Below are 226664 nucleotides of genomic sequence, written 5' to 3'. Positions count from 1 at the left end.
GGCGACAGCAAGAGGAGCACCAAGGCGTTCAAGCGTGGGTCGCCGGCGCTGTTTCGCGCTTCGCGGGAAGCATGACTTTCGTCTATCTGCACCTTGCAATTCTTGTCGTCTGGGTCCTGGCGAACCTTGGCGCGATACCAGCCGTCCCAGCCTGGGACCCGACTTTCGTGATCCTGGCCATGGTCGCCTCGGTTGAGGCAATCTTCCTGTCTACCTTTGTGCTGATCAATCAGAACAGAATGGCCGCACACAGCGAGCGGCGAGCCGAACTGGATTTGCAGATCAGCCTTCTGAACGAACATGAAACCACGCGGCTGATCGAGATGGTGGCTGCCTTGACGGCGCGTCTGAATATCTCGACCCCGGCCGACAAAGAGCTGCCGGAACTCGCCGAGAATGTCGATCCCCAAAAGGTGATGACGCAAATCCAGCAAGCTTCTGAAGATCAGGAGAACGCTTGATCAAAGCGACCTCGCCGGCAACGGTTCAGCGTCGGCTGCAGCCTGTAATCAGCCTCATTGTCCAGGGCTGTCCAAGCAGCTAAGCCGGCGTCGGCGTTCTCCAGGGTGGGTTCCCGACGTCACAAGTCCGCCGCGCAATCGAAGCAGCGTAGAACTTCGATAACCAACAGGCTGCTGCGCGTCAGATGGAACCAAGTTGACGCCGAAATCGTATTAGCGGTGGCGGCTTGGGAAGATTCCGGATGAGCGAAGGTGCTGTTCTGATCGTCGAAGATGAGACAATGATCCTGCTCGACCTCGAGTCAGCTTTGGAGGAGGCCGGCTTCCAGGTCGTCGGCACTCGGAGTGCCGCCGAGGCGCTGGCGGCTTTCGACCCCGATCCGACCAAGTTCAAGGCCGTGCTCACGGACATCCGTCTGGGAGCAGGACAGTCGGGGTGGGAGGTCGCTCGGCACTTGCGAAGGTCCAACTCGACCATCCCGGTTGTCTATATCAGTGGCGACAGCGCGGTACACTGGGGAGCGGAAGGTGTGCCCAACAGCATAATGATCACCAAGCCCTTTTTTCTGCCGCAGATCATAACTGCCGTTTCTCAACTTTTAAACGCGCAGCAAGGTGCAGAAACTCACCTCTAGAAATCGGACCGCGGCTCCACGAAACCACCGAACATTCTTTCTTCGGCCAATCGGCGCCGTCCGGCGTAAAGCGTTCGCGTCTGCTTGAGTCAAATGTCGGCGGTCTCAACCAGATGTCGACCTCAGCTCCTTTCCCTCGCCACCGGCTCGCATCCACTCGGAAGCCCTCCCGAAAGCAGGGGCGCTCATTGGTTGAGCTTTCGGTCGAGTTCGTCAAGCAATGACCGATGCTCGCTGGGCATGTCCGCATCTGTCGGCAAATCCAGCAACTGGCGAAGCTGGCGACGATTGGCGTCCGATGAAATCCACTCCCGTATGAGGCGGGCTATGACCTTTTGTTGTGCCTTGCCGATTTCTTCCATGTTAGATTCCGAGCTTGTCCGTTGGACGAACTCGGCGGCTCTTTGATGGTTCCCCGTCCTGTACACAAATCGAGGCACAATCTATGGGTTAATGCATGTCGCTCAAAAGTGGCCCTGGTTTTGAGACACGACATGCCAGTGGATGTTTGCAGTCCCAGTCCGCTCGCCTAACGCTGCGCGTAGAGTGCAAATTTATACGTTCGATTTTACCCGAAGCGAGAGGCTCAGCCGCAAAATCTTGGCGCCATTTTCATCGCGCACTTCGATAAACAATTGCTGCCCGTCGACGCTCTTCAGTGACTCTCTCGTGAGGTCGACAAGGCCCTCGAATCCCGCGCGGCGGACCTCTTCGAGGCCAGCGCATTCGACACCTATTTCGTCTTCGAAGATGAGATCGCCATCGCCGCTGTCGAAGAAAAATCGTGCCATCGGAGAGCTTCCGTCACTGCTAATCTGCGGGGTTCCTTTGGTGCAGGTAGGTCGTGTCGAAATCTCCTGCGTGAGTGAGGCCGGCCCAGTCCAGTGCGTGAACTTTTGATCCCGAGGTGGCAATGAGGCCTCTGCGTCGTAGTTCCTGGAGCATCCGGTTGACGTGGACCGTGGACAAACCCAGTGCATCGCCAAGGGCCGCCTGTGTAATGGGGATATCCGCCACGTGATCCTCAATGCGCCCCATGGAGCGCAAGCGAAAAATCAGTTCGCACAGGATGTGAGCCATGCGGGTGTATGCCTCGCGTCTTCCCACATTGATGACCCACTCCCTGTAAATCGCGGCATCTATCAACGTCGACCGCCAAAAAGCGGTGGCGATGCGAGGGTGCTGGTCGCAAACGGCACGCAGGGTGTCATGCCGCATGAAACCTATTCGCGCCGGCGTAAGGGTCGAGAAGTTACAATCCATGACCGACAGATGCAGCCCATGCAGATCAGGAATGTCGCCGGCGACGAAGAATGATGTGATTTGTCGCTTTCCTTCGCCCGTATGTTTGGTGGAACCGACCAAGCCATCAAGAACGACAAACGAGTAAACAGGACGGTCGCCCTCACGCACCAGATCGTGGTTGGCCGAATATTCCTTCTCCTGGATCGGAATGCCTTTCAGAACGCCGATGTCGGCCTCTCGAAGATCCGAGATGGTCTGAAGCTTGCGAATGAGTACATCCGAGGATGAGGTGGGGAACAAATTGACTACCTGGCTGATGTTGGTGATCGAACTATTATCCGCGCCAAAAGTTCCGATTGGCATGGGGACATATGCGCGGCGGCAGAAGGCGCCGCCGTGCGGCATGGTCCCGTGCCTGGGGCGTTTTGCCAGCGTCGAGGGTGGTTGAAGATCCCGGAATGATCCAAGCACCAGTTTTTTAGGACAGCCATAGGTGAGCCAGGCAGCAATGCATTAACCTATGACATAGGCTCGGTTAGAAATTGTCCCGCTGGGCAGCCAGCCCCAGGAGTTCGCCGATCACGGCGCAGCTTTGACCCTTCGCTCCGCCCTTTCGAGGGCTGCACCCGCAGCCCGTCCTGGAACTCTTTGATGCGCCACCAGGAACGGGGTGGCTCCGCTGACGTTGTCTCAGTGGCAAGGTGAGATTTCAGTGAACAGGCATATTTCGCGGACGGATGTCGAACAAATCGATCACACGGATGACAGCGGGTCTGCGATAGGGCACGGCGGACCGCCATCCTCAGCAATCGCGGTAGCGCTGGCCCGTGGCCTGGAGACCAGTCGGGACAAGCACATCATCCATATAGCTCCCTCGGAACGCAGTGCCGAGGAGATCGCCGGCGCCTTGCGTCAGTTCCTGCCTGACGCGGATATCATCTTGCTGCCGTCCTGGGATTGCCTGCCCTACGACAGGGTGTGGCCCACACGCGCCAATATGGGGCGAAGGCTTCGTGCGTTGCGTGAGATCGCAACGAAGCCGGATCGCCCGCGCATCGCTGTGATGTCGCTCGAAGCCATTCTGCAGCGGGTGCCGCCTGCTCCGGTCATCGCTGGCGGTTTCACAATTCTGGAGGTGGGACAAAAGCTCGACCGTGACGATTTCAGAACCAGGTCCGAAGCCATTGGCTATGTCGTCGACGAGAGGGTCGACGAACCGGGTGAGATAGCCTTTCGGGGCGATCTCATCGATATTTTCCCTGCTGGCGCGGATGGCCCCGTTCGCGTCATCGTTGGTCCCGATGCCTGCATCCGCCAGCTCAAGACCTACGACCCGCTCAGTCAGCTCAGCGATCAGGTTCGAGACTCGGTTACGGTCGGACCGGCATCCGAGCTGATCTTTAAAGCTGGTGAGCATCCTGAGCTGACAGCGATGCGCGCGACGTCGATGGAAGAGCGCCTGGCCGCATCGTATGGCGCTATGCCGTCCGTCTTCGATGCGGCTTCCAGCGCCTCGATCTCCTTCCTTGAAGGGACCGACGGGCAGCCGCTCGGCAGAGTTCTGGATCTGGTCGAGGATGCACGTCGTGCCAGGCAGGAGGCAGCCGGAACGAAAAAACCTTTGCCGGGACGATTTTACCTATCCCGTGAAGAGTGGGACGCTGCTCTGCTTAACCGCTGCTGCGTGAGACTTGCCGTTTCTGCCGTGGGAGTTCCCAAATTCTTCCGCCAGGCCCGACCCGGGCATGATTTCGCGGAATTCGTCACAAGGCAGACGAGCGCCGGAGTCAGAGTAGTGTTCACCGGCGATGCCTCTGAATTGCAGCGAGCAGATCGCCTGCTCGATAGGAGACTAGGCCGGCGGGCAGAGGAAGCGGCCGACTTGCCGCAAATCCTTTCGGCCGCAAGGGGCTCTCTTCTCAAGGCTGAATTCGTCCTCGACGAAGGGTTTGTCGACGCGCAATCCAATATCGCCGTGGTGGCCGCATCCGACCTGTTTGGTCCCGCGTTGAAGGCGAACGGGAGCGCGACCACGGGCATACTCGAACCCGAGTTGCGCATTGGCGATGTCGTCGTCCATGAAGACCATGGCCTGGGCGTGCTCGCCGCGGTCGAACAGGTCGAGTTGGCTGGCCAGCAACAGGATGTCGTCAGACTGGAATATCATGGCGGGGCTTCCTTGCTGGTTCCGGTCGACGACTTTGGACGAATATGGCGCTACGGCTCGGAACCGGAGGCAGTGTCGCTTGATCGCCTCAACGGCGAGGGCTGGCCGAAGCGACGCGAAGCTGCGTTGCGCGAGATCGACAGGCTGGCCAAGCGCCTCTTGAGTCTTGCCAAAATCAGGTCCAGCCAGCCTGCCGAGATCATGAAGCCCTCCCGCACGGACTTGGCTCGTTTTGCGGCGAAATTTCCCTATACGGAGACGCCCGACCAAGCGGCCGCCATCCGCGCTGTGCTCGATGACCTTTCGTCGGGAAGAACAATGAACCGGCTCGTCTGCGGCGATGTCGGCTTCGGCAAGACAGAGGTCGCCCTGCGTGCTTGCGCCGCCGCCGCTCTCTGCGGGAAACAGGTTGCTATCATAGCGCCGACAACGGTGTTGGCACGGCAGCACTATGAGACGTTCAGCCGCCGCTTCGCAGGAACTGGCCTGCAGGTCGCCCACCTTTCAAGGATGGTCGGGGCAGCGGACGCGAGAGCGGCAAAAGAGGGTCTGCGAAGCGGCCAGGTTACGGTCGTTGTGGGTACTCAGGCCCTGGCGTCCAAGAGCGTCACCTTCGCCAATCTTGGACTGCTGGTGATCGACGAGGAGCACCGGTTCGGGGTCAAGTTGAAGCGCGCGCTGCGGACCATGGCGCCTCGCCTCCATACGCTGAGCATGACCGCCACACCGATACCCCGGACGTTGCAATCGGCGTTGTCAGGCATCCAGGACGTCAGCGTTCTAAACTCTCCGCCCGCCAAAAGACGTCCCGTTCGCACGATCTTGGCAGCGTTCGATCCAGCATCGGTGCGCGCGGCCCTCCTGCGTGAATTTCACCGGGGTGGACAGAGCTTTTTCGTGGTCCCGCGGATCGAGGATATTGCCCAGGCCTGTGACCAACTGAACAGACTGGTGCCGGAACTCGGGGTCAAGACGGCGCATGGTGAAATGAAGGGGAGACAGCTGGACGAAGTCATGGTCGGATTCGCCGACGGTGATGGCGACATTTTGTTGAGCACCGATATCATCGAGAGCGGCCTCGATGTGCCGCGGGCCAACACCATCATCGTTTGGCGCCCCGACCGGTTCGGTCTGGCGCAGTTGCACCAGCTGCGGGGCCGGGTCGGAAGGGGGGCGGTGCAGGCCGTAGCGTTTCTTCTGACCCAACCTGGCGTTGAACTGGCCGAAGGCACCAAGGCCCGGCTTTCGACGATGCTTGCGCTCGATCGGCTCGGCTCCGGCCTGGCAATCAGTCAAAGAGACCTCGACCTGCGTGGCGCCGGAGATCTTTTCGGCGAAGACCAGGCCGGGCATATGAAGCTGATCGGAGTGGGCTTGTACGAGCACTTGCTGGAGCGGGCGGTCTCGGCGGCTGGCGGAGGGGCCGACTTCGGCAAGCAACTTGCCGAGATCAATGGCTCGGGAAAGGGGGCTTTTCCCGAGAGCTATGTCGACGAGCCTACGGTGCGCGTTGGCCTCTATGCGCGGCTCTCCCGCATCCGTTCGGAGCCGGACCTCGATACATTCAGCGAAGAGCTCGAGGACCGCTTTGGAGACATGCCTGGCGAAGTAGCCCTTTTGCTGGAATTTACCAGGTTGCGAATAGCAGCGTGGGAATTGGGCGTCGGCAAAGTCGATGTGGGTCCCGAGGCTATCGCGATCACCCCTCGGAACAAGCGGTCGGCGTCCCAACGGCGGAACAGCAAGGCGTTGGGCCTGGACTGCCGGAACGGCCGCCTGATTTTCAGGCCGATCCAGCCCAGCGTCTCAGGCATCGACGCCGTTCGCTTAGCGCTTGATGCCCTACGTGCAGCCCAGCCAAAGCACGAGATCTAACGACCCTTTTGTCTCCTGGGCCATCGGTGCGAATGGCGCTGCGGGCGGCCGTGCGTTCGCAGGGGAGCGTTCAAGGCATGGTTCCGGCTTGATGGGGTGTCATGGCAGCCATGTTTTCATTCAGATGGGCCATGATCCAGATAGAGCCCAGAACCACCAGCGCGACGATCAGCACGCCGAAGGCCAGCGCCAGGATGTTGTTGGTGTTGTCCGGCCCGGTGGTCAGGTGGAGAAAGAAGACAAGATGCACCCCCATCTGCGCAACGGCGAGCACCACCAGGGCCGAGATGACCGCGGGCTGGTAAATCAGATCGGTTCGCGCCGCCAGGAATGTCGCGATTGTGAGCAGGATGGCCAGGCCGAAGCCGAGCACATAGCCCGAGAGGCCCCCAGCCGTTTCGTGCTCGCTTATGTGTTCCTCGCCCGGCGCTGAATCGCGGCGGTCCTGCAACTCGCCGGTCTTGCTCTCGATCTCGGTCATGACGATGCTCCCAGCAGATAGACCAGGGTGAAGATGGCAACCCAGATGATGTCGAGGGCGTGCCAGAAGAGCCCGAAGCAGTGGAGCCGCCGCAAAATGTCGGGCCGAAAGCCCTTGACCCACAGCTGCGCCATCATCGTTCCCAGCCAGAGCAGGCCGAGACCGACGTGGGCACCGTGGCAGCCAACGAGCGCAAAGAAGGCAGAAAGAAATGCGCTGCGCGAGGGGCCTGCCTGCTCGCCGATCATTGCCGCGAACTCCTGTAGTTCCAGGAACAGGAACGCTGCCCCGAGCAACCCCGTGACGAGAAGCCAGAACTGCGTGGCAGCCATTGATCTGCGACGGGTGGCGAGTGTTGCCACGCCGCCGGTGAAGCTCGAAGTGAGCAGAAGGCCCGTCTGGACCGCAACCCGTGTCGGTTCGAACAGATCCTTGCCTGTCGGTCCGCCGGCGGTTGCCTTGGCGAGCACGGCGTAGGCGGCGAAAAATGCCGAGAACATGATGATGTCGGACAGGAGAAAGATCCAGAAGCCGTAGGTCACCGTGACGAACTTTGAGGCCGGGCCGCCTTCTCCGTGGCCCGTCGCAGAGCGCACCGCATGCCGACCGGTGTGATTAAGCCGATACGGGCCCCGTGCCTGGGTGCCGGCGCTGATGTCGCCGGAGAATGCGTGATCGCTCATGCCGGGCGCTCCCACCCGCGCAGCCAGGCAAACTGGGCTGCCTTGTGGTCATGATCGATGCGGGCGACCTCGTCGACAGGGATCTCGTAATCTCCATGATCGCGCCAGGCGAATACGACGAAGGTTGCGTAGGCGCCGATGAAGCCGACGATCGCCAGCCACCATATATGCCAGATCAGCGCGAAGCCGATCAGTGTGCTGAAGAAGGCGGTGACGAAGCCAGTCGGGCTGTTGCGAGGCATCTCGATCGGCTCATATGCCTTTTCCTCGTCCGCGCTCTGTTCGATCCCTCGTTGCTTGATGCTCCAGTAGGGCTCTTCGTCTTCCACGTGAGGCAGCCGTGCATAATTGAAGACAGGAGGAGGAGAAGATGTCGACCACTCCAGCGAACGCCCGTCCCACGGGTCGCCGGTTTCGTCGCGAAACTTGTCGCGATACCGGATCGAAACGAAAAGCTGTGTGATCTGCAGCGCCGCGCCGGCGATCATCACCACCACGCCGAAAGCGGCCACCACCAGCCACGGCGCCCAAAGGTCCATATCGATATGTTGCAGGCGCCGCGTCATGCCGAGCAGACCGACAATATAGAGCGGTACGAAGACCAGCATGTAGCCGGCCAAGGTGACCCAAAATGCCGCTTTTCCCCAGCCTTCGTGCAAACGGAAGCCGAACGCCTTGGGGAACCAGTAGGTGAAGCCGGCGAATGCTCCAAACAACACGCCCGAGATGATGACGTTATGGAAATGCGCGACGAGGAAAAGGGAATTGTGTAGCACGAAGTCGGCCGGCGGGACGGCAAGCAGGACGCCAGTCATGCCGCCGACGGTGAAGGTGGTCACGAAAGCCAGTGCCCAAAGCATCGGCGTGTCGAAACGAACGCGCCCGCCATACATGGTGAAGAGCCAGTTGTAGATTTTCACACCGGTTCCCACGGCAATGACCGACGTGGCGATGCCGAAGGCGGCATTAACGTCCGCTCCGGCACCCATAGTGAAGAAGTGATGCAGCCAGACCATGAACGAGACGATGCAGATGAACATCGTGGCCGCGACCATCGAACGGTATCCGAACAGCGGCTTCGATGAAAAAGTCGAGAAAATCTCGGAAAAGATTCCGAAGGCGGGAAGCACCAGGATGTATACTTCGGGATGGCCCCACGCCCAGATCAGGTTGACGAACATCATCTGATTTCCACCGGCTTCGTTGGTGAAGAAGTGGAAGCCGAGATACCGGTCCAGCGTCAGCATTGCGAGCGTGGCGGTAAGGATCGGGAAGGCTGCGACAATGAGCAGGTTGGACGCGAGCGAGGTCCAGCAGAACATCGGCATTCGCAGATAGCCCATTCCCGGCGCCCGCATCTTGAGGATAGTCGTCACCAGGTTGACACCGGTGAGCAGCGTGCCGACGCCGGAGATCTGGATCGCCCACAGATAATAATCGACACCGACGCCCGGCGAGTAGGTGGTTTCCGACAAAGGGGCATAGGGCAGCCAGCCGGTGCGCGCGAACTCGCCGATCACAAGCGAGATGTTGACCAGCAGGGCTCCGGAAGCCGTCAGCCAGAAGCTGACGGAATTGAGCGTCGGAAAAGCGACATCGCGTACGCCAAGCTGCAGCGGCACGACGAAATTCATCAGGCCGATCATGAACGGCATCGCGGCGAAGAAGATCATGATCGTGCCGTGCGCGGAAAAGATCTGGTCGTAATGCTCCGGCGGGAGGTAGCCCGGCCCGTGAATCGCCAGCACCTGTTGTGTGCGCATCATGATAGCATCGATAAAACCACGAAGAAGCATGAGCATCGCCAGCCCAATGTACATCACGCCGATGCGCTTGTGGTCGACCGAGCTTATCCACTCGCTCCACAGATATGGCCAGTACCCCTTCACCGTTATCCAGCCAAGCACGGCGGCTGCTGCCAGAAAGACGCCAAGGGCTGCGCCGAGGGGGATGGGTTGATCGAAAGGAACGGCCGACCAGTCGAGCTTGCCCAGCATCGTCATTCTGCGCCTTGTGGATGATGGGTCATCGTTGCCGCCGCCGCGGGTAATGCCCTTGGGCTCACCTGTGGCTCGCCGCTGGCTGCGCTCTCAGCAGGCCCCGGACCCGGTGGGAGCGTCTGCTGAACGACCGCTTCGAACAGCCCAGGCTGGACATGACCGAAGGAAGCCGGCGCCACATTTGTGCTTTGCCGGGCGAGTTCGCGATAGGCGTTGGCGTTGAGCACGCCGCCCCCGCCACGCAGCGATGACGCCCAGCGGGTGAAGGCATCGGCTGAAACCGCGCTCACACTGAAATTCATATCCGAGAAGCCGTCGCCGCTGAAGTGCGCCGACTGGCCGAAAAAGCTGCCCTCGCGGTCGGCCTGCAGATGCAATTCGGTCTGCATGCCGTTCATGACGTAGACCATGCTGCCAAGCTGGGGCACGAAGAACGTGTTCATCACGCTGGCCGAGGTCAATTTGAAACGCACTGGAACACCGGCGGGGATAACCAGTTGATTGACAGCACCCACGCCCTGCTCGGGATAGAGGAACAGCCATTTCCAGTCGAGCGCCACCACCTGAATGTCGAGCGGCGGCTGGCTAGAAGGGATCGGTTTGCGCGGATCGAGCTGATACGATCCGTAGTAGATCAGACCGCCAATGAACAGGATGGTGAGCGTCGGGATCGACCAGACGATCAACTCCACGCGTCCCGAATAGGTGAACTCCGGGTTATAGCGGGCGTTGCTGTTCGAGGCGCGGAACTTCCAGGCGAATGCCAGAAGTGCAACAAGCGTGGGAACAACGATCACCAGCATCACCGCCAGCGAGTTCAAAAGGATCGTGCGATTGCCGACGCCAATTGGTCCTTGGGGATCGAGCACTCCCCCCGCGCAACCGGGCAAGAATGCGCCTCCGAGGATCCAGAGCAGTTGGCGTGTCAACTTAGGGCTGGATGGCAACAACACCGGCTCTGCAATCTCTCTTTGCGGGAACGCGTGCTAGGGGCATGCGTTCATCGGGTTTCCATCTGAGCCTCCCCATGGCGCGGAACCTCGCGGCACTTCGCAGGGTGTCGCCCCCTGTGCGAGTGCCCCAACTGTCGCCGGCCGGGTTTGTTCCGCTGGACCGAGTTACTCTGTCCGATGGTCCCGCGTTGGCCAATCCGACCATAATTTCAGAACGATGGCGGCTCGATTGGCCTAGCTATCGGCGACGCTGGCTCGCGCACGAATTTCAATTTCGGCGGGACGGCGAATACCCTGAACCGCTCAGCCAGGTTGTCGAGAGCCTGACGCATGCCCACTCCCGCAGCAGCCGCGCCGTGCCCACTGATGACCATCTGGGGGCCCAAGGCAGCCAGATGCTTCACGGACCTTTCCGCTGCATCCCAGTCTGGCGTGAAATAGCGCGGCGGACCGTGCATCTCGAGATCCTGAATGGCGACTTCATAGACCGACTCCTGACCGGTGGTGATGAAAGCGTCTCCTACGATGAGCGAGCGGTCTTGCTCGCGCCAGAGCGAGATATGCCCAGGGGCATGTCCGGGTGTGTGCAGCCATTGCCATCCGGGCATTCCGGGGATCGATCCATCGGCGGGCAAGGGTTGCAAACGGCTGCCAAGATCGATTGGCCCGCGTGGAAAAAGCGGTGAAAGCAGCGCCATCAGTCCACCCCCAACCCAGGGATCCGGTGGCGGATAGGATGTGGTGCCGTCCAAATAGGGGTGCTCGAGTGGATGGGCGAAGACAGGCACGTCCCAGCCATTTGCGAGTTCTAGAACCGTTCCCACATGGTCGAAATGGCCATGGGTCAGGATGATTGCAGCCGGCCGTGCGTTAACGCCGAACCGCTTTTCCGCGACCGCTAGAATGCTGCTGCGAGACGTCGGCAACCCGGTATCGATCAGCACCCAGTTCCGATCTCCGCTGCCCGGTGCGCCGAAGAACACGACATTGACGATTGCTAGCCGCAAGTAACCCAGGTCCGGTGCGATGCTCCAAGCGCCGTCGCCACGATCCTCGCGCCTGGCGTGGTCGATCTCGGAAAGTCGAATCTGAACGGTCATGTGATCCCATGCCTCTGTTGTTGCCGAGCAGCCGCTCGAGTGGATGACGGCGGCTGTACATCGCCCCGAACTTGGGACGGGCCTCCTTGTTCCTCATTTGCACGCGGCGCCCGGACAGTTCACCACCGGAACAAAGGCTCTACCAATGGGTTCGGCACTACCCGGCCACGCAAGGACGAGCTGGACTGAGCAACGAACATGGGGCGCGCCCGACTGAATTCGGTATTTCGCCAACGCGGTTCCCGGTCCGGACAAGGCGGCCGAGTTCGAAGCCGATTGCCCAAAGGAGACTTCGAAAAATGAGCGAAGTGGGACGCCAGACGGAGGCCTCGGTTCCGGAAGCTTCGCGCTTCGCCAGTTTTTTCATGGCAGGCTTTGAATGCTCCTCGCACCGGCGCAAGGACGGCGTTCGCCTCGATCTTATTCGTGCGACCTCGCATAATTTGCATGCCCTGGGCGACTACCGCGGCTGCGCCGAACTCGGCCTTCGCACCATCCGCGACGGCCTGCGTTGGCATTTGATCGAAACCGCTCCCGGAACCTATGACTGGTCAAGTTGGGCGCCAATGGTGGAGGCAGCCCGATCGGCAGGTGTTCAGGTAATCTGGGACATCTTTCACTACGGATCTCCGGACCATGTCGATCAGGGCTCGCTGCATTTCATCGACGCCTATGCCTCGTTCGCGGCAGAAGCCGTCAAGGTACACCGTTCGATCACCGGAACATCGCCTCTGTTGTGTCCCATCAACGAAATCTCCTTTTTCGCATGGGCTGTTGAGGTCGGCTATTTCCCGCGCGTGGGGCCGAACAAACGTGGATGGTTCAAGCGGCACCTCGTGAAGGCCGCCATCGCGGGTGTTCGTGCAATGCGGGAGATCGACCCCGCCTGCAGATTTGTCTGGGCCGAGCCGCTTATCCATATCGCCCCTCGCGACCGAACCCGCAGCGAACGGCGCCGGGCCGAAAACGCCCGACAGGGGCAGTTCGAAGCTTACGACATGTTGCTGGGCCGCGTCGAACCTGAGTTGGGCGGGAGCGAAGATGTTGTCGATGTCGTGGGCTTGAATTTTTATCCGCACAATCAATGGTACGTAAACGGGCCGACGATTCCGATGGGACACCACGAGTACCGCGCCCTGTCGGAAATGTTGCTAGAAGTTGCTCATCGATACGGCAAGCCGATGTTCATTGCGGAGACCGGCTCCGAGGGATCCGGCGGGCCGGCTTGGCTCCATTATGTCTGCGACGAGGTGCGTTCCGCAATCAGTCTCGGAGCGCCGATCGAGGGTATTTGCCTGTACCCGATAACGGCCTACCCGGGCTGGGACAATTCGCGACATGCCGAGGTCGGTTTGTTTTCCGTCATCCAGGCTGACGGCAGGCGACACCTGCGCAAACCCACAGCAGATGAACTGGCCCGTCAGCAAGGTCTTCTCGTGGCGGACACGACACCTTGAAGAGGCCTAAAACGAGGGAGGGGCGGGCGAGCGTCTGTCTCGAAACGCCGCCCGCGCCGGTGCGGTGCATCAGCTTTTTGCAGTCGCCCCAGCCTCGCGCAGCCTGGCATATCGCATGGTAACGTCGCTCAGATTTTCCTTGAGCCAGTTGGCCATGGCTTCCTCTTCGTTCAGGTTCTGCTTGAGGGCCCTTTCAGCATCCTGGAAGCCCCCGGCGTCGGCCAGTACCAGCAGCGAATTGTAGGCAGCGATCTCGTAGTTCTCGAATGCGAAATTCGCCAGGCTGTTCTTGATGATCTCGTCGCCGGCCATCGAATGTCCAATGGCGGCCACGCTGCCAACCATCGACAAGGCAGTGTCCTTGAGGGTGGAGTGCTCCTCGCCAAGGCCCTCCAGGACGGACTCGAGTCTCGTGATCTGGCCTTCGGTTTCCTGAATGTGCCGGCGCAAGCGATCGGCCACCTCCGGATAGTTCTCTATACGCTCGACCTGAGGCTTCATGATCGACAGCGCTTGATTTTCCATGGCGTGCGCGTTGCGCAAGCCGACGATAAATATCTCACGGCTTTCCGAGTTGAAGTTTGTATCCATCGAGTTTCTCCTTCTGATACCCGCCCGATCTTCCGTCTTGAAAGAAACTATCTTCTCGGCTCGGCCAACAACGGCTCGTCCGTGCGCGCCCAGGCCGGGAGGCTTTTTTGGATGCGCGAGAAAGTGGCCAGAGCCTGTCCGACTACCTGGTCCATGTTGTAATAGCGGTAAGTTGCAAGCCGACCGACAAACCAGACGTCTGGGCAGCTTGCCGCGAGCGCTTCATAGCGCTTGTAGAGCACTTCGTTTTCGGGCCGGGGCACGGGATAGTACGGGTCCCCGATGTCCGTGGGGTATTCGTAGGTCAGGCTGGTCCGCGAACTCTGCTGGCCGGTCAGATGTTTGTACTCGGTAATGCGCGTGTAATCTTCCGTCTGGGGATAATTGACCACGGCAACCGGCTGAAATTGCTCGCAATCCAGTGTAACGTGCTCGAAACGAAGCGAACGGTACGGAAGGTGCCCGAGCTGCCAGCCGAAATATTCATCGATCGGGCCGGTATAAACCATGCGCCTGAACGGTATCTTCTCACGAATTTCACGGAAGTCGGTCTGCAGCATGATCTTGATGTTCGGATGATCGAGCATGCGTTCGAACATCCGCGTGTACCCGCCGGCCGGCATTTTCTGGAAGCTGTCGCTGAAATAGCGGTCGTCACGGTTGGTCCTGGTCGGCACTCGTGCCGTCACGGATTTGCTCAGCTGACTGGGATCGACGCCCCATTGCTTTCTTGTGTAGCCGCGGAAGAATTTTTCATAGAGCTCGCGCCCCACGGTGCTGACGACGACGTCCTCAGCCGTTCGGACATCCTCCACCGTTTCGCGTCGCGACGCGAAGAAATCCTCCAGCTGTGCCGAGGTCAGGTCTAGCCCGTAAAGCCGGTTGATGGTGTCGAGATTGATCGGGATGGGAACCAGTTGCCCGTCCACGGCCGCCAACACCCTGTGCTCGTACGGCCGCCATTGCGTGAACTGCGAAAGGTGGTCCACGATCGTTTGGCTGTTGGTGTGGAAGATGTGCGGGCCGTAGCGATGGATGAGGATGCCGGCTTCATTGTAGCAGTCGTAGGCGTTGCCTCCCACATGGCTGCGGCGATCGATCAGCAAAACGCTTTCCTGACGCTGCGACGCTATCCGTTCGGCAAGCACACTGCCGGCGAAACCCGCGCCGACGATCAGCCAATCGAACATGGCTATGCACTCCTGCGAAGGGGCACGACCTTCTTGCGTTGGTAGGCGCGCTCAATGTGAGCTGCCATGGCATTCCATGTCCGTTCCCAGGACATGTCCGCAAGATAGGCATCGACTTGCTGCAGGAGCATCTGACGCGGTCGCGAAAGGACGGAGCGCAGCTTGATTTCCAGATCGTCACAGTCGGCGATTTCCACCAGCCCGGCAGCACCGTAACTGCGCACCACGTCGACGATTGCCGTCGAGATCACCGGCAGACCCGCCGCGAGAAATTCCGGCGTCTTGGTCGGGCTGATGAAACGCGTCGCCTCGTTGAGGGCAAACGGCATCCATCCGGCGTCCCAATGGCGCAAATAGTCGGGCAGATCGCAGTAGGCTTTCGGGCCAAGCCAATGCAGGTTTTCGGCTTGCGGCAGGCTTGCAGGGTCGATCTTGACAACCGGACCGAGCATGACGAAATGCACGTCCGGCATTGTCTTTGCCGCTAGCGCCACGAGATCGACGTCCAGCCGCTCGTCGATGACGCCGAAATATCCAACCCTCGGGGAAGGAATGCCCGCCTGGTCGGCTGGGTCCCTTCCTGGCCGTCTTGCGGTGTGAAAGTGCCTCACATCGATGCTGCTCGGAAATGGAAAGATGGCGGGATGGAGGTGACGCTTGGTCTCGAACAAGCTTAGACCACCGGTGAAAACCAGATCCGCGCGGCGCAGAAGCGCCTTTTCCATCTGGCCCAGCTCGGGGGGCGCATTCCTGAACGCAGAGAGTTCGTCCATGCAGTCATAGACGCATATGTCTGGGTCGAGGAATTCCGTAAAGCGAAGAGCCATTGGGGTGTAGTACCAGGCGATCAGCCGGCTATGCGGCATAGAAGCGATGGTCTGCTGCACAAATCTCCGCTGGACGGCATCTGCTTTCGCGGCCGACGTGCCAAGCGGCAGCACTGGTGTGACAATCAGAATGTTTTCCGATGCCACGCTCGTCCGCATCAGCGGCTGCGGCAATTCTTCGAAAACGGGTTCTTCAAAGTAGACCACTCGCTGCTGAGCGGATGCGAGAGTGAGGAGATGCTGCGGACGCTGGTGAACAAAATTCCATCGTAAGTGGGAGAAGCAAACCAGTATATTTTCGCGACGAACATATTGACTGCCGGTTACCCCGCCAAAGGCCGCTTCCATTGACATACTCCCTCTGTGACACTATTTATGTTACGATTAACATTTGTTAATCGCGAATGGAGAGAACTACTTAGTTCCAGCTCCTAACTTTCGATCAGGTGAGTTGTTCCAACTGAAATGAAGAAGGCCCGGTCGCCCGCTTGGTCCACGCACGAAGCGGGATCTGGTTGCGTAGGCGAGGGCGGCTGTCGGGACCCGGCCGCCACTGAAAGCGTGGTTGAACGACGAATGCTGGTGGACAGCGGCATTGCCGTATTTGCGTTCAACTCGTTGGCTATAGAATGTGCCTAACATCAATGATTCGCCTGTATCTCTGCGCGTCTCCGACTGCCGAGGCGAATTCCGGGGCTGACATGAACATCAACTTTGAAACCAACGTTTTTCCACTGTTTCATCCGCAAAGCGTGGATGATCTCAAGGACCCGTGTCCTGTCTTCGATGGCCGTGTCTGGCACGTCTTCGGGTCAAGCGGCACGGTCACCACCGAGACGTGGAGAATCTTGCATGCCACGGCGCCCGATCTTTATGGGCCGTGGGCCGAGCATGATCCGATCGAACTTCCAATCAACGGCACTGGTGTTGCGGCTCCCGGTGTGACCCACGAGTGCGGCGTCTTCCACATGTTCATTCAGACGGAATTCATGAAGTCGGGTGGCCGTTGCGAGCATGCGGTTTCCAACGACGGGTTCCATTGGGTAGTCCTCAGTCCGGCCATTCTGGCCATCCCGGACACGGAAGAGGACGGCATTTACGATCCGCATCCAGCAGTCATTGGCGGTGGGCGCTACCTGGTTTATTCGGCGATGCCAAAATTCACCAGGGTGCCTCAGCCCGACATCTATCTGGCACGTAGCCAGTCCGACTCGTGGTTCGGTCCGTGGAAGCGGATCGGCAAAATCCTCGACCACAACGATGTTCCCCACCATAACACCAGAGATGATCCCGACTACGAATGGGGCATTGAGGGCGCGCAACTGATCGAGCTGCCGGACGGCCGGGTGCTTCTCAACGCCACTTGCTTTCTTCCGAATGGCCTTCGGGGAAACCGGCAACGGGTGTTTTTTGCCATCGCCGACGAGGTCAGCGGGCCTTACGTTTCGATCGGCCCGGTGCTGGAGCCAGGTCAACCGGGCGAGAACGGCCACTCGACAGTGATGATCGATGGCAGTCAGCTTTCACTGTTCTACCAGAGCCGGGTTGCCACAACCGATCACCGATGGCGCTATGGTTTAGCCAGATGCGACGTCGCTCTCTTTTCAAAGGTCGCGTGATTTCCAGGCTGCCATTAGCGCCTTCAGGCGGATGCGCGTCCAACTCCTGAGGGTTGAAGGTGATCCGCGTCGACGGTAGCAAAGTGTCATCGCGAAATGATTTCAGCCCGTTCGTCAATTGTCTCCGCGCATCGATGACACCGCCAGATGCCCGACTAATGGGCTCATAGCTATTTCTTCGGTCCCTTGACAGGGAATGTCGCGTCGCCGTCTTTTTTGCCGGAGATCACCCGCGGATCGGCGCTGGCGACGCCATCGCTTCCCCCGCCCTTGTGGTCCTTTTCCGACTGACCCTTTGCGTCCTGCTCGGGTGTCCGTTTTGATGTTCGAAGCGTCTTGTCCGCCATCATGGCCTCGCGTTTGCCATCCAAACTTCCGGCAATTTCGAAAGTTCCACCGCTTTAGCAAGCCGAAGGACCCAGTGAGTTGGAACGTCGTGGCGGGACGTGAGTTGTAAGCGAGGATATTCACCCGCAGGAGGACGCTTATGGCTAACCGCCGAGAGCAGCAGACGGACCTCACGCCAGCCGAGGCAACAGACCGCATCTGGGAACTCGCCGAGGACATCGACGTCTGCATGTTTGTGACCTGGGACGGCGAGTACAATCGAGCCCGTCCGCTATCTGCGCGTGTGGTCCGTGAAGAAAACGCCATATACTTCCTCGTCAATGACGACAGCGCCAAGAGCGAGCAACTGTCGACCTATCCAAAGGTCACATTGGCCTGGAGTGACAACAGCCACTACAAATACGTCACGATGTCAGGCCCGGCCACAGTGACAAATGACAGGGAAAAGATCGCCGAGCTCTGGGAGAAAACTGACTCAGCCTGGTGGGATAATGCCGATGATCCCGAGATTCGTCTGATAACGGTCAAACCCGACGAAGGCGAATTGTGGGACAGCCCGGGGCTAATCATGGCTACCGCAACGATGGTGTTTGCGGCCGTTACCGGCGCCAAGCCGAATGTGGGCGACAACGCAAAGGTCGAGCTCTGAGCGAGCGGCTAAACTAACCTCTGCTTTAGAGGCAGCGTCGATGAGCATTTTGGAAACCAGCAAGAAGGTGCTCGAGAACGTCACCGGTTTCGCAAGACCGCGCATGGAAATCGTCGCCGGATTGGTGAGGCAGAGAAAGTCGAATGAGTTCTGGTTCAAGGATGATGGACTTGTGCCCAATCATCCAGCATGGCCGCTCGTCGTTTATCGCGGCGCCGTCGAATTGCCCGAAGGACTTGATCCAGCAGCCGTCATGGAGGTGCTTTTCGATGCAAACGGACGGGGCGATAGCTGGCGAAACGGCATCTATGATTACGTTCACTATCATTCGCAAATACACGAGGTTCTGGGAATTGCGCGCGGAAATGCTGAAGTCCGGTTTGGCGGCAAGAAAGGACGAACGCTGTCGCTGAAGGCCGGTGACGTCGCGGTCCTCCCGGCAGGCACCGGGCACCAATGCCTCTTGGCATCCGATGATTTTTTGGTTGTCGGCGCGTATCCTCCGTTTGGGACTTATGACGAATGTAGGAGCAAGGATCAGCATAGCGGTGCGCTCGCAACGATCCCCAGGGTGGGGCGTCCGCGCAAGGATCCTGCATATGGGAGCCAAGGTCCGCTGCTGAAAAGTTGGAAGCGCTAATCTAGTCGTCGGGGTCGAAAGCCTTGGCAACTGCGTCTTTCTCAGCCTGCGGCAGGACTGTCATTGTGAGAATGAAGGCTGACAGCAGGAGACAGACGCCATTCGTGATTATGATCGGCCACTCTGCCTTCATGATGCCGAAGGCCAGCCACAAGGCGAACCCCAACACAGTGATGGCATACATCGGTGCGGAAATGCCGCTTGTCTCTCGTGTCCTGATGATTTTCCAGGCTTGCGGCGTGAAACTGCTCATTGAGCAGACGGTCGCGAGATAGCCGATGAGCGTGACTGTCTGCATGGAAGCGGCCTGCCCTACGTCGCAGATACGCGCTTGAGATCAGATACGCGGACCACGCCGTGCTGGCTGACAAAGGTCAGGGTGGAGTCCGTGCTCTGGCTCTGCGAAACACCGATATGCGATGGTCGCCTGTGTCATAAATCTCCATCTTTCCATGATCGTCGATGACCAGGCGGCTTCGCTCAGGAAACGCTGCGTAGCGCATATTGTTTTGAGAACCAGCGGCAGACGGGCTCCCAAACTCCTCAGGCCACCATGAGCCGGCGTGGGCCATGGCGGGATGATCGAGCAGGTAGGCCGAGAGCTCCGCCGCGATAGCGTTGAGCTTCGCCTTGAGGCTGTCATTGAACATGTCGCCGACCATCGTCATGCCGGAAGACCATTGTGACATTCCTCCGAAGTCGACGTGGCTGAACTGGGCCATGGTTCCACCACCACGCCGCAACGCCTCAAGGACAGCCATGACAGCGCCATCAGCGACGCCATGCTGGCGTGCAAGGCGCGCAATCAGTTCAGCTTCCTTTTGAGTGTTTGTCATCATTGCGTCCTTTGAATCGCTTGGCGCCGGCAGTCCTTATTGTTGACGATAGACATGCGCGGCCAAATGTAATCACGAAGGAGCGCCACTAGGTCTTCAGGCTCCTTGCCGAGGAAGCTCAATCAAGTTCTATCCAGGCTGGCGCATGATCGCTCGGCTTGTCCCATGCACGCGTTTCGGCATCTACTCCGGCATTCTTCAGGCGATCCAATAGGGATGAACTCAGCAAGAGATGGTCCATCCGGAGCCCGGAACTCCGATCGTACCCGCCGCGGTAGGAGAAGTTCCAATAGGTGTAAATTCCTTTTTCTGGATGAATGCGACGAACCGCATCGAACCAGCCCTGAGCAAGCATTTCGGCGTACGCGCTCCGGCTCTCGGGGAAGTAAACGGCATCGCCAACCCAGCGCCCCGGCACCGCCGCGTCGATCGGGCCTGGAACGACGTTATAGTCGCCGCACAGGATGGTCGGTGAGCTATCGCCGAGCAGCACCTGGCCATAGGTGATCAAACGTTGGAACCAGCGAAGTTTGTAGTCGAACTTCGGCCCCGGCGCTGGATTGCCATTGGGCAAATACAGGCAGCCGACAACAAGCCCATTCACATCTGCCTCGATGTAGCGGCTGTGCGAATCGTCGGGATCGCCCGGCAGACCTCGACGACGTTCCAGCGGCTCAATCCCGCGAGCGAGGATTGCCACGCCATTGTAGGACTTCTGTCCGTGCCAGATTGCGCCATAGCCGGCGTTTCTAATCGCATCGACGGGAAATTTTTCGTCAGAGGTCTTCAGTTCTTGAAGGCAGACGATGTCATAGCCGGTTTCGCCAAGCCACTTGAGAAGCACTGGCAGTCGGCCGTTGACGCCATTGACGTTGAAGGTTGCGATGCGGGTCATCTCGACGATTTAACGTCTTTGCGCCGCTTCGATGCGACATAGGGTCGGTAGCCAAATCTTGCCTTTTGTCATCGTCCATCTGCATTTTTGCTCGAAGCATTGGTGCTCTGACCGGAAGCAGCGGATGTCTTTGCATCTTTGGAATGCGCGGCAATCGCCGGACCCGCGCCGGTAGCTTTACGCATATCGCCGCTCCCCTTGCCGTCAGTCGATTTCTTGCTCAACAGTCCTGAGAAATATTTTCCAAAGAAGCCCATCCGACTCTCCATCTTGGCGCTCATTCGGCGACTTTGCGGGCCCTGAACTCATCTCTGCGCTGTTCTCGCAACTGCCGAGGATCGCTGCGCGAACCGCCAAGGGCGCGGCGCCTGACCAGCGCGGCCGAACACTCAAGCAGGAAACATTCCAGTCCTTTGTAAATATGCGTGATCATGTCCTTCATCTCCCGGGACCGCCTCGGCACATGGGTCGCCGAGGCGGTTGGGTAGGCGATCAATCAAGCCGCTTTCCGTTCTGCCGCTCGTTCGTTGACGCCGGCTTCACCGAGGGCAGTCAACGCCTCGTCGGTGGCCTTCTCCTCTTCAAGTGTCGCATTGAGGAGCGCAACCACGTCGTCCTTGCCGAGCGTCGTAGCCCAGGCGATCAGGGTTCCATACCTGGCGATCTCGTAGTGCTCCACTGCTTGCGCGGCACCGACGAGCCCTGCATCGAGCGAAGTCGAACCCTTGTACTCCTGAAGGATTTCAGATCCTTCCTCCAGGATGCCGTCGATCGCCGGGCAGGTTTTGCCGCGCGCGGCAGCGCCGAGAATCTCGAAGACCTCCTCCAGACGTTCGACCTGCCCCTCGGTTTCAGCGAGGTGCTTCTCGAATGCTGCCGAAACTTGCTCTTCGGATGCGCCTTTGGCCATCTTCGGCAAGGCTTTCAGAATTTTCTTCTCCGCATAGTAGATGTCTTTGAGGCCATCGAGGAAAAGGTCCTCCAAGTCCTTGTTGTTGCCATTGGCTTTCTTGGCAGTGGGCATTGTGCCGTCTCCTCTGTTGAAAATTGCCCGTCGCGAGCATTTTCTTAACTCGGAAACCCGAACCCGGTTCCGGCATAATGGAGATATCTAAATTTAAAGGGCCCTGCGCTTCAGTGAGAACAACGAACACGTCATTCTCGTCGAAGAGCCGCGGCGGGGCGCACGCCATCGGGCTCTCGCAAACAGTTCACGGTGTGAGGGGCTGGGACTACAGGAGAAGCAAGTTCCGCGGCGGCAGCAGAGCAGTCGGGGCAACGCCTCTCAAGCCTCCTTACCGCTCTGCAGCCGCTTGATTGCTGGGCCCCGCTTGCATCCAGGAATTGGGTGATTGGACGGCTGCGTATGCAACCAGAATACCTCAGAATGGTTCTAGCTATGATTTGAGCGGGATGGCGCGAGCGCCGTCCAAAGGTGGCAATTTTCATGGACGTATCGGTTTCGCGAACCGCAGACCACAACATCAAGGCCGGCAAGAGCGGCTTGCTGCTTGTCTCGGATAATTATGACGCTTTCGCCGTGCGCGTGCTGGCGGCAAGGAGCGCTGAGCGCAGTCTCGACCTGATGTATTACCTTTGGCATGATGACCACACCGGCCGCTTGCTGCTTCGCGAGGTTTTTCGAGCTGCTGAGCGCGGTGTTCGGGTGCGCATGCTCCTTGACGACGTCAATCCGCGCAAAAATGATGCGGCATATCTGGCGCTGAACCACCATCCAAACATCGAACTGAAGTTGTTCAATCCGAGCGGTATCAGGCGCGGCCGGATCATGCGTGGTGTGGAAGTGCTGTTGCGGCTCTTTGCATTGACGCGACGGATGCACAACAAGGCTTGGATCGTCGACGACAAAATTGCCATTGTCGGCGGTCGGAATGTTGGCGATGCCTATTTCGATGCGGCAGAAACCAATTTCCGGGACCTTGACCTGCTGCTCCTGGGGCCTGCGGTACGGCAAACCGCGGCGATATTCGATGCCTTCTGGGCTTGCAATGAAGCCAAGCCAATCAAAACCCTGGGATCAGTGGCTGAGCATGAGCATGCCAAATGGCTTGAAGGAAGCGATACCGGCCCCGATCCCAAATTCCTGAACGGCATCGGCAACCGGGGCTCGATCACAGAGTTTATTGCGGCCAGCAACGACGTTCATTGGGTGGATGGCGTGCGGGTCATTTCCGATCCGCCGGAGAAGGTTCGTGGTTGGAGACGTCGCAGCTGGCTTATGAAAGAGCTGCGTCCGATCATCCAATCCACGCGCGGGTGTCTGGAAATTGTGTCGCCCTATTTCATCCCCGGCAAAAGGGGCACAGCGATCTTGCTGGACCTTGTCGGCGCCGGTGTTGACGTTTCGGTTCTGACCAATTCCCTGGCCGCCACGGACGTCGCAGCAGTCCATGGCGCTTACGCAAACTATCGGAAGCGGCTGCTGAGGAATGGCGTCAATATTTTCGAGCTTCAGCCGTTCAACCGGCGCTCCGCAATCTCGGTGTTTGGCTCGAAGGGCGCCAGTCTGCATACGAAAGCTTTCACCGTCGACGACAATATCGGCTTTGTCGGTTCCTTCAATTTCGATCCACGGTCAGTGTCCTTGAACTCGGAAATGGGCGTGCTGTTTGAGGATCCGAAATTGGTCGCCGAGCTGCGGCATCGATTCCAATCGGAAATATCTCCGGAAACAAGCTATCGGCTCGAACTGAAGCACAATGTTCTGCATTGGCATGGATGCGGCGAAGGCAAGATTCAGGACTATACGCATGAACCAGAAGCCGGATTTTTTCGCCGTATCCTGGCGGTCTTCGTCCGTCACCTCCCGATCGAATCTCAGCTCTAGCATCCGACGATGGCCGAGGACCTCGCGATCTCAGCGAATTGCCCTGCCGGGATCGCGTGAGCGAAACGTGAAACCCTGATCTACCACGGGTCAGCCAGACCGCATCACACCCGGTTCTTCGACAACCGCGTCGCCAATCCCATGCTGTCCGGCGTCCGGATCACTCGGCAACACGTCGGAAAAATTGACTGTGGCGACCAGGTATCCGGCTTCATCGTAGACCTTGATAGTCGATCCCGATTGCTTGGTTCCTGACCCAGGATCCGCCGCCACCGCTACGCGCGCCATCTCTATTGCTCTCGGACTGGCCATCTCCGCACTCGCTAGCTCTTCCTCGAGAGCGGTAGTCTGGCCGGATACTGTCGTCTCAAAGCGGAATTTTGGCATGGGCAACCTCCTGTTCCTATGCAATTCCGGTGTCCGGGTTGCGTTCCAAAGAAACAGAATTGGTTGGAAGCAGCTAAGATCGCCGCGATGGCCAGACCCGTGTCGCCACGAAGGTCAGCAAACCCGTGATCACAATCCAGGCCTGCACCTCGCGTTGGATGGTTGGTCCAAGGTTCGATGTCTGTCGCGACGGGCTCTCCGCCTCCACTATCGGTTGAAGGTCGGACCGACTGCCGAGACGGACGGAATAGGCCCGCGTGAACTCGGCGCCGAGCAGGAATATCTCAGACGAATAGTAAACCCAAAGCAGCACGACCAGCAGTGCACCCGCCGCGCCATAGGAGGATGCAATCGCGCTGGTTCCGATATACCAGCCAATCAGCGACTTGCCGATGGTGAAGAGCAAAGCGGTCACTGCCGCGCCAATTGCGACATCGCGCCAAGCGAGCGACCGGTCCGGCAGGATCTTGAAGATCGCGGCAAACAGAGCGGAAATCAGCACGAACGATACAATGCCGTTTATCGACGCGAGAATGATCGTGCCGAACGGCAGATGGGCGTTGATGGCAGCGCCAAGTGCGGAAATGGCGGCGCTCGCCGCCAACGACACAAGCAGTAGAAATCCTAACGCTGCAACCAGACCCAGGCTGGCCGCCCGCGCCCGCACCAATCGCGACACAGACATGGGTGGTGGCTCAATCTTCCAGATTGTGTTGAGCGAAAGCTGCATTTCGCCAAACACCCCTGAGGCTGTCACGAAGAGGGTGACAATGCCCACCAAAGTGGCAACAGTGCCGGCGGTTCTGTGAGAAGCGCTTTCGATGGTGCTGCGCAGAAGGTCGCCGGTTTGCGATCCCATCACGCCGGCGATTTCGGACGACAGAGCGAGTTGAGCTGCTTCATGCCCAAAGACAAGTCCAGCAATCGCAACAACGATCAACAAGATCGGGGCCAGGGACGTAACGGCATAGAACGCCATCGCCGCACCGTGGCTGAGGGCATTGTCGTTGATGAATCCGAGGATGCTCTCCTTGCCAAGAACCCAGGCTTCGCGTGCCACCCGCATGGGGAATTCCTTTTGCCTCAACGAGGAACCTAGTGCTGTGGGCAACGAAAGCGAGACCTGCCGCCAGTGCGCGAGGCGCGATTGCCGAGACACGCCCGCTTGTCTCTGCACCACGCCCAGAAATGTTCCATGCGGCGCCGGAACTCGCCGGGCTCGTAATGGTTATCGGTCATCCGATTGGAGTGATCAAAAATGCCTGATAATGAAAACCGTCGCGAGACCGGCGCAACGAAGTACCCGGCTAGAACAGGTCCTGATCCTTCGGATGCGTTCTCTCAGGATGCGGCCGGCAACAAGAAACCCAAGAGTGGGGTCGGCCTGACGCGGCCAGTCAACGAAGTGGATGACAAGACGCACCAATCCGATGGCCAGAACGCCCCGGCGAGGCCGGGCGGCGGAAACACGGTTAAGCCATGAACGTTGCCAATCTTCAGCTTGAAGGGTTGATGATGGCCGTCGCGTCAATCAACAACCTGCTCGTTCACAAAGGTCTGCTGTCAATTGACGAGATCGATACCGCCCTGCGAAAGGCAGAGGCGTCCATGACAGGTGACGAGCGGACCTACGAAGACATGTCACCGGCCAACCGTGACGCGATCTGCTTCCCGATCCGGCTTCTGCAGATCGCAAACAACGCGCAAGGCGAACTGGACACCCCACCATTTTCAGAGCTTGCAAAAATGGTTGGGCAAACCAAGGAACCTTAACGTCAGCGGTGACGACATGACGTGTAATCTCCGTGAAGGCCTACATTTGACGCCGATGCCAATCTGAAGCGGAAAAGCAGCGTCGGCGCCGTCTCGGCCATGAACCGAACCAAATCTCACCCACTGCGTTGAGTCCGGCGTTGCGTCATTAGTCGGGGCACTTCCATGAAAACGGGCGAGCTTTCCACCTACCGGGCCAAAAGGGATTTCGCGAAGACGAAAGAGCCCAGCGGCGAAAGCTCGATTGCGGGTTCGAACCGACTCCGGTTCGTCATCCAAAAACACGCGGCCACGCGGCTGCACTATGATCTTCGCCTCGAGCTTGGCGGGGTCTTCAAATCATGGGCTGTGACCAAAGGTCCATCACTGGATCCTCACGACAAACGACTTGCCGTGGAGGTTGAGGATCACCCGCTGGAGTACGGCGACTTCGAAGGCACGATTCCCAAAGGACAATATGGTGGCGGCACGGTGCAGTTGTGGGATCGCGGATATTGGGAACCGGAAGGCGCCATGTCTCCCGAAAAGGCGTTGGAAAAAGGCGACCTGAAATTCACGCTGCAGGGCAAGCGCCTGCATGGAAGTTTCGTCCTAGTGCGCATGAAGCATGACCGCAATGGCGGGAAGCGGACCAACTGGCTGCTGATCAAACACCGCGACAAATACGCGACAGAGGGCAATGGCGATGCGGTGCTGGCTCAGGACCGATCCGTCGCCTCCGGTCGGAGCATGGAAAGGATTGCAGCGGGAAAGGGGGCAGGTCCGAAGCCGTTCATGATCAAAGGTTCATCGTCGGCCGATGCGGATGCCGTTTGGGACAGCAAGCGCGGCCATGCGGCCGACAAGCGCGCCGCTAGGTCGGCAAAGCCTGCTCCGCGGCCGAAGCGAGCCGGTCCTGCCTCAGCGGCGAAGATGCCCGACTTCATCCCACCACAGCTTTGTGCAACGCTTTCCCGGCCGCCGGCCGGGACGAACTGGGTTCACGAAATCAAGTTTGACGGTTATCGCGTCCAGTTGCGCGTGGAAGACAAGGACATCGCCCTTAAGACCCGCAAGGGTCTTGACTGGACGGAGAAATTTGGCGCCATCGCAAAGGAGGCCGCCAGCCTCCCCAACGTCATCATCGACGGCGAAATCGTAGCGCTTGACGAGAACGGCGCGCCCGATTTTGCCGCACTGCAGGCGGCGCTGTCGGAGCGCCGGACGAAAGACCTGATCTACTTTGCTTTTGACCTGCTCTTCGCAAATGGCGTCGATCTGCGAAAGATGCCTCTCTCACAACGGAAGGAACGTCTGAGCGAGATGCTCGGCGAAGTCGATCGCGGCGCGCAAAATCTCATCCGCTATGTCGAGCACTTCAGCAATGGCGGCGACGCGGTGCTGCGTTCTGCCTGTCGCCTTTCGCTTGAGGGGATTGTCTCCAAAAAGGCCGATGCAACCTATGTTTCGGGGAGGACGGACACCTGGGCAAAATCGAAATGCCGCGCCGGGCATGAGGTGGTCATCGGCGGCTGGTCGACGACCAACGGCAAATTCCGGTCATTGCTCGTCGGCGTCAATCGCGGTGAACATTTCGCCTATATCGGCCGTGTGGGGACCGGATTCAGCGAGGCAAAGGTCAAGCAGCTGATGCCGAGGCTGCAGGAGATGAAAGCCGCGACGTCGCCGTTTACCGGCGATGGCGCACCGAAAAGGAATTCAACCGTCTTCTGGACGAAGCCGGAATTGGTCGCGGAAATCGAGTTCGCCGGCTGGACCGGGGGTGGCAATATCAGGCAGGCCGCCTTCAAAGGCCTGCGTGAAGACAAGCCCGCAAAAGACGTCGAGGCCGAGCGTCCAGCCGATCCTCAAGAGACGCCGATTGCCGACCCTGCCAAGGTGACTGGCAAGACAGGAAAAAGCCCGGTTGTCATGGGCGTCATCATTTCCAAGCCGGACAAGCCGCTTTGGCCGAATGCCGGCGACGGTCAGCCCGTCGACAAGCTCGATCTTGCAGAATATTTCGAGACCGTTGGCCCCTGGATGATCAGACATATCAAAGGTCGTCCCTGTTCACTCGTGCGCGCGCCGGATGGCTACGCCGGCGAGCAGTTTTTCCAGCGCCACGCAATGCCAGGCACATCCAATCTGCTGGAACTGGTGAAAGTCTTCGGCGACCACAAACCGTATCTGCAAATCGACCGCGTCGAGGGTCTGGCCGCGATCGCCCAGATAGGCGGCCTTGAGCTTCACCCCTGGAACTGCCAGCCGGGTCATCCCGAAATACCTGGCCGACTTGTCTTCGACCTTGACCCCGGTCCGGAAGTCCCTTTTGCGAAGGTGGTCGCGGCAGCCAAGGAAATGCGCGATCGTCTCGAAGATCTGGGCTTGGTGAGCTTCTGCAAAACCACGGGCGGCAAAGGCTTGCATGTCGTGACGCCATTGGCGGCCCAACGCAGCAAGACGACATGGGCCGAGGCCAAGGCCTTCGCAAAGGCCGTCTGCATCCAGATGGCGGCAGACAGCCCGGATCTCTACCTCGTCAACATGGCCAAGAAGCTGCGGACATCCCGGATTTTTCTCGACTATCTCAGGAATGATCGCATGGCGACAGCCGTCGCCCCTCTCTCCCCTCGCGCCAGGGAAGGCGCGACTGTATCCATGCCGCTGACCTGGAGTCAGGTGAAGGCGGATCTCGATCCGAAAAAATACACCGTTCGCACGGTTCCGGGCCACCTGAAAAAGACCGTCGCCTGGGCCGACTACGACGATGGCGAACGGTCGATCAGCATCGCCATCAAACGGATCGGTTCAGCAAAGCTCGCCGCATGACGACGTCGGTTCGCGCAAGAACGCCATGACAGCTGCGGCTACCGCGTCGGCTGCTTCTTCGGCCATATGATGTCCGCTATCGATCCGTTGGCCCTTCAGTTCGGTGGTCCAGGGTCGCCAAACATCCAGCACGTTGCCGTAAAGTGCCTCAAGATCATCGCGGGCGGACCAGAGTGCCAAGGTCGGGCACGCGACCCGGCGACCAGCTTTCCTGTCATCGGTATCGTGCAATTGATCGATGGCCAGACCTGCCCGATAGTCTTCAAGCATGCCGTGAACAACATTCGGATCGTGGATTGCGTCCTTGTAGTCGACATAGGCCTCAGCCCCCATGGACTCGGCTGAGCCGCCATACCACGCGTCAGGATCGGCCATGATTGCGCGTTCGGGCTTGTCCGGCTGTGCAAAAAAGAACCAGTGCCACCAGAGCTTCGCAAAGCGGGCGTCGCAGCGTTCGAGGGCTTCCAGGATAGGGACGCTATCCATAACGATCAGATGGCTGATCGCTGACGGGTGATCCATCGCTGCTCGGAACGCTGTGTAGCTGCCGCGGTCATGGCCTGCGATCGCAAACCGGCCAAAGCCGAGATGTCGCATGAGAGCGATGCAGTCCCTGGCTTTGGCACGCTTGGAGGATCCAGCATGGTCCACGGCGTCCGCCGGTACCGAGGACCGGCCAAAGCCCCTCAGATCGGGGCAGACAACTGTGTGGTCGGCGGCGAGAAGTGGGGCTACCCGGTGCCAGGTAACGTGCGTCCGAGGATGGCCATGCAGCAAAAGAAGCGGCGGGCCTGAACCTCCATACCTGACTCTCAGTGAGGACTCGGGCAGATCCACGGTCTCTAGCTTGAATCCTTCAAACATCCGCTTCTTTGTCGTCAGACTGTGAAAACAAGTCCCGCATGTCCATCTTCAACCCACCCCGGTGAAATTGGTTTCGGGCATTTGTCCGTTTGGACATTTCTCTCATTCCAATGGTTCGGCCGCCGTTCAGGATCCGCCAGCCCTGGCGCTGACGCCCGGATCCAACCTCCTGCCTCACCGGTCTCTGGGATTGCCCAGGGTGGGGTCGCGCGCTCGGGTGTAGCCCTCGACGCGAGGCAAACCGTCATCCATCCTGATAAACGGCAGTCGCATTTCCCAATAGGCTTGAGCTTGGGGATGGAACTTCTCGGGCGCGTCCATGAATCCGATCGAGATGTAGAACTCATTTGGCAAGCCTTCATCGGTGTACCCAATCGAGGTGCCACATTCCGAACAGAAGGAGCGCACGACCCCCCTGGTTTTCGAAAATGTTTTTGGTTTGGAGCCGAGCCAATCGACCTGATCTGGACGATAGCCAATCCAGATCGTCAGTGGGCTGCCGATCGCTCGTCGGCAGTCATCGTCATGGTCGAAACAAATCCAAAAGGGATCGCCACTGAATTCAGCTGTGATGGCTCCGCAAAAGCAATGCCCTCGATCAATCCGGGCCGGTTTTCTGATCGTCGTTCGGGGTTTGTCGTCCATGGTAATCTTCCGGCCGGCGTGGTGGCGTAACGCCGCGGACGGCAAGCAGTTCCTTTGGACGTCACAGAGCCGCAGATGCGCGCAACCGGCGGGCTGCTGGTCAATATCATTTGAGGCAGATCAGGCCTTAATTTGTTGGGAACATTTTTTCAGGTCCGCACTTTGTTCGCCGTCTGACCAAAGGAGGCGACCTTGAAAACACGACGCGTCGACAGGGAAAAGATCGAGAGGGCGGATCGAGAAGCCAAGTTGCTGTTGGAAGCGGAGCGGCATGCCAGGGAAGCCAAGACGGCGCGGCTTAGAGAACAGCGACAGTTGTTGGAGGCATCGATAGCGCAGACCCCGCCCGCGCCCGTAGCCGCAAAGCAGCCGCCCCGCCAACGAAAGCCGACGCGCAAGGTAATCGAGGTGGACTGACGGTTTGGTCAGTTGGGGCTTTTGCCAAGGTGGGGAGTTGATATGACAGGGCAGGGGATCCGGCAGCATGAATACCAAAGCGGTAAGTCCGGCCGTCGCCAAAGCGGCTGCTCGGCGTGCTGGATCGGGGTCTCATCACCGGTGCGTCCGACGACGATCCTGCGAGAGCCGCTGAAAAAGGCGCCGAGCGGGCCGAGAATGTGATCCAGCGAGTCCGGCTGGACACTTACGTCGGGAACAATCGCACGCGCGGACCGTTCCCCAAGCGATCTTCACGCTCAGGATTTGCTCTTGTTGCAGCGACCGGATGAAATTTTCAACGAGGCCTCGCAAACGGTTGGTGATCCCCTTGAGCGCGACGCCTTAGGTGGGGAGGCTGAGCTAACTGGCGATCGCGCCATCCCGCGTCGTCTGGTTGTCGTCTCGAACAGGCTGGGGAACATTCGCGATCTGTTGCAAGCCGGCGGACTTGCTGTAGGCATCGGGGATGCGTTGGCCGAGCGTGGAGGCCTGTGGCTAGGAGCAAGCGCTGAGTATCAGGACTACGCCGCGAGCGACGAACCGCTGATCCGCTTGGAACGCGTGGGAAAGATCGAGACGGCTGCGCTTACCCTGCCCTATGAGGAGTATTCGCTCTATTACAATGGCTATGCCAACAGCACGCTGTGGCCGCTTTTTCATTACCGACTCGACCTGGTGAACCACCGGGCAGAGTTTCTACACGCCTACCGGCAGATCAATGCGCGGTTCGCGAAGGCGCTCGCAGGACTGCTGTCGGGCAACGACGACCTGGTGTGGGTTCACGACTACCACCTTATCCCCTTGGCCGCCCAGTTGCGGCGGCTGGGAGTCCGGAATCGGATCGGTTTCTTTCTTCACATACCGTTCCCGCCGCCTGACCTGTTTGTAGCCACGCCCGACCATGAAGAACTCATCGATGACCTGCTTCAATATGACGTCGTGGGGTTCCAGACCGAAACGGACGTGGGGAATTTCCGGCGCTCAGTGCAGGCGGCCAACTCCATTACTTTTGATATCAATGGTTCGGCTGAGATGAACGGCCGCACGGTGTTGTCGAGGTGTTTTCCGATCGGCATCGACGTCGATTCAATCGCACGCATGGCCAATGAGGCGGCGGAGGATGTGCAGATCGATTCCATGCGCCGCCAGATTCTGGGCCTCAAGCAAATCATCGGCGTCGATCGGCTGGACTACTCCAAGGGTCTCCCCGGCCGCATGCAGGCTTTCGCGCGTCTTTTGCAAAGGCATCCGGAGCAAGAGCGGGCGGCAACCTATTTGCAGATTGCGTCGCCGACGCGCGAGGAGGTCAGCGCCTATGCCGACATCCGGGCCCAGCTTGAGGCAACCGCCGGCGCGGTCAACGGAAGATACGCGGATTTGGCTTGGACCCCGATCCGCTACATCCACCGTGCCGTATCACGCTCTCGGCTTGCTGGCCTGTTGCGCGCTAGCCAGGTCGGATTGGTCACGCCCCTGCGTGACGGAATGAACCTCGTCGCCAAGGAATACATAGCCGCGCAGGACGAAGCCGATCCCGGAGTGCTGGTGTTGTCGCGTTTTGCAGGTGCGGCCGAAGAACTTGCCGAATCCTTGATCGTAAACCCGTATGCCGTCGACGAGGTTGCCGATGCGATCGCAAAAGCGCTCGCGATGCCGCTTGAGGAAAGAATTGCAAGGCATAGTGCACTGCTCAAGCGCATCACGCGCAATGACGCAGCAGAATGGCGGCGGTCATTTCTCGCCACGCTCGCGGGCGAGAACTAGCGCCTGGCATCGATGCCTGAACCCGTCCGTGTGTCACGCGTCCCACACGGTCACAGCCCGGCCATAACCCGGCTTGCCTAGCAGTTCGAAAGGCCTTGAAGCTGATCGTGTATCTTGTCAGCCCGCATCAGAAACTTTTCGCTCGTTGCCGGAAGCGCGATAGCCCGCCTCAATCGGTGGCCTATCGAAGGTTCCACGGAACACACCGCCGGTCCGGTCGTTTGGGCTCTGATAGGAGATCTGCGATGACAAGGAACCCCACGCGAAAGGACAGTGATCTCTCTGAAAAAGAGGCAATCAAGTTGGCCGAAGTCACCGACGTGTCACCCGGGCAGGCCAAAGAGCTTGCAGCCGAGCACGGCATAGACGGCGCCAAGAAGGAAGCAAGAAATTACAAGGCGGAGGGCTGACTATGGCGGCCAGTGGATCCGCAAACGACAGAGACGCACGAGCCACCCTCTACGCACAAGCAGTAATGGAAGCCGAGCGTAAAGCGCGGGAAGAGAAAACGGCGCGATTGCGCAAAGCCCGTTTGGCGCATGAGGCGGTCAATCCGCCTGCACCCGAGCAGAAACCGGCAGTGCCGGAAACGCCAAAGCGGGTCGCCAAACCAGGCAGCCGAAAAGCTGGAGAAGATTAGCTTCAGCTTTCTTCAGCTGTGCCGGTGGCCGGCGCCGGGGAAGAGCAGACCGTGCGGTCGATCTGCACGATAAATTTGTATCTCATCGAATGACACAAAGGAGTCCAGTGATGACGGAGCATGTGTCCCGGAAGGAAGAACAGCGTGGCACCCGAAATGTACTCGGGTGGGGCGTCGTCATTGCGGCTGTGATCTTCGTCGCACTGCTAGCCTTCTTTGTGTTCATACCCCTTTCAGGCGGATCGTGGCAGACATCGCCAGTAAAGCGCACCCCGGAACAGAACCAAGGCGGCAATGCCCCCGCCGAGACATCACCCGCGCCCGGCGTTAAAAAGAACCCGCAAGAAAATACCGAGATGCCAGGGCAGCAGTGATCGACCTTGGGCTGCGACCCAAGTTGGCCCTGATCTTCCTGGTCTCATCGGCGTCATGATGGGATCAGGGCCTTCTGGGCGCAGGAACCGCTGAGCTATTGAGACTGGGGTTTCGCCCACATCGAGCGCAGAAAGATTACCGCAGCAGCATCGGTCTGGCGAACGAGGCGATGACGCCATCGTGGAACTCGAGGCAAATCAAGATGCCTAGCTGCAGGCCGTTCAGTTGGGATTTTTCAGCTGCTTTGACAACAGCAGTTGCTGCTGCAGCTCAAGGGCGAGCTTCAACAGCCGTTCAGGTGTTTCCTCTTCCGCGATTTCGTCGAGCAGCGCTGCGAGTGCGTCGCCCTCAACAGGATCGCGGAATGAGTCAGGTTTGGTTTGCGGAGGTTTGGCCACGAGGATTTCTAGCAGGAATGCGGCCGTATTTGCAAGACGAAGCGAAACGCTCTTGGGGGAGGGTACCATAGCGGGGGCGGTCGACAGGGCGGCCTGCGGCAAACTATCGGACAATCTTAATTCATGATGCCAGACCTGTCGTTGCGGAGCACCTCCTCCATGAGTGTATTGAGCCATTCGCTCAAGGGAAGGTCATGCCGCGTCGACAACCGCTCCTCCAGCGCCGCCTTCAATGTCCGTTCGACGAGGCGATCGGCCGCCTGTGGGTCGCCCAGCAGCAGCCGCGCGGACAGCCTCAGTTTTGGAAGAGCGCGGAAAACATTGTCTTCACCAAGCGCCGTTGATTGCGCGGCGAGGATCCCGGCAACCGTCCTGAACCCGGCCGGCTTGGAGAGGTTTTGGGTGTACCGGAACCGCTCCGGTAGGGTGATCTGATCGTTTCCGGAGAAGAATACGAACGGGATGCCTCTGTCCGTCAGCTCATCGGCGAGGGGAAAAACAGTCTCACCGTTAAGATCGATGTCCAGCACCGCCCCATCCGCTGAATCGATATATCGTCGAGCCCGGCTGACTGACGACACCGGCCCTAAAACGGTCGCCCCACAATCGCTGAAATAAGAGGCAAGTTCGCTTGCCAGCAAGAATTCGTCCTCGACGAGCAGAATTCGCATGCCTAATAACATAGCAGCCCTCCGGGCTTTAAACGGCGGTCGCGTCCATCGGTTCCGTGGCGATCGGCGGTGCGGGATGGGAATTCGACCAGGAACGGTTTACACATTGGATCGAAATCAGCGCTGCCGCGTTGCATTTCACTGAAGCAGGACAATTGATGCAAAAGCTGCCGAGGTTCCCCATAGTCGGTATTGGCGCCTCTGCGGGCGGCATTGCCGCCATGGAGGGATTTTTTCGCGGGATGCCGTCTTCGAGCGGGATGGCGTTCGTGATCGTCACGCATCTCAGCCCGGAACGGGAAAGTCTGCTGCACGAAGTGATCGCGCTTTACACCGGAATTCCGGTTCGTGTCGCTGAAGATGGAATGGGTATTCATCCTGACACCGTCTACGTGATGCCGCACAACGCGATCCTCACCATCGAAAATTCCAGCCTAAAGCTGCGCCAACCGAATTCCGTGTCCAGGGAGCGCAAGCCCATCGATATCTTTTTCAGCGCGCTGGCCGAGGATCAGGGCGAATACGCCGTCGGCGTCGTCCTGTCGGGCGGCGATTCCGACGGTACGTTGGGCATCAAGGCAATCAAGGAGAATGGCGGCCTGACGCTGGCGCAACTCTCCGACGAGTCGGGTCCGAGCAATCCCGACATGCCGCGCAGCGCGATCAGTTCCGGTCTGATCGATATCGCCATCCCAGCCGATGAGATGGGTGCGAAACTCATGGAATTTGCCCACAGCTTTGAACTGCTCGACGAGCTTGAAGCTGACGATGGCAAGGCCAGTGCTTTGAAACTCCGCAAGGGCCAGGAGGAAATCTACGCGATCCTGCGCAGCCATTCGGGACATGATTTCTCGGGCTACAAGGCCAAGACGTTCTTGCGTCGCGTCAGGCGACGCATGCAAATAACACAGAACACCGCGATCGATGCCTATATAGAGTTGCTTCGTTCGAATGCGGAGGAAGTGCGCTCGCTGTTTCGCGACCTGCTGATCAACGTGACAAATTTCTTCCGCGACACGGACGCTTTCAAGACCCTGGAAGAAACCGTCATCCCCAAACTTTTCGAAGGCAAGGACGCCAACGATACGATCCGCGTCTGGGTGCCCGGCTGCGCAACCGGCGAGGAAGTCTTCTCGATCGGAATGCTGATGCGCGAGCATATGGATACACTTTCGGCTGTGCCGCGCATCCAGATTTTCGCCACGGACATCGATGACGCGGCGCTGGGCATCGCACGTTCGGCGCGCTATCCGGAGTCATTGCTTGCGGGCGTTTCGCCTGGACGTCGCGAACGCTTCTTCAGCAATGACGGCACAAGTTTCATCTTGAGCAAGAGCGTACGTGATCTCTGCATCTTCTCGGCGCACAGCGTCATCCGCGATCCACCCTTCTCGCGCATGGACATGGTGTCGTGCCGGAACCTCCTGATCTATTTCGGCCCCGATGTGCAAAAGCAGGTTATTCCGACCTTCCACTATTCGCTGAAGCCCGGTGGCTATCTGTTCCTTGGCACCTCCGAAAGCATAAGCCAGCATGCCGACCTGTTTGCACCGGTCGACAAGAAACAACGGATCTTCAAGGCACGAGAACATTCGGCGCCGCCGCGGCTGCCGATCTTGTTGAATGCTGCGCCTGCAACCAACTTTTCCAGCGCGAATGACACACATGCCCGCCGCGGCTTGTCTTATTCCCTAAGGCAAACCGTTGAAGCGCAGGTTCTCGAACGCTTCGCTCCGGCTCACGTCGTCGTCAATGGTGATGGAGATGTCGTCTATTACTCGGTCCGAACCGGCAAATATCTCGAGCCGCCGCAAGGGGTGCCGAGCAGACAATTGCTCACAATGGCACGCAGCGGCCTGCGTCTGGAATTGCGCGGCGCTTTGCGGGAAGCCGCCGAGGGCCGGCGCACGGTTGTGCGCGAAGCGATAGCCATTGAAGAAGATGAAGATCGTGTCCAATTCGTCACATTGACGATCGAGCCCTTGACTGATCGCGGCAGCGGCGAGCCGCTGTTTCTCGTCCTGTTCGAGCCGGTGGGCCAGCCGCAGCCGCGGCTGGAGGCTCTAAAGGTTCGACAGCCGGTGGCATCTGGGATTGCTGATTTCGAACGCGAGCTCCGCGATACGCGCGAGCGCCTGCAATCGACGATCGAAGAATATGAGACCGCGTTGGAGGAGTTGAAATCTTCCAATGAGGAACTCGTGTCGGTCAACGAAGAAGCCCAGTCCTCCAATGAGGAGCTCGAGGCCTCCAAGGAAGAAATGCAGTCCCTCAATGAGGAATTGAACACCATCAATGCCGAACTGGTTTCCAAGATCGAGGATCTCGATCGTGCCAACAGCGATCTGAAGAACCTGTTCGAGAGCACACAGATCGCGACTGTTTTTCTCGATACCAAGCTGGTTATCCGCAGCTTCACGCCGGCGGCGTCTTCGTTCTTCAACTTGCTGCCGACCGACATCGGAAGACCGCTGACCGATCTTGCCAGCCGGCTCGATTATCCGCACCTGCGCGACCATATTGCCCAGGTTTTCAGGGCCGGCGAGATGATCGAGCACCAGCTGCCGCGCGATAGCAACGGCATCCACTATCTCGTGCGGCTGATCCCCTACCGCGACAGCGCGCGGAAAATCCAGGGCGTGGTGGTGACCTTTGTCGATGTGACGACCATGGCTGAAGCCGAAGCCCACCAGCGGGTATTGATCTCGGAACTCAACCATCGGGTCAAGAACATGCTGGCTGTTACGGTCAGCATTGCCAGTCAGACCCTGAAAAATGCTCCCTCTTCGGAGGCTTTCGCCGAAGCGCTCATCGGTCGCCTGCGCGCCATGGCGCGGGCCTACGGAGTGCTCTCGCGCGAAAGCTGGAAAGAGGTCTCGGTCGAGGAAATCGTGCGGCAGGAAGTCGAGCCGTTCGGGCTGGAACGCATCAACACCACAGGCGAGGACATTCGGCTCAAGCCTCAGCAGGGCCTGTCGCTTGGCATGGTGATCCATGAACTTGCCACGAATGCTGGAAAATATGGCGCCTTGTCCGTGCCAAACGGCGTGGTGTCCGTGACTTGGTCGGCGTCGGATCACGGTTTTCAGCTTGAATGGTTAGAAAGCGGCGGTCCCGCTGTCAGTCCGCCTGAGAAGACGGGATTTGGTCTTTCGCTGGTGAAGGGCGAAATTGAGTATCGGCTTGGCGGAAATTTTGAAACATCTTTCGGTTCCGATGGTTTGAGCTTGCGGATTGAGTTTCCGTTTGATCATCGGGAGAGCGAAACGTGACTGCATCTCGTATCCTTATCGTCGAAGATGAATGGCTGGTCGCGGAGGAGCACCGCGCAATTCTGGAAGAGGCCGGCTTCGCCATCGCCGGGCCAGTGCCGTCCGTTGCTCGCGCGAAAAAGCTGATCGAGAGTGAAGTCATATCTGCCGCGGTCCTGGACATTGGTCTCGGCGGCGAGACCAGCGCTGCCCTTGTCCCTCTTCTAGCGCAACGCGGAATTCCGTTTGTTTTCGTCAGTGGGTACACGGCATCCGACATCCCGCAAGATTTGCGTCATCACAAGATGCTGTCAAAACCCGTGTGGGCTGCTGCGCTGGTCGAGGCCGTGCGAAATATGCTCGGTGTTCAACCGACGTCTTTGGCAAGACACCAGGACAGCGGAACGGTGCCAACCCAACGAGAAGCCCGGTAACGCACTTCTCGTGGGACAAAGACACTGGTTTTTCACCAGATATGCGACGACATTCGGGTCCAGGCCCGAGACGGCGTCGCCGGCAGGTGCCTGCGATCCGGCCGATTGACATGCTCCCGGTCTGGCGTATTCCAGCGCTGGGCGAAACTTGGCGACCGCGCGACGATTGGTCAGGCGATGAGCCTATCAAACAACGGGCAGTTCGCCCTCGGTTTGCCTCGCGTCGAATAGGACGCCAAGGCCGTAAGTGACGGCGCCAGCGGCAATCATCTCTGCCAACGCTGCGCTCGACACCGGGCAATGCGGCATGACTGCCTTGATCGCGAGTTCGGCATTCGCGATCGACACGAAATCGTGCCGTCGCTTACGGGTCTCCAGATATTGTTCGATCAACATCTGCAGTCGCCTTCTTTCTATTTCATCGCCAGCCATTGGTTCCTCCTGTAGACAGTCTGAAAGCCCACCACGCCTAAGGAGCGGTGGGCTTGGCGGCCCTTTTTGAGGACCGTGGACTCTAGTGAGGCGGGCAGCGTTGCTGACCAGGATGTCGAGACCGCCGAGGGGCGTTGCTGCTTCATCGGCCAGCTTTCTGCAAAAGGCCTCATTGCGGATATCGCCGGCAAGCCTTTTGACCTGCCGCTTTTATTAGGTCCACCAGTTCGTCGGCGTCTTCCTGTTCTTCGGGGAGGTAGCCGAAAGCAACGTCCGCACGCTCGCGCGCGAATGCAATCGCCGCCGCACGACCAATACCGGAATCGCCGCCGGTTATCAGCGCTTTGCGGCCGGCAAGCCTGCCTGATCCTTTGTAGGTCGTTTCGCCGTGGTCCGGGCGCGGCACCATCTTGCTGGCCAAACCCGGCCACTTCTGTTCCTGTGGCTTGAAAGACGGCTGGTGATATTGCGTCACCGGATTCTGTTTGAGCATCGGGCTCGCAGGGCCTGCTTTAGCAGGCACTGTTCCCGTATCGGCTGACGCCGTGGAAGCATAAGCGGCGAGAATTCCTCCCGCCATGCTTCCGACGACAAGTCTACGCGCTGCGTCTGGTACATTGTCATGCTGGTCATGGTTCATCATGGGCTCGCTTTGACGGCAGGTGACCATTACGGAAGTGGCACCTAACCGGCCGTCGACGCGAATGTTCCCTTGTGATTGCAGTGAGGTGTGGGTCGCCTTGCCCGTCTCGGCCGTGAGGCCGCATCACCACTTTGACACAACCTCCTGATTGTCGCGAAACGTCTTGTAGAGATCCGGCCCTGCTTTCAGATCGGTCCGGTGGGTAATCACAAGGAGCGGTCGATTGCGCCGTTCTGGACCATGGCCAATAAAGGTTCCAGGTAGCGTTGCGTATGCGTCTGGCCCATCCGGAAAGCCGGTCCCTTATTCATTGCCGCCAAACGGGATGTGATCGACCAGACCAACATAGACGCCGGGAACCGAGATGGTGCCGCCCCTGCGGCAGCGATAGATTGCCTCGCGCAGCACATGCGGCCTTGGGAATGCCAGTCCTTTTGATGACGCGAATATTGGCTCAGTCGCTGGACGCCGACCCCGGCTCGGCCATCCTACGGTGCTGTTCGGCCAAAGTGGCTGCCGGCGTGACATGCGCGGCGGCAACCTGCAGCTTGTTTTTCCAACCGCTGACGACCTGTTCATCACCGGCCATCATCGCCTCGTAACCCGTTTTGGCGACATCGGCCGGATTGTCCTTTTCATCGGTGCCGATCTTGGTATCCATCATTTCAGCGCGCTCGAAGAATCGCGTCTGCGTAGGGCCAGGCATCAGCACGGTGACCGTCACCCCGCTATCTTTCAGCTCATGGCGGAGCGCGATCGAGAAGGAATCGATGAACGCCTTCGTGCCGTTGTAGACGGCCTGGAATGTGCCGGGCATGAAGCCGGCGATCGATCCGGTGAACAGGATGCGCCCGCGACCTCGCCGGGCCATCTTGGCGCCGAGCTCATGCGCCAGATAGACCGTTCCAGTGACATTGGTGTCGATGATCCGGCGGACTTTTCGCCAGTCCTGGTCGACGAAGCCGTTGCCGAGCCCGCGTCCCGCATTGAGAAACAACAGGTCGATATCGCGATCGCCGATCTGGGAGATCAACCGATCGGCGCCCTCGACGGTCGCCAGATCGGCCTCAATGGCTTCGACCGTTACATTGTGGGTCTCAAGTGCCTCTGCCGCCTGCCGGATAGCCGGCTCGTCGGCGGCGATGATCAGGTCGTAACCGTCTTTAGCGCACAGCTTTGCGAGTTCCCTTCCGATGCCACTCGAGGCGCCGGTCACCACAGCGAGTTTGGCGTCCGTCATCATATCCTCCATCTTCGTGCCATCGGAACCACGAGTGGGCACAATTGTTCCGCGGCGTTTGGGCTGGATTGATCGTGCGCTGTCATGACGGTCAGGCGACGGTCGTCATCGCGGTCGTCGCGCGCATTCATGGATGGGCCGTTGCGACAAAAACCGTTCTACGCCATGAGAACTCGCCATGGCCTACCTTCAAAAAGGCCCCCCGAACGCATGGATTGAGTACTCAGAACGGATCAGTTGAAGTTGGAACAAGTGGCCCGGTTGGAAGTTCGAACCGTGCAGCGTTGTTGCCCTCCCATGTTGATGCTGCGCGATCGGGTCATCCCCTCAGCCCGATCTGCCCGCGCTTCTCCGCGCCAAAGAGAAGCGCGGGCCCCCCTCTTTTAACGGCTGTCCGGGATGGAGCGTTTTGTTACGTTGGACTAGCGGACCTCACAGGCTCGTCGTCGGTTTCGTTTGACGAGCTCTCCGAGCGCTCTAGATCATTGATGCCGGACGCAGTTGGTTCGGGCCGGGGAGGAAATCCGCGTGGCGCATCCAACGCGCGCTGTACCCCATAACGACCGTCATTTTCCGGTTGGCTGGCTGTGCTTGCTTCTGATGCTAGCCGGGTTGGCCGGATGCTCGTCTTCCAATCAGGTGGCGCAGCAATCACGAACAGCGGCCTCCGCGGCACAGACCGTATCGATGGTGCTGGATGCCTGGGTGGAGGGAGCGGCACCGTCCGCCTATGCCACGGCCGCACTGCACTCGGTCGGAAAAACGCTGGCCGAGGTCGAGGCGCAAATTCGATCGGCCGAGACCGCTGAACCAGCCGGGCGAGCAGGACTGACGGCAGCAGTCAACAGTTTGTCGGTGGCGGTGGCGCATGCCGAGGCGGGATTGCGGGTGAACAATCGCACTGAGGTGAAAAGCGCACAACAGGATCTTCGGGCGGCCATGCGCTCGCTCGCCGCCGCTTACACCAGCGCTTTCGGACCAAAACCGTGAAGAAGCTTCTGGAAATATCGCTTGGCGTCGTCACCAGTGTCGGAGGTTTCCTCGAAGTCGGGTCGATGGCTACGGCGGCGCAGGCGGGTGCCGCCTTCGGATTCCAGCTGATCTGGGCCATAGTTCTCGGCACCATATGCATCATCTTTTTGGTTGAAATGGCCGGTCGGTTCGCCGCGATGAGCCATCACACGATCTCAGAGGGCATTCGTGAAAGATTTGGGTTCAACGTCTTCCTATGGCCGTTGCTCGTCGTCCTTCTCGTCAATTTCATGGTGCTGTCCGCTGAGATCGGCGGTGTGGCCATCGCACTCGAACTTGCCACCGGCATAGGCTTCCAGTGGTGGGCACTGCCGGTGGCGTTGCTGGCATGGCTGCTGCTGTGGAAAGGCACGTTTGGCTTTATCGAGAAAGGCGTTTCGGTCCTCGGCCTCGTGACGCTGTGCTTCGTGGTTGGTGCGGTGATGTTAAAGCCCGACTGGACAGCGGTCGCTGGCAGCGCCGTGCCTTCGCTGCCGGCTCACGATGCCATCAATTACTGGTTCATGGCGGCCAGCATTCTCGGCGCGTCGATATCGCCTTATCTTTTCATGTTCTATTCCTCGGGAGCTATCGAGGACAAATGGGATGAAAGCCACCTTGGGGCCAATCGTGCCATCGCCGGGCTGGGCATGACCTTCGGTGGGACCATTTCGATCGGCGTGTTGATCGTCGCTGCTCTCGTTCTCGCGACGCGCGGCATCGACCAGGTGGACGACTATCACCAACTGCCGTTGATGCTGATCCCTATATTCGGCTTCTGGGGGTTCGTTCTATTCGTTGCCTCGCTCGCCATTGCCTGTTTCGGCGCCGCACTCGAAGTCGGGTTGCAACAGGCATATCTGGTGGCACAGGGCTTTGGCTGGACGTGGGGTGAGGATCGCAAGCCGCGCGATGATCCGGGCTTCAGTGCCGTCTATACGGCATCATTGTTTTTGGCCGCCATTCCGATCATGCTTGGCCTCGACCCACTGAGGCTGACCATCTTTTCCATGGCGGTAACGGCGGCGAGCCTTCCGCTGACGGTAGTTCCATTTCTCTTCCTGCTGAATGACGAACGCTATGTCGGCGAACATCGCAACGGCATCATTTCGAATGCCGCCGTTGTCTTCATTATCGCGCTTGCCTTCGTGCTCGCCGTGGTGACGATTCCGCTGCAGATATTCGGAGGCACATGATGGAATTGATGCGTGATCTCCTGGACAAGCAGGTGTTCGACCGCCGGCGGGTCAAGATCGGCAAGGTCGACGGAGTGGTGGCCGAGTTGCGGCGGGGCAAACCACCAAGGATTGTCGCGATAGAACTCGGCTCCATCACTTTGGCGCGCCGCCTTGGCGCGCGGCCCGGGGAATGGATGGCGCAACTGGCGACGAGGGTGGGTGGCAAACGCCACGCCGAGCCACACAGGATTGCGTGGAAAAAGGTGCAGGACAACGGGCTCGACATCGAATGTGACATCGAGGTGGGCGAGACGTCGATTTTCGCCTGGCAGGACTGGTTGCGCGATCATGTCATCGGGCGCATCCCAGGAGCGTGATGATGAGGACAGTCAACCTCGAACATCTTGCCGGGCGACGCGTGCTCTCGCAGCGTGGAAAGAGCATCGGTCACATCGAAGAGATTCTCGCCGAACAGCGTGGCGACGAGCTCGTCGTTACTGAATTCCACGTTGGCATCTACGCCGCGTTCGAGCGTCTGTCGGCTTCGACCATCGGCATCGCGATGCTCGACCTGTTTCGGCTGCGCCGTCGCGACGGCCTGTACCGCATTCCCTGGAATAAACTCGATATCTCCGATCCGGCGCGACCGCGGCTGCTATGCCCGATGACCGAGCTTCCCGGATGGAAAGGGCAAAAGGACCTTCGGGAGTAGATGGCTACGGCTGGGAGGGCTAAGGCGCCGGCGTTTTGCCGGCGAACAGCCGTTCGTGCAGATGGCGCCTCCGCAAAGATTACTGCAGGTTCTTGCGAAGGAAGATGCGGGCATGTCCTGGAATAACGAATTCGACTTTGCCGAATTCCTCAAACCCATGAAGCCGGTAAAATTGAGGCGCCTGGAAACTGCTCGTCTCGACGACGGCTCTCTTGCATCCGCGCCTAATGGCTTCCTCCTCAATCGCCATAAGAAGCTGTGATCCATAGGATCGGCCACGCAATTTTTCAGGCAAGAAGAACATGTCGAGAAACAGGAGCCCCAGTTCCGTTCTGCCCCAAATTCCACCCCAGATCTTTCCCGAGGGGTCGGTAAGCTCCGCGCCGATCACTGCCCGGTCATCGATTCCGGTTTGTTCGATGTTGTGTCGATAGAGCGCAGCGGCCGCCTGCGTTCGTGCATCCCCGTTGTGAGCCAGAGCGATTGTAAATCCTTCGGATCGAGCCGGCATGCGTTCTGCTCCTGCGTCGGAATGGTCTTGAGATTCAACCGTCAGACTAACATCAAGGCGGCCGGTTCGCTCGCAGCTCTGATCGCCGCTTCTGTTGTAACCCGTCTTGCCCACATTCCGCATCGCGATCCGCGTCGGATGCATGCAGCCGCGCCCAACATATCGCTTTGGTGTTGAACAAAGCCCATCCTGCCCTTGTCAGGTCTCATCACAATTCGTGCGCCGTCAAGAGTGTCCACCTCGACGAAGGCTGCTGCGGATCACAATCCATTACGCCGGGAACAATGAGAAAAACCTGTCGTTGGGAAAGCGATCGCAATTCGGCGATTCAAACACGGAGACTCCAATGTTGAAGAAAATTCTAGCCGCGTCGGTGCTAACTATTGCCTTGGCCGGTTCCGCCTTGGCGCAGACAAATGGAACGGGTGCTGGCGGAACGGCTGGCACGGGTAATGGAACTGGTACTGGAACTGTTGGCAGCGGCGGCGCCGCTGGCAATGGCACTGGCAGCGGGAATGCGGCCGTGCCAACCGATCCGAATTCCACAAACTCGACTACAAAATCGAACGGCATGACCGACCGTTGCAAGGACGCCGCAGGCAATGACATCGATAACAACACTGCAAGTGGCGCAACGACCTCGACCGTGCAAAATTGCAACAAGTAGCAGATGGACCTAGCGGCTTCGGCCGCCCGAAGGCCCGCCATCAAGACAATGGCGGGCCTCCGAATACGTGCCTCGCATGCTGCCTGGATACATAGGAGCACATGTGTCCAAAGAGACCCGGCGGGCCAAACTCGATCGCTTAGCAGCCTCGATTCCGAAGCACGAATTCGAATTCCTAATGAAGATTGCAAAGCTAAGCCGTCATGACCTACTTGGCCTGATCGCTAAACACGATGGCGGCAGGGACAAGGTCTATAGGGACCTTGCGGCCCACTTGGCAGCAACTCAGGCCGCCCCGGAGCCCGTACATGAGGCGGCAGCTGACGACGGCCAAACAGCTGGAGCATCTCCAGCCACGAACTCGCCCGCCGGCAAGTAGCGGCGAAGATCATTTCGGTGCCAGCCCTGACGCTCCACGGAAGCGACGACCGTGTCGTCCTTCTAAAGTCTTCGAATGGGTTGGACGAGCATTTCACCGCGCCTTACCAACGAGAACTGCTGGATACGGCAAGCTGGAGGCGCTTAAGTCAGGCCCGCCATTCAGGTTCATCGGACATGCCGGAACCTGAAGCGCCGCCGCGCATTTCGTCTCCAGGCATGACCGATCTTGCGGTAATCGCCAGGGAGAAATTCAGATGCAAACTTCAGGCGCAACTTCACAGCAAAACCTTGGCCGATTGGCCATAGAACCGTTTTCCGGCACGGTGACGGTGCGGTTTTCCGACGCCATCGTCGCAGCTACGGAGCGGGCGAAGGTCCTGCGTGAAGACGGGCACGAGCCCGTTTTCTATATCCCCTTCGAGGACATCTATTTCGATCTTTTCGAAAAGACCGACACCACCACCCGGTGCCCGCTTAAAGGCACCGCAACCTACTGGCGTGTCCACGCCGTCGGCAGTTCTTCCGACGATTTCATGTGGGCCTACGAAACGCCCGATGCGGCCGCTCTGGCTATCGCAGGTCACGCCGCTTTCGATCCGGAAAAGGCCCGTATCGATGTCGACCCTGCCGAGGACAAGCGACACACGCCACATATCGTCGAATAGGTTTCATCAGGCAGAGACAATCACGGTAACGACAGGCGCGATGAGCATTTTCTACCAGGCGGCAAAGATTGCGGAGGAGGTTCACGCGTCGCAGCGCGATAAGACCGGGCGGCCCTACATCGAGCATTGCCGCCGTGTCGTCGACGCCGTCGAGACAATCGATCAGAAGACTGTTGCCTACCTTCATGACGTTCTGGAGAAAGGCGAAGGCTGGTCCCGCGCCAAGCTCGAAGAAGCAGGCTTCGGACCTACAATTACGGCGGCGGTCGATGCCATGTCGCGCAGGCCCGATGAGGAGTATTTCGCCTTTGTCCGGCGGGCTGCGTCGAACCCAGTGGCGCTCCCCGTAAAACGCGCCGATCTGGAGGACAACATCTGGCAGTCGAGGCAGGTCGGAGCGTCGGCGGCCAAATATGAAGAGGGCCTTCGCATACTTGACCAAGAGTTCTCCCGACAATAGTGCGCGCCCGGCGCTGGCATTGCATCTGCCGAGGCAGCCATCGCCTGCGAGAGCTTGCGGCGCACAGCACGTTTCGGCTCTCCTGGCCGTCAGTTTTTCCGCGCCGGCGGGCGCCTGAGGGTCATCGTCTGGGCCATGGAACGTGTGATCGGGTCAAAGCTCCTCCGGAGATTGATCGCAGCGTTTCGAAAAGGAGTAACGGCCCGGCTCGGAATCAGGAACTCCTCCAGCACCGGTGCGTTGACCAGCAAGCCGGGACGAGTTCCCGGCCTCCGCGGGTGGCGGGCAAGCCGCCGCCGAACCCGAACTTCTGCACAATGAAAGGTAAGGCCATGGGCTTCTTTTCGAAGGACATCAAGACACTCGACGATCTCTTCGTGCACACGCTGCGCGACATCTATTACGCCGAAAAGCAGATCGAGAAAGCGCTGCCGAAGATGATCGGCAAGGCAACCGATCCGCAATTGAAGGCCGGATTCGAAAAACACCTCGAGCAGACCAAAGGCCATATCGAGCGCGTCGAACAGGTGTTCGAATTGCATGGCGTCAAGGCCAAGGAGGTCAACTGCCCGGCGATAGACGGCATTCTGGAGGAAGCCGACGATGTGAGCGGCGACGTCGACGACAAGGAGGTTCTAGACGCGGCGCTGATAGCGTCGGCGCAGGCGGTCGAACACTATGAGATGACCAGATATGGCACGCTCATCGCCTGGGCCAAGCAGCTTGGCCGCAGTGACTGCGCCAACGTATTGGCCAAGAACCTGAAGGAAGAGCAGGCGACCGATCGCAAGCTCACCGAAATGGCGGAAAGCAAGATCAACATGCAGGCTGCCGAGTAGACCGTCCCAGGTCATGATGAGATTGGTTGAAATCTCATCATGACCTAACCCTGTTGGAGCATGATTTTTCCAAAACCGGCACCAGTGCTGCGTTGAGTCGATCTCCATCGTTGTCCACGGAACTTTCATGACGGGCGAATCTGCCATCTCTCGCGATCTGCCGACGAGTGTAAAATCGTCTTTCGGCGTGGCGTTGAGCACGGCGCCGATGGAAGCAAAGGCTGCCGACACGTTGCCGGCCGATGCTGGCCGATGGCAATACGAACCCAAATGGGACGGGTTCCGCTGCCTGGCCTTTAAAGCCGGCGCGGCCGTGGAGTTGCGTGCAAAATCCGGCAAGCCGTTAGGGCGGTATTTCCCGGAAGTCGTCGCGATGTTGCATGAACTGAAAACGAAAGAGTTCGTGGCCGATGGTGAGATCGTCATCGAAATTGCAGGCGCTCTTTCTTTCGACGCCTTGCAGATGCGGCTGCATCCGGCGGAAAGCAGGATCCGGAAACTGTCGGTCGCGACGCCGGCAAAGCTGATCCTCTTTGACATGTTGGCGACCTCCGAGGGCGCCTTGATGCAGCAGCCGCTCTCGATTCGGCGCGCTGCACTCGAACTGTTCGTAAAGTCGGCCGGGCGAAAGGATCTCGAACTGTCTCGGGCAACGCGTGATTTGGCGGCGGCAGGCAGATGGCTTGGCCAATCCGGACAAGGTTCGACCGACGGGGTCGTTGCCAAGCTTTTCGATGACGAATATCGACCCGGCGAGCGCGCCATGGTCAAAGTCAAGCGCCTGCGCACGGCCGATTGTGTCGTCGGAGGGTTCCGCTACCTGGCGAATTCGCGTGAAGTCGGCTCCCTGTTGCTTGGCCTGTACAATGACCAGGGGCAACTCGACCATGTCGGGTTCACTTCGACGATCGCCCGGGAGGACAGGGCCAAGCTTACGCGACAACTTGAAGCTTTGCGATCGGCTCCTGGCTTCACGGGAAAAGCGCCGGGCGGTCCCAGTCGGTGGAGCACGGAAAGAAGCGGACAATGGGAGCCATTGCGGCCCGAACTGGTGGCGGAGGTGCGGTTCGATCATGTCACCGGGGATCGTTTCCGTCATGGCACCAAATTTCTGCGATGGCGTCCTGACAAAAGCCCGAAGCAATGCACGTTCGAACAGATACTTGGAAAATGAGGCTTGGCGAAGCGTCGGCAGGTCCACACTATGGAGACCAAATCCGTCAAGCATTCGGCGCAGCCAAATCCAGTCGCATTTCACTGGCGATCTTGAACCCGGCGGCGAGATAAACGCCTTTGCAGGAGGATGCCGGACCAAACCCGTTGTTCAGTCTGTCACCACGCCTCGCTTTGGCGGATCACGGTTCTCGTCCGGATTAGGAACTGGCACTTCGTCGGGAAGAAGATCCGGCTCAGGCTCGCGTATGTCCGGCGTCCACGTCGGCGCATCCACTGGCGGCTCTTCGGTTGGCTCTGGTTTGGGGGGCACATCTATTCTCCGGGTTTCGCTTGGGCGTGGGGTTCGGCCCGCCAGGTCGCGCGTCGCCGCGTCTGGAGGCGAAAGGGTCTTTTCACACCCCATGTATTTTACCGATGGCCAGCGGTCCTGGGGCTTGTCGGCGCTCGATCAGAGTCCTGCGTTCCGGCTCCTTTGAGCGCAATGTTGGCATCCGCTGCCTCTGGCTCTTTGAGGACTGCCCTGTCGACGTTCTTGATCTCGGCCATAAGGAATCGTCCTTGGTGGCCAACGGGCACCGCGAGAATTGTTCCGAGCGATTTAGGGCGGCTGGGGCTGCTGTGCGGACCTTCTGGCTGGGCAGTTATCAACTATGCTGTCTTGCGTTTCGGTGAGGCTCTCTTTGTGGATCTCGCCAGCCCTTCCTGTTTGAGGCTCTTCTTCAGCACCTCAGCGAGGTTGATGACATTCTCCTGTGGCCTTGGTGCGGGCTTCGGCAGCTTCTTGCCTTTGCGCTTTGCATCGATCATGGCGATCAGCGCGTCTTCATAGGTGTCTTCAAATTTCGAGGGATCGAAGGTCGTCACTTTTTTGTCAATAAGCATGCCGGCGATTTCGAGCAGATCGGGGTCGTATTTCTGCTTGGCCAATCCATCGAACACAGTGCTTTCCGAAACCATTTCGTTGTGGTTGCGAAGCTCGGTCATCACCATCCCCTTGCCATAGGGCTGAATCAGCACTTCGCGGCCGCGCTGGTAGAGCACCACGCAGGATCGAGCGGCCACGCCCTTGTTCTTCATGGCATCGCGGATCACTCCGTATGCTTCGATTGCGGCGCCGTCGGCCGGGATCAGATAGTAGGGCTTCTCGAGATAGCGCGTATCGATATCGTCAATCGATACGAATTCGCCGACTTCGAGCGTGTGCTTCGACGTCAGCTTCAACGCCTTTATGTCGTCAGGTTCGATCTGGAGAAATTCGTCCTTTTCGATCTCGAAACCCTTCACCTGATCCGCTGCATCCACCAGCTTTCCGGTCTCCTCGTCGGCGTAGACGCTCCTGACCGGCAGACCGTCCTTGCGGTTCAAAATCTTGAAATGGATCTTGGATGCTTCGCTGGTTGCGCCGACAATCTTCACGCCGCAAGTAACCGAACCAACCTTCAAGAAGCCCTTCCAGGCAGCACGTGGCGCGGCCATTTTGCGCTTATCCCGTTTCCAGCTAGGGCAACGCGTTTCCGTTCGAATTGTTCCTGCGGCGGGGGCTCGGTGCACCGTGAATGTCCGGTGGGGGAAATCCTGTCGGTCTCGACAGCGATTTTCATCGGCACGGTGCATCTTTTGGCAACCTGTCGGCGTTGGAAGTGAGCCCATTTGCCGAGGTGATTTCCATGAAAGTGTCCACGAGGGACGATTTGAAAACCGAGGCGCAGCTCTCGGAAGACGCTGACCTCATCGTAAATCGTACAGTCCATTTCGTCGGAGTATGGATTGAGGAGCATGTGATCGAAAAGCCTGCTCTCATGCGGAAGGGCGTCGATGCCGCAGAGGAACTCGCAAGCCAATGCATCGCGGATGCAGACGAGGAAGGCATCGCCCCCGAGGACATTCAGGACGAAGTCGGGGACCTCAAGGAGTACATTGCCGAGATGATCGTGGAGCAAGGCGGTCGCGGCTCTGCAGTTAATTCTGAACCAGACATGAGCTACTTCTGCGCAACGGCCTCGGCGCCGCAGCTTCGCGTTGACCGGCTATATCGCCGCTCCAAGTCCAACAAGAGCATCATTGTTGAGAGGAACAAGTCATCGATCCCGCCCATTGGATAGCATTCGTGGGAACGGTCGTCCTGCTGCAGATGCCGCCCGGGCCGGATAGCATGCTGGTGACGGCGCGCGGCATAGGGCAGGGACGCAGGGTTGCGCTGTTCACGGTATTGGGGATGACGGCCGGCGCCGGCATGGTTCAGCTTCCTCTCATAGCGTTCGGTGTTTCGTCTCTCGTGCGAACCTCCCCACTAGCTTTTGGAGCACTGCAATGGCTTGGGGCGGCGTATCTCGTATGGCTCGGGCTAGGGCTGGTCTTCACGAAGCCGGAAACACAGGCCCGGCCGGATACGACCCCGATCAAGGCCGTTGCCGCGGCACGGGAAGGCATGATTGCCAACCTGTTCAATCCGTGGCCCATCACGTTTATGGTAGCGTTCCTGCCTCAGTTCGTTGATCCGCATGGGAGTTCCGTGACGCTTCAACTGTTGCTGCTGGGAGCAACTCAGAAAATGACGGGCGTGTTGGTGTTGGGGACCTATGCCGTGGCCTCCGGCAGCATAGGCGCCTGGATCCTGAAGCGCCCTCGTGTGCGGCTTTGGCAGCAGCGGATCGCCGGCCTTCTCATTGTTGGCCTTGGGTTCCGAATGGCCTTTGGCGGCGGCGCAGGCCGTTAAGTTGCCGGGCCGGCGCCTGCATCCGCAGGAACCGAAAGCGCACCATGAACATTGTCAGACACAGGCAGGAGAGTGTCATGCAAGTCGTTCGGACCGAAGTGGTGAATGCCAGGGCGCCAGACGGGCAGTCGGTTCGCCGGGTGATATTTTGCGGCGAGGGCGGCGACTGCGTTACGGTGGACATGGCAAACGTTGGGATACAAGCTGAAGATGACGTGCTTGCCCGCGCAAAGGCAATCCTGGTCCAGACAGCGACCTTTGATCTCGCAGCCAATGAATATGACGCGAGCAGCAACGGCAATTTCGACCAGGTCGAGATAACCTCTGCAAGCGACGGCGCCGGCGACGTATATGTCTTTGAGTATCGCGATGGCGAAACCAGCCGACGCATACCGCCGTCGAGGATGGCGAGCCTTGAGGCGGCCCGGTCCGAAGCTATCCGCTGCGCAATCGATCTTCTCGCCGACCTGCAGCCTGGCACGGACGCTCTGTCCGGCTGGCTTGTGAGGGTATCCAACGAAAACGGTGAATTGCTTTACACTGTTGATGTGGCTGAGGCCGATGCAGCGCGGCAGGCAGGCCAGTAACCCAAACCCGACGGAATCCACCAGTGGCCGCCCAAGGATTGATTCACGGACCAATAGGCGACGATGGCCTGCATCTGTGCGTCGACATGCAGCGCCTGTTTGCGCCGGGTGGACCTTGGCCCGTGCCGTGGGCTGAAAAGGTGGTCCCGGCGATCGAAGAACTGGTCGCCAGACATGCCAGCCGTACCCTGTTCACGCGCTTCATTCCTGCCGCCCGCCCGGGCGAGGCGCCGGGAATGTGGGCAAACTACTATCGTCGGTGGGCGGAGGTAACCCTTTCCAACATCGATCCGCTCCTGATTGAGCTGATGCCTCAACTTGCACGATTTGTACCGCCGGCGACGGTGGTCGACAAACATGTCTATTCGCCCTGGACCGAGGGGCGGCTCGACGCGCTGCTGAGTGGCTCCGGCGTGCGTGCGCTCGTGATCACCGGTGGCGAAACCGACGTTTGCGTTCTCGCGACCGTGCTTGGCGCCATCGATCGTGGCTTCCGCGTCATTCTCGTCACCGATGCCATCTGCAGCTCTGCCGACCAGACCCATGACGCACTGATGGAAGTCTACCATTCCCGCTTCAGTGAGCAGATTGAGGCGGCCAGCATGGCGGAGGTGTTGGAGTGTTGGCCACAACTCACTCGCTGATCTGGGGGGCTTCAAGTGAAAGGGCCGACAATCGTCATTCTGGTCGGGTGGACTGTTTCAGTTGGCGGACGGCACTACAGTGAACCGGAAAACGTATATGAACGGCACGATTGCCTGATCTGGTCGCTCGCGTGAATCAGTGTCTGGAAGCGTACAAAGCCTTGCAGAGCTATCGACAGCGCGGCCAACCGTCATAGAATGAACAGGATACAGCGCCGAAGACTCGATGCCGGCATCTAGCAATCTTTGCGAGACATCCGGCGCCTCTGCCGTCGGCCTTCCGCAGGGAGGATGATGTGCTGAAAACCGAAGTCATTGACCTTGAAACCTATAGCGCAGTCTACGCGGTGATCTCTGGCTATCGCGCTGACGACATTATCTCGACGGCGTTTGCGGTCGATGAAATCCGCGCAAGGTTTCCTGAGTGTCGCTGCGACGACGAGGAATTGGTCGGGCTTATGGTCCATGCCATGTCCGGCAAGAAAATTGCCGTGAGCTTCGACCACCGGGTGGAACCGGTCAGGCGGCGTGCTGCGCTGCCGATCGCTTCGGAGAGCAAAGGCCTGCGATAATTGGACCACCATAGGTCCGTTGCGATTTTGGAAGACGAGGCGTTTATCGCGCTCGAACGAATAGCTACGTTGCTTGACGCCCGAAACATCCCCTTTGTCGTCCATTCGGCAAGCTACGCCAATTCGGGTTTTCACGATCCGATTTTCAAGGGACATGGGTCGCAAAGCCTGCCTCGCCTTCCGAGTTGCGCAACGCAATTCATGCCTTTCTGGCAATGGCAAACGGCGATGACGTGTCGTGGTCGGCTGAAGCCCGATAAATCGCAACCGCATCATGAAATCCGGCGTTCAAACCAAGGCGCAATCGTCGGCCTGGAATTTTCACGGCACGATGGAACAAAATGGAAAATGCCGCGTTTGGGGTCTCGCGGCGCGATCCACCATTGGCCGCGGGGGCAACTTTATCCGTATAAATCCATAGGGCTGGGAGTGGCGCTGTGACCGTGCAGGCATCCAAGAAGCAATTGGACCGTCGAAGCATTCTGAATTCTCTGAAAGCCTTCCGGCGCGGCGATTTCTCCGTCCGCATCGACAATGTTTATGAAGGCCTCGATTCCGAGATAGCTGAGACTTTCAATGAGATCGCTGACCTCAACGACCAAGTGACGCGCGAGTTCGAGCGCTTGAGCCGGGTCGTCGGCAAGGAAGGGCGGATAGGCGAGCGCGGCCGGGTTCGCAATGCCACCGGCAGTTGGGAATCCAGTGTCCGTTCAGTCAATGATCTCATCGAAGACATGGTTCAGCCAACGGCTGAGGTTGCGCGCGTTATCGGCGCCGTCGCCAAGGGCGACCTGTCGCAGACCATGATGGTCGAAATTGACGGCCGACCGCTGCGCGGCGAATTCCTGCGCATCGGCAAGATCGTCAACACCATGGTCGGCCAGTTGGCCTCCTTCGCCTCCGAGGTGACGCGCGTGGCGCGCGAGGTCGGTACGGAAGGCAAGCTCGGCGGCCAGGCCCGGGTCAAGGGCGTCGCCGGCACGTGGAAAGATCTGACCGACAACGTCAACGCGATGGCCACGAACCTGACCGGGCAAGTGCGCAACATCGCGGAGGTTACGACCGCAGTCGCGTCGGGCGACCTGTCGAAGAAGATCACAGTCGATGTCAAGGGCGAAATCCTAGAACTGAAGAACACCATCAACACGATGGTGGACCAGCTCAATTCCTTCGCTTCGGAAGTGACGCGCGTGGCGCGCGAGGTCGGCACTGAAGGCAAGCTTGGCGGCCAGGCGCGCGTTGAGGGTGTTGGCGGTACGTGGAAGGATCTGACCGACAATGTGAATTCCATGGCCGAGAACCTGACTGGGCAGGTGCGCAACATCGCCGAAGTGACGACTGCGGTGGCTTTGGGCGACCTGTCGAAGAAGATTACGGTCGACGTGAAGGGCGAGATTCTCGAGCTGAAATCCACGATAAACACAATGGTGGACCAGCTGAATTCATTCGCGGGCGAGGTCACGCGCGTGGCACGCGAGGTTGGCACCGAAGGCAAGCTTGGCGGCCAGGCGCAGGTGCGCGGCGTCGCCGGCACCTGGAAGGACCTCACCGACAACGTCAACTCGATGGCCGAGAACCTGACCGGTCAGGTGCGCAATATCGCCGAGGTGACGACGGCGGTCGCGTCGGGCGATCTGTCGAAGAAGATCACGGTCGCCGTGCAAGGCGAAATCCTGGAACTCAAGGACACCATCAACACGATGGTCGACCAACTGAACTCCTTTGCCTCGGAAGTGACGCGCGTGGCACGCGAGGTCGGCACCGAAGGCAAGCTGGGCGGCCAGGCAGAGGTGAGGGGCGTCGGCGGCACATGGAAGGATTTGACCGACAACGTTAATCTCATGGCCGCCAACCTGACTGGCCAGGTTCGAAACATCGCAGAAGTCACCACCGCCGTGGCGCGCGGCGACCTGTCGAAGAAGATCACCGTCGATGTCAAAGGCGAGATCCTGGAGCTCAAGGACACCGTCAACACGATGGTCGACCAACTGAACTCCTTCGCCTCTGAGGTCACGCGTGTGGCCCGCGAAGTGGGATCGGAAGGGAAGCTTGGTGGCCAGGCGCATGTCGAAGGCGTCGGTGGCACCTGGAAGGATCTGACCGACAACGTCAACGCCATGGCCGGCAATTTGACGGTGCAATTGCGCGACGTGTCCAAGGTGGCAACGGCCATTGCGACCGGCGACTTGACCCAGAAGATCACCGTCGACGCGCTGGGCGAGATCTTGCAGATCAAGGACGTCATCAACACGATGGTCGACCAGCTCAATTCCTTCGCTTCGGAAGTGACACGTGTGGCGCGCGAGGTCGGCTCCGATGGCAAGCTCGGCGGCCAGGCCCAGGTGCGCGGCATCGGCGGCACGTGGAAGGATCTGACCGAAAACGTCAACGCCATGGCGGCCAACCTGACCGGCCAGGTGCGCAACATCGCCGAGGTAACCACCGCCGTGGCGCTCGGGGACCTTTCGAAGAAGATCACCGTCGATGTCCGCGGCGAGATCCTGGAGCTGAAGGACACCATCAACACAATGGTGGACCAGCTTAATTCCTTCGCTTCGGAAGTCACGCGCGTGGCACGCGAGGTCGGCACGGAAGGCAAGTTGGGAGGCCAGGCGCAGGTGCGCGGCGTTGCCGGCACGTGGAAGGATCTCACAGACAATGTGAACTCGATGGCCGAGAATCTGACCGGCCAGGTGCGCAACATCGCCGAAGTCACGACCGCCGTGGCGCGCGGCGACCTGTCGAAGAAGATCACCGTCGATGTGAAGGGCGAAATCCTGGAGCTCAAGTCGACCATCAACACCATGGTGGACCAGTTGAACTCCTTCGCCGGCGAGGTCACCCGAGTCGCGCGTGAGGTTGGCACCGAGGGCAAGCTTGGTGGCCAGGCGCGCGTCGAAGGTGTTGCCGGTACCTGGAAGGACCTGACCGACAACGTCAACCTGATGGCGACAAACTTGACCAATCAGGTGCGCGGCATCGCCGATGTCGTGACGGCGGTCGCGCAAGGCAATCTCAGGCGCAAACTGACGGTCGACGCGAAGGGAGAGATCGCCCTGCTGGCCGACACCATCAACGGAATGATCGAGACGCTTGCCACCTTTGCCGACCAGGTGACCAACGTCGCCCGTGAGGTGGGCATCGAGGGCAAGCTCGGCGGTCAGGCGCGTGTGCCAGGTGCCGCCGGCCTCTGGCGCGACCTCACCGACAATGTCAATCAACTCGCTGCCAATCTGACCACCCAGGTGCGTGCCATCGCCGAGGTTTCGACGGCGGTGACCAAGGGCGATCTTACCCGTTCGATCAGCGTCGAAGCCTCCGGCGAGGTCGCCGCGCTGAAAGACAACATCAACGAGATGATCCGCAATCTGAAGGATCAGACGCTGAAGAATGCCGAGCAGGACTGGTTGAAGACCAATCTCGCCCGGTTTTCGCGCATGCTGCAAGGCGAGCGCGACCTTGCCACCGTCTCGCGGCTCATCATGTCCGAACTCGCTCCTCTGGTGAACGCCCAGTATGGGGTGTTCTACGTCACCAATCGCGACGAGGAGGAATCCTATCTTGAGCTGGCGGCTTCCTATGGCGCCGAGAGCAAGGCTGCCATCAAGCAGCGGCTTGATCTGCGAGAGGGCCTGGTTGGGCAAAGTGCCGCCGACAAGCGCGCCATCATGCTGGACAATGTGCCGCCAGAATTCCTTCGGGTCACATCTGGTCTTGGCAGCGCCTCGCCAGCCAATGTCATCATCCTGCCTGCTCTGTTCGAGGATGAAGTCAAAGCCGTCATCGAGCTCGCCTCGTTCGGCGAGTTTCGTGACACACACCAGTCGTTCCTCAACCAGCTCATGGAATCCGTCGGCATCGTTCTCAACACAATCGCTGCGACGATGCGCACGGAGGGCCTGCTCAAGCAGTCGCAACTGCTGACGTCGGAATTGCAAGCGCGTCAAACCGAGCTGACAAAAAAGCAGGAAGAGCTGCATGCGACGAACGAGGAGCTGCAGGAAAAGGCGCAGCTGCTCGAGAACGAAAAGAAGCAGGTCGAAAACAAGAATCTCGAAATCGAGATGGCGCGACGCGCGCTGGAGGAAAAAGCCGAGCAACTGGCGCTCACGTCGAAATACAAATCCGAATTCCTGGCCAATATGAGCCACGAACTGCGCACGCCGCTCAATTCGCTGCTCATTTTGTCAAACCTGCTGGCGACCAATCAGCACGGCAACCTCAACGAAAAACAGGTAGAGTTCGCCCGCACCATCAATTCGGCAGGAACCGATCTTCTCAGCCTCATCAACGATATCCTCGATCTGTCGAAGATCGAGTCGGGCACTGTTTCCATCGACATCAACGATATGCCGGTGACGCATCTTCGCCAGCATATGGAACGAACTTTTCGTCAGCTGGCAGCCGACAAGGGACTTGGCTTCACCATCAAGGTCGATCCGGCGCTTCCCGACACGGTCCGCACAGATGAGAAACGCTTGCAGCAGATTGTCCTCAACCTGCTTTCCAACGCATTCAAATTCACCTCGGAAGGCGAGGTCAGCCTGAACTTCCGGGTTGAAAAGGCCGGCCGCCGCAATGGCGCGACGCAGCCGGTGAAGGCTCTCGCGATCGCCGTCACCGACACCGGCATTGGCATTCCAGAAGACAAACAGAAGCTGATTTTCGAGGCCTTCCAGCAGGCCGACGGCACCACCAGCCGCAAGTATGGCGGCACCGGCCTTGGGCTCTCGATCAGCCGCGAGATCGCTCGCTTGCTTGGCGGCGAATTGCGGGTCGAAAGCACGCCGGGCAAGGGGTCGACATTTACCCTCATCATCCCGTTCGACGGCCCCCGCGTGACGACAGTACAGTCGACCTTGGCTCCGGCGGCGGAGGCGGTTGCTGCGACAGCTCTGCTCAGCAGTCCGCCCTCGGCAGAGCTGATCGACGACCGCGATTCAATCCTACCCACCGATCGGATCGTGTTGATCGTCGAAGACGATCCGACCTTTGGCGGGTTGCTGCTTGGCCTCGCCCGGTCGGCCGGGCTGAAAGGCGTTCTGTCGACTGCAGGTTCCGGCACGCTGGCATTGGCCCGCAAGCTCGTTCCCGACGCAATCACACTTGATCTCGGACTTTCGGATATCGATGGCTGGGTGCTTTTCGATCTGCTGCGGCATGACCAGAAGACGAGGGGAATTCCTATCCATGTCATCTCGGGTGCCGAAGACATCGACAGTCTCGCACGCAAGGGGGCGTCCAGCATTTCCACCAAGCCCGTTTCCTCGGACGAGCTGATGAAGGTGTTTCAGGATATCCACTCGAAGAAGCTCCGCGTTCAGCGCCGCGTTCTGGTCGTGGACCCTGACCCGGAGCGGCGTCTGGCTCTGGTCGAGGCAATCCGCGACGGCGTAACGTCGGTCACCGCGATCGGTCGTGTTGCGGCAAATGCAGAAGACGTTGGCCTCGCCTTCTATGATGCCGTCGTGCTCGGCTTTGGACGCTCCGCCAAGGACAACGCAAAGGCGCTGGACGAGATCACCGGCCAATTCGGCGAAGCCTTGCCGCAGCTGCTGTTCTTTACACCTCACCCGGACGCGCTTGAACAGGTACTGGCATTGAACCCGGCCTTGGCGGAAGCACCGCGGGCGGAGAACTTCGCTCAATTGGCGCTGCATATTTCGGCAACGCTGCCGGGAGAAGGTCGCCAAGAGGCCTGGGCAGGAACTGAACACAACGGCAAGTCCGATCTCGCCGGGGCGAAAGTTCTCATCGTCGACGACGACATTCGTAACATTTATTCGCTCACGAGTGTTCTGGAGACCTATGACATACAGGTTCTGCATGCCGAGCGGGGCCGTGATGGCATCGCGCTTCTTGAACAGGCGCCCGATGTCGACGTGGCATTGATCGATATCATGATGCCGGAGATGGACGGCTACGAGACGATGCGGCGGATTCGCGGCACACCGGCGATTGCTCATATCCCGCTGATTTCCGTCACCGCAAAGGCGATGAAGGGGGATCGGCAAAAATGTCTGGATGCCGGGGCTTCCGACTACATCGCCAAACCCGTCGATCTGGATCTCCTGCTGGCGCTGCTTCGTGTCTGGATCGGACGTGCCCGATCCCGTGTCGAGAGCCCGGAAAAAATTCTCCTGGCAGCGAACTGACGGCCGTTCGATGCAAAAGCTGGCAAGAAACAGGGTAAGGAAACTTGAGGTGGCAGCTCTTGCCGAAGGGCCGGCAAGAGCCCGTATCCTGGCGGTGGACGACGATGAGCGCAATCTGCTGGCGATCAGCGAAGTGCTCGCGACTATCGGAGAGGTCATCTGCGCCCAATCGGGCGAAGAGGCTCTGCGCTTTTTGCTGAAAGAGGAGTTCGCCGTCATTCTCCTGGATGTCCTCATGCCAGGGTTGGACGGGTATGAAACGGCCGCACTTATCCGCCAGCGCGAGCAATCCAAGCGCACCCCAATCATCTTCTTGACCGCCATCAACAAGGAGGATGCGCATATGCTGCGCGGCTATGATGCCGGCGCGGTCGACTATGTGTTCAAGCCATTCGATCCGATCATGCTGCGTTCGAAAGTCGCGGTTTTCGTCGAACTCCACGAGAAGACGCTCGAGATCCAGCGCAAGGCGGAGGTCGAGCAGGGACTATTGGCGCAGGCGTTGCAGGCGCACAAGGACAAGCTTCAGGCCGAACGCGCGCTGCGCAGCGCCGAGCAACGGCAGGATGCCATCCTGAATTCGTTGCCGGTCTGCTTTCATGCTCGGGCAGCCGAGCCACCCTTCGCGGCGCGCTTTGTTACGGAGGGCGTCGAGCGCTTGACCGGCTTTGCGCCTGAATACCTGACATCGGATCCGGAGTTCGGTCTCAACCGCGTTCATCCCGACGACCTGCCGCGATTGAAGCAAGCGCTGCTGGCGGCCAAAACCACCGGCTCCTATACGTGCGAGTTCCGCTGGCATTGCGCCAATGGCGAGTATCGCATTTTTCTCGACCAGGGCGTGATGTCGGACGGGTCAGATGGCCGTGAACCGGAAATTATCGGCACATTGCTTGACATCACGGAGCGGCGCGGTCTTGAGGATCAGCTGCTTCAATCCCAGCGCATCGACGCTATCGGCAAGCTAACCGGCGGCCTGGCGCATGATTTCAACAACCTGCTCGCCGCAATTCTCAGTGGGTTAGGGCTGCTTGAACGCCGGGCTACGTTGGATGATCAGGCGCAACAGGTACTCGACCTGACGCGGCGTTCTGCAAAACAAGGCGCTGACCTTGTCGCGCGAATGCTGGCATTCTCGCGGCGCCAGACCCTGAAGCCGGAAGCGGTGCGCCTTGCTGCGCTGGGCGACACGATGAACGGATTGGTGGCGCCCGTGCTGGGGGGGTTGATCCGTTTCGACTGGCAGATCGATGACACGATCTGGCCGGTGCATGTCGATGCAGGCCAACTTGAATTGGCCTTGATGAATCTGGTTTTCAACGCGCGTGACGCCATGCCCTCTGGCGGGACAATAACCGTGCATGCGCAGAATCGATCGATCGGGACGCCAACAGAGGATATTCCGCCGGGCGACTATGTCATGATCGCCGTCAAGGACACCGGATCCGGCATACCCCCCGATCTTGTCGCCAAGGTCGTCGAACCGTTCTTCACCACCAAGCCGGTCGGTAAGGGAACGGGCCTCGGCCTCAGCACGGTCTACGGCTTCATGAAGCAGTCAGGTGGGACACTTCGCATAGAAAGCGTCGTCAACCGCGGAACTACCATGCAACTCTGGCTGCCACGATCGACCGAACAGCCGGTCGATCCTGTGGTGGAACCCGACATTGAACGAGCGTTCGCCGATGCCGGGATGGAGCACCCATCAATCCTCCTGATCGACGACAGCCATGTTTTGCGGCAATTGACCGCCGAGTCCCTTCGCCAGCGTGGTTTCGAGGTGACCTGCGCGGGAGGAGGGGCGGAGGCGCTGGCCATGATGGAGCGCACTCCCGACGAGTTCGACGTCATTATCACCGATTTCGCCATGCCACTCGTATCCGGCGTCGACGTGATCCGCTTCGCGCGCAATTTGCGCTCGGACTGGCCAGCGGTCATGATCACGGGCTATGCCGATGCCCGGGAGATTGCCGATCGGCCGGCCGACGTGCCCTTGCTCGGCAAGCCCTTCCGCGACGAGGATCTGTTCGAAGCGATTTTCCTCGCGATAGAGAATGCGGCCCCCCAAAGGATCAAAACCGGCTAGCGCTTAGGGCTTGTCGACGGTCTGGCCACGTCGGCAGGCCGGGCAGATCGAGACCGCACTTTCGGGGCACGGCGACAAGGGCCGCATTCCTGATCGGCAATCTAGGTCATTCGCAACAGGCGGCGCTACCAGCGCTCCTCGGTGTCGCGGTCCGGTAGGTCTATTCCGCAGCACACCCAACCAAGGCGCTGCGCTGAACTGTAGTTGTACCGAGGCATCAGGTGAGCCGGATCATCGAAGGTACCGACGTGCAGCGCGATCTCGGTTGGCGACGCGTCGTAGCAAAGGCTGAGCGGCGATCCGCATTCTGGGCAGAAGCCTCTTTGCGCGATCGGCGAAGACCTTCGATATGTTGGCGTTCCGGAATTCCAGGTCAGGCTTTGGCAGGGCATCCAGGCAAGAACTGCAAACGCGCTGCCGGTCGCTCGTCTGCACATATCGCAGTGGCAGTAGTGAACCCTCGGTTCGATCCCGGCGCTGAATCGGATCCTGCCACAGAGACATCCGCCCTTGATGGCCAAGGAGCCGGGTAGGCGCTTGCCAACCTCACGCATTAAGATCGATCAAGGCGGCGCCGAACGCTCCGATCGCAGTCAAAGAGGCACTGCCGATGTTCTTGTCGGCGATGTTCTTGTCGGTTGCGAAGGCGGTCAGCGCGGCGAAGCCTTCGTCACCGAGGTCGAGCACCACGACGAAAATTCTTTGCCCGCTGACCTGATTGACGAGCTTGGGTTTCATGGCGTTCCGAACCTGTTGCGGGGCAGTTAATGGGCATGGTGCTCGGCATTCCGCTTGCGTGTTGCCGCTGCCTTCTTTGCCGATTCCGATCGGCTTGCGGCTGACCGTGAAGCCGATGCCTTGCCGCCGCTTTTCCCACCCTTGTGGGCCGCGGGGTGTCCGGTGTGTTTACCACGACCCGAGCCGCCTTCTTTCTTGCCGCCGCCATCGTCCTTGTTGACGGTCGCCCATGCCCGGCGCTCGGATTCCTTCTCGGAAACACCGCGCTTCTCATAGCCTGCGGCAATGTGGTCGGCTTTGCGTTCCTGTTTGTCGCTGTATTTCGATTTGTCGCCTCGTGGCATGGTCGTTCTCCTGGCTCAATGATGTTTGAACGGGATGCCGGCGGGAGAGTTCCAAGCGGAAATTCAGAAAACTGAAAACGCGGGCGAGGATTTCGACCAACGCGGAGCGCTATTGCTCCGGAGCAGTGGCGGGTGCCGTGTAGCGGCGGCGCACGGCACCGATCACGCGTTTCTTGAAGCGACCGAGCACGGCAAGCGTCTCCCTGGAGACGACGTCGTCGCGTGCCGTCTACTCGGTAGCCCAATGCAATGAAATACGTTCCGCGACCTCAGTAGCCACCGACCACCGGCAGGATCTCTCCCGTGATGTAACTCGAGCAATGCGACGAGGCGAGGAACACGTAAGCCGGGGCAAGTTCTTCCGGTTGCGCTGGCCGTTTCATCGGCGTATCCGCGCCGAATTTCGAGACGTCGTCGGCTTCCTTGTCCGAAGGGTTGAGCGGCGTCCACACCGGACCTGGCGCGACCGCGTTTACCCGGATGCCCTTGCCGATCAGATTGCCCGAAAGCGCTCGCGTGAAGGCATGAATGCCGCCCTTGGTCATCGAATAGTCAACCAGTTGTTTGGAACCGTCGATGCCGGTCACCGAACCGGTATTGATGATCGCGGAGCCCGGCTCCATGTGCGGCACGCTCTCCTGCGCCATATGAAAATAGCCGTAAAGATTGGTCTTCAGCGTCGTGTCGAAATGTTCCTCGGTCAGGTCGTTGAAGTCACTGGAATGGATTTGGAAAGCGGCGTTGTTGACCAGCACGTCGATCCTGCCGAATTTTTCGACCGTCAGCGCCACGGCGTTGCGGCAATGCTCGCGTTCACTGACATCGGCTTTTATCAGTATGCAACGCCGGCCTTCCTTTTCGACGGCGTTTTTGGTCGCTTCGGCGTCCCTGTCTTCACTCAAGTATACGATCGCAATGTCGGCGCCCTCGCGGGCGAACAAGACTGCCACCGAACGGCCGATGCCGGAATCACCACCCGTGATAAGCGCTACCTTGTCGTCGAGTTTTTTCGATCCGAGGTAGTAAGGCGCATCGTAGAGCGGAGCGGGCTCGATCGCCCATTCATGCCCCGGTTTGGGTTGATGCTGCTCGGGAAAAGGCGGCTCGGGATATTTGCGGGCGCCGGCTTGCATCGCTTGTTGCATTTTGCCATTGCTCTTCGTCTCGTCTTTGGCGTCGATATCACGCTGGATATGGCGTTGCTTGGCGGCTTCGGCTGAAGTCTGCGACTTAGTCTGCATGGCTTTCTCCTGTGCTCGGAGAACGAACAACGCATGCCGGGCGAAAAAGTTTGCGCAAATATCTCGATCCCGAAAGGGCTCGCCATTGCGAACAGCCTGCGAGGGGCGTGGAGCATTGGTCGTCAATAAGATCGGAATTGCCATGCCGGTGGCGTTCAGACAAACACCACATTCATTACCCGCTCAAAGCACGCTCTTTTCAGAACCATAGGGTTTGGCAATGCGGACCATGCCTTTCGTCCGAAGGCGCTGGTATAAATAGAAAATCGTCATTAAGCCGATTGCTGTTCCAGCACCAAGACACAGCGGGAGCAATAGTTCTGCACCGACACGAAACGCAAGCAGAGTAACGCCCGCCGCAGCGACGATGGCATTTATGAATGCGATCATTGTCGCTGCAGTGGTCAGGTACGCCAGGAGAGGCCCAGTACGAAGAGAAGGTTCGGCGTCATTTTCGGGCCAGCGACCGAATTCCTTGGAAAACTGGAAGGCAGCCTCGTCGCCCAAAGTTCGATAGTAGGCTCTGATCCGGGCAATGCCGATATGGGCCTGCATGTTCTCAGCGGCGATGTCGACCAACCTCAAGACGGTAAAGGCACCCAGTAAAAAGACCGATGGCAGCACAACCGCGACAAACGGCAGGAAGAACTCGGAGGACTGCGTAACAAAGCCCGTTGCCACCAGAGCGCTCGACAGAGCCATAATGTAGATGGTCGTCCGCGACGCCATTTCACTTATGGACGTGCTGATCGCTGTCTGCTGCACGAAATGCTCTGTCGTCAGGGCCGCGAGAAACGAAGCATCGGGTGTCGGCGTGTCAGCCATGGAGTATGCTCCTGTAGGGTCGACCTGAGTTTTTCTTCGATATAGCGCTTGCGAGGCTGGCCGCCACTGGATGCTCCCGACGTCTGACCCATGCCGGTTTTATTGTGCCATATCCAGCGAGCCCGCATCACCGATCAGAAAGGGCCGATCATGTGGTCAGCAGACGCTGGCCATATCGCAGGCGAAATGTCTGCCGCGGTCAATCTGTATGGCCTCCTGTTGGGGATCCGGGTCGAAGCGCATTCGCAGCGCGGTTGCAGTTGGGAGCGGTTCCGCGGCGGCGCTGATGCGAGTTCGCGCATTCGTGGCAGCGGCCTCGAAACGAATTCGGTCCCTAGGCCGGCAACGCGAATTCACCGGCAAGTTCAATGGTGCGGGCTGCGGGCCGACTTTTCGGTGGCGAAGCCCATGACCACGGTCCACCAGACTCATAAATCAGCAGCCCGGAGTCCTGCCTACTGCGGTATCTCCAGGCCCTGCCGCAATCCTGTCGCGACGACTGAGACCCTGAATTTTCCGGCGAGTGCCCGGTCGAATATGGCGCCGACGATGATGTCGGCGTCGGCGTCGACCTCCTCGCGGATGCGGGTGGCGGCCTCATCGACTTCGAACAGCGTCATGTCCATGCCGCCAGAGATCGAGACCAGGACGCCCTTGGCGCCGATCATCGAGGCTTCGTCGAGAAGCGGGTTTGCTATCGCCGCTTCGGCGGCCTTCCTGGCGCGGTCCTCGCCCGTGGCTTCCCCGGTACCCATCATTGCGCGGCCCATGTCGCGCATCACCGACTTCACGTCGGCGAAGTCGAGATTGATCAGCCCCTCCTTGACGATGAGATCGGTTATGCAGCCGACGCCGGAATAAAGGACGCGATCAGCCATGGCGAAGGCGTCCGCGAAAGTCGTCTTTGCGTCAGCGATCCTGAAGAGGTTCTGGTTCGGAATAACGATCACGGTATCGGCGCATTCGCGAAGCTGCTCGATGCCCTCTTCGGCGGCTTGCATACGGCGCTTCCCTTCGAAGGTGAACGGCTTGGTGACGACCGCCACCGTCAGGATGCCGGCTGCCCGTGCAGCGTTCGCTATGATGGGCGCGGCACCGGTTCCAGTTCCGCCTCCCATGCCGGCGGTCACGAAGCACATATGGGTTCCCGCTAGGTGGTCCCTGATCTCGTCGATCGATTCCTCGGCTGCCGCGCGGCCGATCGCTGGCAGGGACCCGGCGCCCAGGCCTTCCGTGACATGGGCACCCAACTGGATCAGCCGCGATGCTTTCGACATGGTCAGTGCCTGGGCATCGGTGTTGGCGACGATGAACTCCGCCCCCTGCAGATTTTCGGCAATCATGTTGTTGACCGCGTTGCCGCCGCCACCGCCGACACCAATAACGGTTATCTTCGGCCGCATTTCCGAGATGACGGGCCTTGCCGCGGTGCTCATCGTCTTGTCTCCTTGGAATTGATCGACAAAAAAAGTTCCCGGAACGCGCCGCTTGAACACGCCAGGTGCAAGAATCACGTTCTATCGCCTTGGCACAGGGAATCAGAGGGTGAACTTTGCGGCAAGACAAGATGTGGGACTTGTACCATATGCGCCTGAATGAGCCGACCTTTTGAACGGGTCTCCAGTTCAATCTTCCGGAATCGGCTCGGATTCTGGCCAGCGAAAATCCACAATCTCCGGGATCCAACCCCTCCAAGCTTCACGCGCCCGCCTCACGCGCGAGAACCTTGAGAATCTGGCGACCGAGCGACGCCTGACGCTTAGCGGATCGGCATCTTGCCGCGAAACAACGGCTGATGGGCCCGCATCAGAGCGGCAATCCGGTTGGCAATCTTTCGTACCGGCGGGGAGTGGCGTTCCTCATGATGGGTGACGATCCACTGGTCGGTTTCGAGTTCGGGGATAGGCTGAGCGACACGAACCAGCCGCGGATCGCTGTCGCCGACGAAGCACGGAAAGACGGAAAGGCCGGCGCCCGCGGCCACAAGTTCTCGCACCGAATGGGTGTTGTTGCCGCGCACGGCGATGCGGTCGCCGTGATGGGCTTGCAGCCAGCGCGCCGAGGCGACGTTTGCTCCTTCGCCGGTGACGCCGACGAACAAGCCGGCGGCGATGCCGTTGATCAGGTGGCGTCCGGAATAGATGGCATAGGCGACCTTGCCGCTCTGGCGGCCGGCCAGCCACTGTTCGGTCGGGCGCTCGCTGCGGATGCCGATATCGGCGGCGCGGCGACCTATGTCGACCCGGTCGGTGGTGGTGACGAGTTCGACCCTGATGCCGTCATCGACCGTCCAGATTTCGTCGATATGGGCCGAAACGAAGGCCGAGGTCCATGGCCCGGCCGAGACGCGGACAATGCGGTCGGGCAGGTTTCCCTCGCGCCAGCGGGTCAGCGACTGCATTGCTGCCTCGACGTCTTCGGCGCGCCGCAGCAGTTCTTCACCAATCGGGGTTAGCCCGTAGCCGGTCTGCTGCCGTACGAACAGCGCTTCACCGATCTGCTTTTCGAGCGCGGTGACGCGTCGTCCGAGTGTGGCTGCGCTGAGGCGCGTGGTTGCCGTAGCCGCGCTCAGGCCACCCAGCCGCGCAACGTCGAGAAACAACCTCAGATCGTCCCAGCCAATATCCATTTTGCAGAAATGAAAAACTCCTTGCGACCGTGGCTGTAGCGCGAAGCGGCCATCACGCGCAAGTATATAGGCATTGGAAGCGCTTGATAATTCTGCCCTGGCGGGAAAATGACAGGCACCTCGGTTGGCCAGGCAGTCAGCGCAATCCGTTCGATCGTGCATACGCTTTGCGCGATTGTTTTGCGTTTTCGACCAATCCAAGAGCGTGGGTATCCCGCTCGCCAAGGAGACGATCATGTTGCATGAACTTCGACACCGTTTCGCCTGCTGGCTTGCCTATCGCCAGACGATCGCGAGCTTGAGGCGGCTTCCAGACAGCATATTGGCGGATGCGGGCCTTTCTCGCGAAGAGATCCGCGAGCGTGCCCGCGACGCCAGCCTGCGTCGCTGAGATTGGAGCCGACCATGCAGAATGGAGCCGGCGGCGAGTAGCAATCAGGCGTCGTCTCCTCACTGCTGAGCTGCGGCTAAATCGTGCCAATGCAGTGGCCATGCTTGATGCGGCCGCAGTTTCGCTCCACATCGAAAGGGATGAAGACCGAGACATCCGAGCGGCGGCGGACTTTGCTGTGGGCCTTGCCCGCATCGCTGGTCCTGCACGCGCTTATCACTGCGTTCCTGGTCTACGGCCTGCCCATTCCTCCCGAGCAGCCGCAGGAGGAGCAACCGGTGAACGTCGCGCTCGTGCCGCCGCCCGAACAGCCAAAACCGAAACCCGCTCCCGCGCCGCCGCCACCGCAACCTGGAAAGCCGCCGGAGCAGAAGGTTGAAAAGCCGGCACCGGAAAAGCTGCCGCCGATCGAGGTCCTGAAGCCTGTTTTTCAGTTCGGCGACAAAGACACTGGCCCCAAAAAATCCTTGGATGGAGGCAGCGCTCAAGACAATGCGCCATCGCCGGCCAAGGATAACGAGCCACAGTCGGCTGTCGCGCCAAAGGATGCGGAGAGTAAACCCGCCCCAGCGCCAGACGCCGGAGAGCCGGCAGAGTCAGCCAAGATTAATGAGAAGCCGGAAGCGGACAAACGGGAGGCTGCGACCCCACCCGCTGACAAACAGGCATCCGCGGCCGCAATGCCTTTGGCTGCCCATGGGGACGACGGTGAGATCGAGCTTCCCGCGTCGGCTCAGGCGCCTCGGACCAGACCCGAAAACGTGCCGAAACGCCGCCCCGCAAAGGCTACGAAGTCAGGACGCGGAATCACCGAAGAGCCAAACTCCATCGACGTGGCCTCGGCTACACCGCGGCCATATTCGGGCCTTCCGGGCGTTCGCAAACTCTTTTCGCAAGGCGCTACCGGTGATGTGTTCGCAACGAACTCGATGGCCGACGTGCCTCGCGATCAACGGGCCGCCAGACTTTGCGCCAGCGTTCTTGAGCAAGAGTTGAACGACGCCTCTTATTCTCCCCAATTGATCCCAAGCATTCCGCTCAAGGCCGGCAATGTTCTTGACGCCCCAGACACCGCTTTCCGCACGGCAACGACATGGTACCATCTGAGCTTTCGGTGCGGTATCGACATCAATGCGACGCGGGTCACGTCGTTCGCCTTCCGCGTCGGAGCCGCCGCCTCGCCAGAGGAAAGCGCCTTTCTTGATCGGGACGTCCGTCGGCGGCGCGGTCCCGGCTGAGACGGCCCCCAGTAGTCTGCCGGGGGGCACATCGAATTTCACCGCACATATGGATCGTCTTGAATGCCTGCGTCAATCCGCCGGACGATTGGCTTTGCGCCACTCCTCATATTCGCCGCGGGCATCGTCATGCAGCGGATAGTAGCGCTGCAGCGGTGCGCCCTGCATCAGCTTCTCTCGCGAGAACTCTTCCCAATCGTGATGCTTCTGGGATTCCTCGATCACCTTTGCGGCCATTGCGACGGGAAGCACTACCACCCCGTCGTCGTCTGCGATGATAATGTCGCCCGGGATCACTGTGACACCACCACAGGCGATCGGAACGTTGACGGCGTTCGGATAGATGCTGGTTTGCACATGGTAGTTGGGCGTCCAGCCGCGCAGCCATAGCGGCAGATCGAGCTTTTCGACATTCGGCCGGTCGCGCATGCATCCGTCGATGACGATGCCCGCGCCGCCTCTGCCCTTGAAGTAGGTCGACATCATATCGCCGAAGACGCCCGAGCTCATGTCACCGCGCGCGTCGACGACGACCACATCGCCTTCCTGCGCGTGATAGAGCACGTGCCGGTGCAGTTGCGTTTCCGGGTCGGCGTATTCTCCCTCGCTGAAGAGGTCGGGCCGCTGCGGCAGGAACTGCAGCGTCAGCGCCGGCCCGACGATCGACTTCCCATGGTTCTGCGCCACCGGACCGACCATGTGCGGATTGCGGAAACCCATGTGGCCTAGCGTGCCGGCAACCGTCGCGGCGCCGATTTCCCTCAGGGCGTCAATGAGGTCTTTGGGCGGTCGCGTGATGTCAGGGATATGCGTCATTGTGGACTCCGGTTGAGATGGAACTACCAGTTCGTAACAGACCCGTCCCGGCGCCTGAGGTGAGGCGCTTCCCAGAAACGAAAAGCCTCCGCCCGGACCGCCGCTTCGTTGACCTCGACGCCGAGCCCCGGCAGGTCGCTGACCGGATAGTCGGGACCGTCGAGCCGTGGCTGCACGGGGAAGAAGTCGGAATTGTCGAAGCCCAGCTTCGTCTCGGGTTCTCTGGTCTCGAGCCACGCGAAGTTGGGTACCGCGGCGGCGAGATGCAGGGTCGCGGCCGTGCACACCGGACCAAGCGGATTGTGCGGCATCAGGTCGACATAGTGCGCCTCGCTCCAGCCAGCGACCTTCATCGCCTCGGTAAGCCCGCCGACATTGCAGACATCGAGCCGGTTGAACTGATGGATGCCGCGCTCGATGTAGGGCAGGAACTGCCACTTGCTGGCAAATTCCTCGCCGATGGCAAACGGGATGTCGGTCATCCTGCGCAGGGATTCGTAGGCTTCAGGTGTCTCGTCTCGTATCGGCTCCTCGAGGAAATCCAGCACGCCGCGGCCGAGCTTGTTGCAGAAGCTCGCCGCCTCTGCCACCGACAGCCGATGATGATAGTCGATGCCGAGAACGACGTCGTCGCCAAGCGCCTCGCGCGCCTTGTTCAGCATGCTCGCGGTAGCGCCGATCGACTCGCGGGGTTCGAAGATGTCCCTGCTGCTTTGCCCTGCGGGGAAGAAGCGGATCGCCTGCCACCCCCGTGCGCGCAGCTCCCGGGCTCGTTCGATGGCGACGTCGCCCTCGGCCTCGTCTCCGGTCGAGGCGAAGGTGGGGATGCGGTCGCGCTGCTTGCCGCCCAGCAGTTCGTAGACAGGCACCCCCAGCGCCTTGCCCTTGATGTCGTGCAGGGCAATGTCGATGGCGGAAATCGCCGCCTGCAGAACGCGCCCGCCCTCGAAGTACTGGCTGCGATATGCCTCCTGCCAGATCCGCCCGATCTGCATCGGGTCGCGGCCGATGAGAAACTCGCGATAATGCTCGACCGCGCCGGCAACGGCCTTTTCGCGCCCGCTCAAGCCGCTCTCGCCCCAGCCGAAGACGCCTTGGTCGGTCTCGATCTTGACGAGCATCTGATTACGCGTTCCAACCCATACAGGATAGGGTTTGATCGCGGTGATCTTAAGCTTTTCAGTCATCCCCAACGTTCCCAATGAACCCCGTCTTGTCTCAGCCGGCCTTGAGGGCCAGTTCAGTTTCGCCATCGAACAGATGCAGCCGCTCCTGGTCGAACTCGAGCCAGATCTGCTCGTCAGGTGCGACGACGATGTTGGGGGACACGCTGATGTTGACGATGGCGCCTGACAGCAACGCCTGCACGAAGGTGACGTCTCCGGTCGGCTCCACTGTATAGGCCTTGGCCGGGACGCTGCCTGGCACCGCGCTCTTGTGGAGCCTGATGGTCGAGTGACGTGCGCCGAGCACGACTTTCCTCGACGTTGCCCCCGCAACCTTCCGGGCGTTGAGCGGCGAGAGCTCAAGGCTCCAGCCATCCGCGCCGGTCAACGCAGTGTTGCCGTTTGCTGTCGATGCCTCCAGTGGAACAAGGCTCATCGCCGGGCTGCCGATGAAGCTGGCGACGAACATGTTCACCGGATGGGCAAAGACCTGCGCCGGAGAATCGTATTGCAACAGGTAGCCGCCGTTCATCACCGCCATCTTGTCGGCCATGGTCACGGCTTCGAGCTGGTCGTGCGTGACATAGATGATGGTCGCCTTGAGGTCCTGGTGGAAGCGCTTGATCTCCGAGCGCATCTGGACGCGCAGTTTGGCGTCGAGGTTGGAGAGCGGCTCGTCCATGAGGAAAACGGCAGGGTCGCGGACGAGGGCGCGCCCCAAGGCGACACGTTGCTGCTGCCCGCCTGAAAGTTCGCGCGGCTTGCGCTCGAGAAGGTGCGTCATGTCGAGCACGCGCGCCGCTTCCTTGACCTTCCTGTCGATCTCGTCCCTGGGCAGCTTGCGCATCTGCAGCGGGAACGCCAGGTTCTTGTAGACCGATTTCTGCGGGTAGAGCGCGTAGTTCTGGAACACCATCGCGATGTCCCGGTCCTTGGGGTCGAGGTCGTTGACCACGCGGTCGCCGATGACGATGTCGCCCGATGTGACCGGGATCAATCCCGCGACAAGATTGAGCGTGGTTGTCTTGCCGCAGCCCGAAGGGCCGACGAGCGCAACGAACTCGCCGTCATTGACCGTCAGCGAAACGTCGTTGACAGCTTTGAAGCCGCCATAGGTCTTGACGAGATCTCTCAGGACCACGTGGGCCATCGGCAACTCCCTACGGCATGATGCCGAAAAGTGTGAAGCGGTTTTCGGACGACATCATGCTCTATCTCTTTGATTTAGAGGCGGATTCAGATTTCAGGTCGAACAGACCTGAAATCATCCGGCTCTAGTGTTTGACCGCGCCTTCTGTAAGGGCGCGTACGAAGTATCGTTGCAGGAGGAGGAACAGCACCACGACGGGCACGCTCATCATGAAGCTGGCCGCCATCAGGCCCGGAAAGTCCGTCGTATTCTCCGAGAAGAAACGCTGTATGCCGACCGGCAGGGTCAACTGCTCGTTCTTGGAAAGGAAGGTGTAGGCATAGATGTACTCGTTCCAGGCGCCAATGAAGGAATAGATCGCGGTGGCGATGATTCCGGGCGTCGAGAGAGGCATCACGATCAGGATGAAGGCCTGGAACCGGGTCGCCCCATCGATCCGCGCCGCCTGCTCGAGCTGCACCGGAATGTTGTCGTAAAAGCCCTTGAGCAGCCAGATCGCCAGCGGCAGGCCGAAGGTGAGATAGGTGAGAATGAGCGAGCCATGCGTGTTCACCAAACCGATCGCGCGCATCAGGATGAAGAGGGGCACGAGAAAGATCACCGCCGGGAACATGTTGCGCAAAAGCACGGTGAAGAACAGGAAGTTTCGACCGGGGAAACGAAAGCGCGAAAACGCGTAGGCAGCAGGAACGGCCACGATCACCGAAAGGATTGTGGTGACCGTCGACACGTAGAGGCTATTCCAGAAAAAACGCAGGAAGTCCTGACCGACGCTGTTTTGCGGATCGAGCAGCTTCTGGTAGCTGGCCAGGGTAGGCTCTTCCGGCCACCATTGCGGCGGGAACTGCATCGCCGCGAACCCGGACTTGATCGATGTGATCAGCATCCAGATCATCGGCAACGCGGTGTAAAGCAGCATGAACACGAGGAAGATGCGCCCGGCCCACCGCCATCCGTCGATGCGCATGCGGCGCCGGGCCGGACCTCGAGGGGCTGTCTCGACGATCGTGCTCATGCGCTCCCCTCTTTGCGCTCGTTGCCGGCCAGCGCACGAACGTAGAAGTAGCCCAGCACCATCAGCATGAGGAACAGGAGTACCGAATAGGCCGATGCGACGCCCCATCGCTGCCGGCCGAAGGCGAGCTCATAAATGTGGGTGATCCAGATGTGCGAAGCGTTCGACGGCCCGCCACCGGTCATGATCCACGGGATGATGAAGGAATTGAAATTGGCCACTGCGAGCAGCAGGATCGTCACCGTCGAGACGTTGCGCAGATGCGGGAAGGTGACGTGCCAGAAACGCTGCCATGCATTGGCCCCGTCGACTTCCGCGGCGCGCAGCAACTGGTCGGGGACCGTCTGCAAACCGGCCATCATCATGATCATGGCAAACGGAAACTCGCGCCAGATGTTGACGACGATCAAGGAGGGCAGCACCGTGCTGACGTTGTCGATGAAGTTCGGCGGCCGGTCAGCCAATCCGAGGCCGACCAGCACCGCGCCGATGATGCCGAAGTCCGAATGGTAAATCCACTTCCAGATATAGGAGGCGGCAACCGCGCTGATGACCCAAGGAATGATCAGGATAGCGCGCAGGACACCCCGGCCGATAAACTCGCGGTGGAGGGCCAGCGCGGCGGCAAATCCCAAGGCAAAGGCAACGAAGGTAGATGCGATCGTCCAGATCAGGGTGTTCAAGGTGACTTTCCAGAACACCTGACTGGTGAGGATGGCCGTGTAGTTGTCCAATCCGATGAAGGTCTTGTCGCGGAGCTGCAGGCCAGGCGGTGTCTTAAAGAACGACAGCTCGACCGTGTAGTAGATCGGATAGGCGATGACGATGAGCATCACGGCGATCGCTGGAAGCACGTATGCGTAGTCGGCGCGGTGCTCCCAGATATTCCGCAGCACCCCGGAGCTACCGGGTTGCAATCTTTGGCGAGCCTCGGCCTTGCCGGTCACGATCGTCACGATGGCGTGCCCTTGTTCTTCGGACCAAACCGGCTGCACGCACTGTCGGCACAGCCGGTCGGATCGCAGGTCAGGCCCGGACTAGAGTCCGTCCATCAGGTTCTTCACCTTCTCGGCCGCGTCGTCCGCTGCCTGGTCGACGGTCATCGCTCCGGTCAGGGCGTTCTGCAGCATGTCCGGGACGATGATATTCATGATCTCGGGGGATTGCGGCAGCGCCGGGAACGGAATGCCGTATGGCAACATCGAGGTCGTGACATCGAGGAACTTGATGTTGTCCAGACGTTCCTTCATCCATTTGGTCTTGAAGCCGTTGAGGTTGCCCGGGTTCGAGCCGGCATACGCCATCTTCAGCGACCATTCAGGGCTCGTCCACATGCAGATGATGGCCTTTGCAGCCGGCTCGTCCACCTTGCCGCCCTCGACATATTCGGGCTTCAGGATGTGAATGTTCGAGCCGCCAAACACGACGGCGCGCTTGCCGTCGGGGCCGGTCGGAATCAGGCCATAGCGCATGTTGTCGATGACGGTCTGCGCCTTGTCCTTGTCGGCGCCCGTTGCCTTCTTCTGCAGGTCGAGCATGACGTTATAGTCGGACGGGTGCGAGACCATCATGCCGAGTTGGCCGGCGACGAACAGGGGCTGGTTATCGGCCTGCTGGTTGGTGAGGGCCGAGACCGGAACCGACTTGTCGCGAACATACATGTCGTAGGAGGCTTGCAACGCCGCCTTGCTCTGCGGGCTATTGAGCTCGACCTCCTTATAGGTCGGGTTCGCGGAGGCTTCGTCGAAGACACCGCCGCCATAGGCCCATAGTTGCGGCATGAAGCGGTACGGCGTGTTGCCGGCGTTCTTGCGCGCCACGAGGCCGTAGCCGGCTATGCCGAGCTTGTCATGGATCTGCTTGGAATATTTGACGACGTCGTCCCAGGTAGCCGGAGCCTTGTCCGGATCGAGGCCCGCGCGTTTGAAGATGTCGGCGTTCCAGATGAACGCCATCGTCTCATTGTTGGTGGGAATGCCGTAGGTCACGCCATCCCAGGTTACCGCCTTCATGGCGCCGGGCCAGAAATCCTCTGTGGGATAGCCCACATCTTCCGGCTTGAGCGGCTGCAGATAACCCTTCGAGGCGAACTCGGTTCCGCCCAGGATTTGCAGGCGGACCGCCATCGGCGCGGCATTGCCCAGCAGCGCCGTGCGGAACTTGTCGAGAAGGTCGTTGTAGGTGAGGGCCTGATCCTCGAGCTGGATGTTCGGATAGGTCTTGCGGAAGGTCTCGAAGAAATCCTTGTAGTACTGACGCAGCAGGTCGGGGTCGCCCTCGAACACGCCCTGATACCAGAACGTCAGTCGCCCCTTGTAGTCGAGCGGAGTGACCTTGCCGCAATCGGCGGCCGTGTCGAAATCCTGTGTGCCGGCGATGGAGCGCACATATTCCGGCGACCACTTGCTCAAATCGACCGGCGGCGAACCCAGCGCCGATCCCGACATGAGCGACGCCATCAAAGCAGTGGCGACTGTGCCGCGCAGGACGGCACCGCCGAGTGTAATCCTCGTCATAGTATCCTCCCAGATTCTCCCATGCCGCCGTGCGCCAAGGGCTCGTTCGACCGTGCGGGATGTGTCCTTCTGCTCAATGTATCCCTTCGATCATCTGGTACGTTTTCAGATCGTGGATTGCCTGTCAACGCACCCGATCGTACATTGTTTGCTAAACGCGTGTATGATATCGAGCATGTGATGTACTAATCGGGGGGGCGGCTTTGGCCGAAACAAGCGATTTCAAAGCAGAGCCACCCGTGGGGATTGATCCCATCGGGGCGTCCAGCGAGGGCGCCTCGCTTTATGAGCTGATCCGGGAAGACATCATCGAGGGACGGCTCGCCGCCAACGAACGGCTTGTGGTCACCGATCTCGCCCGGCGTCACGGCACCTCGACCAACCCCGTACGCGAGGCGCTGCAGCTGTTGCGAGGGGAGGGCTTCGTCACCTTTGTCGCCAACCGTGGCGCGCGCGTCCGGCCCATCGACCAGGATTTTGTCCGGGATATCTACGAGATCGGCGTCCTGATCGAGCCGGCCCTGACGCGATGGTTCGTGAATATGGCGACCGGCGAGGACATCGCCGAACTCGAACGCATCCAGGCTCTGATCGAAGAGAACAACTTCACCGACACATTGCGGCACAGTGAACTTGATACCGCCTTCCACACCGTAATGTACCAGCGCCACTACAACCGCCATGCCGCCGAGCTTTGGTGGAAGCATCGCGAAGTGCTGCGGGCGGTGAGCCGGCGTTTCAATTTCACGCTCGCGCGGCGGGCCGCCATCATGCGTGAACACCGCGAGCTCATCGCGCATATCAAAGCGGGAAATGCCGACGAGGCGGCCGAGCTCATTGCCCGCCATGTCGAGGGTTCCGGCCGGCACGTTCTCGAACAGATGCGTGCGCGCAACGCCGCTCGGGCCGGATAGAACTTCCAGCCCAGAAAATCATTGGTCCGGCCATCAGACAGAGGTAGTTGAGAGATGAAAATCACGAGCGTTCGGCCGTGGCTGATCAAGTCCGATGCTTCCTATTGGGGAGAGTTCCTGTTCGTCGAGGTGACGACCGACGAAGGGGTCAGTGGCTGGGGGGAAATCACCACCACCACAAGGCTCGCCAACCGCGCGCTGTGCACGATCCTGCGGCAGATCGGTGTTGCCGTCACAGGTGAGGATCCGGCGCGCATCGAGCATCTCTGGCACAAGATTTTCCGCAGCTTCACCTATATGGGCAGCCGCGGCGCCGCAGTCGAATGCGTGAGCGCTATCGACATAGCGCTCTGGGACATTCGCGGCAAAGTTCTAGGCAAGCCGATCTACGAGCTGCTGGGCGGACCGGTGCGCGATGAAATCGCGCTCTATACCCATCCCAACCAGGCCAAGTTTAACAGCAAGGAGGCTGTGGTCCGCGAAATTCGAGACATCGTCGAATCCGGACACACCGGGCTGAAGTTCGATCCTTTCCCCCACCAGGGCCGCATCGCCGATGGCTTGGCGCGCGAACAGCGGGACGGCTACCTCGATGGCGGCATGACCCGCAAGGACGAGCGCGAGGCCGCCGAACTCACGGCTCTGATCCGCGAAACGGCGGGGCCAGATGTCGACATTCTCATCGACGCGCATGGCCGTTTCGATGTACCCACCGCCATTCGCCTCTGCCGGAGCCTCGAGGAAGCCGGCCAGATCGACTGGTTCGAGGAGCCTTGCCCGCCCGAGAGCCTCAATGCCCTGAAGCAAGTGCGCGAGAAGGTCAGCGCCCCTATCTCGTGGGGCGAGCGCGGCCACACCAAGTGGGATTTCGTGCCGGTGCTCGAGAACAGGCTTGCCGACTACATCATGCCGGACGTCACCTGGACCGGCGGCATTACCGAACTGAAGAAGATTTCCGCCCTGTGCGAAGCCTATTACATCCCGGTCTCGCCCCATGACGCCGCCGGACCGATCAACGTGGTTGCGGGAGCGCAGGTGATGATGACGGTTCCCAACTTCTACAAGCTCGAAACGTCCGAGTGGAACCTTGATAAATACAATCACCTCATCGACAGACCGCTCGACGTTTCGAACGGCAGCCTCAAGCTGACGTCGAAGCCGGGTCTGGGCGTCGAGATGAACCGCGACTACCTGCAGGCCCACGAGATAGAGCTTGGCTAGCAACGCTCATGCCGGCCGGGCGTGCGGGGCGCCACCAGTCAGAACGAGGATAAGCCATGGCAAAGACGGGTAGCGCCGGCGAGGCGCTCAATCGGGTAAATACGAACTCCAGGCCGAGCGACCTGCGCATCACCGACCTGCGCGTCGCCGAAATCGTCGGCGCACCGTTCACCTCGGCGCTGGTCAAGATCTACACCAACCAGGGCATTGTCGGCCTGGGCGAAGTGCGCGACGGCGCCAGCGCGACCTATGCGCTGATGCTCAAGAGCCGGTTGCTGGGCGAGAACCCTTGCGACGTCGACCGGCTGTTCCGGCGCATCAAGCAGTTTGGCGGCCATGGGCGGCAAGGCGGCGGTGTCTCGGCAATCGAGATCGCGCTGTGGGATCTCGCTGGCAAGGCGTACGGCGTGCCGATCTACCAGATGCTGGGGGGACGGTTCCGCGACAAGGTGCGGGTCTATTGCGACACCGACGCGGACAAACCCAGCGGCACCGAGACCGGCAAGCGGCTGAAGGCGCGGATGGACCTTGGCTTCACCTTCCTCAAGATGGACCTCGGCCTGGCGCAGATTTCTCACATCCCCGGCGCGGTGGTCGCGCCCGCCGGCGTGCTCGATGGTTTCCGCACCCATGCCGGCCGCGGCCGGGTACGCACGCTGGACGAGCGCCGGGCGCGCAACGCCGCCTATGATGCGCAGAACGTGCCGCATCCCTTCACCGGCCTCCACTTCACCGAAAAGGGCATCGACCTGCTCGACCAATATATCCACGAGGTCCGCGAGGTGATCGGCTACGAGGTTCCGCTTGCCATCGACCATGTCGGCCACATCTCGCTGCAGGACGGCATCCGTCTGGCCCGGCGGATCGAGAAATACGCACCGGCCTGGCTCGAGGACGTGATCCCCTGGCAGTACACCGAGCAGTATCGGCAGTTGCAGCAGGCGACCTCGGTGCCGATCTGCACGGGTGAGGACATCTACCTCAAGGAAGGCTTCGAGCCGCTGCTCAACGCCGGCATCTCGGTCATCCATCCGGATCTGCTGACCACCGGCGGCATTCTCGAGACCAAGAAGATCGGCGACGCGGCGCAGGAGCATGGCGTCGCCATGGCCATTCACATGGCGGAAAGCCCGATCGCGGCAATGGCCGCCGCGCATGTCGCGGTGGCGACGGAAAACTTCATGGCGCTCGAATATCACAGCGTCGAAGTCGACTGGTGGGACGATATCGTCACCGGCCTGCCCAAGCCGCTGGTCAAGGACGGCTTCATCACCGTGCCCGACAAGCCTGGTCTGGGCATCGACGACATCGTCGACGAAGTGATCAGCCAGCACCTGCAGCCCGGCGTCACCGGCATCTGGCAACCGACCGATCACTGGGACGACGAATATTCCTGGGACCGCACCTGGAGCTGACTCTACACTTCTCTCCTCGGAGGGAGAGGTGAACAGAAGGATGGACCATGATCTACGAACTTCGCATTTACGACTGCGTGCCGGGCCAACTCCCGGCGCTGCTCAAGCGTTTCAACGACCATACCTTGGCGCTGTGGGATAGACATGGCATTCGCCAGGCCGGGTTCTTCACCACGGTGGTCGGCGAAAGCAGCAATCGACTGACCTATTTCATCGCCTGGGAATCCCTTGCCGAGCGCGAAGTGAAATGGAAGGCCTTCACCACCGATCCGGCATGGCTCGAGGCCCGCGACGAGTCCGAGCGCGATGGCCCGATCCTGGCCAATATTTCCAGCCAGTTTCTCGCGCCAACCGCCTTCTCGTCGGTAAAATAGAGGACATCATGAAGATCACCGATCTCAGGTGCGCCGTCATCGGCAGGCATCCCATCGTGCGCATCGTCACCGACGAAGGCCTCCATGGCCTCGGCGAGGTCGAGTACACCAAGCCTTATCTGAAACCCTGGGTGCTGCATTTCCGCGACGCGCTGATCGGCGAGGACCCGACGGATGTCGAACGCGTGATGCTGAAGATCCGCCAGCGCGGCTCGTTCAAGCCCTACGGCGCCGCCGTCAGCGCCATCGAGCACGCGCTGTGGGACATCGCCGGCAAGGCCGCCGGCGTCCCGGTCTACAAGCTGCTCGGCGGCAAGGTGCGCGACAAGGTGCGGGTCTATAACGGCTCCATCCGCAAGAAGCGCACCGGTGACAGGCCGGAGGATTACGCGGCCGACGTCAAATGGATGATGGAACGGCCGGAAGGTTTCTTCATGGTCAAGCAAGGCATCAGCTTTCACTCCAACATGAAGACCAGCGTTCCCGACTTCCATTATGGCGTGCGCCAGCCGCCGACCTATCACGGCGCGATGGACCAGGGGCAGATCAGCGAGCGCGGCATGGCGCATATGATCGACTGCGTCATCGCCATGAAGGAGGTGCTCGGCGACAAGGTCTCGCTGGCGCTGGATTGCGGTCCCGGCTGGTTCCTGCCGGACGCCATCCGCTTCGCGCAGGCGGTGGAAAAATACAATCTGATGTGGCTGGAGGACATGCTGACCGGCGACTACGTGCCGTGGGTCAATCCGCAGGCCTACCGCGAACTCACGACATCGACGTCCACCCCGATCCATACGGGCGAACAGATTTATCTGCGCCATAATTTCAAGGAACTGATCGAAACACAGGCGGTGCGCGTCATCGGCCCGGATCCTGCCGATATAGGCGGTATCGCCGAGCTCAAATGGGTGGCCGAGCATGCCTATATGCACTCGATCATGATGGCGCCGCACGGCACGGCGAACGGTCTGCTGGGCCTCGGCGCGCTGATCAATGTCTGCGCCACGCTGCCGGCCAACTACATCGCCTTCGAATATCCCAGCGCCTCCGACCCCTGGTGGGAGGACATCGTCATCGGCCTGCCCAAGGGGCAGATCGTCAGGGACAGCATGGTGGATCTGCTCGAAGCCCCGGGACTCGGCCTCGACATCGATGCCAAAGCGGCGAAGAAATACCTGGCGGAAGAGGACGCCGGTTTCTTCGGCCGATAACGATCCGAGGCGACCTGAGCGTCATCGTCGAAGCCTGGCGGCCAGCGCCAGGCGGTCAGCCTGCTGATGTCGACGCTGACCGGTATGAAGATACTGCTCCTGGACGAACACACGGCCGCACTTGATCCGCGCACGGGGGCCTTCGTGCTCGGTCTCACGCGCAATATCGTCGAGGAGCAGAGACTGACGGCGCTGATGGTGACGCATTCGATGCGCGATGCGCTCGACCACGGCACCCGCACCGTCATGCTGCACGAAGGCACCATCGTGTTCGACATTGCCGGCGACCAGCGCAAGAGCCTCGACGTTCCCGATATGCCGAACCTGTTGAGGCTGGCAGGGCGCTTGGCGCTCTCTGCGCAACCCCTGCGTGCAAAATAAAGCTGTGGATATCTGGGTTGTGACGGGTTGCCGTCGTATAAACCAAGTCAAGCCGGAGTAGCGTCAAGCAACTTGGCTAGGGGGACTCAATGAAGCGGTTGCTTTTGGGCGCGGCTGTGCTTGCCGCTGGCGTCTTCGGCGCGGATATATCTTCTCTTTCTTATATTAGAGGCGGAGCAGGGACCGAGGCGTTTGCGCAGAGTACCTCGCCGGCTGCTCCAGTCAGTGGTCGGCTCGGCAATGGCGGGGCGGCGTTAGGCGGCGGCTCCTCGGCGAAGCCGCCGGTGGGCGCGCCAGGCGACGCGGCAACCGCGACCGGCAGTCCCGATGCGGCGGCCAAGGTCGGCGCCGAGCCGGCGGACACCAAGGCTGGTGATGCGAGCGACGCCAAGGCTGCCGATACCAAAACGACCGGCGCGAAGGGCAAGGCCACAGAGAAGAAGGCCGACACGGAAGCAGCGCCGGAGGAACCTGCCGCGGCAGCGGCGGCAGTGGAAGCAGCCACGGCAACCGAGAGCGGCGACCCCGAAGCTATCGGCACGCCGAAGGTGGATCTGCCCAAGGCTGGCGGCAACGGCAATCTGGGCTACGACATCGGCATCGACGTGCCGGGCTTCCACGGCATCGAGCCGCAGATCGCGCTGAACTACAATTCCTCACGCAAGAGCAAGCTCGGTGGCCTCTACCAGGGCTGGCTCGGCTATGCCTGGGGTCTCGATGGGTTCGACGTCATCGAACGGGCAACGCCTGGCTATGGCATGCCGGCCTTCGATGCCAATGACATCTATCTGCTCGACGGCCAGGCGATGGTCGCCTGCGTAACCGGCATGGTCTCGCCCTCGTGTGCGACCGGCGGTACAAATGCGACCGAGAACGAGAGCTATCGCCGCATTGCGCTGAACAGCACCAATGAATGGAAAGTGACGGATCGCGACGGCACCGTCTCCACCTTCCGGTCGGTGGCGGCTGTTGCCAATCTGACGCCGACCGCCGGCACGCCGGCCTATGATCTGGCGATGAGTTATCGCTGGCTGTTGACCTCGGTCACCGACACCAATGGCAATAGCGTAACCTATACCTACACCTGTCCGGCGAGCCCGGTCTGTTATCCCGACGCCGTCAGCTACAACGGTACGGTGGTCAAGTTCTACTACGAGACGCGTCCCGACCTGATCCTGATGGGCAATGGCCGCGACATCTCCGTCACCGACAAGCGCATCAAGACGATCGGTGTTACGGTGAGCGGCGTGCTACGCGGCGCTTACAGACTGACTTACGATCAGGCGCCGTTCTCCAACGCCTCGCGGCTGACCGCCGTTGCCCGCTTCGGCACCGATGCGACGGTCGCTGCGGATGGAACTGTCTCCGGCGGAACATCGAAGTCGCTCGGCCAGATGACCTACCAAGATGCCGCCTGGAATTACTCCACCGTCAACACACCGCTATACGAGCATCCCCCGACCACCGGCGGCAACCCAAGCTACGGGAATCCAAACGAGCCCCACGACCTCGATTTCGATGGCCGCGATGAATTGTGTTGCGAGTACTCTGAGACGACCACGACGTGGACAAATGGCGGCGGCGGCTCAACCGGCAACAATCCCGATACCACAACCAAATCAACGAATCACTACAAGAGAATTATCAAATTCACCAGCAACGGCGCGCCGTACGACGTAAAGTCATTGTTTACCCACCATACGTCGGAAACGACGACGGACTCCGGCACCGTTCCGGGGCCGACCAGCAGCTCGGGCTCGGCGCCGTTCGATCCAGCGCGCTTTCTGGCAACCAAGAATACGGCGGATTTTGTTGACTATCAGCATTCGACAAATGTCGGCTGTCACAGTACGCGAGATGGTGGGAATGTTTGCACTTACACATACTCTGCGACATCATCTCTGCTGCTGACCGACGCCAATCTGGCGATGACCAAAGTTCCTTGCAGCCCAGCGCCTGCTGGTTATGAGTCTGTATGCAGCAAGCTGCCCAGCTACAGCAATGTATCATCGCCTCCCTCCGGGGCGTCCTTCGTGGCGGATACGAATGGCGACGGAATTGACACGCTAGAGTCCCAGCAATCTCAAACCGGCTCTTCCCCTGATCGCATGGGCGTTGGAGACTTTCTCGGCAACGGCAAGCAGCAGCCGATGTACATCGTGGCCGACAAGCTAAAGAAGGGCATCCTGTCCAGCGGAAAATGGCAGGCTGGCGGAACGGCATTGAACATTAATTGCCTGTTCGATCCTCTTACGAATCCCGGCACCTGCGTCTTTGCCGACATCAATGGCGATGGCGCGACAGACCTGGTCCGATACGGAAGAAGTAACGACCAAGCTACGATCTACTTGTCAACCGGCACGGGGTTCAAGAGTTATTCTAATGCGACCGTGTCCGGCGATGTGGCCATCTTTCGCGATTTCGACAACGATGGAAGAGCCGATGCCCTTACGCTCAGTGCTCAGACGGCATCCGGTGGAGCCGCCACTCATTACGTCAAAGGTTTCTCGCTCCAGCCATCGTCATCAACAGCTTATGTTGCGGTACATTTCATTCGCCCCTCACCGATGGGCGCTGGAGCGGTCATTGGCGACTTCAACGGCGACGGCCTGCCGGATTTCACCGACTACAACAGCATGTTCATCTCCAACGCCGGCACGGGCAATCCGAACCTGCTGAAGCAGATCGTGACGGAACTGGGCGGCACGGTGGCGGTGGAGTATTCGCCGTCCTCGACCTGGGTGAACAATTACCTGCCGCAGGTCGTGCATGCGGTGACGAAGCTTTCGGTCAGCGATGGGCGCGGCCAGACGGCGGTGAGCACCTATGCCTATGCCGGCGGCAAATACGATCCGGCGGCGCGCAGGTTCCTGGGCTTTGCCTCGATCGTCGAGACAAAACCGCTGGCCAATGGCGAGACGGCGCCCTCGAAGATCGAGACCACCTACCGGCAGGATCTGGCAAGCTACGGCCTGCCGTCACTGACGGTGTGGAAGGATGGCGCGGGTGTCGTGCACAAGCAGGTGGCGGAGACCTATGTCGTCAACACGACGACCAAACCTTACACGGTGCAGAACACCGCGACCGACACGACGCTGACGGAGAACATCAGCCGCAGCTTGCGGGTCGTGCGCTATTTCGATGCCTATAACAACATTACCGTCCAGGACGACTACGGCCGCACCGATGTCGGCGGCGACGAGGTCCGTACCGCCCGGTGGTTCTCGCCGAACACGTCGGCGTATATTGTCTCGCTACCGCGCTCGGTCGCTATGGCGGCCGGCTTCGATGGCTCTTTCCCTTGGATCAGCGTGACTGAAAGCAGCTACGACGGCCAAGTCGACGCGGCGCCGCCAGTCAAGGGAAACCTGACCCAGGTGCGATCCTACAGCGACTATTATTCAAGCCCACAAAAAGCGAGCTACCAGTATTTTGCCTATGACAGCTATGGCAACAAGATCGCGGCCGCCAACGGCCTTGGCCACAAGACCGAGTGGGACTATGACGCGACCTATCACCTCTATCCGATAACGGAGCGGGCGCCGCGCTATTTTGCGACGGGCGGACAGACGGCGGACACGCGCTTTGTCTCGACGGCCACCTACAACCCCACCTGTGGATTGCTGGCAACTAAGACAGACCCCAACGGCCTGGTCAAAACCTTCACCTACGATCCGCTCTGCCGGCTCTACCAGGTCTCGCAGAGCGCGACGGGCGCCTATGCCAAGATACGCTTCGATAATGAGGGCAATCCGGCAACACAGGCGCTGGTGAAGTACACGCCACTGCCCAACGGCGCGAGTGGGGGCGCCAGCGAGGATTTTACCCGCTCCTACTATGACGGGCTCGGCCGGGTCTATCGCGTCGAGACTCCCGGAGAGACGACGGCCGGCGCCAGGCGCATTGCCGAGACCGATTACGATCTTCGCGGCAATGTGCTGCGCACCGCCTTCCCGCGCTTTGTCGGCGAGGCCGCGCAGTGGACCACCAACAGCTACGACTGGGCCGATCGATTGTTGCAGGCGGTCAATCCCGATAGCAGCCAGCGCAACTATTCGCACATCCTCGACGCCGGTACTGGCGGGGTGAACCCGCGCTTCCAGGGCGTGCTTGCGAAGGACGAACTCGGCCACATCACATCCACCTATAATAGGGTGCATGGCGAGCCGGTGATCATCATCCGCGATACCACCGGCCTGGCGCTTTGGGAATTGCGCAACTACGACGCGCTCGGCCGTCTGATCGGCGTGACCGATCCCGGCGGCTCGACCTGGAGCTACACCTACGACATGGTCGGCAACCGGCTGACAGCGTCCGATCCCGATCTTGGCACATGGTCCTACACCTATGATGCCGCCAACCGGCTGGTCAGCCAGACCGATGCCAGGGGCACGGTCACGACGCTCAGCTATGACCAGATGGACCGGCTGACGATGAAGACGGCAACCGCGCCGGCCGGCAGCGCGGTGACGCAGGCGCAGAACACCTATGATCAGGCAGCCGCTGGCTATTACAACATCGGTCAGCTGACTACCGCGACCAATCCAGCTGCGACGCAGAGCTACAAATATGACGGCTTCGGCAAGGTGGCGCGTCAGGATGCCACCATCGGCACGCTGACCCACACCACGACCAGCGTGCGCGATGCCTCGGGACAAACACTGGCGACGCAATATTTGCCAGTGCAGCTCGACTTCGGTACGTCTGCCGCACCGCTGCAATACAGCGCCGGCAACAGGCTCATCTCCGCCCCCGGCTTCATCACCTCGACGCTCTACGAGGCCGATGGTCAGACGAGGGAGATCACCTACGCCAACGGCGTGAAGACGACCTTCATTTATTCGCCGACCCGGCGCTGGGTGACGCGTGTCACGACATCGAAGGGCGCAACCATCCTGCTCGACGATCAATATGCCCGCGACAATCTCGGCCGCATCGCCGGCACGACGGGGCTGTCCGCTGCCGACAGCTGGACCTATGGCTATGACAATGCCGACCGGCTGATCTCGTCAGACAATGCCGCCGACAACACGGTGGACGAAACCTTCGTCTATGCCGCCAACGACAACATGGTCTCGCGCACCCGTGTTGCCGGCACCTATGTCTATCCCACAGCGAGCTCCGCTCGTCCGCACGCACCGATATCCGTCGGCGCCAATGCCATGGCCTATGACGCCAATGGCAATCTGACCTCCGACGGTAGCCGCACACTCACCTGGGACGAAGCCAACCGGCTGAAGACGGTCACGCTTGCCGCCAACACCGTCAACCTGACCTATGGCCCTGATGGCGCGCGGGTGAAGAAGGCTTCGTCCTTCGCCACCACGCTCTATCCCGACGCGTCCGTCGAGATCAATCCGGCAACGCCGGGCGCGGAGGTCTACACCAGGTATCCGCACCTCGACATCAAGGTGACCGGCACGACAAAAGCCTTCCTGCACAGGGACCACCTGGCCTCAGTGCGCATGGTCACCGATGCCTCGGGCAACATCGCGGAAGCCACCAACTACGCCACCTATGGCGAGCGTCTCAACACCGGCTTTCAGACCCAAAAGGGCTACATCGGCGAGCGCTTGGATCCGGAGACCGGGCTGCTCTATCTCAACGCGCGATACATGGATCCGGTGCTGGGGCGGTTCATCTCGCCGGATGATTGGGATCCGACACTGCCGGGAGTTGGCACAAACCGATACGCCTATGCTCAGAACGATCCGGTCAATAAGGCTGACAACAATGGTCATTCGCTTCGGTCATCCGACGACAGTGCAGCCGGGCTGGCAAACAGTGGCAAGGAAGGCGGTGGTGCAAAAAGCGACGCTGCCAGCGACGACGGTGATCTCCAGGCCGCCGGTGAAAAAGCGGCTAAAGAACTCCCCGACAATCTTAGCGATAAGAAATGCGATGGAAGTTGCAAGCGAGTTGCATCCGACGATTTCTTTGATGCCTTGTTTCCAAACAACCCGCTTGAAATGGGCAAACAGCGCAATCTCGCGCCTCTTGACAGGGTAATGCGCGCCAGCAAGTTTGAAAGCTTGGCGGCCGTAAGGAAAGCGCAAAACTTCAGAGAAATTGGTCAGGCCGCTCGTAAGTCCATCAAAGATGGCAAATGGAATACAGAAATAAAGTCGACTGTTAACGCTAGAGATATCCCTGATCTAAAAGATAAATGGCTTGGCCCAAATGCTGTCCAGGTAAAGAACGGGGAATGGATATCAGCTGATGGGCTAAGAGGGTTCCGTGATGTGGCCCCAAAATCGAGCCCAATGGCAACTACTGGGTTTCAAGCAAATTTCGAAGTTTTTGATCGAGCAACAGGTAAAAGGATATCGAACGTTCACGTTCAGGTAGAAAGATGATAATAATAAAACACATTTACAGCCGAAATCTTTTGATTGATGGGAAGATTGTCGACATATGGGACCTGCCAAAGCAGTCAAGTGTCAATCTAAATATTAGGGTAACTATCGGATTTGAAGAAAATGAATTTGAAGAGGTTTTTGATACAGCAATTATAACTGGAAATATTTTGAAAAGGCTTACAGAGCGTGCGGATTTGCCCTATGGTGGAAAGATATTCAAGTATGAGGAGTTCGATCCTGCCCCTATAAAAGACGATGTGTACAAAAAAATAAATGACTGTAATAGAGGTGATTTTCGAGACAGTATATTAGAATTGTCAAAGATCATGGAATGGGATTTTGAGGGGATGTAGTAACGGCTTGATAATTACAATTGCGGTGACGATGCATCCTTGCTGTTCGCCGGGCAATCCGTATCCAGTTGATCGCATGTCTCGCCTTGCCGGTATTGTCGTTGTGGCCTGCCGCACCATATCACGCCTATCCAACAAAAGCTGTGGCTAATCCCCCGTCCGCACCTTCGCTGATACCCCCGTCACACCAGCCCCTGTAAGCTCAGCCCGAAAGCCCTCGGCCGAGAATCAGCCGGGGCGGGGTGGGTCGTGGCGGGACTTGGCGCGCAATGTCTGGATTTCCGGGACTGGTGGCTCGAGGAGCTGCGGGGGGGTTGGGCTCGGCTTTCGCCTAAGCAGAGGCAAGCCCCTAGCGGCGACTGGATCGTCAGCCTGGCGGATGACGGCATTCGTGTGCGCGAGGCCGGCGCCCCGGAGTTCCAGTCGATCCCGCTGGCGCTGACCGCCTCTTCCGACGAGATCCTGGCGCTGCTGCAGGGCGGGCGCCGCGTCAGGCGGCCGCGCTTCGATATTGTCATTCAGCCCGGCCTGTTCCTGACAAGGCAGCTGGCGCCGCGGCTTCTGCCGGTTCGGCAGGCGCGCGACATGGCCGAGCTCGACCTGCTGGCCGCGACGCCGCTCGACCCGGCGCAGGTGCATGTCGTGTTTGCCAGGGATGCCGGGGCCAGGCCTGCCGGGCAGGACAGCACCTACCATGTCGTCAAGGGCAAGACTCTTGTCCCGGTGCTGGACGCGGTGCGCCGCACCGGCGGCTCGGTGCGCAGCCTGTCGCTGGCGCAGCCCGACGAGACGCTGCGCGCCGATCCGCTCAGCCTTGCCGCCATCTGGCCGCCGACGGCGCGCGACCGGCGCAAGCGCAGCACCTGGATCGCGGCCTGTTCGGCGCTGGTAGCAGCCCTGCTCATCACCTTCGTCCACGCGCATTGGCTGATATGGCAGGCCGATGGCGAACTCGATGCGCAGATTGCCGATGCGCAGGTGCTGGCCAAGGCGGCGCGCGCGTCGCTGCAGAAGCGCCAGGCCGGCATCGAGCGGGTCGAGAAAATCCGCCAGGAAAAGAAGACCACGGCGTCGCTGGTGCGGGTCTGGGCCGAACTCACGCATCTGCTTCCCGACACGGCCTGGCTCACCGATCTCTCGGCCAAGGGCGACGATCTTGTTATCACCGGCTTTGCCACTTCGGCGGCCGAACTGATCCAGCCGATCGATGCCTCGCCGCTGTTTTCGGCGCCCGAATTCGCCTCGCCCGTGGTCAAGGTGCCCGGACAGGACGGCGAACATTTCACCATTTCGGCAAAGATCGGAGCGCTCTGACGATGCTCTCCGCCATCCTCAACACCAGCCCGCCGCTGCGCCGCCTGATCGCGCTGGCGCTCGCTGTGGTGGCGGCGTGTCTCTGTGCCTGGCTGGTGTTCGCGGCGTTCGACAGCGTCGCTTCGGCGCGGGCCGGGATCGAGGAAAAGCGCGCGCTGCTCGGCCAGCTGCAAAACGTGGCAGCCCTTGCCAAGCGCCTCGACGGCGACACCAGCCCGGTGGAAGCGGCCAATCCCGAATTCCTCACTGGCGAAAGCGAAGCGATGATTCGCGGCGGGCTGCAGAAGCGGCTGAACGCCATCGCTGCCGCCAACGGGGTCAGCGTGCTGTCGGCCGGCAATGCCCCAGTGCTGAGCGAAGGCGGCGTCGATTTCATCGGGTTGCGGGTCAATCTGTCGGGGCCGCTGGAAGGCATCCACAACGCCGTGCTCGCCTTGGAGACCTCGCTGCCGGTGCTGTTTATCCGCGAGGCGACGCTGCGCACCACCGATGTCAGCCCTGCCGCGGGACGGATGGGCGACCCAGAGCTGTCTGCCGAGATCCTGTTTTACGGCCCGCTGCAGACACAAACCCCGCCAGGCGGGGTCAAGCCATGAGCGGGAAATTCGCGGGCCTGGCGATTGCTGGAGGTATCGCGGTTCTCGCCCTCATCAATGTCGCGCTCTACAACACACCGGTCGACACCACGCCGATCGCGTCCGGCAAGGGGCATGATGGCGGCCCGGCTTCGGTGACGGGTGCGCTGCAATTTCCCGAAGCCGGCGATTTCAGCGAGACGTTCCAGCGGCCGCTGTTCACGCCGTCGCGGCGGAAAATCGTGCCGCCGCCGCCAGCACCGCTGCCGGTGGAGGTGGCCGTGGCGCCCGTCGAACAGGCGCCTCCGCCGGTGGACGTCGCGCCGGTGGCCGCGCCATCGCTGCTGGGCATCAGCATTCAGGGCGGGGCGGGAAAGGCGCTGCTGCGCGTCGCCGGCAAGGATGAAGCGCTCTGGTATGCCAGTGGCGAGACCGTCGATGGCTGGACGGTCTCAGCGATCGACAAGGACCAGGCCGTGCTGGAGCGCGACGGCAAGGTGGCGCGCATCCCGCTGCATCCGCCATGGCAGAACCCGCTTCCGGCGCCGCCGCCAGCGCCAGCCCCGCCACCGCCGCCACCTGAGCCGGAACTATGAGCGCGCGCATGTTTGCTGAGAGTAAAGGCAGGGCAATCGCATTTGGTGGTGCCAGTCCCCCACTCCGTCCGCTGCGCGGCCACCTCTCCCCCATGTCCATGGGGGAGAGGAAACCCAAGCCTTTCAAGGCAGCGATGTCGGCGATTGGCATTTCCTCTTCCCCCACGAATGTGGGGGAGAGATGGCTCGGCGAAGCCGAGACGGAGTGGGGGAACGCCATATGCGATTGCCCTGCTTCCCCTTGCGGGAAGGGGCCAAGGGTAGGGGTATTCTTAAAACGCAAAGCTCTCCCGGCCATAGACGCAGATAGCACCAGCGCCGGCTTTTCGCTGGTCGCGGTGCTGGTGTTCACGCTGATCGTCTCGGCCATCGTCGTTCCCTTCGCCGTCACCGCCAGGACGCGGCTGATGATTGCCAATAACGAGCTGGAGCAGGAGCGCCTGTCGCTGCTTGCCGAGGGTCTCGGCAATCTGGTGGCGAGCGAATTGACCGGTGACCAGCCCGCGGAAAAGCTGCCGCTGGATTCCACGCCGGCCGCGTGCCGGTCGGGAAAATACAGCTTTGTCCTGCGCGTCCAGGATCATGGCGGGCTGATCGATCTCAATGCCGCCGATGACCGCCTGCTGGGGCTGGGCTTTGCCGCGCTCGGTTTCGAGCAACAGATGGCGGACGAACTGGCAAAGGCTGCGATGCGGTTTCGCGACAGCGCCAAATTGTTCGCCGGCCTGCCGCAGGCAAGAAGCCCGGTGGGCCCGCCCGAGGACAAAGAGGCGCCGTTCGAATCCGTTTCCGAGTTGCAGGAGTTTTCAGCACTTGCGCAAATCCCGCTGCGCAACCTGCAGGGGATTTTCACCGTCAACTCCAAGCGCGGCACGGTCAGCTCCGATCGGGCGCCGCGCCGGCTGCGCGCTGTTCTCGTCGGCGGCCCCAACGCATCGGTCGTTGCGGGCGCGAGCGATGTATCGGCCTACACGGTTGACATCGTTGTCAGGCGGGACGGTTCCGGCATTACGGGCGAGGCCGGCTTCATCATCGAGAAATCCCAAGCCAACTCGTCGCCATTCTCGCGCGTCTCGCGTAGCCCGGCCGGCTCCGCCGCCGCACTGCCACCGTCCACGGCCACTGCCGGCTGTGAGATGCTGTTCGGCACTGAAGCCGCGCAATTGCTGGCGAGGTTGAGCGTATGAACGCTTCCGCCCAGGCCAAGGGGATCGAGGCGTTTCTCACCTTTCTCGAAGGCGAGAAAGTGCTGACCGCGCATGCCGCCCAGCGCGCCCTCGGCGCGTCGCGAACATCCGGCCATCCGTTCGATACGGTGATGACCGAACTCGGGCTGATCGGCGAGCAGGAGCTTGCCAACAGCCTCAGCAGTTACCTTGAAGCGCCGACGCCGGTGGATGTCCCCGAGCAGATCAGCGCCGAAATGTTGGCCGGCGTGCCGCTCGCCTATCTCCGCGAGAACGCCATCCTGCCCTTGCAGATGGACGCCGAGCGGCTGGTTGTCGCCGTCGCCGATCCGTTCTCGTCGGCAACCATCGATGCGCTTGCCTTCCACTATGAGCGGACGCTGGCGCTGCGCATTCTGCCGAGGCGCGTGATCGCCGAATGCATCGACCGTGTCGAGCAGTCGGCCCTGGCGGCGGCGTCGAATGGCGGCAGTGCCGGCGAGATCATGGATTTCGGTCCTGACGATCTCGAGCGGCTGAAGGATTTCGCCCGCGAGGCGCCCATCGTGCGCTTCGTCGCCGAGACCATCCACAAGGCGGTCGATGCCAGGGCCACCGACATTCACATCGAGCCGCTCGAGGATCATGTCCGCATCCGCTTCCGCCATGACGGCATGCTGTCCACCGTCGACACCGCCTCGATTGCGATGCTGTCGGGCATCTCCACGCGGATCAAAATCCTGTCGCGGCTCAACATTGCCGAGCGCCGCCTGCCGCAGGACGGGCGCATGCGCATTGCCGTGCGCGGCAGGGATATCGACCTGCGCGTCTCGGTCATCCCGTCCATCCATGGCGAAGCCATCGTGCTGCGCATTCTCGACCGCGCCGGGGTCGAGCTGAAGCTGGAGAAGCTCGGCTTCGACAGCGCCGCGCAAGCCAAGATCCGCTCCATGTCGCAATCGGCCAACGGCATCGTGCTGGTCACCGGGCCGACCGGCAGCGGCAAGACGACGACGCTCTATTCGATCCTTGCCGAACGGTCGCGGCCCGACGTCAAGATCTTCACCGTCGAGGATCCGGTGGAATACCGCATGGCCGGGATCACCCAGCTGCAGGTCAATCCGGCGATCGACCTCGACTTTGCCGCGGCCCTGCGGTCGATCCTGCGCCAGGACCCCGACATCATCCTGCTCGGCGAAATCCGCGACCGCGAGACGGCGCAGGTCGCGGTGCAGGCAGCACTGACCGGGCATCTGGTGTTCTCGACGCTGCACACCAACAGCGCGGCGGGCGCGTTGACACGGCTGCGCGACATGGGCATCGATGGTTACCTGCTCGGCGCGACGATCCGCGGCGTCATCGCGCAGCGGCTGCTGCGCCATGTCTGTCCGGCCTGCCACGGCGTCGGGCAGGCCGGGCCGCCCTGCCGCACCTGCAATGGCTCGGGCCATAGCGGGCGCACGGTGACCTACGAAATGCTGCAGGTGTCGTCGCGCATTGCCGAACTGATCGACCAGGGCGCCGGCGAAATGGAGATCGGCCGCATAGCCGCGCAAGACGATCTGGTGCCGATGTCGGTCCATGCCACAGCGCTTGCCCGCTCCGGGGTTACCACGATGGACGAGGTCCGCCGCGTCATCGATCTCGCGGGGGATGGCTGATGCCGGCCTTTGCCTATCGCGCCTATCTCGTCGACGGCAGCACGGAGAGCGGCGTCCTCGATGCCTCGACCAAGCAGGAGGCCGCCCGCAAGCTGGCGCAGCAAGGGCGCCGTTCCTATCATCTCGCACCGGTAAGCAGCGACAGACCGCAGTTGCGCCTGCCGGGGCGCAGCGCGCTGACCTTTACTCGCAAGGTCGATCTCAGCCGGCTGTTCTCCGAACTGTCGGTGCTGCTCAACGCCGGCTTCACCGTCGACCGCGCCCTGGGCGCGGTCATCGCCGGCGAGGCGAACCGCCAACGGCGCCAGCAGCTGCAATCGGTTCTCGATCTCACCACGGGCGGGCGGCCGATCGCCGAGGCCTTTGCCGCCCTGCCGGGCATCACCTCCGATGTCGCGGCACTTCTCGCCAGCGGTGAGCGCAGCGGCAAGATGGCCTATATCTGCCAGCGGCTGGCGGACACGTCCGAGGCCACCGCCAAGCGCCGCGCGGCAATCGGCGAGGCACTGGCCTATCCGGCCTTTCTGCTGCTGGTGATGAGCGGGGCGCTGGTCATTCTGGCGACCGTGCTGGTGCCGGCGCTGGAGCCGATCTTCGAGGGATCATCCGCGCCCAAGCCGTTCACCATGAAGATGCTGTCGGTCTTCGGCACGGTGTTCCGCGACTACCCCTTCGTCTTCCCGCTGGCGGCAGTGCTCGGCCTTTTGTCGTATCTCGTGCTGTCTCGCTCTGCCGGCGCCAGAAAACAGTTCTCGCACGCGGTGTTGAAGATACCGCTGATCGGCGCGCTGGTCAGGGATGCCGTCATCGCGCGCTACCTTGAAACGCTGGCCTTGCTGCTCGGCAATGGCGTGGCGATGACCGAGGCGCTTGGGCTCGCCGCCAATGTGTCGAGGCAGAGCTCGCTGGCAGCAAGCTTTGCCTCGATCGAGGACAATGTCGCCAACGGCGCCCGCCTGCATGGCGCGGTCGTCAAGGCGGGGATTTTCGATCATGCGACGATGTCGCTGGTGTCGCTCGGCGAAGAGGCGAACGCGCTGCCGGTGGTGCTGGATCGCGCGGCGAAAATGCTGCAGCTGACGCTGACGCGGCGGATCGACACGGTGCTGAAGCTGCTGACGCCGGCGCTGACGATTTCGCTTGGCTTCCTCGTCGGCAGCCTGGTCATTTCGGTGATGACCACGATCCTCTCGATCAACGATCTGGCGCTGCAATGACCGCCGCCGCCGCGAAAGCCGACCAGCAGGCGGAAGCCGGATTCACCCTGGTCGAAATGCTGGTGGTGCTGGCGATCATGGCGCTCGTGGCGGCCATCGCCGCACCGGGGCTGGTCAGCCACTACCGCAGCAAGAGCCTGGAGACGCTGGCCGGCGAGATCACCATGCGGCTGCGGCTGTCGCGCACATCGGCCATCGCCACCGCGCGGCCGAGAGAGGTCCTCGTCGATCTCGGCGCCCGCACCATTCGCTTTGGCGAGCGCGATGTTTTCGCATTGCCGGATGACGTCAAACTGACGGTCGTTACCGGCCAGGAGACAGTCGTCGCCGGACGGCAAACGGTGCTGACCTTCCTGCCCGACGGCAGCGCGTCGGGCATGGATATTTCGCTGCAGCAAAAGGGGCGGACCGCGCGCATTGCGGTCAACTGGCTGACCGGACTTCCGACATGGCGGGGATTGCCGTGACAGAGCCTTCGTCCGAAGACGGGTTTTCGATCCTGGAAATGATCGTCGCCATGACGATCCTGGCGCTGGTGCTCGGCATTGCCAGCCAGTCGATCGTGCTGGCCAGCCGCAGCATCGCCATCGCCAAGGCGCAGATCGAAGCGGCGAGGGCCGCGCGCATCATGCTGTCGGAGTACGAGGCCGGAACGGACAGCAGGCGATCCGGCTGGCAGTTGCAGACGCGCCCGATCGTGGTGTCGAAGACGAAGATGGTTGCCGTCGTCATTGGCAGGAGTAACGGCGCCGGCCAGCCGTTCCTGACCTTCGTGCCCGCGAAGGATCGGCAATGATCCGGCGGCTGGTCCAAGCCCATGCGCGTCGTGGGGGCCGGCCATCCGGGCAGCGTGTTCTCAAGCAAATATTCGGGACCGACCGGCGCCCCAAATCATCGGCATCGGTCGAAGGCTTCGCGCTGATCGACGTGCTGGTCGGACTGGCGATGATCGGCGTGATCTCCGCGCTGATGATCGTCTTTCTCGGACAGGCGCGGACCATGATGCGGATCCAGAAGACGACCGAGATGCAGATGGAGGTCGATGCCGCGGCGCGGTTTCTCGAAACGGCGATCGGCAGCGCCGAGCCGCTGCCGTTGTCGCAGTCGACGCCCGACATGGTGCTTTATCTCAGCGGCACCGGCGCGCGCATCGAGTTCAACGCCGTTCAGGCCATCGGCTTCAAATCCTCAGCCTTGCGCGAGGTCGCCGTTTCGCTTGGAAGTGACCTGACCATCGTGCAGAAAATCCGACGCGGCAGCGATGCCGCCAAATCGACTGGAGGCCAACCGGTGCTGCTGATCGCCGGCGTCAGCGCGGTAAGGTTCGAATATCTCGACGCCTCGGCCAAAGTCCCGTCATGGTCGGCGAGCTGGTCCGCTCCACGGCGTCTGCCTGCTGCCGTGCGGTTCACCATCTCGGTGGCGAGGGACGGCGCGACCTACTCGTCGACGGGCTTTGCCCGCCTCGATCTGGCAACCGCGGTGCCGCCGCCGGTGAGCTGAAGAGCCTGACCCATAACGCGTCCCGCCTCGCTTCAGTTGGCGGGCATCAGTTGGTGATGTCCTGGTCCTCGCCGGTGCCGTCGGGCTTGCCGTCCTTGCCAAGCGTGCGGATGACGACGCCGCTCGCATCGGCCTTCACCTCGTAGGAATAGGGCTTGCCCCAGGGATCCTTCAGGCCGCCCTTGAGATAGGGGCCATTCCAGCGCGCTTCGCTGGCCGGCTGTGTGACCAGGGCGGCGAGCCCTTCTTCGTCGGTCGGGTATTTCGCGTTGTCGACATAATAGAGTTCGAGCGCGCTTTCGATGTTGCGGATCTGCGCCTTGGCGGCGTTGGTCCGCGCCGAGCCGAGATAGCGCAACACCTGAGGCGCGGCGAGCGTCGCGATCAAGGCAATGATGGCGAGAACGACCAGAAGCTCGACCAGCGTGAACCCGCTTTCGCTGGTGTCGCGGCCGGATTTTTCGGAAGCTTGCTTAAAGCGCAGCATGATCATCAGAGCAGTCCCATGTTCAAACCGGCGAATTGTTCCAGCACCCAGCAGGAACCGAGACCGATGGTGATAAACGGGCCGAAGGCAATGCGGGCCCGCGCGGCTGCCGGACCGCTCGCTACCACCTGGCCACCAACGAACAGCAGCGCGGTGGCGCTGGCGATGAACAGCAACACCGGCAGAAGCAACGGGTCGATCCAGCATGCGGCGGCGGCCAGCATCTTGACGTCGCCGAGGCCAAGCCCGATCCGGCCGGTCATCAGGAAGTGCCCGCGCCGCAGCAGCCAGGCGGCGGCGAATGTGGCAGCCGCAAACAGGAGATGCAGCGGCAGGCCGTCCGCCGCCACCTGATAGCCAAGGCCGGTTGCCGCCAGCGCCAGGTTCAACCCGTCCGGGATGATCTGGCGGCGGAAATCGGCGATCGAAATGGCGGCGAGAATTGCCGCCAGGGCGAACGTGGCAGCCAGCAGGAGCGATGGGTGCGCAGCCGCGATCAATAGGCCAGCCTCTTCAAATCCTGCTGCAGCTTGGTGCCGCCGCGGCGTTTCTGGATCGGCGTCTGCAGGCTAATCTTGCCGCGGAATTCGTCGGTCACTTCGCGGGCCTCGTTGATGTCGCGCACGACATGCGGCCGGATGAAGATGATCAGCTCGGTACGCACAATCTTGTCGTTTTTCTGTTTGAACGCGTTGCCGATAATGGGGATGTCGCCGAGAATTGGCACCTGCGTGCGGCCGACACTGTTGTTCTGCTGGATGAGGCCGCCCAGCGCCAGGCTTTCGCCGTCATTGACCAGCACGCGGGTCTGGATCTTGCGCTGCTGTATGGTCGGTGAATCGATGCCGGAGCTCTTCGTCTCGGCAACGTTGCTGACCTCCTGCTGAATGTCGAGCATCACCCGGCCCGCATTGTTGATGCGCGGCGTCACCGTCAGGATGACACCGGTGTCCTTCATCTGCACCGAGTTGATGATCGGCGCCGTGCCGCTGCCGGTATCCTGCGATTGCTGGGTCAGGATCGGCACCTGGTCGCCGACCTGCAAGATCGCCTTCTGGTTGTTCAGCGCCATGATGGTCGGCGCCGAAATGACGTTGACATCGGTGATCGAGGACAGCGCATTCAGCGTCACCTGTATGTTGTCGGTGGCATAACTCCAGTTGAAACCCGGCAAAGTGGCGGCGGCAGCCGCCTTGGCCACGTCGGTCACCGATACCTTCGTGCCGCCATTCTCGAAGAACCAGCGCAGGCCGTATTTCAGCTCGTCGTTGAGCGTGACTTCGGCAATGACCGCTTCCAGCATGACCTGCGTCGGCAAGATGTCGACCTTGGTCAGGATCTGCTCGATGCGCTCATAGTCGCGCGCCGTGGTCTGGATCAGCAGCGCGTTGTTTTCGATGTCGGCGACGACGGTGGCGTGGGCGGGCGGCTGTCCGTCCTGCTGCGGCATCGAAGGCGACGGTCCGGTCAACGGCACCGGGGTAATGCCGTCCGACTGCATGGCGATCGGCGTCTGGTCGGGCGACACGTTCGAGCCGTCCGCGCCGCCCTCGGTCTTGACCGAGGTGCCGAGAACCGAGCTCAGCACAGCGGCCAGTTCCTTGGCCGGGCGGTTCTGTATCTGGTAGACGAAGAGCTGGTCCTCGTTGGACTCCGCCAGCCTGTCGAGCTTGTTGATCCAGCTGGCGGCGCGCGCGAGATAGGCCGGGCGCGAGGTGATCACCAGCACCGAATTCAGCCGGTCGTTGGGGATGAACTGGATGAGCTTGGCGCCCGGCCCGTCTTTTGTGCCGAAGATGGAGTCGAGTTCGGCAGCGACCGCTTCCGGCTTGGAGGTCTTCAGCGGATGCAGCGCCACCGACATGCCCCGCATCCAGTCGACGTCGAACACCGACACCGCCTCCCTGATGGCATTGAGGTCGCTGTCATTGCCGGCGACGGTGATCAGGTTGCGGGTGGAATCGACCCGCAGCACCGAACCCTGGCGGGTGATCGGCTCGAGAATGGTCCTCATCTCGTCGGCGGCGATGAACTGCAGCTGCAGCACCTGCACCTTGACGCCGGGGCCCGACGGCGACACCGAGGGCACGCTGACCGGCGGTGTGTTGGACATGATCTCGGACAGCGGCACGATCTGGTAGGTGCCGGCACGCTTGGTGATGCCCGCGCCATTCACCGCAAGTGCTGATTCCAGTATGTCGACCAGTGCATCCTTCGACACCGGCTGCGAGGTCTGCAGTGTCACCGTGCCCTGTACGCGCGGGTCGACGATGTAGTTGAGATGCAGCGCGTCACCCAGCACCGCCTTGGCCGCATCAGTGATCGGCGCGCTGACCAGATTGAGCTCGAACTGGCCGGAGCCGTCCGTCGTCACCTGGGTGACGGGGGCGCTGGACGAGACGAACTGGCCCGACCCCTGATATTGCGCGCCGTTGAAGCGCTGCCCGGCACTCGCGGCCGAAGTGACGGTGGACGGTCCGGTGTATCCAGCCCGCAAGGGCGAGTTCTTGGCGTGCAGGCTGTCGATAGTCTCGGTGAAAAAGTCCTTGCCCGGCGTGGAATTGCAGCCGGCAAGTGCAAGCAACAGGCACAATACGACGCGATTGCTTGACCCGATTGACATACACCCGATTCCCCAAGGGCCTTAGTTTAGGACGTCCTGAGGTTGAGTGCTTGGATTGATGGGGGGATTTGGAGTCTATCCACAGGGTTGGTGGTGGGGGGTGGGTGCGACCGGGGGTTGGGTTTCTCCTGCAGAACCGAGAGCGCGTCGGTCAGCGCATTGAGCACCAGCGGGATCGAGTTAATGCTCCACCGCCTGAAAAGCGGTGGCTTCAAGTTACGGCTGAAAGCCAGATCGGTCTGCCTGCGGCGGACCGGGGTGCCTCGCCAGTTAAGGTTGAAGTCGTCATCCGGGCTCTCATCCTCATTGGAACAAAATCGGAAGATTCCGCTGCGTACTCAGTTGAGCCAAGCCAATCAGACGGTCCAAGAGAGGCTCGCCGTCTACATCAAAAAAACAGTCATAAAGGCTGTTCGGCCGAAGCCCAAACATCTGGGCTACTTCTGGTTTCCAACCATCCCCAAGAGGCTCAGGGGGCAGCTTCAAGAAGCTATCGGTGATCAACAATAGCTCCGCTTGCAATAGAGCTGCCTCTTCGGGCGACCATTGTCCGTCACTGTCAGAATGAACCATCAGTGTTGGACACCGCGATCCTGCGACGCCCTGTTCTACGTGCGTCGCAACCTTAGAGCGGAACGTTTCGAAGTCAGCATACGAGCCTACCTCAACCCCATCCAGCTCCTCATCGCCATCAAAGACAGCTAGATATAGTCCCATCAGGTCCTCGTGATTTCAAAATTACGGCGATGCTCTTTAGCCAAGGCCTTCAAATTGGCGCTCAACTTGCATTCTTTTGGAAGGTCTAAAACCAACCGCGTACCTTCCTGCACAGCTCGATAAAGGAGAAGTCTGACCTGATAAGTTGCCCTCATTTCAGAGACGTTTTTGATCAGAAAGATTTTATTATTTATTTCGGCATCGGCGCGCGCGCCCCTCGCAACATGCCACTTCGTCATCATAAATTCCACAGCCCATCCCTTCGTATGCCTATCACTTCTGTCTCGGAACCAAAACACCCCACCGGTTTAGCCAGTTCTGGAAGGTAGGGTTGATGGGCCGCGTCGTCTCGATCGTAAGAGGCATGTTCGTTTTCAGCGATCGATACGTTTGGAGCCTAAGTTGGTAGGTCGAATCCAGCATGCTAAGCCCTCCCTTGATCTCGAAATTTCCAACCTTCATGCCGTCAAAGATCGTTCCCTTTGGCAATCCGCCCCGGCTAAACTTTGCGTCTCCCACAATGACTTTGAACGCCGCGCTGTCGAAATCAGCTTGGTTTGGCCTCCAACCGGCATTGTTCTTGGTAAGACCTAACTGCGCTAGCCGTTCGGCTTCGTGAGTAACCCCCCTCGAAGCGAAGCAACACTTGTTGCAGCGGCTGTTGCTCCTACTCCAGCAACCGTGGCTGCTCCTGGTGCAAAAAGGCCTGTTTCAGCGGCAGCCAATTCGGAAAGCACGTGGCCACCTTGCCGCCGCTGACATTGTCAAAAATGGTGCTTTTGCCGCAAGTAGTGGTGTGGCAGCTCCCATTGCCATGTTTGCTATCAATTGGCCACCGCTGACACTTTTAGCCGTATCCGTTGGTGCAGGAGCATTTGCAGGCTCGACACTCATGAAATATGCACCGAGGATCGCAGCAGCCCAAATGAGGGGTGCTATGTGGCCGTTATTGTCCCCCCTATTGATCGGATCATTGCATGCGTAAGCATATCTGTTGGTGCCAACGCCTTCCTTAGTCGGATCCCAGTCATCCGGCGAGATGAACCGTCCAAGCACCGGATCCATGTACCTGGCATTGAGATACAGCAGCCCGGTCTCGGCATCGAAGCGCTCGCCGATATAGCCCTTTTGGGTATGGAAGCCGGTGTTGAGGCTTTCGCCGTATGTGGCGTAGCTATTGCCTTCGACAGTGTTGCCCGAGATGTCGGTGACCATGCGCACCGAGGCCAGGTGTTCACGGTGGAGAGCCACAATCTGACGACGCTGGCGCTCGATCACACTGCCTTCATCGACAGCATCGTCGACCCGATTGCACGCGACCCCGCGGAACTGGTCGCGACGACCATCATCCACGGCTGCACGTCCGCTAAGGCTCTTCCCGTTAGCCGGACGGAATGCCTCCAGGCATGGCGTTTTCGCCTATTTGACACCTCTCGGCTGTGGGCACATAAATCGCGCCCCAAGCTACGGAGACACCGATGACTGTCGAGCAGACGCTGCCGGACACAGCGCCCGTGGAGGCCCAAGTCAGGCCCGACCTTACGACCTTGATCGTCTATTTCGGCGCGCTGATCGCCATGTTCATGGCAACCATCGACATGCAGATCGTCGTCACCGCCTTGCCCACCATTGCCGGCGAACTCGGCAATCTGCATTTGTTCGGCTGGGTCGGTGCCGCCTACCTGCTCTCGACCGCCGCGGTCTCGCCATTCTACGGCAAGCTTGGCGACATGTATGGCCGCAAGAATGTCGTGCTGACGGCGATCGGCCTGTTCCTGGTGGGCTCGCTTGTCTGCGGCATGGCATGGTCGATGGAGAGCCTGATCGCCGCGCGCGTGCTGCAAGGCATCGGCGGTGGCGGCCTGATGGTCTCGGCCTTCGCCATGATCGGCGAACTGTTTTCGCCGCGCGACCGCGCGAAATATCAGGGCTACAGTTCGGCGGTGTTCGCGCTGTCATCAGTGCTCGGCCCGTTGGCCGGCGGCTACATCACCAGCCTGTTCGGCTGGCGCTGGGTGTTCTTGGTCAATCTGCCGATAGGGATCATCGTGCTGGCTGTGCTGGCCTTCGCCATGCGCAGCCGGTTCAACGAAAAACGGCACCGCATCGACTATCTCGGCGGCGCGCTGCTCGCCATCGGCACGACGGCGGTCGTTTATTGGGGCTATCACGTGCTCGACCCCAGCGGACCGGACCTCATCACCTTCGCGCTGCCGCTGCTGGCGCTGGTCGCCATCACCTTGTTCGTCATGGTCGAGCGGCGGGCCGAAGAGCCGATCGTACCTCTGCGGCTGTTCGGCAATTCGACGGTCAGCATCGTCTCGGGCGTGTCGCTGGTCGCCGGAACGGTGACGCTGGGCATGTTCTTCTATTTCGCCCTCTACATGCAGACGCTGACGGGTCTCAGCCCGGCCGAAGTCGGCTTCCTGTTCCTGCCGGCGTCGCTGACATCGATGGTCATCTCGATCGTCGCCGGGCGGGTAATTGCCGCAACCGGACGCTACAAATGGATGCCGGTGGTCGCCATGGGTATTGGCGGGTTTCTGATGCTGGGCTTTGTCCTCACCAACCAGCACACGCCGATCTGGGTGCTGGCAACGATGATGGCTGTGTTCGGCATCAGCATGGGCCTGCAGTTCCAGGTGCTGATCGTGGCGATCCAGGCGGCGGCACCGCTGCAGGATATCGGCGCGGTGACGTCGCTGATCACCCAGGCGCGGACGCTCGGAGCATCGCTGGGTCTGGCGCTGAACGGCGCGGTGATGATCTGGGCGCTGAACCGGCAGACAGCCGAGCTTCCTGCAGACGCCGCCGCCCTGCTGCCGGGTGGCCTGAACGGGTTGACGCCGCACCTCGCATCGAGCCTGCCGGGCGCGATCCGCGAAGTGGTGCTCGACCATTATTCCAGTGGCTTCAACGTGATGTTCATCTGGGTGGCGGCGCTCTATTTCGTCGCCATGGGGCTGACGCTGCTGCTCGAGGACAAAGAGATCCCGAAGCGGGCCTGAGCCAAAGCTTGTGTCATGCGCTGGGTTTAGGCATTTGGCGATGATCTGAAATCACCGAGGAGGACAGCCATGATCATCGACACTCATCTGCACCTGATCGACCTGTCGGCGCTGCGCTATCCCTGGCTCAGCCGCGAGCCGGCGCTCAACCGCGATTTCCCGCACGCAGAATATGCGATCCAGGCCCGCCGCGCCGGTATCGAGGCCGCGCTGCATATGGAGGTCGACGTCGATGAAGCCGACATCCAGGCCGAGACCAGCCATGTGAAGGCGCAGTCGCTGGAAAAAGGTAGTCTGTTGCGCGGGGCGATCGCCTCCTGCCGTCCGGAGGAGGCCGGCTTCGCCGTCTATCTCGAGCGCCAGCAAGCCGCCCCCTTCGTCAAGGGGTTCCGCCGCGTGCTGCATGTCATGCCGGACGAGCTTTCGGACAGCGCGCTGTTTCGCGAAAACATCAAGCGGCTTGCCGGCACCGGCCTGACCTTCGACCTCGTCGTCCTGCCGCATCAGATTCCAAGGGCGGTTGCGCTCGCCGATCTGGCGCCGGATGTGCAGTTCGTGCTCGACCATTGCGGCGTCCCCGACATCAAGGCCAGTGCGGAACATCCGTGGCGCGAGCATATGAGCGAGATCGCGCGGCGTCCTAATGTCATCGGCAAGATCTCCGGCGTCGTCGCCTATGCCGATGCCGGCTCATGGACCGTCGAGACCTTGCGCCCCTATGTCGAGCACACGATCGGCTGCTTCGGCTGGGACCGCGTCGTGTGGGGCAGCGACTGGCCGGTGTGCACGCTTGGCGGTGGCCTTGCAACCTGGGTGGCGGCGACGCATGCGCTGATCGCGGGAGCCAGTCCCGACGAACGGGCGAAGCTGCTTTCGGGCAATGCCAGGCGGACGTGGAAGCTATAGAGGCGGTACATAGCGCTCGAGATCGCCGGCAAGCGTGCAGAGCACGATCAGTGCTCTATCTGACGCCGATGCCGGCGGTCAGTCCGCCATCAATCCTGTAGTCCGCGCCGGTGCAGAAGCCGGCCTTCGACGAGCAAAGGAAGGCGATGAGTTCCGCCACTTCCTCCGGTTCGCCGATGCGGCCGAGCGGATGCGCCGCGCCGAAGCGCTTGTAGGCCTCTTCGACATCGGCATCGCTGCCGCCGTCGCCGCGCGCGGCCTTCTCCAGGATCGGCGTGCGGATCGAGCCCGGGCTGACCGAATTCACCCGAACGCCTGATGCCGCATAGTCGAGCGCCAGCGAGCGCGTCAGCGTGTGGATGGCCCCTTTGGTCGTGGCATAGGCGGCGACGTTCTGCTGGCAGGCAAAGCCCTGCACTGAGGCGACATTGACGATGGCGCCGCCGCCGCGCTTGATCATTTCCGGAATGCCGAAATGCGCGGTCAGGTAGATCGAGCCGACATTGACCGTCATCGTTCGGTTCCAGATTTCCCAGTCGGTCGTCGTCGCGGTGCCATAGGGATGGACGGCGGCTGAATTGACGATGACATCCAGGCCGCCGAACCTTGCGACGCCAGCCGCCACTGCGTCGCGCACCTGGTCGGAGATGGACACATCGGTTTCGATGACCAGCACCGCAGCTCCAGCGCTTTCCAGTTGCGCCTTCATCGCCGCATTGGCGGCGCGGTCGATGCCGCAGGCGATGATTGCGGCGCCACCGGCCGCAAGGCGTCTGGCGGTTGCCAGGCCAATGCCGGTCGTCCCCGTCACCAGGGCGACCTTGCCGTCGAAATCCATCATTTCTAAAAACTCCTCCATTTTCTATCGACTCCCATCGCGGTCCAACAATAAGTTGCCAACCTCTCGCAGAAGGAAAGCCGAAAATGGAACAATGCTGGCGCTGGTATGGGCCCGATGATCCGGTGACGCTCGATCATGTCAAGCAGGCGGGCGCCACCGGCGTGGTCTCGGCGCTCCACCATATCTATGACGGCCGGGCGTGGCCTGAGGCCGAAGTGCTGGAGCGCAGGCACATTATCCAGGAAGCAGGACTGACCTGGTCGGTCGTCGAGAGCATTCCGGTCCATAATTCCTTCAAGATCGGCGCGCCGGAGCGCGGGCGCTATGCCGGCTATTACCGCGATTCGATCCGCGCGCTGGCCAAGGCCGGCATCGCCACGATCTGTTACAATTTCATGCCGGTGGTAGACTGGACCCGTACCGATCTCGCCTGGCGGTTGCCGACGACAGGTTATGCCTTGCGTTTCGACGCGATCGATTTCGCCGCTTACGATCTGTTCGTGCTGAAGCGCAGAAACGGCGCGGCAAGCTATACGCCGGCGCGTATTGCGCAAGCGGAAGCGCGGCTGAAGGAATTGTCGCCAGAGAAGATGGACCAGATCGAGCGCAATCTGATCGCCGGCCTGCCGGCTACAGAGCGCAAGTATGACCGCGACAGTTTTCGCGAGGCGCTTGCGGACTATGACGGAATCGGGCCGAAGGAGTTGCGCGGCAACCTCGCGTGGTTCCTGCGCGAGATCATTCCGGTGGCGGAAGAGGAGGGGGTGCGCATGTGTATCCACCCCGACGATCCGCCGTTTTCGCTCTACGGCCTGCCGCGCGTCGTTTCGACCGCCGAGGATGCGCGTTTCATTCTCAATGCCGTCGACAGCCAGGCCAATGGGCTGACGTTCTGCACCGGGTCCTACGGCACGCGCGCCGACAACGACATCGTCGCCATGGTCAAGGAATTCGCCGACCGCATCCACTTCGCCCATCTGCGCAACATCACCATCGAGGATGACGGCTCGTTCTACGAGGCCGAGCATCTCGAAGGCGGCACCGACATGGCGCATGTCATCCTGGCGCTGATCCAGGAGGAGGCGCGCCGCCGCAAGGAGGGCCGCGCCGACTGGCAAATCCCGATGCGGCCGGACCATGGCCACCTGCTCGCCGACGATATCGGCAAGACAAGGATCAATCCCGGCTACTCGCTGATCGGCCGCCTGAAGGGCTTGGCCGAATTGCGCGGCATCATGCGGGCCGTGGAAACGTTTGGGCTGGCTTGAAGGGGCAACAACTGCGTTCAATGCCGACGCCGGCTCAGCGTGCGTCGCTGTAGATAATGCGGCCGGCGCGGACGCAAGACACCTCCGATTGCCAGGTTGACAGAAAGCTGACAATGTATCATATCCGAAAAGCTGAGTATGTATCATATTATCTAGCGCTAGGAGAAAGACCGGCAAAGCCGGCGTCCCGGGGAGGCGATCGTGGGAGAGGCTATCAGCCAGTGGAGCAATTGGTCGGGCTATGTCACGGCCACGCCGCAGGCTTTTGCCGAACCGCAGAGTCTCGATGAGCTGAGTGGTGCCATTCGCAACGCGCCGGGACCAGTTCGATTCGCTGGCACGGGCCATTCCTTCACGCCTCTGGTTAAGAATGACGGGACGATCCTGTCGCTTGATCGCTTCGAGGGCCTGAGGTCGCACGATCCCGAAAGGCTGACAGCACGGGTCGGCGCCGGCACCAAGATCGGCGCGCTGGCAAAGCTGTTGCACGGCGTCGGCCAGGCGCTGCCGAACATGGGCGACATCGACAAGCAGGCGTTCGGCGGGGCGCTCGGCACCGCCACGCACGGCTCGGGCATCACGCTTGGCGCGTACCACACCCAGCTCGAGGCGATGCAGATCGTCGACGGGTGCGGCAAGGTCAAGGAGTTCGACCGCGCCCAAAACCCTGACATGATCGATGCCATGGGCGCCTCGCTCGGCGCCTTCGGCGCCGTCACCGAAGTGACGATCCGCAACGTGGCGAGCTACCGGATGCGGCACCGCCGCTGGACGGCGCCGATTGCCGATGTGCTTGCGCAATTCGAAAGCACCATGACGGCGCATCGTTCGGCCGAGTTCTACTATGTGCCGTTTTCGGGCCAGGCGCTGCTGATTGCCAGCGACATCACCGAGGCGCCAGCGACGGTGCGTCCGCCGACGGAAGACGACGATGCGGTGATGACGCTGAGAAAACTGCGCGACTATCTCAGCTGGCTCCCTTGGCTGCGCCGCCGTCTCATCGGCTCGGCCTTCGCCAAGGTGCCGGCCGAGGATTATGTCGAGGACTGGCTGAAGGTCTTCACCTCCGAGCGCAACGTCAAGTTCAACGAGATGGAGTACCACCTTCCGTTCGAGGAAGGGGCGGCCGCACTCAGCGAAATCATTGCGCTGCTCGAGACGCGGTTTCCAGAGGTCTATTTTCCGATGGAGGTGCGCGTCGTCGCGCCCGACAATGTCTGGCTCAGCCCCTTCTACAAGCGCCCAACCTGTTCCATCGCCATCCATCACGGCGTCGAGCGCGATCCGATGGCGTTCTTCAACGCCGCCGAGCCGATCTTCAGGAAGCGCGGCGGCCGCCCGCATTGGGGCAAGATGCACAGCCTGACATCAAGGGAATTGAGCGCGCTCTATCCGCGCTGGAACGATGCGATGGCGGTCCGCCGCGAGATGGACCCGGACAACCGCTTCGTGTCGCCCTATATTGCCAGGCTGCTCGGCGTCGCGGCATGAGCCTGACCGACACCTATTTCGCGGAAATGTCGGGCGCGCTCAGGGCAGCCGGGATCTTTCAGCCTTGCCTGGTGCTCGATCTCGACCGGCTCGATCACAACATCGCTGCGATCAAGGCGAAGTTCGCCACGGGCCTCGATCTGCGCCTCGTCGACAAGTCGCTGCCATGCCTGCCGCTGATCGACTATATCCGCGCGGCGTTTGCGACCGACAGGCTGATGACCTTTCATCTGCCGATCAGCGCCGAGATGCTGAAAATGTTTCCCCAAGTCGATCTCCTGTTGGGCAAGCCGATGCCGGTTGCCGGCGCCAGGCACGCGCTGACGAAGGGCGTTCTCGCCGGGCTCGGCGAAGCTACGTCGCGCATCGTCTGGCTGATCGATACCGAGGAGCGGCTGGCCGCCTATGGCTCGCTTGCCGCCGAGCTCGACCGCGAGCTGCGCGTCTGCTTCGAGGTCGATGTCGGCCTTCATCGCGGCGGTATCAGCGATCCCGACTCACTGGCCCGGGCAGTTTCCGCGTTGGCGAATTACCCGCGGCTGAAATGCGAAGGCGTCATGGCCTACGAGGCGCATATCGGCCATATCCCCAAACTGCTGGGAGGACCGGCCAAGGCGCGCGTCAAGGCGATCAGCCTGTTTCGCCAGTATGTCGCTTGCCTTGCCGCCGACCAGCGCAAGATCCTCAATCTTGGCGGCAGCAGCACCGCATTGCTCTATGACAGCTGGGTCGGCGCCAATGAATTGTCCATCGGATCGGCTTTTATGCTGCCGACCGATTTCGATGTGCCGAGCCTCAGCCAATTGTGGCCTGCCGCATTCATCGCGACGCCGATCCTGAAAGTGGTCGATGTCCAGGCGCCGGGCCTCGACCAGCGCTCCTGGCTGCTGCAGAAGCTCGGGCTGTTGCCGCGGCGCGGCTGTTTTCTCTATGGCGGAAAATGGATGGCGAAGCCCGTCCATCCCGTGGGGATGAAGACCGACAAGACGTTCGGCTTTTCGACCAATCAGCAATTCATGGCGCTGCCCGACAACGTCAATGTCGGGCCTGACGACTACGCCTTCCTGCGTCCGACGCAGAGCGAATTCGTGCTACAGCAGTTCGGTTCGATCCAGGTCTATTCCGGCGGGAAATTCGTCGAGCAATGGGCCGCACTGCCGTTTTCGTAGAGCAATTCCAGGAAAAGTGTGAAGCGGTTTTCCCACAGGAATTGCGTCAAACAAAGAGATCGAAGTGGAGGAGGATAGGATGGTTGCCAAGGCAGTCAAAACCCAGCCCGTGCAGCCTGAATGGGCAGCCGAACTCGACCTCGCGCTCACCGATCTCGACGCCAGGAAGGACGACTGGGCGCAGACCTCGAATGGCGAGCGGATCGCCTTGCTGCGGCAGGTCAAGGATCACATCCGCGAGGTCGCCGAGGCGTGGGTCAAAACCGCGACGCGCAAGAAGGGCATCCCGACCGGCTCGCCGCTGGAAGGTGAGGAATGGCTGGCTGGCCCGGCGGCGCTGATGGATGGCTGCAACCAGTTCATCCACACGCTGAGCCTGATGGAGGGCAAGAAGTTCCTCGACAGACTGCCGGTCCGCACCTTGCCCAGCGGACAGGTGGCGGTGACGGTGGTTCCGAATTCGCTCTGGGACAAGGTGTTGTTCACCGGGCTGAAGGCCGAGATCTGGATGCAGCCCGGCGTGACCAAGGCGAACCTGGCCGCAAACACCGCATCGGCCTATGACGCGCCGCGCACCAGCCGCAAGGGCAAGATCGGCCTCGTGCTCGGCGCCGGCAATGTCGCCTCGATCGCGCCGCTCGACTGCCTGCACAAGCTTTTGGTCGAGCACCAGGTGGTTCTGCTCAAGATGAACCCGGTCAACGACTATCTGATCGATTTCCTGCGGCCGGCGCTGCGGCCGCTGATCGAATTCGGTGCGCTGCGCATCGTGCGCGGCGGCGCCGATGTCGGCGCGTATCTGTGCAACCACGATCTCGTCGACGACATCCACATCACCGGTGCCGCCGCTTCGCATGACGCGATCGTCTGGGGGCCTGGCGAGGAGGGCCGCAAGAACAAGGCGGCGGGCACGCCGCGCAACAGCCGGCGTATCACCTCTGAGCTTGGCGGCGTGGCACCGACCATTGTGGTGCCCGGTCCGTGGTCGGATGCCGATATCGCCTACCACGCCGAACTGATCGCCACACAGAAGCTCAACAATTCCGGTTTCAACTGTATCGCCTGCCAAATGCTCGTGTTGCCCGAAGGCTGGGACAAATCCGACGCGCTTCTGGCGGCCCTCGAAAAGGTGATGCAGAAAGCCCCGTCGCGCCCGGCCTATTATCCCGGCGCGACCGAGCGCCTCGCCGCCTTCGAGGCGCATGCCGACAGCGTACAGAAATTCGAGCGGCCCGGCGGGCCGGCCTGCGTGGTGGTGCCGTTCCGGCCGGGCACGGATACCTATCTCGAAAATGCCGAGGTGTTCGCGCCGGCGCTCAGCGTCATGCGGCTGCCGGCGGGCAATGCGGAATCCTATCTGCGCGCCGCTGTCGCCTACGCCAATGAAAAGCTGCACGGCACGCTTGCCGCCAACATCCTCATCCATCCCAGGACGATCGCCGAGATCGGCCGGCAGCGGTTCGAGGAAATCATTGCCGAACTGCGCTATGGCGGCATCGGCATCAATTCCTGGAGCGGCGTTCTGTTCGCGCTGCTGCGCCCGACCTGGGGTGCTTTCCCTGGCCACACGCTCGACGACGTGCAGAGCGGCATCGGCGTCGTCCACAACACCTATTTGTTCGACAGACCGGAACGCAGCGTGCTCGAAGCGCCGTTCCGCATCATGCCGAAGCCGGCCTGGTTCCTGACCCACAAAAGGGCACACATGGTCGGCCGCCTGATCACCGAGTTCAACTACCAGCCGAGCCTCCTGAAGCTGCCGCGCATCATCTGGAACGCGCTGCGCGGCTAGCAACGAGCATCCGATCTCGAAAACAAAAGCCGGCACAGGAGCTACGACAATGGCTGACGCGGACGCAATCATCGTTGGCGGCGGGCTGGCCGGCCTGGCCGCAGCCGCGGAACTCGGCGATGCCGGCAAGCGCGTGATCATCGTCGAGCAAGAGGGTGGCGGTTTTCTCGGCGGCCAGGCATTCTGGTCGCTCGGCGGCCTGTTTTTGGTCAACACGCCCGAGCAGCGCCGCCTGCGCATCAAGGACAGCCGCGACCTCGCCTGGCAGGATTGGCTGGGTTCTGCCCAGTTCGACCGGCCCGAGGACCATTGGCCAAGGAAAGTGGCGGAAGCCTATGTCGATTTCGCCGCCGGCGAGATGCGGCCGTGGCTCTACGCCATGGGCATGCGCTGGTGGCCGGTGGTCGGCTGGGCCGAGCGCGGCGGCGCGCTGGCCAATGGCCACGGCAATTCAGTGCCGCGCTTCCACCTGACATGGGGCACTGGGCCGGGCGTGGTCGCGCCGTTCGAAAGGCGCGTGCGCGAGCACGTCGCCAAAGGGCTGATCACTTTGAAATTCCGTCATCAGGTCAGCCGGCTGATCAAGACCAACGGCGCGGTCACCGGCGTCGCGGGCGAAATCCTGGAGGCATCCGATGTCGAGCGCGGCAAGCAGTCGAGCCGCACGGCCGTCGGCGATTTCGACCTTTCGGCCGGTGTCGTGATCGTCACCTCCGGCGGCATCGGCGGCAATCATGAGTTGGTTCGCAAGGTCTGGCCGGTCGGGCGGCTGGGGCCAGCGCCGAAGCGTATGGTTGCCGGCGTGCCGCACCATGTGGACGGCCGCATGGTGGCGATCACCCAGGACGCCGGCGGGGGCGTCATCAACGCCGACCGCATGTGGCACTATGTCGAGGGGATCAAGAACTGGAATCCGATCTGGCCGAACCACGGCATCCGCATCCTGTCGGCGCCGTCGCCGCTATGGTTCGATGCTCTGGGACAACGCATGGAGGCGCCGTTCTTCCCGAGCTTCGATTCGCTCGGCACCTTGAAGCGTATCCTGTCGACGGGACACGATTATTCCTGGTTCGTGCTGAGCAAGACGATCGCTTCGAAGGAGTTCGTGCTGTCGGGTTCGGAGCAAAACCTAGACTTTACGGCCAAGGATTGGCGGGCCGTGCTGAAGAACCGGCGGGGCGGCAAGGCGCCACCATCGGTGGCAGCGTTCCTGGAAAAGGGCGAGGACTTCGTCGTCCGCGACAACCTGGCCGACCTGGTCGCCGGCATGAACGCGCTGTCAGGCGACAATCTGCTCGACTACGACCGGCTCAAGGCGCAGATCGTGGCGCGCGATCGCGAGGTCGACCATGCCTATACCAAGGATGCGCAGGTCACAGCCGTCCGCGGCGCCCGCAACTACATTGGCGACAAGATCTTCCGGGTGACCAAGCCGCACAAGATACTCGATCCCAGGCACGGGCCGCTGATCGCGGTGCGCCTCAACATCCTGACGCGCAAAACGCTTGGCGGCCTGCACACCAATCTCAATTCGCAGGTTCTCGACGGCAATGGCGAACCCATTGCCGGGCTCTATGCGGCAGGCGAGGTGGCCGGCGGCGGTGGCGGCGGCTATCACGGCTACAATGCGCTGGAAGGGACATTTCTCGGCAGCTGCATCTTCTCCGGCAGGAACGCAGGCCGGCACGCCGCGGGCAGGTGACGCGGCTGGCGGGCCAAGAAAAGGTCGATGAGAACAGGACATCCGCCATGTTCCATGGATAGCGACTGCTTTCGATCGCTTGCGGCAACCCAGGCGGTCAGCGAGTTGCGGCTTGCCGGCGCCGACGGTTCCCATGCGCTGGTGCTCGGCGCTGCGGCACATCAGAGGCCTGCGTTACGCTGGCGCCACCGCGAAATCGAACCCGAGGTCCTGAAGGCCTGGCCGCAAGTCGGCCGGGCTACCACTCGGCGAAGGAGCCGTCCTTGTGACGCCAGACCGGGTTGCGCCAGCGGTGGCCTTCCTTGGCGCGTTCCTTGACGTAGTCCTCGTCGATTTCGACGCCGAGGCCGGGACCATCGGGGATTGCGACATAGCCATCCTCGTAGCGGAAGACGTCCTTGTTGGCGGCATAGTCGAGCAAATCGTTTGCGGCGTTGTAGTGGATGCCGAGGCTCTGTTCCTGGATGAAGCAGTTGTAGCTGACGGCATCGAGCTGCAGGCAGGCGGCGAGCGCGATCGGGCCGAGCGGGCAGTGGGGCGCCACCGCAATGTCATAGGCCTCGGCCATCGCTGCGATCTTGCGGCATTCGGTGATGCCGCCGGCATGCGACAGGTCTGGTTGGATGATGTCGACGGCGCCTTGTTCGAACACCGATTTGAAATCCCAGCGGCTGTAGAGCCTCTCGCCGAGTGCGATCGGCGTCGAGCCGAGGGCGGCGATCTCCTTCAGCGCCTCGCGATTTTCGCTCAGCACCGGCTCCTCGATGAACATCAGCCGGTAGGGTTCCAACTCCTTGACCAGCATGCGCGCCATCGGCCGGTGGACGCGGCCGTGGAAATCGACGGCGATGCCAATGTTGGACCCAACGGCCTCGCGCACCGTGGCGACTCGTTCGACAGCCGCATCTATTCTGTCATGGCTGTCGACGATCTGCAGTTCCTCGGTGCCATTCATCTTCAGCGCCTGAAAACCGCGCGCCACCACTTCCCTGGCGCCATCAGCCACTTCCGCCGGCCGGTCGCCGCCGATCCAGGAATAGACCTTGATGCTGTCGCGCAGCTTGCCGCCGAGCAGTTCGTGCACAGGCACGCCGAGCGCCTTGCCCTTGATGTCCCACAGCGCCTGGTCGATGCCGGCAATGGCGCTCATCAGGATCGGCCCGCCGCGGTAGAAGCCGCCGCGATGCATCACCGTCCAATGGTCCTCGATCAGGCGCGGGTCCTTGCCGATCAGATAATCGCCAAGTTCCTTGACCGCTGCCTCGACCGTCAGCGCACGGCCTTCGACCACAGGCTCGCCCCAGCCGGTAACGCCGGCATCAGTCTCGATCTTCAGGAACAGCCAGCGCGGCGGGACGATGTAGGTGGTGAGCGAGATGATTTTCATGCTGGTCTCAGTTGTTCTTGAGTTTCTTGGCGCTGACCAGGTCGCGCGCCGCAAGGTCGAGGATCCGGCCTGCCGCCGCACGCGCCGCCGCGGCATCGCGCATGCGCAGCGCCTCGACCACCTCACGGTGCGCCGCCACCGCTTCCATGCGCCGGGCGAGCGAAATGGTCGCCGTTGCTTCGAGCGAGAATTTCAGCCCGGTGTCGATCAGATTGCCGATCTGGCGGAAGATCGGGTTGTGGCTCGCGGCATAGACGATCTGGTGGAAGGTGATGTCCGAGCGCGAGAAGGCGGCGAGATCCTCGCCGGCATTGGCCATGCCGCGCCAGGCGGCTTCGAGATCGGCGATCTCCTGCAGCGTCGCACGAGTCGCCGCCAGTTCAGCTACCAGAGGTTCGATGGCGCGGCGCGTTTCGAGGATGGCGTCGAACAATTTGTCGTCCAGCGCATGCGGCGCGTGCCAGGCCAGCACCTGCGGGTCGATGATGTTCCAGTTGTCCTGTTCACATACAACCGTGCCGATGCGCGGTCGCGACAGCACCAGCCCCTTGGCGGCCAGCACCTTCAGCGCCTCGCGGATGACGGTGCGGCTGACGCCATATTCGACGCCGAGTTCGTTTTCGGTCGGCAGGGACGAGCCGGCGGGATAGCGTCCGGAAAAGATGTCTGAGGCAAGCGCCTTGGTCACATCGGGCATGACGCGCGGGCGGCGGGTGTCGCCTGATGCCTTCTTCGAAGTTTCGGTCACCTCAGCCCTCCTCCAAGGCGGCGAAACCACTGATCTCACGTCCCCGGCCTTACCGGATGCGGATGATTTGCGCCAACGATCCCTGGTCAGAGCATGTAGCTCAATTATCATACCAGATCAATTGACGAGTATGATAAAAAGAATTAGAGACTCTGCATCCGGGCTGAGCGCCCGGCCATCGCTGGGAGGTAATCATGCGACTTCTGAAGACCGCGCTCGTCGCGGGCGCCCTTGCCGTGCTGTCCGTCACGACCATCGCTGCATATGCTCAGGACACCAAGATAGGTTTTATCGTCAAACAGCCCGAGGAGCCGTGGTTCCAGGACGAATGGAAGTTCGCCGACCAGGCCGCTAAGGAGAAGGGTTTTACCCTGGTCAAGATCGGCGCCGAGGACGGTGAGAAGCTGATGTCGGCGATCGACAATCTCGGCGCGCAGGGCGCGCAAGGCTTCATCGTCTGCACGCCTGATGTGAAGCTCGGCCCCGGCATCGTCGCCAAGGCCGCCGCCAACAATCTCAAGCTGATGACGGTTGATGACCGTCTGGTCGGCGCAGACGGGAAGGCGCTGGAAGACGTGCCGCATATGGGCATTTCGGCGACCAAGATCGGCGAGGCCGTCGGCCAGGCGATCGTCGACGAAATGAAGGCGCGCGGCTGGAAGGCCGACGAGGTCGGCGCCATCCGCGTCTCCTATGATCAGTTGCCGACCGCCGTCGACCGGGTCGAAGGCGCCATTTCGGTGCTGAAGGCCAACGGCTTCAAGGCCGAAAACATCTTTGACGCGCCGCAGGCCAAGACCGATACCGAGGCTGCGCTCAATGCGGCGACGGTGGTACTCAACGCCCATGCCGACATCAAGAAGTGGGTCTCCTTCGGCCTCAACGACGAAGCCGTTCTCGGCGCCGTGCGCGCTTCCGAAAGCGTCGGCATCCCGGCCGAAAACGTGATCGGCGTCGGCATTGGCGGCGCGGATTCGGCGATCAACGAGTTCAAGAAGCCGACCGCCACCGGCTTCGTCGGCACGGTGATCATCTCGCCGAAGCGTCACGGCTACGAGACTGCGCTCAACATGTATGACTGGGTCGCCAACAACAAGGAACCCGAGAAGCTCATCCTGACCGCCGGTGCGCTGGCCAAGCGCGACGACTACCAGACGGTCCGCAAGGGTCTCGGCATCGAATAATCCTCCCTGTACAAACAGGCGGCGGCTCACAGTCGCCGCCTGTTTGGCATGGCAAAAGGATAGGCGCCCCATGTCCTTTCTCGACTTCTCGGAAATCACCAAGACCTATCCGGGCGTCAAGGCGCTGTCGGACGTCTCGTTCGGCGTCGACAAGGGCGCCGTGCACGGCCTGATGGGCGAGAACGGCGCCGGCAAATCCACGCTGATCAAGATCCTGTCCGGCGACCAGCATGCCGATGACGGCGAGATCCTCATCGACGGCAAGATGCAAGCCTATGCAACGACGCGAGATGCCTTCGACAATGGCGTCATCGTCATCCACCAGGAACTGCAGCTGGTTCCCGAGCTCACTGTTGCCGAAAACCTCAGCCTCGGCCGCTTCCCCGCCAACGCCGGCATCATCGCCCGTGCCAGGATGCTGGACGATGTTGGCGCCAAGCTGAAATCAGCCGGCATCGACATCGATATCAGCCGCAAGGTCAAGACGCTGTCGATCGGCGAGCGCCAGATGGTCGAGATCGCCAAGGCGATCATGCTCGACGCGCGCGTCATCGCTCTGGACGAGCCGACCTCGTCATTGTCGTCGCGCGAAAGCGAAATCCTGTTTGCCCTGATCGACCGCCTGCGCGGCGACGGCAAGGTCATCATCTATGTCTCGCACCGGCTGGACGAAGTGTTCCGCCTCTGCGACAGCCTGACCGTGCTGCGCGACGGCAAGCTCGCGGCGCACCATGCGTCGCTGAAAAACGTCACACGCGACCAGGTCGTCGCCGAAATGGTCGGCCGCGAAATCTCCGATATCTGGGGGTTTCGCCCACGCCCGGCCGGCGATGTCCGGCTGAAGGTCGACGCTGTTTGCGGAGTAAAACTGACGACGCCCGCCAGCTTCGAGGCGAGGGCGGGCGAGATCGTCGGCTTCTTCGGCCTGATCGGCGCGGGGCGCTCGGAACTGATGCGGCTGGTGTTCGGCGCCGACCCGCGCTCAGGTGGCACCATTACCGTTGATGGCAAGGTCGTGCATGCCACCGATCCGCATGACGCGATCCGCGCCGGGATCGTTTTGTGCTCGGAAGACCGCAAGCATGACGGCATCATCCAGGGCCGCTCGATCGAGGAGAACATCAACATCTCGTCGCGGCGTCATCACACACGCTTCGGAATCTTGAACCGCGCCAGCGAGATCGCCACCGCCGAGACCTTCATCAAGAAGCTCAAGGTGCGCACGCCGTCGCGCAAGCAGGACATCATCAACCTCTCCGGTGGCAACCAGCAGAAGGTCATTCTCGGCCGCTGGCTGTCGGAGCAGGGCGTGCGCGTGCTTATCGTCGACGAGCCGACACGCGGCATCGATGTCGGCGCCAAAGCGGAAATCTACGAACTGCTCTACCAGCTTGCCGAAGACGGCATGGCGATCGTCGTCGTCTCGTCCGAACTGCCGGAAGTGATGGGCATTTGCGACCGCATCCTGGTGATGTGCGGCGGGCGCATCAGCGCCGAACTCGCGCGCGACCAGTTCGCCGAAAAAGCGATCCTGGCCGCCGCTCTTCCCGATCAGAAAACCCCCGACGCGATCGCATCCTGAGGATCTTTGCCATGACCGATCAGTTGAAGAAGATCCTGCTCGGCGAACAGGGCCTCGTCGTGATCTTCATCGTCGCCTTCGCGCTGGTGTCGCTGCTGGTGCCGAACTTCCTCACCGACCGCAACATGCTCGGCCTGCTGCAGTCGGTGGTCACCGTCGGCATTGTCGCCTGCACCATGATGTTCTGCCTTGCCGCGCGTGACTTCGACCTCTCGGTCGGCTCCATCGTCGCCTTTGCCGGCATGGTCGCGGTGATGGCGTCGAACTATACCGGATCGATCATCCTCGGGATTCTTGCGGCAATCGCCTGCGGCGCCTTTGTCGGTTTCATCAACGGCGTCGTCATCGCCAAGTTCCGCATCAACGCGCTGATCACGACGCTTGCTACCATGCAGATCGTGCGCGGCCTTGCGCTGATCGCATCCGATGGCCGCGCCGTCGGCATCAACAGCCCGGATTTCTACCAACTGGCGCTGTCGAAGCTGTTCGGCATTCCGACGCCGGTCTGGGTCCTGGCCGTGCTGTTCTGCATCTTCGGTTTTGTCCTCAATCGTACCGTGTTCGGCAAGAACACGCTGGCCATCGGCGGTAACCCGGAGGCTTCGCGCCTGGCCGGCGTCAATGTCGACTGGACGCGCATCTGGATCTTTGCTCTGCAGGGCGTGGTCTGTGGCATCGCCGGCATCCTTTTGGCCTCGCGCATCACGTCGGGCCAGCCCAATGCGGCGGTCGGGCTTGAACTCTCGGTCATCTCGGCCTGCGTGCTCGGCGGCGTCTCGCTTGCCGGCGGCCGCGCCACCATGTCGGGCGTCATCGTCGGCGTGCTGATCATGGGCATCGCCGAAAACGCCATGAACCTGCTCAACATCCCGGCGTTCTACCAATACATTGTGCGCGGCGTGATCCTGCTGCTTGCCGTTTTGCTCGACAATCTGCGTTCGTCGGCACTGGGCCGGCGCTGACCATCTTCCAGTGGAGTGACAGCCATGGCTGAGCGCCTGTCCGGCAAACGCATCTTCCTCACCGGCGCCGCGCAAGGCATTGGGCTTGCCATCGCTGAAGCTTGCCTCGCCGAAGGGGCAAGGCTGTTCCTGGTCGATCGCGACGGCGCGCTGCTGGACAAAGCGGTCGCCGGCCTAGCAGCGCCGCAGGGCCATGTCGGGCATACCGCAGCCGACATCAGCGACGGGGCCGCGATTGCCGCTGCCGTCAGCCGGGCGACCGACGCGATCGGGCCGATCAACGCGCTGATCAACAATGCCGGGATGAATGTGTTCTCGACGCCGCTCGAGGCGACCGAGGAGGAGTGGAATCGAAATTTCGATGTCAACGTCAAAGGCGCCTGGAACTGCGCCAAGGCGGTGCTGCCGGGAATGATCGCAAATGGCGGTGGCGCGATCCTCAACATCGCCTCGACGCACAGCTTCACCATCATCCCTCATACCTTCCCCTATCCCGTGGCCAAGCACGCGCTGCTTGGGCTGACCAAATCGCTGGCGCTGGAATATGCCGGGCAGGGCGTGCGCGTGAACGCCCTGGCGCCCGGCTATGTCGAGACGCAGAAGGCGACCGACTATTGGAACAGCTTTGCCGACCCGGCGGCCGCGCGCGCCAGGACGCTGGCGCTGCATCCAGGCGGCCGCATTGCCTCGGCGCGCGAGATCGCGCTGGCCGCTGTGTTCATGATTTCTGAGGAATGCCCGTTCATGAACGCCGCGACCCTCGTTGTCGATGGCGGGCTCAGCCAGCTACAGCATCCCGCCTGAATGCTAGAGAGGCTCTATTTCTACGGCGTCGACCGCCGGCTTAATGGCGCGAGCCGTCGCGATCAGAAACGCTCGCGATAGGCGCGCGGATTGGTGCCCAGCACGCGCAAAAAACCGCGCCGCATGGTTTCTTCCGAGCCGAAACCGCAGCGGCGGGCCGTCTGGTTGACGGGCTGGCCCCGCTCCAGCATCCGTCGCGCCGCCTCGATCCGGATCTCCTCGATCGCGCGGGCGGGTGTCCGGCCCGTGGCCTCGCGATAGCGCCGCGAGAAGCTGCGCGGGCTCATATTGGCGTGGTCGGCCAACAGCGTGAGCGACAGGTCGCCGGCCAGATTTTCGAGGATCCAGCCATGCAGCCGGTCGAAGCGCCCGTCGCCTTGCTGCAGCTTGAGGGTTTGGCTGAACTGCGCCTGGCCGCCGGGACGTTTCAGGAAGACCACCAATTCGCGCGCCACGGCAAGCGCCGTGTGCCGGCCAAGGTCGGCCTCGACAAGGGAGAGGGCGAGATCGATCCCCGCCGTTACGCCGGCGGATGTCCAGACATTGCCATCGCGGATGAAGATCGGATCGGGTTCGAGGCGGACCGCGGGAAAGCGCCGGGCGAACTCCGCGCAGCGTCCCCAATGGGTCACCGCGCGGCGGCCGTCGAGCAGGCCAGCCGTCGCCAGCAGCATGGCGCCGCTGCAGACGGAAGCGGTTCGCGTGGCATCGCGCGAGCGGCTGGCAATCCATTCGACCAGCTGGGCATCGTCGCAGGCCGCGTTGACGCCCCATCCGCCGGGGACAAGCAGCGTGTCGATCTCACCTCTGTGGGTTGGCAGCGCCGTGGCCTCCAGCACCAGACCGGCCGAGGTCCTTATCCGGGGCGAGGCGGCGACGACCACGACCTCGTAGGGGGCCGGCTCGCCCGCCTGCCGCTTGAAGTCGTTGGCGCTGGCAAAGACCTGGAGCGGTCCGCTGACGTCGAGGAGCTGGATGTCGGGATAGGCAAGCACTTCGATACGGCGCATCGGGTTTTGGCCTGAAACGAGGGGTGAATGGCAATCGTGCCAAACCATGATGCCGTAGATTGCCCGAAGTCAACCCACGGAGATTTCCATGCCCCTTCGTTTCGGCATCCTCGTATTCCCCGACGTCCAACAACTCGACCTCACCGGCCCATACGAAGTCCTGGCATCGGCCAAGGATGCCGAGGTGGAACTGATCTGGAAGGATCGCAACCCGGTGATGTCGTCGACGCACCTCTCCCTCACCCCGACGGCGACCTTTGACGATTGCCGGCCCCTCGACGTGCTGTGCATTCCTGGCGGGGGCGGGGTCAACGCGCTGCTGGAGGACCAGACAGTCCTCGATTTCGTGTGGGAGCGCGCGGGGCAGGTGCGCTACATCACCTCCGTTTGCAGCGGTGCCCTGGTGCTTGGGGCGGCCGGACTGCTGAGGGGCAAGCGCGCGACCACGCACTGGTATGCGCATGATTTCCTCGAGGAGTTCGGAGCGATCCCGGTCGACGAGCGTATCGTCGAAGACGGCAAGCTCATCACCGCCGGCGGTGTCACTTCCGGGATCGATTTCGGCCTGGCGCTGGTTGCGAGGCTGCTTGGACAGGGGGAGGCCGAGATCGTGCAGCTCTCGCTCGAATACGCCCCGGCTCCTCCCTTTCGGTCCGGCACGCCCGCCGAGGCGTCGCCTGCGGTGCTGGCGCAGGCAAAAAAGCGCCTCTCTGGTTCGAGGCGGGTTCGCGAGGCAATCTTCGCTCGCTGGCGCGAGGCTCGCGCCGCCGCTGCGCCGGCGCGCATCCACGGCTGAAGCAGCAAGGCCGAAGGTGCATCCCCTGGCCCTTCGGCCTTGCTGCGTTTCCACTGTTGACAGGTCCCTTCGTCTGTGCAGAAATTGGTTGGACCATTGAACCACTTCGGTAATAGCCCCGGTGACCGAATTCAGCCTTCCGCCGATCCAGACGACGGCCCGCGGCGACGCGGTGCTGAAGGCGTTGGCCGGCTTCGTCATGCGCGAGAAGCTGGAACCCGGTGAGAGGCTGCCGACCGAACGCATCCTCGCTGAGCGTCTGAAGGTCAGCCGCAACACGGTGCGCGAGGCGCTGACGCGCTGGGAAGGGCTTGGCCTGGTCGAGCGCCGGCAGGGCTCGGGCACCTATCTCAAGGCCGCCGTCTCGCTCGACATGCTGCACATGCCGCTGACGCTTGCCGGCGGCAATGATTTCACCGGCCTGATGCGCACGCTGGAAATCCGCCGCGCGCTGGAAGCGGAAGCCGCCGCCCTTTGCGCCATTCGTGCCGACAAGGACGACCTCGCCGAGATCGAGCGCAAGCTCGACATCATGGAGGAAGAGTTTCTCAGCCGCGCCGGCATGTCGTCGGAAGAGGACTGGGAATTCCATCAGGCGATCTACCGCGCCTGCGGCAATCCGCTGTTCGAGCAGATTATCGCCGCCATGCACGAACTGTTCCACCGCTTCTGGGAACATCCGCTCGGCGTGCGCGATTTCGGCCACGCAAGCTTTCCCTACCACCGCACCATGTTCGACTGCATCGCCGCGCACGATCCGGAAGGCGCCCGGGCCGAAGCGCTGAAGCTGATCGCCACGGTCGAGGACGATTTGAAGCGCGGCGCCGCCAACCTCAAACTTTCGGTCCGCACATGAACGAGCACAGCTTCGACCCCGGCATTTCCGGCAGCGACTATCTCGCCGAGGCGGCGACGCTTCTGGCGCATGACGACCCGTTCCCCGGCAATGCGGTGGTGCCGCCGATCTACCAGACCTCGCTGTTCACCTTCGCCAGCTATGCCGACATGGCCGACACCTTTGCCGGGCGCAGGAAACAGCCGATCTATTCGCGCGGCGACAATCCGACGGTGATGGAATTCGAGTCGCGCGTCGCAGCGCTTGAAGGTGCTGAAGCCGCGCGTGGTTTTTCGAGCGGCATGGCTGCGATCAGCGCGACGTTGCTGGCTTTCGTCGGCGCAGGCGAACGCATCCTTGCGGTGCGCAATTGCTATGGCGACGCCTACCGACTGTTCGAGCGGCTGTTTCCGCGCCTGCATATCAAGGTCGACTATGTCGACGGCTCCGATCCGGATGCGGTGGCCGCGGCACTTCCCGGTGCGAAACTGCTCTACCTGGAAAGCCCGACCTCGATGATGTTCGAGCTGCAGGATCTCGAACATCTGACGCGGCTGGCGAAAGAGCAGGGCATCGTCACCACAATCGACAATTCCTGGGCGACGCCGGTGTTCCAGAAGCCGATCCTGCACGGCGTCGATCTGGTGCTGCACTCGGCCTCGAAATATCTCGGCGGCCACAGCGATACCGTCGCCGGTGTGGTGGCGGGCTCGGCCGCCCATATCAAGCACATCAACGACCAGACCTACTCGCAGCTTGGCGCAAAGCTGTCGCCCTTCGAGGGCTGGCTGCTGTTGCGCGGCCTGCGCACGCTGCCGCTGAGACTGCCGCATCACATGAAGAGCGGGCTCATCATCGCCGAGCGCTTGAAGGCGCATGACAAGGTCGAGCGGGTCAATCATCCCGCCTATTCCAACCATCCCGGCAAGAAGACGCTTGCCGGCTATGCCGGGCTGTTCTCCTTCGAGGTGACGGAGGATGTCGACATTCCCGCTTTCGTCGATGCGCTGAAATTTTTCCGCATCGGCGTCAGCTGGGGCGGTCATGAAAGCCTCGTCGTGCCGGCAAAGGCCTCGCTCGAGCAGACACCGGGTCTCAATTCGATGGCGCGCTTCGGCGTCAGCCCCCGAACCATCCGCTTCAATGTCGGATTGGAAAGCGTCGAAGACCTCTGGGCCGACATCGGCCAGGCCTTCGACAAAGCAAAAAAATGACTGGGTTCAAAATGGGAGTTCTGAACATGAAACGACTGAGCATCATGCTTGCCACCGCTGCCGGCCTGGCGATGTCCGCCAGCGGCGCATTGGCCGACACCACCCTCAAGCTGGTCGAGGTCATCACCAGCCCGCAGCGCACCGAATTCCTGAAGAAGCAGATCGCCGAGTTCGAGGCCGCCAATGCCGGCGTCAAGGTCGAGGTGGTCTCGCTGCCCTGGGGGCAGGCCTTCGAGAAATTCCTCACCATGGTGCAGGCCGGCGATACGCCCGACATCGTCGAGATGCCGGAGCGCTGGATGGGCCTGTACGCCACCAACGGCCAGCTCGAGGATCTCGGCCCTTACATGGCCAAATGGGACGACGCCAAGACGCTGGGCGACCGCGCCAAGCAATTCGGCTCGACCGTCAACAACACCCAGTTCATGATCCCGTACGGCTACTATGTGAATGCGCTGTTCTGGAACAAGAAGCTGTTCAAGGAGGCCGGTCTCGACGGCCCGCCGGCGACGCTCGACGACTTCATCGCCGACTCCAAGAAGATCTCCGCCATTCCGGGCAAGTACGGCTACTGCCTGCGCGGTGGCCCGGGCGCCTTCAACGGCATGCACATGTTCATGAACATCGCCGCTGGCAAGGGCGGCTACTTCAACGAGGACGGCACCTCGACCATCAACGAGGAGGGCTCGGTCAAGGGCCTGCAGATGCTGGCCGACATGTACAAGGACGGGCTGGCGCCCAAGGATGCGGTGAGCTGGGGCTTTAACGAGACCGTCACCGGCTTCTATTCCGGCACCTGCGCCATGCTCAACCAGGATCCGGATGCGCTGATCGGCATTGCCGACAAGATGAGTGCCGACGATTTTGCCGTGGCGCCGCTGCCTGTGGGGCCAAGCGGCAAATCCTATCCGACGCTGGGCTATGCCGGCTGGGCGATGTTCGCCAATTCGCAGCACAAGGACGATGCCTGGAAGCTGATGGCGACGCTGTTGTCGCCCAAGGACAATCTCGAATGGGCCAAGGAAGTCGGCGTCGTGCCGATCCACAATGGCGCCGACCAGGATGCCCACTTCAAGACCGAGCAGTTCAAAGGCTGGTTCACCGAACTCAGCGACGCTTCCAAATATGAAATGGTGACGCCGCCGACACATCTGGAGAACCTCGGCAATTTCGTCGACCAGGTGGCGATCAAGAATTTCCAGGAAGTGCTGCTCGGCCAGAAGTCGGCCAAGGACGTTGCCGATCAATGGGCCGCGTTCCTGACCAAGGAACAGCAGGACTGGCTGGCCAAGAACAAGAAGTAGTTCTTCCACCTTCTCCCCGTTTACGGGGAGAAGGTGGCCCGAATGCATGTCGCCCAAAAGTGCGTAGCGGTTTTGGGACAACGACATGCACAGACAGGCCCGGATGAGGGGCAGCTCGAGCACCCCAAGGCTGGCGCCGCCCCTCATCTGCCTGCCCGTCCTCCGCAGCAGCTGTGCTGCAGCTACGGAGGGTGGACCGGCATCTGTTCCCCAATGAACGGCGACGCTTGTTGCCAATCCGCTCCTCCAGGAGACGATCCAGAAGCCAATGACCTACGCCGTACCCGAAATACGATCCGCAGGCCGACCGCGAAAGAAGCGGCTGACGCATGCAGCAATCGAGCCCTGGCTTTATCTCAGCCCGGCGATCGTTCTGCTGGTCGTGGTGCTGCTGGTGCCGCTGATCATCGGCATCAGCTATTCGTTCCGGAAGTTCTCCGCCTTCAAATCCGAATATGTCGGCCTCGGCCAGTATCAGGCGATGCTGACCGACCAGGTGCTGGGGCAGGCGCTGGTCAACACGCTCTGGTGGACCGTCGCCAGCCTGTTCTTCCAGTTCTTCCTCGGCCTGGGTCTGGCGTTGCTGCTCGACAAACCGTTTGTCGGGCGCAAGTTCGTGCAGGCGGTGGTGTTCCTGCCCTGGGCGGTGCCATCTTTCCTGTCGGGCCTGACCTGGGCGTGGCTGTTCAATCCGATCATCGGACCACTGCCGCATTGGCTCTTCACGCTCGGGCTGAAGGCCGAGCCGACCAATGTGCTGTCCGATCCGGCGACCGCCATGTGGGGGCCGATCATCGCCAACATCTGGTTCGGCATTCCGTTCTTCGCCATCACGCTGCTGGCGGCGCTGAAGTCGATCCCGTCGGAACTGCATGAGGCGGCCGCAATCGACGGCGCTTCGCCTTGGCAGCGCTTCACCAAGGTGACGCTGCCGTTCCTGGCGCCGACCATCGTCATCACCGTCATGCTGCGTACGATCTGGATCGCGACCTTCGCCGATCTGATCTTCGTCATGACCGAGGGCGGGCCGGCAGGCTCGACCAGCACGGTGCCGGTCTACATCTATGTCAGTGCCTTCAAGTCGCTGGACAAGGGCTATGCCTCCGCGGTGGCGGTGCTGCTCTTGATCTTGCTGATCGCCTATGCGATCGCGCTGATCGCCATCCGCCGCTTGCTGGTGAGGCACGTCTGATGATTGCCGGACGCTCCACCTCCTCGCGCATCTTCAGCGGCATCGGCCTCTACGCGGCGATTGCCGCCTATATGATCTTTGCGCTGTTTCCGATCTTCTGGACGCTGAAGATTTCGGTAACGCCGGAGCGGCTGCTCTATTCCGAGGGCATCACGCTGTGGCCGTCGCAGACCTCCTTCCGCAACTTCATCACTGTCCTGGAAGCCTCTGACTTCCCCCGCTATTTCCTCAACAGCGTTATCGTCTCGGTGTCGACGGCGGCCCTGGTGACAGTCATCGCCACGCTCGCCGGCTACGCCATGTCGCGCTTCACCTTTCGCGGCAAGGCAACGCTGGCGATCATGCTTTTGCTGACGCAAACCTTCCCGCTGGTGATGGTCATTCCGCCGATCTACCGCGTCATGGGCGAGCTTGGCCTGACCAACAGTCTGGTTGGTCTGATCATCATCTACACCGCCTTCAACACCGCCTTCGCCACCTTTCTAATGCAGTCCTTCTTCGACGGCATTCCGAAGGATCTGGAGGAAGCGGCGATGATCGACGGCTGCACGCGGGCGCAGGCGATGCGCAAGGTGATCGTGCCGCTGACCTTGCCCGGCATGGGCGCCACGCTCGGCTTCGTCTTCACCGCCGCCTGGAGCGAATTGCTGTTCGCGCTGATGCTGATCTCCAGCGACGACCAGAAGACCTTTGCCGTCGGCCTGCTCACCTATATCGGCAAGTTCGCCGTGGACTGGGGGCAGATGATGGCGGCGTCGATCCTGGCGCTGATCCCGGTCTGCATCTTCTTCGCCTTCCTGCAACGCTATCTCGTCACCGGCCTCACCGCCGGCGCGGTCAAAGGATAATCGATGGCTTCCGTCACGCTGCAAAACGTCGAGAAGGATTACGGTTCGCTGCGCATCCTGCACGGCGTCGACCTCGAGATCGCCGATGGCGAGTTCGTCGTGCTGGTCGGCCCGTCCGGCTGCGGCAAGTCGACCCTTTTGCGCATGATTGCCGGGCTGGAGGAGGTGTCGGGCGGCGAGATCCATATCGGCGATCGGCTGGTCAACGATGTCGCGCCGAAGGACCGCGATATTGCCATGGTGTTCCAGTCCTACGCGCTCTATCCGCACATGGATGTGTCGTCGAATATGGGTTTCAGCCTGCTTTTGAAGAAGGCGGAGAAGACGACGATCGACGGCAGGGTAGGGGCGGCGGCCAAGCGCCTCGGCCTCGACAGTTTCCTCGGCCGTCTGCCCAGGCAACTGTCCGGCGGCCAGCGCCAGCGCGTCGCCATGGGCCGCGCCATCGTGCGCGATCCCAAAGTGTTTCTGTTCGACGAGCCGCTCAGCAATCTCGACGCCAAATTGCGCGTGCATATGCGCGCCGAGATCAAGGCGCTGCACCAGCAGCTCAAGACCACATCGGTCTATGTCACCCACGACCAGATCGAAGCCATGACTATGGCCGACCGCATCGTCGTCATGCATGACGGCTATGTGCAGCAGGTCGGCCATCCGCTCGAACTCTACGATCGGCCGATCAATACTTTTGTGGCCGGCTTCATCGGCTCGCCCGGCATGAATTTCTTTCCGGCGACAGTGGCCAAGGGCGGCAAGGTGGACGCGGTGCTGGCCGACGGCCAGAAGCTGCGGTTGCCTGATGGCTTGCCGTTGAAGGATGGCGATGTGCTTACTGTCGGGCTACGGCCGGAGCACATCCAGCTTGCCGACGATGGTCCGCTCAGGGCAGAGGTCGAGGTGGTCGAGCCGCTCGGCCTGTCGACGCAGTTCTATGTCCGGCTCGCCAACCAGCTGGTTTGTGTCTTCGTCATGGGGCGCAGCACTATCCGGCCTGGCGATAAGGTGCGGCTGTCTGCCGATCCGGCGGCGCTGCATCTGTTCGATCCCGCAAGTGGCAACCGCATCGGGTAATCCTATCGAAGGCTGCCCAGGCTGGCATACATGCCGGTGGTGCGGAACTGCGTCGGGTTGATGCCGTAGAGCCGGCGGAAGACTTTCGAGAAATAGTTGGCGTCCTCGAAGCCGCACAGGATGGCGACCTCCTTGACCGGCAGGAAATCGGCTTTGGTTAGCAGCTTCGCCGCCCGCTGCAGCCGCTGCTGCAGCACGAACTCGGCCGGCGGAACGCCTTCGCTCTCGGCGAAGCAGCGCGAGAAATGGGCGCGGCTGAGGCCGCTGATCTGGACGAGCTCGGCCACGGGCAAGGGCTTGTCGAGATTGGCGTTGATATGATCGATGACCGGCTGCATGACGCTCTGTTTCTCAGTGAAGGCGTGCGAGCCGAAGACATCGTCGTAAAGCGCCATCGCCGCCTCATAGGCGATTGCCGAAGCAGCGCCAGGCGAAGCGCCGCCCTTGATCAGGCGCAGGCTGCAATCGGCGAGATGATCGATCGTCTCCGGCTGCAGCCGAAACACCGGGCCGGAGACGCTGAGTATGGATTTGTGGACGCGCAGCGCCTCCTCGCCATTCATCGAGATCCAGAAATATTCCCAGCGGTCGCCCTTCTCCAGCCAGTAGCGATGGTTGTGTGGCACCAGCACCAGCAGCGTGTCGTTGGCCTGCAGGCGGTAGTTGCGGTTCTCGTAGCGCAGCTGGCCGGTGCCGCTGATCGTGTGCTGCAGCACGGTGAACGGTGTCTGGCCGCGCTTGCGCCCATCCCAGTCATAGGTCACGCCCTCGCGTACTTCATAGCCGGTGCTGGTTGGCATGGCATGCAGGCGCTGGCGGCCGCGCGGCAGCGAGATGGTGCGCATCAACTGTCCGTTGGCGATCAGATCATGCAGCACAAAATTACCCTCGAAAGCATAATCGTTCTCTGGCCGCGCCCTGGAATAACGGCATAATCCAAATCCTGAGAACGCGAAAGACCCGCGGTCGAGGAGCGGGCGGGGAGGAGAACGAGCCGGAATTCCGGCTCGAATGGCATGCGCGCCGAGGCGAGCCGCCATTCCCTTTCCTGTTGCTCCTTACCCGGCATTCGAATGCATCGAGGTGAGGTGATGAGTTTCAAAATCGCTATTATCGGCGCCGGCAGCGTCGGCTTCACCAAGAAGCTGTTCACCGATATTTTGTGCGTCCCGGAATTCAGCGACATCGAATTCGCGCTGACCGATCTCAGCGAACACAATCTGCAAATGATCAAGGCGATCCTCGACCGCATCGTCGAGGCCAACAAGCTGCCGACCAGGGTGACGGCGACGACCGACCGCCGCAAGGCGCTGGAAGGCGCGCGCTACGTCATCAGCTGCGTGCGGGTGGGCGGGCTCGAAGCCTATGCCGACGATATCCGCATTCCCTTGAAATACGGCATCGACCAGTGCGTCGGTGACACGATTTGCGCCGGGGGCATCCTCTACGGCCAGCGCAACATCCCGGTCATCCTCGACTTCTGCAAGGATATATTGGAGGTCGCCGAGCCAGGCGCCAAATTCCTCAACTATGCCAACCCGATGGCGATGAACACCTGGGCGGCGATCGAATATGGCAAGGTCGATACGGTCGGCCTCTGCCACGGTGTCCAGCACGGCGCCGAACAGATCGCCGAAGTGCTCGGCGCCAAGTCGCACAGCGAACTCGATTATGTCTGCTCCGGTATCAACCACCAGACCTGGTTCATCGATTTGCGGCTCAACGGCCGCAAGATCGGCAAGGACGAACTGGTGGCTGCCTTCGAGGCGCATCCGGTCTATTCGCAGCAGGAAAAGCTGCGCATCGACGTGCTGAAGCGCTTCGGCGTCTACTCCACCGAAAGCAACGGTCATCTCTCCGAATATCTGCCCTGGTATCGCAAGCGGCCGGACGAAATCACCCGCTGGATCGACATGTCCGATTGGATCCATGGCGAGACCGGCGGCTATCTTCGCTACTCCACGGAAACCCGCAACTGGTTCGAGACGGAATATCCGCAATTCCTCGAAGCGGCGTCGAAGCCGCTCGACGTATCGAAGCGCTCGAACGAGCATGCCAGCCATATTCTCGAAGCGCTGGAGACGAACCGCGTCTATCGCGGCCACTTCAACGTCAAGAACACCGGCATCATCACCAATCTGCCGCAGGACGCGATCATCGAATCGCCCGGTTTCGTCGATCGCTTCGGCATCAACATGGCGTCAGGCATCACGCTGCCGGAAGCCTGCGCGGCCACCTGCATGGCTTCGATCAACGTTCAGCGCATGTCGGTGCATGCGGCTGTTACGGGCGACATTGACCTGCTCAAGCTCGCGGTGCTGCACGATCCGCTGGTGGGTGCGGTGTCGACGCCGGAAGAGGTCTGGCAGATGGTCGACGAGATGGTCGTCGCCCAGGCGCGTTGGCTGCCGCAATACGCCGATGCCGTGCCGGCCGCCAAGGAGCGGCTTTCGAAATCAATGGTGAAAACCCGCGACTGGGCGGGTGCGGCGCGGCGCAAAGTGCGCTCGATCGAGGAACTGCGCGCCGAAAAAACGGCCCTGAAACAGGCCGGCTGAGAATGCTGGCAGTCGGACAGCGGGAGGCCGGTTCGCCAATCAGCCATCATGAAATAGATGCGGGCAGCAGCAGACGTCGAAACATCTGGGAGGAACACAATGAGGAACTTTCGTGGAATTGGCATTCTCGCCGGGCGAAGAATTGGCATTCTCGCCGGGCTGGCGCTGAGCGTCTCGGCATTGGCGCTTGGCAGTGCATACGCGTCCGAGCCGACCACGCCGCCGGCGCCGGCGGCGTTTCCCGCCGAGGGCAAAATCAAATACGTCGCCCGCGATTCCATCCTGGAGTTCAAGGCGCTGCCCGAATATCACGAGCCCGAGTGGGTCACCGAGAAATACGTCAAGACTGGCAAGCTGCCGCCGGTCAAGGATCGCCTGCCGAAGGAGCCGCTGGTGTTCAAGACCGGCAACATGCCGGACGGCATCGGCGTTTATGGCGACACCATGCGCCACGTCATTGGCGGCCGGCCGGAAGGCTGGAATTATGGCGCCGGCCAGACCCAAGGATGGGGCGGCATCGACATCGGCCTTTCGGAATGCCTGACGCGCACCGCGCCTTTGTTCCAGGTCGAGGCCAAGGACACCGAGCCGCTGCCCAACCTCGCCAGGAGCTGGGACTGGTCGAAGGATGGCCACACGCTGACCATGCACCTGGTCGAAGGCGCCAAATGGTCTGACGGCGTTGCCTTCAATGCCGACGATGTCATGTTCTACTGGGACGATGAGGTCGTCGACCCCAATGTCTCGCCGTTGAACGGCGCCACAGCGGAAACCTTCGGTGTCGGCACGACGCTGAAGAAGGTCGACGACTACACCGTCGAGTGGACCTTCAAGGACGCTTTCCCCAAACAGTATCTCTACGCCATGGCCTACGGCACCTTCTGCCCCGGCCCGGCGCATATCCTGAAGCCGCAGCATCCGAAGTACTCGAAGAATACCTACGAGCAGTTCAAGAACGCGTTCCCGCCGGAATATATGAACATTCCGGTGATGGGCGCCTGGGTGCCGGTGGAGTATAGGCCCGACGACATCATCGTCTTGCGCCGCAATCCCTACTACTGGAAGGTCGACGAGAAGGGCAACCAGCTGCCCTATCTCAACGAACTGCACTACAAGCTGTCGACCTGGGCCGACCGCGACGTGCAGGCGGTGGCAGGGGCCGCCGACTTCTCCAACCTCGAGCAGCCGGAGAATTTCGTCGCTTCGCTGAAGCGAGCGGCGGACAAGGACGCGCCGGCCCGGCTCGCCTTTGGCCCGCGCCTGATCGGCTACAATCTGCGCATGAACTTTTCCGCCAATGGCTGGGGCAATCCCGACGAACGCGGCCAGGCGATCCGCGAGCTCAATCGGAATGAGGACTTCCGCAAGGGCATCACCATGGCGCTCGACCGCAAAGCGCTCGGCGACTCGCTGGTCAAGGGGCCGTTCACCGCCATCTACCCCGGTGGCTTTTCCTCGGGCACCAGCTTCTATGACCGCAACTCGACCGTCTACTATCCCTTCGACATCGAGGGCGCCAAGGCGGAACTGGCCAAGGCTGGTCTCAAGGATACGGATGGCGACGGCTTCGTGAACTTCCCGGCCGGGACCGCCGGCGGCAAGAATGTCGAGATCGTGATGCTGGTCAACAATGACTACGGCACTGACAAGAGCCTCGCCGAAGGCGTCGTCGGCCAGATGGAAAAGCTTGGCATCAGGGTCGTGCTCAACGGCCTCAACGGCACCCAGCGTGATGCCTCGCAATATTCCGGCCGCTTCGACTGGCTGATCAGGCGCAACGAGCAGGAGCTGACTTCCGTCGTGCAGAATACCGTGCAACTCGCGCCCGTCGGACCCAAGACCAGCTGGGATCACCGCGCGCCCGAAAGCGGCGTGGTCGACCTGATGCCGTTCGAAAAGGAGCTTGTCGACATCGTCAACAAGTTCGTCTCCTCGTCAGACAATGACGAGCGCGCCAGCCTGATGAAGACGTTCCAGAAGATCTCGACGGAGCATGTCTACAATATCGGACTGACCGAATATCCCGGCGCCCTGATCATCAACAAGCGCTTCTCCAACATCCCGCAGGGAACGCCGATCTTCATGTTCAACTGGGCCGAGGATTCGATCGTGCGCGAACGCGTCTTCGTCGCCGCCGACAAGCAGCAGAAATACGAACTCTTTCCCGACCAGCTTCCCGGCAAGCCCGGCGACAAGGGTCCGACGAACTGAGTTTCCTCCCCTGGCTGACGCCCGGCCGCGCTGCGCGCGCGGCCGGGACGGAGTAAGGTCAGCGGCAACAGATTAGATCCAAGGAGGAGAAACGGTCCGATGCTGCGATTCCTGGCCATGCGCATAGCATCGGCGGTGCCGGTCATGGTCATCCTGAGCCTGGTCACCTTTGCCATCATCCAGGCGCCGCCGGGCGACTATGCCGACTATATCCGTTCGCAGCTCATCAACCAGGGCGGGGCGTCTTTTGCCGAAGCCGACGCGCAGGCGCAGGCCTATCGGGTCGAGCACGGCCTCGATAAACCGCTGCCCGTCCAGTACCTGAACTGGGTCGCCGGCATCATCACCCGCGGCGATTTCGGCTACAGCCTCTATTACAACAAGCCGGTCGCCGCCGTGGTCGGCGAGCGGCTGCCGCGCACGCTGCTGCTGGCATTGGTCTGCCATCTGCTGGCCTCGGTGCTCGGCATCACCTTCGGCATCTGGGCGGCGACCAGGCAATACACGTGGATCGACTCGGTGCTGTCGGCCATCTCCTTCCTCGGCATGACGGTGCCGCGCTTCCTGATGGCGCTGATCATCGTCTATCTCCTGGTCTTCCAGTTCAACGTGTCGGAGATCGGCAGCTTCTTCTCGCCGCAATATGGCGGCGCGCCGTGGTCGTGGGCGAAATTCGCCGACCTCGTCAAGCATGTCTGGCCGGTGGTGGCGATCGCCACCTTCGGCGGGCTCGCCTACAATATGCGCGTCATGCGCGGCAATCTGCTCGATACGCTGAACGCGCAATATGTCGAGACGGCCAAGGCCAAGGGCCTGACCGGCAGCGCCGTCGTCATGCGCCATGCCGTGCCCAACGCGCTGCACCCGCTCATCATGTATCAGGGCGTGGTGCTGCCCTACATGCTGACCGGCGAGATCGAGACGGCGATCATCTTTGCGCTGCCGACGGTCGGGCCGGCCATTGTCGGCTCGATGGCGGTCGGCGACGTCTATGTCACGGCGACCTTCATGATGGTGCTGTCGGCAACGCTGATCGTCGGCAACATCATCGCCGACATGCTGCTCGCGCTGCTCGATCCGCGCGTGCGCCAGTTCAGGGAGAGCTAGATGCTGGCGCGCGACCCATCCCCGCCGCCGCCACCGGCTGAAGCAACCGCGATTGCGACCCCGCGCGGCAATGAGAGCTATATGGCGCTGGTCTGGCGCCGGCTGAGGCGCTCCTGGACCGGCATGGCCGGGCTGATCCTGGTGGTGCTTCTGGTGCTGATGGCGCTGTTCGCCGATTTCTTCGCGCCGATGGACCCCAAGGTGACCGATGTCGCTTTCGCCCCGCCGCAAGTGATGAGTTTTCACGACAGAGACGGGAATTTCGTGCTCCAGCCGCGGGTCTATGCGCTGGCGGATTCTGCTGACCTCGACCCGGTCACCTTCCAGCCGGTCGTCGGGCCGGATTACGAGCATCCGCGCCTGCTCGGCTTCTTCGTCAAGGGCGCCGACTACCGGCTGCTTGGACTGATCCCCGCCAACCGGCATTTCTTCGCTTCGGCCGACGGCCAGCCGGTGCATTTTCTCGGCACCGACAAATTCGGCCGGGATGTGTTGTCGCGCGCCATCCAGGGCTCGCGCGTCTCGCTGATGATAGCGCTGACGGTGGTGTTCATCATCACCGTCATCGGCACCACGGTCGGCATGGTCTCGGGCTATTTCGGCGGCCGCTTCGACGTCTGGATGCAGCGCTTTGTCGAGCTGGTGCTCGCCTTCCCGCAATTGCCGCTCTATCTTGCGCTGACGACGCTGATCCCGGTGACCGCGCCGACCAACGTCTTCCTCGCCTTCGTCATCATCGTCATGTCGGCGCTGGGCTGGGCGCAGATGTCGCGCGAGGTGCGCGGCAAGACGCTGGCGCTGGCGCGGATCGACTATGTGCGCGCCGCCATGGCGGTCGGCGCCACCGACATGCGCATCATCATGCAGCACATTTTCCCCAATGTGATGAGCCACGTCATCGTCGCCGTGACGATCGCCATCCCGACGGTGGTGCTGCTCGAAGCCTTTCTCGGCTTCCTCGGCTTCGCGGTGAAGCCGCCGCTGATCTCGTGGGGGCTGATGCTGCAGGACACGGCTACCTATTCGGTCATCGGCACCTATCCGTGGATCCTGTCGCCGGTCGGCTTCGTGCTGATCACCGTCTTTGCCTTCAACGCGCTGGGGGACGGCCTGCGCGATGCCGTCGATCCTTATTGAGGTGGCCGGGATGACTGTAGCGCTCGCAGCCACCTTCGCACCAGCCGTCCGGTTCGACCATGCCGGCCGCCACGACCAACCCATCATCGATGCCCGCAACATCGAGGTCGCCTTCAAGGTCGAGCACGGCGTCGTCGACGCGGTGAAGGATGTCTCGTTCCAGCTCTATCGCGGGGAGACGATCGCCATCGTCGGCGAGTCCGGTTCCGGCAAGTCGGTGACGGCGCGCGCTGTCATGGGGCTCTTGTCAAAGCGGGCCACCGTGTCGCCGAACTCAACCATCGACTATTGCGGGCAGGACATACTGAAATTCCCCGAGAGCGCCCGGCGCAAGCTGCGCGGCAATCGCATCTCGATGATCTTCCAGGAGCCGATGAGTTCGCTCAACCCGATCTATACGGTCGGCAGCCAGATCGTGGAGGCGATCAGGGTGCATCGAAAGCTCAGCCGCAAGCAAGCCTGGGCGCGGGCGCTCGAGCTTTTGCGGCATGTCCAGATCCCCGAGCCGGAAGCGCGCATCAAGCAGTATCCGCACCAGATGTCGGGCGGGCAGCGCCAGCGCGTGATGATCGCCATGGCGCTCGCCAACGACCCCGATGTGCTGATCGCCGACGAGCCGACGACGGCGCTCGACGTCACGGTGCAGGCGCAGATCCTCAATTTGATCCGCAATCTGCAAAAAGAACTCAGGATGGCGGTCATCCTGATCACCCACGACCTCACCGTGGTGCGGAAATTCTCGGACTATGTCTATGTCATGCAGCATGGCGAGATGTGCGAGCACAACGTTACCGAGCGGCTGTTCGCCGACCCGCAGCATGCCTATACCAAGCGGCTGCTCGCGTCCGAGCCGCACGGCAAGCCGCAGCCGCTGCCGGAAAACAGCGGCACCATCCTCGAGGCCCGCGATATGCGCGTCTGCTTCATGCTGCGCCATGGCAGCTTCCTGAAGCCGGACTGGCGCGAACTGGTCGCCGTCGACGATCTCGGCCTGAAACTTTGCCGCCACGAGACACTGGGGCTGGTCGGCGAATCCGGCTCCGGCAAGACCACCTTCGGTCTCGCCTTGCTCAAGCTCACCGAGGCCAAGCGCGGCGAGGTCAGCTTCGACGGCCAGCCGATCCACGGCCTGTCGAGCGCCGGGATGCGGCCGCTGCGCTCGCGCATGCAGGTCGTCTTCCAGGATCCGTTCTCCTCGCTCAACCCGCGCATGACGATCGGCCAGATCATCGAGGAAGGGCTGGTCGTCAACAGGATCGGCGCGACACGGCGCGAGCGGGTCGGTCGGGTGCGCGACGCCCTGGTCAGCGCCGGCATGCCCGGCGATATCCTGTCGCGGTTCCCGCACGAATTTTCCGGCGGCCAGCGGCAGCGCATCGCCATTGCCCGAGCCATCGCGCTGGAGCCCGAATTCATCCTGCTCGACGAACCGACATCGGCGCTCGACCTTTCGGTGCAGGCGCAGATCATCGACTTGTTGCGCAAGCTGCAGGACGAACGCGGCCTTAGCTATCTCTTCATTTCGCACGACCTCAAGGTGGTGCGCGCGCTCTGCCATCGAGTCATCGTCATGCAGAACGGCAAGATCGTCGAACAGGGACCCGTGAACGAGGTCCTCTCCCATCCCAAGACCGCCTACACCGAACGGCTCGTCAGGGCCGCCTTCGACGTGGCGTAGCAAAGTGCCGGAGGTTTAATAGTGGCAAGACATCCCAGGATCACCTTCATTGGCGCGGGTTCGACCGTGTTCATGAAGAACATTGTCGGCGACGTGCTGCAGCGGCCATCGCTGTCAGGCGCGACGATCGCGCTGATGGACATCAATCCGCAGCGGCTGGAAGAGAGCGCCATCGTCGTCAACAAGCTGATTGCGACGCTGGGCGTGAAGGCGAAGGCCGAGACCTATTCCGACCAGCGCAGGGCGCTCGCCGGCGCCGACTTCGTCGTCGTCGCCTTCCAGATCGGCGGCTTTGAGCCCTGCACCGTCACCGATTTCGAGGTGCCGAAGAAATACGGCCTGCGCCAGACCATTGCCGACACGCTCGGCGTCGGCGGCATCATGCGCGGCCTCCGGACCGTGCCGCATCTGTGGAAGATCTGCGAGGACATGCTGGCCGTCTGCCCCGACGCGATCATGCTGCAATACGTCAACCCGATGGCGATCAACACCTGGGCGATTTCAGAGAAATTTCCTGACATCAAACAGGTCGGCCTCTGCCATTCGGTGCAAGGCACAGCGATGGAACTGGCGCACGATCTCGACATTCCCTACGAGGAGATACGCTACCGCTCGGCCGGCATCAACCACATGGCCTTCTACCTGAAGTTCGAGCACCGGCAGCCGGATGGCTCTTACCGCAACCTCTATCCGGACCTTGTCCGCGCCTATCGCGAGGGCAGGGCGCCGAAGCTGGGCTGGAACCCGCGCTGCCCCAACAAGGTGCGCTACGAGATGCTGACGCGTCTCGGCTATTTCGTCACCGAAAGCTCCGAGCATTTCGCCGAATACACGCCCTATTTCATCAAGGAAGGCCGCCCCGACCTGATCGAGAAATTCGGCATTCCGCTCGACGAATATCCCAAGCGCTGCATCGAACAGATCGAGCGCTGGAAGGGCCAGGCCGAGGCCTATCGCTCGGCCGACCGCATCGAGGTCGAGCAATCGAAGGAATACGCGTCCTCGATCATGAACTCGGTGTGGACCGGCGAGCCTTCGGTGATCTACGGCAATGTCCGCAACAATGGCTGCATCACCTCGCTGCCGGACAATTGCGCCGCCGAGGTGCCGTGCCTGGTCGACGGCTCCGGCATCCAGCCGACCTATATTGGCGAGCTGCCGCCGCAACTCACCGCGTTGATACGCACCAACATCAATGTGCAGGAATTGACGGTGCAGGCGCTGATGACCGAAAACCGCGAGCACATCTACCACGCGGCGATGATGGATCCGCATACGGCCGCCGAACTCGATCTCGACCAGATCTGGGCGCTGGTCGATGAGTTGCTGGCGACACATGGCGACTGGCTGCCGACCTGGGCGCGTGGGAGCGCCAAGGTCCGGGCCGCCTGAGCGCGGCTGCGGCGGTATCTACTCCACCGTCAGGCCTCCGGTGGCGCCGGCAACCGGTGGCGCAGTTCCTCGACCAGCACGCGCTCGTTCTCCGAATAGTCGATCGGAACGACGACGAGATGGACGCCACCGCCGGCAAAGGCCTGTTCAAGCGTCGATTGTATTTCTGAGACGGCGCCGACCCTGGTTCCCTTGGCGCCATAGGCCTCGGCATAGCGGACGAAATCGGGATTGCCGAAGGTCATGCCGAAATCGGGGAACTGGTCGACCGCCTGCTTCCAGCGGATCATGCCGAAAGCATTGTCCTCGATGATCAGCACGACGAGGTTGAGCTTCAGCCTGACGGCGGTTTCCAACTCCTGGCTGTTCATCATGAAGCCGCCGTCCCCGCAGATCGCCATGACGCGGCGGCCGGGATAGAGCATCGCCGCCGTCATCGCCGACGGCAGGCCGGCGCCCATCGTGGCCAGGGCGTTGTCGAGCAGCAAAGTGTTGGCGACGCGCGTGCGGTAATTGCGCGCAAACCAGATCTTGTACATGCCGTTGTCGAGCGCCAGGATGCCATCGGCCGGCATCACCGCGCGCACATCGTGCACCAAGCGCTGCGGCGTGAAACGGTCTTCGGTGGCGCGGATGGCAATGCGGCTCAAAATCCCTTCGCGCAGCGGCAGTAGCGCCTGCGCGTTGGGGATCTTGCCCTCGATCCGGTCGGCAAGCAGCCTGAGCGAAGCGCCGATGTCGCCGACCACTTCGGTCTGCGGGAAATAGACCTGCTCGACATTGGCTGGCTGGTAACCGACATGGATCACCTTCGGTCCCTTGTCGCCCATAATGAAGGGCGGCTTCTCGATCGTGTCGTGGCCGATAGTGATGATGAGGTCGGCCTGTTCGATGGCCTCATGCACATAGTCGCGCTCGGACAGCGCGGCGGTGCCCATGTAGAGCTCGGTTCCGCCAGGCACCGTGCCCTTGCCCATCTGGGTGGTGAAATAGGGAATGCCGGTCCTGATCACGAACTGGGCGAGGTCGGACGTCGAGCGCGGCCGCGATGCGGCGGCGCCCAGCATCGCCAGCGGCCGTTGCGCCTTGATGATCATCTCGGCGGCACGGTCGAGCGCCAGCGGGCTGGCCAGCGGAAGCTCGACCGGATGCGGCGGGATCAGCGCGACATCGTCGCACTCCTCGGCCGCGATGTCTTCGGGCAGTTCCAGATGCACCGGCCCCGGACGCTCCTCCTCGGCAATCCGAAACGCTTCGCGCACCACGGCGGGAATGGTCTTCGCCGAGATGATCTGACGTGACAGCTTGGTCAACGGCTTCATCGCGCGACGATGTCGACGATCTGGAAGCGGGCCTGGCGCGACGAGCGGATGCCCTTCTGCCCGGTGATCATGATCATCGGCATGGCGCCGAGCAGCGCATAGGCGGCACCCGTCGTCAGGTTCAGGGCGCCGGGTCCCAGCGTGGTGATGCACACACCTGGCTTGCCGGTGAGCCTGCCATGGGTGGCGGCCATAAAGGCGGCTGCCTGCTCATGGCGGGTCAAAATCAGCTGGATCGACGATTTGCGGATGGATTCGACGACGTCCAGGTTTTCTTCGCCGGGAATGCCGAAGATGCGATCGACGCCCTCATTCTCGAGGGCGGCAACAAGCAGGTCAGAACCTTTGGGCACGAAGCATCTCCTGGGGCAAAGCGGCGGCGAACCGCGGCGGGATATGATCAGACATAGTGCTGGCAAAGCCCTAGCGCGAGGCGCGGCCGCCGCCAATATCGCTCTGCCTTACAGATCCTTCCGTTTCCTGAATTGGCCGGGCGAGACGCCGGCGTGGCGCCTGAAGGCGGTGGAGAAGGCGGCTTCCGAGCTGTAGCCGACCGCCTCGGCGACTTGGCCCAGGCTCTTGCCCTCGTGCAGCAGCCGGCTGGCCTGCCGCATGCGGCAGCCGAAGAGATAGGCCATGGGCGCTTCGCCGACGAGATCGCGAAAGCGGGCGGCAAAGGTTGCCCTGGAGAGCCCGACCGCGCGTGCCAGGGTCTCGATCGTCCAGTCGTGGCCATAGGCTTCATGCAGGGTCGCGAGCGCTCTGGCGATCGCGGGGTCCTGCAATCCCCTCAGCCAACCTGGATTGTCCATGCTTTCCAGACCGGAGCGCAAGGCGCGCGTGACGATGGCCCCAGACAGGCGAGCCATTACTACGTCGCTGCCGGGACCTTCGTCGGTCGCTTCCACCAGCAAGGCCTCGACATAGCCACGCAGCCATTTGGGCAGACGGCCATTCGATCCCCGGATGTGAACGATGCGCGGCAGGCCGGCAAGTGCCGGATGGTCGGCGTCGCGAAAGGCGAAGGCGCCGCACAGGATGACGGTCTTTTCGCCTTCGCCGCCGCTGCGAATACGCCCGGCTGCGGTTTGGGTCGCCAGTTCGGCGGCGGGGACGTTCGCGCTTTTGAGCGCGCCGGGCGACCGCAGCACATGCGGATCGGCGCGCGGTGCAATGATTAGGTCGCCGGCATCGAGAGGCTCGACATCTTCCTCACCGAACACCGCCTCGCATCGCCCCTTGATGACGACGTGAATGCCGCGAAGTCCAGCCTGGCTGAACGAGATCGCCCAGGGCGCGGCCAGTTCGAGGCGCCGGTACCCGGCGGCTGCGAAGTGCAATTCGCGCATGAGGGTAGCCAGGAGATCCACGCTTCGCTCCAGAAACAGACGATCGATAAATCAATCCAGACGCTGTCGAATAGCGCGCCGGACTTATTGGACCTAGCTATGCCCGACAGGCCGCTTGTCGGCGATAACGAAACTCAGGAGTTATTCATGCCGCCAATCGAGCTTTTTGTCGCGCAGCTTTGTCCCTATGCGCACCGTGTCAGGCTCGCCCTTGCCGAGAAAGGCCTGCAGGCGACGGAAATCGAAATCGATCTGCGCAACAAACCGGCGTGGTTCCTGAAACTCACGCCGACGGGAAAGGTGCCGCTGCTGCGCCATCAGGGGCAATATGTCAGGGAGTCGGCGATCATCTGCGAATATCTCGATGATGCATTCCCCGAACGGCCGATTTTCCCCAGGGATGCTCATGCCCGCGCTGAGGCGCGCATCTGGATCAGTTTCGCCGACACGCAGCTTTACGCCAGGACGGCAACCATGATGCACAGTTCCGACGCTATGGTTCATGAGCGGATCAAGGCCCAGCTTGCCGACGCCCTGCGCTTTGTGGAACAGCATGCCTTTGCGAGGCGAGGGGCGGACGAACGGTTTTTGCTGGGCTCGGAATTCAGCGCCGCCGACGTCGCCTTCTATCCCTGGTTCGAACAGCTGTGCGTGCTTGAGAAATATCTGGGCTTTGCCATGCCGGCCGAATGCAAGCGCCTGCTACGCTGGCAGGAAATGGTTGCTGCCAGGGAGGCGGTGCGGACCTGCGCCAGGTCAACCGGCTTCTATCTGGAATCCTATGGCCGGCTTCTCGCGGCCTGAGACGAGCGGGCAAACAGAAAAAAATTCCTCACTATGGTGCTGTAAGGTCAGTCATTTGCTTCTTGCTGCAGGCGCAAGCCTGTAAACATGCGGTATGAAGCGGGCCTGCCCGCCGCGCAAGAGGTGCCAGAATATGCCCAATCCAACCGTCGTCGGGTTTTCCGGCAATTTCACCAGGCCGTCCAAGACGCGCGGTTTCGTCGACCAAGTTGTCAGGGATATTGCGCGCCAGCATGGCCTGTCGGCGAGCACCTATGACATCGAAGACCTCGGCCCGTCGCTCGGCGCTGCCAAATGGGCGCGCGATCTCGACGGCCAGGCACGGGCAATCTTCGACAGCGTCGTCAATGCCGATGTGCTGGTGGTGGGGTCGCCGACCTACAAGGGCAGCTACACCGGCCTGTTCAAGCACTTCTTCGATCTGTTCGATCCCGCCGCCTTGCGCGGCAAGCCGATGGTGCTGCTTGCCACCGGCGGCAATGATCGCCACGCGTTGATCGTCGAGCACCAGCTGCGGCCGTTGTTCGGCTTCTTCGAGGCGCTGACGCTGCCTACAGGGGTCTATGCCACGGACAAGGACTTTTCCGACGGCGTGCTGCGGGCCGAACCCATCCTGAAGCGCGTCGAGCAGGTTGTCGGCGAGGTCGGGCTGGTGCTGGCCAATCGCTCGCCAGCCGGCGTTGCTGCCGGATAGAGCGAGGCGGGCAGGCCGCCTCCGGCTTTGCTCGGGAGTGAATAAAAAGGCCCGCCAGCGACGCGAATCGTGACGAGCCTCCTTGGAGTAGGCCAGGCCTCCCACAACCCGATTGCCTTCAAAATCAATACCCCGCCGGCTAGGCCTGGCGGGGCATCGATAGTAGGGTCTGGATCGAATGGGAGCGATCCGGCTGAAAAACGCCAATGCCGGTCGAAGCTTCCCGGTCATCCTGAGCGGCGACGACAAAGGGGTTTTGGCCAACTGCGAAATCCATCTCAGGCGGATTTCTCGCGACAACTAGTTCCTGTCCGCCGGCTTCGAACGCATCCTTGACACCGTCTCGCGCTCGGCGCGCTTGGAGCGCAGAGGCGGCAGGCCGCGGTCGATCAGGTCCATGTCCTCCAGCACCATGTCGCCCATGCGCTTGAAGGCGATGTCAAGCGCCCCGGCGCGGTGGGCGGAGCGCAGGAAGCCGGGGATCGTGCGGACCGGATGGTCCTGCGCCAGCGGCTCTTCAGGGAAGACATCGCTGGCGGCGACGATGTGGCCGCTTTTCACCGCCGCCATCAGGGCAGGGAAGTCGACGACGCCGGCGCGGCTGAGCAGGATGAAGGCGGCGCCCTTGCGCATACTTGCAAAGGCCTCAGCGCCGAGGAAACCCTGGTTCTCCGAGGTCACCGAAGCGACGACGAAGACGAAATCGCTTGATGTCAGCACCTCGTCCAGCGAGGCCGGCTTCACCCCATTGTCGATCAGGATCGACGGCGGCAGCCAAGGGTCGAAGACCTTGGTGCGGGTGCGAAAACCCGACAGCAGTCGGTTGAGCGCACGGCCGAGATCGCCGAAGCCGATGATGCCGACATCGGCGCCGGACAGAAGCCGGGCCGTCAAATTGCCGTCACCGCCCCACAGCTCCTCGCCTTTGCGGAAGGCGAGGTCGGCATCGACGATGTTGCGGGCGAGGTTGAGCGCCATGGCGAGGCCAAGCTCGGCCACCGGCTCGGCGAAGACGAGGCCGGTGGTGACGACATGGATGCCGCGCGCAAACAGCGTCTCATAGGGCATGTTGTTGATTAGGTTGGTCTCGACATTGAAGACGCAACGCAGCGCCTGCATCTGGTCCAAGGTCTCGGGCGAGATCGGCGGTTGGCCGATAATATAGCGGGCTTCGGCCAGCACGTCGGCGGGCAAGTTCGCCACGCCCTCGGCCGTCGTCTCGACGACGCGGTAATGCGCCTTGAGGCGCGCCAGCTGCGGTGGGGTGAAGATCAGGTCGAGCGTGCGTGGTTCCGGCGCGCTGATGACCAGCGGCAAGGCCTTGTTTGGCATGACGATTCCTCCCCGGCGCGATCCGTATCGCGTATTTTGCTTTGCACTTGCGGTAGTCCCAAAACCGCTTGCCGCCGTCCGGCGGCATGTGATTGAGGGGTAAAATACCCACGATTAAACGATTTACAACTCCGGGAGGGGCCGCCGATCGCGCGACTCGAGCCTTGCCGGGTTTTGATGCGGGAATCCGTTGGCTCGCCAGGCAACGGCCCTGAGGGCTCCTTCCCTTCTCCCCCCTGTGGGAGAAGGTGCAGTCAAAACGGATAGTGCTGCCCCGGATCCTCGATGGTTAGCCAGCGCAGGTCGGTGAACTCGGCGATCGAGGCCTTGCCGCCGAAGCGGCCGTAGCCTGAACCCTTGACGCCGCCGAACGGCATTTGCGCCTCGTCGCCGACGGTCGGGCCGTTGATGTGGCAGATACCGGCTTCGATGCGCGCGGCGACCGCCATGGCACGGCGGATGTCGCGGCTGAACACGGCTGAAGACAGGCCGTATTCGGTATCGTTGGCGACACGTACCGCTTCGTCCTCGCCCTTGACGCGGATCACCGGCTTGACCGGGCCGAAGGATTCTTCCGAATAGACGCGCATCGCCGGCGTCACGTGGTCGAGCAATGTCGCCTCGACCACGGTTCCGGTGCGCTTGCCGCCGGCCACAAGCCTGGCGCCCTTGGCGACGGCGTCGGCAACCAGTTCTTCCATCTTGTCGGCGGCTTGGTCGCTGATCAGCGAACCGAGCACGACATGGCCGCGCGGGTCACCGGCAGGCAGCTGCGCCGCGCGGGCGGCGAGCTTGGCGACGAACTCGTCGGCGACCTTTTCATCGACGACCAGACGCTCGGTCGACATGCAGATCTGGCCCTGATGCATGTAGGCGCCGAAGGTCGCCGCATTGACCGCCGCATCGATGTCGGCATCGTCGAGCACGACCAGCGGCGCCTTGCCGCCGAGTTCGAGCAGCGCCGGCTTCAAGTGACGGCCGGCGAGTTCGGCAATGATTCTGCCGACCTTGGTCGAGCCGGTGAAGTTGACACGCCTGACTGCAGGGTGCGCGACCAGTGCCTCGACGATTGCCGCTGCGTCCTTGGGGTCATTGGTGACGACATTGATGACGCCCTTGGGCAGGCCCGCCTCGACCAGCACCTGGCCGATCAGCCGGTGTGTGCCGGGGCACATTTCGGAGGCTTTCAGCACAACCGTGTTGCCGCAGGCGATCGGCATGGCGATGGCACGGGTACCGAGGATGACCGGCGCATTCCACGGCGCGATGCCGAGGCAGACGCCGGCCGGCTGGCGGATCGCCATGGCCAGCGTGCCGGGCTTGTCGGAGGGAATGACCTCGCCCGAAATCTGCGTCGTCATGGCGGCTGCCTCGCGCAGCATTTTGGCGGCGAGCATGACGTTGAAGCCGGCCCAGGGGCCGGTCGCGCCGGTTTCTTCCATCATCAATTTGGTGAATTCGCCGACCTTGGAGTCCATGACATCGGCCGCCTTGGACAGCAAAGCGCGGCGCTCGCCCGGACCGGTCTTCGACCACGTCTTGAAAGCGGCAGCAGCGGCTTCGACCGCGGCATTGGCGTCGGCGATGCTGGCTGCGGCAGCGCGGGTCGCCAGCTTGCCGGTGAACGGGTCCATGCGCTCATAAGAGGCTGAGCCGGAGGCATCCCTTTTATCACCGTCGATCAGAAGTCCGATGTCCATTGTTCTCTCCCTCGCTCGCCGTGGAGCGTCTTTTCTATATTGACCACGATCTTATCAGAAAACCGGCTCCCACTTTTCGGGATGATGGTCTAGAAGCCGAGCACCTCGGCATTGATCGATGCTTCAAGCCCACCGTCAACCGGCACATTGGCGCCGTTGACCCAGCGTGCGCCGTCCGAGCACAGGAACAGCACGACAGGCGCGATGTCGCCCGAGCTTCCGGCGCGTCCGACCCTGGCGATGTCGCTGTCGACGCGGGCGTCACCCAGCACATTGCGGAACTGTTTGAGGATCGGCGTCTCGACCGGGCCGGGGCTCACTGCATTGACGCGGATGCCGCGGCTCCTGAACAGGTCCTGATGCGCGGCGCGCTGCGTCCACAACAGCAGCAGCTCCTTGGAAACGGGATAGCCTTCCTCGTTCTTCACCTGATGGTCGGCGATCATCTTCGCCACATCGGGAAAGCCTTCGATGCCGACCATCGATGCCGCGCGGTTGAGATTGGCGCGCCAGCCATAGCCGGCGATCGAGGCGACGTTGACTACGGTGCCGCCTTCACGAAGTCTTGGTGCGAGGCCTTCCGAGAGCGCGCGCAGGCCGTAGAAGTTGACGGCCAGTGTCGACACCGCACCGGTGTTGCCGGGGAGGCCGGCGACATTGCAGAGCGCATCGATGCGCTGCGGCAGGCGCCCGAGGAGATCGTCGACGCCGGCCTTGGATGAGATGTCAGCCTTGACGAAACTGCCGGCCGATGCTGCCGGTTCACGCATATCGACGCCGATCACGTCAGCGCCCAGTTGGCCGGCAAGTTCGGCCGTGCGAGCGCCGATACCAGAGGCGACACCGGTGATGAGGATGGTCTTGCCGAACAGCATGGTCACGCCTTTTCACTATGCGTTGCGGCCTGTTGCGGCGAAGGCGTCGCGTCACTATCGCCGGCGTTTGCCGGCAGCCTGACCCGGTAGCCGACCGGTAGCAGGCGCAGGCCAAGGCGCTCCTCCAGCGTTCCCCACACGCCGCGCGGCAGGAACAGCGAGAACAGCACCGCCGTGGCGCCGAGGCCGATCAGATACCAGACGCCGGTGCCGCCGAACCAGGTCTCGATGAGGAAGAACAGCAGCGCACCCAGAATGGCGCCCTCGAAGGTGCCGATGCCGCCGACCAGCACCATGAAGATCATGTAGGCGGTCCACTGGACGTTGAAGTAGGTTTTCGGCTGGAAGGTGATCGACGTGGCCAACCACAGCGCGCCGGCCATGCCGATGCCGAAGGCGGCGAGCACGAAGAGCAGCCGCTTGGTTCCGGTGACGCGCACGCCGACCGATGCCGCGGCCTCCTCATTGTCCCTGATGGCGCGGATGGCCGCACCCGTGCTGCCGCGCAGCAGGCTAAACAGGGTGGCGAGCAGCGCCGTCATCGCGGCCAGCGCCAGCCAGTAGATCGTCGCCCGCCTGGAACCGGCGTCATAGACGTTGAGCGAGATCAGCGACGTCCCGGTCTCGCCTTGCACCAGCCGGTCGAGATTGACCAGGAGATGGGTGAGCGCCGCGATCACCCACATGCCGATGGCGAACTCGCCGTTCCTGAGCCGCAGCATGAACAGCGACATCGGCCAGGAGATCGCGCCGACAATGATCGCGGAGACGAACAGCGAAGCGAACGGGTTGAGGCCGGCATCGGCCAGGCGGATGGTGAAATAGGCGCCGAGGCCGAAGAACACTTGCTGTCCCACCGAAACCAGCCCGCCGAAGCCGGCCAGCGCGTTCCACATCGCTGCCAGGATCACATAGATGAACAAGGCGGTCACGCGGTCGACGTCGCCGGCCGACAGGAAATGCGGCGCGACGCCAAGCAGCGCGATGATGACGACGACCGCAATCGCCGAGATGCGCGAGGCGGAGGTGCCGCGCTCGATAGCGGGGGCGTTTAAAACCGCGCTCATGATGCTTTCCTCGCGGGCAGGCGCAGCAGGCCGCGCAGGCCGAGGCCGCAGGTGGAGAGCCGGATGAACAGCACGATCAGGAAGGCGACATGGCCGCCGATCAGAAAACCTTGCGGATGGATCTGCGCGCCGAGCGTCTGGGCGAGCGCCAGAACGATGCCGCCGACCAGCGTGCCCCATAGCGAACCGGCGCCGCCGATCACCGCCGCCTCGAAAGCGAACAGCAATTGAGGTGCGCCGGTATAGGGATCGAAGGTGGCGCGCATGCCGAGGAAGGCACCGGCAAGACCGACCGTGACCATGGCGATGGCGGCCGCGAGGGCGTTGGCGCGGCGCGCATCGACGCCGACGAGACCGGCCGTGTCGGGATCTTCCGACGTGGCGCGGATCGAGCGGCCAAGCCTGGTGTTGGTAAGGAACAGCTGCAGTCCGCCAAGCAATATGACGGCGGCGGCGAACATGATCACGGCAAGCTTGCCGACATAGATGCTGCCCGGCCATTCCCAGGAATCGTAGGAGAGGCTGCCGATATAGGGCGCCAGCGAACGTGTGTCGGCGCCGAACTGCTCGAACAGCGCATTGTCGATGACGATGGCGAGGCCGAACGTGGTCAGGATCGGCAGCAGCGCGCCTCCACGGGCGCTGCGCTCGAGCAGGAAGCGTTGCAGCGCCCAGCCGATGGCCGCCATCAGCGGCAGCACGATGAGCAGGCCGACGAAGGGCGAGATATGGAATTGCGAGGCGAGCCACCACAGCGCGTAGGCGGAAAACACGGCCAGGCTGCCATGCGCGAGGTTGATTATGCGCATCACCGAAAACATGAAGGAGAGGCCGCAGGCGATCAGCGCGTAGTAGCCGCCGAGCAGGATGCCCTGGACGATCTGGTTGCTCATGCCGGCACACTCCCGGCGCTTTTTCTGTGCAGACCGAAATAGGCTTTCGTCACTTCATCGCGGGACATGCCCTTGCTCGGGCCTTCCAGCGCGACGCGTCCTTCGAGCATGCAGATGACCTTGTCCGAGACCGAGAGCGCGCGATTGAGGTCCTGTTCGACCAGGATGATCGTCGTGCCGGAGCTGATCAGGCCTTGCAGCGAAGCGTATACGCGATCGACCACCAGCGGCGACAGGCCGAGCGAGACCTCGTCGAGCAGCAGCAGTTCGGGATTGCTCATCAAAGCGCGGCCGATGGCGGTGGCCTGCTGCTCGCCACCGGAGAGATGCCCGGTTTTGGCATGGCGGCGCGGCTTCAGATTGGGGAACGTGTCGAGCACTCGTTCCACGCTCCAGTCGCCGGGACGGCCGGCGGTCTTGCCAAGCAGGAGGTTCTCCTCGACCGTCATTTGCACGAACAGTTTTCGCCCTTCCGGCACCAGCGCGACGCCCATGCCGACGCGCTTGTGCGAGGGAACGCCGGTGATATCGGCGCCATTCAGCAGCACGCGGCCGGCCGTCGGCTCATGGGCGCCGGCGATCGCCCGCAGCAGCGTCGTCTTGCCGGCGCCGTTGGCGCCGACCAGCGCCAGCGTTTCGCCGCGCTCGATCGTAAAGCTCACACCGCGCACCGCCTGCAACAGGCCATGGCGGACGACCAGATTCTCGATTGCGAGCAGGCTCATTTCGGGCCTCCGCCGAGATAGGCGCGCACGACTTCCGGGTCGGCCATCACCGCTTGCGGCTCGCCATCGGCGATGATCTTGCCGGCGTCCATACAGATCAGCCGCTCTGCCACCTGCAGCAGGATGTGGACGATGTGCTCGATCCAGACGATGCCGATCTTGCGGCGGCGCAATTCCTTGATGGTATCGACAAGTTCGCTCGCCTCGCCATCGGTCAGTCCGCCGCCGATCTCGTCGAGCAGAAGCAGCGTAGGCCTTGCCGCGAGCGCGCGGGCAAGTTCCAGCCGCTTGCGGTCGAGCAGGCCGAGCGTTTCGGCGCGCCGGTTGGCCACGCCCATCATGCCGCACAGTTTCAGCGACTCCAGCGCCTCTTCATAGGCCTCGTCGCGGGCGAGACCGGCACCATGCGACGCGGCAACAAAAACGTTCTCGAACGTGGTCATGCCGCTGAACGGCTTGGGCACCTGGTGCGTGCGCACCAGGCCGAGACGACAGCGCGCTGTAGCCGGCATCGCGGTCACATCGCCACCCTTGAAGGCGACCGTGCCGGCGCTCGGCGGGAAGGCGCCTGACAAGATGCTGAGCAGCGTCGTCTTGCCGGCGCCGTTCGGGCCGACGATGCCGACGGCCTCATCGGCATTCATGGCGAAGTCGACATCGTCGAGCACCACCAGCGCGCCGAAGCGTTTCTGGATGCCGGCAGCGCGGAGGATCGCGGCGTTTGCTGAACCGTTCACGATGCGATCCCCGTAACCGACCGTCAGCTGTTATACGGCTGGAGCTTGGCCTCGACCGGAACCTTCGGGTCGGTGGCGTTCTCGGTCACGACGTAGTCGAGCGGGAATTTGCCGCCTTCCTTGGCCGCCACCCATTGGGTGCCGATGATCGGGCCGGGAGAGACATTGGCGACCGGGCCGCTGGTGAAGTCGACCTTGCCGATCATGGTCTCGGTGTTGAGCGTGCTCAGCGCCTTGGCGACGGCCGCCTTGTCCTTGGCGTCGGTGCTTGCCTTCAGCGCCTCGAAGCCGGCGTCGAGCAGCGACATCGAGGCGCCGAGCTGCTGCGTCCACTGCTTGCCGCTTGCGGCCTCATAGCCGTCGGCCAGTTCGGTTCCCGACACGCCGGTCAACGGCGACTTGTAGGGGAAGGCCTTGTGCCAGTAAGCGGCGCTCGAAATCTTGTTGCCGAGATCGCCGAGCGCCTCGATGTCGGATGGGAACAGTCCGGTCTTGGCGACCTGGCAGATCTTGATCTGCTTGATCAGGCCTTGCTGCGCGGCCTGGCGCCAGAAGGCGGCGAAGTCCGGCGGGATCGGGAAGGAGTTGAAGATCTCGACGCCTTCCTGTTTGAACAGCGCGATCTGCGAGGAATAGTCGGTGGTGCCGGTCTCGTAGGCGCCGGGATCGACGATGGTGAAACCCTGCTTTGCCAGCAACGGCGCCAGATGGGTGCGGATGGCATTGCCGTCGGCGTCGTTGGGATACATAACGCCGACCTTCTTGTTGGTCTCGATCAGGTTCCATTGCGAGATGTAGGTCCGGAAGAACTCGTCGACGCCGAAGCCGAAATGATAGGTCCATTTGAACGGCGAGGGTTCGCCGGGCTTGGCGCCGCGGCCGAAATACCAGGCCTCCCACGGCATGACGGTGGAGAGGCAAGGCACGCCGGCGGCTTCGCAGGCGTCGGCGACCGGGTTGATCACCTCCGGCGTCGACACCGCCAGCATCAGGTCGACGGCCTGGTTGTTGATGAGGTCCTTGGCGAGCTGGCCGGCGCGCGACGGGTCGGATTGCGTGTCCTGGTCGATGATCTCGACACTGTATTTCTTGCCGCCGATGTCGAGGCCGTTGGCGAGCGCCTTGCGGGCGAGATCGAGCACATAGCCGTCGGTCTGGCCGAAGCCGGCGAGCGGCCCGGTGCGCGGGCTGACAAAGCCGACCTTCAGCGTGTCGGCGGCCTGCGCGAATGCCTGGCCGCGGCTGAGCGCAAGTGCCGCGCCGCCGGCGAGCGATGTGGCGATGAACTGGCGCCGCGAGACGCCGGATTTGCTTGAGGTCATGCTGGTATTCCTCCCTTTCCTGACGCACCTGGAGGTCACCGCCGGCCTGCTCAAAATCGATGCCGCCCGTTCTTAAGATCGGAGATCGCCCCGGCAGGCCTTGAGGCGGCAGCGGAACGCCGCCAATGCCGATAACGGCACGATTTCGATCCTCCCATCGTCACAGTGCCCTAGGTGTTTGGTTTGGTAAAATGATATTTTGCGGTGTTTCGTTAACCAACAGGTTATGGAAATACGGCTGAAGGCCCGCTCTGCGCCAGATTGGCGAAAGGTGCTCAGGCGTTCTGGCTGGCCGCCTCGCGAATTGTCTGCAGCAGGATGGTGAAGGCCGGCGAAGGCGCAGTGTCGGTCCGCATCGTCAGGCCGACCGGCCCTTTGGTTTCCTCGGTGTTGACGGGCAAGGCGACGAAGGCGCCGCTGGAGAGTTCGTTGGCGACGACGCCTGTCGATATGATCCAGACCGCATTGCTTTGGCGCAGGAAGGCACGGCCGAAGGAATCCGAGACGGTCTCGATCTCGGTCGCAGGCGCCGTCATGCCGTTGGTGATGAACAGGCGGTCGACGAACGGGCGGATGACCGACTCCCGCGTCGGCATCAGCACCGGGAATTCATCGAGCCGGGCGAAGATGTCCTGGCCCGGCTGCAGCAGCGGATGGCCGGCCCTCACCACGAACAGCACCGGTTCGGAATAGAGATGCTCGAAGAAGAAGCCGGTCATGTTTTCCGGCGCCGCAAGCCGGCCGACGACGAGATCGAGCGCACCGACGCGCAACTGTTCCAGCAGGACCGCGTTCTCGCCGGTGACGATCTTGATCGCAGCACCGGTATTTTCACTCAGGAACAGGCTTATGGCGCGTGGCATCACCTTGGCCGACACTGTAGGCAGCGCGCCGATGCGGATCGGATGCCGGTTGATGGCGCCGTCCTGGCGGACGGAATCGACGCCGCGCTTCAGTGCCGTGATCGCCGTGCCGGCATGGCCGAGAAAGATTTCGCCAAGCCGTGTCACCCTGATGCCGCGGCCGTCGCGTTCGACGACAGCGATGCCAAGCGCCTCCTCCAATTCGCGCAACGTCTTGGTCACGGCCGGTGGGCTGACATGGAGAAAGTCGGCCGCCCTCGCCACGCTGCCTTGCCGCGCTACCTCAAGGAATGCCTGCAGGTGACGGAACCTTATGCGGCTTTCGGACATGTTCTCATAACCTAGCAGTTAATGAAACGGCGTAAAATATCATTTTACCAAACCAAATGCCTTGTGCAATGTGAACACGGAGGATCGAAATCGTGCCATTCGTCAACATTGGCGGCATCACGCTGCACCATCGCCACATCAAGGCGAAGGGAAATGCGCGGCCGATCGTGTTCATCAATTCGCTGGGCACCGACTTCCGCATCTGGGACGAGGTGTTGTCCGAACTGGGTGGTGAAATGCCTGCGTTGGTCTACGACAAGCGCGGCCATGGCCTGTCCGACATTGGTGGCGTCAGCTCGATCGACGAGCATGTCGATGATCTGTCGGGCCTGATCGATCATTTCGAACTGAACAATGCGGTGCTGTGCGGCCTGTCGGTGGGCGGCCTGATTGCGCAAGGGTTTTATGCCCGGCGCCCCGAAATCGTCGACGGCCTCATCCTGTGCGACACCGCCCACAAGATCGGCACTGCCGACAGCTGGAACACCCGCATCGAAACGGTCGAAAGCAAAGGCATCCAGGCCATCGCCGATGCCGTGCTCAAAATGTGGTTTACGCCTGCCTTCCACGCGGACCGTGTCGCCGAGCTCGACGGCTACTGGAACATGATGACCCGGCAAGCCGTCGCCGGCTATATCGGCACCTGCGCCGCGGTGCGCGATGCCGATTTCACCGAGGCCGCGCAGGGGATCGCGGTACCCACGCTTTGCGTCGTTGGCGACCAGGACGGCTCGACGCCGCCGGATCTCGTCCGCTGGCTGGCCGATCTGATCCCAGGCGCACATTTCGAAATCATTCGTGACGCCGCGCACATCCCTTGCGTCGAACAGCCCAAGGCGCTGACCACCCTCATCCGCGATTTCGTCGCGGCGCTTCCCCTGAGAAAGCAGACCCATGGATGAACTGCCCAAAAACGAAACCAGATACCAGACCGGGCTGACCGTCAGGCGCTCGGTGCTCGGCGACCCTCATGTTGATCGCAGCGAGGATGCCGTCACCGATTTCGACCGGCCGTTCCAGGAGCTGATCACCGAGGCAGCCTGGGGCACTGTGTGGGCGCGTCCGGGCTTCAGCAGGCGCGAACGCTCGATCGTGACGCTGGCATTGCTGGCGGCCCTTGGCCATGATGAAGAGGTCGCCATGCATGTGCGCGCCACCGCCAACACCGGTGCGTCGCGCGACGATATCTGCGAAGCGTTCCTGCATGTCGCGATCTATGCCGGCGTGCCGGCCGCCAACCGCGCCTTCAGGATCGCCAAGGAGGTGTTTTCGGAAATGGACGGAAGCAGGGCTGGCCATGCCAGCTGATGCCGGCTCGAACCGCAGGCCCGAGAGCGGAGCCTTCTTCCAGCGCGACCGCGGCTGGCATCCGCCGGCGCTGACGCCCGACTACAAGACGTCGGTGTTGCGCTCGCCGCAAAAGGCGCTGCTGGCCTTCGACAACACGGCGTCGGAAATCACCGGTCCGGTGTTCGGCCACGCCATGCTGGGCGAACTCGACAATGACCTGATCCACAATTTCGCAAAGCCCGGCGAGAGCGCCATCGGCGAGCGTATCATCGTCTATGGCCGCGTGCTCGACGAGCGCGGCCAGGGCGTCTCCGGCGCGCTGCTCGAATTCTGGCAGGCCAATTCAGGCGGCCGCTACCGCCACAAGAAGGACGGCTATCTCGCGCCGCTCGATCCGAATTTCGGCGGCTGCGGCCGCACCATCACCGATGCCGATGGCGGTTATGCCTTTCGCACGGTGAAGCCAGGTCCCTATCCCTGGCCGAACGGGCCCAATGACTGGCGGCCGTCGCACATCCATTTCTCGGTGTTCGGCCACGGCTTCGCACAGCGGCTGATCACCCAGATGTATTTCGAGGGCGACCCGCTGATCTGGCGATGCCCGATCGTGCGCGGTATCCGCGACAAGGCGGCGATTGAGACGCTGGTCGCCGCGCTCGACATGCAGGCGACGATCCCGTTCGACGCGCGCGCCTACAAGTTCGACATCGTGTTGCGCGGACGCCGCGCCTCGCTGTTCGAAAACCGTCCGGAGGGCAATTGATGGCGCAATCGCTGACCCGGCTGAAGGAGAGCCCGTCGCAGACCGCCGGGCCCTACGTGCATATCGGGCTGACGCCGAATTTCGGCGGTATCGGCGGCGTCTACCCGACAGACCTGGGCGCCACGATGCTCAACGACAACGCCAAGGGCGACCGCATCGGTTTGCGCATTCGCGTGCTCGACGGCACCGGCACGCCGCTCAGGGATGCGTTGATCGAGATCTGGCAAGCGGATGCCAATGGCTTCTACAATTCGCCGGCCGAATTGCGCGGCGATGCCGATCCGGATTTTCAGGGCTGGGGCCGTCAGCCGACCGACATGGAAACCGGCCTGTGCAGTTTTCAGACGATCAAGCCGGGACGCGTGCCGTATGGCGACGGCCGGCTGATGGCGCCGCATATCAGCCTGTGGATCGTCGCCCGCGGCATCAATATCGGCCTCCACACGCGGCTCTATTTCTCCGACGAGGCCAAGGCCAATGCCGAGGATCCGATCCTGGCCCGCATCGAGCACAAGGTGCGCGTGCCGACGCTGATCGCCGAGCGGCAAGGCGACGACTATATTTTCGACGTCCATCTCCAGGGGGAGAAGGAAACGGTCTTCTTCGACAGCTGACGGAGGAAACCAGCACATGACCGTATCGCCCTTCGACCATCCGCTGCTTTCCGGCCTGCTTGGCGACGAGGAGGCGGCTCGGCATTTTTCGGTGGATGGGGAAATCGCCGCCATGCTCGATTTCGAGCGCGCGCTGGCGCAAGCGGAAGCCGAAAGCGGGATTATCGGCACGGATGCCGCCGCGGCGATTGTACCTGTCCTGTTGTCATACAAGCCGGACACCGCGCGGCTGCGGGCCGGTGTGGCGAAGGATGGCGTGATCGTGCCCGAACTGGTGCGCCAGTTGAAGGCAGCGGTCGGGGCGCCGCACGACGCCGGCGTGCATTTCGGCGCAACCAGCCAGGACGTCATCGACACTGGCCTGGTGCTTCGGCTGCGCCGGCTCATTGAACATCTCGACCTGCTGCTGACTGAAAACATTCTGCGGCTGGTGGGGCTGGAAGAACGTTTTGGCAGCCGTGCATTGACAGCGATGACGCGCATGCAGCCGGCGATCCCAATTCAGGCGTCGGACCGCGTGGCGGTGTGGCGCACGCCGCTGCAACGGCATCAGCAGAGACTGTCGGAGCAATCCAAGCGTCTGCTCGTGGTGCAGTTTGGCGGCGCCGCCGGCACGCTGGAGAAGCTGGGCGACAAAGGACCTGCCGTGCGCGCGGCCCTTGCCGCAAAGCTCGGCCTTGGCGACGCGCCGCAATGGCACAGCCAGCGGGATGCGCTGGCCGAATTCGCCGGGCTGCTATCGCTCATCACCGGCAGCCTCGGCAAGTTCGGCCAGGACATTGCGCTGATGGCGCAAGGTGGAACCGACATCAAGCTGTCCGGCGGCGGCGGTTCATCGGCCATGCCGCACAAGCAGAACCCGGTGAAGGCGGAAGTGCTGGTGACGCTGGCGCGCTTCAACGCCACCCAGCTTTCCGGCATGCACCAGGCCCTGGTGCATGAGCAGGAGCGCTCCGGTGCTGCCTGGACGCTGGAATGGCTGCTCTTGCCGCAAATGGCTATAGCGACCGCGGCTGCGCTACGGCTCGCCGCCGAACTCGCCGGACAGATCGAAAGCCTGGGACACTGATGCGCACCCGGATTGTCATTGTCGGCTCCGGACCGTCCGGGCTGCTGCTTGGCCAGCTTCTCGGCACCATTGGCGTCGAGACGGTGATCCTCGAACGTTCGAGCCGGGAGCATGTGCTTGGCCGGGTGCGGGCAGGGGTGCTCGAACAAGGCACCGTCGAGTTGCTCGAAGAGGCGGGCGCGGCTGTAAGGCTGCATGCCGAGGGCCTGCTGCATGCCGGCATCTCGCTTGCGTTCGGCGGCGGCCTGCACCGGCTCGACCTCACGGCACTGACCGGCGGCAAGCATGTCACCGTCTATGGTCAGACCGAAGTGACGCACGATCTGATGGACAAGCGCGAGGCGGCCGGGCTGACCACCGTCTATGAGGCGGCCAACGTCGCGCTGCATAGTTTCGATGGCGAAGCGCCTTACGTCACCTACGGGAAGGACGGCGTCGGCCATCGCATCGACTGCGACTTCATCGCCGGATGCGACGGCTATCACGGCGTCAGCCGCAAATCGGCGCCTGGGCGGGCGCTGAAAACCTTCGAGCGGACCTATCCTTTCGGCTGGCTCGGCGTGCTGGCCGAAGTGCCGCCGGCCGACCACGAACTGGTCTACGCCAACCATGAGCGGGGCTTTGCGCTGTGCTCGATGCGGTCGACGCATCGCAGCCGCTACTATGTCCAGGTCCCGGCTGACGAACAGGTCGACGCCTGGAGCGACGGTCGCTTCTGGGACGAGTTGCGCAGTCGTCTGCCGGAACAGACCGCAGCCGCCGTCGTTACCGGCCCGTCCTTCGAAAAATCGATCGCGCCGCTGCGCTCCTTCGTCGCCGAGCCGATGCGCTTCGGCCGGCTGTTCCTGGTCGGCGACGCCGCCCATATCGTGCCGCCGACGGGCGCCAAGGGGCTCAACCTTGCCGCCAGCGACGTGCGCTATCTCTTTGCCGGGCTTCGCGAATTCTATCTGGACAAATCACCAAGCGGGCTCGAGGCCTATTCAGCCAAGGCGCTGGCCAGAGTGTGGAAGGCGGTGCGCTTCTCCTGGTGGATGACGACGATGCTGCACCGCTTTCCCGATACGGGCGAGTTCGGCCAGCGCATCCAGGAAGCCGAGCTCGACTATCTCGTGCATTCGCAGGCAGCGTCGGCCGCCCTGGCGGAGAATTATGTCGGACTGCCGTATTGATTGGCTGAAGCCATCAAACCCGTTCGAGCGCCACCGCGATGCCCTGGCCGACGCCGATGCACATGGTGGCGAGCGCATAGCCGACGTTGCGTTCGCGCAGTTCCAGCGCTGCCGTGCCTGCAATGCGCGCGCCCGACATGCCCAAGGGATGGCCAAGCGCGATGGCGCCGCCATTGGGGTTGACGTGCTCCCCATACACGGCGCTGGCGCGTTGGCGGCGCACGGCGCGGCCTTGGGAGGCGAAGGCTTCGTTGAGCGCGATGACATCGAATTGCTGCGGCGTCAGGCCGAGGCGGGCGCAGAGCTTTTGTGTCGCCGGGGCAGGGCCGATGCCCATGATGCGCGGCGCCACGCCGGCAGCAGCGCCGCCGAGAACGCGGGCGATTGGCGTCAGGCCGTATTTTTTCACAGCCGCTTCGGAGGCGATGATCAGCGCCGCCGCGCCGTCATTGACGCCGGACGCGTTGCCGGCGGTGACGGTGCCGCCCTGGCGGAACGGCGTCGGCAATTTGGCCAGCGACTCGACCGTGGTGCCGGCGCGCGGATGCTCATCCTTCGATACGATAATCGCATCGCCCTTTTTCTGCGGGATCGTCACCGGGGTGATCTCCTTCGCCAGCCGGCCATTGGCCTGTGCTACGACGGCCTTGTCCTGGCTGCGCACGGCAAACGCATCCTGGTCGGCGCGCGACACCTGGAAGTCCTCGGCGACGTTCTCGCCGGTCTCCGGCATGGAATCGACGCCATATTGTTTCTTCATCAGCGGGTTGATGAAGCGCCAGCCGATGGTGGTGTCATGGATCTCGGCATGGCGTGAAAAGGCGGTCTCGGCCTTGGGTATGACGAAGGGCGCGCGGCTCATCGATTCGACGCCGCCGGCGATCATCAACTCGGCTTCGCCCGCCTTGATGGCGCGGGCGGCAATGGTGAGCGCGTCCATGCCGGAGCCGCACAGGCGATTGACGGTCGCGCCCGAAACTTCCTTGGGCAACCCGGCCAAGAGCAGCGACATGCGGGCTACATTGCGGTTGTCCTCGCCGGCCTGATTGGCGCAGCCATAGACGACGTCGTCGACAGCCTGCCAGTCGATGCCGGCATTGCGCTCGACCAGCGCCTTCAGCGGGATGGCGCCAAGATCGTCGGCCCGCACCGACGACAGCGAGCCGCCGAAACGGCCGATCGGGGTGCGGATGTAATCGCAGATGAATGCCTCGGTCATGTCATGCGGCCTTTTCTTTTCCGCTTCCCTCATGCGCCGCCTTGGTGCGGGCCTGCAGGTCACGCAATGTCGTCAGCTCGAGTTCCGTCGGCGCCGGCGTTTCGTCAAGCGCGTCGGCGAACTTTACGATCCAGCCGCAGCTGTCCTGCACCTCAAGCCGAGTCACGCCGGGATGCAGCGACACCACGGTGAATTCCTTGCTCACCGGATCGGGCTTCCAGATGGCAAGGTCGGTGATCAGCAGCGTCGGCCCTGATGTGTCGATGCCGAGGCGCTGGCGATGATTGCCGCCGTCGCCATGGCCGAAGGAGGTGAAGAAGTCGATCTTCTCGACCATGCCGCGCTTGGACTGCGCCATCGTGATGTAGATCTCCTTCGACGAGGTGGCGATCTCCGGCGCGCCGCCGCCGCCGGGCAGGCGGGTCTTGGGACGCGCATAGTCGCCGATGATGGTGGTGTTGATGTTGCCGAACTTGTCGAGCTGGGCGGCACCGAGGAAACCGATCGAAATGCGGCCGCCCTGAAGCCAGTAACGAAACATCTCCGGCACCGAGACGGTCGTGACGGCGGTGTCGCAAAGTTCGCCGTCACCGATCGACAGCGGCAAAACATCGGGCGCGGTGCCGATGGTGCCGCTTTCATAGATCAGCGTGATGTCGGGCGCATGCGTCAGTCGCGCGACGTTGCAGGCGGCCGACGGCGCGCCAATGCCGACGAAGCAGACATCGTCGTTTTTCAGGGCTCGGCTGGCGGCAATCGTCATCATCTCATTGGGAGTAAAGCCGCTCATGCCGCGCTCCTCAGATGCTTTACGCGGCCGGCGAAATCGTCCGCCGTGCGCTCGAGGACATTGGCCTGCATCCAGGCCTGGAATTTTTCACGGTCGGCGGCGATGTCGTCCCATTCGAGATAGGCGGCGTTGTCCCTGGCATAGTAGCCGTGCGTGTAGGAGGGATGCGAACCGCCTGATACCACCGAGATCGCAGCGATGGTCCAGCGCGGCAGCACGGTGAGGTTGGGATGCAGGTCGTCGAAATTGTCGACGACTTCCTCTACCGTCACCACGGCGCGCTTGGCCGCGAGCACCGCTTCCTTCTGGATGCCGATAATGCCTTCGACCAGCACATTGCCTTTTTTGTCGGCCTTCTGAGCGTGGATGAAGGTCACGTCCGGTCGGATGGAAGGAACGGCGGCAAGCACCTCGCCGGTGAACGGGCAGGTGACCGAGCGGATGTTGGGATTGACTGCCGCCAGCCCGGCGCCGCGATAGCCGCGGAACACCGCGCAAGGCAGGCCGGCAGCTCCCGCCTCGTAGGCGTTGGCCATGCCGGCATGGCTGTGCTCCTCGATCTCGATCGACCGGGGGAAGCCGTTCTCGATGGCGTCGCGGGCGCGGCGCAGCAGGCCGACGCCGGGATTGCCGACATAGGAGAAGATGATCTTCTTGGCCATGCCCATGCCGATCATCTGGTCGTAGATCAGGTCGGGGGTCATGCGGATGAGCGTCAGGTCGCGAAAGCCCTGGCGGATGGCCTCATGCGCCGCCGCCGTCGGGATCAGATGGGTGAAGCCTTCGAAGGCGACCGTATCGCCATCATGCAGGTTCTCAGCCACGGCCTGTTTGAGCGGCAGGAAATTGACCATCGCCAAGAACTCCGAAGTTCAAAAAGTTCGTATTGCGAACATTTGTTTTGTATGAGATATTTTTACATCGCGCCGCCGAGACGAGTCAAGGCGACGCATTGTCTTGCGGAGGCCGCATGGAGGACAAGGCAAAGACGCGCGACCATGTCGGCTCGCTGGAGCGCGGCCTTGCAGTCATGGAGATACTGGCCCGGCATCCGGCCGGGATGACGCTGACCGAAATGGCGGAGGAGGCGGGGCTGACCCGCGCCGGCGCGCGTCGCTTCCTGCTGACGCTGACCGCCACCGGCTATGCCACGCAATCCGGCCGGCAGTTTTCGCTGTCGCCGCGCCTGCTCGCCATCGTGCGCTCTTGGCTCGGCGGCGCCTCGCTGTGGACATTCGCGGCATCCATCATGCGCGACGTCGCGGGCCAATTCGACGAGGCTTGTAACGCGGCGGTGCTGTCGGGCGAGGAAGTCGTCTATGTCGCGCGCATTCCTGGCCGCCGCATCCTCAGCGTTTCGCTCGATGTCGGCACCAGGCTGCCGGCGCATTGCACCTCGATGGGGCGCGTCCTGCTTGCGGGGCTGGGCGCGGATGAGCTGAAGGCCTTGCTTGCAGAGGCGAGGATCGAACGGCGCACGCCGAAGACGATCACCAGCCGCGCCGCGCTGGCCAAGGCCATCGACGCGGCGAGGGCGGATGGTTTTGCCGTCGTCGATGAAGAGCTGGAACTTGGCCTGCGCTCGATAGCGGTGCCGATCTATGACCGCGCCGGCAAGACCGTGGCGGCGATCAACGTCTCGACGCAGTCGGCGCGGTTCTCCGTCGAGGCGATGGAGCGGAATATCCTGCCAGCGCTGCGGACGGCCAAGCAACGGATTGAGGAATTTTTCTTCGTGTGAGCGCAAGGCTAATCGCCTGAGGGAAGCGCTGCCCCAGCTCTGTCTCGGAGACGGGACGCCCTGCGCGGTTAGCGTCGCCATGCGAACAAACGATGCCCGGGGCACCTGAGCACAACGCATATGCGTGAATCCAAATATATCGTTGACGTCGCCCTTCAACTCCAATATCGAACAGGACTATACAGGTTTACTGAACAGGTACCCATATGAAGCGGCGCGCGGTTCACCTTTCTCCCGGCACGGGCAAGCCCGAGCAGATCGCCACCGTTCTCGAACATGAGATCCGCTCCGGCGTGCTTGGCTTCGGCGACCGCCTGCAAAGCGAGAACGAACTCGTCCAGCGCTTTTCCGTCAGCCGCAACACGGTCCGCAAGGGCCTCGAGGAGTTGTCCAGCCGTGGGCTGATCACGACCAAGGTCGGCATCGGCTCCTTCGTCACTTTCGACGGCAAGCCGGTCGATGACAGCATTGGCTGGTCGCGGGCGCTGGCCAATGCCGGCGCCAATGCCGAGACGCGGACGCTGCGGCTTGAAGTGATCGAGGATGCCGATCTCGCCGCGCTGCTTGGCATCGAAAGCCCGTTTTTCATCGCCGTCGACCGGGTGCGCACCAATGCCAGCGACGGCCATGCGATCTCCATCGAACGCAGCCGCCTGCCGCTGTCGCCCGAACTGGAGGACGTGCCGCTGCGCGGTCTGCGCGAAGGCTCGCTGCACCAGACGCTGCGCGGCGCCGGCCTCATCCCAGACCATGGCGAGGAATGGGTGGGCATCGAGATGCTCAATGCCGAAGACGCCGCCATTCTCGGCTGCCCGCAAGGCACGCCGTTCCTGCGCGGACGCCGGCTGACGCGTGCGGCTGACGACCGGCCGATCGAATATGTAACCAGCCTGCTCAACCCGGCGCATTTCGCGCTGCATATGAGGTTTTGAGCGATGCCGGACAGAACCAACGACACGCTCGATCGCGCCATGGGCGCGCTTGTCGGTGGGGCGCTCGGTGATGCGCTGGGCATGCCGACGCAGCTTCTGTCGCCGGCGCGGATCGCCGAGCTATACGGCCATGTCGAGGATTTCGTGGCGCCGTTTGCCGATCATCCGGTGTCGAAGGGGCTCGTTGCCGGCACCATCACCGACGATACCGAACAGGCGCTGCTGCTTGGTCGCATTCTGGTCCAGTCCGGCGACCGCTTCGATCATGCGCGCTGGGTGAACGCACTGCTCGACTGGGAGCGCGAGGTCAAGGCGCGCGGCAGCTATGACCTGCTGGGACCATCGACCAAGCGCGCCATCGACGCCATCAATGACGGCGTGCCGGCGGAAGAGGCGGGAAGCCGGGGCGACACCAATGGCGCGGCCATGCGCATCGCGCCGGTCGGCATCATGATGCCGCTGGAACCGCTCGACGCTTTCGTCGCCAAGGTGGCCGAAACTTGCCGTGCCACGCACAACACTTCGATCGCCATCGCTTCGGCCGCAGCAGTTGCCGCCGCCGCCAGCCACGGCGTCGCCGGTGGCGACTGGCGTGCCGCTTCCGACAGCGCGGTAGCAGCCGCGCGGCGAGGCGCCCGGCTCGGACATTGGGTGACTGGTGGCGATATCGCCGCGCGTATCGCCTGGGCGCAGGAGCTCGTGCGCGGCAAGACCATGCGGGATGCGATCGGGCTCATCACCGATCTCGTCGGCACCGGTGTGGCCAGCCAGGAGTCCGTGCCGGCAGCTTTCGCCGTGCTTGAAGTCGCGCAGGGCGATCCCTGGCAAGCGGGAATCATCAGCGCCAATCTCGGCGGCGACACCGACACGATCGGCGCGATTGCCTCAGGCATGGCCGGCGCCTGCGTCGGCTTTTCGCAACTGCCGCAACAACACATTGCCGGGCTCGTCGGCATAGATATGGGGGAGGTGCGCTCGCTTGCCGAAGACCTCGTCGCGGCGCGCACGGCAAAGGCCAGCAAGGATGCCGCGGCATGAGTGGGCGTCTGGTCCATATCGGCAGCGCCGTCGTCGACTATGTCTACCGCATCGACGCCTTGCCGGCGCCGGGCTGCGAGAAGACCGCGTCGAGCTTTGCGCAGGTCGCCGGCGGCGGCTTCAACATGATGGTCGCGGCCAGCCGCACCGGCATGACGGTGGTGTTCGGCGGCCAGCTCGGCAGCGGACCGAATGGCGATTTTTTGCGCGCCGCGTTTGCGGCCGAAGGCATCATAACGCTGACGTCGCCATCGCCGGTCATGGACAGCGGCAATTGCGTCGCCATGATCTCCGGGGATGCCGAGCGCACCTTCGTGTCGTGGCCCGGTGCGGAGAGCATTCTCAGCCTCGAGATGATGAGGCCCGTGGCGGTCGCGCCTGATGATTGGGTGTTCACGTCGGGCTATACGCTGAGCTATTCCGGCAGCCGCGACGCGCTGACCGACTGGATCGAGGCGCTGCCAGAAAACATTCCCTTCGTTTTCGATCCAACGCCGGTCATCGCGGATATCCCACGTCCCATCCTGTCGCGGGTGCTTGCCCGTACGACATGGCTGAGCTGCAACATGACGGAAGCGGTCGAGATCGCTGGGCAAGGCGATGTCGAGGCACTCGCCGCCCGGCTGCTCGCCGACCACTGCCCAAAGGCCGAAGGCGTCGTTATCCGCGCCGGCGCCAAGGGCTGTTTCGTGAGGTTGGTCAATGGCGAGACGCAGACCATTGCCGGCTTCAAGGTCGATGCCATCGACACCAATGGCGCCGGCGACACCCATATCGGCGGTTTCGTCAGTGCACTCTCGCGCGGCGTGCATCCCTTCGAGGCGGCGCGCTATGCCAATGCGGCGGCAGCACTTTCCGTCACCCGCCATGGCGGCTCATCGGCGCCGACCGACAGCGAGATCCAGACTTTCCTGAGCCAGGCCGCCACGGGCGAGCCGGGCCAGAACCAGAAGGCCCATCAGACAGCCTGACCCGCCAAGCGGGCAAACAAGAGAGGAACGAACATGCGCATGCCAAGACTGACTGCCCTGCTGACGGCGACCGCCGTCATCACCTCCGCGCTCACGCTGGCCGCCAGTGCCGCCGAAGTGCATGTGCTCAACTGGAAGGGCTACGGCGCCGACGAGCCGTGGGCGATCGAAGCCTTCGAAAAGGCGACCGGCAACAAGGTCGTCAACGACTTCTTCAATTCCGAACAGGAAATGCTGACCAAGATCCGCACCAATCCGGGCCTCTATGACGTGGTCATGATCAACGCCGCCTTCAACGATCAGGCGATGGCGGAAAAGCTGATCCAGCCGATCGATGTCTCGAAGCTGCCGAACTATGCCGACATCAGCAAGGACAAGGCGCAATCGCCGATGCTCGACCATGACGGCAAGGTCTATGGCGTGCCGTGGGTGTGGGGCCTGACGGCGCTGGCAATCAACGAAAAGTCCTTCGACAAGCCACCGACCTCGATCGCCGAAATGTGGGACCCAGCGCATAAGGGCCGGGTCGTCATTCGCGACGACGCTGTCGAAGCGGTGCAGTTCGGCGCCATCGCCACCGGTCAGAATATCAACGACATCAAGGATATGGAAGCGGTCAAGGCGAAGCTGACCTCGCTGATGCCGCAGATCAAGACGTTCTGGAGCTCGGAGAACGACTGGAACCAGATGGTCGCCTCCAACCAGATCGACATCGGCACCTATTGGAGCGGCTCGGCCGACCGTGCCAAGACGCATTTCAAGCTGCCGGTCTCGCTGGTCGTTCCGCAGGAAGGCGCCGTCGCCTGGCTCGACGCGTTCTCTATTCCCGTGGGCTCGAAGAATGTCGAGGGTGCGCAGGCCTTCATCAACTGGATGATCGATCCGAAATTCTATGTCGAATGGGTCACCAAGGTCGGCGCGCCGGTGTCGGCCAACACCAAGGCGGTGGAAGCGCTGCCTGAAGACTCCTTCAACCGCAAGGTGATGGGCGATCCCGAGGTGGCCAAGCGCATCCAGTTCCAGGCGCCGATCACCGACGCGCAGCGCGAGGCCTATCTGGCGCTGTGGCAGCAGCTCAAAGTCGACGTGAAGTAACGCTCACGTCCGGACCAGCCGGCGGTTGGCGCCGGCTGGCCCTTCAATCCTGGGGAGGAGGGTATCATGGCAGTACAGGGTGCGGTCGCGTCGCGCAGCGGGCTGAGATCGGCCCTGCCGCTGCTGGCGCCGGCCTATCTCTGGCTGACGGTGGCGATCTTCCTGCCGCTCTCGGCCATGGTATTCTTCTCCTTCATGACCGACCTGCCGCTGTCGGGAAAGCCGTGGGCGTTCACCCTTGGCAATTACGCCGCCTTCTTCTCGCAGAGCCTGTACCTGACGCTGCTGCTCGCTTCGCTGCGGCTCGGCCTCGAAGTGACTTTGTGGTGCGTCGTCATCGGCTACCCCGCCGCCTATGTGCTGGCCAAGGTGCTGAAGGGGCGCAGCCGCGAGGCGATCTTCCTGCTGGTCATCCTGCCGTTCTGGTCGAACGGGCTGGTGCGCATCTTCTCCTGGGCGATGGTGCTGCGCGAGGGCGGCATCCTCGACACGGCGCTCAACGCCGTGCTGCCGTTCAAGATCAACATCGACCTGATGTATTCCTATCCCGCAATCATCATCGGCCTGGTGCACTCCTACGTGCCCTATATGGTGCTGACCTGCTATCTCACGCTGCAGGCAATCGACGACTCGCTGATCGAGGCCGGGCGCTCGCTCGGCGCCTCGCGGCTGCAGGTGCTGAAGCGGGTGATCATCCCGCTGTCTATGCCCGGCCTGGTGGCAGGTGCGGCACTGATCTTCGTGCCGGTCGTCGGCTCGTTCATGGAGCCGCGCATTCTCGGCGGTCGCACCGGCACCTTCTACGGCACGGTGATCGAAGACCAGTTCGTCGCCGTGTTCAACTGGCCGCTTGGTGCGGCATTGTCGTTCATCCTGCTCGCCGTCGTGCTGGTCATCCTCGCAGTTGCCTCGCCGGTGCTGAAGAGGGCCGCGTGATGAAGACCACCCGCATCCTCCAAGGGCTGGGCCGGTTTTACATCTTCCTGCTGCTCGCCTTCCTCTATCTGCCGATCATCATCATGGCGCTGATGTCGTTCAACGTCTCGCCCTTCTACCAATTGCCGTTCGAATGGACGACGGAATGGTATGCCTCGCTCTGGCAGAACGACCAGCTGATCGCGGCCACCTGGAACAGCCTCAAGATCGCGGTCATCACCACGCTCATCTCAGTGGTGCTTGGCTCGGCCGCTTCGCTAGCGCTGTTCCGCTATGATTTCCGCGGCAAGAAAGTGCTGCAGGCGCTGCTGTTTCCGCCAATCGCCATTCCGTGGCTGATCACCGGCACGGCGATGCTGATCTTCTTCTTCGGCGTCGGCATTGGCCGCGGCCTGTTCGCCATCCTGCTCGGCCATGTGGCGCTGGCGCTGCCCTATGTCATCGTCGTCGTCTCGGCCCGGCTGCAGACTTTTGCACCGGAGCTGGAAGAGGCGGCGCGCTCGCTCGGCGCCAACCAGTGGCAAGTGACGAGGCGTGTGACGCTGCCGTGGATCATGCCCGGCGTCATTGCCGGCGGCTTGTTCGCATTTGCCGTGTCGTTCGACCAGTTCGTCGTCTCCTACTTCCTGGCGACGCCGGGGCAGACGACGCTGCCGGTCGAAATCTACGCCGCGATCCGCAAGGGGTTCACGCCCGAGATCAACGCGGTCTCGACCATCATCATCGTCGTGTCGATGGCGCTGATGCTGCTCACGGCGCGCTTCTTCAAATTCGGCGGAGAGAAATAATGGCCGGCGTGCATGTATCGAACGTCTCGCGCAGTTTTGGCGCGCACAAGGCGCTGGACGACGTCTCCATCGATTTCGCCGATGGCGGCTTTTATGCGTTGCTCGGCCCATCGGGCAGCGGCAAGACCACGCTGCTTCGCCAGATCGCCGGCTTCGACTTTCCCGATACTGGCCGCATTGCCATTGGCGGCGAGAGTGTGGAACGCGTGACGGTCGAAAAGCGGCGCATCGGCATGGTGTTCCAGAACTATGCGCTGTTTCCCAATATGAGCGTTGCCGACAATGTCGCCTTCGGCCTGTCGGTGCGCGGCGAAACGAAAGCGACGATCGCCACCGAAGTGCAGCGCGCGCTCGATCTCGTCCAACTCGGGAAGCTCGGCGAGCGCCGGCCGCACCAGCTCTCCGGCGGCCAACGCCAGCGTGTGGCGCTGGCGCGCGCCATCGTCACCAAGCCGCGCGTGCTGCTGCTCGACGAGCCGCTCGGCGCGCTCGACAAGGCGCTGCGCGTCGACATGCAGATCGAGCTGAAGCGCATCCAGCGCGAGATCGGCATCACCACCATCTTCGTCACCCACGACCAGGAAGAGGCGCTGACGATGAGCGACCGCATCGGCATCCTGCGCGACGGCAGGCTCGTGCAGGAAGGGCCGCCGGAGGAGATCTACGACCGGCCGAAGAGCGAGTTCGCCGCCACCTTCCTTGGCGACGCCAACATTTTTCGCGGCGATGCGACCGGCAACGGCATCCGCCTGCCGGACGGCACGGCGATTGCCGCCGGGGTGGGTGATCGGCTTGCCGCCGGTACGAAGGCCAGCTGCGCCGTGCGTCCCGAACGCATTCGCATCGCCACCGATGCCGGGGTTGCGGATGCGGCCAATGCCAACGCGCTGAAGGGTCAGGTCTCCAAGCGCATCTTCGCCGGCAACAACAGCACCTATTTCGTCGAACGCGCCGGCCAGATGCTGAAGGTGATCGTCCAGAACACCGGCAATGACCGGCTGGCGGAAGGCCAGGATGTGGTGCTCAGCTGGTCGCCGGAAAGCACCGTGCTGATTGCCGCAAACTAGTTCGCACCGTCACCCCGTCATGGTTCTGATGGGAATTGATGGAGCGGACCTTGGCTGATGGGCCGGCTATGGCGTTATATCCTGTCGTCCAAGGGAGGAATGGATGGCAGGCCAGGGTTTCGAGCCGGATGTAAGGGTTCGCGCCAGCGAATACCGGATCGGCTGCATCGGCGCCGGCATGATCATGGCCGAATGCCATCTTGCCGCCTATGCGCAGGCCGGTTTCCCAGTCGTCGCCATCGCTTCGCGCACCAAGGCCAGCGCCGAGAAGGTAGCTGCACGCTGGAGCATTCCGACCATCCACGACACGCCGGAACAACTGATCGAGAATCCCGAGATCGAGATCGTCGACCTTGCCTTTCCACCCGACCAGCAGCCGGCATTGATCCGCCATGCGCTGAAGCAGCCTCACATCAAGGCGATCCTGGCGCAGAAGCCGCTGGCGCTGTCGGTCGATGAAGCCGTGAAACTGCGCGACGAAGCCGCAAAGTCCGGCAAGATCCTCTCGGTCAACCAGAACATGCGCTACGACCAGTCGATGCGCGTCCTGAAGCAGATCATCGACAGCGGCGCGCTGGGCGACATCGTCTTCGCGCAGATCGACATGCATGCGATCCCGCACTGGCAGACCTTCCTTCAGGACTACGACCGGCTGACGCTGGCCAATATGAGCGTGCATCATCTCGACGTGCTGCGCTTCCTGTTCGGCGATCCCTCGGAAATCACCACGCTGACACGCAAGGACCCGCGCACGACATTCGAACATACCGACGGCATCACCGTCTCGACGCTGCGCTTTCCCTCCGGCGTGCTCGCCGTGTCGCTGGAGGATGTCTGGTCCGGACCGCGCCAGGAGGGCTATCTGGACGACCAGCACATCAACTGGCGCGTCGACGGCACCAAGGGTGTCGCCAAAGGCACGATCGGCTGGCCGAAAGGCGTGGCCTCGACGCTGACCTATGCCTCGACCGAGACGACCGGCGGCGAATGGGTCAGCCCGAGCTGGGACACGATGTGGTTCCCGCATGCCTTCATCGGCGTGATGGAGCAATTGCAGCATGCGGTGAAGACAGGCGCGCCGCCGGCGCTCTCCGTCGCCGATAACGTCAAGACAATGGCACTGGTCGAGGCGGGCTACCGCTCGATGGCGCAAGGCCGCACCGTCAAACTGTCCGAGATATCGATCGACTGAACATGCCGCCGAATAGTGTGGCGGCTGAATCGCTTACCGGGAGGAGTTCACATCATGATGCAGGCAGGTATCTTCACCGGCTATTTCCCCTATGAGCTCGCGGAGGCCGCCCGCCGCATCCGTGCACTCGGCTTCAACACAGTGCAGCTCGACATGCATTTCAGGGATGTCGATCTCTCGGCCGGGCAGATCACCGGGGACAAGGCGAGGACAGTGCGCGACACGTTTCGCGACCACAATCTGCCGGTCTGCTGCATCTCGGGCTACACCAACATCATCCATCCCGACAAATCCGAGCGCGAGAAGCGCGTCGGCTATCTCAAGGAAATCATCCGCAATGCGCGCGACTTCGGCTCGCCCTACGTGATCTCGGAGACCGGCACCTACAACACCGAATCCGACTGGGTGCATCATCCCAAAAACAAGACCGAGGAAGGCTTCGAGGAATGCCGCAAGGTGATCTCGGATCTTGCCCAGACGGCTTATGACCATGGCGCGGTGTTCCTGCTCGAAACCTATGTCAACAATGTCGTCGGTTCGGTCGAGGAGACGGTCAAAATGTTCGCGCAGGTCGACCATCCGGGCCTCGGCCTGCTGATGGATCCGACCAATTATTTCGAGGCGCACAATATCGACCGCATGGACCAGGTGCTGAACCAGGTGTTCGACACGCTGGCCGACAAGATCCGCATCGCGCACGCCAAGGACGTCAAGCGCTCAGGCAGCGACAAGACCGAGAAGCATGCCGATATCGGCGACGCGGACGCGCATGAGGGGCTGACCTTCCGCGGCGTCGGCGAGATCGAGCTGCCGGCGCCCGGGCTGGGATCGCTGAATTACGATCTCTATCTGCAGCGGCTCAGTGAGAAGCACCCGAACATCCCTGTTATCATCGAGCATCTGACCGAGGACGACGTGCCGCGGGCGAAAACATTTCTCGACGGGAAGTTCCGCGCCAACGGGCTTTGAGGTAGGCGAGACGGTGATGGCGACGGCGGCCAAGACAAAGCGCGATTACGGCCTGGTCGGCGAAAGCACCCGCCGGGTGATCGAGACCGGGCTGGCCTCGGCCGAGTGGTATCACACCGACGTGCCGCGCAAGGCAATGAGGGAAATGATGCAGCGCTCCGACGGGCCGGCGATCCGCGATACAGTGATCTGGATCGCAGCCATCCTGGGCTCGGCCGCCGGCATCGTGTGGTTCTGGGGCACGTGGTGGGTGGTGCCGTTCCTGCTCGTCTATGGCGTGATCTATGGATCGTCGAGCGACTCGCGCTGGCACGAATGCGGCCATGGCACCGCCTTCCGCACACGCTGGATGAACGATGCGATCTACGAAATCGCCAGCTTCATGGTGGTGCGCAATCCGGTGCAATGGCGCTGGAGCCATGCGCGGCATCACACCGACACGATCATCGTCGGACGCGATGCCGAGATTGCGGTTATGCGGCCGCCAAATCTGGTCAAGGCGGCGCTTGCCTTCACCGGCATTCTCGATTTCCGTTATTCGCTGCCGATCCTGGCGCGCCAGGCGTTGGGCAAGCTGTCGGACGACGAAAAGAGCTACATTCCTGAGAGCGAACAGGGCAAGGCCATCACGGCGGCGCGCTGGCATATCGCCGTGTACGTTGCGACGATCGCTCTCGCGATCGCGCTGGGGTCATGGCTGCCGCTGGTGCTGATCGGCCTGCCGCGTCTCTATGGCAGCTGGCACATGGTTCTGACCGGCCTGCTGCAGCATATCGGGTTGGCCGACAACGTGGTCGACCATCGGCTGAACACCCGAACCGTCTACATGAACCCGGTCAGCCGCTTCATCTACTGGAACATGAATTATCACGTCGAACACCATATGTTCCCGATGGTGCCCTATCATGCGCTGCCGAGGCTGCACGAGCTGATCAAGCACGATCTGCCGGTGGCGAACCCGTCCATGTGGCATGCCTATCGCGAAGTCTGGCCGGTGCTTTTGAAGCAGCTGCGGTACGAGGATTATTTCCTCAAGCGCGAATTGCCGCCGACGGCGCGGCCCTATCGCGGTGAATTTCACGAGCTCGATATGTCGGCGGCGGCCGAGTAGCGAATAAATCACCCGCCTTCTATCCGGCCTGTTACGGGGCCGGTAAGGTGACGGGGAAAAGCAACCAGCCAACAGGGACATCCCGATGAGCCGAAAGAGACCGACCGTCGCCGATCTGCGCGCCATGAAGGGCAAGCGCCAGCTGACCATGCTGCGCGTCCTGACCATGGACGAGGCCGAGGCTGCCGAGCGGGCAGGGGTCGATATCGTCTCGGTGCCGCCCGAGCTGGTGCTCAACCCTGAGTATCGCGATGCGGCGCCCAGCCTGTTCACCATGCCGGGCGAGAACTTCTATGAAATAGGCACGGCGGACGATTTCCTGCGCTGGGCGTTCCGGCTCTACAAGGCCGGAGCCGACGCCGTTTATTGCAGCGCCGGTTTCGCCACCGTGAAGCGGCTCGCCGACGACGCGATCCCCGTGATCGGCCATGTCGGCCTCATTCCGTCCCGCGCCACCTGGACCGGCGGCTTCAAGGCCGTCGGCAAGTCCGCCGACACCGCCATGCAGATTTTTGAGGCGGTCAAGCAGTATGAGGCCGTTGGAGCGCTTGGCGCCGAGATCGAAGTGGTGCCGATCGAGGTGGCGAAGGCGATCTCGGAACGGACCTCGCTGATCATGCTGTCGATGGGTGCGGGCACCGGCTGCGACGCGCAGTATCTGTTCGCCGACGATATTCTTGGCCAGAACCGGGGCCACATGCCGCGCCATTCCAAGGTCTACCGCAACTTCGCCGCCGAGTACGATCGCCTGCAGGCCGAACGCGTCGCGGCGTTTTCCGAGTACGTTGCCGACGTCGATAGCGGCGCCTATCCGGAAGACAGGCATGTCGTGCGCATGGATCCGGCCGAGCTCAGCCTGTTCATGAAACGGGTGGACGCAAAGGGCTGACTACTCGGCCTCCTTGCCGATCATCGCTGCACCTTGCCATGTTCCGTCGGCGAGCATGGCATGGAGCACCTCGGCATCCGTTCCCAGCGGCCGGTCCTCTCTCAGCATCGCTACATGCGCGCGCACCGCGGTATGGACCGCTGCTGTGCCGGGCGCCAGCTTGAGACCGTCGCGCAGGTCCACGGCTTGCGCGGCGGCCATCAGTTCGAAGGCGATCAGCCGGCGCCATAGCGCGATCATTTCGGCGCATTTCGACACCGCCAGAGGGGTCTGCGTCGCATGGTCCTCGACGCCTTCGGACACGGGAAGGAAATCCAGCATCACCGGATTGGCCTTGTGGCGGATGCCGGCCAGGATTGCCGTTGCCGTCTTTTGCAGCGGCACGAAACCGGCCGAGGCGCCGCCGACCGGCGACAAATATTTCGGCAGGCCGTTGCGGCCGGAGCCGGCGAGCTGGATGAAGCGGGCAACGCTTGCCGCGGCACATTGCGCGATCCCCAGGCCGAGCGTCTCGAAGGCAAGTGCCAGCGATGCGGTGTGGAAATTGCCGGTCGACAGAACCAGCCCGTCATCGCCCAGCACCAGCGGATTGTCGGCGGCGGCATTGAGTTCGATCTCCAGCGCCAGCCGCGCCTGGTCGATCGCCTGGATCAGCGCGCCATGGATCGACGGCATGCAGCGGATCGACAGCGGGTCCTGCAGGGTGGTCGGCGTCGGCTCCTCGTCACGGGCAAGCAGGTCGCGCAGGCCCTTGGCCGCGAGTTGCTGGCAGGCTGCCGGCCGCGCCAGATGCAGGCGCGGATCGAGGATGGTGCGGTTGGAGCCAAACCCTTCCATGGTCAGCGCTCCCGCCTGCTGCTGTTGCGCAAAGGCCGACAGCGCGTCGGCCAGTACCAACGCGCCAGTGCCGGCTGATACCGCCGAGGCGTTGATCAGCGACAGGCCGTCTTTCGGCGCCAGGCTGATCGGAGCCAACCGCGCCATCATCAACGCCTTGGCCGCCGGCATGCGCCGACCCTGATAGTCAGCTTCGCCGTCGCCGGTCAGCAGACGGGCGAGCGCCGCCATCAGCACGAGATCGCCGGCGCCGATCGAGCCCAACTGCGGCATTACCGGATGCACGCCGGCATTGAGCGCATCGACAAGGGCGGTGAAAACCGCCGGCGAAATGCCGGAGCCGCCGACTGCCAGCATCGCTGCGCGCGCAAGCATGGTCGCCCGCACCGCCTCTTGGGGCAACGGTTCGCCGACAGCGCCGCTGCGCCCTTCCAGCAACTGGCGCTGGAAGGCACTGGCATCGCCTTCGACCGACGTGCCGAGATTGGCACCGAGCCCGGTGTTGAGGCCGTAAATCTGCTGACCGGACGCGGCCACCTGGTCGAGCACTTTTCGCGCTTTGTCGAGCCTCTCGATGACGGTCGGTTCAACCTCGACCTTGCGGCCGCCGCGGGCGACCGCCGCGACATCCTCGACGCTGACGCCGGCGCCGGTGAGGACGAGCGCGCTCATGCGAAGCGCAGCCTCTGGCCGATGCCTTTATCAGCAGCCTTGGCCAGCATCGCCTTGCCCAGCGCAATGTCGGACAGCGACAGGCCGCGATGCCAGAACAGGATCGTCTCGTCGTCGCTTTGCCGGCCCGGCTTGAGGCCGGCGGCGATCTGGCCGAGCTCGGCGTGCAGCGTGGTCTCGCTCAGCCTTCCGGTTTCGACATGAGCGCGCAGCGAGCCGAACTTGCCGCCCTTGCACTGGCCCCAATCGTCGACGACCATTTTCTGCATGATGTCGGTCAGCGACAGCTCCACCGCGCTCATCGTGCCGTACGGCACGACCAGTGCACCAGGCTTGATCCATTCGGTCTTGAGCAGCGGCTGCGGCTCCGGCAGCCGTGAGGCTTCGACGACGATGTCGGCGCCCTTGATGCAGCTTTCCCAGTCGGCAACCGCGGTGACTTTCTTGCCGAGATCGGCCGAGAGTTTGGCGGCGAAGCCGTCGCGGCTTTCCGGGCGGCGCGAATGGACGCGGATCTCGTCGAAGTCGAAGAGATGGTCGAGCAGGCGCACATTCCAGTAGGCGGTGCCGCGCGCGCCGATATGGGCCAGCACCTTGGAGTTCTTGCGCGCCAGATGTTTGGCGCCGATGGCGGTGACAGCGCCGGTGCGCATGTCGGTGATGACGGTGGCGTCGAGAATGGCGCGCGGCGTGCCGGTGCGCGGATCGAACAGGTTTAGAATGCCAAATTCTGAAGGGAGCCCGTGCAGATAATTGTCGACATAGTCGCCGACGATTTTCACGCCCGCCGTGTCGAGCGGCGCAACGTAGCCGCGCAGAACGTTGAAATGGCCATGGAAGGAAGGGTCGGGTTCAAGATGGACGCGCGGCTCAATCACCGTCTGGCCATTGCCTTGCGCGATAAGCCCGGCTTCGACAGCGGCAATGATTTCGCCGTCGGTCATCTCCAGGGCTTCGATATCTAGGGCATTGAGGTAGTCGATATAGATAGGCTTCATGCAATGTCCTTGGCCGCCCGCCCATCCATAACAGGCTGCGAGCCGACACGGAAGTTTGTTGGATAAGCTCTGGACGGGGCCAGCCATATGCTGTTCAACGCGGTTCGCCATGACTGCCGTTCCCGACACCGAGGCCTCCGCCGTAGCCGCCAGCAATGCGCGGCGCGTGGCGCTGATCGTCGCCATCGCGTTTTTCATGCAGCTGCTGGATTCGACGATCATCTCGACCTCGCTGCCGCAGATGGGAGAATCCTTCGGCGTGCCGGCTGTGGCTATGAGTATCGGCATCACCGCCTATATGCTGACCATGGCAGTGTTCGTGCCGCTATCGGGTTGGCTTGCCGACCGCTTCGGCGCGCGCAACATCTTCCTGCTGGCGATCGTACTGTTCACGCTGGCCTCGCTCGCTTGCGGCTTTTCGCAGAGCCTTACCCAGTTCGTCGCGGCCCGTGTCGTGCAAGGCCTTGGCAGCGCGCTGATGACGCCGGTCGGGCGCATTCTGGTGCTGCGCAATGCGTCGAAATCGGAGCTGCTCAACGCCACGGCGCTGATCACCTGGCCGGCGCTGTTTGCTCCCGTGGTCGGGCCGGTGCTCGGCGGCTTCATTACCACGTACCTGTCCTGGCACTGGAATTTCTTCATCAACATCCCGCTTGGGCTGGTCGGGCTGGCGCTGGTCGCGCGCTTCATTCCGGGCGACCGCGCGGCCGATCCCAAGCCGCTGGATTGGCCGGGGTTTTTCCTCACGTCGCTGGGGCTCGCGCTGCTGCTCTACGGCCTTGAGCGCATCGCACATCCGGAAGACGGCGCCTTGCCCGCCGTGCTGCTGGTTGCCGCCGGCATCGTCATCGGCTGGCTGGCGGTGCGGCATCTCCGGCGCGCGCCGCATCCGCTGCTCGATCTCAGCGCGTTCAAGGTGCAGACCTTCGCCATCTCGACGCTTGCCGCCGGCACCATCTTCCGCGTCGCGATCAATGCCACGCCGTTCCTGCTGCCGCTTTTGTTCCAGGTCGGTTTCGGACTTTCGCCGGTCGATGCCGGCTTGATGATCCTGGCCTATTTCCTCGGCAATCTCGGCATGAAGACGGTGACGACGCCGACGCTGCGGCGCTTTGGTTTTCGCACGGTCATGGTCGTCAACGGCCTGATCGCCTCGGCCTCGATCATGGCGTGCGCGGCGATCTCGCCCGAAACGCCGCAGGCGCTGGTAGTGATGCTGATGCTGATCGCCGGCTTGACGCGCTCGATGCAGTTCACGGCGCTGAATACACTGGCCTTCGCCGATATCGATGCGGCGCAGCGCAGCTCGGCGGCAACTTTGTCGTCCATGCTGCAGCAGATGTCGATGCTGTTCGGCGTAGCGGTGGCGGCTGCCATTCTGAACCTGTCGCAGATCGTCAGGCACCGGCCGGCGCTCGACCTCGTCGATTTTCGCATCGCCTTCCTGATCATCGGCGCCATCGGGCTGGTGGCGGCGTTGCGGTTCCTCGTGCTGCCGCCCGGTGCAGGCGCCGAAGTTTCAGGCCACACGTCCAGGACCTGAATTCGCAATTTTCGCCGCTCAGGCGGCAATTAATTCCGCCTTGTGCTTTCGCCTCAGAACGGCACCTTCGCGCATACGCGCAATGGCGCAACCAAATGCCAAAAGCGCAGCCTTTTCCTAGGATTGCGCCAGTTCTAGCAATCGGTGCGTCCACTGGAAGATTATCACTGCCAACGGGCGTTCTGAGCGCGGATTCATTTGACGAAGCGGCGCCGAGCCGATTAGCTTTCTTCGGAAGGGGTGGCAGAGCTGCCATCGGGGCGAATGCAGACATGAACACGATTGGCTGGCCAAATGTCAGGAGCCTGAATCAGGAAGGCATTGTCTTTGCCATCGCCGTGGTGCTGTTCGTCGCCGCTGCCATTGGGCTGCCTGGTTTCATCGCTCCCAACAATCTCGTTGCCATCGTCCGCTCGGTGTCGGTGCTGGGCATTTTGGCGCTCGGCATGGCGGTCGTCATAATCGGCAGGGGCATCGACCTGTCGGCGGTGGCGATCATGGCGATGTCGGTCGCCTGGTATCTACAATTGCTCAACGCCGGAACGCCTGATGGGCTCGCCTTCGCCTATGTGCTGGCAGGCGTGCTCGCCATCGGCCTGCTCAACGGTTTTCTCGTCGCTTATGCCGACGTGCCGGCGATCTTCGTGACGCTGGCGACCGGCTCCTTCGTCTTCGGCTATGTCCGCTCGCAACTGATCACACAGGATGCGGTGTCGGTGCCTCAGGGCCATTGGGTGGAGTTGCTCGGCGGCCTGCGTTTCCTCGACATTCCGATCGAAGTGTTCGTCTTCGCCGGGCTCGCCTTCCTGTTCTTCCTGTTCCTGCGCTACACCAAATGGGGCCGCTACATCTATTTCGCCGGCGACAATCCGGTCGCCGCGCGCAACATCGGCATTCCGGTGCGGCCAATGCTGGTGCTGCGTTATGTGGTTTCGGCCTTCGTCGCGCTGATCGCCGGCCTGCTGACGGCGTCGAGCCTGCACTCGATCAACACCCGCGTCGTCAACTCGACGCTGCTCTATGACATCGTGCTGGTGGCGGTGATCGGCGGCATCGGCCTGTCCGGCGGGCGGGGCGGAGTGCGCAATGTGCTGGTGGGCGCTGCACTGATCGGCATCCTGTCGAACGCGATGACCATCATCGACATTCCGCTGCTCTATCAAAACCTGATCAAGGCGGCGATCCTGCTCGGAGCCATCATCGTCGACGGCATCATCAATCCGCGTGACGAACAGACCGCGCAGCAGGGCGACATCTAAGGGGTACCCGACCGGGTCATGCCGACCGGCCGGCAATAAGTGAAAAACAGAGGATGTGACATGAAACTGATCAGAACACTGATGGCGGCCGCCACGGCGCTTGCCGCTACCGCCTTCGTCGCGCCGACCTTCGCCGCCGACGATCCGGGCCCGGCCGCATACGCGCAGGCGCTCAAGGGCAAGCGCGTCATGCTGGTGCCGCTGGCGATGGGCTTCGACCTTGCGCAGGGCTGGTCGCACTATCTGAAGACGGAAGTCGAGGCCTGGGGCGGCACCTTCGAAACACGCGATCCGAACTGGGTCGTCGATGCCGGTGCACAGGCGATCACCGACGCGATCTCGTCCGACACAAGGCCGGACGTGTTGATCATCCATGCGCCGGACCTCAACTCCTATTCCAAGCTGATGAAGAAGGCACAGGCCGCCGGAACCTACGTCATACTGGTCGACAACCCCGCCAACTTCCCGGCCGACGCCTTTGTCGGCAGCGACTGGGACCGGCTTGGCCAGCTCGAAGCCGAAGCGGCGATCAAGGGCTGCGGCGAGAACTCGTCGAAGAAGATCGGCCTTGTGCAGGGTGATCAGGCCAACTCGTCCAGTCTCTACCAGTATGCCGGCATCATGAAGGTGCTGGAGAAGCACCCCGACTTCAAAGTCGTGGCCAAGCCCGACTCCAACTGGGATCCGACGACGTCGCGCAACGTGACGACGACAATGCTGCAGCAGAACCCCGACATCTGCTCGATCATCGACTTCTGGGATGGTGACGCCACCGGCGCATCCGCCGCCATCCGCGACGCCAAGCTCGACGGCAAGGTCTTTTTGGTCACCACCGGCGGCGGCGAGAAGGCGGCCGATTGCGACAAATTGCAGGACGGAACTTACGGCGCCGTGGTGATGACCGATCTGGCTCGCCAGTCCGGCGACATGAACGCTATCATCAAGTTCCTGCTGCAGAGCGGCCAGCCGGCCGGCACGTCGCACACCTACATCTACACACTGGAGAAGGCTACGACCAAGGCCGACCTCAAGCCCGACAGCTGCTGGGACCTGAAGGCGCTGCAGGCCGAAGCGGCGGCGAAGTAAGCCGCGCTTTTTTCGACTGAAACAAACGAGGTGACTGGACAATCCGGTCACCTCGTTCCCTCATGGAATAGCAGCCGCCGATGTCCTTTCGCGAACGCCTCCAGTCCTGGCGCTACAATCTCGTGCCCGACCATCTGGTCGGCGAGATCCTGACAAAACGCTGGACCGACAACGCCATTCCGTTCCTGGCGCTGGTGGCGACGCTCAGCGTGTTCGGCTCGATCATTCCCGGCTTCTTCAAGCTGACCTCGCTGCAGGAATCGACCCGCCAGCTCGGCGAGTTCTCGATGGTAGTCACCGGCATGACGGTGGTGATGCTGGGCGGCGGCATCGACCTGTCCGTCGGCTCGATCTTCGCGCTGTCCTGTTTCTCCGCCGTCTATGTCTTCTTCATTCTCGAACAGTCTATCTGGCTGGCGCTGGCGGCATCGCTCGCCACCGGCCTGATCTTCGGCGCCGTCAACGGCTACCTCGTCGGCTACCTTAGGCTGCGCGCCTTCCTCACCACCCTGGTGACGTTCATCTTCGGCCGGGCGCTGTTCGATATTCTCGTCACCACCTACGCCGCCGACGTGCAGCTTTCCCAGGCGACATCGGATGTGCTCGACTTCATCGGCGACAGCACCTTCTGGGGGCTTTCGGTCTCGGTGTGGCTGGCGATCATTCTTGCCATCGTCACCCATATCGCGCTGACGCGCTCACGGCCGGGCTGGCATGTGCTGGCGGTCGGCGGCTCCAGGCGCTCGGCGCACAATGCCGGCATTCGCGTGCGCCGCACCGTGTTCATGACCTATGTCTTTTCCGGCTTCTGCGCCTCGATCGGCGGCTTCCTCATCGCTTGCCGCCTGAGTGGGGCAGGGCCGGGCACCGGCCTCAACCTGGAGATCATGGCTCTGACGGCGGCGGTGGTTGGCGGCGTCAGCCTGGGTGGTGGCCGCGGCTCGGTCATCAAGGGGCTGATGGGCGCCATCATCGTGCTGACCATGACCAACGGGCTGATCCGGCTGGGCTATGGCACCGGCACCAACCAGATGGTGCTGGGCATCATGCTGGCGGTGGCGGTGACGATCGACATCCGCTGGCTGAAGAACCGCCATAAGGTGCTCAACGAAGTCTATGTCGCGCCGGTCTATCTCAAGATGGGCGAGACACAGTCTGCGGTGCCGGGCTCAGGCACGCCCTACGCGCTCGACAACCGGCTGTCGGCGGCCGACCATATCGGGCTCGGCGAGTTGGAAGGGCCGGAAGACGTCATCCTCGACCGCGACGATCACCTCTATTGCGGCACGCGCCATGGCGAGATCGTCCGCTTCTTCGCGCCGGATTACGTTAAGTCGGAGGTGTTTGCCCATATCGGTGGTTTTCCGCTAGGCCTGGCCTTCGACAAATCGGGCAATCTGATCAGCTGCGTCGGCGCCATGGGGCTCTATTCCGTCTCGCCGGATCGGGAAGTGAAGCGCCTGTCGGCCGAGACGTCGCGCTCCTGGACCTCGATCGTCGACGATGCGCGGCTGCGCGACCCCAATGATTGCGACATCGCGCCGGACGGGCGCATCTATTTCACTGACTCCACCAAGCGCTATGACGCCCACGATTGGGCACTGGACTCGATCGAGAACCGCGCCACCGGCCGGCTGCTGGTCTATGACCCGAAGGACGGTTCGACGAAGACACTGCTCGACGGCTACCGCTACACCAACGGTGTGTGCATGGCGCATGACGGCAAGTCGCTGTTCTTCGCTGAGAGCTGGGCCTGCCGCGTGCATCGCTACTGGCTGGAAGGGCCGAAGGCGGGCGCCGCCGAATGCGTCATCCGCGACATGCCGGGCTATCCCGACAACATCAACCGCGCCTCCGACGGCAATTACTGGATGGCATGGCTCGGCATGCGCACGCCGAGCTTCGACCTGTCGCTGCGCCATCCCGATATGCGCAAGCGCATGACGCGCCGGCTGCCGCAGGACGAGTGGCTGTTCCCCAACATCAACACCGGCGGCGTGGTGAAATTCAACGACAAGGGCGGCATTATCGAGGCGATGGGCGACCTTACCGGCGGCGCGCATCCGATGGTCACCTCGATGCGCGAGCACAAGGGTTTCCTGTTCGTCGGCGGCATCCTTAACAACCGCATCGGCCGCTACAAGATTGCGGGCGCCGACCCGAACTGGACCAGTTCCGCTTCTAATTGGGGAGCGAAGCCATGATCCTCGATCCTGTGCTCGACCTGTTTCGTGGCAAGGCGGTGACCATCCCACCGCTCGACGGTGCCTTCCGTCCCAACACGCGGCTGGACGAGGCGCCAGTGTTCGCCGATTTGACGGAGCCCGACAATCTTCTGGTTGCCGATGGCCGGCTGCTCGTTTCCAGCGGCAATGCGGTATATTCGCTTGCCGCAGGGGTGGAGCCGAAGGTTGTCGGGACCTTTCCTTCCCCCATCACGGCGCTGGCTCTATCACTGTCGGGCGAACTGACGGTGGGGTTGGAAAGCGGCAAGCTGCTGGTTGCCGGCAAGGAGGTTTCGCTGCCGGCCGGCGTCAGCTGCATCACCGCGCTTGCCTATGCAGACGACGGCACGTTGTGGCTGGCCAATGGCTCGGCTGAGCACACGCCGTCGCAATGGGCCGCCGACCTGATGAAGAAGGGCGCGTCCGGTTCGCTTTGGAGGCGGGACGCGGCCGCCGCCGAGTTCCGCAAAGTGGCCGGCGATATCGCCTTTCCCTATGGGCTGCATCCCATTGGGCGGGATGTGCTGGTCAGCGAAAGCTGGCGCCATCAGCTCGTTCGCTTCGATGGTGCGACCGGTAGCCGCTCGACCGTGCTGACGCATCTGCCCGGCTATCCCGCGCGCCTCGCGCCGGCCGGCGATGGCGGCGCGTGGCTGGCTCTGTTCGCGCCACGCAACCGGCTGATCGAATTCGTTCTCCAGGAAACCCACTATCGGCGCGACATGCTAGACCAGGTGGCGCCGGCCTACTGGATCGCGCCGGCTTTGGCCTCCAATCGCAGCTTCCTCGAACCGCTGCAATGCGGCGGCATCCGCACCATGGGCATCCACAAGCCCTGGTCGCCGAGCCGCTCCTATGGGCTGGTGGTCAGGCTCGATCAGAACATGCAGCCGCAATTCAGCCTGCACAGCCGCGCCGACGGCACGCGCCATGGCATCTGCAGCGTGGCGGAAACGGACGGCCGCCTGTTCATCGCCTCCAGGGGCGGCGATTGCGTGCTGGCCATCGACGCAGGAGGTCTCTGATGGAACCGATCGTGCGCCTGGAAAATGTCACCAAGAACTATCGCGGCGTGCCCGCGGTCAGACAAGTCAGCTTCGAACTGCGCAAGGGCGAAATCCACGCGCTGCTCGGCGAGAACGGCGCCGGCAAATCCACGCTGACCAAGATCATCGCCGGCGTCGTCGACGCCACCTCAGGCAAGATGTTCCACAAAGGCCGCGAGATCGCTTATGCGTCGCCGCATGCGGCGCTCGAGGCCGGCATCGCCATGGTGTTCCAGGAGACCAGCCTGGTGCCGTCGATGACGGTGGCGCAAAACCTCTATCTCGGCACCGAAAAATTCCTCAACCGGCTGCGCGGCACCTACATTTCGGCGCAGCAGTTTTTGCAGTCGCTGAACTTTCCGGTCGACCCCAACGCCATGGTGGCGACGCTGGGCGCGGCCAAGCGTCAGATGGTCGAGATCGCGCGCGCCGTTCACCACAATGCCGAGATCATCATCTTCGACGAGCCGACGGCGACGCTGACGCCGGAGGAGAAGCGGCACTTCTTCGCGCTGATCCGGCGGCTGAAGGCGAACGGCGTCTCGATCGTCTTCATCAGCCATGCATTGGAAGAGGCGCTGATGATCGCCGACCGCATCACAATCCTGCGCGATGGCGAGCTGGTCATAACCGACGACACATCGGCCTTCGATCGCGACAAGATCGTCGCCGCCATGGTCGGGCGTACACTGTCGGGACAGATCTATCGCCAGCGCGACGAGGCCAGGCTGCGCAAGGCCGGCAAGAAGGTGCTGTCGGTGCAGGACATTTCGATGAGCAATGTCGTGCGCAACACCTCCTTCTCGATCTTCGAGGGACAGATCACCGGCGTGTTCGGGCTGATCGGCTCCGGCCGCACCGAGACCTTCAAGATCGTCTCCGGCATCTACAAGCGCGATTTTTTGCGCGGTGGCGCGATTGAACTCGACGACAGGCCGGTGCGCTATCTCGTGCCCAGTGAGGCGGTCGCCGACGGCATCGTCTATGTTACCGAGGACCGCAAGAGCGAGGGCATTTTCGAGACGATGGGCATCGCCGAGAACCTGTTCGGCGGGCTGCTGGCGGCGGGCCGCGAAAAGGCCTGGGTGATCAACCAGCAGGAGATGCGCACGCTTTCCGCTGAATGGACGAAGACGCTGAACATCAAGGCGATCAACGACAATGCCCGCGTGGTCGAGCTTTCCGGCGGCAACCAGCAAAAGGTGGTGATCGGCAAGGGGCTGGTTCAGCAGCCGCGTATCGTGATCTTCGACGAGCCGACGCGCGGCGTCGATGTCGGCGCCATCGCCGAGATCCACCAGATCATCAACCGGCTGGCCGACGAGGGATTGGCCGTCGTCGTTATCTCGTCCTACCTGCCGGAAATCATGAACCTGTCGGACCGGATTCTGGTGTGCCGGCAGGGCCGCATGGTCGAGGAGTTTTCGCCCGCCGAGGCGACGGAGGAGAAGATCATGTATGCGGCGGTTCATTAGGTTTCTGGTCGGTGTTTGAGGGTGCGCATACGTCGCCAATTGGCGAAGGCCTCAGCGCCTTCGTCACCTCGGGTCTCCGCGACGGCGCTTCGCGCCTGCTTCGCCCGTGAATGAAGCTGAGATGCTTCGGCCAATCGCCATGGTTCTGTCAGCATCAAAAACTGAATCGGAATAGCCGGTTAGCCGCCCTTGCTCGAGACCTGATTCAACCACCTGATCCACCGATTCAACGAAAGGAAACGCCATGGCCGCCACAAAACTCCTCAGCGATGCCGAGGTCGAAAAAATCCCGGTTGCGAAGGCTGTGTTCGATGACATCCGCGCGACGCGCAAATCGGATTTCGTCAACAATTTCTGGCGTGGGCTCGCCAACGATCCGGCCTTGCTGAAACGGACATGGGAACAGGTGAAGGTGGTGATGGCCACGGAGAGCGCCATCGACCCGCTGACCAAGGAAATGATCTATATCGCTGTGTCCACCGCCAATGGCTGCTCCTACTGCGTCCACTCGCATACGGCAGCTGCCCGCGCCAAAGGCATGACCGATGCGCAGCATGGCGAGCTGGTGTCGATCATCGGGCTGGCCGGGCAGACCAACCATCTTGTGACTGCGATGCAGATTCCGGTCGATCCGCAGTTCGACTTAAAGTAGGCAGTCGCGCGCCTTGCCTCCTCCCCTTGCGGGGGAAGTGACGGCGCCCGCTCTACACCGGCCGGTACACCTTCTCCGCCGTGTTCCAGAAGATATCGGCCTCGGCAGTTGCGCCGTGCTTGCCCACCGCGGCGCGGTGCGCCTTGATCAGTTCGGCATGGGTCGTCCAGAGTTTTTCGATCGGGAAGTTGGAGCCGAACATCAGGTGGTCAGCGCCTAGAATGTCGATGGCATTGTCGACGATGTAGGCAATCAACGCCGGATCGTTGCGGTGGGCGAAGGTGCCGAGGCCCGACAGCTTGGCGTAGAAGTTCGGCGCTGTTGATAGAGTACTCAGGCCGGCTTTCCAGGCCTCGGTGGTTTCCGGCTCCATGCCGGTCAGCATGCCGGCATGGGTGAGGATGAAATTGGTGTCGGGGTTCTCGCCGACGAGCGTCAGCCCGTCCTTCATCTGGGCGGGGAAAAGCTGCAGGTCGAAGGACAGGCCATAGTCTTTAAGCCGCGCGACATTGGCCCGCACCTTGGGGTCGATGACCTGATCGGCCGAGGCAGCGAAGCGGAAGGCCGGCGTCTCGTGCCAGTGTAACTGCATGCGCACGCCGCGCAGCAGCGGGTACTTTTTCAATCGATCGATCTGGGGCCGGACATCGTCGACAGTCATATCGGTATAGCCGACGATAGCGTGCGGCCAGCCGGTCTCGTCGGCAGTCTTCTGCAGGAAGGCGACTTCTTTTTCGAAATCCTCCTTGGCCCAGTTGGTCTGGACATAGACGGCCTTCTCGACACCTGCGCCTTGCTGATCGGCGAGAAATTCCTCGATCGGATAGTCGCGGCGAATCGGCTCGTAGGGGCCAAAAATGCGCGGCACCATCGGGCCGACCAGCCAGGGCTGGTCCTGCTGGCGCCAGATGTGGAAATGCGCGTCGATGGCTTTCTGCATCACGATACCCTTTTCCAGATTGCCGACGCCGCCGGGGCAGGGCGGGCGAGCGACAGGATGAAATCGGTGAGACTCCCGAGCGAAGAGCCGTCGATGAGATCGTCGAGATCGGGCAAGATGGCGCGCAACGCCGCCGTTGCCGGCTGGAAGCGCGGATCGCCGGCCAAAGGTGTGGCCAGCGACAGGCGAAAGGCGCGGGCGCTCAGGCGGCGTATCGCGGTCTCTAGATCGGCATGGTCGCCGCGCTCCAGCGCGTCCGACAGGATGATCACAGCGGCACCGCGCGCGAAGGCCGATAACCGCGGCACCGAGAGGAAGGCGAGCAGGGTCGGTCCCATGCGCGTGCCGCCGTCCCAGTCGTCGACGAGTGCCGCCGCTCGGGCGAGAGCCTGGTCGCGATCGCGGATACGCAGTGCGGATGTGATGCGGGTGAGCCGAGTGCCGAAGGTGAAGATTTCGGCACGGTCAGCGCCTTGTACGGCGGCGTGCGCCAGTTTGAGATAATCCGATGTATGCAGCTTCATCGAGCCGGAAACATCGATCAGGATCAGCAGCTTGCGCGGCACCGTCTGGCGGCGGCGGAGCTGCGGCGAGGGGATATCGCCATCGGCGGTGACGATTTCCCTGAGCGAGCGGCGCAGATCGAGCTTGCCGCGCGAATGGGTGCGCACGGTGCGGAATGAGCGGCGCGCGGGGAGGGCTGAAGCGAGCTTGCGGCGGAAGGGCCCAAGGCCATCGTCGTCGCGGAGGAAGTCGCGGCTGCTGAGCTGTTCGATTGCCGACGACAGCTCGCCGCCTTTCTCCTGGCGCGTGGTCTGTTTCTCCTCCTGGCGCGTGCTGTGATCGTCCTTGATGCGGGTTTCCTCGTCTTCCTCGCCTTCGATCGAGGGTTGGCCATCGCCATGGAAGTGATTGCGAAAATGCGCCTCGAATTCGCCGCGGCGATCGGGCGGGGGGGCAAGCGTTGCGAGCGCCGCCTCCCGGATGTCGGCCATCGAGCGGGGACCGAGCAGGGTGACCGCCTGCATGAAGCTGGAGACCTGCTCGGGGGCGACGGCAAAGGCGTGGCGGCGCAGCAGCCGGGCGAAGTGGAGGAAGGGCGCGGAGGCGAGAGGAAGGGTTCCCTGACGCATCATTCCTTCGCGCCCCCCTCTGTCCTGCCGGACATCTCCCCCTCAAGGGGGGAGATTGGCGGCTTCGGCGCTTCGGTTCTTTCTGCGCCGCTGGAGATTGGCGAAAGCCAGGATGACGGCTGATCTCCCCCCTTGTGGGGGAGATGTCCGGCAGGACAGAGGGGGGCGCTGTCCCGCCAGCGTTGCAGAGTGCCCAGGTGAGGCCACCTCGCTGTGAACGAGCTGTTGACCTCACACGTCACCCCAGCGCCTCCTCGATAATCCGGCCAAGCTCCGGCGCGATCGCGGACAAATCCTCCTCGTCCTTGATCAGCACACCGATGGCGCGGCGGAAGGCTTGCGGCCATGGGCTGCCGCCTTTCTCCAGTATGGTGGCGGCGTTGGCCCATTCGACGGCCTCGGAGATGCCGGGCGGCTTGGCCAGCGGGCGGACGCGGATCTCCTGCACAGCGGCCGCCACGGCGCGGGCGGTGGTCTCGGCGACATCGCCGGCGCGCAGCATGATGATGGCGGCTTCGCGCTCGGCGTCGGGATAGCCGATCCAGTGATAGACGCACCGGCGCCGGAGCGCTTCGGCGAGTTCGCGGGTGCGGTTCGAGGTCAGGATGACGATCGGCTGCGCTTCGGCGCGGATGGTGCCGCGTTCGGGAATGCTGATCTGGAAGTCCGAGAGGAATTCCAGAAGCAGCGCTTCGAATTCGTGGTCGGAGCGGTCGATCTCGTCGACCAGCAGCACGCGCTGCTCCGGCGCCCGCAGCACCTGCAGCAATGGCCGCGCGATCAGAAAGCGGTCGTCATAGATGTCGATCTCGTGCTCGCCGGCATGGCGGATGGCGAGCAACTGGCGCTGGTAGTTCCATTCATAGAGCGCGTGTGCTGCGTCGATTCCTTCATAGCATTGCAGCCGCACCAGATCGCGGCCGAGAAGTTGCGCGGTCGCCTTGGCCGCTTCGGTCTTGCCGACGCCGGGCGCGCCTTCGAGCAGCAACGGCTTGCCCAGCCGTATCGCCAGGAAGATCGCCGTCGCCAGGCTGTCGTCGGCGAGATAGCGCGATCCAGCGAGGTGGCGTGCCACCGCCTCCGGTGAGGTCGCGACAGTCTCGGCGTTCACCTCTGGCATCCTCAGTTCGCCGCTTGCGCTTTCAGCGCGCGCAAGATGCGTTCCGGCGTGATCGGCAGCGTGTCGATGCGCACGCCGACGGCGTCGAAGACGGCATTGGCAACCGCGGGGATCTGCGGGTTCGCGCACATTTCGCCTGGCCCTTTGGCGCCATAAGGCCCGTCGGCCGAAGGCCGCTCCAGCACGATGATCTCGGTTTGGGCGAGATCGCCCGGTCCCGGCATCAGATACTGGTTGAAGTCGGTGCCGCCATGGTCGCGGTTGGGATAATAGGGCTCGGTCGTTTCGTAGAGCGCGTGGCTGATGCCCATCCAGGAACCGCCGACCAGTTGCTGCTCGACCATTTTCGGGTTCAGCGCGCGGCCGATCTCAAAGACGTTCTTCACGGTCAGCACCGTAACCTCGCCCGTCTCGTCATCGACCTCGACTTCGGCCACCGTGCAGGCATGGGCGTAGCAGGTCGACGGCTTCATCGCGCCGGTCTCTTTCTCCGGATAGGAGCGCGGGATCAGGAACATGCCGCGCCCGGATATCGAGCGCCCGCGCTTGAAATGCGCCGACAAGGCGACATCGAAGATCGAGATCGACTTTTGCGGCGCGCCCTTGACCAGAATATTGCCCTGGCCGTCAGTCTCAAGGTCGGAAGCGTTGACCTCCAGCTCTTCCGCCGCCACTTCCAACATCACCTGGCGCGCTTCCTTGGCCGCCTGGATGACGGCATTGCCGGCGCGGTGGGTGCCGCGCGAGGCGAAGGTACCCATGCAGTGCGGGCCGGTGTCGGTGTCGGCGGTGTCGATGGTGACGCGGTCGGTCGGCACACCGATGGTCTCGGCGCAGATCTGCGCCATGATCTGCTTCAGGCCCTGGCCGAGATCGACCGACGAAAGTGTGACCATAAAATTGCCGGTCGGCGTCGAATGCACCAGCGCCTGCGTCGGGTCGCCGCCAAGGTTCATGCCCGTCGGGTAGTTGATCGCGGCGACGCCGCGTCCGCGCCTTATCGCCATCTCAAGCTCCCTTCGTGTAGGAGGACATCGCCATATACTTCTCCGCCACCGGCCAGTTGGCGGCGCGCGACGCCTCCTGCATGCACTCGATCAGCGCCGCTCCTTCGGTCGGCTGGCGATGCGCCTTCATGTCGCCATCGCGATAGGCGTTGATGAAGCGGAATTCGAGCGGGTCCATGCCGATCAGCCGCGCCAGCTTGTCCATCTGCACCTCAAGCGCGAAGTCGCCGATGGTGACGCCGAAGCCGCGCATGGCGGAGGAGGGGGTGCGGTTGGTGTAGACGCAATAAGTGTCGATCCAGACATTGGGAATGGTGTAGGGCCCGGGATAGTGCGCCGCTCCCTTCTGCGCGCCATAAGGCGAGTGGCGCGAATAGGCGCCGGCATCGGTATAGCCGGTCACCTTGCGCGCAACGATGCGGCCGTCGTTCATCACGCCGTCCTTGATGATTATCTTTTCGGCGGCGCGCGGCGAGGAGATCTGCATCTCCTCCTCGCGGCTGTAGATAAATGAAACGGGACGTCCTGTCAGCTTGGCGCCAAGAATGGCGATCGGCTCGACGATGACGTCGACCTTGCCGCCAAAGCCGCCGCCGACAGTGCCGCCGACGAAATGCAGTTTTGAGCCGGGCATCTGCAGGATGATCGACGCGTTGTCGAGGGTGAAGAACATCGCCTGGGTGTTGGTGTAGCAGGTGAAGCGGTCATTGCCTTCCGGCACCACGACGCAACCCGTGGTCTCGGTCGGCGCATGCTCGATCGGCGAGGACTGGTAGCTCTGTTCCAGGATGTGGTCGGCGCCGGCGAAGCCCGCCTCGACATCGCCAAAGCGCACCTTGCGGCATTCGCCGCTGTCGTAGAGGTAATAATTCTGGCCGTGATATTCGTTGACCAAAGGCGCGCCGGGCTTCAGCGCTTCTTCCATGTCGAAGACGGCCGGCAGCACCTCATAATCGACCTTGACCTTGGCTGCCGCTTCCTGAGCCGCGCGCTCGGTCTCGGCCAGCACCGCCACCACCGCCTCGCCCTTCCAGCGTACCTTGCCGTCGGCCAGCACCGTTTCGTCTTCCGGTCCGACCTGGATCAGGATCAGGATGGTGTAGACATTGTGCGGCACATCCTTGGCGGTGAGGATTTTCACCACGCCGGGATGCTTCTCCGCTTCGGAAGTGTCGATCGAACGGATGCGGGCATGGTGGTGCGGACTGCGCACCATTTTCAGGTGAAGCATATTCGGGACGTTGCGGTCGGCGAAATAGGCGGTCTTGCCCGTCACATGTCCCGGCGAATCCAGCCGAGGCCGCCCATGGCCGATCTCGTGCAGGCCGTCCTTGCGCTGATCGGCGAAATAGTTTTTGCGCAGTTCCATTCTTTTGGTCCTTAGGCCGCGTTCTGCGAATTGGCTCGGGCCGCGGTCAGCACCGCCTGGATGATCGGCTCGTAGCCGGTGCAGCGGCAGATATTGCCGGACAGCGCCTCGATCACGTCCTCGCGGCTCGGATTGGGCGTGTGGTCGAGCAGCACCTTGGCGGCCATGATCATGCCCGGCGTGCAGAAGCCGCATTGCGTGGCGAAGGCGTCGAGGAAGGCACGCTGCAGCGGATGCAGGACGCCGGCCTCAGCGAGGCCCAAGGTGGTGCGGATGTCGGCGCCGCTGCAGGTCTCGGCCAGCGTCAGGCAAGAGAGCCGGAGTTCGCCGTCGATGATGACCGAACAGGCGCCGCAGGTGCCCTGGTGGCAGCCGCCCTTGGGCGAGGTGTCGCCGATCTTGTCGCGCAGCGCGTGCAGCAGCGTCGTGCCGCTGTCGACAAATTCGGCCTTCTCCGAGCCGTTGAGCGTGAACTGAACCGGAACCTTTGCCATGTTTTCCTCCCAGCGCGCCTGCCCGGTTGATCCGACAGACGCGCGCCCCCCAAGCGGTGGTTAAGTAAGCAGCAGCCGGCCGAGATGGACCGGCAGAACCTCGGCGCGATACCAGGCGCTGGCGATCGGGTCGGTGATTGGCGAAGTGCCTTCACCGGCTGCAGCCAGCGCCGCTGCGGCGCCGTCCTGGTCAAGCCTGCTGCCGATCAGTGCCTTTTCCGCAGCACGGGCGCGCATCGGCCGGTCTGCCATGCAGCCGAGCGCGATCCGCGCCGAGGAGACAGTGCCGTCGCCGGCCTGTTCCAGAACGGCGGCGATGCTGAGCACCGAGACGCCCTTCGGCTTGACCCGCGACGCTTTCAGGAAGCGGAAATTCTCGGCCTTCGGCAACGCGAAGGCGACTGATGTGACAATGGCGCGGCCGCCGTCCCGCCTGGCCAGAAAATCCTCGATAGGCAATTCCCCATCATCGGTGCCGACCGTCGCATCCAACGCCAGCAGGGCGACAGCGAAATCACCGTAGGGCGCCGGTGCGAACAGATTGCCGCCGACAGTCGCCATATTGCGGATCGCCGGGCCGCCGACGGCGCGCGCAGCCCTGGACAGCGCCGCAAGCTCGGGATGGCGGGCGATGGCCGCCATTGTCACCGAAGCTCCGATGCGGACCTTGCCGCCGGCAACGGTGATCCCGGAGAGGGCCGGATCAGTCGAGCGGACGAGGCCGGTGACGGAGACATCGCCTTCATTGGCGGCGCGCACGACCAGCGTGCCGCCGCCGAGATAGCGGGTGCCGGGCGCCTTCAGCGCCGCGTTGGCATCCCTGACGGCCGAAAAGGTCTGGAGGGCAAGCGCCATGGCAGTCTCCCCTGACTCAGCTCTGGCCAGAAAAATGGCTCTTCAATGCATTGAAGCCACCCTGGAAGACATTGGCGGCCATGCCGGCGGCGATCTTGTCGGCCTCTTCGGGCGCCGCGTCGAAGCTCGCGGTCCATTCGGCATAGGTGCGGTCGCAGTCGGTCACGCGGCGCAATTGCAGCGTCGCTTTGTGATTGGTCAGCGGCTGCGGCGTTTCGAGGATAGAATAGCTGACGCGGAAATCCGCATCGGAGAAGTCGAGCAGTTTTTCGCGGATACGCGCGCCGCTGGCGAGCTCGAAATTACGCACGCAGCCGATGGTTTCGGCGCTCTTGCCGTCTTCGATATGGCTCTTGACCATGCGCGGATGCCAGCCCGGCAGGCCGTTGAAGTCGCGTATGCGCGCCCAGACCTTTTCGACCGGCGCGTCGATGACGCTGGAGACGGTGACTTCAGCCATATGATCATTCCCCTACGAATTCGATACGCTGCAGGGTAGGGCGGCGGCCGGCGCTGCGCTTATCAATGGGTCTTGCGGCCCTATCAAGGAGTCTGAAAAACGAGCGACTTGGCTCAGGCCATGGCACGCGCCGCCTCGCGGTAAAGCGTCGGCGGCACGCCGACATGGTCGCGGAAGAAGCGCGAGAAATTGCCCTGGGTGGTGAAGCCGAGATTGCAGGCGACCGAGATCAGCGGTTCCTGCGACCACTGCAGCTGCCGCACGGCTTCCTCCATGCGCAGCGTGTTCCAGTAGACATTGGGCGTCAGATTGGTCTGTTCCTTGAATAAAGCAAAGAAGTGCGGCCGCGACAGGCCGACGCTGCGGGCGACGTCGTCGAACGAGATGCGTTCGCAGACATTGGCCTTCATCAGCTGGATTGCCTTGCGGACGCGGAAATCCTGCATTGTGTTGACCCGGATGCGCGCCTCCTGCGGCGCCGAGGCGTCGGCGGCGTCGAGCAGGCTATCGATGAAGCGCTCGATCTCGTAATTGGCGACGTCGTCGATGCTTTCATTATCGCTCAAATGGTCGAGCAGGTTGGCGGCGGCCTGGTGCAGCCAGGGTTCGAGCGTGATCGCAGCCTGTGCAAACAACGGCGCCGACGAAGGCAGGTCGCGGCGCCGGCGCGCCCAATCCGGATCGATGTAGAAAGCGAGGAACAGGCCGGGCCTGCCGTTCTGCGACAGAATGTGGCTGTGCGGCTGGTAGGAATTGATGCCGGCGGCGGTGCCGGGACCCAGCGGCACCGTCTCGCGGCCGACGGTCATCTCGCCGGCCGTGCCCTCCAGCCAGATGATGATGTGGGCCTCGACATGCGCATGGGTGACGAAGTCGCTGGCGACATTCAGGACAGAAACATGTCCGAACCGGCCCCAATAGAGCCTGATCGCGTCCGTCATGGGTTATACCTCCCGCAGACGACTGGCCTCCCTTCGCCTGCAACGGGATTGTGCGGCTGAGTTCGGGGTCGCGTCAAGGCGCGGGGCGAAAGCCGCTGTGTGCTGCCGGCGGCAGTGGTGGATTTTCAGACTGAGCGATAGGGTTTCCCGTCAAACCGAAGCCGTCATGCCGCCGTCGACATAAAGCGTATGGCCGTTGACGAAGGATGAGGCGTCGGAGGCGAGGAACACGGCGGCGCCGATCAGTTCGTCGACATACCCCCAGCGGCCGGCCGGCGTGCGCTTTTCCAGCCAGGCGGAGAATTCCTGGTTGTCGACCAGCGCCTGGTTCATCTCGGTGCGGAAATAGCCGGGGGCGATGGCATTGATCTGCAGCCCGTGTTTCGCCCAGTCGGTACACATGCCACGGGTCAAATTGCGGATCGCGCCCTTGGTCGCCGTATAGGGCGCGATGTTGGGCCGGGCGAGTTCGCTCTGCACCGAGCCGATGTTGATGATCTTGCCCTTGCCTCGCGCGATCATATTGCGGGCGACCGCCTTGCCGGCATGGAAGGCGCCGGAGACATTGGTCTTGAACAGCCGCTCCCACTGCTCCTCGGGAAAGTCCTCAAGCGGAGCGCGGAACTGCACGCCGGCATTGTTGATCAGGATGTCGATGGCGCCGATCTCGGCCTCGATGCGGGCGACATCGGCATCGACCGCGCGAAAATCCGTCACGTCGAAGGTCGAGGGGTGCGCTTTGAAGCCGGCGTCGCGCAAGCCGGCGACGGCACCGGCAACCTTGCCGGCATCGCGGCCGTTGAGCACGACACTTGCGCCATGCTCGGCAAGGCCGCGCGCCAGCGCCAGGCCGATGCCTTGGCCGGAGCCGGTGATCAGCGCCAGCCGGCCGTTGAGCTCGAACAGGGATTTCGATGTCAAGGCAACGGTTCCAGCCGAAAGGTTCAGTCCAAAAACATTCAGTCATTGCGCCTGAAGTTGCGGATCCGGTCGAACAGCACCGCGAGCAGGATGGCGCCGCCGATGAACACGCCTTGCCAGAAAGCATTGATGCCGAGCAGACCAAGGCTGTTGCGGATCACTTCGATGAGCGCGGCACCGACAATGGCGCCGAAGGCGGTGCCGACGCCGCCGGCGAGATTGGCGCCGCCAATGACCGTGGCAGCGATGACCTGCAGTTCCATGCCGGTGCCGAGATTGGTGGTGACGGCGCCAAGCCATCCGGTCTGGATGATGCCGGCAATGCCCGCCGCCAGCGCCGAGATCATATAGACCGCGACCTTGATCTGCTTGACGGGAACGCCGGTCAGCGTCGCCGCGTGCTCATTGCCGCCAATGGCGAAGATGTGGCGGCCAAACTTGGTCCAGCGCAGCGTGAAGCCGGTGATCAGCGCCAAAAGGATCATGTAGAGCACCGGATTGGCGATGCCGAACACCCAGGCGCCGCCGCCCAGCGCCAGAAGCTTGTCGTGATCGGGGCCGAACTGGAAGACGACGGTGTTGTTGGAGGCGACCATGGCGAGGCTGCGCGCAATCGACAGCATGCCGAGCGTCACCACGAAGGGTGGAAAGCCGAGATAGGCGATCATGATGCCGTTGAAGGCGCCTATGGCGAGCGCGGTGGCGATCGAGGCGAGGATGCCGACCTCGATGGAGTAGCCGGCATGCATGGTGACGGCCAGCACCATCGACGACAGGCAGAGCACCGAACCGACCGACAGGTCGATGCCACCGGTGATGATGACGAAGGTCATGCCGAGCGCGATGATGGCGACGAAGGTGATGTTGCGGGTGATGTTATAAAGGTTCTTCGACGTGGCGAAGGCGTCGGTGGCAAAAGACAGGAACAGGCAGGCCAGGATGACCGCGATCACCACCCAGAAGGTCTGGCTGGCAAACAGTCTTGCCGGCAAGGATTGCTGTTTTTGTTCGATCGGCTGGTCAATTGTCAGTGCCATCGTCGACCTTCATCTGCTGTGCGTGGTGAAATTCGCTGAGATCAAACCTGTTCGATGGCGCCGGTGATCAGCCCGGTGACTTCCTCGGGCGAACTTGACGCAATCGTCTTGTCGGCGACCTTGCGGCCGCGCCGCATGACGATGACGCGGTCTGCAACGGTGAACACGTCAGGCATGCGGTGGCTGATCAGCACCACTGCGATGCCCTGGTCGCGCAAATGGCGGATCAGGTTCAGCACTTCGGCGACCTGGCGCACCGAGATCGCGGCCGTCGGTTCGTCCATCAACACGATCTTGGCCTGCGACAGCATGGTGCGCGCGATCGCCACCGCCTGACGCTGGCCGCCCGACATCTGCTTGACGAGGTCGCGCGGACGGGTCTCGGACTTCAACTCGGCGAATAGCTGGCCGGCGCGCTTGTACATGGCGGCATAGTCGAGGATGCGTAAAGGGCCGAGGCCGCGGCGCAATTCACGGCCGAGATAGACATTGGCGGCGGCGGTCAGATTGTTGCACAGCGCCAGGTCCTGGTGGACGATCTCGATGCCGTGCTGGCGAGCTTCCGCCGGCTTGTGCAGGATCAACTCCTTGCCGTCCATGCGCATGATGCCATGGCTGGGGCGGAAATTGCCGGCGATCATCTTGACCAGCGTCGACTTGCCGGCGCCGTTGTCGCCCATCAGGCCGACCACCTGTCCGGGCTCGATCGACAGCGATACGTCGTTGACCGCCTGGATGGCGCCGAAATGCCTCGAGATATTGGTGAGTTCGAGAACCGCCACCAGTCTTTGCCTCCCCGTGTTTTGCGACCCGCTGCTGTTCCCGGCGTGAATGCCGGCGCTGCTTTGGCCCCGCTCTCCCCATCTCCTCCCGGAAACAGCGTCAGCGTTCTTTTACGCAAAAGCCGGCGCTCGTCAATCAATTGTCGGACGAATTGAAGCCTTGGTTATCCAAAAATCCGTTTTGTAGGACAAATAGCATTGACGTTGGCCGCAAGCCGATATTAGCTAAGCGTCGGAGGAGATTATGCCGATGCCGCTGGCGGTTAGCCGGGCGGAATCGGCGGAGGTTTATCGGTCGAGGTTGCGGCGCCACCCATGTGTTGAGCCGGGCCAATGCCGCATCTGGAAATGCTTATCGATCTGTCTTGGCGACACGAGTGCTCGTGAAACGAACCTCGGTCATTAAGCATCCGGTCGATCTGTGTGGCGGGCACGCCGTGTCCGTCTGTTTCAAGGGAGGACTGACATGAGGAAAACACTTTTGCTCGCCGCCGTCGCCGCCATGGCGCTGGGCGCCGGGCCGGCTTTGGCCAAGAAACAGCTCGTCATCGTGGTGAAGGGTCTCGACAATCCATTCTTCGAAGCCATCCACCAGGGCTGCGAGAAATGGAACAAGGAAAATGCCAGCTCGGAATATGAATGCTTCTACACCGGCCCGGCATCGACCTCCGACGAGGCCGGCGAAGCGCAGATCGTTCAGGACATGCTGAGCAAGGCCGACACGGTGGCAATGGCGATCTCGCCATCCAACGCGCCGCTGATCGCTCAGACGATCAAGACCGCCAATCCGACGATCCCGATCATGACGCTCGACGCCGATCTCAGCAAGGAAGATGCCGCGCTGCGCAAGACCTATCTCGGCACCGACAACTATTTGATGGGTCACAAGATCGGCGAGTACATCAAGAAGGGCAAGCCGAACGGCGGCACGATCTGTACCATCGAAGGCAATCCCGCGGCCGACAACATCCTGCGCCGCGCGCAGGGCATGCGTGACGCGCTGTCGGGCAAGGAAGGCCTGGCGGCACTTGCCGGCGAAGGCGGCTGGACCGAAGTCGCCGGTTGCCCGGTGTTCACCAATGACGACGGCGCTAAGGGCGTGCAGGCGATGACCGACATCCTCGCCGCCAATCCCAAGCTCGACGCCTTCGGCATCATGGGCGGCTGGCCGCTGTTTGGCGCACCGCAGCCCTATCGCGACCTGTTCGGGCCGCTCAAGGACCGCATCGCCAGCAACGACTTCGTCATCGGCGCCGCCGATACGATCGGCGATGAAGTAGCGATCGCCCGTGACGGCCTTGTGACTGCTCTGGTCGGTCAGCGGCCGTTCGAAATGGGCTACAAGGCACCGTCGGTGATGATCGATCTGGTCGAAGGCAAGGCCGTCGCCGATCCGGTGTTCACCGGCCTCGACGAATGCACCAAGGACACGGTCGACACCTGCATCCAGAAGTAGGTTCTCGATTTCGGGGCGCCCTTTGACGGGCGCCCCGTCTCTTCCCGGACGGACGCAACGGTTGGGGCAGCAGGCTCCGGCTTTGACGCGTCTGTAGTTTGGATTTTCGGCAACGAGATCGGCGCGCCGTGCAGGTTCGGACCAGTCCGGACGCAGACGGCCGACGCATTGGAACGTGAATGCCGGACGAGAAATCAAAGAAGCGAACCGAGCGGGCCAAGGCACAAGCCAGCCGCGGTCCGGCTGTCATGCGCAGAGCCGGTGCCGCGCATTTTCCGGGAGCGAGCGTCCATGTCTCGCTGGCCGGCGAGATCGGCCTCAGAATCGTGCGCGGCGATTATCCGCCCGGCACCATTCTGCCCAACGAGGCCAAATGGGCCGAGATCTTCGATGTCAGTCGTTCGGCGGTGCGCGAAGCCATCAAGATGCTGATGGCCAAAAGCCTGCTGGCTTCACGGCCCAAGATCGGCAGCTGGGTCGAGCCCAGGGAACGCTGGAACCTGCTCGACCGCGATGTGCTGGCCTGGTACGCGACCGGGCCGGACCGGGAAGCCTTCCTGCGCACGGTGCAGGAGTTCCGTCACATCATCGAGCCGGAAGCGTCGGCCTTTGCCGCTACGCGGCGCAACGACGAGCAGATGGACGAGATCAGCCAGGCCTGTCGTGAGATGGGCGAGGCTTTGAACCTGCAGGAGCGTATCCGCGCCGATACGCGTTTTCACCTCGCCATACTGCGCGCCTCGGGCAACGATCTGCTGGTGCCGCTTGGCGTTCTGATCGAGTCGGCGCTCGATCATCTCTTTGTCTTCGTCACACGCGAGACCAGCGATCAGCGGCGGGCGCAGGCGCTGCATGAGGCGATCGAGAAGAACATCCGCCTGCAGCGTCCTGCGGCCGCCCGCAATGCGGTGCACAGACTGCTCGCCAACACCGACGATGTTATCGGCCGGTCGAGGCGCTGACACAGGCTTTTCGCCGCCTTCAAATCGTCTGCTTCTTGCCGTCCTTGCTGGGCATCAGGTCGACGCCGTTGACCTTGCCGACATATGTCGCCAGCATCGGCACGAATTGCTCGGCCGGGCCAGTGGCATGGGCACCGGCGAAGGAGTTCTTGGTGGCGTTGCCGAGCGGGTTGGCGATGCCGGCCGCACCCGCCATCGATTCCAGATAGGTCAGGTCCTTGAAGGCGTTGGCGATGGTGAATTTATGCGCGTCGCGGTCGCCCTCCAGCGTCCAGCGCATGAAGGTCTGGTAGAAGCCGCAATCCATGCGGCCGTTGCGGATGACGCTGTCGAAACGCGGTGGCGAGATGCCGACCTTTTCGGCCAGCGCCAGCGCCTCGGAATAGATCGCGGCATAGCCCAGCGAGATGAAGTTGTTGAGCAGCTTCATGCGGTGGCCGTCACCTGTATCGCCAATATGGACGATGCGGCCGGCCCAGGTTTCGATGACCGGCTTCACACGGGCAAACAGCGCGTCGGGCGCGCCGACCATGGCGTCGAGCGTGCCTTCCCAGGCTTCCTTCGGCGTGCGGCTGAGCGGTGCATCGACGAAGTCGACGCCGATCTCCTTCAGTTCCGCCGCCAGCGCCACGGTCGAGACCGGATCGGCGGTCGAGCAATCGACGACAACCGAGCCTCTTTTCAGACCCTCCTTGAGGCCGCCGGGGCCACGGATGATGGCTTCGACCTCGCGCGAGCCGGTGACGCAGATGAAGACGATATCGGATGCCGCTGCCACCTCACGCGAGGTGGCCACTTCCTTCGCACCGCGGCCAGCCAAGTCTTCCGCCGGCTTGCGGTTCTTGCGGCCGAGGAAGGTCAGGCCATAGCCCTTGTCGACGATGTTCTTGGCAATGCCGTGCCCCATCAGGCCAAGGCCGATAAAGCCGATCTTTTCGCTCGCGGCGGTCGTGGTCATGTCTTGAAGTCCTGTTGCGATGATTGATATTGGGCGCCGCCGTCTTGCGGGCGAGGGTGGTTGCAGAATGCCATATTGTCTGACAATACACAGAAATCCTAGGCATTGGAGACGAAAATGACGAAGCGGATCATGTTCACCGGCGGCAGCGGCAAGGCCGGTCGCCATGTCGTGCAATATCTGATCGAACAGGGCTGCCAGGTGCTCAACATCGACACCAAGCCGCTCGACAATCCCAAGGTACGCACGCTGATCACCGACATCACCGACAGCGGCCAGGTGTTCAACGCGCTGTCGAGCTATATGGGTCTGCACGAATTCGACCCGTCGCTGCGCCCGCAGCCGGTCGATGCCGTGGTGCATTTCGCCGCCATACCGCGCATCATGATCACGACCGACAATGAGGTGTTCCGCATCAATGCGATGGGCACCTACAACGTCATCGAGGCGGCGGTGAAACTCGGCATCCCTAAGGTGGTGATCGCGTCCAGCGAGACCACCTATGGCGTGGTGTTCGCCAACGAACCGCGCGACCCCAAATATTTTCCCCTCGATGAAGAATACGACGTCGATCCGATGGACAGCTATGCTCTGTCCAAGGTCGTCAACGAGCACACGGCGCGCGCCTTTGCGCAGCGCAATGGCACCGATATCTATGCCTTGCGCATCGGCAACGTCATCGAACCGCACGAATATTCGCTGTTTCCGAAGTGGTTTGCCGATCCGGGCTTTCGCAAGCGCATCGCCTGGAGCTATGTCGACGCGCGCGATCTCGGCCAGATCACGCTGCGCGCCGTTGAAACGGACGGGCTCGGCTTCCAGGTGTTCAACGCCGCCAATGACGACACCTCGTCCGACCTGCCGACGGCCGAACTTTTGAAGCGGTTTTACCCCGACGTGCCGGTCAAGGCGGATCTCGGCGAATATGAAACGCTGCTCTCGAACCGCAAGGCCAGGGACATGCTCGGCTTCCGTCCCGAGCACAGCTGGCGCAAATACGTCAAATAGGGCTGGCAAATTGGGCTTTGGGGCAAGGTTGTAACCTGATCTGTGCACAGCCGCAGGCTTTGCCGTCTGCGCCCGGCACTCTGCTTGACAGCTTTCGAAATCCGGACTTTGTGGACGCATGAGGGACGGAAAGCCGAATAAGGGAAAGAAGCCTGAAAAGGGGGCATCCGCCGAGCGCCCAGCGGCCCTTCGCCGGGCTGACGCGACCCGGATGCCCGGCACCAGCGTGCATGCCTCACTGGCCAGCGAAATCGGGCTTCGGATCGTGCGCGGCGACTATCCGCCGGGCACCATCCTGCCCAATGAAGCCAAATGGTCCGAAACCTTCAACGTCAGCCGCTCGGCGGTGCGTGAGGCGATCAAGATGCTGATGGCCAAAAGCCTTCTGGCATCGCGCCCCAAGATCGGCAGCTGGGTGGAGCCCAGGGAGCGCTGGAACCTGCTCGATCGCGATGTGCTCGCCTGGTACGCGACCGCGCCCGACCGTGAGGTGTTCCTGAAGACGGTGCAGGAATTCCGCCATATCATCGAGCCGGAAGCGACTGCCTTCGCCGCCATGCGCCGCACCGAGGAGCAGATGGCCGAGATCAGCCAGGCCTGCCGCGAGATGGGCGAGGCGCCGAGCCTGCAGGAGCGCACGCGCGCCGATACGCGTTTCCATCTGGCCATCCTGCGCGCCTCCGGCAACGATCTGCTGGTGCCGCTCGGCGTGCTGATCGAATCGGCCTTCGATCATCTGTTCACCTATACGACGCGCGAACTCGACGATCTGCAGCATGCACAGCAACTGCACGAGGCGATCGAGAAGGCCATCCGCCTGCAGCGGCCGGAGGCGGCCCGCAACGCGGTGCGCAAGCTGCTCGCCAATACCGACGGCGTCATCAACACCCGGTAGGATATGCTGATATTCAGGTGAGGCCGGCCTGCAAACGCCGGCTTTCGCGCTTCACGTACTTAAGTACGCTCCGCTCCGGTTCTCGAACCCAATGTTTTCGGCGCGGCCTGACCTGAATCTCAACACATCCTGCGAGCGCTCAGCCGGCCTGCGAAGTGGCCAAATGCTGCCTGGTCAGCGCGATCAGCAGCGCCTGGTCGCGCGCGGCGTGCTCGGGGCGGTTGACCACCTCGTCGCCATTGACGATCGCACCCCAGAAGCCGCGCAGTTCCTCGACGAAGGCTTCGCCGTAGCCGGCGCGCAGATCCTTCGTCGACAGTGTGTGGCCGTCCGAGGTCTTCACAGTCAGCCGGGTCGGGTGATGGTTGAGCCAGGGCGAGGGGAATTCGAGCTCGAGGCTGGCAGCGTCGAAGAACAGCGTGATGCGTTCCTTGTAGTCGGCGAGCTTCGGCACGGTGAGATGCGTCATCGTCCACAGCGCCTGGCCGTCGAGCAGTTTTACTGCGCCCTGGCCGCCATCGCCATTGGCGAAGATCTGCGCGCCGACGACCTCGCCATCCGGCACGCTGAGCGCGTCGAGCAGGCCGTGTACGGCATTCACATCGTGAATCAAGGCGGAGCTGTAAGCGGCGGTAAATCCACGGAAAGCCAGATCGTTCAAAGGCTGGCCGATAGCGCGTTCGACCTGTTGTTTCTGCCTGGCTTGCGCGGCGGCAATCAGCTCCTCGGGAATGTCGTTGCCGCGCTTGTAGCGCTGGTGGGCGATGAACGGCCAGGCATCGGGATCGTTAACCTCGACCGAGACGGACCGCAACGTCTTTGCCGTGCCGGGCAGCGAGGCCAGCGCCAGCCGGTAGCTCGGATCGAAGCGCTTCATATAGCCGACCTGCATGACCTTGCCGGCCTTATCGCGCGCGGCGATGATCTCGGCGATTTCCGCCGGGGAATAGCAGAGCGGCTTTTCGCAGAAGACATGCAGGCCGCGCCCCAGTGCGGCCAGCACCTGCTCGTGATGCAGCGGGTCGGGCGAGCCGATCACGACGGCGTCGAGCTTATGGTCGAACAGTTGCTCCGGCGTTTCGAAATTGGCGATGCCGTGAACTTCGCTGACATATTCCCGCGAAATCCTTGACGGGTCGGCGACGCCGACCAGTTCGAACAGGTCGCCGAGCCGCAACAGGTTTGGAATATGCTCGACCTGCGAAATCATGCCGGCGCCGATGACGCCGACCCGTATCCTGCTCATGCTGTCATTACTCTCTGCAAAAGTGTTCCAGGCTCAGGGTGCGGCGGCCGGCCGATTGCCGATCTGCGCCAACAGCCCGGCAATCTCAGCTTCCACCGCCTTCAAATCCTCGCCGCCCGACATGATGGAAATCACCTCATCGCGCGAGATCTCGGACTTGGCGTATGTGCCGCGATTGCGGCCGCGGTTGAGCAGCGTGAAAGTGTCACCGACGGGGTAGGCGTGGTGGATGTTGTGGCTGATGAAGATCACCGCCAGCCCGCGCATGCGCGCCTCGATGATGAATTTCAGCACCATGGCCGCCTGATGCACGCCGAGCGCCGAGGTCGGCTCGTCAAGGATCAGCACCTTGGCGCCGAAGTGGACTGCGCGCGCGATTGCCACCGATTGGCGCTCGCCGCCCGACAGCGTGCCGACGGCCTGCGTCGGGTCGCGCACGTCGATGCCGATATCGGCCATCGCCTGGCGGGCAATTGTGTTGGCGCGCTCCTTGTCGAAGCGCGAGAAGGGCAGGCGGCTTCTGGTCGGCTCGCGGCCGAGGAAGAAATTGCGCGTGATCGACATCAGCGAGATCATGCCGAGGTCCTGGAAGACCGTCGCGACGCCGAGGTCCTGCGCGTCGCGCGGGCTGCGGAACGTGACGGGCTTGCCGTCGACGAAAATCTCGCCCTTGGTCGGCCGGTGCACGCCCGACAGAACCTTGATCAGCGTCGACTTGCCGGCGCCGTTGTCGCCCAGCAAGCAGTGCACCTCGCCGGGATAGACCTTGATGTCGATATCCTGCAGCGCGCGCACCGAGCCGAAATTGACCGACACACCACGCAATTCCATGGCTGGCTGGATGGCCGGGGACGGGTTTGGGTAGGTCATTTGCCGCCTCCGCGTCCGAGCGCCTTGAGGCGGATGTAGTTGTTGACCAGCACGGCCATCAAAATGACGATGCCGAGGAAGACCTTGAACCAGTCGGTGTCGATGCCGGTGTAGAAGATGCCCATCTGCACCAGGCCGAAGATCAGCGCGCCGAACAGCACGCCATAGACGGTGCCGTAGCCGCCGGTGAGCAGCACGCCGCCGATGACCGCGGCGATGATCGCCTCGAATTCCTTGAGCAGGCCGCGCGTGGTGTCGGCGGAGCCGGCCTCCATCACCTGGATGGTGGCAAGCAAGGTCGCGGCACAGGCGGTGTAGATGAACAGCGCGATCTTAACCCGGTCGACCGGCACGCCGACATTGCGGGCGGCATTGAGGTCGCCGCCGGTGGCGAAGATCCAGTTGCCGTATTTGGTCTGGGTCAAGACATAGCCGGCAAGCGCTGTCAGTCCGAGCCACCAGACGATCGACATCGGAATGCCGACGACGAAGGGAATGCCGTCGGTGCGGGTGGCGATCCAACCTTGCGTGCCCATCCATTGGAAGAAGCCGGTCAGGAGATGGCCGTTGAACAGGCCCGCGGTTGCCGGGTCCGGCGCGCCGTCGAGGATGTAGGGGATCTGCGTGCGGCCGGTGACGGCGCGGGTGATGCCGATCGACAGGCCGCGCAGGATGTAGAGCGACGCCAGCGTCACGATGAAGGAGGGCAGGCGGGTCTTCACCACGATCAGGCCGTTGACGTAGCCGGTGAGGATGGCGACAGCGAAGGCGCAGGCGATGCCGCCCCACAGCGGCAAGCCCCAGTATTTGACGGTCAGGCCGATGACGACGCCGGCGAAGCCGACCATCGAGCCGACGGAGAGATCGAACTCGCCGGCGATGATGAGAAGGGCTGCGGCCGTGGCGATGATGCCGAGTTCGGCTGCCAGCGTCAGGAAGGTCATCGACCCCTGTAGCGAATAGAGGTTCGACGCACCCGGCAGCAGGGCGAAGATGATGACGGTGGCGATGAGGCCGCCGGCGGCACCGGCTTCGGGCCGGCGCAGCCATTGCGTCAGCCGGCCGGTGCTGGCCAGCCGCTCGTCAGTGCCGGCAGCCCGTTTCGACGTCATGCCGAAACGGTCCTTGCCCAGTACCCCGGGGGCCGGCGCTTCTGGAGGTATCGCCTTGTCTTCCACAACAGCCATTAGGCTCCCCAATCGCTCACTTCGCAATCTCGACCAGAGACGGGGAGCGCATGGCGGCTCCCCGATCCGTTTTGGTCTTGCCTTAGCGGATGCCGTCCTTGGCGAGCGCCAGGATCGCCTTGGCCTTGTCGGGCGAGTCGATGAACAGCGGCCCGGTGTAGGCGTTGTTCTGCGGCCAGAAGCCATGTGTGGCATGCTCGACCAGATAGATCACCGGCAGGTATCCCATCAGATATTGCTGGGCGTCCATGCCGAAGCCCATTTCGCCGGCGACGACGGAATCCAGGACTTCGGGGCTGATGTCGAAGGTGTAGAGCTTGATCTTGCCGAACAGTTCCTTCTGCCGGAAGAACGGGATCAGCGGATTGGCGGCGGTGGCGCCGAGCGCAAACACCGCCTGGGTGTCGGGATGCGCCGACAGATAGGCCTCGGTGCGGCGCTGGATGTCGGCCGGATCGGGCGACACGGTAAGCACCTCGGTGCCGCCGCCTGACGGCTTCAGCCCGTCATTCAACCCCTGGCAGCGCTGGTCGAGGCTGACATTGCCGACCTCGTGGTTGATGCAGACGACCTTGAGCGTGCCTTCCTTGGCCAGCCGCTCGCCCGCCTTCTTGCCGGAATCATATTCGGAGACTGTGCCGACGTAGAGAGAGGTGCCGAGTTCGGCGCCTTCCTTCTCGCCGGAATCCAGGACGACCATCGGAATGTTGGCGGCAAGGCCGGCCTTGACCGATTTACCAAGCGCATTGGCGTCGGCAATGGAGACGGCGATGCCGTCGGGATTGGTGGCGATGGCCGCGTCGAGCAGGCGGGCCTGTTCGACCACGTCGAACACTTGCGGCGCATAATATTCGACCTTGGCGCCGGTGAGCGCCGCCGCATCGTCGACGCCGCGCTTGACCACCGACCAGTAGGGATCGGAGGCCGAGCCATGCACCACGAAGGTGATGCGGACATCCTTCGGGTCCTTCAGGCCCGCGGCCTGCACGACGCCCGCCAGCATACTCATCGAGACAAGCGCGCCGAGCGCCAGTTTCAGAACAGTCTTCATGTCATTCTCCCATTGTCGTTGCAGTTCCAAATCCCTCTTTGCGCTGTTGGCCGACGGATCGGCTTACGGCGCTGACCGGGTGGCCGCTTTGCGGGCCTTTGCCGGTGTCGATGCCCCGAGCCGTGCACGCAGTTCCTCGCGCAACGGCTTCATGCCGATGATGTCGATGTCCTGCAGCCCGAGCCAGTCGCGAAAAGCCTGGTCGCGGAAGAGTTCATATTCCTCGGTGCGGATATAGGCGGAGCGCGGCTCGATCAGTTCGAGCTCGCCCGGCGCGTTGAAGTGCAGGCAAAAGAAGGTCAGGCCTTCACGGACCCCTTCGACCAATGCCTTGTAGGCTGGCTCTATCGGCTTGGAGCGTGGACGGCCCCAGGTCGTCTGAATGGCGGCGTCGAAGATGACAAAGCCTTTGGCGCGGGCTCCAGTGACGCCGCGCTGGAACGCCGCTTCGGTGACGCCGACCAGATTGTCGTTGGGCGAATAGGCCGACAGCGTTTTGGTCAACAGCACCGGCAGCCGATATTCCAGGCCGAGCTTGATGTAGACGTCGCAAAACTCCGGCGACAGCGCTGCCCCCATATGGGCGTCAAGATGAGTGACGTCGATGCCGGCGCGGTAGGCGGTGTCGATCTGCGCGCGAAGCTCGGTTTCCACCGCTTGCGGTGCTGCCTTGCGGCGGGTGGTCGCTACATCGGGCCAGAAATAGCCGAACTCGTCCGTCAGGCCGGCCGCGCGCGACGGCGACGTCAGCGGCCGCCATTTGTAGTGCTGCTTTTCGCTGTTCAGCGTCAGGTGGACGCCGAGATCGAGCCGGGGATCGGCGGCTGCCGCTTCGGCCATCTCAGGGAACCATGGGCACGGCACCATCACGGCGCCGGAGCTGCAGGCGCCGTGTGCGGTCAGTTCGAGGAAGGCGCTGTTGGCGCCATGGCACATGCCGACATCGTCTTCATGCAGGACGAGCTGTCGCGTCATGGACGGCCACCGTCTTGCCGGCCACCATCTTGCCGGCCACCATCTTGCCGGCACGCCGGTTTCGAGGGTCTTCCAAAGTGTGTCCCGTGCTGCATGGAACCGACCGTTTGCCCAACTGGACGGGATGGAACGCCCAATGCCGGCTTTCCGACAGGGCCACTTCGACGAATTCGGATGGGTACGATTTTTCCGCGGGCCTGCATTCTGGAATGTCGATTTCATTCGATATGCCCACATTCGGCGTCAAACCCGGCCATCAAGCAACCGGGATGGCTTGGTCAGATCGCAGCGGAGTGGTTCTTTCAAACAGCGGCCGCAGGCGTACTGCTTTCATACCATCAGCGATGTGGAGACTTGCCATGTACACTGCCGGCGAAGAAGAGATCGAAGCCATTGCCAGGGTGATCCGCTCGGGTGCGCTGTTTCGCTATGGCGAGAACAGCGAGTGCAACCGCTTCGAGGCCCGCTATGCCAGGCATCTCGGCGTCGAGCATTTTGCGCTGGCCGCCAGCGGCACCTATGGGCTCGCCGCCGGCCTGATCGGCCTCGGCATCGGCCCGGGCGATGAGGTGCTGGTGCCGGCGCACACCTATATGGCGACCGCAACGGCAGTGCTGTCGGTCGGCGCCATTCCGGTCATTGTCGACATCGACGAGAGCCTGACCATTGACCCGGCCGCTCTGCGCGACGCCATCGGCCCGCGCACCAAGGCGGTCATCCCGGTGCATATGTGGGGTGCGGCCTGCAACATGAACGCGATCATGGATATCGCTAAAAAACGCGGTCTGCTCGTGCTGGAAGATGTCTGCCAGGGCATTGGCGGCGGCTATGAGGGCAAGAAGCTCGGCTCCATCGGCCATGCCGGCGCCTACTCCTTCAACTACTTCAAGAACATCACGTCGGGCGAGGGCGGCGGCATCGCCACCAGCGATCCGAAAGTGGCCGAGCGCGCGCGCTGCGCCATCGACCCCTGCCACTTCTACTGGCAGGGCCGCAGCGACAGCATCAAGCCGTTCGCCGGCATCGGGGCGCGCGCCTCGGAACTGATGGGTGCAATGCTCAATGTCCAGCTCGACCGTCTGGACGGCATCATCGAGGCGATGCGGGCGGAGAAGAAGAAGGTGCTGGCCGGCACGCGCCATCTCGGCAATCTCGGCCTGACGCCGTCGCCGATGAACAGCCCCGACGACGATTGCGCGGCACAGGTAATGTATCTGCTGCCCAGCGAACAGGCGGCGCAGACTTTTTCGAAGACCATTCCGAGCGTCATTGCCGGCAAGACCGGCCGCCACAATTTCACCCAGTGGGACCAGGTGCTGATGCATGAGGGCGCGCATCATCCGGCGCTCAATCCGTACACGCTGCCGGAAAACAAGGGCCTGCGGCTGACCTATGCCGACGACCTCGGCAAGGGTTCTCTCGACATCCTCAACCGCACGGTGATGATCGCGATGAATCCGGCGCATGGCGACGCCGACATCGACGACATGATCCATAACATCGATGCGGCGGCCCGTGTGGCGCTGGAGAATGCCTCGCTGGACGATGTCGAGGTGCGCAAGGCAGCACCGGTGGACCTGCAGAAATTCGACAGCGTGAATTGAAGAGCCGCGTTGGACCGGCTTATTGCCGGTCCAGTCGCATAAAGGCGGCGCGCAGCGCCAGCACTGCGCGCAGGATCTGGCGTTCGTCCATCGCGGCATAGCCGAGCAGCAGGCCGTGTTCCGGCTCGCTCGAATGGTAGTTGATCGAGATGCCCTGCACGTCGAGGCCCTCCTTGACGGCAGCGGCGACGACGTCGCTGTCCTTGTAGGGTCGGATAAAACTGGCCAGCAGCTGCATGCCGGAATCGTTCTCGGTCACAGTCAGCCATTCGGCCAGATGCTCCTGGCACAGTTTTACGAAATTGGCCTGCCGGCGCGCATAGAGCCGGCGCATACGCTTCAGATGCGTGGCGAAATAGCCTTGCGTGATGAAGTCGTTGACCGTCGCCTGCAGGATCAGCGGCGCGAACTGGCCGGTGATCGAGACGGCGCGGTCGAAGGGGACCGACAGTTCGCGCGGCACGATGAGATAGCCGATGCGGAGCGCCGGGATCAGCGTCTTGCCGAAGGAGCCGATATAGACGACCCGGTCGGCGTGATCGAGGCCGCGCAGCGCCGGTACCGGCCGGCCACGGTACCGGTACTCGCCGTCATAATCATCCTCGACGATCCAGGCGCCGTGGCGCTCGGCGATGTCGAGCAGCTGCAGCCGTTCCTCGATGCGCATGATGGTGCCGAACGGCCACTGGCAGGATGGCGTCACATAGATCAGGCGCGGCGGCGGCAGCTCTGGGTCTGCGAGATGCCATCCAAGGCGATCGACCTTCAAGGGCGCAAGCTGCGCGCCGCTGGCGAGAAAGGCGCTCTTGGCGCCGAGATAGCCGGGCTCCTCCATCCAGACATGGTCGCCTTCGTCCATCAGCACGCGCGAAGCGAGGTCGAGTGCTGCCTGCGCGCCGGTGACGATGATGACCTGGTCGGCGGTGCAATTGATGCCGCGCGACAGGCTTATGGTCGAGGCGATGGCCTGGCGCAGGCCGGGATGGCCGGCAAAGGAGATATAGCCGAGCAAATTCTCATCGCGGCTGCGCGCATTGCGCACCAGAAGGCTCGACCAGATGGTGAAGGGAAAGGATGCCGATTCCGGCACGCCCGGATGGAAGTTGATGACGCCGGCATTGCGTGGCGGCTGCGGGCCGTTGACGATGGTCTGACCGCGCCGCGAGAGTTTTTGCGGGGCGGCGAGGCCGGCGCGCAGCGCGGCCGGTGGGCGTTTCTGCTGGATCGGCGCCACCCAGGTGCCGGACCCGGCGCGCGCCTCTATAAACCCTTCGGCGAGCAGCTGGTCGTAGGCGGCGATCACCGTGTTGCGGCCGACCTTGAGATCCTCGGCCAGCGAGCGTGTCGAAGGAAGCAGCGTGTTCTGCTGGATCTGGCCGTCGAGGATGAAGCGCCGCAAGGCGCCGTAGATCTGCCGGTGCATCGGTTCGTCCGAGCCGCGGTCGACCGACATGATGTCGAGGGAAAGGCGCATATGGTCGGCCAAGCTAGTCTCCGACCAACCTGGCGGCGCGGGCGATCTTCTCTTCGTTAAGCAGGCAGACAGTCTCCAGCACCAGCCGTCTGGTTTCGGGACGGACCTCGCGGCTGTTCTTCAGCGCGCGGTGAACGGTTGCCGCGCCGAGTTCCGCCTTCTCGGCGATCTCACGGATGGTGCAAAGCCGTTCCATGCCGAGTGCCGCCTCGAATGCCATGTCGCTCCTCCATCTGCATCAAGGCATGCCTCGTCCCCAGCCTCAAGCTGGAAACGCCGGGCCGGCAACTCGGGGGCAAAAATTTCGATGCCAAGAACTGTGCGATCCGCGCCGCCAAGGGAGGGCGGCGGCGCGGATCGCCGGGCGCTTTCGCGTCGCTACCCCTACCGAGGCGCGCGCCCAACCGGCCCAACCACCAGCCCCCCGGCGGTGGTTAGGCCATGTCTCGTATTGCCACGTCGAACCCGGCCGCGCAGGCCGTTTTGAGAAGCGAAGCGTAACCTTTCGTGGCATAGGTCAAGGGGTGTGCCTTGGCCGGATCCTGCTCGGCCTCGACGACGATCCAGCCTTCGAAGCCATGGCTGGCCAGAGGCTGCAGCAGCGACAGGAAATCGACGGAGCCATCGCCGGGCACGGTGAAGATTCCTTCCATCACTGCCGCCATGAAACTCATGTCCTCGCGCCGTGCCTTCTCCAGCACGGCCGCGCGGACGTCCTTGCAATGGAAATGCACGATGCGGTCGAGATGCCGGTTCAGGAGGGAGGCCGGGTCGCCGCCTGAGAACAGACAATGGCCGGTATCGAACAGCAGGCCGACGCTCTTGCCGGTTGCGGCCATCAGCCTGTCGACCTCATCATCGCTCTCGACGATCGTGCCCATATGGTGATGGAAAGCCATGCCGACGCCGAAGGCAGCCATGCGGTCGGCGAGTTCGGTCAGCTTCTCGCCATAGGCGGTCCATTCGCCGTCAGCGAGGCGCGGACGCTGTGAGATCGGCGCGAAAATGCCGTCATGACGGCCGCGCGAGGTGTCGGCATAGACGACGACCTTGGCGCCGAGGTCGCGCAGCAGGGTCAGATGCGAGGTGAGGGCGGCGAATTCCTCGTCGACCGTGCGGTCCAGAATGCGGCCGTCATACCAGCCGGAGACGAGTTCCAGTCCGTAAGAAGACAGGATCGGTCCAAGCTCGTCGCTTCGCCTGGGGAATTTGCCGCCGAGTTCGGTGCCGCGATAGCCGGCCTGCCTGGTTTCCGACAGGCATGTCGCGAGCGGCGTATCGCCGCCGAGTGCGGGAACATCGTCATTGCTCCAGGTGATGGGATTGATGCCGATCTTGACCGTCATGCCGCTACTTCAAAGGGCTCGGGGAAACACAAAGCCGAGGCCGGCAAACTGAGGGGAAAGAGGACCTGTCACTAGGTCCAGTTGAGGTGAATTTGGCAGAGCCAATCGGGAGCGCTAAAGCGCGTCCCGTTTGAACGGACTAAGTCGACGCGCTTAGGTCTTTGCATGTCGTTGTCTCAAAACCGGCGCCACTTTTGAGCGACATGCATTAATCCTGCTGCGGCCTTCCGAAGGCCGCGCGCAGTTCGTCCTTGGCGTCCTCGAGCACTTTCCGGCGCGCCTGCGGCAGGTTCTTGCCGGCGCGGTTGATGTAGAAATTCAGCATCGACATGGCCGACTGAAACGGCTCGGCCTTGCGGCGGTCGCTGTGCTCGGCCGAGCGCTTGAGCGAGGCCGCGATCTTCCTGGCGTCGTCGGCTTCGAAGATGTGGTCCTCGAGGTCCATCGCATCGCTGTGCTCGGTCACCTCGGCCGACCATTTCTTTTTCGCGGTCATGACAAACTCCTTCCTGTCGCAAAAACTCGAGCAGGCCGCCGCCGGTTCCCGAGAAAGCCGCCGGGTCGCTGGAGCCACGGATCATGGCCCTGTGGCGCTGCCCGTCGCGGTGAATGCGCCGATAGTGGCGACACAACGGTCGACTTCCCAGGACCGTAGACAGGAAACGCCTTGACCCCGATCGTCGCCAATCAGGCGGATAGCCCCGGCATCGACAGCAGCTACGCCTGGATGCGGCTTGCCATCTCCATGCTGCTGGCGACGATCGGTGCGGTCGGCATGTGGGCCGTCGTCGTCGTGCTGCCGGCCGTGCAGGCCGAGTTCGGCGTTGACCGCGCCGCGGCATCGATGCCCTACACCGCAACCATGGTCGGCTTCGCCGCCGGCAATGTGCTGGTTGGCCGCGCGGTCGATCGCATGGGGTATTGGATCCCGGCACTGCTATCCTCGGTGGCTCTCGCCGCCGGCCTGCTGCTCGCCGCGCTGTCGACCTCTATCCTGCAATTCACCCTTGCCCAGGGCGTGCTGATTGGTGTCGGCACATCGGTGATCTTCGGGCCGCTGATCGCCGACATCTCGCACTGGTTCAACCGTCGGCGCGGCGTCGCCGTCACAGCTGCGGCGGCTGGCAACTATCTCGCCGGAGCGCTCTGGCCAACCATCATGCCGACACTGATCAAGGCGGAAGGCTGGCGCTTCACCTATGCCGGCATCGGTGTCTTCTGCCTGGTCACCATGGTGCCACTGGTGCTGTTGTTGCGGCGCGCTGCTCCGGCGGCGGCTGCCGCCGGTTCGCCCGGAAGCCGGCCAGTGCAGTCGATTTCGCTGTCGCCGGCGGCGTTACAGGTGCTGCTGATCGTTGCCGGTCTCGGCTGCTGCGTGGCGATGTCGATGCCGCAGGTGCACATCGTCGCCTATTGCATGGATCTTGGCTACGGCATTGCGCATGGCGCCGACATGCTGTCGATCATGATGGCGGCGGGCGTCGTCAGCCGGCTCGCCTCCGGCTTTGTCGCCGACCGCATCGGCGGCGTGAAAACCCTGCTTATCGGTTCCGTGCTGCAATGCCTGTCGCTTTTGTTTTACATCCCGTTCGACGGGCTTGCCTCGCTCTATGTCGTGTCGCTGGTGTTCGGCCTGTCGCAAGGCGGCATCGTGCCTTGCTATGCCATCATCGTGCGCGAATACCTGCCCGCCAGGGAGGCCGGCCAGCGTATCGGCATCGTCATGATGGCGACCATCTTCGGCATGGCGATCGGTGGCTGGATGTCGGGCTGGATCTACGACCTGACCGGCTCTTACGCCGCCGCGTTCCTCAACGGGATCGCGTGGAACTTGCTGAACATAGTGGCCATCGGGCTGCTGCTGTGGAAAGCAAAACGCAGTGCTGCCCTGATGGCTTAGGAAGGCAGGATTGCCCTGTTGCTTGACAAGGGCGATTGGCTGCGCGACGCCAGCAGGCGAGTGGGTGCGGCAGCAGCCGGTTGGCATGGTGGCAGTGGAAAAGCTGAACATGGTTTCGCAAGGGCGCAGCGGCCGGGGCCCGGCACGTGGAGGATGTCCATGACCAAGCCGCGCTCGCGTCGCGGGGGCGGCCGCCCGACCCTATCAGATGTGGCGCGCAAGGCCGGCGTCGGCGCCATTACCGTGTCGCGGGCGCTGCGCGAACCGGAACGCGTCAGCCAGGATCTGCGGCGCCAGATCCAGGCCGCCGTCGACGAACTCGGTTATGTCCCGGATCCCAATGCACGGGCACTGGCCTCGGCGCGCGCCGATGTGTTCGGCGTGCTGGTGCCGTCGCTGACCAACAACGTCTTCGCAGAAGTGGTGCGCGGCATCTATGACAGCCTGTCGGACGGCCCGTTCCGCGTCCAGCTCGGCAACACCCATTATTCCGGCCTCGAGGAGGAGCGCCTGCTGCAGGTGTTCGCACCGCAGCGCCCGGCGGCGCTGATCGTGGCCGGCATCGACCAGACGCCGACCTCGCGAAAGCTGCTGGAGAGCGCGGGCTGCCCGGTGGTGCAGGTGATGGAGACCGGGCCCGATCCGGTCGACATGCTGGTCGGCTTCTCGCATTTCGACGGCGGCCGCACCGCGACCGAGCATCTGATCGAGGCGGGCTGCCGGCGGATCGGCTTCATCGGCGCACGCATGGACCCGCGCTCGCAGCGGCGGCTTGCCGGCTATCGCGCGGCAATGGAGAAGGCCGGCCTGTTCGACCCGCGGCTCGTCACCACCACTCCGCTACTGTCCAGCGTGACGCTCGGCCGCGAGCTGCTTCGCGATGCGCTGGCCAAGATGCCGGCGCTCGACGGCGTCTTCTGCAACAATGACGACATCGCGCTCGGCGTTTTGTTCGAATGCCATAGCGCCGCGCTCGACGTGCCGAAAACAATCGGCATTGTCGGCTTCAACGACCTCGAAATGATGCAGGCGGCGTTCCCGCCGCTCACCAGTATCCGCACCCCTCGCTATGAAATCGGCCGTCGGTCTGTCGCCATGGCGCTGGCGGCGATCGCAGGACGAAGGCCTGAGCAGCGGGTCGTCGATCTCGGTTTCGAACTCAAGCCCCGCGAGAGCACCGCACGCTGAACACGCTTTGGCTGCCTCAGCAAATGGTGCTTTACACAACGTCATGGTAGCGCTACCATTTTCGTCGGGCAGACGTTTTGATGAAAGGCCGCCCCTGTTTATTATACATAAGCAACAGCTCATGCTTGTTTATTATGTATAATATGCTAGTTTCGTTTCTCGCCTGTGAAGCGGCGAGGGGGAGGGGATCGGGCCGGCTTCGGGCCCTTGAGACGTGGCGCCGGCCAGGCTGGAGGGCCTTCGGCGTGGAAAACACACCACGACAAACAGCATCAAATAAACAAGCAGCCGCAAATAAAACTACAACTGGGAGGAATATCTATGATCAAGTCACTTGTTGGTGGCATCGTTGCCGCCACTGCATTCGTCATGCTGAGTTCGTCGGCCATGGCCGACCCGGAAGTTGTCAAGGGACCGTCGGCTGAGCCGGATTGCTTTGCGCCCTGGGCGGCTGATACGCAGTTCTTCAAGTTCCCCAAGAAAGACGGCCCATACCGCATCGCGCTCGCCAATGGCTATATCGCCAACACTTGGCGCATCCAGATGGTGCAGACCGCCAAGGCCTATGCGGCCCAGCCGGAGGTCGCCGCGAAACTGAAGGAATTCAAGGTCGTCTCGACCGGCGAGGACGTGCCGGCTCAGATTTCGGCGATCAACAACTTCATCGATTCCGGCTATGACGCGATCGTCGTCAACGCCCAGAACCCGACCGCTTTCGGGCCGGTCATCAAGCGCGCCAAGGAAGCTGGCGTCATCCTCGTCGCCTTCGACAATATTCTCGATACCAAGGACGCCATCAACGTCAATGTCGATCAGAAGGGCCTTGGCGAATTGTGGGGCAAATGGCTGGTCGGCCATGTGCCGAATGGCGGCAAGGTGCTCGAAGTGCGCGGCGTTGCCGGAACTTCCGTGGACACCGACCGTCACAACGGCATCCATGAAGCGCTCGATGCCTCCGGCAAGAAATGGGACGTCACCGAGGTGGTCGGCAAATGGGACGACGGCGTGGCACAGAAGGCCACGGCCGACGCCATTGCCACCAACGGTCCGTTCGACGGTATCACCGGGCAAGGCGGCGACACCGGCATCGTGCAGGCGATGATCGATGCCAAGCATGCTTTCGTGCCGTTCGGCGGCGAGACCGAGAACGGTTTCCGCAAGTTCTGCGCGGCACATGCCGGCGACGGGCTGAAATGCTCATCGGCCGGCACCGGTCCGGCGCAGGTCGCGGTCGCCATCAAGACGGCGATTGCCGCGCTCGAAGGCAACGTCGTGCCGCAAGCGGTGAAGCTGCCGCTGGCGATCGTCGAGGATCCGAACTTCAAGGCCGGTCAGGATTTCTTCCCCGACCAGTCCGACAATTTCTTCGTCGGCAATTCCTTCCCGACCTGCGGCATCAATTTCACCGCGCAGGAAATTATGGGTCAGACCAAAGCTGACCAATAGGGCTGACCAATAGGCGGCATATCCGGCGCCGCGGGATCTCCGCGGCGCCGGCCACTCGATATCCCTTGAAGTCAAACTGCCTCGGGAGGGCCGATGGACGGTGCGGTTCCGCTCTTCCGGATGGAAGGCATATCCAAGCGCTATGGTGGTGTGCGGGCGCTGGAAAAGGCCGAGCTTTCGGTCTCGTCCGGTAGCATCCACGCCATTCTCGGCGAAAACGGCGCCGGCAAATCGACGCTGATCAAGGTCATGGCGGGCGTCGTCGCGCCCGACGAAGGCCGCATGATGCTGAACGGCAGCGAGGTGACGTTCGCTTCGCCTGCTGCTGCAAACAAGTCCGGCATCGTCTGCATCTTCCAGGAGCTGTCGCTGGTTCCCGAACTCAGCGTTGCCGACAACATCGTCATCTCCGATCCGCCGAAGCGTTTCGGCATGATCGACCGCAAGGCGCAGCGCCGCATTGCCGAGGATGCGCTGGCACGCGCAGGTGCGGCCGACATCCATCCATTGGCGCTGGTCAAGGATCTTCCGCTTTCAAGAAGACAGATGGTCGAGATTGCCAAGGCATTGGCCAGGAAGCCGCGCATCCTGATCCTCGACGAGGCGACCTCGGCGCTGACCGCGACGGACGTCGCCAGGATATTCAGCGTGCTCAAGCGGTTGCGCTCGGAAGGGCTGGCGCTGCTTTACATTTCGCACCGCATGAACGAGATCGCCGAGCTTGCCGACCACTGCACGGTGTTTCGCAACGGCCGCAATGTCGCCAGCTACAAGGCAGGCACAAAGAGCGACAACGAAGTCGTCGAACTGATGATCGGGCGCGAATACAGCCATATTTTCCCGCCGAAACCCGCGCGCACCGCAGCCGCCGCCGTTCCCGTGCTGGAGGCGCGCAAGCTGTCCTGGACGGACCGGCTGGACAATGTCTCGCTGACGGTCGGGGCAGGCGAGGTCGTCGGCCTTGGCGGCCTGGACGGCCAGGGCCAGCGCGAATTGCTGCTTGCCTTTTTCGGTGTGCTGCGCGGCCTCGGCGGCCAGATCCTTATCGACGGCAAGCCTGTTTCGATCGCCAGCCCCCAAGCGGCGCGCGACGACCGCATCGGCATGGCGCTGATCCCGGAGGACCGCAAGACCGAAGGCCTGATGCTGCCGATGACGGTGCGGGAGAACCTGTCCTTTGCCGCCCTAGACCGGCTGTCCAAGGCCGGCATCATCGACCGCGCCGCCGAACAGCGGCTGATCGACGACATGGTCGGGCTGCTGGCGATCAAGACGGCCGGCCTCGACATTCCGGTCGGTGCGCTGTCGGGGGGCAACCAGCAGAAGGTGGTCATCGCCAAATGGCTGATGCGCCAGCCGCGTATCATCCTGCTCAACGATCCGACGCGCGGCATCGACGTCGGCACCAAGCAGGAACTCTATCAACTGATGCGCAAGCTGGCGGATGCGGGGGCGGCGATCCTGTTCTATTCAACCGACTATGACGAACTGATCGGCTGCTGCGACCGCGTGCTGGTGCTCTATGACGGCGCGGTCAAGCGCGAGCTGGTCGGAGCCGAGATCACCGAGCGGGCGCTCATTGCAAGCGCGCTCAACATCCAGGGCGATGACGCCGGCGCAAGGGACGATGCCGGCGCAAGACAGGGAGCGGACGCGTGAAAGAGTGGCGCTACTGGCTGGCCGAGCAGCGCGGAACACTGATGGCACTCGGCATATTCATTGTCATGTTCGTCATCTACACCTCGAACCATCCGGCGGGCTTCACCGCCAATGTCGTGCAGACGGCGTCCAACAAGGGCGTGCTGCTCGCCTTCGTCGCCATGGCGCAGACACTGGTCGTGATCACCGCCGGCATCGACCTCTCCGTCGGCATGATCTTCACGCTGACCAATTGCCTCGCCTCCTGGGTGGTCATCGGCACCGGCCTCGAGACCGCTTTCGGCGTCATCGCCGTGCTCGGCACCGGGCTCCTTTGCGGGGCGATCAACGGCGCCATCGTCATCTACGGCCGCCTGCAGCCGATCGTCGCCACGATCGCCACGGGTGCGGTCTATTTCGGCATCGCGCTGCTGCTCAGGCCGTTTCCCGGTGGTTCGGTCAACGAAGGTCTCGCCGACGCGCTGACCGGACGCCTGTTCGGCGTGGTGCCGGCGAGCCTGGTCGTGCTGCTCGCCGTCGTGCTCGTGGTCTGGGTGCCGTTCAGCCGCTCGGTGCTCGGGCGCGCGGCCTATGCGGCCGGGTCCTCGGAGACGGCGGCCTACATGTCCGGTGTGCCGATAAGGCGCGGCAAGTTCGCTGCCTACGCGCTCGCAGGCCTGTTGGCCGCGATCGGCGGACTGTTCCTGACCTTCTTCACCTATACCGGCGATGCAGCCTATGCCAGCGGCAACGCCTATACGCTGTTTTCGATTGCCGCGGTGGTGCTGGGCGGCGTCTCGCTGTTCGGCGGCAAAGGCAGCGCCATCGGCGCCATCTTCGGCGCCTTGGCCTTCCGCACCATCGGCGACCTGTTGTTCGTGTTCGATTTCGACCCGCTATGGCAGCCACTGTTCCAGGGCGTTATCCTGCTGGTTGCGGTCAGCCTCGGCGCCTTCGCACTGTTTCGGGTCCGCAACCGGCTGGAGTGGTTCCTGTGAGCGAAACGACGTTGGGCGGCATAGCCGGCCGCATGCCGAAATTCATCCGCCGCGCCGATCCGGCGGTGCTGACGGCCTTCGCCTGCATCGTGCTGTTGCTGTTCCTAGGCAGCCTCTATTCCAGGAGCTTTCTGTCGCCTGAATATCTCTTGCAGCAGCTCAAGGTGGCCTCGTTCCTCGGCGTCATCGCCACAGGCATGATGCTGGTCATCCTGCTAGGCCAGATCGACCTGTCGGTGCCGTGGGCGGTGGCGGCGGGCGCGATGATGGCGTGTGCGGCTGCGGCCTATGGCCCGATCGGTGTGGCGCTGGCCATCCCGTTCGGCATCTTCTGCGGGGTGCTGATCGGCATCGTCAACGGCTTTGGCGTCGCCTATCTGCGCATACCCTCGATGATCATCACGCTCGCCACCAACGCTGTCGCGCAAGGGCTCATGGTCGTTTATACCGGCGGCTACTCGCCACAGGATTCGGCCACCGGCGCCATGCGCTATCTTGCGACAGGTTTTACCATTCCTGGCGTGCCTAACGCCGTCATCATCTGGGCGCTGATTGGCGCTGCGATGGTGTTCGTGCTGTCCCGCACCAGCTTCGGCCGCACCGTCTACGGCATCGGCAACCGCGAGCGTGCCGCCTATCTCTCCGGCATCGATACAAGGCGCGTGGTGATGATCGCCTTCGCTATCTCAGGCGGGCTGTCCGCCTTTGGCGGGGTGCTTCTCGCCGGCTATGCCTCCAAGGCGGCGCAATCGATGGGCGATGCCTATCTCTTGCCGTCGATCGCCGCCGTGGTTCTGGGCGGCACCTCGATCCTGGGTGGCCGCGGCTCCTATCTCGGCACCGTCGCCGGTGTCATCCTGATCACGCTCCTGCAGTCCATCCTTTCGGTCATGCAGATGCCGGAGGCGGGGCGGCAGATCGTCTATGGCCTGGTCATCGTTGCCATGCTCCTGCTCTACGGCCGCGCGCCGGCAAGCCGCTGACCGTGGACGAAAAGACCGCAAAGGCGCCAATGGGCGCTACCCGCTCAGTGCCTCGGGCCATTGTGGTGATGGGCGTCGCCGGCTGCGGAAAATCGGCTGTCGGCAAGGCATTGGCAGCAGAGGAAGGGGCCGTCTTTGTCGAAGGCGACAGGCTGCACCCGCCCGAAAACGTCGCCCGCATGGCGAGCGGCGAGCCGCTCACAGATCAACTGCGTGAGGGCTGGCTCGATGCCATCGGCGAGCGGATCGCCGACCTGACCGGCAGCGGCCAAAGCGTGGTTGCCGCCTGCTCGGCGCTGAAGCGCAGCTACCGCGATCGTCTGCGTGGCTTCCGCCGGGATATCGATTTCATCTATCTGAAGATCGATCCCGCAACCGCCAAGCAGCGTGTCGCCAACCGCAAGGGCCATTTCATGCCGGCAAGCCTGGTCGAAAGCCAGTTCGCCATCCTTGAGCCGCCTGGCGCCGACGAGCGGGCGCTGACGGCCGACGCCACACTTCCAGTGGCTGAGATCGTCACCGCCGTTGCCAGCCTGCTGGCCGGCGCAAAATCATGAACCACCCTCGTCGGGCAAGGCGGTTTCCGGCCGTTCGGTGAACCGGTCGGCGCCGGACCAGACCATCATTTGCTCGGGATAGAGTTTCAGCGCCTCCAGCAAGCGGTCGCGCTTGAGCAATATGTACTCGGCCTGCAGCGCCATGTTCTTGGCGCCGGCTCTGGCCGCGCGCTCGCCGGCCTCTGCCGGGGCCGGCACCAGTTCGGGACTTAGGACGGCGCGGTATTGGCGGAACGGATCGGTCTCGAAGGTCGACATGGAAAACAGCGCCGCCTTGCCTCTGGCAGCGAAATTCGTCGGCGCCGAAGCCAGGTGGGTCCAGCCGCTCTCGCCAAGGCCGACTTCGGTGAATGTCGAGCCGGCATGCACCGTGTTGGTCACCAACACCACGCCGTTGCTGCCAAGGATCTTCTGGATCCGGCCGGTGACCTGGTAGGCGTCGCTGCGGTCGAACACGATCCGGCTTTTCAGGAAACGGTTCTCGACCCGAACCATCGGCGGGTTCAGGAAGCGCAAGCCGAAGGTCGAATCGGATATGCCGTGAGCCCTGACGCTGAGCTGGTGTGTCTCGATGCCGGCTTCATGGAGAGCGCGTTTGCCGATGATGGTCTGGGTCGTGAACTGATCGCACCAGATGATAGCGCCGTGGCCGCGCTTCAGCGCCGCTTGCAGGCCTTCCAGGCCCTCCAGCCGGATATCAGGTGACCAGCGGCGGCCGATGAGATGCGCGGCAAGTAGCAAACGCCGGCGGTGGTTGGCGCAGAGCAAGGCCCTGAACTGCCTTTGCGCATCGATGCCATTGCCGAGCACGGCGCGCGTCGCGGCGGCGTAGCGCACGAAATCCTTGCGGATATGGCGCTTGAGGCGCAGCCCCGATACGCGGCTGCAGATCGCGGCCCACCAATTGACCGGCAGCGATGCCGCGACGCCGATGTAGAAGGCGGCCAGCAGCAGCTCGCGGAGATCCCTGTTGTTGAAGGTGCGCAACTTGCCGGCGCGGACCTGCTTGCGGCTGAAGAAGCGGACATGCTCGGCGCGTTCGGGCACCAGGATGTCGGCGATGATTTCCGTATGATAAATGACGGCGGAAGATGGTGTCCGGTCGGCTTTCCGGGATTTTCCCAACCACGGCAGCCTCATCCGATCGGTGTCCACCTGTTCTTGCGTGCGTCCGGAAATCGCTTTACTGCGTCTGCCACGGGCGCGCAATCGGCGCCGGCAAGGCCATGGTGAACGCCATTCAGGGTTCGAACTTGAAACAGGCCCTATCGGTAGCACTTCCCCAACTGGCGCCCTGGCGGCCGGCTGCGGTGGCGCTGATGGCGCCGGACCGGCCATCCCTGAGCTTTGCCGGCCTCGCCAATCTTGTCGACAAGCTCTGCGGCGATCTCGCCAGGCGTGGCGTTGCCCGCGGCACGGCCGTCGGCATCGTCTTGCCCAACGGCCCGGAAATGGCGGCCTGTTTCCTAGCGGTCTCGGCGTTGGCGACGGCGGCGCCGCTCAATCCGGCTTACGGCGAAGACGAATTCCGCTTCTATCTCGGCGATCTCGATGTGAAGCTGCTGCTGTGCGGACAAGGCATGGGCGATGCCGCGCGCAACGCCGCAAAGGGGCACGGCATTGCGGTGCTCGACGTCGTCGTGACTGACGGCGCCAAGGCCGGCGAGTTTCTGCTGGCGGGCGACGCCGAGGTGGAGGCTGCCAGCGAGGCTCGCCTCGACGATATGCAGTTCAACGGACCCGACGATTTCGCGCTTGTCCTGCACACATCGGGAACCACGGCGCGACCGAAGATCGTCGGCTTGCGGCAGCGCAATCTGCAGGCATCGATGGCCAACATCGCCAGCACCCTGGCGCTGTCGGCAAACGATATGTGTCTCAACGTGATGCCGCTGTTCCACATTCACGGGCTGATGGCGGCGCTCAGCGCACAGCTGGCAGTCGGCGGCGCTGTTGTCTGCACGCCGGGCTTCAACCCGCTCAAATTCTACGGCTGGCTGGGCGATTTCCGGCCGAGCTGGTACAGCGCGGTGCCGACCATGCATCAGGCGATCCTGGCGCGCGCCGCCCGCAATGGCGAAACCATCGCGGCTGCGCGGCTGCGCTTCATCCGCTCGTCTTCGGCAGCGCTTCCCGACACCGTGTTCCGCGACCTCGAGCGCGTCTTCGGCTGTCCGGTGGTCGAGGCCTATGGCATGACCGAGGCGGCGCACCAGATGACATCCAACGGCCTGCCGCCGGCACGCCGCAAGCCAGGCTCGGTCGGCCTGCCTGCGGGTCCGCAGGTGACGATCCTGGACGACAAGGGGACGATCCTGCCGGCGGGTAAAAAGGGCGAGATCGCGGTGCGCGGCGCCAACATCCATGATGGCTATCTCGACAATCCGGTGGCCAATGAAGCTGCCTTCAGCGATGGCTGGTTCCGCACCGGCGACCAGGGCCTCATCGACGAGGATGGCGATCTGAAGATCACCGGGCGGCTGAAGGAGATCATCAATCGCGGCGGCGAAAAGATCTCGCCGCTTGAGGTCGACAATGTGCTGCTCGATCATCCGCTGGTGGCGCAGGCGGTGACCTTCGCCGTGCCGCACGCCATGCTCGGCGAAGAGGTGGGTGCGGCCATCGTGCTGGCCGAGGGCGCCACCGCCGATGCCGAGCAGATTCGTGATTTCGCGCGCAGCCGGATCGTCGAGTTCAAGGTGCCGCGCCACATCCTGTTTCTCCAGGAGATACCCAAGGGTCCCACCGGCAAAATCCAGCGCGTCGGCCTGGCCGGCAAGCTCGGCCTGGTCTGAGGACTCTCATTTCAGCATGATCTTGTCCGAAAACCGGTTCGCACTTTTCGGGACCATGCTCTAATTTAGATCTGCGATGTCAGCTCGACCGGAAAATCATCATTGTCGGCGTCGCGCATGGCGGCGAGGCTGCGATTGTCCAGCACTTCGGCGATCGCCTGGCGCACTTCCAGCATCATGTGCCGGACCTGGCAGGTCGCCTCGTCGCAATCCTCGCAGCGCTGGTATTGCGTGCGGCTGGCGCAGGGTATGGGAGCGAGCGGGCCGTCCAGCACGCGCACGACGTGGCCGATCTTGATTTCGGAAGCCGGCCGGGCGAGGCGATAACCGCCTTCCTTGCCCTTGCGGCTGAGGACGAAGCCGGCATTGCGCAGCTCGCCCAGAATGGCATCCAGAAATTTCTTCGGGATGTTGTTGGCGATCGCGATGTCGTTGACGAATGCAAGCTGGCCGACCGGCAGGCCGGAAAGATGCACGAGGGCCTTGAGGCCGTATTTGCCTTTTTTGGTAAGCATGCCCGCTTCAGTTCATGAAAACCCCAACCACCCGCATCTGGCGGTTGTTTGTGTGCAAATCATGACGTTTCGCCTGAACAACCCGGTTTCGCGTAGAACAAGCCGCCCGGTTGAGATGTTAGGCACAAAGGCGTTGATTCTTTGTAACGTTTTCGCCGATCGCGACAGATTCCGCCTGAAAGCCGTTTGTCGGCGCGCGAAATCAAAAAAGCCGGCAAAGCGCCGGCTTTCTTGTGAGGTGAGGTCGAACGCTGCTGATATCAGCGGCTGCCATAGGTCTGGTCGAGCAGACCGCCGGCGGCGAAGTGCTCCTTCTGTACCTTGTCCCAGCCGCCAAAGACGTCTTCCACCGTCAGCAGGCGGACATCGGGGAAGTCGGCCTTGTATTTTGCCGCGACTTCAGCGTTGCGGGCGCGCAGGCCATTTTCAGCCGCGATGGTCTGGCCCTCGGGCGTGTAGAGGAAGTCGAGATAGGTCTTGGCGAGGTCACGGCTGCCGTGCTCGTCGGCGACCTTGTCGACGATCGCCACCGGGAATTCGGCGAGCAGGCTGACCGTTGGCGTGACCTGTTCGAACTTGTCGTTGCCATACTCCTTGCGGATGCCGCGCGTTTCCGACTCGAAGGTGATCAGCACGTCGCCGATCTCGCGCTGCACGAAGGTGGTGGTGGCGGCGCGCCCGCCGGTGTCGAAGATCGGCACGTTGTTGAACAGCTTGGTGACGAACTCCTTCACCTTGGCGTCGTCGCCCTTGAAGGCTTCCTTGGCGTAGGCGGTTGCGGCCAGATAGGTGTAGCGCGCATTGCCCGAGGTCTTGGGGTTGGGGAAGATCACCTGCACGTCGTCGCTCACGAGGTCGTTCCAGTCCTTGATGTGCTTGGGGTTGCCCGCGCGGACGAGAAAGGATGGGAGCGAATAGAAGGGCGAGGCGTTGTCGGGGAAATCCTTCTGCCAGTCGGCGGAGACAAGGCCTTTCTTGACCAGAAAGTCGATGTCGGTGACCTGGTTGAAGGTGACGACATCGGCGCCGAGGCCTTCGGCAATGGCGCGCGCCTGCGCCGAGGTGCCGGCGTGCGACTGGTCGACGGTGACGCCCGGATGGCCGGCGACGAAAGCCTTGTTCACCTGGGCGAACAATTCGCGGCCGACATCATAGGAAGCGTTGAGCAATTTGTCGGCCGACCAGGCCTGCGAACAGGCGAGGATCAGGCCGGCGACAGTGGCGACGCTGAGGAAAAATCGCTTCATGAAAACAGGCTCCGATGTGCAATGCGTTGCCAGAACATAGCCGGGCCGGAGGGTGTACTGCGAGGCACACGGGGCAGACGTATGGCGTTGCAGCGAAAAAGAAATCGCTGAAGCAGGTTATCGGCGAAATTTCATTCCAGCCGAAATGCCGATGCGTTGGGGTTTTCTGTGGTTTGCAATTCGAGGCCGAGTGGCATATACAAATGGCATATACAAGTGGAACAGACAGGGGAGGCTGCCATGCCGCAGCACCGTCACTCAATACCACCGCCCAGGGAGGCGAAGTTGTTTCGCAACAACCGCAGTCAGGCGGTTCGCATCCCTGTCGAATTCGAGCTGCCTGGCGAGAAGGTCCTGATCAGCCGCGATGGCAACCGGCTGATCATCGAGCCGGTCCGTCAACCAGGCCTCACCGCCTTGCTCACCCAATGGGCGAAAGAGCCGCCGCTTGGTCCTGAAGACGACTTTCCCGAGATCCATGATGCGCCCGTGGGGCCTGAGGATATCTTTTGATGCGGTTCATGCTGGACACCAACATTCTCAGCGACATGATCCGAAACCCTGCCGGCAAGGCTGCCAGTGCGGCGGTTCGCGCGGGAGACGGTGCCCTGTGCACCAGCATCGTTGTCGCCTCGGAGCTGCGTTATGGCTGCGCCCGCAAGAGATCGGCCAAGCTGCTCGCCAAGGTGGAGGAATTGCTCGCCGAGGTTCCTGTGTTGCCGCTCGATGTGCCGATGGATAACGAATACGGAGCACTTCGTGCCGAGCTGGAGGCCAGAGGCCAGCCAATCGGCCACAATGATCTTTTCATTGCTGCCCATGCCTGTGTGTTGGGGACGACTCTGGTGACGGCCAACACCGCTGAGTTCCGTCGGATCAAGGGCCTGACGGTCGAGAACTGGCTGGAGTAGCGCCGGATCGATGTCTATGCCGCCGGGAAAAGCTTCCAGCGCCTCGGCCTGAACGCCACCCGGCTCTTCTGCGCCGCAGGATGGTCCACAGGCAGTTCGATCTCGACGCGCTGGCGCTCGCCGCCGATTTCCAGTTCGACGCGTCTTGTGCCGGCGACGCGGCGGCTGGCGGCGACCGTGCCGGCGATGCAGCCGCTGCAGCCGTCGAGCAGTTCGATATCGTGCGGGCGGAAGTACAGCGTCGCATCGCCCTCGGGTGCGTGCGGCGCCGACACGCCGATCGGACGGTCGGCGAGCCAGATCTCGCCATTCTCAACCTTGACCGGCAGCATGCTCGATTCGCCGATGAAGGAGTAGACGAAGGGCGAGTTCGGCGTGTCGTAGATCTCGTCGGCGGAGCCGACCTGCTCGATGCGGCCCTGGCTCATCACCACGACGCGGTCGGCAAGCTCGAGCGCCTCTTCCTGGTCGTGGGTGACGAAGACGGTGGTGTGGCCGGTACGGTCATGGATCTCGCGCAGCCAGCGGCGCAGTTCCCGGCGCACCTGCGCATCGAGCGCGCCGAACGGCTCGTCGAGCAACAGCACCTTGGGCTCGATGGCCATGGCCCGGGCGAGCGCCACGCGCTGGCGCTGGCCACCCGAAAGTTGCGCCGGATAGCGCTTTTCCAGGCCGGAAAGCTGAACGAGATCGAGCAGTTCGGAGGCGCGTCGGCGGATTTCGGCCGCCGGTGGTCGCGACGGTCCATGCCGCACCTTGAGGCCGAAGCCGATATTGTCGGCGACCGTCATGTGCCGGAAGAGCGCATAGTGCTGGAAGACGAAGCCGACATTGCGCTCCTGGATCGAGCGGTGCGAGGCGTCCTCGTCGCCGAAGAAGATCTTTCCGCGCGTCGGCCGCTCCAGGCCGGCGATAAGCCTCAGCAGCGTCGTCTTGCCGGAGCCGGATGGCCCAAGCAGCGCGATCAGCTCACCCGACTTGATGTCAAGCGATACGTCATGGAGGGCGGGAAACCGGTCAAACTCCTTGCGTACGTTGGCAACGCGAACTTCCATCAAATGTCCCTTTTTAGTGGATGCATGTCGTTATCCCAAAACCGCTTCACACTTTTGGGCGACATGCATCTAATGCCCGCGCGTCGCGGCGATCTCGGCGCCGTAGCGCATCTCGAGAAGTGTTTTCAAGACCAGCGTGACCAGCGCCAGGCCGGCAAGCAGCGAAGCGACGGCAAAAGCGCCGACGGCGTTGTACTCGTTGTAGAGGATTTCGACATGCAACGGCATGGTGTTGGTCAGCCCGCGTATGTGGCCCGACACGACCGAGACCGCGCCGAATTCGCCCATCGAGCGGGCGTTGCACAGAAGCACGCCGTAGAGCAATCCCCATTTGACGTTGGGCAGCGTCACGTACCAGAAGGTCTGCCAGCCATTGGCGCCCAGAGAGAGCGCGGCTTCCTCGTCGCCGTTGCCCTGTTCCTGCATCAGCGGGATCAGTTCGCGGGCAACGAAGGGGAAGGTGACGAAGATGGTCGCGAGCACGATGCCGGGCACGGCGAACAAGATCTGGATGCCGTGCGCCTTCAGCCATTCACCGAACAGTCCCTGAGCGCCAAACAAAAGCACATAGACCAGGCCGGAAATGACCGGCGAGACCGAGAAGGGCAGGTCGATCAGCGTGGTTAGAAAAGCCTTGCCCTTGAACTCGAACTTGGCGATCGCCCAGGCAGCCGAAATGCCGAAGACGACGTTGAGCGGAACGGCGATCACCGCCACCAGCAGCGTCAGCCGGATCGCCGAGCGCGTATCGGGATTGGAGAGCGATTCCGTGTAGGCGCCAATGCCTTTCGCCAGCGCCTCGTGGAAGACGATGATCAGCGGCAGCAGCAGGAAGATGGCGAGGAAGGCGAAGGCCACCGCCATCAGCAGCAGCCGCACCGGCCGGCTTTCGGTCACCGCCGCCGACCGGCTCTCGTGATGCGGTTCGTAGGATTTGATCTCGGGGTCAGCCATAGCGCTTGCGACTCCATGACTGCGCCAGGTTGATGACCAGCAGCATCACGAACGACAGCAAAAGCATGATCGCCGCGATCGCGGTGGCCGCCGGATAATTGTACTCCTCGAGCCGGATGACGATCAGAAGCGGTGCGATCTCCGACTTGTAGGGAAGGTTGCCGGCGATGAAGATGACCGAGCCGTATTCGCCGACGCCGCGCGCGAAAGCGAGTGAGAAGCCGGTGATGATGGCCGGCGCCAGGCCGGGAAACAGGATGCGGGTGATGATCTGGAAGCGGTTGGCGCCGAGCGTCGCAGCGGCCTCCTCCACTTCCTTGTCGATCTCCTCCATGATCGGCTGCACCGTGCGCACGACAAACGGCAGGCCGATGAAGACAAGCGCCACGACAATGCCGAGCGGCGTGTACGCGACCTTGATGCCGAGCGGCGCCAGGAGATGGCCGATCCAGCCATTGGGCGCATAAAGAGTGGTCAGCGCAATGCCCGCGACCGCGGTCGGCAGCGCGAAGGGCAGGTCGACCATGGCGTCGACGACGCGGCGGCCGGGGAAGCGGTAGCGCACCAGCACCCAGGCGACGAGCGTGCCGAAGACGACGTTGACGGCGGCTGCGATGAAGGCTGTGCCGAAGCTGATTTCGAGTGCGTTGATGGTCCGGCGGTCGGTGGCGATCGCCCAGAAATCGGTCCAGCCGAGGGCTGCCGAGCGCCAGATCAGGCCCGACAGGGGGATGAGGATGATGAGCGTGAGGTAGGCAAGCGAGAAGCCGAGCGTCAATCCGAAACCCGGAATGACACTCGGCTGTCTGAATCGCCACCCCGCCTTGGCGGGTGCTATGGTCATGTCGTCCTGATCTAAATCCTACTGGGCCGGCTTGTAGATCTGGTCGAATATACCACCATCGCCGAAATGATAAGGCTGTGCCTTCTTCCAGCCGCCAAAAAGCGGATCGTCGATGGAGATCAGCTTGATTTCGGGCGTCTTCGGAATGTCAGCCGCATCCACCAGCTCGGGCTTGGCCGGACGATAGTGGTTCTTGGCGATGATCGTCTGGGCTTCCTTGGAATAGAGCCAGCCGAGATAGGCTTCGGCGACCTTGCGGGTGCCCTTGGCATCGACATTGGCGTCGACGATCGCCACCGGCGGCTCGGCCAGGATCGAGGTCGGGGGATAGACGATCTCGAAATTGTCGGCTCCGAATTCATTGAGCGCCAGATAGGCGTCGTTTTCCCAGCCGATCAGCACGTCGCCGATGCCCTTTTGCGCGAAGGTGACCGTCGAGCCGCGCGCACCGGTGTCGAGCACCGGAGCATTGGCGTAGAGCTTGCCGACGAATTCCTTGTTCTTGGCCTCGTCGCCGCCATCATTGGCGTTGGCATAGGCCCAGGCGGCAAGGTAGTTCCAGCGGGCGCCACCCGACGTCTTCGGGTTCGGCGTGATCACCTGGACACCGTCCTTGACCAGATCGCTCCAGTCGTGGATGCCCTTCGGGTTGCCCTTGCGGACCAGGAAGATGATGGTCGAGGTGTAAGGCGCCGAATTGTTCTCGAACTTCTTGCGCCAGTCCGGGTTGATCTTCTTCGACTTGGTGACGATGGCGTTGATGTCGCCTTCGAGCGCCAGCGTGACCACATCGGCATCGAGGCCGTCGATCACGGCGCGGGCCTGGGCGCCGGAGCCGCCATGCGATTGCTGGATGGTGACCGTCTCGCCGGTCTCGGCCTTCCAGTGTGCGACGAAGGCTTCGTCATAGGCCTTGTAGAGTTCGCGTGTCGGGTCGTAGGACACGTTCAGAATGGTCGTATCGGCAAACGCGAAACCGAGCGTGCCGAACTGGATCGATGTGGCGACCAGTGCGCCGAGCAGTTTCTTGAAATGAGGTTTGGTCATTTCCGCCTCCGTTGATGACGGCTGAACTCTATCGAATTGATAGAAATTAGATGCATTCAACGTTGCATTTTTTGTCCCCCCGAAGGAAATTTTCGCCGATATTGGGTTTCGGAAGGAAATATTTTCCTCATATTGGTCTAACCCGAATCCGGCCGGTTTGACGCTATCTAGGAGCTGACAGCGCAGAAGCAAGGCCGAGCGAGGGAAGGCTCGGTGTAGCACCGGGCGGTTCAGCCCGCAGTGATGGGAAAATCGAAGCGCAGCTTTGGATACGGCTCATCCCGAAGCGTGTAGTGCCACCACTCGCGCGCATAATTCTTGAAGCCGCCGGCGCGCATGGCGTCGAGCAGCCTTTTGCGGTTTGCCGCCGCTTCTGCCGCCAATGGGCGATGGGCGGTTTCGCTTGCCGGGTCGAAACAGTCGAAGCTGGTGCCGAAACCGAGCGTGGCGGCGCCGGCCGCGCCGCAAGCGGCGGATGACTTGTTCTTGCCGTCGCTGCGGGCGATGGCTACATCGACGGTCGAGCCGCGCGAATGGGTTGACAATTCGCCGATATAGCCCTTGGCGATGAGGTCGCCGCGCTGCACCTGAGGGTACCATTGCGGATCGGGCGGGCCGCCCTCTCTGGTCCATTTGCCCATGTCGGCAACGGCGCGGGCCGGGCGGTAGCAGTCGAAGACGACCAGCGTCAGGCCATCGGCGGCGAGCGCTTTCTGCACACCGGACAGCGCTTGCGCAGCTTGCTTCGTGAGGATGCAGATTGGGGCGTCGTAGCCATCGGCCTTGCGATGCAGGAAATTTTCCAGGCCGGCATAGCGGATGTCCTGGCGGATCGAGGGATCGACATCGGCCAAGCGGACGAAGCCGGCGGGCAGGGGATCGGCGTCGGCGGGGGAGCAAGTCGAAACGAACATGGATAGGGCTAAGGCCAATCCTCGATGCAAGCGCTTCGGCACACCCCCCTCTGGGGGGGGGGGGCGGGGGGGGGGCGGGGCGGCGGGGGGGGGGGGGGCGCGGGGGCGGGGGGGGGGGCGCACACCCCCGCCAAGAGGGGGGGGCGGAGT

215 protein-coding genes and 4 pseudogenes (1 of these 219 running past the window's edge) are annotated in these 226664 nt (G+C 62.2%); 119 read left to right on the top strand and 100 right to left on the bottom strand.

Annotated elements, in window-relative coordinates:
- Both NKJ80_RS16685 and NKJ80_RS16680 read left to right on the top strand, forming a co-directional pair.
- Positions 1-461: the 3' portion of a DUF1003 domain-containing protein gene (locus tag NKJ80_RS16685; protein WP_023668020.1), read on the top strand. It extends 70 nt beyond the left edge of the window; only the last 461 of its 531 coding nucleotides appear in the window; its start codon lies beyond the left edge, outside the window; the stop codon is at positions 459-461.
- 242 nt (positions 462-703) lie between these two features.
- Entirely contained in the window at positions 704-1096 is a 393-nt protein-coding gene (locus NKJ80_RS16680; protein ID WP_023687818.1) for a response regulator, read from the top strand.
- A 185-nt stretch (positions 1097-1281) separates the two neighbouring features.
- Here the strand turns inward: NKJ80_RS16680 and NKJ80_RS16675 are convergent, their stop codons facing one another.
- From NKJ80_RS16675 to NKJ80_RS16665, 3 genes are all read right to left on the bottom strand, one after another.
- Positions 1282-1458, bottom strand: a complete 177-nt coding sequence (locus NKJ80_RS16675) for a hypothetical protein (RefSeq protein WP_023687819.1) — start codon at positions 1456-1458, stop codon at positions 1282-1284.
- A gap of 192 nt (positions 1459-1650) precedes the next feature.
- Complete coding sequence (locus NKJ80_RS16670) at positions 1651-1887, bottom strand: DUF6894 family protein (protein ID WP_023668023.1); 237 nt, start codon at positions 1885-1887, stop codon at positions 1651-1653.
- A 19-nt stretch (positions 1888-1906) separates the two neighbouring features.
- The gene (locus tag NKJ80_RS16665; RefSeq protein WP_352497965.1) at positions 1907-2746 is read right to left on the bottom strand and encodes a Crp/Fnr family transcriptional regulator; all 840 of its coding nucleotides are present in this window, start codon (positions 2744-2746) and stop codon (positions 1907-1909) included.
- A 307-nt stretch (positions 2747-3053) separates the two neighbouring features.
- On the opposite strand from NKJ80_RS16665, the gene NKJ80_RS16660 reads away from it, so the two are divergent.
- Positions 3054-6383, top strand: a complete 3330-nt coding sequence (locus NKJ80_RS16660) for a DEAD/DEAH box helicase (RefSeq protein WP_352497964.1) — start codon at positions 3054-3056, stop codon at positions 6381-6383.
- A 70-nt stretch (positions 6384-6453) separates the two neighbouring features.
- Here the strand turns inward: NKJ80_RS16660 and cyoD are convergent, their stop codons facing one another.
- The 5 genes from cyoD to NKJ80_RS16635 all read right to left on the bottom strand — a co-directional run bounded on the left by cyoD (position 6454) and on the right by NKJ80_RS16635 (position 11600).
- Complete coding sequence (cyoD, locus tag NKJ80_RS16655) at positions 6454-6864, bottom strand: cytochrome o ubiquinol oxidase subunit IV (RefSeq protein WP_023681133.1); 411 nt, start codon at positions 6862-6864, stop codon at positions 6454-6456.
- Positions 6861-7547, bottom strand: a complete 687-nt coding sequence (locus NKJ80_RS16650) for a cytochrome (ubi)quinol oxidase subunit III (RefSeq protein WP_352497963.1) — start codon at positions 7545-7547, stop codon at positions 6861-6863. The genes cyoD and NKJ80_RS16650 overlap by 4 nt, the downstream gene beginning before the upstream one ends.
- Complete coding sequence (cyoB, locus tag NKJ80_RS16645; RefSeq protein WP_352497994.1) at positions 7544-9544, bottom strand: cytochrome o ubiquinol oxidase subunit I; 2001 nt, start codon at positions 9542-9544, stop codon at positions 7544-7546. The genes NKJ80_RS16650 and cyoB overlap by 4 nt, the downstream gene beginning before the upstream one ends.
- A gap of 2 nt (positions 9545-9546) precedes the next feature.
- A complete protein-coding gene (gene cyoA, locus NKJ80_RS16640) occupies positions 9547-10476 on the bottom strand; it encodes a ubiquinol oxidase subunit II (RefSeq protein WP_245263729.1) in 930 nt (309 codons plus the stop codon).
- A 233-nt stretch (positions 10477-10709) separates the two neighbouring features.
- Positions 10710-11600, bottom strand: a complete 891-nt coding sequence (locus tag NKJ80_RS16635) for an MBL fold metallo-hydrolase (protein WP_023668030.1) — start codon at positions 11598-11600, stop codon at positions 10710-10712.
- Between the two features lie 299 nt (positions 11601-11899).
- Here NKJ80_RS16635 and NKJ80_RS16630 point away from each other — a divergent pair, with 299 nt between their 5' ends.
- Positions 11900-13057 carry a hypothetical protein gene (locus tag NKJ80_RS16630; protein WP_023668031.1) on the top strand — a complete coding sequence of 386 codons (1158 nt, stop codon included), beginning with the start codon at positions 11900-11902 and terminating at the stop codon, positions 13055-13057.
- 69 nt (positions 13058-13126) lie between these two features.
- On the opposite strand, the gene NKJ80_RS16625 is transcribed toward NKJ80_RS16630, so the two are convergent.
- From NKJ80_RS16625 to NKJ80_RS16615, 3 genes are read right to left on the bottom strand one after another with little or no spacing between them, the layout of a single operon-like run.
- The gene (locus NKJ80_RS16625; RefSeq protein ID WP_023687824.1) at positions 13127-13648 is read right to left on the bottom strand and encodes a ferritin-like domain-containing protein; all 522 of its coding nucleotides are present in this window, start codon (positions 13646-13648) and stop codon (positions 13127-13129) included.
- A gap of 47 nt (positions 13649-13695) precedes the next feature.
- Positions 13696-14838 carry a UDP-galactopyranose mutase gene (gene glf / locus NKJ80_RS16620; protein WP_023668033.1) on the bottom strand — a complete coding sequence of 381 codons (1143 nt, stop codon included), beginning with the start codon at positions 14836-14838 and terminating at the stop codon, positions 13696-13698.
- A gap of 2 nt (positions 14839-14840) precedes the next feature.
- Positions 14841-16013, bottom strand: coding sequence for a glycosyltransferase family protein (locus NKJ80_RS16615; RefSeq protein WP_023704621.1), 1173 nt, complete (start codon positions 16011-16013; stop codon positions 14841-14843).
- A gap of 353 nt (positions 16014-16366) precedes the next feature.
- Here NKJ80_RS16615 and NKJ80_RS16610 point away from each other — a divergent pair, with 353 nt between their 5' ends.
- A complete protein-coding gene (locus tag NKJ80_RS16610; RefSeq protein WP_023668035.1) occupies positions 16367-17284 on the top strand; it encodes a glycoside hydrolase family protein in 918 nt (305 codons plus the stop codon).
- Positions 17285-17454: 170 nt separating this feature from the next.
- Here the strand turns inward: NKJ80_RS16610 and NKJ80_RS16605 are convergent, their stop codons facing one another.
- Positions 17455-17634: a hypothetical protein gene (locus NKJ80_RS16605; protein WP_023748063.1), complete on the bottom strand. Its 180-nt coding sequence runs from the start codon at positions 17632-17634 to the stop codon at positions 17455-17457.
- A gap of 137 nt (positions 17635-17771) precedes the next feature.
- Between NKJ80_RS16605 and NKJ80_RS16600 the strand changes: the two genes are divergently transcribed.
- The gene (locus NKJ80_RS16600) at positions 17772-18281 is read left to right on the top strand and encodes a pyridoxamine 5'-phosphate oxidase family protein (protein WP_352497962.1); all 510 of its coding nucleotides are present in this window, start codon (positions 17772-17774) and stop codon (positions 18279-18281) included.
- 40 nt (positions 18282-18321) lie between these two features.
- Complete coding sequence (locus NKJ80_RS16595; RefSeq protein WP_352497961.1) at positions 18322-18921, top strand: cupin; 600 nt, start codon at positions 18322-18324, stop codon at positions 18919-18921.
- Between the two features lies 1 nt (position 18922).
- On the opposite strand, the gene NKJ80_RS16590 is transcribed toward NKJ80_RS16595, so the two are convergent.
- From NKJ80_RS16590 to NKJ80_RS16565, 6 genes are all read right to left on the bottom strand, one after another.
- A complete protein-coding gene (locus NKJ80_RS16590) occupies positions 18923-19219 on the bottom strand; it encodes a SemiSWEET family sugar transporter (protein ID WP_023687830.1) in 297 nt (98 codons plus the stop codon).
- 76 nt (positions 19220-19295) lie between these two features.
- Positions 19296-19760: a hypothetical protein gene (locus NKJ80_RS16585; RefSeq protein WP_352497960.1), complete on the bottom strand. Its 465-nt coding sequence runs from the start codon at positions 19758-19760 to the stop codon at positions 19296-19298.
- 115 nt (positions 19761-19875) lie between these two features.
- A complete protein-coding gene (gene xth, locus NKJ80_RS16580) occupies positions 19876-20652 on the bottom strand; it encodes an exodeoxyribonuclease III (protein WP_352497959.1) in 777 nt (258 codons plus the stop codon).
- Between the two features lie 68 nt (positions 20653-20720).
- A complete protein-coding gene (locus tag NKJ80_RS16575) occupies positions 20721-20933 on the bottom strand; it encodes a hypothetical protein (protein WP_245259911.1) in 213 nt (70 codons plus the stop codon).
- Positions 20930-21094: a hypothetical protein gene (locus NKJ80_RS16570; protein ID WP_023681149.1), complete on the bottom strand. Its 165-nt coding sequence runs from the start codon at positions 21092-21094 to the stop codon at positions 20930-20932. The genes NKJ80_RS16575 and NKJ80_RS16570 overlap by 4 nt, the downstream gene beginning before the upstream one ends.
- 54 nt (positions 21095-21148) lie before the next feature.
- Positions 21149-21676: a YciE/YciF ferroxidase family protein gene (locus NKJ80_RS16565; RefSeq protein WP_023681150.1), complete on the bottom strand. Its 528-nt coding sequence runs from the start codon at positions 21674-21676 to the stop codon at positions 21149-21151.
- Positions 21677-22099: 423 nt separating this feature from the next.
- On the opposite strand from NKJ80_RS16565, the gene NKJ80_RS16560 reads away from it, so the two are divergent.
- Positions 22100-23500, top strand: a complete 1401-nt coding sequence (locus NKJ80_RS16560; RefSeq protein ID WP_352497958.1) for a phospholipase D family protein — start codon at positions 22100-22102, stop codon at positions 23498-23500.
- Between the two features lie 90 nt (positions 23501-23590).
- On the opposite strand, the gene NKJ80_RS16555 is transcribed toward NKJ80_RS16560, so the two are convergent.
- A complete protein-coding gene (locus NKJ80_RS16555) occupies positions 23591-23887 on the bottom strand; it encodes a hypothetical protein (RefSeq protein ID WP_023668045.1) in 297 nt (98 codons plus the stop codon).
- Between the two features lie 73 nt (positions 23888-23960).
- Positions 23961-24953, bottom strand: coding sequence for a YihY/virulence factor BrkB family protein (locus NKJ80_RS16550; RefSeq protein WP_352497957.1), 993 nt, complete (start codon positions 24951-24953; stop codon positions 23961-23963).
- 192 nt (positions 24954-25145) lie between these two features.
- Here NKJ80_RS16550 and NKJ80_RS16545 point away from each other — a divergent pair, with 192 nt between their 5' ends.
- From NKJ80_RS16545 to ligD, 3 genes are all read left to right on the top strand, one after another.
- Positions 25146-25370, top strand: a complete 225-nt coding sequence (locus tag NKJ80_RS16545) for a hypothetical protein (protein ID WP_155921617.1) — start codon at positions 25146-25148, stop codon at positions 25368-25370.
- On the top strand, positions 25367-25660 hold the full coding sequence (locus NKJ80_RS16540) for a hypothetical protein (protein WP_352497956.1): 294 nt from the start codon (positions 25367-25369) through the stop codon (positions 25658-25660). The genes NKJ80_RS16545 and NKJ80_RS16540 overlap by 4 nt, the downstream gene beginning before the upstream one ends.
- A 165-nt stretch (positions 25661-25825) precedes the next feature.
- Positions 25826-28471, top strand: a complete 2646-nt coding sequence (gene ligD, locus NKJ80_RS16535) for a DNA ligase D (RefSeq protein WP_352497955.1) — start codon at positions 25826-25828, stop codon at positions 28469-28471.
- Here the strand turns inward: ligD and NKJ80_RS16530 are convergent.
- Both NKJ80_RS16530 and NKJ80_RS16525 read right to left on the bottom strand, forming a co-directional pair.
- Positions 28451-29335, bottom strand: a complete 885-nt coding sequence (locus NKJ80_RS16530) for an alpha/beta fold hydrolase (RefSeq protein ID WP_023748072.1) — start codon at positions 29333-29335, stop codon at positions 28451-28453. The two genes, ligD and NKJ80_RS16530, sit on opposite strands and share 21 nt — an antisense overlap.
- Before the next feature lie 174 nt (positions 29336-29509).
- Positions 29510-29980, bottom strand: a complete 471-nt coding sequence (locus NKJ80_RS16525) for a GFA family protein (RefSeq protein WP_050588111.1) — start codon at positions 29978-29980, stop codon at positions 29510-29512.
- Positions 29981-30172: 192 nt separating this feature from the next.
- Between NKJ80_RS16525 and NKJ80_RS16520 the strand changes: the two genes are divergently transcribed.
- From NKJ80_RS16520 to NKJ80_RS16505, 4 genes are all read left to right on the top strand, one after another.
- Positions 30173-30397 (top strand): hypothetical protein, encoded by a 225-nt coding sequence (locus tag NKJ80_RS16520; RefSeq protein WP_023681156.1) that lies wholly within the window; start codon positions 30173-30175, stop codon positions 30395-30397.
- Between the two features lie 291 nt (positions 30398-30688).
- The gene (locus NKJ80_RS16515) at positions 30689-32182 is read left to right on the top strand and encodes an alpha,alpha-trehalose-phosphate synthase (UDP-forming) (protein ID WP_352497954.1); all 1494 of its coding nucleotides are present in this window, start codon (positions 30689-30691) and stop codon (positions 32180-32182) included.
- 245 nt (positions 32183-32427) lie between these two features.
- Positions 32428-32592, top strand: a complete 165-nt coding sequence (locus tag NKJ80_RS16510) for a hypothetical protein (RefSeq protein ID WP_352497953.1) — start codon at positions 32428-32430, stop codon at positions 32590-32592.
- A 340-nt stretch (positions 32593-32932) separates the two neighbouring features.
- Positions 32933-33196, top strand: a complete 264-nt coding sequence (locus NKJ80_RS16505; protein WP_023681159.1) for a hypothetical protein — start codon at positions 32933-32935, stop codon at positions 33194-33196.
- 222 nt (positions 33197-33418) lie between these two features.
- Here the strand turns inward: NKJ80_RS16505 and NKJ80_RS16500 are convergent, their stop codons facing one another.
- Together NKJ80_RS16500 and NKJ80_RS16495 are read right to left on the bottom strand one after the other, a co-directional pair.
- Complete coding sequence (locus NKJ80_RS16500) at positions 33419-33709, bottom strand: hypothetical protein (protein WP_352497952.1); 291 nt, start codon at positions 33707-33709, stop codon at positions 33419-33421.
- A 2-nt stretch (positions 33710-33711) separates the two neighbouring features.
- A complete protein-coding gene (locus tag NKJ80_RS16495) occupies positions 33712-34266 on the bottom strand; it encodes a response regulator (RefSeq protein WP_050588792.1) in 555 nt (184 codons plus the stop codon).
- 158 nt (positions 34267-34424) lie between these two features.
- Between NKJ80_RS16495 and NKJ80_RS16490 the strand changes: the two genes are divergently transcribed.
- Both NKJ80_RS16490 and NKJ80_RS16485 read left to right on the top strand, forming a co-directional pair.
- Positions 34425-37538: a CheR family methyltransferase gene (locus tag NKJ80_RS16490; RefSeq protein WP_023729494.1), complete on the top strand. Its 3114-nt coding sequence runs from the start codon at positions 34425-34427 to the stop codon at positions 37536-37538.
- Positions 37535-37951 (top strand): response regulator, encoded by a 417-nt coding sequence (locus NKJ80_RS16485; RefSeq protein WP_023696326.1) that lies wholly within the window; start codon positions 37535-37537, stop codon positions 37949-37951. The genes NKJ80_RS16490 and NKJ80_RS16485 overlap by 4 nt, the downstream gene beginning before the upstream one ends.
- 186 nt (positions 37952-38137) lie before the next feature.
- Here the strand turns inward: NKJ80_RS16485 and NKJ80_RS16480 are convergent, their stop codons facing one another.
- From NKJ80_RS16480 to NKJ80_RS16465, 4 genes and pseudogenes are all read right to left on the bottom strand, one after another.
- On the bottom strand, positions 38138-38383 hold the full coding sequence (locus NKJ80_RS16480; protein ID WP_023687844.1) for a hypothetical protein: 246 nt from the start codon (positions 38381-38383) through the stop codon (positions 38138-38140).
- A gap of 90 nt (positions 38384-38473) precedes the next feature.
- Positions 38474-38876, bottom strand: a pseudogene (locus NKJ80_RS16475) (SDR family NAD(P)-dependent oxidoreductase); the annotation flags it as partial.
- Between the two features lie 265 nt (positions 38877-39141).
- Positions 39142-39443 (bottom strand): annotated as a pseudogene (locus NKJ80_RS16470) (glutathione-dependent formaldehyde dehydrogenase); the annotation flags it as partial.
- Between the two features lie 37 nt (positions 39444-39480).
- Entirely contained in the window at positions 39481-40266 is a 786-nt protein-coding gene (locus NKJ80_RS16465) for an SDR family NAD(P)-dependent oxidoreductase (protein WP_352497950.1), read from the bottom strand.
- A gap of 528 nt (positions 40267-40794) precedes the next feature.
- On the opposite strand from NKJ80_RS16465, the gene NKJ80_RS16460 reads away from it, so the two are divergent.
- The 4 genes from NKJ80_RS16460 to NKJ80_RS16445 are packed head-to-tail and all read left to right on the top strand — an operon-like array spanning position 40795 to position 43167.
- Positions 40795-41256: a hypothetical protein gene (locus NKJ80_RS16460; protein ID WP_245263532.1), complete on the top strand. Its 462-nt coding sequence runs from the start codon at positions 40795-40797 to the stop codon at positions 41254-41256.
- Complete coding sequence (locus NKJ80_RS16455; RefSeq protein WP_023668066.1) at positions 41253-42473, top strand: NRAMP family divalent metal transporter; 1221 nt, start codon at positions 41253-41255, stop codon at positions 42471-42473. The genes NKJ80_RS16460 and NKJ80_RS16455 overlap by 4 nt, the downstream gene beginning before the upstream one ends.
- Positions 42470-42832, top strand: a complete 363-nt coding sequence (locus NKJ80_RS16450) for a hypothetical protein (protein WP_245260251.1) — start codon at positions 42470-42472, stop codon at positions 42830-42832. The genes NKJ80_RS16455 and NKJ80_RS16450 overlap by 4 nt, the downstream gene beginning before the upstream one ends.
- 2 nt (positions 42833-42834) lie before the next feature.
- Positions 42835-43167, top strand: a complete 333-nt coding sequence (locus NKJ80_RS16445) for a hypothetical protein (RefSeq protein WP_352497949.1) — start codon at positions 42835-42837, stop codon at positions 43165-43167.
- Positions 43168-43246: 79 nt separating this feature from the next.
- On the opposite strand, the gene NKJ80_RS16440 is transcribed toward NKJ80_RS16445, so the two are convergent.
- Complete coding sequence (locus tag NKJ80_RS16440; protein WP_352497948.1) at positions 43247-43822, bottom strand: GNAT family N-acetyltransferase; 576 nt, start codon at positions 43820-43822, stop codon at positions 43247-43249.
- 202 nt (positions 43823-44024) lie between these two features.
- Between NKJ80_RS16440 and NKJ80_RS16435 the strand changes: the two genes are divergently transcribed.
- The 5 genes from NKJ80_RS16435 (at position 44025) to NKJ80_RS16415 (ending at position 47864) form a co-directional block, all read left to right on the top strand.
- Positions 44025-44345: a hypothetical protein gene (locus NKJ80_RS16435; protein WP_031195797.1), complete on the top strand. Its 321-nt coding sequence runs from the start codon at positions 44025-44027 to the stop codon at positions 44343-44345.
- Positions 44346-44980: 635 nt separating this feature from the next.
- Positions 44981-45391, top strand: a complete 411-nt coding sequence (locus NKJ80_RS16430) for a DUF427 domain-containing protein (RefSeq protein ID WP_031214606.1) — start codon at positions 44981-44983, stop codon at positions 45389-45391.
- A gap of 40 nt (positions 45392-45431) precedes the next feature.
- Positions 45432-45851 carry an HD domain-containing protein gene (locus tag NKJ80_RS16425; RefSeq protein WP_023700051.1) on the top strand — a complete coding sequence of 140 codons (420 nt, stop codon included), beginning with the start codon at positions 45432-45434 and terminating at the stop codon, positions 45849-45851.
- Positions 45852-46183: 332 nt separating this feature from the next.
- Positions 46184-46690: a YciE/YciF ferroxidase family protein gene (locus tag NKJ80_RS16420; RefSeq protein ID WP_023668075.1), complete on the top strand. Its 507-nt coding sequence runs from the start codon at positions 46184-46186 to the stop codon at positions 46688-46690.
- A 127-nt stretch (positions 46691-46817) separates the two neighbouring features.
- Positions 46818-47864: an ATP-dependent DNA ligase gene (locus NKJ80_RS16415; RefSeq protein WP_352497947.1), complete on the top strand. Its 1047-nt coding sequence runs from the start codon at positions 46818-46820 to the stop codon at positions 47862-47864.
- Between the two features lie 650 nt (positions 47865-48514).
- Here NKJ80_RS16415 and ku read toward each other — a convergent pair.
- Entirely contained in the window at positions 48515-49480 is a 966-nt protein-coding gene (ku, locus tag NKJ80_RS16410) for a non-homologous end joining protein Ku (RefSeq protein ID WP_502902205.1), read from the bottom strand.
- A 53-nt stretch (positions 49481-49533) separates the two neighbouring features.
- Here ku and NKJ80_RS16405 point away from each other — a divergent pair, with 53 nt between their 5' ends.
- The 8 genes from NKJ80_RS16405 (at position 49534) to NKJ80_RS16370 (ending at position 60626) form a co-directional block, all read left to right on the top strand.
- The gene (locus NKJ80_RS16405; RefSeq protein ID WP_352497946.1) at positions 49534-49968 is read left to right on the top strand and encodes a hypothetical protein; all 435 of its coding nucleotides are present in this window, start codon (positions 49534-49536) and stop codon (positions 49966-49968) included.
- Positions 49969-49973: 5 nt separating this feature from the next.
- Positions 49974-50582: a LysE family translocator gene (locus tag NKJ80_RS16400; protein WP_352497945.1), complete on the top strand. Its 609-nt coding sequence runs from the start codon at positions 49974-49976 to the stop codon at positions 50580-50582.
- A 44-nt stretch (positions 50583-50626) separates the two neighbouring features.
- Complete coding sequence (locus tag NKJ80_RS16395) at positions 50627-51169, top strand: DUF6894 family protein (protein ID WP_023700055.1); 543 nt, start codon at positions 50627-50629, stop codon at positions 51167-51169.
- Positions 51170-51192: 23 nt separating this feature from the next.
- Positions 51193-51813 (top strand): cysteine hydrolase family protein, encoded by a 621-nt coding sequence (locus tag NKJ80_RS16390; RefSeq protein WP_352497944.1) that lies wholly within the window; start codon positions 51193-51195, stop codon positions 51811-51813.
- A 296-nt stretch (positions 51814-52109) separates the two neighbouring features.
- Entirely contained in the window at positions 52110-52385 is a 276-nt protein-coding gene (locus tag NKJ80_RS16385) for a hypothetical protein (RefSeq protein ID WP_023725485.1), read from the top strand.
- A complete protein-coding gene (locus NKJ80_RS16380) occupies positions 52386-52826 on the top strand; it encodes a hypothetical protein (protein ID WP_352497943.1) in 441 nt (146 codons plus the stop codon).
- A 2-nt stretch (positions 52827-52828) separates the two neighbouring features.
- Positions 52829-58540 carry a HAMP domain-containing protein gene (locus tag NKJ80_RS16375; RefSeq protein ID WP_031195793.1) on the top strand — a complete coding sequence of 1904 codons (5712 nt, stop codon included), beginning with the start codon at positions 52829-52831 and terminating at the stop codon, positions 58538-58540.
- A gap of 10 nt (positions 58541-58550) precedes the next feature.
- Positions 58551-60626 (top strand): PAS domain-containing hybrid sensor histidine kinase/response regulator, encoded by a 2076-nt coding sequence (locus NKJ80_RS16370; protein ID WP_023704642.1) that lies wholly within the window; start codon positions 58551-58553, stop codon positions 60624-60626.
- A gap of 125 nt (positions 60627-60751) precedes the next feature.
- On the opposite strand, the gene NKJ80_RS16365 is transcribed toward NKJ80_RS16370, so the two are convergent.
- From NKJ80_RS16365 to NKJ80_RS16335, 7 genes are all read right to left on the bottom strand, one after another.
- Positions 60752-61180, bottom strand: a complete 429-nt coding sequence (locus NKJ80_RS16365) for a GFA family protein (protein ID WP_352497942.1) — start codon at positions 61178-61180, stop codon at positions 60752-60754.
- Positions 61173-61364, bottom strand: coding sequence for a PPC domain-containing DNA-binding protein (locus NKJ80_RS16360; RefSeq protein WP_023815879.1), 192 nt, complete (start codon positions 61362-61364; stop codon positions 61173-61175). Before NKJ80_RS16360 ends, NKJ80_RS16365 begins: the two co-directional genes overlap by 8 nt.
- Before the next feature lie 26 nt (positions 61365-61390).
- Positions 61391-61708: a hypothetical protein gene (locus NKJ80_RS16355; protein WP_023687854.1), complete on the bottom strand. Its 318-nt coding sequence runs from the start codon at positions 61706-61708 to the stop codon at positions 61391-61393.
- A 269-nt stretch (positions 61709-61977) separates the two neighbouring features.
- Entirely contained in the window at positions 61978-62949 is a 972-nt protein-coding gene (locus NKJ80_RS16350) for an SDR family oxidoreductase (RefSeq protein WP_352497993.1), read from the bottom strand.
- 183 nt (positions 62950-63132) lie between these two features.
- Complete coding sequence (locus tag NKJ80_RS16345) at positions 63133-63774, bottom strand: hypothetical protein (protein WP_352497941.1); 642 nt, start codon at positions 63772-63774, stop codon at positions 63133-63135.
- A gap of 455 nt (positions 63775-64229) precedes the next feature.
- Positions 64230-65210 (bottom strand): cell division protein FtsZ, encoded by a 981-nt coding sequence (gene ftsZ, locus NKJ80_RS16340; protein ID WP_352497940.1) that lies wholly within the window; start codon positions 65208-65210, stop codon positions 64230-64232.
- Positions 65211-65533: 323 nt separating this feature from the next.
- The gene (locus tag NKJ80_RS16335) at positions 65534-66403 is read right to left on the bottom strand and encodes a LysR family transcriptional regulator (protein WP_352497939.1); all 870 of its coding nucleotides are present in this window, start codon (positions 66401-66403) and stop codon (positions 65534-65536) included.
- 235 nt (positions 66404-66638) lie between these two features.
- Here NKJ80_RS16335 and NKJ80_RS16330 point away from each other — a divergent pair, with 235 nt between their 5' ends.
- Both NKJ80_RS16330 and NKJ80_RS16325 read left to right on the top strand, forming a co-directional pair.
- Positions 66639-66794: a YjiS-like domain-containing protein gene (locus NKJ80_RS16330; RefSeq protein ID WP_023739527.1), complete on the top strand. Its 156-nt coding sequence runs from the start codon at positions 66639-66641 to the stop codon at positions 66792-66794.
- Positions 66795-66934: 140 nt separating this feature from the next.
- Positions 66935-68032, top strand: a complete 1098-nt coding sequence (locus NKJ80_RS16325) for a DUF930 domain-containing protein (RefSeq protein ID WP_352497938.1) — start codon at positions 66935-66937, stop codon at positions 68030-68032.
- 72 nt (positions 68033-68104) lie between these two features.
- Here NKJ80_RS16325 and NKJ80_RS16320 read toward each other — a convergent pair whose 3' ends face one another.
- The 6 genes from NKJ80_RS16320 to NKJ80_RS16295 form a co-directional block, all read right to left on the bottom strand.
- Entirely contained in the window at positions 68105-68848 is a 744-nt protein-coding gene (locus NKJ80_RS16320; protein ID WP_352497937.1) for a ribonuclease activity regulator RraA, read from the bottom strand.
- A gap of 23 nt (positions 68849-68871) precedes the next feature.
- The gene (locus NKJ80_RS16315; RefSeq protein WP_352497936.1) at positions 68872-70035 is read right to left on the bottom strand and encodes a mandelate racemase/muconate lactonizing enzyme family protein; all 1164 of its coding nucleotides are present in this window, start codon (positions 70033-70035) and stop codon (positions 68872-68874) included.
- A 31-nt stretch (positions 70036-70066) separates the two neighbouring features.
- Entirely contained in the window at positions 70067-71164 is a 1098-nt protein-coding gene (locus NKJ80_RS16310) for an ABC transporter ATP-binding protein (protein WP_352497935.1), read from the bottom strand.
- A 124-nt stretch (positions 71165-71288) separates the two neighbouring features.
- Positions 71289-72179, bottom strand: coding sequence for a carbohydrate ABC transporter permease (locus tag NKJ80_RS16305; protein WP_023681190.1), 891 nt, complete (start codon positions 72177-72179; stop codon positions 71289-71291).
- Positions 72176-73135, bottom strand: coding sequence for a carbohydrate ABC transporter permease (locus NKJ80_RS16300; RefSeq protein WP_023702110.1), 960 nt, complete (start codon positions 73133-73135; stop codon positions 72176-72178). The genes NKJ80_RS16305 and NKJ80_RS16300 overlap by 4 nt, the downstream gene beginning before the upstream one ends.
- Before the next feature lie 81 nt (positions 73136-73216).
- Positions 73217-74695, bottom strand: a complete 1479-nt coding sequence (locus tag NKJ80_RS16295) for an ABC transporter substrate-binding protein (RefSeq protein WP_023668101.1) — start codon at positions 74693-74695, stop codon at positions 73217-73219.
- A gap of 203 nt (positions 74696-74898) precedes the next feature.
- Between NKJ80_RS16295 and NKJ80_RS16290 the strand changes: the two genes are divergently transcribed.
- From NKJ80_RS16290 to NKJ80_RS16210, 17 genes and pseudogenes are all read left to right on the top strand, one after another.
- Complete coding sequence (locus NKJ80_RS16290; RefSeq protein WP_023681193.1) at positions 74899-75609, top strand: GntR family transcriptional regulator; 711 nt, start codon at positions 74899-74901, stop codon at positions 75607-75609.
- A gap of 54 nt (positions 75610-75663) precedes the next feature.
- A complete protein-coding gene (locus NKJ80_RS16285) occupies positions 75664-76830 on the top strand; it encodes a mandelate racemase/muconate lactonizing enzyme family protein (RefSeq protein WP_023712165.1) in 1167 nt (388 codons plus the stop codon).
- A 56-nt stretch (positions 76831-76886) separates the two neighbouring features.
- Positions 76887-78245 (top strand): mandelate racemase/muconate lactonizing enzyme family protein, encoded by a 1359-nt coding sequence (locus NKJ80_RS16280; protein WP_286457382.1) that lies wholly within the window; start codon positions 76887-76889, stop codon positions 78243-78245.
- 47 nt (positions 78246-78292) lie between these two features.
- Complete coding sequence (locus tag NKJ80_RS16275) at positions 78293-78619, top strand: NIPSNAP family protein (RefSeq protein ID WP_023712163.1); 327 nt, start codon at positions 78293-78295, stop codon at positions 78617-78619.
- A gap of 8 nt (positions 78620-78627) precedes the next feature.
- Positions 78628-79830 (top strand): mandelate racemase/muconate lactonizing enzyme family protein, encoded by a 1203-nt coding sequence (locus tag NKJ80_RS16270; protein ID WP_352497934.1) that lies wholly within the window; start codon positions 78628-78630, stop codon positions 79828-79830.
- A gap of 36 nt (positions 79831-79866) precedes the next feature.
- Positions 79867-80211: pseudogene (locus NKJ80_RS16265) on the top strand (ATP-binding cassette domain-containing protein); the annotation flags it as partial.
- A 284-nt stretch (positions 80212-80495) separates the two neighbouring features.
- Positions 80496-86567 carry an RHS repeat-associated core domain-containing protein gene (locus NKJ80_RS16260; protein ID WP_352497933.1) on the top strand — a complete coding sequence of 2024 codons (6072 nt, stop codon included), beginning with the start codon at positions 80496-80498 and terminating at the stop codon, positions 86565-86567.
- Positions 86564-86923 (top strand): Imm8 family immunity protein, encoded by a 360-nt coding sequence (locus NKJ80_RS16255; protein WP_352497932.1) that lies wholly within the window; start codon positions 86564-86566, stop codon positions 86921-86923. The genes NKJ80_RS16260 and NKJ80_RS16255 overlap by 4 nt, the downstream gene beginning before the upstream one ends.
- A 249-nt stretch (positions 86924-87172) precedes the next feature.
- Positions 87173-88237 carry a PilN domain-containing protein gene (locus NKJ80_RS16250; RefSeq protein ID WP_352497931.1) on the top strand — a complete coding sequence of 355 codons (1065 nt, stop codon included), beginning with the start codon at positions 87173-87175 and terminating at the stop codon, positions 88235-88237.
- A 2-nt stretch (positions 88238-88239) separates the two neighbouring features.
- Positions 88240-88833, top strand: coding sequence for a type II secretion system protein GspM (gene gspM, locus NKJ80_RS16245; RefSeq protein WP_352497930.1), 594 nt, complete (start codon positions 88240-88242; stop codon positions 88831-88833).
- Positions 88830-89408 (top strand): hypothetical protein, encoded by a 579-nt coding sequence (locus NKJ80_RS16240; RefSeq protein ID WP_352497929.1) that lies wholly within the window; start codon positions 88830-88832, stop codon positions 89406-89408. The genes gspM and NKJ80_RS16240 overlap by 4 nt, the downstream gene beginning before the upstream one ends.
- On the top strand, positions 89405-90595 hold the full coding sequence (locus NKJ80_RS16235) for a hypothetical protein (protein ID WP_352497928.1): 1191 nt from the start codon (positions 89405-89407) through the stop codon (positions 90593-90595). Before NKJ80_RS16240 ends, NKJ80_RS16235 begins: the two co-directional genes overlap by 4 nt.
- The gene (locus NKJ80_RS16230; protein ID WP_352497927.1) at positions 90592-92235 is read left to right on the top strand and encodes a GspE/PulE family protein; all 1644 of its coding nucleotides are present in this window, start codon (positions 90592-90594) and stop codon (positions 92233-92235) included. Before NKJ80_RS16235 ends, NKJ80_RS16230 begins: the two co-directional genes overlap by 4 nt.
- Positions 92235-93452, top strand: coding sequence for a type II secretion system F family protein (locus NKJ80_RS16225; protein ID WP_352497926.1), 1218 nt, complete (start codon positions 92235-92237; stop codon positions 93450-93452). The genes NKJ80_RS16230 and NKJ80_RS16225 overlap by 1 nt, the downstream gene beginning before the upstream one ends.
- Positions 93449-93919, top strand: coding sequence for a GspH/FimT family pseudopilin (locus NKJ80_RS16220; protein ID WP_352497925.1), 471 nt, complete (start codon positions 93449-93451; stop codon positions 93917-93919). Before NKJ80_RS16225 ends, NKJ80_RS16220 begins: the two co-directional genes overlap by 4 nt.
- A complete protein-coding gene (locus tag NKJ80_RS16215) occupies positions 93916-94248 on the top strand; it encodes a PulJ/GspJ family protein (RefSeq protein WP_245260247.1) in 333 nt (110 codons plus the stop codon). The genes NKJ80_RS16220 and NKJ80_RS16215 overlap by 4 nt, the downstream gene beginning before the upstream one ends.
- Positions 94245-94955, top strand: a complete 711-nt coding sequence (locus tag NKJ80_RS16210) for a type II secretion system protein GspJ (protein WP_023687882.1) — start codon at positions 94245-94247, stop codon at positions 94953-94955. The genes NKJ80_RS16215 and NKJ80_RS16210 overlap by 4 nt, the downstream gene beginning before the upstream one ends.
- Positions 94956-95001: 46 nt before the next feature.
- Here NKJ80_RS16210 and gspG read toward each other — a convergent pair whose 3' ends face one another.
- The 6 genes from gspG to NKJ80_RS16180 all read right to left on the bottom strand — a co-directional run bounded on the left by gspG (position 95002) and on the right by NKJ80_RS16180 (position 100135).
- Positions 95002-95448, bottom strand: a complete 447-nt coding sequence (gene gspG / locus NKJ80_RS16205) for a type II secretion system major pseudopilin GspG (RefSeq protein WP_023696276.1) — start codon at positions 95446-95448, stop codon at positions 95002-95004.
- Positions 95448-95942 carry a prepilin peptidase gene (locus NKJ80_RS16200; protein WP_352497924.1) on the bottom strand — a complete coding sequence of 165 codons (495 nt, stop codon included), beginning with the start codon at positions 95940-95942 and terminating at the stop codon, positions 95448-95450. The genes gspG and NKJ80_RS16200 overlap by 1 nt, the downstream gene beginning before the upstream one ends.
- Positions 95939-98065: a type II secretion system secretin GspD gene (gene gspD, locus NKJ80_RS16195; RefSeq protein ID WP_352497923.1), complete on the bottom strand. Its 2127-nt coding sequence runs from the start codon at positions 98063-98065 to the stop codon at positions 95939-95941. Before gspD ends, NKJ80_RS16200 begins: the two co-directional genes overlap by 4 nt.
- 303 nt (positions 98066-98368) lie before the next feature.
- Positions 98369-98782, bottom strand: a complete 414-nt coding sequence (locus NKJ80_RS16190; protein WP_023687886.1) for an Imm70 family immunity protein — start codon at positions 98780-98782, stop codon at positions 98369-98371.
- Positions 98782-99021, bottom strand: a complete 240-nt coding sequence (locus NKJ80_RS16185) for a hypothetical protein (protein WP_023696274.1) — start codon at positions 99019-99021, stop codon at positions 98782-98784. Before NKJ80_RS16185 ends, NKJ80_RS16190 begins: the two co-directional genes overlap by 1 nt.
- Positions 99022-99493: 472 nt before the next feature.
- Positions 99494-100135 carry an RHS repeat-associated core domain-containing protein gene (locus NKJ80_RS16180; protein ID WP_352497922.1) on the bottom strand — a complete coding sequence of 214 codons (642 nt, stop codon included), beginning with the start codon at positions 100133-100135 and terminating at the stop codon, positions 99494-99496.
- Positions 100136-100260: 125 nt separating this feature from the next.
- On the opposite strand from NKJ80_RS16180, the gene NKJ80_RS16175 reads away from it, so the two are divergent.
- Together NKJ80_RS16175 and NKJ80_RS16170 are read left to right on the top strand one after the other, a co-directional pair.
- A complete protein-coding gene (locus NKJ80_RS16175) occupies positions 100261-101790 on the top strand; it encodes an MDR family MFS transporter (RefSeq protein ID WP_352497921.1) in 1530 nt (509 codons plus the stop codon).
- Positions 101791-101859: 69 nt separating this feature from the next.
- Positions 101860-102696, top strand: coding sequence for an amidohydrolase family protein (locus NKJ80_RS16170; RefSeq protein ID WP_352497920.1), 837 nt, complete (start codon positions 101860-101862; stop codon positions 102694-102696).
- Between the two features lie 55 nt (positions 102697-102751).
- Here NKJ80_RS16170 and NKJ80_RS16165 read toward each other — a convergent pair whose 3' ends face one another.
- Entirely contained in the window at positions 102752-103537 is a 786-nt protein-coding gene (locus tag NKJ80_RS16165) for an SDR family NAD(P)-dependent oxidoreductase (protein WP_352497919.1), read from the bottom strand.
- Between the two features lie 83 nt (positions 103538-103620).
- On the opposite strand from NKJ80_RS16165, the gene uxuA reads away from it, so the two are divergent.
- The 5 genes from uxuA (at position 103621) to NKJ80_RS16140 (ending at position 110959) form a co-directional block, all read left to right on the top strand.
- Positions 103621-104805 (top strand): mannonate dehydratase, encoded by a 1185-nt coding sequence (gene uxuA / locus NKJ80_RS16160; RefSeq protein ID WP_352497918.1) that lies wholly within the window; start codon positions 103621-103623, stop codon positions 104803-104805.
- Positions 104806-105006: 201 nt separating this feature from the next.
- The gene (locus NKJ80_RS16155; RefSeq protein WP_352497917.1) at positions 105007-106296 is read left to right on the top strand and encodes a D-arabinono-1,4-lactone oxidase; all 1290 of its coding nucleotides are present in this window, start codon (positions 105007-105009) and stop codon (positions 106294-106296) included.
- Entirely contained in the window at positions 106293-107465 is a 1173-nt protein-coding gene (locus NKJ80_RS16150) for an alanine racemase (protein WP_031199743.1), read from the top strand. Before NKJ80_RS16155 ends, NKJ80_RS16150 begins: the two co-directional genes overlap by 4 nt.
- A gap of 79 nt (positions 107466-107544) precedes the next feature.
- Positions 107545-109257 carry an aldehyde dehydrogenase family protein gene (locus NKJ80_RS16145; protein ID WP_352497916.1) on the top strand — a complete coding sequence of 571 codons (1713 nt, stop codon included), beginning with the start codon at positions 107545-107547 and terminating at the stop codon, positions 109255-109257.
- A 49-nt stretch (positions 109258-109306) separates the two neighbouring features.
- A complete protein-coding gene (locus NKJ80_RS16140) occupies positions 109307-110959 on the top strand; it encodes an FAD-binding dehydrogenase (protein ID WP_023815859.1) in 1653 nt (550 codons plus the stop codon).
- Positions 110960-111197: 238 nt separating this feature from the next.
- Here NKJ80_RS16140 and dgoD read toward each other — a convergent pair whose 3' ends face one another.
- The gene (gene dgoD / locus NKJ80_RS16135) at positions 111198-112346 is read right to left on the bottom strand and encodes a galactonate dehydratase (protein WP_023817864.1); all 1149 of its coding nucleotides are present in this window, start codon (positions 112344-112346) and stop codon (positions 111198-111200) included.
- A 7-nt stretch (positions 112347-112353) separates the two neighbouring features.
- On the bottom strand, positions 112354-113043 hold the full coding sequence (locus tag NKJ80_RS16130) for a FadR/GntR family transcriptional regulator (RefSeq protein WP_245259915.1): 690 nt from the start codon (positions 113041-113043) through the stop codon (positions 112354-112356).
- Positions 113044-113288: 245 nt separating this feature from the next.
- Between NKJ80_RS16130 and NKJ80_RS16125 the strand changes: the two genes are divergently transcribed.
- The 4 genes from NKJ80_RS16125 (at position 113289) to NKJ80_RS16110 (ending at position 117626) form a co-directional block, all read left to right on the top strand.
- The gene (locus tag NKJ80_RS16125) at positions 113289-114278 is read left to right on the top strand and encodes an arabinose ABC transporter substrate-binding protein (RefSeq protein ID WP_023668118.1); all 990 of its coding nucleotides are present in this window, start codon (positions 113289-113291) and stop codon (positions 114276-114278) included.
- A 70-nt stretch (positions 114279-114348) separates the two neighbouring features.
- On the top strand, positions 114349-115860 hold the full coding sequence (gene araG / locus NKJ80_RS16120; protein ID WP_352497915.1) for an L-arabinose ABC transporter ATP-binding protein AraG: 1512 nt from the start codon (positions 114349-114351) through the stop codon (positions 115858-115860).
- A gap of 11 nt (positions 115861-115871) precedes the next feature.
- Entirely contained in the window at positions 115872-116822 is a 951-nt protein-coding gene (gene araH, locus NKJ80_RS16115; protein WP_352497914.1) for an L-arabinose ABC transporter permease AraH, read from the top strand.
- 24 nt (positions 116823-116846) lie between these two features.
- The gene (locus tag NKJ80_RS16110) at positions 116847-117626 is read left to right on the top strand and encodes an SDR family oxidoreductase (RefSeq protein WP_352497913.1); all 780 of its coding nucleotides are present in this window, start codon (positions 116847-116849) and stop codon (positions 117624-117626) included.
- A gap of 62 nt (positions 117627-117688) precedes the next feature.
- Here the strand turns inward: NKJ80_RS16110 and NKJ80_RS16105 are convergent, their stop codons facing one another.
- Entirely contained in the window at positions 117689-118636 is a 948-nt protein-coding gene (locus NKJ80_RS16105; RefSeq protein ID WP_352497912.1) for a GlxA family transcriptional regulator, read from the bottom strand.
- Positions 118637-118724: 88 nt separating this feature from the next.
- Here NKJ80_RS16105 and NKJ80_RS16100 point away from each other — a divergent pair, with 88 nt between their 5' ends.
- The 7 genes from NKJ80_RS16100 (at position 118725) to NKJ80_RS16070 (ending at position 125896) form a co-directional block, all read left to right on the top strand.
- Complete coding sequence (locus tag NKJ80_RS16100) at positions 118725-119432, top strand: DJ-1/PfpI family protein (RefSeq protein ID WP_352497911.1); 708 nt, start codon at positions 118725-118727, stop codon at positions 119430-119432.
- A 121-nt stretch (positions 119433-119553) separates the two neighbouring features.
- On the top strand, positions 119554-120288 hold the full coding sequence (locus NKJ80_RS16095) for a FadR/GntR family transcriptional regulator (RefSeq protein ID WP_352497910.1): 735 nt from the start codon (positions 119554-119556) through the stop codon (positions 120286-120288).
- Positions 120285-121481: a PLP-dependent transferase gene (locus tag NKJ80_RS16090; protein ID WP_023712132.1), complete on the top strand. Its 1197-nt coding sequence runs from the start codon at positions 120285-120287 to the stop codon at positions 121479-121481. The genes NKJ80_RS16095 and NKJ80_RS16090 overlap by 4 nt, the downstream gene beginning before the upstream one ends.
- A 26-nt stretch (positions 121482-121507) precedes the next feature.
- Positions 121508-122785, top strand: coding sequence for an ABC transporter substrate-binding protein (locus tag NKJ80_RS16085; protein WP_023687906.1), 1278 nt, complete (start codon positions 121508-121510; stop codon positions 122783-122785).
- Positions 122786-123053: 268 nt separating this feature from the next.
- The gene (locus tag NKJ80_RS16080; RefSeq protein WP_023687907.1) at positions 123054-123977 is read left to right on the top strand and encodes a carbohydrate ABC transporter permease; all 924 of its coding nucleotides are present in this window, start codon (positions 123054-123056) and stop codon (positions 123975-123977) included.
- Entirely contained in the window at positions 123977-124825 is an 849-nt protein-coding gene (locus tag NKJ80_RS16075) for a carbohydrate ABC transporter permease (RefSeq protein ID WP_023687908.1), read from the top strand. The genes NKJ80_RS16080 and NKJ80_RS16075 overlap by 1 nt, the downstream gene beginning before the upstream one ends.
- A 3-nt stretch (positions 124826-124828) precedes the next feature.
- On the top strand, positions 124829-125896 hold the full coding sequence (locus NKJ80_RS16070; RefSeq protein WP_023687909.1) for an ABC transporter ATP-binding protein: 1068 nt from the start codon (positions 124829-124831) through the stop codon (positions 125894-125896).
- Positions 125897-125898: 2 nt separating this feature from the next.
- Here the strand turns inward: NKJ80_RS16070 and NKJ80_RS16065 are convergent, their stop codons facing one another.
- Positions 125899-126741, bottom strand: a complete 843-nt coding sequence (locus tag NKJ80_RS16065) for an AraC family ligand binding domain-containing protein (protein ID WP_081725414.1) — start codon at positions 126739-126741, stop codon at positions 125899-125901.
- A gap of 246 nt (positions 126742-126987) precedes the next feature.
- Between NKJ80_RS16065 and NKJ80_RS16060 the strand changes: the two genes are divergently transcribed.
- From NKJ80_RS16060 to NKJ80_RS16035, 6 genes are all read left to right on the top strand, one after another.
- A complete protein-coding gene (locus NKJ80_RS16060; RefSeq protein WP_023687911.1) occupies positions 126988-128454 on the top strand; it encodes an alpha-glucosidase/alpha-galactosidase in 1467 nt (488 codons plus the stop codon).
- Between the two features lie 99 nt (positions 128455-128553).
- On the top strand, positions 128554-130665 hold the full coding sequence (locus NKJ80_RS16055) for an ABC transporter substrate-binding protein (RefSeq protein WP_023725460.1): 2112 nt from the start codon (positions 128554-128556) through the stop codon (positions 130663-130665).
- Positions 130666-130764: 99 nt separating this feature from the next.
- Positions 130765-131772 carry an ABC transporter permease gene (locus tag NKJ80_RS16050; protein ID WP_023668135.1) on the top strand — a complete coding sequence of 336 codons (1008 nt, stop codon included), beginning with the start codon at positions 130765-130767 and terminating at the stop codon, positions 131770-131772.
- Positions 131773-132909: an ABC transporter permease gene (locus NKJ80_RS16045; protein ID WP_023687914.1), complete on the top strand. Its 1137-nt coding sequence runs from the start codon at positions 131773-131775 to the stop codon at positions 132907-132909.
- A 10-nt stretch (positions 132910-132919) separates the two neighbouring features.
- Complete coding sequence (locus tag NKJ80_RS16040) at positions 132920-134587, top strand: ABC transporter ATP-binding protein (RefSeq protein ID WP_352497909.1); 1668 nt, start codon at positions 132920-132922, stop codon at positions 134585-134587.
- A 21-nt stretch (positions 134588-134608) separates the two neighbouring features.
- The gene (locus NKJ80_RS16035) at positions 134609-135979 is read left to right on the top strand and encodes an alpha-glucosidase/alpha-galactosidase (protein ID WP_352497908.1); all 1371 of its coding nucleotides are present in this window, start codon (positions 134609-134611) and stop codon (positions 135977-135979) included.
- Between the two features lie 29 nt (positions 135980-136008).
- Here NKJ80_RS16035 and NKJ80_RS16030 read toward each other — a convergent pair.
- Positions 136009-137654, bottom strand: a pseudogene (locus NKJ80_RS16030) (acetolactate synthase large subunit).
- 108 nt (positions 137655-137762) lie between these two features.
- Positions 137763-138671: an AraC family transcriptional regulator gene (locus NKJ80_RS16025; RefSeq protein WP_196813619.1), complete on the bottom strand. Its 909-nt coding sequence runs from the start codon at positions 138669-138671 to the stop codon at positions 137763-137765.
- Positions 138672-138797: 126 nt separating this feature from the next.
- On the opposite strand from NKJ80_RS16025, the gene NKJ80_RS16020 reads away from it, so the two are divergent.
- Together NKJ80_RS16020 and msuE are read left to right on the top strand one after the other, a co-directional pair.
- Positions 138798-139454 (top strand): glutathione S-transferase family protein, encoded by a 657-nt coding sequence (locus tag NKJ80_RS16020; protein WP_023729452.1) that lies wholly within the window; start codon positions 138798-138800, stop codon positions 139452-139454.
- A 133-nt stretch (positions 139455-139587) separates the two neighbouring features.
- On the top strand, positions 139588-140148 hold the full coding sequence (gene msuE / locus NKJ80_RS16015) for an FMN reductase (protein ID WP_023729451.1): 561 nt from the start codon (positions 139588-139590) through the stop codon (positions 140146-140148).
- A 300-nt stretch (positions 140149-140448) separates the two neighbouring features.
- On the opposite strand, the gene NKJ80_RS16010 is transcribed toward msuE, so the two are convergent.
- The 9 genes from NKJ80_RS16010 to pcaQ form a co-directional block, all read right to left on the bottom strand.
- Positions 140449-141480, bottom strand: coding sequence for a hydroxyacid dehydrogenase (locus NKJ80_RS16010; protein ID WP_023729450.1), 1032 nt, complete (start codon positions 141478-141480; stop codon positions 140449-140451).
- A gap of 254 nt (positions 141481-141734) precedes the next feature.
- Complete coding sequence (locus NKJ80_RS16005; RefSeq protein ID WP_352497907.1) at positions 141735-143180, bottom strand: aldehyde dehydrogenase; 1446 nt, start codon at positions 143178-143180, stop codon at positions 141735-141737.
- An 89-nt stretch (positions 143181-143269) separates the two neighbouring features.
- On the bottom strand, positions 143270-144055 hold the full coding sequence (locus tag NKJ80_RS16000; RefSeq protein WP_023749942.1) for a coniferyl-alcohol dehydrogenase: 786 nt from the start codon (positions 144053-144055) through the stop codon (positions 143270-143272).
- Positions 144056-144057: 2 nt separating this feature from the next.
- Positions 144058-145122, bottom strand: a complete 1065-nt coding sequence (locus tag NKJ80_RS15995) for a branched-chain amino acid ABC transporter permease (protein ID WP_352497906.1) — start codon at positions 145120-145122, stop codon at positions 144058-144060.
- Positions 145119-146015 carry a branched-chain amino acid ABC transporter permease gene (locus tag NKJ80_RS15990; protein ID WP_023749940.1) on the bottom strand — a complete coding sequence of 299 codons (897 nt, stop codon included), beginning with the start codon at positions 146013-146015 and terminating at the stop codon, positions 145119-145121. The genes NKJ80_RS15995 and NKJ80_RS15990 overlap by 4 nt, the downstream gene beginning before the upstream one ends.
- A complete protein-coding gene (locus tag NKJ80_RS15985; RefSeq protein WP_023685278.1) occupies positions 146012-146740 on the bottom strand; it encodes an ABC transporter ATP-binding protein in 729 nt (242 codons plus the stop codon). Before NKJ80_RS15985 ends, NKJ80_RS15990 begins: the two co-directional genes overlap by 4 nt.
- On the bottom strand, positions 146737-147477 hold the full coding sequence (locus NKJ80_RS15980; protein WP_023691339.1) for an ABC transporter ATP-binding protein: 741 nt from the start codon (positions 147475-147477) through the stop codon (positions 146737-146739). Before NKJ80_RS15980 ends, NKJ80_RS15985 begins: the two co-directional genes overlap by 4 nt.
- A gap of 23 nt (positions 147478-147500) precedes the next feature.
- Positions 147501-148799, bottom strand: coding sequence for an ABC transporter substrate-binding protein (locus tag NKJ80_RS15975; protein ID WP_023702148.1), 1299 nt, complete (start codon positions 148797-148799; stop codon positions 147501-147503).
- A gap of 275 nt (positions 148800-149074) precedes the next feature.
- Positions 149075-149992 carry a pca operon transcription factor PcaQ gene (gene pcaQ / locus NKJ80_RS15970; protein ID WP_023685275.1) on the bottom strand — a complete coding sequence of 306 codons (918 nt, stop codon included), beginning with the start codon at positions 149990-149992 and terminating at the stop codon, positions 149075-149077.
- A 92-nt stretch (positions 149993-150084) separates the two neighbouring features.
- On the opposite strand from pcaQ, the gene pcaD reads away from it, so the two are divergent.
- The 6 genes from pcaD to pobA are packed head-to-tail and all read left to right on the top strand — an operon-like array spanning position 150085 to position 154900.
- On the top strand, positions 150085-150894 hold the full coding sequence (pcaD, locus tag NKJ80_RS15965) for a 3-oxoadipate enol-lactonase (RefSeq protein WP_023691336.1): 810 nt from the start codon (positions 150085-150087) through the stop codon (positions 150892-150894).
- Positions 150887-151300, top strand: coding sequence for a 4-carboxymuconolactone decarboxylase (gene pcaC, locus NKJ80_RS15960; protein ID WP_023685273.1), 414 nt, complete (start codon positions 150887-150889; stop codon positions 151298-151300). Before pcaD ends, pcaC begins: the two co-directional genes overlap by 8 nt.
- Complete coding sequence (pcaH, locus tag NKJ80_RS15955) at positions 151290-152045, top strand: protocatechuate 3,4-dioxygenase subunit beta (protein ID WP_023696240.1); 756 nt, start codon at positions 151290-151292, stop codon at positions 152043-152045. Before pcaC ends, pcaH begins: the two co-directional genes overlap by 11 nt.
- A complete protein-coding gene (gene pcaG / locus NKJ80_RS15950) occupies positions 152045-152659 on the top strand; it encodes a protocatechuate 3,4-dioxygenase subunit alpha (protein WP_023668155.1) in 615 nt (204 codons plus the stop codon). Before pcaH ends, pcaG begins: the two co-directional genes overlap by 1 nt.
- A 16-nt stretch (positions 152660-152675) precedes the next feature.
- Positions 152676-153728: a 3-carboxy-cis,cis-muconate cycloisomerase gene (locus tag NKJ80_RS15945; protein ID WP_352497905.1), complete on the top strand. Its 1053-nt coding sequence runs from the start codon at positions 152676-152678 to the stop codon at positions 153726-153728.
- The gene (gene pobA, locus NKJ80_RS15940) at positions 153728-154900 is read left to right on the top strand and encodes a 4-hydroxybenzoate 3-monooxygenase (protein ID WP_023748111.1); all 1173 of its coding nucleotides are present in this window, start codon (positions 153728-153730) and stop codon (positions 154898-154900) included. The genes NKJ80_RS15945 and pobA overlap by 1 nt, the downstream gene beginning before the upstream one ends.
- 13 nt (positions 154901-154913) lie before the next feature.
- On the opposite strand, the gene pcaF is transcribed toward pobA, so the two are convergent.
- The 3 genes from pcaF to NKJ80_RS15925 are packed head-to-tail and all read right to left on the bottom strand — an operon-like array spanning position 154914 to position 157763.
- Positions 154914-156119: a 3-oxoadipyl-CoA thiolase gene (pcaF, locus tag NKJ80_RS15935; RefSeq protein ID WP_352497904.1), complete on the bottom strand. Its 1206-nt coding sequence runs from the start codon at positions 156117-156119 to the stop codon at positions 154914-154916.
- Between the two features lies 1 nt (position 156120).
- The gene (locus NKJ80_RS15930; protein WP_352497903.1) at positions 156121-156909 is read right to left on the bottom strand and encodes a CoA-transferase subunit beta; all 789 of its coding nucleotides are present in this window, start codon (positions 156907-156909) and stop codon (positions 156121-156123) included.
- Positions 156906-157763: a CoA transferase subunit A gene (locus NKJ80_RS15925; protein ID WP_023702154.1), complete on the bottom strand. Its 858-nt coding sequence runs from the start codon at positions 157761-157763 to the stop codon at positions 156906-156908. The genes NKJ80_RS15930 and NKJ80_RS15925 overlap by 4 nt, the downstream gene beginning before the upstream one ends.
- A gap of 116 nt (positions 157764-157879) precedes the next feature.
- On the opposite strand from NKJ80_RS15925, the gene NKJ80_RS15920 reads away from it, so the two are divergent.
- From NKJ80_RS15920 to NKJ80_RS15865, 12 genes are all read left to right on the top strand, one after another.
- On the top strand, positions 157880-158650 hold the full coding sequence (locus NKJ80_RS15920) for an IclR family transcriptional regulator domain-containing protein (protein WP_352497902.1): 771 nt from the start codon (positions 157880-157882) through the stop codon (positions 158648-158650).
- Between the two features lie 206 nt (positions 158651-158856).
- On the top strand, positions 158857-159582 hold the full coding sequence (locus NKJ80_RS15915) for a GntR family transcriptional regulator (protein WP_352497901.1): 726 nt from the start codon (positions 158857-158859) through the stop codon (positions 159580-159582).
- Between the two features lie 3 nt (positions 159583-159585).
- The gene (locus NKJ80_RS15910; protein ID WP_352497900.1) at positions 159586-160620 is read left to right on the top strand and encodes an ADP-ribosylglycohydrolase family protein; all 1035 of its coding nucleotides are present in this window, start codon (positions 159586-159588) and stop codon (positions 160618-160620) included.
- Positions 160617-161591: a PfkB family carbohydrate kinase gene (locus NKJ80_RS15905; RefSeq protein WP_352497899.1), complete on the top strand. Its 975-nt coding sequence runs from the start codon at positions 160617-160619 to the stop codon at positions 161589-161591. The genes NKJ80_RS15910 and NKJ80_RS15905 overlap by 4 nt, the downstream gene beginning before the upstream one ends.
- 33 nt (positions 161592-161624) lie before the next feature.
- On the top strand, positions 161625-162686 hold the full coding sequence (locus tag NKJ80_RS15900; RefSeq protein WP_023687931.1) for an ABC transporter substrate-binding protein: 1062 nt from the start codon (positions 161625-161627) through the stop codon (positions 162684-162686).
- Between the two features lie 66 nt (positions 162687-162752).
- Positions 162753-163622: an ABC transporter permease gene (locus tag NKJ80_RS15895; RefSeq protein WP_023702159.1), complete on the top strand. Its 870-nt coding sequence runs from the start codon at positions 162753-162755 to the stop codon at positions 163620-163622.
- Entirely contained in the window at positions 163622-164410 is a 789-nt protein-coding gene (locus NKJ80_RS15890) for an ABC transporter permease (protein WP_352497992.1), read from the top strand. The genes NKJ80_RS15895 and NKJ80_RS15890 overlap by 1 nt, the downstream gene beginning before the upstream one ends.
- Positions 164410-165477 (top strand): ABC transporter ATP-binding protein, encoded by a 1068-nt coding sequence (locus tag NKJ80_RS15885; RefSeq protein WP_352497898.1) that lies wholly within the window; start codon positions 164410-164412, stop codon positions 165475-165477. Before NKJ80_RS15890 ends, NKJ80_RS15885 begins: the two co-directional genes overlap by 1 nt.
- A 103-nt stretch (positions 165478-165580) precedes the next feature.
- Entirely contained in the window at positions 165581-166669 is a 1089-nt protein-coding gene (locus NKJ80_RS15880) for a Gfo/Idh/MocA family protein (protein WP_352497897.1), read from the top strand.
- 54 nt (positions 166670-166723) lie between these two features.
- Positions 166724-167638 carry a sugar phosphate isomerase/epimerase family protein gene (locus tag NKJ80_RS15875; protein ID WP_352497896.1) on the top strand — a complete coding sequence of 305 codons (915 nt, stop codon included), beginning with the start codon at positions 166724-166726 and terminating at the stop codon, positions 167636-167638.
- A gap of 16 nt (positions 167639-167654) precedes the next feature.
- Positions 167655-168749: a fatty acid desaturase family protein gene (locus NKJ80_RS15870; RefSeq protein ID WP_352497895.1), complete on the top strand. Its 1095-nt coding sequence runs from the start codon at positions 167655-167657 to the stop codon at positions 168747-168749.
- Between the two features lie 85 nt (positions 168750-168834).
- Complete coding sequence (locus NKJ80_RS15865; protein WP_023752944.1) at positions 168835-169638, top strand: 3-methyl-2-oxobutanoate hydroxymethyltransferase; 804 nt, start codon at positions 168835-168837, stop codon at positions 169636-169638.
- Here NKJ80_RS15865 and NKJ80_RS15860 read toward each other — a convergent pair whose 3' ends face one another.
- Both NKJ80_RS15860 and NKJ80_RS15855 read right to left on the bottom strand, forming a co-directional pair.
- On the bottom strand, positions 169639-171147 hold the full coding sequence (locus tag NKJ80_RS15860) for an HAL/PAL/TAL family ammonia-lyase (protein WP_352497894.1): 1509 nt from the start codon (positions 171145-171147) through the stop codon (positions 169639-169641). It lies immediately after the preceding gene.
- Complete coding sequence (locus NKJ80_RS15855) at positions 171144-172145, bottom strand: ornithine cyclodeaminase family protein (RefSeq protein WP_023696222.1); 1002 nt, start codon at positions 172143-172145, stop codon at positions 171144-171146. The genes NKJ80_RS15860 and NKJ80_RS15855 overlap by 4 nt, the downstream gene beginning before the upstream one ends.
- A gap of 109 nt (positions 172146-172254) precedes the next feature.
- Here NKJ80_RS15855 and NKJ80_RS15850 point away from each other — a divergent pair, with 109 nt between their 5' ends.
- The 7 genes from NKJ80_RS15850 (at position 172255) to NKJ80_RS15820 (ending at position 181431) form a co-directional block, all read left to right on the top strand.
- Complete coding sequence (locus NKJ80_RS15850; RefSeq protein WP_352497893.1) at positions 172255-173688, top strand: DHA2 family efflux MFS transporter permease subunit; 1434 nt, start codon at positions 172255-172257, stop codon at positions 173686-173688.
- A gap of 272 nt (positions 173689-173960) precedes the next feature.
- Positions 173961-174947, top strand: coding sequence for an ABC transporter permease (locus NKJ80_RS15845; protein ID WP_352497892.1), 987 nt, complete (start codon positions 173961-173963; stop codon positions 174945-174947).
- Between the two features lie 60 nt (positions 174948-175007).
- A complete protein-coding gene (locus tag NKJ80_RS15840; RefSeq protein WP_023668177.1) occupies positions 175008-176033 on the top strand; it encodes a sugar ABC transporter substrate-binding protein in 1026 nt (341 codons plus the stop codon).
- 80 nt (positions 176034-176113) lie between these two features.
- Positions 176114-178237 (top strand): ABC transporter permease, encoded by a 2124-nt coding sequence (locus tag NKJ80_RS15835; protein WP_352497891.1) that lies wholly within the window; start codon positions 176114-176116, stop codon positions 178235-178237.
- Complete coding sequence (locus NKJ80_RS15830) at positions 178234-179283, top strand: SMP-30/gluconolactonase/LRE family protein (protein ID WP_023729421.1); 1050 nt, start codon at positions 178234-178236, stop codon at positions 179281-179283. The genes NKJ80_RS15835 and NKJ80_RS15830 overlap by 4 nt, the downstream gene beginning before the upstream one ends.
- Entirely contained in the window at positions 179283-180779 is a 1497-nt protein-coding gene (locus tag NKJ80_RS15825; RefSeq protein WP_023714820.1) for a sugar ABC transporter ATP-binding protein, read from the top strand. Before NKJ80_RS15830 ends, NKJ80_RS15825 begins: the two co-directional genes overlap by 1 nt.
- A gap of 244 nt (positions 180780-181023) precedes the next feature.
- Positions 181024-181431 (top strand): carboxymuconolactone decarboxylase family protein, encoded by a 408-nt coding sequence (locus NKJ80_RS15820; RefSeq protein ID WP_352497890.1) that lies wholly within the window; start codon positions 181024-181026, stop codon positions 181429-181431.
- Between the two features lie 52 nt (positions 181432-181483).
- Here the strand turns inward: NKJ80_RS15820 and NKJ80_RS15815 are convergent, their stop codons facing one another.
- The 12 genes from NKJ80_RS15815 to NKJ80_RS15760 form a co-directional block, all read right to left on the bottom strand.
- Complete coding sequence (locus NKJ80_RS15815) at positions 181484-182371, bottom strand: amidohydrolase family protein (protein WP_352497991.1); 888 nt, start codon at positions 182369-182371, stop codon at positions 181484-181486.
- The gene (locus NKJ80_RS15810; RefSeq protein ID WP_023753580.1) at positions 182371-183507 is read right to left on the bottom strand and encodes a vWA domain-containing protein; all 1137 of its coding nucleotides are present in this window, start codon (positions 183505-183507) and stop codon (positions 182371-182373) included. The genes NKJ80_RS15815 and NKJ80_RS15810 overlap by 1 nt, the downstream gene beginning before the upstream one ends.
- Before the next feature lie 235 nt (positions 183508-183742).
- Positions 183743-184624, bottom strand: a complete 882-nt coding sequence (locus tag NKJ80_RS15805; RefSeq protein ID WP_352446076.1) for an AAA family ATPase — start codon at positions 184622-184624, stop codon at positions 183743-183745.
- A gap of 2 nt (positions 184625-184626) precedes the next feature.
- Complete coding sequence (locus tag NKJ80_RS15800; protein WP_023699673.1) at positions 184627-185631, bottom strand: xanthine dehydrogenase family protein molybdopterin-binding subunit; 1005 nt, start codon at positions 185629-185631, stop codon at positions 184627-184629.
- 1 nt (position 185632) lies between these two features.
- Complete coding sequence (locus NKJ80_RS15795) at positions 185633-187000, bottom strand: xanthine dehydrogenase family protein molybdopterin-binding subunit (protein ID WP_352497889.1); 1368 nt, start codon at positions 186998-187000, stop codon at positions 185633-185635.
- 11 nt (positions 187001-187011) lie between these two features.
- Positions 187012-187494, bottom strand: a complete 483-nt coding sequence (locus NKJ80_RS15790; protein ID WP_023725426.1) for a (2Fe-2S)-binding protein — start codon at positions 187492-187494, stop codon at positions 187012-187014.
- A 60-nt stretch (positions 187495-187554) separates the two neighbouring features.
- Positions 187555-188349 carry an FAD binding domain-containing protein gene (locus tag NKJ80_RS15785; RefSeq protein WP_023823201.1) on the bottom strand — a complete coding sequence of 265 codons (795 nt, stop codon included), beginning with the start codon at positions 188347-188349 and terminating at the stop codon, positions 187555-187557.
- 16 nt (positions 188350-188365) lie between these two features.
- Complete coding sequence (locus NKJ80_RS15780) at positions 188366-188809, bottom strand: SRPBCC family protein (protein ID WP_023699669.1); 444 nt, start codon at positions 188807-188809, stop codon at positions 188366-188368.
- A 113-nt stretch (positions 188810-188922) separates the two neighbouring features.
- A complete protein-coding gene (locus NKJ80_RS15775; protein ID WP_023673046.1) occupies positions 188923-189750 on the bottom strand; it encodes an AraC family transcriptional regulator in 828 nt (275 codons plus the stop codon).
- A gap of 150 nt (positions 189751-189900) precedes the next feature.
- A complete protein-coding gene (locus NKJ80_RS15770; RefSeq protein ID WP_031208960.1) occupies positions 189901-190671 on the bottom strand; it encodes an SDR family oxidoreductase in 771 nt (256 codons plus the stop codon).
- A 38-nt stretch (positions 190672-190709) separates the two neighbouring features.
- The gene (locus NKJ80_RS15765) at positions 190710-191708 is read right to left on the bottom strand and encodes an ABC transporter permease (protein WP_023673048.1); all 999 of its coding nucleotides are present in this window, start codon (positions 191706-191708) and stop codon (positions 190710-190712) included.
- A 41-nt stretch (positions 191709-191749) separates the two neighbouring features.
- Positions 191750-192490, bottom strand: coding sequence for an ATP-binding cassette domain-containing protein (locus NKJ80_RS15760; RefSeq protein ID WP_023699667.1), 741 nt, complete (start codon positions 192488-192490; stop codon positions 191750-191752).
- Between the two features lie 466 nt (positions 192491-192956).
- Here NKJ80_RS15760 and NKJ80_RS15755 point away from each other — a divergent pair, with 466 nt between their 5' ends.
- Together NKJ80_RS15755 and NKJ80_RS15750 are read left to right on the top strand one after the other, a co-directional pair.
- Positions 192957-193946: a sugar-binding protein gene (locus NKJ80_RS15755; RefSeq protein WP_023673050.1), complete on the top strand. Its 990-nt coding sequence runs from the start codon at positions 192957-192959 to the stop codon at positions 193944-193946.
- A 179-nt stretch (positions 193947-194125) separates the two neighbouring features.
- The gene (locus NKJ80_RS15750) at positions 194126-194908 is read left to right on the top strand and encodes a FadR/GntR family transcriptional regulator (protein WP_023729411.1); all 783 of its coding nucleotides are present in this window, start codon (positions 194126-194128) and stop codon (positions 194906-194908) included.
- Between the two features lie 19 nt (positions 194909-194927).
- On the opposite strand, the gene NKJ80_RS15745 is transcribed toward NKJ80_RS15750, so the two are convergent.
- Entirely contained in the window at positions 194928-195866 is a 939-nt protein-coding gene (locus NKJ80_RS15745) for an NAD(P)-dependent oxidoreductase (protein ID WP_023690788.1), read from the bottom strand.
- A gap of 117 nt (positions 195867-195983) precedes the next feature.
- On the opposite strand from NKJ80_RS15745, the gene NKJ80_RS15740 reads away from it, so the two are divergent.
- Entirely contained in the window at positions 195984-196874 is an 891-nt protein-coding gene (locus tag NKJ80_RS15740; protein ID WP_352497888.1) for an NAD-dependent epimerase/dehydratase family protein, read from the top strand.
- Positions 196875-196992: 118 nt separating this feature from the next.
- Positions 196993-197769 (top strand): FadR/GntR family transcriptional regulator, encoded by a 777-nt coding sequence (locus NKJ80_RS15735; protein WP_352497887.1) that lies wholly within the window; start codon positions 196993-196995, stop codon positions 197767-197769.
- 139 nt (positions 197770-197908) lie between these two features.
- Here NKJ80_RS15735 and NKJ80_RS15730 read toward each other — a convergent pair whose 3' ends face one another.
- From NKJ80_RS15730 to NKJ80_RS15710, 5 genes are all read right to left on the bottom strand, one after another.
- Entirely contained in the window at positions 197909-199015 is a 1107-nt protein-coding gene (locus tag NKJ80_RS15730) for a Gfo/Idh/MocA family protein (RefSeq protein ID WP_352497886.1), read from the bottom strand.
- Between the two features lie 33 nt (positions 199016-199048).
- A complete protein-coding gene (locus tag NKJ80_RS15725) occupies positions 199049-199885 on the bottom strand; it encodes an ATP-binding cassette domain-containing protein (protein ID WP_023712088.1) in 837 nt (278 codons plus the stop codon).
- Complete coding sequence (locus tag NKJ80_RS15720; protein WP_023687958.1) at positions 199882-200997, bottom strand: ABC transporter permease; 1116 nt, start codon at positions 200995-200997, stop codon at positions 199882-199884. The genes NKJ80_RS15725 and NKJ80_RS15720 overlap by 4 nt, the downstream gene beginning before the upstream one ends.
- A 157-nt stretch (positions 200998-201154) precedes the next feature.
- Complete coding sequence (locus NKJ80_RS15715; RefSeq protein ID WP_023687959.1) at positions 201155-202123, bottom strand: rhizopine catabolism ABC transporter substrate-binding protein; 969 nt, start codon at positions 202121-202123, stop codon at positions 201155-201157.
- 63 nt (positions 202124-202186) lie between these two features.
- Positions 202187-203098, bottom strand: a complete 912-nt coding sequence (locus NKJ80_RS15710) for a polysaccharide deacetylase family protein (protein WP_352497885.1) — start codon at positions 203096-203098, stop codon at positions 202187-202189.
- A gap of 359 nt (positions 203099-203457) precedes the next feature.
- On the opposite strand from NKJ80_RS15710, the gene NKJ80_RS15705 reads away from it, so the two are divergent.
- Entirely contained in the window at positions 203458-204702 is a 1245-nt protein-coding gene (locus NKJ80_RS15705; protein ID WP_023673061.1) for a DegT/DnrJ/EryC1/StrS family aminotransferase, read from the top strand.
- Positions 204703-204721: 19 nt separating this feature from the next.
- On the opposite strand, the gene mocR is transcribed toward NKJ80_RS15705, so the two are convergent.
- The 4 genes from mocR to NKJ80_RS15685 all read right to left on the bottom strand — a co-directional run bounded on the left by mocR (position 204722) and on the right by NKJ80_RS15685 (position 208018).
- Positions 204722-206188, bottom strand: a complete 1467-nt coding sequence (gene mocR / locus NKJ80_RS15700; RefSeq protein WP_023673062.1) for a rhizopine catabolism transcriptional regulator MocR — start codon at positions 206186-206188, stop codon at positions 204722-204724.
- Position 206189: 1 nt separating this feature from the next.
- Complete coding sequence (locus NKJ80_RS15695) at positions 206190-206396, bottom strand: LacI family DNA-binding transcriptional regulator (RefSeq protein ID WP_023673063.1); 207 nt, start codon at positions 206394-206396, stop codon at positions 206190-206192.
- 214 nt (positions 206397-206610) lie between these two features.
- Positions 206611-207522: a myo-inosose-2 dehydratase gene (gene iolE, locus NKJ80_RS15690; RefSeq protein WP_023673064.1), complete on the bottom strand. Its 912-nt coding sequence runs from the start codon at positions 207520-207522 to the stop codon at positions 206611-206613.
- Between the two features lie 208 nt (positions 207523-207730).
- Entirely contained in the window at positions 207731-208018 is a 288-nt protein-coding gene (locus NKJ80_RS15685; RefSeq protein WP_023673065.1) for a DUF3175 domain-containing protein, read from the bottom strand.
- A gap of 231 nt (positions 208019-208249) precedes the next feature.
- On the opposite strand from NKJ80_RS15685, the gene NKJ80_RS15680 reads away from it, so the two are divergent.
- The 7 genes from NKJ80_RS15680 (at position 208250) to NKJ80_RS15650 (ending at position 216232) form a co-directional block, all read left to right on the top strand.
- Positions 208250-209422, top strand: coding sequence for an MFS transporter (locus tag NKJ80_RS15680; RefSeq protein WP_050587434.1), 1173 nt, complete (start codon positions 208250-208252; stop codon positions 209420-209422).
- A 159-nt stretch (positions 209423-209581) separates the two neighbouring features.
- Positions 209582-210610, top strand: a complete 1029-nt coding sequence (gene gntR / locus NKJ80_RS15675; protein ID WP_352497884.1) for an HTH-type transcriptional regulator GntR — start codon at positions 209582-209584, stop codon at positions 210608-210610.
- A gap of 321 nt (positions 210611-210931) precedes the next feature.
- Complete coding sequence (locus NKJ80_RS15670) at positions 210932-212056, top strand: sugar ABC transporter substrate-binding protein (protein WP_023682221.1); 1125 nt, start codon at positions 210932-210934, stop codon at positions 212054-212056.
- 93 nt (positions 212057-212149) lie between these two features.
- A complete protein-coding gene (locus NKJ80_RS15665; RefSeq protein ID WP_023712084.1) occupies positions 212150-213715 on the top strand; it encodes a sugar ABC transporter ATP-binding protein in 1566 nt (521 codons plus the stop codon).
- Positions 213712-214692, top strand: a complete 981-nt coding sequence (locus NKJ80_RS15660) for an ABC transporter permease (protein ID WP_023712083.1) — start codon at positions 213712-213714, stop codon at positions 214690-214692. Before NKJ80_RS15665 ends, NKJ80_RS15660 begins: the two co-directional genes overlap by 4 nt.
- Positions 214689-215675, top strand: a complete 987-nt coding sequence (locus NKJ80_RS15655) for an ABC transporter permease (protein ID WP_023673071.1) — start codon at positions 214689-214691, stop codon at positions 215673-215675. Before NKJ80_RS15660 ends, NKJ80_RS15655 begins: the two co-directional genes overlap by 4 nt.
- Positions 215676-215677: 2 nt before the next feature.
- Entirely contained in the window at positions 215678-216232 is a 555-nt protein-coding gene (locus NKJ80_RS15650; RefSeq protein ID WP_352497883.1) for a gluconokinase, read from the top strand.
- Here NKJ80_RS15650 and NKJ80_RS15645 read toward each other — a convergent pair.
- Positions 216227-217372: a hypothetical protein gene (locus tag NKJ80_RS15645; RefSeq protein WP_352497882.1), complete on the bottom strand. Its 1146-nt coding sequence runs from the start codon at positions 217370-217372 to the stop codon at positions 216227-216229. The genes NKJ80_RS15650 and NKJ80_RS15645 overlap by 6 nt on opposite strands.
- A gap of 113 nt (positions 217373-217485) precedes the next feature.
- On the opposite strand from NKJ80_RS15645, the gene NKJ80_RS15640 reads away from it, so the two are divergent.
- Positions 217486-219027, top strand: a complete 1542-nt coding sequence (locus NKJ80_RS15640) for an acyl--CoA ligase (protein WP_502902204.1) — start codon at positions 217486-217488, stop codon at positions 219025-219027.
- A gap of 65 nt (positions 219028-219092) precedes the next feature.
- Here the strand turns inward: NKJ80_RS15640 and NKJ80_RS15635 are convergent, their stop codons facing one another.
- Both NKJ80_RS15635 and NKJ80_RS15630 read right to left on the bottom strand, forming a co-directional pair.
- The gene (locus tag NKJ80_RS15635) at positions 219093-219542 is read right to left on the bottom strand and encodes an RrF2 family transcriptional regulator (RefSeq protein ID WP_023673075.1); all 450 of its coding nucleotides are present in this window, start codon (positions 219540-219542) and stop codon (positions 219093-219095) included.
- 260 nt (positions 219543-219802) lie between these two features.
- Positions 219803-220789, bottom strand: coding sequence for a sulfate ABC transporter substrate-binding protein (locus NKJ80_RS15630; RefSeq protein ID WP_352497880.1), 987 nt, complete (start codon positions 220787-220789; stop codon positions 219803-219805).
- 240 nt (positions 220790-221029) lie between these two features.
- Here NKJ80_RS15630 and NKJ80_RS15625 point away from each other — a divergent pair, with 240 nt between their 5' ends.
- Positions 221030-221302 carry an AbrB/MazE/SpoVT family DNA-binding domain-containing protein gene (locus tag NKJ80_RS15625; RefSeq protein WP_023699657.1) on the top strand — a complete coding sequence of 91 codons (273 nt, stop codon included), beginning with the start codon at positions 221030-221032 and terminating at the stop codon, positions 221300-221302.
- Positions 221302-221700, top strand: coding sequence for a type II toxin-antitoxin system VapC family toxin (locus NKJ80_RS15620; protein ID WP_023673078.1), 399 nt, complete (start codon positions 221302-221304; stop codon positions 221698-221700). The genes NKJ80_RS15625 and NKJ80_RS15620 overlap by 1 nt, the downstream gene beginning before the upstream one ends.
- Before the next feature lie 14 nt (positions 221701-221714).
- Here NKJ80_RS15620 and NKJ80_RS15615 read toward each other — a convergent pair whose 3' ends face one another.
- The 5 genes from NKJ80_RS15615 to NKJ80_RS15595 form a co-directional block, all read right to left on the bottom strand.
- Positions 221715-222755 carry a sulfate/molybdate ABC transporter ATP-binding protein gene (locus NKJ80_RS15615; protein WP_023673079.1) on the bottom strand — a complete coding sequence of 347 codons (1041 nt, stop codon included), beginning with the start codon at positions 222753-222755 and terminating at the stop codon, positions 221715-221717.
- Between the two features lie 69 nt (positions 222756-222824).
- On the bottom strand, positions 222825-223709 hold the full coding sequence (gene cysW / locus NKJ80_RS15610) for a sulfate ABC transporter permease subunit CysW (RefSeq protein ID WP_023690809.1): 885 nt from the start codon (positions 223707-223709) through the stop codon (positions 222825-222827).
- Complete coding sequence (cysT, locus tag NKJ80_RS15605) at positions 223702-224553, bottom strand: sulfate ABC transporter permease subunit CysT (RefSeq protein ID WP_023687973.1); 852 nt, start codon at positions 224551-224553, stop codon at positions 223702-223704. Before cysT ends, cysW begins: the two co-directional genes overlap by 8 nt.
- Positions 224554-224571: 18 nt before the next feature.
- The gene (locus tag NKJ80_RS15600; RefSeq protein ID WP_023673082.1) at positions 224572-225600 is read right to left on the bottom strand and encodes a sulfate ABC transporter substrate-binding protein; all 1029 of its coding nucleotides are present in this window, start codon (positions 225598-225600) and stop codon (positions 224572-224574) included.
- Between the two features lie 230 nt (positions 225601-225830).
- Complete coding sequence (locus NKJ80_RS15595) at positions 225831-226514, bottom strand: M15 family metallopeptidase (protein ID WP_352497879.1); 684 nt, start codon at positions 226512-226514, stop codon at positions 225831-225833.
- Positions 226515-226664: the final 150 nt, after the last annotated feature.

The sequence above is a fragment of the Mesorhizobium sp. M0030 genome (assembly GCF_040323695.1).
Lineage (GTDB): Bacteria > Pseudomonadota > Alphaproteobacteria > Rhizobiales > Rhizobiaceae > Mesorhizobium.
This window is presented reverse-complemented; position numbering and strand designations above follow the sequence as displayed.

Excerpts from the sequence above, each read along its gene's own strand:
- cyoD (WP_023681133.1), bottom strand. The coding sequence starts at position 6,864 with ATGACCGAGATCGAGAGCAAGACCGGCGAGTTGCAGGACCGCCGCGAT.
- NKJ80_RS15860 (WP_352497894.1), bottom strand. The coding sequence starts at position 171,147 with ATGAGCGCGCTCGTCCTCACCGGCGCCGGCGTCAGCGTCGAGGATGTC.
- NKJ80_RS15790 (WP_023725426.1), bottom strand. The coding sequence starts at position 187,494 with ATGGCAAAGGTTCCGGTTCAGTTCACGCTCAACGGCTCGGAGAAGGCC.
- NKJ80_RS16305 (WP_023681190.1), bottom strand. The coding sequence starts at position 72,179 with ATGAGCACGATCGTCGAGACAGCCCCTCGAGGTCCGGCCCGGCGCCGC.
- NKJ80_RS15895 (WP_023702159.1), top strand. The coding sequence starts at position 162,753 with ATGGCAGTACAGGGTGCGGTCGCGTCGCGCAGCGGGCTGAGATCGGCC.
- NKJ80_RS16075 (WP_023687908.1), top strand. The coding sequence starts at position 123,977 with ATGATTGCCGGACGCTCCACCTCCTCGCGCATCTTCAGCGGCATCGGC.
- NKJ80_RS16615 (WP_023704621.1), bottom strand. The coding sequence starts at position 16,013 with ATGGAAGCGGCCTTTGGCGGGGTAACCGGCAGTCAATATGTTCGTCGC.
- NKJ80_RS15785 (WP_023823201.1), bottom strand. The coding sequence starts at position 188,349 with ATGGCGCTTGCCCTCCAGACCTTTTCGGCCGTCAGGGATGCCAACGCG.
- NKJ80_RS16600 (WP_352497962.1), top strand. The coding sequence starts at position 17,772 with ATGGCTAACCGCCGAGAGCAGCAGACGGACCTCACGCCAGCCGAGGCA.
- NKJ80_RS15825 (WP_023714820.1), top strand. The coding sequence starts at position 179,283 with ATGGAACCGATCGTGCGCCTGGAAAATGTCACCAAGAACTATCGCGGC.
- NKJ80_RS16275 (WP_023712163.1), top strand. The coding sequence starts at position 78,293 with ATGATCTACGAACTTCGCATTTACGACTGCGTGCCGGGCCAACTCCCG.
- NKJ80_RS15945 (WP_352497905.1), top strand. The coding sequence starts at position 152,676 with ATGACCGTATCGCCCTTCGACCATCCGCTGCTTTCCGGCCTGCTTGGC.
- NKJ80_RS15975 (WP_023702148.1), bottom strand. The coding sequence starts at position 148,799 with ATGACCTCAAGCAAATCCGGCGTCTCGCGGCGCCAGTTCATCGCCACA.
- NKJ80_RS15775 (WP_023673046.1), bottom strand. The coding sequence starts at position 189,750 with ATGACGGACGCGATCAGGCTCTATTGGGGCCGGTTCGGACATGTTTCT.
- NKJ80_RS16540 (WP_352497956.1), top strand. The coding sequence starts at position 25,367 with ATGAACGTTGCCAATCTTCAGCTTGAAGGGTTGATGATGGCCGTCGCG.
- NKJ80_RS15685 (WP_023673065.1), bottom strand. The coding sequence starts at position 208,018 with ATGACCGCGAAAAAGAAATGGTCGGCCGAGGTGACCGAGCACAGCGAT.
- cysT (WP_023687973.1), bottom strand. The coding sequence starts at position 224,553 with ATGACCATAGCACCCGCCAAGGCGGGGTGGCGATTCAGACAGCCGAGT.
- NKJ80_RS16560 (WP_352497958.1), top strand. The coding sequence starts at position 22,100 with ATGGACGTATCGGTTTCGCGAACCGCAGACCACAACATCAAGGCCGGC.
- NKJ80_RS16050 (WP_023668135.1), top strand. The coding sequence starts at position 130,765 with ATGCTGCGATTCCTGGCCATGCGCATAGCATCGGCGGTGCCGGTCATG.
- NKJ80_RS16565 (WP_023681150.1), bottom strand. The coding sequence starts at position 21,676 with ATGCCCACTGCCAAGAAAGCCAATGGCAACAACAAGGACTTGGAGGAC.
- pcaG (WP_023668155.1), top strand. The coding sequence starts at position 152,045 with ATGGCGCAATCGCTGACCCGGCTGAAGGAGAGCCCGTCGCAGACCGCC.
- NKJ80_RS15805 (WP_352446076.1), bottom strand. The coding sequence starts at position 184,624 with ATGCCAGAGGTGAACGCCGAGACTGTCGCGACCTCACCGGAGGCGGTG.
- NKJ80_RS15915 (WP_352497901.1), top strand. The coding sequence starts at position 158,857 with ATGAAGCGGCGCGCGGTTCACCTTTCTCCCGGCACGGGCAAGCCCGAG.
- NKJ80_RS16085 (WP_023687906.1), top strand. The coding sequence starts at position 121,508 with ATGAAACGACTGAGCATCATGCTTGCCACCGCTGCCGGCCTGGCGATG.
- NKJ80_RS16370 (WP_023704642.1), top strand. The coding sequence starts at position 58,551 with ATGCAAAAGCTGGCAAGAAACAGGGTAAGGAAACTTGAGGTGGCAGCT.
- NKJ80_RS15830 (WP_023729421.1), top strand. The coding sequence starts at position 178,234 with ATGATCCTCGATCCTGTGCTCGACCTGTTTCGTGGCAAGGCGGTGACC.
- NKJ80_RS16510 (WP_352497953.1), top strand. The coding sequence starts at position 32,428 with ATGACAAGGAACCCCACGCGAAAGGACAGTGATCTCTCTGAAAAAGAG.
- dgoD (WP_023817864.1), bottom strand. The coding sequence starts at position 112,346 with ATGAAAATCATCTCGCTCACCACCTACATCGTCCCGCCGCGCTGGCTG.
- NKJ80_RS16590 (WP_023687830.1), bottom strand. The coding sequence starts at position 19,219 with ATGCAGACAGTCACGCTCATCGGCTATCTCGCGACCGTCTGCTCAATG.
- NKJ80_RS16060 (WP_023687911.1), top strand. The coding sequence starts at position 126,988 with ATGAGTTTCAAAATCGCTATTATCGGCGCCGGCAGCGTCGGCTTCACC.
- NKJ80_RS15925 (WP_023702154.1), bottom strand. The coding sequence starts at position 157,763 with ATGGTCAATTTCCTGCCGCTCAAACAGGCCGTGGCTGAGAACCTGCAT.
- pcaQ (WP_023685275.1), bottom strand. The coding sequence starts at position 149,992 with ATGTCCGAAAGCCGCATAAGGTTCCGTCACCTGCAGGCATTCCTTGAG.
- NKJ80_RS16345 (WP_352497941.1), bottom strand. The coding sequence starts at position 63,774 with ATGGCTGACACGCCGACACCCGATGCTTCGTTTCTCGCGGCCCTGACG.
- NKJ80_RS16220 (WP_352497925.1), top strand. The coding sequence starts at position 93,449 with ATGACCGCCGCCGCCGCGAAAGCCGACCAGCAGGCGGAAGCCGGATTC.
- NKJ80_RS16415 (WP_352497947.1), top strand. The coding sequence starts at position 46,818 with ATGACGGGCGAATCTGCCATCTCTCGCGATCTGCCGACGAGTGTAAAA.
- NKJ80_RS15615 (WP_023673079.1), bottom strand. The coding sequence starts at position 222,755 with ATGGAAGTTCGCGTTGCCAACGTACGCAAGGAGTTTGACCGGTTTCCC.
- NKJ80_RS16650 (WP_352497963.1), bottom strand. The coding sequence starts at position 7,547 with ATGAGCGATCACGCATTCTCCGGCGACATCAGCGCCGGCACCCAGGCA.
- NKJ80_RS15845 (WP_352497892.1), top strand. The coding sequence starts at position 173,961 with ATGAACACGATTGGCTGGCCAAATGTCAGGAGCCTGAATCAGGAAGGC.
- NKJ80_RS16285 (WP_023712165.1), top strand. The coding sequence starts at position 75,664 with ATGAAAATCACGAGCGTTCGGCCGTGGCTGATCAAGTCCGATGCTTCC.
- NKJ80_RS16130 (WP_245259915.1), bottom strand. The coding sequence starts at position 113,043 with ATGCCCGATGTGACCAAGGCGCTTGCCTCAGACATCTTTTCCGGACGC.
- NKJ80_RS16630 (WP_023668031.1), top strand. The coding sequence starts at position 11,900 with ATGAGCGAAGTGGGACGCCAGACGGAGGCCTCGGTTCCGGAAGCTTCG.
- NKJ80_RS15720 (WP_023687958.1), bottom strand. The coding sequence starts at position 200,997 with ATGACGTCGAAACGGGCTGCCGGCACTGACGAGCGGCTGGCCAGCACC.
- NKJ80_RS15910 (WP_352497900.1), top strand. The coding sequence starts at position 159,586 with ATGCCGGACAGAACCAACGACACGCTCGATCGCGCCATGGGCGCGCTT.
- NKJ80_RS16435 (WP_031195797.1), top strand. The coding sequence starts at position 44,025 with ATGTTGAAGAAAATTCTAGCCGCGTCGGTGCTAACTATTGCCTTGGCC.
- NKJ80_RS16530 (WP_023748072.1), bottom strand. The coding sequence starts at position 29,335 with ATGTTTGAAGGATTCAAGCTAGAGACCGTGGATCTGCCCGAGTCCTCA.
- NKJ80_RS16090 (WP_023712132.1), top strand. The coding sequence starts at position 120,285 with ATGAACGAGCACAGCTTCGACCCCGGCATTTCCGGCAGCGACTATCTC.
- NKJ80_RS16440 (WP_352497948.1), bottom strand. The coding sequence starts at position 43,822 with ATGCATCCGACGCGGATCGCGATGCGGAATGTGGGCAAGACGGGTTAC.
- NKJ80_RS16150 (WP_031199743.1), top strand. The coding sequence starts at position 106,293 with ATGAGCCTGACCGACACCTATTTCGCGGAAATGTCGGGCGCGCTCAGG.
- NKJ80_RS16545 (WP_155921617.1), top strand. The coding sequence starts at position 25,146 with ATGCCTGATAATGAAAACCGTCGCGAGACCGGCGCAACGAAGTACCCG.
- NKJ80_RS15995 (WP_352497906.1), bottom strand. The coding sequence starts at position 145,122 with ATGAGCGCGGTTTTAAACGCCCCCGCTATCGAGCGCGGCACCTCCGCC.
- gntR (WP_352497884.1), top strand. The coding sequence starts at position 209,582 with ATGACCAAGCCGCGCTCGCGTCGCGGGGGCGGCCGCCCGACCCTATCA.
- NKJ80_RS16235 (WP_352497928.1), top strand. The coding sequence starts at position 89,405 with ATGAGCGCGCGCATGTTTGCTGAGAGTAAAGGCAGGGCAATCGCATTT.
- NKJ80_RS16055 (WP_023725460.1), top strand. The coding sequence starts at position 128,554 with ATGAGGAACTTTCGTGGAATTGGCATTCTCGCCGGGCGAAGAATTGGC.
- NKJ80_RS15735 (WP_352497887.1), top strand. The coding sequence starts at position 196,993 with ATGAGGGACGGAAAGCCGAATAAGGGAAAGAAGCCTGAAAAGGGGGCA.
- NKJ80_RS15905 (WP_352497899.1), top strand. The coding sequence starts at position 160,617 with ATGAGTGGGCGTCTGGTCCATATCGGCAGCGCCGTCGTCGACTATGTC.
- NKJ80_RS16240 (WP_352497929.1), top strand. The coding sequence starts at position 88,830 with ATGAGCGGGAAATTCGCGGGCCTGGCGATTGCTGGAGGTATCGCGGTT.
- NKJ80_RS15680 (WP_050587434.1), top strand. The coding sequence starts at position 208,250 with ATGCGGCTTGCCATCTCCATGCTGCTGGCGACGATCGGTGCGGTCGGC.
- NKJ80_RS16480 (WP_023687844.1), bottom strand. The coding sequence starts at position 38,383 with ATGGCTGGCGATGAAATAGAAAGAAGGCGACTGCAGATGTTGATCGAA.
- NKJ80_RS16395 (WP_023700055.1), top strand. The coding sequence starts at position 50,627 with ATGAACATTGTCAGACACAGGCAGGAGAGTGTCATGCAAGTCGTTCGG.
- NKJ80_RS16295 (WP_023668101.1), bottom strand. The coding sequence starts at position 74,695 with ATGACGAGGATTACACTCGGCGGTGCCGTCCTGCGCGGCACAGTCGCC.
- NKJ80_RS16585 (WP_352497960.1), bottom strand. The coding sequence starts at position 19,760 with ATGATGACAAACACTCAAAAGGAAGCTGAACTGATTGCGCGCCTTGCA.
- NKJ80_RS16010 (WP_023729450.1), bottom strand. The coding sequence starts at position 141,480 with ATGCCAAACAAGGCCTTGCCGCTGGTCATCAGCGCGCCGGAACCACGC.
- pobA (WP_023748111.1), top strand. The coding sequence starts at position 153,728 with ATGCGCACCCGGATTGTCATTGTCGGCTCCGGACCGTCCGGGCTGCTG.
- iolE (WP_023673064.1), bottom strand. The coding sequence starts at position 207,522 with ATGACGGTCAAGATCGGCATCAATCCCATCACCTGGAGCAATGACGAT.
- NKJ80_RS16635 (WP_023668030.1), bottom strand. The coding sequence starts at position 11,600 with ATGACCGTTCAGATTCGACTTTCCGAGATCGACCACGCCAGGCGCGAG.
- NKJ80_RS16005 (WP_352497907.1), bottom strand. The coding sequence starts at position 143,180 with ATGGACATCGGACTTCTGATCGACGGTGATAAAAGGGATGCCTCCGGC.
- cyoB (WP_352497994.1), bottom strand. The coding sequence starts at position 9,544 with ATGCTGGGCAAGCTCGACTGGTCGGCCGTTCCTTTCGATCAACCCATC.
- NKJ80_RS15620 (WP_023673078.1), top strand. The coding sequence starts at position 221,302 with ATGCGGTTCATGCTGGACACCAACATTCTCAGCGACATGATCCGAAAC.
- NKJ80_RS15665 (WP_023712084.1), top strand. The coding sequence starts at position 212,150 with ATGGACGGTGCGGTTCCGCTCTTCCGGATGGAAGGCATATCCAAGCGC.
- NKJ80_RS16020 (WP_023729452.1), top strand. The coding sequence starts at position 138,798 with ATGCCGCCAATCGAGCTTTTTGTCGCGCAGCTTTGTCCCTATGCGCAC.
- NKJ80_RS15780 (WP_023699669.1), bottom strand. The coding sequence starts at position 188,809 with ATGGCTGAAGTCACCGTCTCCAGCGTCATCGACGCGCCGGTCGAAAAG.
- NKJ80_RS16550 (WP_352497957.1), bottom strand. The coding sequence starts at position 24,953 with ATGCGGGTGGCACGCGAAGCCTGGGTTCTTGGCAAGGAGAGCATCCTC.
- NKJ80_RS16325 (WP_352497938.1), top strand. The coding sequence starts at position 66,935 with ATGAAGACCGAGACATCCGAGCGGCGGCGGACTTTGCTGTGGGCCTTG.
- NKJ80_RS16575 (WP_245259911.1), bottom strand. The coding sequence starts at position 20,933 with ATGAGCGCCAAGATGGAGAGTCGGATGGGCTTCTTTGGAAAATATTTC.
- NKJ80_RS16450 (WP_245260251.1), top strand. The coding sequence starts at position 42,470 with ATGATGGAATTGATGCGTGATCTCCTGGACAAGCAGGTGTTCGACCGC.
- NKJ80_RS15875 (WP_352497896.1), top strand. The coding sequence starts at position 166,724 with ATGATGCAGGCAGGTATCTTCACCGGCTATTTCCCCTATGAGCTCGCG.
- NKJ80_RS15670 (WP_023682221.1), top strand. The coding sequence starts at position 210,932 with ATGATCAAGTCACTTGTTGGTGGCATCGTTGCCGCCACTGCATTCGTC.
- NKJ80_RS16595 (WP_352497961.1), top strand. The coding sequence starts at position 18,322 with ATGAGCATTTTGGAAACCAGCAAGAAGGTGCTCGAGAACGTCACCGGT.
- NKJ80_RS16360 (WP_023815879.1), bottom strand. The coding sequence starts at position 61,364 with ATGAAACCCAAGCTCGTCAATCAGGTCAGCGGGCAAAGAATTTTCGTC.
- pcaF (WP_352497904.1), bottom strand. The coding sequence starts at position 156,119 with ATGACCGAGGCATTCATCTGCGATTACATCCGCACCCCGATCGGCCGT.
- NKJ80_RS15880 (WP_352497897.1), top strand. The coding sequence starts at position 165,581 with ATGGCAGGCCAGGGTTTCGAGCCGGATGTAAGGGTTCGCGCCAGCGAA.
- ftsZ (WP_352497940.1), bottom strand. The coding sequence starts at position 65,210 with ATGAGCACCGCGGCAAGGCCCGTCATCTCGGAAATGCGGCCGAAGATA.
- NKJ80_RS16490 (WP_023729494.1), top strand. The coding sequence starts at position 34,425 with ATGCAAAAGCTGCCGAGGTTCCCCATAGTCGGTATTGGCGCCTCTGCG.
- NKJ80_RS15725 (WP_023712088.1), bottom strand. The coding sequence starts at position 199,885 with ATGACCTACCCAAACCCGTCCCCGGCCATCCAGCCAGCCATGGAATTG.
- NKJ80_RS15765 (WP_023673048.1), bottom strand. The coding sequence starts at position 191,708 with ATGGCACTGACAATTGACCAGCCGATCGAACAAAAACAGCAATCCTTG.
- NKJ80_RS15750 (WP_023729411.1), top strand. The coding sequence starts at position 194,126 with ATGCCGGACGAGAAATCAAAGAAGCGAACCGAGCGGGCCAAGGCACAA.
- NKJ80_RS15745 (WP_023690788.1), bottom strand. The coding sequence starts at position 195,866 with ATGACCACGACCGCCGCGAGCGAAAAGATCGGCTTTATCGGCCTTGGC.
- NKJ80_RS16040 (WP_352497909.1), top strand. The coding sequence starts at position 132,920 with ATGACTGTAGCGCTCGCAGCCACCTTCGCACCAGCCGTCCGGTTCGAC.
- NKJ80_RS15710 (WP_352497885.1), bottom strand. The coding sequence starts at position 203,098 with ATGACGCGACAGCTCGTCCTGCATGAAGACGATGTCGGCATGTGCCAT.
- glf (WP_023668033.1), bottom strand. The coding sequence starts at position 14,838 with ATGTTCGATTGGCTGATCGTCGGCGCGGGTTTCGCCGGCAGTGTGCTT.
- NKJ80_RS16125 (WP_023668118.1), top strand. The coding sequence starts at position 113,289 with ATGCGACTTCTGAAGACCGCGCTCGTCGCGGGCGCCCTTGCCGTGCTG.
- NKJ80_RS16315 (WP_352497936.1), bottom strand. The coding sequence starts at position 70,035 with ATGACTGAAAAGCTTAAGATCACCGCGATCAAACCCTATCCTGTATGG.
- NKJ80_RS15930 (WP_352497903.1), bottom strand. The coding sequence starts at position 156,909 with ATGAGCGGCTTTACTCCCAATGAGATGATGACGATTGCCGCCAGCCGA.
- NKJ80_RS16525 (WP_050588111.1), bottom strand. The coding sequence starts at position 29,980 with ATGGACGACAAACCCCGAACGACGATCAGAAAACCGGCCCGGATTGAT.
- NKJ80_RS16350 (WP_352497993.1), bottom strand. The coding sequence starts at position 62,949 with ATGCAGACTAAGTCGCAGACTTCAGCCGAAGCCGCCAAGCAACGCCAT.
- NKJ80_RS15755 (WP_023673050.1), top strand. The coding sequence starts at position 192,957 with ATGAGGAAAACACTTTTGCTCGCCGCCGTCGCCGCCATGGCGCTGGGC.
- NKJ80_RS15600 (WP_023673082.1), bottom strand. The coding sequence starts at position 225,600 with ATGACCAAACCTCATTTCAAGAAACTGCTCGGCGCACTGGTCGCCACA.
- araG (WP_352497915.1), top strand. The coding sequence starts at position 114,349 with ATGTCCTTTCTCGACTTCTCGGAAATCACCAAGACCTATCCGGGCGTC.
- NKJ80_RS16555 (WP_023668045.1), bottom strand. The coding sequence starts at position 23,887 with ATGCCAAAATTCCGCTTTGAGACGACAGTATCCGGCCAGACTACCGCT.
- NKJ80_RS16045 (WP_023687914.1), top strand. The coding sequence starts at position 131,773 with ATGCTGGCGCGCGACCCATCCCCGCCGCCGCCACCGGCTGAAGCAACC.
- NKJ80_RS16570 (WP_023681149.1), bottom strand. The coding sequence starts at position 21,094 with ATGAAGGACATGATCACGCATATTTACAAAGGACTGGAATGTTTCCTG.
- NKJ80_RS16680 (WP_023687818.1), top strand. The coding sequence starts at position 704 with ATGAGCGAAGGTGCTGTTCTGATCGTCGAAGATGAGACAATGATCCTG.
- NKJ80_RS15625 (WP_023699657.1), top strand. The coding sequence starts at position 221,030 with ATGCCGCAGCACCGTCACTCAATACCACCGCCCAGGGAGGCGAAGTTG.
- uxuA (WP_352497918.1), top strand. The coding sequence starts at position 103,621 with ATGGAACAATGCTGGCGCTGGTATGGGCCCGATGATCCGGTGACGCTC.
- NKJ80_RS16145 (WP_352497916.1), top strand. The coding sequence starts at position 107,545 with ATGGTTGCCAAGGCAGTCAAAACCCAGCCCGTGCAGCCTGAATGGGCA.
- NKJ80_RS15990 (WP_023749940.1), bottom strand. The coding sequence starts at position 146,015 with ATGAGCAACCAGATCGTCCAGGGCATCCTGCTCGGCGGCTACTACGCG.
- NKJ80_RS15730 (WP_352497886.1), bottom strand. The coding sequence starts at position 199,015 with ATGAGCAGGATACGGGTCGGCGTCATCGGCGCCGGCATGATTTCGCAG.
- NKJ80_RS16335 (WP_352497939.1), bottom strand. The coding sequence starts at position 66,403 with ATGGATATTGGCTGGGACGATCTGAGGTTGTTTCTCGACGTTGCGCGG.
- NKJ80_RS15800 (WP_023699673.1), bottom strand. The coding sequence starts at position 185,631 with ATGGCGATAAGGCGCGGACGCGGCGTCGCCGCGATCAACTACCCGACG.
- NKJ80_RS15815 (WP_352497991.1), bottom strand. The coding sequence starts at position 182,371 with ATGCAGAAAGCCATCGACGCGCATTTCCACATCTGGCGCCAGCAGGAC.
- NKJ80_RS16505 (WP_023681159.1), top strand. The coding sequence starts at position 32,933 with ATGACGGAGCATGTGTCCCGGAAGGAAGAACAGCGTGGCACCCGAAAT.
- NKJ80_RS16210 (WP_023687882.1), top strand. The coding sequence starts at position 94,245 with ATGATCCGGCGGCTGGTCCAAGCCCATGCGCGTCGTGGGGGCCGGCCA.
- NKJ80_RS16185 (WP_023696274.1), bottom strand. The coding sequence starts at position 99,021 with ATGACGAAGTGGCATGTTGCGAGGGGCGCGCGCGCCGATGCCGAAATA.
- NKJ80_RS15985 (WP_023685278.1), bottom strand. The coding sequence starts at position 146,740 with ATGAGCCTGCTCGCAATCGAGAATCTGGTCGTCCGCCATGGCCTGTTG.
- araH (WP_352497914.1), top strand. The coding sequence starts at position 115,872 with ATGACCGATCAGTTGAAGAAGATCCTGCTCGGCGAACAGGGCCTCGTC.
- NKJ80_RS15705 (WP_023673061.1), top strand. The coding sequence starts at position 203,458 with ATGTACACTGCCGGCGAAGAAGAGATCGAAGCCATTGCCAGGGTGATC.
- msuE (WP_023729451.1), top strand. The coding sequence starts at position 139,588 with ATGCCCAATCCAACCGTCGTCGGGTTTTCCGGCAATTTCACCAGGCCG.
- xth (WP_352497959.1), bottom strand. The coding sequence starts at position 20,652 with ATGACCCGCATCGCAACCTTCAACGTCAATGGCGTCAACGGCCGACTG.
- NKJ80_RS16170 (WP_352497920.1), top strand. The coding sequence starts at position 101,860 with ATGATCATCGACACTCATCTGCACCTGATCGACCTGTCGGCGCTGCGC.
- ku (WP_502902205.1), bottom strand. The coding sequence starts at position 49,480 with ATGCACCGTGCCGATGAAAATCGCTGTCGAGACCGACAGGATTTCCCC.
- NKJ80_RS16175 (WP_352497921.1), top strand. The coding sequence starts at position 100,261 with ATGACTGTCGAGCAGACGCTGCCGGACACAGCGCCCGTGGAGGCCCAA.
- NKJ80_RS16465 (WP_352497950.1), bottom strand. The coding sequence starts at position 40,266 with ATGACGGACGCCAAACTCGCTGTGGTGACCGGCGCCTCGAGTGGCATC.
- NKJ80_RS15695 (WP_023673063.1), bottom strand. The coding sequence starts at position 206,396 with ATGGCATTCGAGGCGGCACTCGGCATGGAACGGCTTTGCACCATCCGT.
- NKJ80_RS16080 (WP_023687907.1), top strand. The coding sequence starts at position 123,054 with ATGACCTACGCCGTACCCGAAATACGATCCGCAGGCCGACCGCGAAAG.
- gspM (WP_352497930.1), top strand. The coding sequence starts at position 88,240 with ATGCTCTCCGCCATCCTCAACACCAGCCCGCCGCTGCGCCGCCTGATC.
- NKJ80_RS15870 (WP_352497895.1), top strand. The coding sequence starts at position 167,655 with ATGGCGACGGCGGCCAAGACAAAGCGCGATTACGGCCTGGTCGGCGAA.
- NKJ80_RS16610 (WP_023668035.1), top strand. The coding sequence starts at position 16,367 with ATGAACATCAACTTTGAAACCAACGTTTTTCCACTGTTTCATCCGCAA.
- NKJ80_RS16190 (WP_023687886.1), bottom strand. The coding sequence starts at position 98,782 with ATGGGACTATATCTAGCTGTCTTTGATGGCGATGAGGAGCTGGATGGG.
- NKJ80_RS15885 (WP_352497898.1), top strand. The coding sequence starts at position 164,410 with ATGGCCGGCGTGCATGTATCGAACGTCTCGCGCAGTTTTGGCGCGCAC.
- NKJ80_RS15820 (WP_352497890.1), top strand. The coding sequence starts at position 181,024 with ATGGCCGCCACAAAACTCCTCAGCGATGCCGAGGTCGAAAAAATCCCG.
- NKJ80_RS15635 (WP_023673075.1), bottom strand. The coding sequence starts at position 219,542 with ATGCTTACCAAAAAAGGCAAATACGGCCTCAAGGCCCTCGTGCATCTT.
- NKJ80_RS15920 (WP_352497902.1), top strand. The coding sequence starts at position 157,880 with ATGGAGGACAAGGCAAAGACGCGCGACCATGTCGGCTCGCTGGAGCGC.
- NKJ80_RS15900 (WP_023687931.1), top strand. The coding sequence starts at position 161,625 with ATGCGCATGCCAAGACTGACTGCCCTGCTGACGGCGACCGCCGTCATC.
- NKJ80_RS16495 (WP_050588792.1), bottom strand. The coding sequence starts at position 34,266 with ATGCGAATTCTGCTCGTCGAGGACGAATTCTTGCTGGCAAGCGAACTT.
- NKJ80_RS16625 (WP_023687824.1), bottom strand. The coding sequence starts at position 13,648 with ATGGATACAAACTTCAACTCGGAAAGCCGTGAGATATTTATCGTCGGC.
- cysW (WP_023690809.1), bottom strand. The coding sequence starts at position 223,709 with ATGGCTGACCCCGAGATCAAATCCTACGAACCGCATCACGAGAGCCGG.
- NKJ80_RS16355 (WP_023687854.1), bottom strand. The coding sequence starts at position 61,708 with ATGCCACGAGGCGACAAATCGAAATACAGCGACAAACAGGAACGCAAA.
- NKJ80_RS16420 (WP_023668075.1), top strand. The coding sequence starts at position 46,184 with ATGGGCTTCTTTTCGAAGGACATCAAGACACTCGACGATCTCTTCGTG.
- gspD (WP_352497923.1), bottom strand. The coding sequence starts at position 98,065 with ATGTCAATCGGGTCAAGCAATCGCGTCGTATTGTGCCTGTTGCTTGCA.
- NKJ80_RS15630 (WP_352497880.1), bottom strand. The coding sequence starts at position 220,789 with ATGAAGCGATTTTTCCTCAGCGTCGCCACTGTCGCCGGCCTGATCCTC.
- NKJ80_RS16445 (WP_352497949.1), top strand. The coding sequence starts at position 42,835 with ATGAGGACAGTCAACCTCGAACATCTTGCCGGGCGACGCGTGCTCTCG.
- gspG (WP_023696276.1), bottom strand. The coding sequence starts at position 95,448 with ATGATCATGCTGCGCTTTAAGCAAGCTTCCGAAAAATCCGGCCGCGAC.
- NKJ80_RS16270 (WP_352497934.1), top strand. The coding sequence starts at position 78,628 with ATGAAGATCACCGATCTCAGGTGCGCCGTCATCGGCAGGCATCCCATC.
- NKJ80_RS15740 (WP_352497888.1), top strand. The coding sequence starts at position 195,984 with ATGACGAAGCGGATCATGTTCACCGGCGGCAGCGGCAAGGCCGGTCGC.
- NKJ80_RS16605 (WP_023748063.1), bottom strand. The coding sequence starts at position 17,634 with ATGATGGCGGACAAGACGCTTCGAACATCAAAACGGACACCCGAGCAG.
- pcaH (WP_023696240.1), top strand. The coding sequence starts at position 151,290 with ATGCCAGCTGATGCCGGCTCGAACCGCAGGCCCGAGAGCGGAGCCTTC.
- NKJ80_RS15795 (WP_352497889.1), bottom strand. The coding sequence starts at position 187,000 with ATGGAACTGCGCAAAAACTATTTCGCCGATCAGCGCAAGGACGGCCTG.
- NKJ80_RS15850 (WP_352497893.1), top strand. The coding sequence starts at position 172,255 with ATGACTGCCGTTCCCGACACCGAGGCCTCCGCCGTAGCCGCCAGCAAT.
- NKJ80_RS16070 (WP_023687909.1), top strand. The coding sequence starts at position 124,829 with ATGGCTTCCGTCACGCTGCAAAACGTCGAGAAGGATTACGGTTCGCTG.
- NKJ80_RS16425 (WP_023700051.1), top strand. The coding sequence starts at position 45,432 with ATGAGCATTTTCTACCAGGCGGCAAAGATTGCGGAGGAGGTTCACGCG.
- NKJ80_RS16225 (WP_352497926.1), top strand. The coding sequence starts at position 92,235 with ATGCCGGCCTTTGCCTATCGCGCCTATCTCGTCGACGGCAGCACGGAG.
- NKJ80_RS16110 (WP_352497913.1), top strand. The coding sequence starts at position 116,847 with ATGGCTGAGCGCCTGTCCGGCAAACGCATCTTCCTCACCGGCGCCGCG.
- NKJ80_RS16165 (WP_352497919.1), bottom strand. The coding sequence starts at position 103,537 with ATGATGGATTTCGACGGCAAGGTCGCCCTGGTGACGGGGACGACCGGC.
- NKJ80_RS16230 (WP_352497927.1), top strand. The coding sequence starts at position 90,592 with ATGAACGCTTCCGCCCAGGCCAAGGGGATCGAGGCGTTTCTCACCTTT.
- NKJ80_RS15855 (WP_023696222.1), bottom strand. The coding sequence starts at position 172,145 with ATGAAGCCTATCTATATCGACTACCTCAATGCCCTAGATATCGAAGCC.
- NKJ80_RS16105 (WP_352497912.1), bottom strand. The coding sequence starts at position 118,636 with ATGCGCCGTATCGAAGTGCTTGCCTATCCCGACATCCAGCTCCTCGAC.
- NKJ80_RS15840 (WP_023668177.1), top strand. The coding sequence starts at position 175,008 with ATGAAACTGATCAGAACACTGATGGCGGCCGCCACGGCGCTTGCCGCT.
- NKJ80_RS15715 (WP_023687959.1), bottom strand. The coding sequence starts at position 202,123 with ATGAAGACTGTTCTGAAACTGGCGCTCGGCGCGCTTGTCTCGATGAGT.
- NKJ80_RS16365 (WP_352497942.1), bottom strand. The coding sequence starts at position 61,180 with ATGCGTGAGGTTGGCAAGCGCCTACCCGGCTCCTTGGCCATCAAGGGC.
- ligD (WP_352497955.1), top strand. The coding sequence starts at position 25,826 with ATGAAAACGGGCGAGCTTTCCACCTACCGGGCCAAAAGGGATTTCGCG.
- NKJ80_RS15835 (WP_352497891.1), top strand. The coding sequence starts at position 176,114 with ATGTCCTTTCGCGAACGCCTCCAGTCCTGGCGCTACAATCTCGTGCCC.
- NKJ80_RS16665 (WP_352497965.1), bottom strand. The coding sequence starts at position 2,746 with ATGCCGCACGGCGGCGCCTTCTGCCGCCGCGCATATGTCCCCATGCCA.
- NKJ80_RS16065 (WP_081725414.1), bottom strand. The coding sequence starts at position 126,741 with ATGCGCACCATCTCGCTGCCGCGCGGCCGCCAGCGCCTGCATGCCATG.
- NKJ80_RS16255 (WP_352497932.1), top strand. The coding sequence starts at position 86,564 with ATGATAATAATAAAACACATTTACAGCCGAAATCTTTTGATTGATGGG.
- NKJ80_RS16430 (WP_031214606.1), top strand. The coding sequence starts at position 44,981 with ATGCAAACTTCAGGCGCAACTTCACAGCAAAACCTTGGCCGATTGGCC.
- NKJ80_RS16670 (WP_023668023.1), bottom strand. The coding sequence starts at position 1,887 with ATGGCACGATTTTTCTTCGACAGCGGCGATGGCGATCTCATCTTCGAA.
- NKJ80_RS15810 (WP_023753580.1), bottom strand. The coding sequence starts at position 183,507 with ATGATGCGTCAGGGAACCCTTCCTCTCGCCTCCGCGCCCTTCCTCCAC.
- NKJ80_RS16100 (WP_352497911.1), top strand. The coding sequence starts at position 118,725 with ATGCCCCTTCGTTTCGGCATCCTCGTATTCCCCGACGTCCAACAACTC.
- NKJ80_RS16330 (WP_023739527.1), top strand. The coding sequence starts at position 66,639 with ATGTTGCATGAACTTCGACACCGTTTCGCCTGCTGGCTTGCCTATCGC.
- NKJ80_RS16405 (WP_352497946.1), top strand. The coding sequence starts at position 49,534 with ATGAAAGTGTCCACGAGGGACGATTTGAAAACCGAGGCGCAGCTCTCG.
- NKJ80_RS15865 (WP_023752944.1), top strand. The coding sequence starts at position 168,835 with ATGAGCCGAAAGAGACCGACCGTCGCCGATCTGCGCGCCATGAAGGGC.
- NKJ80_RS16320 (WP_352497937.1), bottom strand. The coding sequence starts at position 68,848 with ATGACGCATATCCCTGACATCACGCGACCGCCCAAAGACCTCATTGAC.
- NKJ80_RS15645 (WP_352497882.1), bottom strand. The coding sequence starts at position 217,372 with ATGAGGCTGCCGTGGTTGGGAAAATCCCGGAAAGCCGACCGGACACCA.
- NKJ80_RS16140 (WP_023815859.1), top strand. The coding sequence starts at position 109,307 with ATGGCTGACGCGGACGCAATCATCGTTGGCGGCGGGCTGGCCGGCCTG.
- NKJ80_RS15595 (WP_352497879.1), bottom strand. The coding sequence starts at position 226,514 with ATGTTCGTTTCGACTTGCTCCCCCGCCGACGCCGATCCCCTGCCCGCC.
- NKJ80_RS16310 (WP_352497935.1), bottom strand. The coding sequence starts at position 71,164 with ATGGCCCACGTGGTCCTGAGAGATCTCGTCAAGACCTATGGCGGCTTC.
- pcaC (WP_023685273.1), top strand. The coding sequence starts at position 150,887 with ATGGATGAACTGCCCAAAAACGAAACCAGATACCAGACCGGGCTGACC.
- NKJ80_RS15890 (WP_352497992.1), top strand. The coding sequence starts at position 163,622 with ATGAAGACCACCCGCATCCTCCAAGGGCTGGGCCGGTTTTACATCTTC.
- NKJ80_RS16280 (WP_286457382.1), top strand. The coding sequence starts at position 76,887 with ATGGCAAAGACGGGTAGCGCCGGCGAGGCGCTCAATCGGGTAAATACG.
- NKJ80_RS16000 (WP_023749942.1), bottom strand. The coding sequence starts at position 144,055 with ATGCTGTTCGGCAAGACCATCCTCATCACCGGTGTCGCCTCTGGTATC.
- NKJ80_RS16675 (WP_023687819.1), bottom strand. The coding sequence starts at position 1,458 with ATGGAAGAAATCGGCAAGGCACAACAAAAGGTCATAGCCCGCCTCATA.